202 protein-coding genes, 1 tRNA gene, 1 pseudogene and 2 riboswitches (2 of these 206 only partly in view) are annotated in these 228748 nt (G+C 71.8%); of the genes and pseudogenes, 125 read left to right on the top strand and 79 right to left on the bottom strand.

Annotated elements, in window-relative coordinates; translation table 11 throughout:
• Both AC07FK_RS06815 and AC07FK_RS06810 read left to right on the top strand, forming a co-directional pair.
• Window positions 1-372: the 3' portion of a response regulator gene (locus AC07FK_RS06815; protein WP_479103213.1), read on the top strand. 330 nt of this gene lie to the left of the window's left edge; 372 of the gene's 702 nt are visible here — the last part of the coding sequence; the start codon falls outside the window, past its left edge; the stop codon is at window positions 370-372.
• Window positions 373-518: 146 nt separating this feature from the next.
• Window positions 519-3671, top strand: a complete 3153-nt coding sequence (locus AC07FK_RS06810; protein WP_479103212.1) for an efflux RND transporter permease subunit — start codon at window positions 519-521, stop codon at window positions 3669-3671.
• A gap of 62 nt (window positions 3672-3733) precedes the next feature.
• On the opposite strand, the gene AC07FK_RS06805 is transcribed toward AC07FK_RS06810, so the two are convergent.
• Window positions 3734-4135 (bottom strand): YciI family protein, encoded by a 402-nt coding sequence (locus AC07FK_RS06805; protein ID WP_479103210.1) that lies wholly within the window; start codon window positions 4133-4135, stop codon window positions 3734-3736.
• Window positions 4136-4235: 100 nt separating this feature from the next.
• A complete protein-coding gene (gene nadA / locus AC07FK_RS06800; protein WP_479103209.1) occupies window positions 4236-5423 on the bottom strand; it encodes a quinolinate synthase NadA in 1188 nt (395 codons plus the stop codon).
• A gap of 243 nt (window positions 5424-5666) precedes the next feature.
• Between nadA and AC07FK_RS06795 the strand changes: the two genes are divergently transcribed.
• Window positions 5667-6023: an iron-sulfur cluster assembly accessory protein gene (locus AC07FK_RS06795; protein ID WP_028811387.1), complete on the top strand. Its 357-nt coding sequence runs from the start codon at window positions 5667-5669 to the stop codon at window positions 6021-6023.
• Between the two features lie 78 nt (window positions 6024-6101).
• Here the strand turns inward: AC07FK_RS06795 and AC07FK_RS06790 are convergent, their stop codons facing one another.
• Window positions 6102-7562 carry a hypothetical protein gene (locus tag AC07FK_RS06790; RefSeq protein WP_479103206.1) on the bottom strand — a complete coding sequence of 487 codons (1461 nt, stop codon included), beginning with the start codon at window positions 7560-7562 and terminating at the stop codon, window positions 6102-6104.
• A gap of 146 nt (window positions 7563-7708) precedes the next feature.
• A complete protein-coding gene (locus tag AC07FK_RS06785) occupies window positions 7709-7918 on the bottom strand; it encodes a hypothetical protein (RefSeq protein WP_479103204.1) in 210 nt (69 codons plus the stop codon).
• 179 nt (window positions 7919-8097) lie between these two features.
• Here AC07FK_RS06785 and AC07FK_RS06780 point away from each other — a divergent pair, with 179 nt between their 5' ends.
• The gene (locus AC07FK_RS06780; protein ID WP_479103202.1) at window positions 8098-9072 is read left to right on the top strand and encodes a carbohydrate kinase family protein; all 975 of its coding nucleotides are present in this window, start codon (window positions 8098-8100) and stop codon (window positions 9070-9072) included.
• A 154-nt stretch (window positions 9073-9226) separates the two neighbouring features.
• Here the strand turns inward: AC07FK_RS06780 and AC07FK_RS06775 are convergent, their stop codons facing one another.
• Complete coding sequence (locus tag AC07FK_RS06775) at window positions 9227-10630, bottom strand: aminotransferase class V-fold PLP-dependent enzyme (protein ID WP_479103201.1); 1404 nt, start codon at window positions 10628-10630, stop codon at window positions 9227-9229.
• 305 nt (window positions 10631-10935) lie between these two features.
• Between AC07FK_RS06775 and ctaC the strand changes: the two genes are divergently transcribed.
• The 4 genes from ctaC (at window position 10936) to AC07FK_RS06755 (ending at window position 15407) form a co-directional block, all read left to right on the top strand.
• A complete protein-coding gene (ctaC, locus tag AC07FK_RS06770; RefSeq protein ID WP_479103200.1) occupies window positions 10936-11904 on the top strand; it encodes an aa3-type cytochrome oxidase subunit II in 969 nt (322 codons plus the stop codon).
• Complete coding sequence (ctaD, locus tag AC07FK_RS06765) at window positions 11901-13640, top strand: aa3-type cytochrome oxidase subunit I (protein ID WP_453406932.1); 1740 nt, start codon at window positions 11901-11903, stop codon at window positions 13638-13640. The genes ctaC and ctaD overlap by 4 nt, the downstream gene beginning before the upstream one ends.
• The gene (locus AC07FK_RS06760) at window positions 13637-14035 is read left to right on the top strand and encodes a cytochrome c oxidase subunit 4 (protein ID WP_479103199.1); all 399 of its coding nucleotides are present in this window, start codon (window positions 13637-13639) and stop codon (window positions 14033-14035) included. The genes ctaD and AC07FK_RS06760 overlap by 4 nt, the downstream gene beginning before the upstream one ends.
• 112 nt (window positions 14036-14147) lie before the next feature.
• Window positions 14148-15407 (top strand): L,D-transpeptidase, encoded by a 1260-nt coding sequence (locus tag AC07FK_RS06755; RefSeq protein WP_479103197.1) that lies wholly within the window; start codon window positions 14148-14150, stop codon window positions 15405-15407.
• 18 nt (window positions 15408-15425) lie between these two features.
• On the opposite strand, the gene AC07FK_RS06750 is transcribed toward AC07FK_RS06755, so the two are convergent.
• Window positions 15426-15821, bottom strand: coding sequence for a hypothetical protein (locus AC07FK_RS06750; protein WP_479103196.1), 396 nt, complete (start codon window positions 15819-15821; stop codon window positions 15426-15428).
• Between the two features lie 217 nt (window positions 15822-16038).
• Here AC07FK_RS06750 and ctaE point away from each other — a divergent pair, with 217 nt between their 5' ends.
• The 6 genes from ctaE to AC07FK_RS06720 all read left to right on the top strand — a co-directional run bounded on the left by ctaE (window position 16039) and on the right by AC07FK_RS06720 (window position 23140).
• Window positions 16039-16659 (top strand): aa3-type cytochrome oxidase subunit III, encoded by a 621-nt coding sequence (ctaE, locus tag AC07FK_RS06745; protein WP_479103195.1) that lies wholly within the window; start codon window positions 16039-16041, stop codon window positions 16657-16659.
• Between the two features lie 67 nt (window positions 16660-16726).
• Complete coding sequence (gene qcrC, locus AC07FK_RS06740) at window positions 16727-17536, top strand: cytochrome bc1 complex diheme cytochrome c subunit (RefSeq protein ID WP_479103194.1); 810 nt, start codon at window positions 16727-16729, stop codon at window positions 17534-17536.
• Window positions 17533-18585 carry a cytochrome bc1 complex Rieske iron-sulfur subunit gene (qcrA, locus tag AC07FK_RS06735; protein WP_386715268.1) on the top strand — a complete coding sequence of 351 codons (1053 nt, stop codon included), beginning with the start codon at window positions 17533-17535 and terminating at the stop codon, window positions 18583-18585. The genes qcrC and qcrA overlap by 4 nt, the downstream gene beginning before the upstream one ends.
• Window positions 18582-20207, top strand: coding sequence for a cytochrome bc1 complex cytochrome b subunit (gene qcrB, locus AC07FK_RS06730; RefSeq protein WP_479103192.1), 1626 nt, complete (start codon window positions 18582-18584; stop codon window positions 20205-20207). The genes qcrA and qcrB overlap by 4 nt, the downstream gene beginning before the upstream one ends.
• Before the next feature lie 122 nt (window positions 20208-20329).
• A complete protein-coding gene (gene trpD / locus AC07FK_RS06725; protein WP_479103191.1) occupies window positions 20330-21394 on the top strand; it encodes an anthranilate phosphoribosyltransferase in 1065 nt (354 codons plus the stop codon).
• A 105-nt stretch (window positions 21395-21499) separates the two neighbouring features.
• Window positions 21500-21616, top strand: a riboswitch (SAM riboswitch).
• Between the two features lie 162 nt (window positions 21617-21778).
• A complete protein-coding gene (locus tag AC07FK_RS06720) occupies window positions 21779-23140 on the top strand; it encodes an aminotransferase class V-fold PLP-dependent enzyme (RefSeq protein ID WP_479103190.1) in 1362 nt (453 codons plus the stop codon).
• Window positions 23141-23220: 80 nt separating this feature from the next.
• On the opposite strand, the gene AC07FK_RS06715 is transcribed toward AC07FK_RS06720, so the two are convergent.
• Together AC07FK_RS06715 and AC07FK_RS06710 are read right to left on the bottom strand one after the other, a co-directional pair.
• A complete protein-coding gene (locus AC07FK_RS06715; protein ID WP_005318592.1) occupies window positions 23221-23502 on the bottom strand; it encodes an Lrp/AsnC family transcriptional regulator in 282 nt (93 codons plus the stop codon).
• Window positions 23499-24209: a rhomboid family intramembrane serine protease gene (locus tag AC07FK_RS06710; protein ID WP_479103188.1), complete on the bottom strand. Its 711-nt coding sequence runs from the start codon at window positions 24207-24209 to the stop codon at window positions 23499-23501. Before AC07FK_RS06710 ends, AC07FK_RS06715 begins: the two co-directional genes overlap by 4 nt.
• Before the next feature lie 140 nt (window positions 24210-24349).
• Here AC07FK_RS06710 and AC07FK_RS06705 point away from each other — a divergent pair, with 140 nt between their 5' ends.
• The 5 genes from AC07FK_RS06705 to AC07FK_RS06685 all read left to right on the top strand — a co-directional run bounded on the left by AC07FK_RS06705 (window position 24350) and on the right by AC07FK_RS06685 (window position 29935).
• Entirely contained in the window at window positions 24350-24592 is a 243-nt protein-coding gene (locus AC07FK_RS06705; protein ID WP_028811405.1) for a hypothetical protein, read from the top strand.
• Window positions 24593-24624: 32 nt separating this feature from the next.
• A complete protein-coding gene (locus AC07FK_RS06700) occupies window positions 24625-25983 on the top strand; it encodes an NYN domain-containing protein (RefSeq protein WP_479103187.1) in 1359 nt (452 codons plus the stop codon).
• A 307-nt stretch (window positions 25984-26290) separates the two neighbouring features.
• The gene (locus AC07FK_RS06695) at window positions 26291-27319 is read left to right on the top strand and encodes a C40 family peptidase (RefSeq protein ID WP_479103186.1); all 1029 of its coding nucleotides are present in this window, start codon (window positions 26291-26293) and stop codon (window positions 27317-27319) included.
• A 253-nt stretch (window positions 27320-27572) separates the two neighbouring features.
• The gene (locus tag AC07FK_RS06690) at window positions 27573-28640 is read left to right on the top strand and encodes a C40 family peptidase (RefSeq protein WP_479103184.1); all 1068 of its coding nucleotides are present in this window, start codon (window positions 27573-27575) and stop codon (window positions 28638-28640) included.
• Window positions 28641-28693: 53 nt separating this feature from the next.
• Window positions 28694-29935, top strand: a complete 1242-nt coding sequence (locus tag AC07FK_RS06685) for a hypothetical protein (protein WP_479103183.1) — start codon at window positions 28694-28696, stop codon at window positions 29933-29935.
• A gap of 15 nt (window positions 29936-29950) precedes the next feature.
• On the opposite strand, the gene AC07FK_RS06680 is transcribed toward AC07FK_RS06685, so the two are convergent.
• Window positions 29951-31201 carry a glycosyltransferase 87 family protein gene (locus tag AC07FK_RS06680; RefSeq protein ID WP_479103182.1) on the bottom strand — a complete coding sequence of 417 codons (1251 nt, stop codon included), beginning with the start codon at window positions 31199-31201 and terminating at the stop codon, window positions 29951-29953.
• A gap of 98 nt (window positions 31202-31299) precedes the next feature.
• Here AC07FK_RS06680 and AC07FK_RS06675 point away from each other — a divergent pair, with 98 nt between their 5' ends.
• On the top strand, window positions 31300-32454 hold the full coding sequence (locus AC07FK_RS06675; RefSeq protein WP_479103919.1) for a glycosyltransferase family 4 protein: 1155 nt from the start codon (window positions 31300-31302) through the stop codon (window positions 32452-32454).
• Window positions 32455-32526: 72 nt separating this feature from the next.
• Here the strand turns inward: AC07FK_RS06675 and AC07FK_RS06670 are convergent, their stop codons facing one another.
• Window positions 32527-34323, bottom strand: coding sequence for an AMP-dependent synthetase/ligase (locus tag AC07FK_RS06670; RefSeq protein ID WP_479103181.1), 1797 nt, complete (start codon window positions 34321-34323; stop codon window positions 32527-32529).
• A gap of 278 nt (window positions 34324-34601) precedes the next feature.
• Between AC07FK_RS06670 and AC07FK_RS06665 the strand changes: the two genes are divergently transcribed.
• The 6 genes from AC07FK_RS06665 (at window position 34602) to AC07FK_RS06640 (ending at window position 39594) form a co-directional block, all read left to right on the top strand.
• A complete protein-coding gene (locus tag AC07FK_RS06665) occupies window positions 34602-35363 on the top strand; it encodes a metallophosphoesterase family protein (RefSeq protein ID WP_479103180.1) in 762 nt (253 codons plus the stop codon).
• A gap of 122 nt (window positions 35364-35485) precedes the next feature.
• Window positions 35486-35935, top strand: coding sequence for an SRPBCC family protein (locus AC07FK_RS06660; RefSeq protein ID WP_479103179.1), 450 nt, complete (start codon window positions 35486-35488; stop codon window positions 35933-35935).
• Between the two features lie 7 nt (window positions 35936-35942).
• The gene (locus AC07FK_RS06655; protein ID WP_479103177.1) at window positions 35943-37169 is read left to right on the top strand and encodes an ArsA family ATPase; all 1227 of its coding nucleotides are present in this window, start codon (window positions 35943-35945) and stop codon (window positions 37167-37169) included.
• Between the two features lie 82 nt (window positions 37170-37251).
• Window positions 37252-37767, top strand: coding sequence for a DUF5304 domain-containing protein (locus AC07FK_RS06650; RefSeq protein WP_479103176.1), 516 nt, complete (start codon window positions 37252-37254; stop codon window positions 37765-37767).
• Window positions 37768-37824: 57 nt separating this feature from the next.
• Window positions 37825-38766: an ROK family glucokinase gene (locus AC07FK_RS06645; RefSeq protein WP_479103174.1), complete on the top strand. Its 942-nt coding sequence runs from the start codon at window positions 37825-37827 to the stop codon at window positions 38764-38766.
• A gap of 78 nt (window positions 38767-38844) precedes the next feature.
• Complete coding sequence (locus tag AC07FK_RS06640; protein WP_479103173.1) at window positions 38845-39594, top strand: endonuclease/exonuclease/phosphatase family protein; 750 nt, start codon at window positions 38845-38847, stop codon at window positions 39592-39594.
• A gap of 82 nt (window positions 39595-39676) precedes the next feature.
• On the opposite strand, the gene AC07FK_RS06635 is transcribed toward AC07FK_RS06640, so the two are convergent.
• Window positions 39677-40354, bottom strand: a complete 678-nt coding sequence (locus AC07FK_RS06635) for a hypothetical protein (protein ID WP_479103172.1) — start codon at window positions 40352-40354, stop codon at window positions 39677-39679.
• Window positions 40347-41126 carry an alpha/beta hydrolase gene (locus AC07FK_RS06630; protein WP_479103170.1) on the bottom strand — a complete coding sequence of 260 codons (780 nt, stop codon included), beginning with the start codon at window positions 41124-41126 and terminating at the stop codon, window positions 40347-40349. The genes AC07FK_RS06635 and AC07FK_RS06630 overlap by 8 nt, the downstream gene beginning before the upstream one ends.
• A gap of 175 nt (window positions 41127-41301) precedes the next feature.
• Here AC07FK_RS06630 and AC07FK_RS06625 point away from each other — a divergent pair, with 175 nt between their 5' ends.
• From AC07FK_RS06625 to AC07FK_RS06605, 5 genes and pseudogenes are all read left to right on the top strand, one after another.
• On the top strand, window positions 41302-42054 hold the full coding sequence (locus AC07FK_RS06625) for a lysophospholipid acyltransferase family protein (protein ID WP_479103168.1): 753 nt from the start codon (window positions 41302-41304) through the stop codon (window positions 42052-42054).
• 22 nt (window positions 42055-42076) lie between these two features.
• Entirely contained in the window at window positions 42077-43309 is a 1233-nt protein-coding gene (macS, locus tag AC07FK_RS06620) for a MacS family sensor histidine kinase (RefSeq protein WP_479103167.1), read from the top strand.
• Window positions 43306-43980 (top strand): response regulator, encoded by a 675-nt coding sequence (locus AC07FK_RS06615; RefSeq protein WP_479103165.1) that lies wholly within the window; start codon window positions 43306-43308, stop codon window positions 43978-43980. Before macS ends, AC07FK_RS06615 begins: the two co-directional genes overlap by 4 nt.
• 100 nt (window positions 43981-44080) lie before the next feature.
• Window positions 44081-45109 carry a 6-phosphofructokinase gene (locus tag AC07FK_RS06610; protein ID WP_479103164.1) on the top strand — a complete coding sequence of 343 codons (1029 nt, stop codon included), beginning with the start codon at window positions 44081-44083 and terminating at the stop codon, window positions 45107-45109.
• A gap of 110 nt (window positions 45110-45219) precedes the next feature.
• Window positions 45220-45457, top strand: a pseudogene (locus tag AC07FK_RS06605) (2-hydroxyacid dehydrogenase); the annotation flags it as partial.
• Here AC07FK_RS06605 and AC07FK_RS06600 read toward each other — a convergent pair.
• From AC07FK_RS06600 to AC07FK_RS06590, 3 genes are all read right to left on the bottom strand, one after another.
• On the bottom strand, window positions 45455-47377 hold the full coding sequence (locus AC07FK_RS06600) for an anthranilate synthase family protein (protein WP_479103163.1): 1923 nt from the start codon (window positions 47375-47377) through the stop codon (window positions 45455-45457). The pseudogene AC07FK_RS06605 and the gene AC07FK_RS06600 sit on opposite strands and share 3 nt — an antisense overlap.
• 126 nt (window positions 47378-47503) lie before the next feature.
• Window positions 47504-47560: a trp operon leader peptide gene (locus AC07FK_RS06595; RefSeq protein ID WP_078513512.1), complete on the bottom strand. Its 57-nt coding sequence runs from the start codon at window positions 47558-47560 to the stop codon at window positions 47504-47506.
• A gap of 43 nt (window positions 47561-47603) precedes the next feature.
• A complete protein-coding gene (locus AC07FK_RS06590) occupies window positions 47604-48188 on the bottom strand; it encodes a TetR/AcrR family transcriptional regulator (RefSeq protein WP_479103162.1) in 585 nt (194 codons plus the stop codon).
• A gap of 51 nt (window positions 48189-48239) precedes the next feature.
• Here AC07FK_RS06590 and AC07FK_RS06585 point away from each other — a divergent pair, with 51 nt between their 5' ends.
• The 3 genes from AC07FK_RS06585 to AC07FK_RS06575 all read left to right on the top strand — a co-directional run bounded on the left by AC07FK_RS06585 (window position 48240) and on the right by AC07FK_RS06575 (window position 50941).
• A complete protein-coding gene (locus AC07FK_RS06585; protein WP_479103161.1) occupies window positions 48240-49169 on the top strand; it encodes an SRPBCC family protein in 930 nt (309 codons plus the stop codon).
• Between the two features lie 18 nt (window positions 49170-49187).
• Window positions 49188-50540, top strand: a complete 1353-nt coding sequence (locus AC07FK_RS06580) for a class II 3-deoxy-7-phosphoheptulonate synthase (protein ID WP_479103160.1) — start codon at window positions 49188-49190, stop codon at window positions 50538-50540.
• Window positions 50541-50686: 146 nt separating this feature from the next.
• On the top strand, window positions 50687-50941 hold the full coding sequence (locus AC07FK_RS06575) for a (2Fe-2S)-binding protein (protein WP_479103159.1): 255 nt from the start codon (window positions 50687-50689) through the stop codon (window positions 50939-50941).
• 19 nt (window positions 50942-50960) lie between these two features.
• Here the strand turns inward: AC07FK_RS06575 and bfr are convergent, their stop codons facing one another.
• Window positions 50961-51440 carry a bacterioferritin gene (gene bfr / locus AC07FK_RS06570; protein WP_479103157.1) on the bottom strand — a complete coding sequence of 160 codons (480 nt, stop codon included), beginning with the start codon at window positions 51438-51440 and terminating at the stop codon, window positions 50961-50963.
• A 155-nt stretch (window positions 51441-51595) separates the two neighbouring features.
• On the opposite strand from bfr, the gene AC07FK_RS06565 reads away from it, so the two are divergent.
• Entirely contained in the window at window positions 51596-52228 is a 633-nt protein-coding gene (locus AC07FK_RS06565; protein WP_479103155.1) for a sulfite oxidase-like oxidoreductase, read from the top strand.
• 29 nt (window positions 52229-52257) lie between these two features.
• On the opposite strand, the gene AC07FK_RS06560 is transcribed toward AC07FK_RS06565, so the two are convergent.
• The 6 genes from AC07FK_RS06560 to thiO form a co-directional block, all read right to left on the bottom strand.
• A complete protein-coding gene (locus AC07FK_RS06560; RefSeq protein WP_479103153.1) occupies window positions 52258-52866 on the bottom strand; it encodes a DUF4396 domain-containing protein in 609 nt (202 codons plus the stop codon).
• Between the two features lie 85 nt (window positions 52867-52951).
• Entirely contained in the window at window positions 52952-53827 is an 876-nt protein-coding gene (locus AC07FK_RS06555; RefSeq protein WP_479103151.1) for a deoxyribonuclease IV, read from the bottom strand.
• Between the two features lie 57 nt (window positions 53828-53884).
• Window positions 53885-55846, bottom strand: a complete 1962-nt coding sequence (gene pknB, locus AC07FK_RS06550; RefSeq protein ID WP_479103149.1) for a Stk1 family PASTA domain-containing Ser/Thr kinase — start codon at window positions 55844-55846, stop codon at window positions 53885-53887.
• A gap of 117 nt (window positions 55847-55963) precedes the next feature.
• Window positions 55964-56758 (bottom strand): thiazole synthase, encoded by a 795-nt coding sequence (locus AC07FK_RS06545; protein WP_479103147.1) that lies wholly within the window; start codon window positions 56756-56758, stop codon window positions 55964-55966.
• A gap of 4 nt (window positions 56759-56762) precedes the next feature.
• A complete protein-coding gene (gene thiS / locus AC07FK_RS06540) occupies window positions 56763-56963 on the bottom strand; it encodes a sulfur carrier protein ThiS (protein WP_479103145.1) in 201 nt (66 codons plus the stop codon).
• Window positions 56960-58153 (bottom strand): glycine oxidase ThiO, encoded by a 1194-nt coding sequence (gene thiO / locus AC07FK_RS06535; protein WP_479103143.1) that lies wholly within the window; start codon window positions 58151-58153, stop codon window positions 56960-56962. The genes thiS and thiO overlap by 4 nt, the downstream gene beginning before the upstream one ends.
• Window positions 58150-58263: riboswitch (TPP riboswitch) on the bottom strand. It overlaps the preceding gene by 4 nt.
• Before the next feature lie 91 nt (window positions 58264-58354).
• On the opposite strand from thiO, the gene AC07FK_RS06530 reads away from it, so the two are divergent.
• The 6 genes from AC07FK_RS06530 (at window position 58355) to AC07FK_RS06505 (ending at window position 63089) form a co-directional block, all read left to right on the top strand.
• Window positions 58355-58705, top strand: coding sequence for an avidin-fold protein (locus AC07FK_RS06530; protein ID WP_479103141.1), 351 nt, complete (start codon window positions 58355-58357; stop codon window positions 58703-58705).
• A gap of 78 nt (window positions 58706-58783) precedes the next feature.
• Entirely contained in the window at window positions 58784-59986 is a 1203-nt protein-coding gene (locus AC07FK_RS06525; RefSeq protein ID WP_479103917.1) for an NAD(P)/FAD-dependent oxidoreductase, read from the top strand.
• Between the two features lie 68 nt (window positions 59987-60054).
• Window positions 60055-60420 carry an Rv2175c family DNA-binding protein gene (locus tag AC07FK_RS06520; protein WP_028811436.1) on the top strand — a complete coding sequence of 122 codons (366 nt, stop codon included), beginning with the start codon at window positions 60055-60057 and terminating at the stop codon, window positions 60418-60420.
• 77 nt (window positions 60421-60497) lie between these two features.
• On the top strand, window positions 60498-61175 hold the full coding sequence (thiE, locus tag AC07FK_RS06515; RefSeq protein ID WP_479103139.1) for a thiamine phosphate synthase: 678 nt from the start codon (window positions 60498-60500) through the stop codon (window positions 61173-61175).
• Window positions 61176-61310: 135 nt separating this feature from the next.
• Window positions 61311-62228 carry a methylenetetrahydrofolate reductase [NAD(P)H] gene (gene metF / locus AC07FK_RS06510; RefSeq protein ID WP_479103137.1) on the top strand — a complete coding sequence of 306 codons (918 nt, stop codon included), beginning with the start codon at window positions 61311-61313 and terminating at the stop codon, window positions 62226-62228.
• Window positions 62229-62279: 51 nt separating this feature from the next.
• Window positions 62280-63089 carry a hypothetical protein gene (locus AC07FK_RS06505; RefSeq protein WP_479103135.1) on the top strand — a complete coding sequence of 270 codons (810 nt, stop codon included), beginning with the start codon at window positions 62280-62282 and terminating at the stop codon, window positions 63087-63089.
• A 40-nt stretch (window positions 63090-63129) separates the two neighbouring features.
• Here AC07FK_RS06505 and AC07FK_RS06500 read toward each other — a convergent pair whose 3' ends face one another.
• The 4 genes from AC07FK_RS06500 to AC07FK_RS06485 all read right to left on the bottom strand — a co-directional run bounded on the left by AC07FK_RS06500 (window position 63130) and on the right by AC07FK_RS06485 (window position 68762).
• On the bottom strand, window positions 63130-64638 hold the full coding sequence (locus AC07FK_RS06500) for a phytoene desaturase family protein (RefSeq protein ID WP_479103133.1): 1509 nt from the start codon (window positions 64636-64638) through the stop codon (window positions 63130-63132).
• A gap of 461 nt (window positions 64639-65099) precedes the next feature.
• Entirely contained in the window at window positions 65100-65711 is a 612-nt protein-coding gene (locus tag AC07FK_RS06495; protein WP_479103131.1) for a TetR/AcrR family transcriptional regulator, read from the bottom strand.
• Between the two features lie 11 nt (window positions 65712-65722).
• Window positions 65723-67891, bottom strand: a complete 2169-nt coding sequence (locus AC07FK_RS06490; RefSeq protein ID WP_479103129.1) for a YhgE/Pip family protein — start codon at window positions 67889-67891, stop codon at window positions 65723-65725.
• Entirely contained in the window at window positions 67863-68762 is a 900-nt protein-coding gene (locus AC07FK_RS06485; protein ID WP_479103127.1) for an ATP-binding cassette domain-containing protein, read from the bottom strand. The genes AC07FK_RS06490 and AC07FK_RS06485 overlap by 29 nt, the downstream gene beginning before the upstream one ends.
• A 153-nt stretch (window positions 68763-68915) precedes the next feature.
• Between AC07FK_RS06485 and AC07FK_RS06480 the strand changes: the two genes are divergently transcribed.
• The 3 genes from AC07FK_RS06480 (at window position 68916) to AC07FK_RS06470 (ending at window position 71031) form a co-directional block, all read left to right on the top strand.
• Complete coding sequence (locus AC07FK_RS06480) at window positions 68916-69467, top strand: SAV_6107 family HEPN domain-containing protein (RefSeq protein WP_479103126.1); 552 nt, start codon at window positions 68916-68918, stop codon at window positions 69465-69467.
• A 105-nt stretch (window positions 69468-69572) separates the two neighbouring features.
• Window positions 69573-70343 (top strand): class I SAM-dependent methyltransferase, encoded by a 771-nt coding sequence (locus AC07FK_RS06475; RefSeq protein WP_479103125.1) that lies wholly within the window; start codon window positions 69573-69575, stop codon window positions 70341-70343.
• A 283-nt stretch (window positions 70344-70626) separates the two neighbouring features.
• Window positions 70627-71031: a DUF3040 domain-containing protein gene (locus AC07FK_RS06470; protein WP_479103124.1), complete on the top strand. Its 405-nt coding sequence runs from the start codon at window positions 70627-70629 to the stop codon at window positions 71029-71031.
• Between the two features lie 305 nt (window positions 71032-71336).
• On the opposite strand, the gene AC07FK_RS06465 is transcribed toward AC07FK_RS06470, so the two are convergent.
• The 4 genes from AC07FK_RS06465 to AC07FK_RS06450 form a co-directional block, all read right to left on the bottom strand.
• Entirely contained in the window at window positions 71337-73775 is a 2439-nt protein-coding gene (locus AC07FK_RS06465; protein ID WP_479103123.1) for a transglutaminase TgpA family protein, read from the bottom strand.
• A complete protein-coding gene (locus AC07FK_RS06460; RefSeq protein WP_479103122.1) occupies window positions 73772-75199 on the bottom strand; it encodes a DUF58 domain-containing protein in 1428 nt (475 codons plus the stop codon). The genes AC07FK_RS06465 and AC07FK_RS06460 overlap by 4 nt, the downstream gene beginning before the upstream one ends.
• Window positions 75199-76233 (bottom strand): AAA family ATPase, encoded by a 1035-nt coding sequence (locus AC07FK_RS06455; protein ID WP_479103120.1) that lies wholly within the window; start codon window positions 76231-76233, stop codon window positions 75199-75201. Before AC07FK_RS06455 ends, AC07FK_RS06460 begins: the two co-directional genes overlap by 1 nt.
• A gap of 212 nt (window positions 76234-76445) precedes the next feature.
• The gene (locus AC07FK_RS06450) at window positions 76446-77009 is read right to left on the bottom strand and encodes a beta-class carbonic anhydrase (RefSeq protein ID WP_479103118.1); all 564 of its coding nucleotides are present in this window, start codon (window positions 77007-77009) and stop codon (window positions 76446-76448) included.
• A 394-nt stretch (window positions 77010-77403) separates the two neighbouring features.
• Between AC07FK_RS06450 and rsmH the strand changes: the two genes are divergently transcribed.
• The 16 genes from rsmH (at window position 77404) to AC07FK_RS06370 (ending at window position 95427) form a co-directional block, all read left to right on the top strand.
• The gene (gene rsmH, locus AC07FK_RS06445; protein ID WP_479103116.1) at window positions 77404-78360 is read left to right on the top strand and encodes a 16S rRNA (cytosine(1402)-N(4))-methyltransferase RsmH; all 957 of its coding nucleotides are present in this window, start codon (window positions 77404-77406) and stop codon (window positions 78358-78360) included.
• Entirely contained in the window at window positions 78357-78929 is a 573-nt protein-coding gene (gene ftsL, locus AC07FK_RS06440) for a cell division protein FtsL (protein WP_479103115.1), read from the top strand. The genes rsmH and ftsL overlap by 4 nt, the downstream gene beginning before the upstream one ends.
• 96 nt (window positions 78930-79025) lie before the next feature.
• Entirely contained in the window at window positions 79026-80999 is a 1974-nt protein-coding gene (locus AC07FK_RS06435) for a peptidoglycan D,D-transpeptidase FtsI family protein (RefSeq protein WP_479103114.1), read from the top strand.
• Between the two features lie 172 nt (window positions 81000-81171).
• Window positions 81172-82770: a UDP-N-acetylmuramoyl-L-alanyl-D-glutamate--2,6-diaminopimelate ligase gene (locus tag AC07FK_RS06430; protein ID WP_479103113.1), complete on the top strand. Its 1599-nt coding sequence runs from the start codon at window positions 81172-81174 to the stop codon at window positions 82768-82770.
• Complete coding sequence (locus tag AC07FK_RS06425) at window positions 82767-84182, top strand: UDP-N-acetylmuramoyl-tripeptide--D-alanyl-D-alanine ligase (protein WP_479103111.1); 1416 nt, start codon at window positions 82767-82769, stop codon at window positions 84180-84182. The genes AC07FK_RS06430 and AC07FK_RS06425 overlap by 4 nt, the downstream gene beginning before the upstream one ends.
• Window positions 84179-85249 carry a phospho-N-acetylmuramoyl-pentapeptide-transferase gene (gene mraY / locus AC07FK_RS06420; protein WP_453404722.1) on the top strand — a complete coding sequence of 357 codons (1071 nt, stop codon included), beginning with the start codon at window positions 84179-84181 and terminating at the stop codon, window positions 85247-85249. The genes AC07FK_RS06425 and mraY overlap by 4 nt, the downstream gene beginning before the upstream one ends.
• On the top strand, window positions 85246-86673 hold the full coding sequence (gene murD / locus AC07FK_RS06415; protein WP_479103109.1) for a UDP-N-acetylmuramoyl-L-alanine--D-glutamate ligase: 1428 nt from the start codon (window positions 85246-85248) through the stop codon (window positions 86671-86673). The genes mraY and murD overlap by 4 nt, the downstream gene beginning before the upstream one ends.
• Window positions 86674-86733: 60 nt before the next feature.
• Window positions 86734-88134: a putative lipid II flippase FtsW gene (gene ftsW / locus AC07FK_RS06410; protein ID WP_479103107.1), complete on the top strand. Its 1401-nt coding sequence runs from the start codon at window positions 86734-86736 to the stop codon at window positions 88132-88134.
• A gap of 6 nt (window positions 88135-88140) precedes the next feature.
• A complete protein-coding gene (gene murG, locus AC07FK_RS06405) occupies window positions 88141-89235 on the top strand; it encodes an undecaprenyldiphospho-muramoylpentapeptide beta-N-acetylglucosaminyltransferase (protein WP_453404724.1) in 1095 nt (364 codons plus the stop codon).
• A 37-nt stretch (window positions 89236-89272) separates the two neighbouring features.
• Window positions 89273-90079 carry a cell division protein FtsQ/DivIB gene (locus AC07FK_RS06400; protein WP_479103104.1) on the top strand — a complete coding sequence of 269 codons (807 nt, stop codon included), beginning with the start codon at window positions 89273-89275 and terminating at the stop codon, window positions 90077-90079.
• 272 nt (window positions 90080-90351) lie between these two features.
• Complete coding sequence (gene ftsZ / locus AC07FK_RS06395) at window positions 90352-91575, top strand: cell division protein FtsZ (protein ID WP_479103102.1); 1224 nt, start codon at window positions 90352-90354, stop codon at window positions 91573-91575.
• Entirely contained in the window at window positions 91572-92348 is a 777-nt protein-coding gene (gene pgeF / locus AC07FK_RS06390) for a peptidoglycan editing factor PgeF (RefSeq protein WP_479103100.1), read from the top strand. Before ftsZ ends, pgeF begins: the two co-directional genes overlap by 4 nt.
• On the top strand, window positions 92345-93064 hold the full coding sequence (locus tag AC07FK_RS06385) for a YggS family pyridoxal phosphate-dependent enzyme (protein ID WP_479103098.1): 720 nt from the start codon (window positions 92345-92347) through the stop codon (window positions 93062-93064). Before pgeF ends, AC07FK_RS06385 begins: the two co-directional genes overlap by 4 nt.
• Before the next feature lie 140 nt (window positions 93065-93204).
• On the top strand, window positions 93205-93822 hold the full coding sequence (locus AC07FK_RS06380; RefSeq protein ID WP_479103096.1) for a cell division protein SepF: 618 nt from the start codon (window positions 93205-93207) through the stop codon (window positions 93820-93822).
• A gap of 68 nt (window positions 93823-93890) precedes the next feature.
• Complete coding sequence (locus AC07FK_RS06375) at window positions 93891-94175, top strand: YggT family protein (protein ID WP_138902161.1); 285 nt, start codon at window positions 93891-93893, stop codon at window positions 94173-94175.
• A gap of 49 nt (window positions 94176-94224) precedes the next feature.
• On the top strand, window positions 94225-95427 hold the full coding sequence (locus tag AC07FK_RS06370) for a DivIVA domain-containing protein (RefSeq protein ID WP_479103094.1): 1203 nt from the start codon (window positions 94225-94227) through the stop codon (window positions 95425-95427).
• Window positions 95428-95929: 502 nt separating this feature from the next.
• Here AC07FK_RS06370 and ileS read toward each other — a convergent pair.
• Window positions 95930-99073 (bottom strand): isoleucine--tRNA ligase, encoded by a 3144-nt coding sequence (gene ileS, locus AC07FK_RS06365; RefSeq protein ID WP_479103092.1) that lies wholly within the window; start codon window positions 99071-99073, stop codon window positions 95930-95932.
• A gap of 564 nt (window positions 99074-99637) precedes the next feature.
• On the opposite strand from ileS, the gene AC07FK_RS06360 reads away from it, so the two are divergent.
• From AC07FK_RS06360 to AC07FK_RS06340, 5 genes are all read left to right on the top strand, one after another.
• Window positions 99638-100438: a TraR/DksA family transcriptional regulator gene (locus AC07FK_RS06360; protein WP_479103090.1), complete on the top strand. Its 801-nt coding sequence runs from the start codon at window positions 99638-99640 to the stop codon at window positions 100436-100438.
• 93 nt (window positions 100439-100531) lie between these two features.
• Window positions 100532-101128, top strand: coding sequence for a signal peptidase II (gene lspA / locus AC07FK_RS06355; RefSeq protein ID WP_479103088.1), 597 nt, complete (start codon window positions 100532-100534; stop codon window positions 101126-101128).
• Between the two features lie 17 nt (window positions 101129-101145).
• Window positions 101146-102087: an RluA family pseudouridine synthase gene (locus AC07FK_RS06350; protein ID WP_479103086.1), complete on the top strand. Its 942-nt coding sequence runs from the start codon at window positions 101146-101148 to the stop codon at window positions 102085-102087.
• Window positions 102088-102362: 275 nt separating this feature from the next.
• Entirely contained in the window at window positions 102363-103358 is a 996-nt protein-coding gene (locus AC07FK_RS06345) for a glycoside hydrolase family 5 protein (protein WP_479103084.1), read from the top strand.
• A gap of 53 nt (window positions 103359-103411) precedes the next feature.
• A complete protein-coding gene (locus tag AC07FK_RS06340) occupies window positions 103412-104998 on the top strand; it encodes a Na+/H+ antiporter (protein WP_479103082.1) in 1587 nt (528 codons plus the stop codon).
• Between the two features lie 21 nt (window positions 104999-105019).
• On the opposite strand, the gene AC07FK_RS06335 is transcribed toward AC07FK_RS06340, so the two are convergent.
• Window positions 105020-106111, bottom strand: coding sequence for a mechanosensitive ion channel family protein (locus AC07FK_RS06335; protein WP_479103080.1), 1092 nt, complete (start codon window positions 106109-106111; stop codon window positions 105020-105022).
• Between the two features lie 30 nt (window positions 106112-106141).
• Here AC07FK_RS06335 and AC07FK_RS06330 point away from each other — a divergent pair, with 30 nt between their 5' ends.
• Window positions 106142-106711 carry a dienelactone hydrolase family protein gene (locus AC07FK_RS06330; protein WP_479103078.1) on the top strand — a complete coding sequence of 190 codons (570 nt, stop codon included), beginning with the start codon at window positions 106142-106144 and terminating at the stop codon, window positions 106709-106711.
• Between the two features lie 164 nt (window positions 106712-106875).
• On the opposite strand, the gene AC07FK_RS06325 is transcribed toward AC07FK_RS06330, so the two are convergent.
• The 5 genes from AC07FK_RS06325 to AC07FK_RS06305 all read right to left on the bottom strand — a co-directional run bounded on the left by AC07FK_RS06325 (window position 106876) and on the right by AC07FK_RS06305 (window position 112860).
• On the bottom strand, window positions 106876-107808 hold the full coding sequence (locus AC07FK_RS06325) for a zinc metalloprotease (RefSeq protein ID WP_479103915.1): 933 nt from the start codon (window positions 107806-107808) through the stop codon (window positions 106876-106878).
• Window positions 107809-108154: 346 nt separating this feature from the next.
• Window positions 108155-109810 carry an alkaline phosphatase D family protein gene (locus AC07FK_RS06320; protein WP_479103076.1) on the bottom strand — a complete coding sequence of 552 codons (1656 nt, stop codon included), beginning with the start codon at window positions 109808-109810 and terminating at the stop codon, window positions 108155-108157.
• 85 nt (window positions 109811-109895) lie between these two features.
• A complete protein-coding gene (locus tag AC07FK_RS06315; protein ID WP_479103074.1) occupies window positions 109896-110711 on the bottom strand; it encodes a DsbA family protein in 816 nt (271 codons plus the stop codon).
• 57 nt (window positions 110712-110768) lie between these two features.
• The gene (locus AC07FK_RS06310) at window positions 110769-111473 is read right to left on the bottom strand and encodes a hypothetical protein (RefSeq protein WP_479103072.1); all 705 of its coding nucleotides are present in this window, start codon (window positions 111471-111473) and stop codon (window positions 110769-110771) included.
• 61 nt (window positions 111474-111534) lie between these two features.
• A complete protein-coding gene (locus tag AC07FK_RS06305) occupies window positions 111535-112860 on the bottom strand; it encodes a DUF2252 domain-containing protein (protein WP_479103070.1) in 1326 nt (441 codons plus the stop codon).
• Between the two features lie 168 nt (window positions 112861-113028).
• Here AC07FK_RS06305 and dnaE point away from each other — a divergent pair, with 168 nt between their 5' ends.
• Window positions 113029-116568 (top strand): DNA polymerase III subunit alpha, encoded by a 3540-nt coding sequence (dnaE, locus tag AC07FK_RS06300; protein ID WP_479103068.1) that lies wholly within the window; start codon window positions 113029-113031, stop codon window positions 116566-116568.
• A gap of 91 nt (window positions 116569-116659) precedes the next feature.
• Here the strand turns inward: dnaE and AC07FK_RS06295 are convergent, their stop codons facing one another.
• A complete protein-coding gene (locus AC07FK_RS06295) occupies window positions 116660-116839 on the bottom strand; it encodes a hypothetical protein (protein ID WP_479103067.1) in 180 nt (59 codons plus the stop codon).
• A gap of 253 nt (window positions 116840-117092) precedes the next feature.
• Here AC07FK_RS06295 and AC07FK_RS06290 point away from each other — a divergent pair, with 253 nt between their 5' ends.
• The 4 genes from AC07FK_RS06290 (at window position 117093) to AC07FK_RS06275 (ending at window position 121210) form a co-directional block, all read left to right on the top strand.
• Window positions 117093-118466, top strand: a complete 1374-nt coding sequence (locus tag AC07FK_RS06290; protein WP_479103065.1) for an NYN domain-containing protein — start codon at window positions 117093-117095, stop codon at window positions 118464-118466.
• A gap of 138 nt (window positions 118467-118604) precedes the next feature.
• On the top strand, window positions 118605-119585 hold the full coding sequence (locus tag AC07FK_RS06285; RefSeq protein ID WP_479103913.1) for an ABC transporter ATP-binding protein: 981 nt from the start codon (window positions 118605-118607) through the stop codon (window positions 119583-119585).
• Window positions 119582-120424 (top strand): ABC transporter permease, encoded by an 843-nt coding sequence (locus tag AC07FK_RS06280; RefSeq protein ID WP_479103063.1) that lies wholly within the window; start codon window positions 119582-119584, stop codon window positions 120422-120424. Before AC07FK_RS06285 ends, AC07FK_RS06280 begins: the two co-directional genes overlap by 4 nt.
• A 78-nt stretch (window positions 120425-120502) precedes the next feature.
• Window positions 120503-121210: an ABC transporter permease gene (locus AC07FK_RS06275; protein WP_479103061.1), complete on the top strand. Its 708-nt coding sequence runs from the start codon at window positions 120503-120505 to the stop codon at window positions 121208-121210.
• Between the two features lie 111 nt (window positions 121211-121321).
• Here AC07FK_RS06275 and ybaK read toward each other — a convergent pair whose 3' ends face one another.
• From ybaK to AC07FK_RS06255, 4 genes are all read right to left on the bottom strand, one after another.
• Entirely contained in the window at window positions 121322-121816 is a 495-nt protein-coding gene (gene ybaK / locus AC07FK_RS06270) for a Cys-tRNA(Pro) deacylase (RefSeq protein ID WP_479103059.1), read from the bottom strand.
• Between the two features lie 17 nt (window positions 121817-121833).
• Window positions 121834-122658, bottom strand: a complete 825-nt coding sequence (locus AC07FK_RS06265; RefSeq protein ID WP_479103057.1) for an LON peptidase substrate-binding domain-containing protein — start codon at window positions 122656-122658, stop codon at window positions 121834-121836.
• 5 nt (window positions 122659-122663) lie between these two features.
• Window positions 122664-123722, bottom strand: a complete 1059-nt coding sequence (locus AC07FK_RS06260; RefSeq protein WP_479103056.1) for a hypothetical protein — start codon at window positions 123720-123722, stop codon at window positions 122664-122666.
• A gap of 188 nt (window positions 123723-123910) precedes the next feature.
• Window positions 123911-125518, bottom strand: a complete 1608-nt coding sequence (locus AC07FK_RS06255) for an oxidoreductase (RefSeq protein ID WP_479103054.1) — start codon at window positions 125516-125518, stop codon at window positions 123911-123913.
• A 145-nt stretch (window positions 125519-125663) separates the two neighbouring features.
• On the opposite strand from AC07FK_RS06255, the gene hisD reads away from it, so the two are divergent.
• The 8 genes from hisD to hisF are packed head-to-tail and all read left to right on the top strand — an operon-like array spanning window position 125664 to window position 131431.
• The gene (hisD, locus tag AC07FK_RS06250; protein ID WP_479103052.1) at window positions 125664-126986 is read left to right on the top strand and encodes a histidinol dehydrogenase; all 1323 of its coding nucleotides are present in this window, start codon (window positions 125664-125666) and stop codon (window positions 126984-126986) included.
• On the top strand, window positions 126983-128119 hold the full coding sequence (locus AC07FK_RS06245) for a histidinol-phosphate transaminase (protein WP_479103050.1): 1137 nt from the start codon (window positions 126983-126985) through the stop codon (window positions 128117-128119). Before hisD ends, AC07FK_RS06245 begins: the two co-directional genes overlap by 4 nt.
• Window positions 128116-128709: an imidazoleglycerol-phosphate dehydratase HisB gene (hisB, locus tag AC07FK_RS06240; RefSeq protein WP_479103048.1), complete on the top strand. Its 594-nt coding sequence runs from the start codon at window positions 128116-128118 to the stop codon at window positions 128707-128709. Before AC07FK_RS06245 ends, hisB begins: the two co-directional genes overlap by 4 nt.
• Window positions 128706-128873: a hypothetical protein gene (locus tag AC07FK_RS06235; protein WP_167518286.1), complete on the top strand. Its 168-nt coding sequence runs from the start codon at window positions 128706-128708 to the stop codon at window positions 128871-128873. The genes hisB and AC07FK_RS06235 overlap by 4 nt, the downstream gene beginning before the upstream one ends.
• The gene (gene hisH / locus AC07FK_RS06230; RefSeq protein WP_479103046.1) at window positions 128870-129511 is read left to right on the top strand and encodes an imidazole glycerol phosphate synthase subunit HisH; all 642 of its coding nucleotides are present in this window, start codon (window positions 128870-128872) and stop codon (window positions 129509-129511) included. Before AC07FK_RS06235 ends, hisH begins: the two co-directional genes overlap by 4 nt.
• On the top strand, window positions 129511-130251 hold the full coding sequence (gene priA, locus AC07FK_RS06225; protein WP_479103044.1) for a bifunctional 1-(5-phosphoribosyl)-5-((5-phosphoribosylamino)methylideneamino)imidazole-4-carboxamide isomerase/phosphoribosylanthranilate isomerase PriA: 741 nt from the start codon (window positions 129511-129513) through the stop codon (window positions 130249-130251). Before hisH ends, priA begins: the two co-directional genes overlap by 1 nt.
• Complete coding sequence (locus tag AC07FK_RS06220; RefSeq protein WP_479103043.1) at window positions 130248-130679, top strand: RidA family protein; 432 nt, start codon at window positions 130248-130250, stop codon at window positions 130677-130679. The genes priA and AC07FK_RS06220 overlap by 4 nt, the downstream gene beginning before the upstream one ends.
• On the top strand, window positions 130676-131431 hold the full coding sequence (gene hisF / locus AC07FK_RS06215) for an imidazole glycerol phosphate synthase subunit HisF (protein ID WP_479103041.1): 756 nt from the start codon (window positions 130676-130678) through the stop codon (window positions 131429-131431). Before AC07FK_RS06220 ends, hisF begins: the two co-directional genes overlap by 4 nt.
• A 53-nt stretch (window positions 131432-131484) precedes the next feature.
• Here the strand turns inward: hisF and AC07FK_RS06210 are convergent, their stop codons facing one another.
• Window positions 131485-132123 carry a TIGR03085 family metal-binding protein gene (locus AC07FK_RS06210; RefSeq protein WP_479103039.1) on the bottom strand — a complete coding sequence of 213 codons (639 nt, stop codon included), beginning with the start codon at window positions 132121-132123 and terminating at the stop codon, window positions 131485-131487.
• Window positions 132124-132227: 104 nt separating this feature from the next.
• Between AC07FK_RS06210 and hisI the strand changes: the two genes are divergently transcribed.
• The 11 genes from hisI (at window position 132228) to lgt (ending at window position 141214) form a co-directional block, all read left to right on the top strand.
• Window positions 132228-132596 (top strand): phosphoribosyl-AMP cyclohydrolase, encoded by a 369-nt coding sequence (gene hisI, locus AC07FK_RS06205; RefSeq protein ID WP_479103037.1) that lies wholly within the window; start codon window positions 132228-132230, stop codon window positions 132594-132596.
• Window positions 132597-132607: 11 nt separating this feature from the next.
• The gene (locus tag AC07FK_RS06200; protein WP_479103035.1) at window positions 132608-134086 is read left to right on the top strand and encodes an anthranilate synthase component I; all 1479 of its coding nucleotides are present in this window, start codon (window positions 132608-132610) and stop codon (window positions 134084-134086) included.
• A 23-nt stretch (window positions 134087-134109) separates the two neighbouring features.
• On the top strand, window positions 134110-134772 hold the full coding sequence (locus AC07FK_RS06195) for a TIGR02234 family membrane protein (RefSeq protein ID WP_479103033.1): 663 nt from the start codon (window positions 134110-134112) through the stop codon (window positions 134770-134772).
• A gap of 104 nt (window positions 134773-134876) precedes the next feature.
• Window positions 134877-135143 carry an HGxxPAAW family protein gene (locus AC07FK_RS06190; RefSeq protein ID WP_479103031.1) on the top strand — a complete coding sequence of 89 codons (267 nt, stop codon included), beginning with the start codon at window positions 134877-134879 and terminating at the stop codon, window positions 135141-135143.
• A gap of 76 nt (window positions 135144-135219) precedes the next feature.
• Entirely contained in the window at window positions 135220-135702 is a 483-nt protein-coding gene (locus AC07FK_RS06185; protein ID WP_479103029.1) for a DUF2752 domain-containing protein, read from the top strand.
• Window positions 135703-135817: 115 nt separating this feature from the next.
• On the top strand, window positions 135818-136627 hold the full coding sequence (trpC, locus tag AC07FK_RS06180) for an indole-3-glycerol phosphate synthase TrpC (protein ID WP_138902247.1): 810 nt from the start codon (window positions 135818-135820) through the stop codon (window positions 136625-136627).
• A gap of 10 nt (window positions 136628-136637) precedes the next feature.
• Window positions 136638-136859, top strand: coding sequence for a tryptophan biosynthesis modulator TrpM (gene trpM / locus AC07FK_RS06175; RefSeq protein ID WP_479103027.1), 222 nt, complete (start codon window positions 136638-136640; stop codon window positions 136857-136859).
• Between the two features lie 128 nt (window positions 136860-136987).
• On the top strand, window positions 136988-138280 hold the full coding sequence (gene trpB / locus AC07FK_RS06170; protein WP_479103025.1) for a tryptophan synthase subunit beta: 1293 nt from the start codon (window positions 136988-136990) through the stop codon (window positions 138278-138280).
• Window positions 138277-139101: a tryptophan synthase subunit alpha gene (gene trpA / locus AC07FK_RS06165; protein WP_479103023.1), complete on the top strand. Its 825-nt coding sequence runs from the start codon at window positions 138277-138279 to the stop codon at window positions 139099-139101. Before trpB ends, trpA begins: the two co-directional genes overlap by 4 nt.
• 85 nt (window positions 139102-139186) lie before the next feature.
• Window positions 139187-140155 (top strand): DsbA family protein, encoded by a 969-nt coding sequence (locus AC07FK_RS06160; RefSeq protein WP_479103021.1) that lies wholly within the window; start codon window positions 139187-139189, stop codon window positions 140153-140155.
• A gap of 99 nt (window positions 140156-140254) precedes the next feature.
• Window positions 140255-141214: a prolipoprotein diacylglyceryl transferase gene (gene lgt / locus AC07FK_RS06155; RefSeq protein ID WP_479103019.1), complete on the top strand. Its 960-nt coding sequence runs from the start codon at window positions 140255-140257 to the stop codon at window positions 141212-141214.
• Between the two features lie 148 nt (window positions 141215-141362).
• Here lgt and AC07FK_RS06150 read toward each other — a convergent pair whose 3' ends face one another.
• The 6 genes from AC07FK_RS06150 to AC07FK_RS06125 are packed head-to-tail and all read right to left on the bottom strand — an operon-like array spanning window position 141363 to window position 148568.
• Entirely contained in the window at window positions 141363-142244 is an 882-nt protein-coding gene (locus AC07FK_RS06150) for an HpcH/HpaI aldolase/citrate lyase family protein (protein ID WP_479103017.1), read from the bottom strand.
• Window positions 142241-143524: a CaiB/BaiF CoA transferase family protein gene (locus tag AC07FK_RS06145; protein ID WP_479103015.1), complete on the bottom strand. Its 1284-nt coding sequence runs from the start codon at window positions 143522-143524 to the stop codon at window positions 142241-142243. Before AC07FK_RS06145 ends, AC07FK_RS06150 begins: the two co-directional genes overlap by 4 nt.
• On the bottom strand, window positions 143521-145203 hold the full coding sequence (locus AC07FK_RS06140) for an ADP-ribosylglycohydrolase family protein (RefSeq protein WP_479103013.1): 1683 nt from the start codon (window positions 145201-145203) through the stop codon (window positions 143521-143523). Before AC07FK_RS06140 ends, AC07FK_RS06145 begins: the two co-directional genes overlap by 4 nt.
• Window positions 145200-146357, bottom strand: coding sequence for an ADP-ribosylglycohydrolase family protein (locus AC07FK_RS06135; RefSeq protein WP_479103011.1), 1158 nt, complete (start codon window positions 146355-146357; stop codon window positions 145200-145202). The genes AC07FK_RS06140 and AC07FK_RS06135 overlap by 4 nt, the downstream gene beginning before the upstream one ends.
• A 4-nt stretch (window positions 146358-146361) precedes the next feature.
• Window positions 146362-147519 (bottom strand): ADP-ribosylglycohydrolase family protein, encoded by a 1158-nt coding sequence (locus tag AC07FK_RS06130; protein WP_479103009.1) that lies wholly within the window; start codon window positions 147517-147519, stop codon window positions 146362-146364.
• The gene (locus AC07FK_RS06125) at window positions 147516-148568 is read right to left on the bottom strand and encodes an ADP-ribosylglycohydrolase family protein (RefSeq protein WP_479103007.1); all 1053 of its coding nucleotides are present in this window, start codon (window positions 148566-148568) and stop codon (window positions 147516-147518) included. The genes AC07FK_RS06130 and AC07FK_RS06125 overlap by 4 nt, the downstream gene beginning before the upstream one ends.
• A gap of 219 nt (window positions 148569-148787) precedes the next feature.
• Between AC07FK_RS06125 and AC07FK_RS06120 the strand changes: the two genes are divergently transcribed.
• The 3 genes from AC07FK_RS06120 to AC07FK_RS06110 all read left to right on the top strand — a co-directional run bounded on the left by AC07FK_RS06120 (window position 148788) and on the right by AC07FK_RS06110 (window position 155822).
• Entirely contained in the window at window positions 148788-149519 is a 732-nt protein-coding gene (locus AC07FK_RS06120; RefSeq protein WP_479103005.1) for a VIT1/CCC1 transporter family protein, read from the top strand.
• Between the two features lie 290 nt (window positions 149520-149809).
• Window positions 149810-154369: a glutamate synthase large subunit gene (gene gltB / locus AC07FK_RS06115; protein WP_479103003.1), complete on the top strand. Its 4560-nt coding sequence runs from the start codon at window positions 149810-149812 to the stop codon at window positions 154367-154369.
• Window positions 154362-155822 carry a glutamate synthase subunit beta gene (locus tag AC07FK_RS06110; RefSeq protein WP_479103001.1) on the top strand — a complete coding sequence of 487 codons (1461 nt, stop codon included), beginning with the start codon at window positions 154362-154364 and terminating at the stop codon, window positions 155820-155822. The genes gltB and AC07FK_RS06110 overlap by 8 nt, the downstream gene beginning before the upstream one ends.
• Window positions 155823-155972: 150 nt before the next feature.
• Here AC07FK_RS06110 and AC07FK_RS06105 read toward each other — a convergent pair whose 3' ends face one another.
• Window positions 155973-156869 carry a rhomboid family intramembrane serine protease gene (locus AC07FK_RS06105; protein ID WP_479102999.1) on the bottom strand — a complete coding sequence of 299 codons (897 nt, stop codon included), beginning with the start codon at window positions 156867-156869 and terminating at the stop codon, window positions 155973-155975.
• Window positions 156870-157039: 170 nt separating this feature from the next.
• Between AC07FK_RS06105 and AC07FK_RS06100 the strand changes: the two genes are divergently transcribed.
• The 3 genes from AC07FK_RS06100 to AC07FK_RS06090 all read left to right on the top strand — a co-directional run bounded on the left by AC07FK_RS06100 (window position 157040) and on the right by AC07FK_RS06090 (window position 158958).
• Complete coding sequence (locus tag AC07FK_RS06100; RefSeq protein ID WP_479103912.1) at window positions 157040-157519, top strand: PadR family transcriptional regulator; 480 nt, start codon at window positions 157040-157042, stop codon at window positions 157517-157519.
• 171 nt (window positions 157520-157690) lie between these two features.
• Window positions 157691-158407 carry a VWA domain-containing protein gene (locus AC07FK_RS06095; RefSeq protein ID WP_479102997.1) on the top strand — a complete coding sequence of 239 codons (717 nt, stop codon included), beginning with the start codon at window positions 157691-157693 and terminating at the stop codon, window positions 158405-158407.
• Entirely contained in the window at window positions 158404-158958 is a 555-nt protein-coding gene (locus tag AC07FK_RS06090) for a HutD/Ves family protein (protein ID WP_479102995.1), read from the top strand. Before AC07FK_RS06095 ends, AC07FK_RS06090 begins: the two co-directional genes overlap by 4 nt.
• A 95-nt stretch (window positions 158959-159053) precedes the next feature.
• On the opposite strand, the gene AC07FK_RS06085 is transcribed toward AC07FK_RS06090, so the two are convergent.
• Window positions 159054-160571, bottom strand: coding sequence for an FAD-dependent monooxygenase (locus AC07FK_RS06085; protein WP_479102993.1), 1518 nt, complete (start codon window positions 160569-160571; stop codon window positions 159054-159056).
• Window positions 160572-160722: 151 nt separating this feature from the next.
• Between AC07FK_RS06085 and AC07FK_RS06080 the strand changes: the two genes are divergently transcribed.
• Window positions 160723-161232, top strand: coding sequence for a pyridoxamine 5'-phosphate oxidase family protein (locus tag AC07FK_RS06080; protein ID WP_479102991.1), 510 nt, complete (start codon window positions 160723-160725; stop codon window positions 161230-161232).
• On the opposite strand, the gene AC07FK_RS06075 is transcribed toward AC07FK_RS06080, so the two are convergent.
• The 3 genes from AC07FK_RS06075 to AC07FK_RS06065 are packed head-to-tail and all read right to left on the bottom strand — an operon-like array spanning window position 161227 to window position 164209.
• Window positions 161227-162210, bottom strand: coding sequence for an acyl-CoA dehydrogenase family protein (locus AC07FK_RS06075; RefSeq protein WP_479102989.1), 984 nt, complete (start codon window positions 162208-162210; stop codon window positions 161227-161229). The two genes, AC07FK_RS06080 and AC07FK_RS06075, sit on opposite strands and share 6 nt — an antisense overlap.
• Window positions 162210-163355 carry an acyl-CoA dehydrogenase family protein gene (locus AC07FK_RS06070; protein ID WP_479102987.1) on the bottom strand — a complete coding sequence of 382 codons (1146 nt, stop codon included), beginning with the start codon at window positions 163353-163355 and terminating at the stop codon, window positions 162210-162212. The genes AC07FK_RS06075 and AC07FK_RS06070 overlap by 1 nt, the downstream gene beginning before the upstream one ends.
• Window positions 163355-164209 (bottom strand): enoyl-CoA hydratase, encoded by an 855-nt coding sequence (locus AC07FK_RS06065; RefSeq protein WP_479102985.1) that lies wholly within the window; start codon window positions 164207-164209, stop codon window positions 163355-163357. The genes AC07FK_RS06070 and AC07FK_RS06065 overlap by 1 nt, the downstream gene beginning before the upstream one ends.
• 47 nt (window positions 164210-164256) lie before the next feature.
• On the opposite strand from AC07FK_RS06065, the gene AC07FK_RS06060 reads away from it, so the two are divergent.
• From AC07FK_RS06060 to AC07FK_RS06040, 5 genes are all read left to right on the top strand, one after another.
• Complete coding sequence (locus tag AC07FK_RS06060) at window positions 164257-165063, top strand: SDR family oxidoreductase (RefSeq protein ID WP_479102983.1); 807 nt, start codon at window positions 164257-164259, stop codon at window positions 165061-165063.
• A 30-nt stretch (window positions 165064-165093) separates the two neighbouring features.
• Entirely contained in the window at window positions 165094-165705 is a 612-nt protein-coding gene (locus tag AC07FK_RS06055) for a TetR/AcrR family transcriptional regulator (RefSeq protein ID WP_479102981.1), read from the top strand.
• 39 nt (window positions 165706-165744) lie between these two features.
• Window positions 165745-166902 carry an acetyl-CoA C-acetyltransferase gene (locus AC07FK_RS06050; protein WP_479102979.1) on the top strand — a complete coding sequence of 386 codons (1158 nt, stop codon included), beginning with the start codon at window positions 165745-165747 and terminating at the stop codon, window positions 166900-166902.
• 244 nt (window positions 166903-167146) lie between these two features.
• Window positions 167147-167350 (top strand): cold-shock protein, encoded by a 204-nt coding sequence (locus AC07FK_RS06045; RefSeq protein WP_015607926.1) that lies wholly within the window; start codon window positions 167147-167149, stop codon window positions 167348-167350.
• 89 nt (window positions 167351-167439) lie between these two features.
• Complete coding sequence (locus tag AC07FK_RS06040; RefSeq protein ID WP_479102977.1) at window positions 167440-169110, top strand: DEAD/DEAH box helicase; 1671 nt, start codon at window positions 167440-167442, stop codon at window positions 169108-169110.
• A gap of 69 nt (window positions 169111-169179) precedes the next feature.
• Here the strand turns inward: AC07FK_RS06040 and AC07FK_RS06035 are convergent, their stop codons facing one another.
• The 5 genes from AC07FK_RS06035 to AC07FK_RS06015 are packed head-to-tail and all read right to left on the bottom strand — an operon-like array spanning window position 169180 to window position 173628.
• Complete coding sequence (locus AC07FK_RS06035; RefSeq protein WP_479102976.1) at window positions 169180-170121, bottom strand: tyrosine-protein phosphatase; 942 nt, start codon at window positions 170119-170121, stop codon at window positions 169180-169182.
• A gap of 27 nt (window positions 170122-170148) precedes the next feature.
• Window positions 170149-171231: an NAD(P)H-dependent flavin oxidoreductase gene (locus tag AC07FK_RS06030; RefSeq protein WP_479102974.1), complete on the bottom strand. Its 1083-nt coding sequence runs from the start codon at window positions 171229-171231 to the stop codon at window positions 170149-170151.
• Window positions 171231-171977 (bottom strand): CoA-transferase subunit beta, encoded by a 747-nt coding sequence (locus AC07FK_RS06025; RefSeq protein ID WP_479102972.1) that lies wholly within the window; start codon window positions 171975-171977, stop codon window positions 171231-171233. Before AC07FK_RS06025 ends, AC07FK_RS06030 begins: the two co-directional genes overlap by 1 nt.
• A complete protein-coding gene (locus AC07FK_RS06020) occupies window positions 171974-172822 on the bottom strand; it encodes a CoA transferase subunit A (protein WP_479102970.1) in 849 nt (282 codons plus the stop codon). Before AC07FK_RS06020 ends, AC07FK_RS06025 begins: the two co-directional genes overlap by 4 nt.
• Window positions 172819-173628, bottom strand: a complete 810-nt coding sequence (locus AC07FK_RS06015) for an enoyl-CoA hydratase family protein (protein ID WP_479102968.1) — start codon at window positions 173626-173628, stop codon at window positions 172819-172821. Before AC07FK_RS06015 ends, AC07FK_RS06020 begins: the two co-directional genes overlap by 4 nt.
• A 56-nt stretch (window positions 173629-173684) precedes the next feature.
• On the opposite strand from AC07FK_RS06015, the gene AC07FK_RS06010 reads away from it, so the two are divergent.
• Window positions 173685-174479, top strand: a complete 795-nt coding sequence (locus AC07FK_RS06010) for an SDR family oxidoreductase (protein WP_479102966.1) — start codon at window positions 173685-173687, stop codon at window positions 174477-174479.
• Window positions 174476-175399: an SDR family oxidoreductase gene (locus AC07FK_RS06005; RefSeq protein WP_479102964.1), complete on the top strand. Its 924-nt coding sequence runs from the start codon at window positions 174476-174478 to the stop codon at window positions 175397-175399. Before AC07FK_RS06010 ends, AC07FK_RS06005 begins: the two co-directional genes overlap by 4 nt.
• A 94-nt stretch (window positions 175400-175493) precedes the next feature.
• Here AC07FK_RS06005 and AC07FK_RS06000 read toward each other — a convergent pair whose 3' ends face one another.
• Together AC07FK_RS06000 and AC07FK_RS05995 are read right to left on the bottom strand one after the other, a co-directional pair.
• A complete protein-coding gene (locus tag AC07FK_RS06000; RefSeq protein ID WP_479102962.1) occupies window positions 175494-177104 on the bottom strand; it encodes an ankyrin repeat domain-containing protein in 1611 nt (536 codons plus the stop codon).
• 23 nt (window positions 177105-177127) lie between these two features.
• Window positions 177128-178024 (bottom strand): hypothetical protein, encoded by an 897-nt coding sequence (locus tag AC07FK_RS05995; RefSeq protein WP_479103910.1) that lies wholly within the window; start codon window positions 178022-178024, stop codon window positions 177128-177130.
• Window positions 178025-178429: 405 nt separating this feature from the next.
• Between AC07FK_RS05995 and AC07FK_RS05990 the strand changes: the two genes are divergently transcribed.
• Both AC07FK_RS05990 and AC07FK_RS05985 read left to right on the top strand, forming a co-directional pair.
• A complete protein-coding gene (locus AC07FK_RS05990) occupies window positions 178430-179209 on the top strand; it encodes a S1 family peptidase (protein WP_479102960.1) in 780 nt (259 codons plus the stop codon).
• A 125-nt stretch (window positions 179210-179334) separates the two neighbouring features.
• On the top strand, window positions 179335-182442 hold the full coding sequence (locus tag AC07FK_RS05985; RefSeq protein ID WP_479102958.1) for an endo-alpha-N-acetylgalactosaminidase family protein: 3108 nt from the start codon (window positions 179335-179337) through the stop codon (window positions 182440-182442).
• A 135-nt stretch (window positions 182443-182577) separates the two neighbouring features.
• Here AC07FK_RS05985 and AC07FK_RS05980 read toward each other — a convergent pair whose 3' ends face one another.
• The gene (locus AC07FK_RS05980; RefSeq protein ID WP_479102956.1) at window positions 182578-184347 is read right to left on the bottom strand and encodes a glycoside hydrolase family 35 protein; all 1770 of its coding nucleotides are present in this window, start codon (window positions 184345-184347) and stop codon (window positions 182578-182580) included.
• A 187-nt stretch (window positions 184348-184534) separates the two neighbouring features.
• On the opposite strand from AC07FK_RS05980, the gene AC07FK_RS05975 reads away from it, so the two are divergent.
• The 5 genes from AC07FK_RS05975 (at window position 184535) to AC07FK_RS05955 (ending at window position 191579) form a co-directional block, all read left to right on the top strand.
• Window positions 184535-185422 carry a helix-turn-helix domain-containing protein gene (locus AC07FK_RS05975; protein ID WP_479102954.1) on the top strand — a complete coding sequence of 296 codons (888 nt, stop codon included), beginning with the start codon at window positions 184535-184537 and terminating at the stop codon, window positions 185420-185422.
• A gap of 11 nt (window positions 185423-185433) precedes the next feature.
• Window positions 185434-185748 carry a chorismate mutase gene (locus tag AC07FK_RS05970; RefSeq protein WP_453407490.1) on the top strand — a complete coding sequence of 105 codons (315 nt, stop codon included), beginning with the start codon at window positions 185434-185436 and terminating at the stop codon, window positions 185746-185748.
• Window positions 185749-185846: 98 nt separating this feature from the next.
• A complete protein-coding gene (pepN, locus tag AC07FK_RS05965) occupies window positions 185847-188339 on the top strand; it encodes an aminopeptidase N (protein ID WP_479102951.1) in 2493 nt (830 codons plus the stop codon).
• Between the two features lie 406 nt (window positions 188340-188745).
• Window positions 188746-190167: a pyridoxal phosphate-dependent decarboxylase family protein gene (locus AC07FK_RS05960; protein ID WP_479102949.1), complete on the top strand. Its 1422-nt coding sequence runs from the start codon at window positions 188746-188748 to the stop codon at window positions 190165-190167.
• Window positions 190164-191579, top strand: a complete 1416-nt coding sequence (locus AC07FK_RS05955; RefSeq protein WP_479102948.1) for a lysine N(6)-hydroxylase/L-ornithine N(5)-oxygenase family protein — start codon at window positions 190164-190166, stop codon at window positions 191577-191579. The genes AC07FK_RS05960 and AC07FK_RS05955 overlap by 4 nt, the downstream gene beginning before the upstream one ends.
• A gap of 92 nt (window positions 191580-191671) precedes the next feature.
• Here AC07FK_RS05955 and AC07FK_RS05950 read toward each other — a convergent pair whose 3' ends face one another.
• Both AC07FK_RS05950 and AC07FK_RS05945 read right to left on the bottom strand, forming a co-directional pair.
• Window positions 191672-191797 (bottom strand): hypothetical protein, encoded by a 126-nt coding sequence (locus AC07FK_RS05950; RefSeq protein ID WP_479102947.1) that lies wholly within the window; start codon window positions 191795-191797, stop codon window positions 191672-191674.
• A 10-nt stretch (window positions 191798-191807) separates the two neighbouring features.
• Window positions 191808-193604 carry a bifunctional metallophosphatase/5'-nucleotidase gene (locus AC07FK_RS05945; RefSeq protein ID WP_479102945.1) on the bottom strand — a complete coding sequence of 599 codons (1797 nt, stop codon included), beginning with the start codon at window positions 193602-193604 and terminating at the stop codon, window positions 191808-191810.
• A gap of 153 nt (window positions 193605-193757) precedes the next feature.
• On the opposite strand from AC07FK_RS05945, the gene AC07FK_RS05940 reads away from it, so the two are divergent.
• Entirely contained in the window at window positions 193758-194495 is a 738-nt protein-coding gene (locus AC07FK_RS05940) for an SIMPL domain-containing protein (RefSeq protein ID WP_479102943.1), read from the top strand.
• A gap of 120 nt (window positions 194496-194615) precedes the next feature.
• Window positions 194616-196052 (top strand): pyruvate kinase, encoded by a 1437-nt coding sequence (gene pyk, locus AC07FK_RS05935; protein ID WP_479102941.1) that lies wholly within the window; start codon window positions 194616-194618, stop codon window positions 196050-196052.
• 57 nt (window positions 196053-196109) lie between these two features.
• Here the strand turns inward: pyk and AC07FK_RS05930 are convergent, their stop codons facing one another.
• A complete protein-coding gene (locus AC07FK_RS05930) occupies window positions 196110-196892 on the bottom strand; it encodes a helix-turn-helix domain-containing protein (RefSeq protein WP_479102939.1) in 783 nt (260 codons plus the stop codon).
• A 110-nt stretch (window positions 196893-197002) separates the two neighbouring features.
• Window positions 197003-197077: transfer RNA gene (locus tag AC07FK_RS05925), tRNA-Leu, on the bottom strand.
• 99 nt (window positions 197078-197176) lie between these two features.
• On the opposite strand from AC07FK_RS05925, the gene AC07FK_RS05920 reads away from it, so the two are divergent.
• Entirely contained in the window at window positions 197177-197830 is a 654-nt protein-coding gene (locus AC07FK_RS05920; protein WP_479102937.1) for an ANTAR domain-containing response regulator, read from the top strand.
• A 98-nt stretch (window positions 197831-197928) separates the two neighbouring features.
• On the opposite strand, the gene AC07FK_RS05915 is transcribed toward AC07FK_RS05920, so the two are convergent.
• The 9 genes from AC07FK_RS05915 to AC07FK_RS05875 all read right to left on the bottom strand — a co-directional run bounded on the left by AC07FK_RS05915 (window position 197929) and on the right by AC07FK_RS05875 (window position 209217).
• Window positions 197929-198645, bottom strand: a complete 717-nt coding sequence (locus tag AC07FK_RS05915) for an ABC transporter ATP-binding protein (RefSeq protein ID WP_479102935.1) — start codon at window positions 198643-198645, stop codon at window positions 197929-197931.
• A complete protein-coding gene (locus AC07FK_RS05910; RefSeq protein ID WP_479103908.1) occupies window positions 198642-199772 on the bottom strand; it encodes an ABC transporter ATP-binding protein in 1131 nt (376 codons plus the stop codon). Before AC07FK_RS05910 ends, AC07FK_RS05915 begins: the two co-directional genes overlap by 4 nt.
• 5 nt (window positions 199773-199777) lie before the next feature.
• Complete coding sequence (locus AC07FK_RS05905; RefSeq protein WP_479102933.1) at window positions 199778-201511, bottom strand: branched-chain amino acid ABC transporter permease; 1734 nt, start codon at window positions 201509-201511, stop codon at window positions 199778-199780.
• A gap of 5 nt (window positions 201512-201516) precedes the next feature.
• Window positions 201517-202449: a branched-chain amino acid ABC transporter permease gene (locus tag AC07FK_RS05900; RefSeq protein ID WP_479102931.1), complete on the bottom strand. Its 933-nt coding sequence runs from the start codon at window positions 202447-202449 to the stop codon at window positions 201517-201519.
• Between the two features lie 133 nt (window positions 202450-202582).
• Window positions 202583-203815 carry a branched-chain amino acid ABC transporter substrate-binding protein gene (locus AC07FK_RS05895; RefSeq protein ID WP_479102929.1) on the bottom strand — a complete coding sequence of 411 codons (1233 nt, stop codon included), beginning with the start codon at window positions 203813-203815 and terminating at the stop codon, window positions 202583-202585.
• Between the two features lie 588 nt (window positions 203816-204403).
• Window positions 204404-204805 (bottom strand): hypothetical protein, encoded by a 402-nt coding sequence (locus tag AC07FK_RS05890; protein ID WP_479102927.1) that lies wholly within the window; start codon window positions 204803-204805, stop codon window positions 204404-204406.
• Between the two features lie 50 nt (window positions 204806-204855).
• Window positions 204856-205752 carry a trypsin-like serine protease gene (locus tag AC07FK_RS05885; RefSeq protein WP_479102925.1) on the bottom strand — a complete coding sequence of 299 codons (897 nt, stop codon included), beginning with the start codon at window positions 205750-205752 and terminating at the stop codon, window positions 204856-204858.
• Between the two features lie 664 nt (window positions 205753-206416).
• Window positions 206417-206887, bottom strand: a complete 471-nt coding sequence (locus tag AC07FK_RS05880) for a PaaI family thioesterase (RefSeq protein WP_479102923.1) — start codon at window positions 206885-206887, stop codon at window positions 206417-206419.
• Window positions 206888-206937: 50 nt separating this feature from the next.
• Window positions 206938-209217, bottom strand: coding sequence for an FdhF/YdeP family oxidoreductase (locus AC07FK_RS05875; protein WP_479102921.1), 2280 nt, complete (start codon window positions 209215-209217; stop codon window positions 206938-206940).
• A 169-nt stretch (window positions 209218-209386) separates the two neighbouring features.
• Here AC07FK_RS05875 and polA point away from each other — a divergent pair, with 169 nt between their 5' ends.
• Window positions 209387-212047 (top strand): DNA polymerase I, encoded by a 2661-nt coding sequence (polA, locus tag AC07FK_RS05870; protein WP_479103906.1) that lies wholly within the window; start codon window positions 209387-209389, stop codon window positions 212045-212047.
• A gap of 30 nt (window positions 212048-212077) precedes the next feature.
• Here the strand turns inward: polA and AC07FK_RS05865 are convergent, their stop codons facing one another.
• Window positions 212078-213019: a DUF4184 family protein gene (locus AC07FK_RS05865; protein ID WP_479102919.1), complete on the bottom strand. Its 942-nt coding sequence runs from the start codon at window positions 213017-213019 to the stop codon at window positions 212078-212080.
• A gap of 191 nt (window positions 213020-213210) precedes the next feature.
• Between AC07FK_RS05865 and AC07FK_RS05860 the strand changes: the two genes are divergently transcribed.
• The 3 genes from AC07FK_RS05860 (at window position 213211) to pgfA (ending at window position 216344) form a co-directional block, all read left to right on the top strand.
• Window positions 213211-215022 carry a lytic transglycosylase domain-containing protein gene (locus AC07FK_RS05860; RefSeq protein ID WP_479102917.1) on the top strand — a complete coding sequence of 604 codons (1812 nt, stop codon included), beginning with the start codon at window positions 213211-213213 and terminating at the stop codon, window positions 215020-215022.
• Between the two features lie 174 nt (window positions 215023-215196).
• Entirely contained in the window at window positions 215197-215334 is a 138-nt protein-coding gene (locus tag AC07FK_RS05855) for an SPW_0924 family protein (RefSeq protein WP_479102915.1), read from the top strand.
• A 14-nt stretch (window positions 215335-215348) separates the two neighbouring features.
• The gene (gene pgfA / locus AC07FK_RS05850) at window positions 215349-216344 is read left to right on the top strand and encodes a cell envelope lipid trafficking protein PgfA (protein WP_479102913.1); all 996 of its coding nucleotides are present in this window, start codon (window positions 215349-215351) and stop codon (window positions 216342-216344) included.
• 173 nt (window positions 216345-216517) lie between these two features.
• Here pgfA and hrpB read toward each other — a convergent pair whose 3' ends face one another.
• Both hrpB and AC07FK_RS05840 read right to left on the bottom strand, forming a co-directional pair.
• Window positions 216518-219052 carry an ATP-dependent helicase HrpB gene (hrpB, locus tag AC07FK_RS05845; protein WP_479102911.1) on the bottom strand — a complete coding sequence of 845 codons (2535 nt, stop codon included), beginning with the start codon at window positions 219050-219052 and terminating at the stop codon, window positions 216518-216520.
• A gap of 4 nt (window positions 219053-219056) precedes the next feature.
• The gene (locus AC07FK_RS05840) at window positions 219057-219935 is read right to left on the bottom strand and encodes a class I SAM-dependent methyltransferase (RefSeq protein ID WP_479102909.1); all 879 of its coding nucleotides are present in this window, start codon (window positions 219933-219935) and stop codon (window positions 219057-219059) included.
• A 361-nt stretch (window positions 219936-220296) separates the two neighbouring features.
• Between AC07FK_RS05840 and rpsA the strand changes: the two genes are divergently transcribed.
• From rpsA to AC07FK_RS05820, 4 genes are all read left to right on the top strand, one after another.
• Window positions 220297-221811, top strand: coding sequence for a 30S ribosomal protein S1 (rpsA, locus tag AC07FK_RS05835; RefSeq protein WP_479102907.1), 1515 nt, complete (start codon window positions 220297-220299; stop codon window positions 221809-221811).
• Between the two features lie 221 nt (window positions 221812-222032).
• The gene (locus AC07FK_RS05830; protein ID WP_479103904.1) at window positions 222033-222914 is read left to right on the top strand and encodes a PAC2 family protein; all 882 of its coding nucleotides are present in this window, start codon (window positions 222033-222035) and stop codon (window positions 222912-222914) included.
• Window positions 222915-222947: 33 nt separating this feature from the next.
• The gene (gene coaE / locus AC07FK_RS05825; protein ID WP_479102906.1) at window positions 222948-223565 is read left to right on the top strand and encodes a dephospho-CoA kinase; all 618 of its coding nucleotides are present in this window, start codon (window positions 222948-222950) and stop codon (window positions 223563-223565) included.
• 154 nt (window positions 223566-223719) lie between these two features.
• The gene (locus tag AC07FK_RS05820; RefSeq protein ID WP_453406745.1) at window positions 223720-224088 is read left to right on the top strand and encodes a tetratricopeptide repeat protein; all 369 of its coding nucleotides are present in this window, start codon (window positions 223720-223722) and stop codon (window positions 224086-224088) included.
• Between the two features lie 69 nt (window positions 224089-224157).
• On the opposite strand, the gene AC07FK_RS05815 is transcribed toward AC07FK_RS05820, so the two are convergent.
• A complete protein-coding gene (locus tag AC07FK_RS05815) occupies window positions 224158-224415 on the bottom strand; it encodes a DUF6343 family protein (protein WP_479103902.1) in 258 nt (85 codons plus the stop codon).
• A gap of 186 nt (window positions 224416-224601) precedes the next feature.
• On the opposite strand from AC07FK_RS05815, the gene AC07FK_RS05810 reads away from it, so the two are divergent.
• The 3 genes from AC07FK_RS05810 to AC07FK_RS05800 all read left to right on the top strand — a co-directional run.
• Window positions 224602-225054, top strand: coding sequence for a DoxX family protein (locus AC07FK_RS05810; protein ID WP_479102905.1), 453 nt, complete (start codon window positions 224602-224604; stop codon window positions 225052-225054).
• A gap of 353 nt (window positions 225055-225407) precedes the next feature.
• Window positions 225408-228266 (top strand): DEAD/DEAH box helicase, encoded by a 2859-nt coding sequence (locus AC07FK_RS05805; RefSeq protein ID WP_479102904.1) that lies wholly within the window; start codon window positions 225408-225410, stop codon window positions 228264-228266.
• Window positions 228263-228748 carry the start of an SWIM zinc finger family protein gene (locus AC07FK_RS05800; protein WP_479102902.1) on the top strand. Its footprint extends 729 nt past the window's final position, so only the first 486 of its 1215 coding nucleotides appear in the window; its start codon is at window positions 228263-228265; its stop codon lies beyond the right edge, outside the window. The genes AC07FK_RS05805 and AC07FK_RS05800 overlap by 4 nt, the downstream gene beginning before the upstream one ends.

Below are 228748 nucleotides of genomic sequence, written 5' to 3'. Positions count from 1 at the left end.
GGCAAGGGCGCGGAGCCGGAGGAACTGCTCAACGCCATCCGCATCGCCGCGGCCGGCGAGGCGCTGCTCTCGCCCGTGGCGACCAAGGGGCTGATCGCCAAGTTCCTCGCGCAGGGCGGCACTTCGGACGAGGACGAGTCGGCGGGCGCGCGCGCCGAGCGGCTCTCGGCGCTGACCGTGCGGGAGCGCGAGGTCCTCGTCCAGGTCGCGGGCGGCCACTCCAACGACGAGATCGCCGAGCAGCTGGCCGTCAGCCCGCTCACCGTCAAGACCCATGTGAACCGGGCGATGGCGAAGCTGGGAGCCCGCGACCGCGCGCAATTGGTGGTCATCGCGTACGAGTCGGGACTTGTCCGGCCGAGGGTGGAGTGAAGGTGTAGTGGCGCGTACTCCAGACGCGGTATGCGCCGCATGAGAAAGGGACCTGGGAGCGAGCCATCTCCCTCTTCGCATGGCTGATCGTATAAGCGGGCCACTGTGCCCGCCTGCCTCGCACGCCACGGAAGAGAGACTCACCCATGTCCTGGCTGTCCAGATTCAGCCTCGCTCAGCGGGCGCTGATCGGTCTGATGTCGATCATCGCGATCGTCTTCGGCGCCATCGCGATACCGCAGCTGAAGCAGCAACTGCTGCCCACCATCGAGTTCCCGATGGTGTCCGTGCTGGCGCCCTACCAGGGCGCGTCCCCCGACGTGGTCGAGAAGCAGGTCGTCGAACCGCTCGAGAGCAACCTCAAGGCAGTCGACGGCGTCACCGGCGTCAACTCCACGGCGAGCGAGGGCAACGCCGTGATCATGGCCCAGTTCGACTACGGCAACGACACGAAGCAACTCGTCGCCGACGTCCAGCAGGCCGTGAACCGCTCCCGCGCCCAGCTCCCCGACGACGTCGACCCGCAGGTCGTGGCCGGTTCGACGGACGACATCCCGACCGTCCTGCTCGCCGCCACCTCCGGCCTCGACCAGCAGGCGCTCGCCGACCGGCTGGAGAACAGCGTCGTCCCCGTGCTGGAGGACATCGACGGTGTCGGCCGGGTGACCGTCGACGGTGTGCGCGACCTCCAGGTCGCCGTCACGCCGGACGACAAGAAGCTCGCCGCGGCCGGCCTCGACGCCGCGGCCCTCGGCCAGGCCCTCCAGGCGGGCGGCGCGACGGTCCCGGCGGGCTCCTTCGCCGAGGACGGCCAGAGCCGCACGGTCCAGGTCGGCGGCGGCTACACCTCGCTGAAGCAGATCGAGGACCTGCGCGTCACCGCGACGCCCACCGGCCAGGGCAAGCCCCCGAAGCCGGTACGCCTCGGCGACGTCGCCACCGTGAAGGAGCAGCCCGCCGCCGCGGTCTCCATCACCCGCACCAACGGCAAGCCCAGCCTGTCGCTGGCGATCACCATGGACCAGGACGGCAGCGCCGTCGCGATCTCCGACGCCGTCAAGGACAAGCTGCCCGAGCTGCGCGACACCCTCGGCTCCGGCAGCGAGATCGCGGTCGTCTTCGACCAGGGACCGGCCGTCTCCAAGTCGATCTCCGGCCTGACCACCGAGGGCGCCCTCGGCCTGGTCTTCGCCGTGATCGTCATCCTGGTCTTCCTCGCGTCGGTCCGCTCGACGCTGGTCACCGCCGTCTCCATCCCGCTCTCCGTCGTCCTCGCGCTGATCGTGCTGTGGACCCGCGACCTGTCGCTCAACGTCCTCACGCTCGGCGCGCTGACCATCGCGATCGGCCGCGTCGTCGACGACTCGATCGTGGTCCTGGAGAACATCAAGCGGCACCTCGCGTACGGCGAGGAGCGGCACTCGGCGATCATCACCGCCGTCAAGGAGGTGGCCGGGGCCGTCACCGCCTCGACGCTCACCACGGTGGCCGTCTTCCTGCCGATCGGCCTGGTCGGCGGCATGGTGGGCCAGCTGTTCGGTTCGTTCTCCCTCACCGTCACGGCGGCCCTGCTCGCCTCGCTGCTGGTCTCCCTCACCGTGGTGCCGGTCTTCTCGTACTGGTTCCTGGGCGCCCCCAAGGGCTCCGAGGGCGCCGACGCGGCAGAGGTGCGCCGCACGGCGGAGGAGAAGGAGGCGCGCAGCCCGCTGCAGCGGATGTACGTCCCGGTCCTGCGCTTCGCGACCCGACGCCGCCTCACCAGCCTGGCCATCGCGGTCGTCGTCCTCATCGGCACGTTCGCCATGGCGCCGCTGCTGAAGACCAACTTCCTCGACGAGGGCGAGCAGGACACCCTGTCCGTCACCCAGGAGCTGAAGCCGGGCACCAGCCTCGAGATGGCCGACCAGGCGGCCCTGAAGGTCGAGAAGGCGCTCGACTCCATCGACACGATCAAGGACTACCAGGTCACCGTCGGCTCCTCCGGGTTGGCGGCCGCCTTCGGCGGCGGCACGGGCGCCAACCAGGCGACGTACCAGCTGACCCTGAAGGACGCCTCGGACAACGAGGCCACCCAGAAGCGGATCGACGAGGAGCTGGGCAAGCTCGACGGCATCGGCGACACCACGATCGGCGCGGGCGGCGGTTTCGGCAGCCAGGACCTGAGCGTCGTGGTCAAGGCCGGTGACGGCGAGGTGCTGAAGAAGGCGTCCGAGCAGGTTCGGGACGCGGTCGCGAAGCTCGACGACGTCACGGACGTCCAGAGCGACCTGGCCCAGAGCGTGCCCCGGATCTCCGTCACGGCCACCGACAAGGCGGCCGCCGCAGGCTTCGACCAGCGGACCCTCGGCGCGGCCGTCACCCAGGCGGTGCGCGGCACCACCTCGGGCAAGGCGGTCATCGGCGACACCGAGCGCGACGTCGTCGTGAAGTCGGCCAGGCCGGCGACCACGATGGCCGAGCTGAAGAAGGTGAACCTCGGCCGGGTGAAGCTCGGCGACATCGCCGAGGTGAAGCTCGTCGCGGGGCCGGTCTCCAAGACCCGGATCGACGGCGCCCGCGCCGCCACGATCACGGCCAAGCCGACCGCCGACAACACGGGCGCGGTGACCGCCGCGCTGCAGACGGAGATCACCGAGCTGAAGAAGAAGCTCCCGGCGGGCGCGAGCGTCGAGATCGGCGGCGTCTCCGCCGACCAGAACGAGGCGTTCGCCCAGCTCGGCCTCGCCATGCTGGCGGCCGTCGCGATCGTGTTCATGCTGCTGGTGGCGACGTTCCGCTCGCTCGTGCAGCCGCTGATCCTGCTGGTCTCCATCCCGTTCGCGGCGACCGGCGCGATCGGCCTGCTGCTCGCCACCGGTACGCCCATGGGCGTACCGGCGATGATCGGCATGCTGATGCTCATCGGCATCGTGGTCACCAACGCGATCGTCCTGATCGACCTGATCAACCAGTACCGGGCCCAGGGCCTGGGCGTCGTCGAGGCGGTCCTGGAGGGCGGCCGGCACCGCCTGCGCCCGATCCTGATGACGGCACTGGCGACGATCTTCGCGCTGCTGCCGATGGCGCTCGGCATCACCGGCGAGGGCGGCTTCATCTCGAAGCCGCTGGCGATCGTGGTGATCGGCGGTCTGATCACCTCGACGCTGCTGACGCTGCTCCTGGTGCCGACGCTGTACGCCATGGTGGAGCTCCGCAAGGAGCGCCGCGCCGGGAAGAAGGCGGCCAAGCGCGCGGCCCGGGCGGGCGTCCCGGGCCAGGCGGACTCCGCGTCGGACGAGCAGGCCCCGGCGAAGGTCTGACCGTACGCCGCCACAGGACGGCAGCGAGCCCCGGCCCCCTCAGGGACCGGGGCTCGCCCCGTTCACGCCTCGGGGACCTCGGGCGGCCCTTCGGGGACGGGGTGCACCTCGACCGGATCGTTCCCGGGCCTGCCACCCGGGCCGGGACAGGCCGAGGCCCGCGCGGCGATCTCCAGGGCCCGTTCCTCGTCCTTGACGTCGACGACCCAGTAGCCGGCCAGGATGCGCCCCGGCGCCGCCGGACCGTCGGTCACCAGGGCCCGTCCGTCGTCCGTCGCCCGTACCGTCTTGACCATCCCGGGTCCGCCGAGGCCACGGGCCTCCACCAGCTCGCCCGCCGCGCCGATCTCCTGGTTGAGCGCGTCCATGTGCGCGAACATCGCCAGCATGTCCTCCTTGGAGAACGACGACATCAGGCCGTCCCACTCGTCGGCGGGCACGTTCATCTGGATCATGTACTCCATAGTCCTCACCCTTCCTCGTTCCACCGTCGCAGGAGGGGAGAACCGCCGCACCCCCTGACGCGGCGGGGCGTGAGGGGGTGCGGGCGGGTAGGGGGCGCGGTTAGGGCAGCGCGAGCATCCGCTCAAGCGCCAGCTTGGCGAACTGCTCGGTCTCGCGCTCGACCTCGATGCGGTTGACCAGGTTGCCCTCGGCCAGCGACTCCAGCGCCCACACTAGGTGGGGCAGGTCGATGCGGTTCATCGTCGAGCAGAAGCAGACCGTCTTGTCGAGGAAGACGACCTCCTTGTCCTCGGACGCGAACCGGTTGGCGAGCCGCTGCACCAGGTTCAGCTCGGTGCCGATGGCCCACTTGGAGCCGGCCGGAGCCGCCTCCAGCATGTTGATGATGTACTCCGTGGAGCCGACGTAGTCCGCCGCCGCCACGACCTCGTGCTTGCACTCCGGGTGCACCAGGACGTTGACGCCCGGTATGCGCTCGCGCACGTCGTTGACGGAGTCGACCGAAAAGCGCCCGTGCACCGAGCAGTGCCCGCGCCACAGGATCATCTTCGCGTTCCGCAGCTCCTCGGCGGTCAGGCCGCCGTTCGGCTTGTGCGGGTTGTACAGGACGCAGTCGTCCAGCGACATGCCCATGTCCCGCACGGCGGTGTTGCGCCCGAGGTGCTGGTCGGGAAGGAAGAGCACTTTGTCGCCCTGCTCGAAGGCCCAGTCCAGGGCCCGCTTGGCGTTCGACGAGGTGCAGATCGTGCCACCGTGCTTGCCGGTGAACGCCTTGATGTCGGCCGACGAGTTCATGTACGAGACGGGCACGACCTGCTCGGCCACTCCGGCCTCGGTCAGCACGTCCCAGCACTCGGCGACCTGCTCGGCGGTGGCCATGTCGGCCATCGAGCAGCCGGCGGCGAGGTCGGGGAGGACCACCTTCTGGTCGTCGGACGTCAGGATGTCCGCCGACTCGGCCATGAAGTGCACGCCGCAGAAGACGATGTACTCGGCCTCCGGCCTGGCGGCCGCGTCCTTGGCCAGCTTGAAGGAGTCCCCGGTCACGTCGGCGAACTGGATGACCTCGTCACGCTGGTAGTGGTGACCGAGGATGAAGACCTTGTCCCCGAGCTTCTCCTTGGCGGCGCGGGCACGCTCCACCAGGTCCGGGTCGGAGGGCGAAGGCAGGTCGCCGGGGCAGTCCACACCCCGCTCGCTCTTGGCGTCGGCCTCGCGGCCGAGCAGCAGCAGAGCGAGCGGCGACGGCTGGACGTCCAGGGGCTGGGCGGTGGTCACGACACGCACCCTTTCTTGTCTGCGAACACGCTTTTCGTCGATTTGACGTTATCTATCATAACCGCTTCACGTCACTTTGACGATGCCGATGTCGTCGATGTGACGAATTGCCGCCCGCGCCCGCCCCGTGCCCCTCTCGCACGGGGTGTGCGAGCATGAATGGGAAGACAAGCGCTCAGGCCCGGAATGAATCCGCGGTCGCGCCGGTTGCACACGTCGGCAAGCAGTCCGTACAACCCGGGAGAGATGTAGATGTCCGTTCAGGACGACAAGACCACCGTGAGCGACGGCATTCTCCTGTCCGACGCCGCCGCGGCCAAGGTCAAGGCCCTGCTGGACCAGGAAGGCCGGGAGGACCTGGCGCTGCGCGTCGCCGTCCAGCCCGGTGGCTGCTCCGGCCTGCGGTACCAGCTCTTCTTCGACGAGCGCTCGCTCGACGGCGACGTCGTGAAGGACTTCGACGGCGTCAAGGTCGTCACCGACCGCATGAGCGCCCCGTACCTGGGCGGTGCCTCCATCGACTTCGTCGACACCATCGAGAAGCAGGGCTTCACGATCGACAACCCGAACGCCACGGGCTCCTGCGCCTGCGGCGACTCGTTCAGCTAGTCGCACAGCCCGTACGGCAGAAGGCGGCCGCCCCCACCACGGGGCGGCCGCCTTCTGCCGTACGGGCGAACGCCGCGCCTACGCGCGCGGCACCCTCTCGCCGCTCCGCGCGTCGACGACCTTCCGGCCGTCCAGCGGCTTGTCGAGCTTCACCGTCTCCTTCAGCTCCTTGGCGAGCATGATGCAGACGCGGTCGGGATCCGGATTGGTCTCGGTGATCCGCACCTTCACCACCCCGTCCTCCTCGCTCGCCTTCGCGGCGTAGTCGCTGCACACGCCGCCGAAGAAGTGCAGCGTGAGCTCGCGTCCGTCGGTGCTGTACGCCTCGACCTGCCGCGGCGGCGCAGGGGGCTCCCCGCTGTCCGGCGGAGCCGGCGAGGCGGGGGGCTTCGCCAGATACTCGGGGTCGACCGCCGGGTGCGTGACGGTGAACGGCTGCGCGCCGCCGCCGGGCTTCACCTCGAAGAGCCACGACGGTACGAGCGCCTGCCGCCCGTCGACGTACTGCGCGGCCAGCCCGAAGACCGCCTTGCCCACGGGTACGGGCTTCGGCGCGGCCGGCGGCCGCTCACCGCCGGGCTCGCACGGGGCATCCGTCGTTTCGCCGCTCCGGCCCGGCTTGTCGCCGTGCGGCACGGGGGTGGCGCATCCGCCGATGCCGATCTTGCCGGCCCCCTGGCCGGCGCTGTTCAGCTGCTTCAGCGCGTCCTGCGCGCCGATCACCGGATACTCGTCGCCCTTCGTCAGGCTCTTCAACTGCCCGCTGCCGCCGACCGGTTCGCCGTCAGAGCCGATCTGGACGCCGGTCGCCCAGCCGTACGTCGGCAGCCCGCCCACCCGCGGGTCCGCGTTCACCACGCGCACCGCGCCCATCAGCTGGCGGGCGTCCAGCTCGGCGTTCTCCTGCCCCAGCGCCTTCAGCACGGGTGCGGCGGCCTCCTTCGCGGCCTTCTCGCTCACCGCGGACTCCTCGCTGCCGGGCCGGTAGGAGTCGTCGGGGCACTGCCTGCCCCGGGCGCAGTCGTCGCTGCCGGCCGGGCCGAACTTCGCGAACGTCCAGGTGCCCGGAGCCTCCTTGTTGACCTGGAGCACCGGCCCCGCGCCGTCCCTGGTGACACCGGCCTTCCACACCGTGCCCTCGACGCGCGGCTTGCCCGGTACGCCGAGCGCCTCGGCCAGCCGCGCCACCTCGGCCGCGGTGACCGTGCCCGAGGCCCGGTACACCGGGGCGGAGGCGGGCCCCTCGGGCAGCTTCCCCTCGGCGCGGTAGGTCACCCCGCCGTTCGGGTCCGGCTCACCGGGGGCGACGCCGGGCGCGTCCGCGTCCGTGTGGCCGTCGAGGTTGAGCGGCGGCGGAGTGCCGCCCCCTGCCGCCGCGCCGCTCCCCGTACCGCCGCCACCGCCCGAGGCGGTCGACGCCCAGTACGCCGCGCCGCCCCCGGCCAGCAGCACCGCTGCGGCCACTGAGGTGACGACCAGCGGGGACCGCCGCCTGCGGACGCCGGTCGCGTCCTCTTCCGGTCGCTCGTCGGTGCTCACCGCATCGCTCCTTCGGCTGCTCTGCCGTCCTGTGCCCTGTGTCGTATCCCTCACAACGGGAGTCCCTCAACGGGAGACACCGGTGGGACGGAACGGGGGAGCGTGCGGTTCCCTCACGCTCCCCTCGCGCGCCGCGGAAGCGGGTTTCAGCCCCCGTACTCGGACATCCCGCCCACCAGGCGGGCCGATGCGGGCGGCACGGTGACGCCGTGGATCAGCGAGGCCGGTACGGGAGCGGGCGCCGCCTCGGCGGGCACCGCCCAGTGCGGGACCATCCGCGCGCAGTCCCCGCGCAGTTCCTCCAGGCCGCCGGCCTGCTCGGCACGGGCGGACGACGTGGCGCTGTGCTTCTGCATGCGGAACGCTCCCGTAGCTCTGGGGGCCGCCACACCGCGGACCCGTTCCCCGCACCGTAAGCAGCCCGGGCGCACGGAAAAAAGCCCTACTATCGGGTAGTTTTGCCTCTTGGTGCGGGGAGGCTACGACCGGGTAGCGTGGACTGTCCTCACCCACCGCCCGCAGGAGCGTCCTCGCCGTGCGTATCGCAGTCACCGGCTCCATCGCCACCGACCACCTCATGACCTTCCCCGGCCGCTTCGCCGACCAGCTGGTCGCGGACCAGCTGCACACGGTCTCCCTCTCCTTCCTGGTCGACAACCTCGACGTACGCCGGGGCGGTGTCGGCGCGAACATCTGCTTCGGCATGGGCCAGCTCGGCACGGCTCCGATCCTGGTCGGCGCCGCCGGCTCGGACTTCGACGAGTACCGCGCCTGGCTCGACCGGCACGGGGTGGACACCGGCTCGGTGCGCATCTCCGAGGTCCTGCACACCGCCCGCTTCGTGTGCACGACCGACGCCGACCACAACCAGATCGGGTCGTTCTACACCGGCGCGATGAGCGAGGCGCGCCAGATCGAGCTCCAGGCGGTGGCCGAGCGGGTCGGCGGCCTCGACCTGGTGCTGATCGGCGCGGACGACCCCGAGGCGATGCTGCGCCACACCGAGGAGTGCAAGACGCGTTCCATCCCGTTCGCGGCGGACTTCTCGCAGCAGATCGCCCGCATGAGCGGGGACGACATCCGCACGCTGCTCGACGGGGCGACGTACCTCTTCTCCAACGAGTACGAGAAGGGGCTCATCGAGTCCAAGACCGGCTGGAGCGACGAGGAGATCCTCGGCAGGGTCGGGCACCGCGTCACGACGCTCGGCTCGCGCGGCGTGCGCATCGAGCGGGTCGGCGACGAGCCCGTGCTCGTGGGCTGCCCCGAGGAAGAGGGCAAGGTCGACCCCACCGGCGTCGGCGACGCCTTCCGCGCCGGCTTCCTGTCCGGGCTCGCCTGGGGCGTCGGTCTGGAGCGCGCCGCGCAGGTCGGCTGCATGCTGGCGACGCTGGTGATCGAGACGCTGGGCACGCAGGAGTACACGCTGCGCCGGGCCAATTTCATGGACCGCTTCACGAAGGCGTACGGCCACGAGGCGGCGGAAGAGGTCCGCGCCCACCTGTCCTGACCGCGCCGGGCGGCTGCCGGGCTCCCCGCCCCGTACCCCGCTCGCCGGACGCCGGACGGGCCGGAACACCGGCCCGTCCGGTGCCCGGCGCCCGCCACGGCACCGGCACCGGGCTGGGCGGCAGCGGGCCACCCGCGCCGACGCCCCCGCCCCGTCAGCTCACGCGCCGCACCACATACGCCGCGCCGCGCTCCGCCGCCCGCTCCCCGACGTACTCCTGCCCCCGCATCCCGCACCACGCCGGAATGTCCAGCCGGGCCGCCTCGTCGTCCGAGAGCACGGTCACCGTGCCGCCGACGGGCACGTCGCCGATCACCTTCGCCAGCTCGATCACCGGAATCGGACACCGCTTGCCGAGCGAGTCCACGACGAGCGACGACGCCTCGGACGACGCCGAGGACGCCGAAGACGACGCAGACACCGCGGCGGCCGCCGCGCCCAGCCGCTCCCGCACCCCGGAGACCGTCCGCGGCAGCACGTCCAGGAAGCGGTCCACGTCCTGCGCCGTCGTCCCGGCCGGAAGCGAGACCCGGACATTGCCCTCCGTCAGCACGCCCATCGCCCGCAGCACATGGCTCGGGGTGAGTGTGCTGCTCGTGCACGACGAACCGGACGACACGGAGAAACCGGCCCGGTCCAGCTCGTGCAGCAGCGCCTCCCCGTCGACGTACAGACACGAGAACGTGACCACGTGCGGCAGCCGCCGCACGGGATCGCCCACGACCTCCACATCCGGTACGAGCTCGGGCACCCGCAGCCGGATCCGGTCCACCAGCTCCCTCAACCGCGCCGCCTCGCCCGCCGCCTCGTCCCGCACGGCCCGCAGCGAAGCCGCCGCCGCCACGATCGCGGGCAGGTTCTCGAAGCCCGGAGCCCGTCCCGACTCCCGCTCGTCGGCCGGACCCTGGGCGGCGAACCGCACCCCCTTGCGCACCACCAGCAGGCCGACCCCCGCCGGCCCGCCCCACTTGTGCGCACTGGCGGTCAGCAGCGACCAGTCGCCCTCCACCGGCCCCCACCCCAGCGACTGCGCGGCGTCCACCAGGAGCGGCACACCCACCGCCCGGCACTGCTGTGCGATTTCGGCCACCGGCTGCTCCGTGCCGACCTCGTGGTTCGCGGACTGGAGGCAGGCCAGTGCGGTGTCCTCGCGCAGCTCCCGCGCGTACGCCCCGGGGTCCACCCGGCCCGTCCGGTCGACCGGGACCTGCGTCGTCGTACCGCCCGCGGCCTCGTGTCCGGCGGCCGCATGCAGCACCGACGAGTGCTCGACGGCGGAGACGACCAGGTGCCGGCCGACACGCCGGCGCGCGGCCAGCGCGCCGGCCGTCCCGGTGTGCACCGCGCGCGTCCCGGAGGAGGTGAAGACGAGCTCGTCGGGGCGGCACCCCACGGCCTGGGCCGCCGCCTCGCGCGCCGCGTCGAGCAGCAGCCGGGCACGCCGGCCCTCGCGGTAGAGGCGGGACGGGTCGGCCCACCCCTCGTCCAGCGAGGCCATAAGGGCCTGCCGGGCGACGGGGTGCAGCGGGGCGGAGGAGGCGGCGTCGAAGTAGGGCACACCGCCACGCTAATCCCCGCCGCCGCGACGCCGCGCCCCACCGCGGGCCGGGTGGCGGGGAGGGGTGCCGGAGGGCCGGCCGGATGCCGGGTCAGACGGCGGGCGGAGGACCGGATTCCACCGAGAAGCCACCCCTTCGGGGAGGGGTACGGCGCGTTGGGCACCCTCCCCGCGCGACCCCAAATAGCGTCCAGTAGGGTTTGGTCCGCATAAACATCCAAACCCCTGCCCGCGTCAGGGCCGGCGACCGACCAGCGAGACGGCCGCGACCCACCGCGCGGGCGAGACTCTCGGGAAGGCGCTACGTGAGTCCCAACGGCTCCGACCGCTCGTCGCGGCGCCCGATGCGGCGGAAGCTGCTCCAGGTGCTGACCGCGGGCGTGGTCCTGGCGACCGCCTCTGGTTGCTCGTACACATGGGAAGACTTCCCCCGGCTCGGGATGCCTACCCCGGTCACCGAAGAGGCTCCCAGGATTCTCTCCCTCTGGCAGGGCTCGTGGGCGGCAGCGCTCATCACGGGCGTCCTGGTGTGGGGTCTGATCCTGTGGAGCGTCATCTTCCACCGGCGTAGCCGCACCAAGGTCGAAGTACCTCCGCAGACCCGGTACAACATGCCCATCGAGGCGCTGTACACCGTGGTCCCGCTCATCATCGTCTCGGTCCTCTTCTACTTCACCGCGCGCGACGAGTCCAAGCTCCTCGCGCTCGAGGACAAGCCGGCCCACACCATCAACGTGGTCGGCTTCCAGTGGAGCTGGGGCTTCAACTACGTGGAGAACGTGGACGGCGACGCCGCCACGGGCGTGAAGCTCCCCAAGGAGCTCAACGCGATCCCGGACAACTACACCAAGCAGTTCCCCGAAGGGGCCGAGGGCGTACACGCGGTCGGCACTCCGGGCGAGCGGAACCCGCAGAACGGCAACCCGGGTCCGACCCTGTGGCTGCCGAAGGGCGAGAAGGTCCGCTTCGTCCTGACGTCCCGCGACGTCATCCACTCCTTCTGGGTGGTGCCGTTCCTGATGAAGCTGGACGTCATCCCCGGCCACACCAACGTCTTCGAAGTGACTCCCTCGCGTGAGGGCACCTTCCGGGGCAAGTGCGCCGAGCTCTGCGGTGTCGACCACTCCCGGATGCTCTTCAACGTGAAGGTCGTCTCCCCGGAGCGGTACCAGCAGCACCTCAAGGAGCTGGCGGAGAAGGGCCAGACCGGCTACATCCCGTCCGGTATCGAGCAGACCGACCCGGCCAGGAATGCGGAGACGAACAAACTGTGAGCATCCTCAACGAACCCAAGGGTGCCGCGGCGGCAGACGGCTCGTCCTACGAGAACGAACTGCCGGTACGGCGCAAGCAGCCGGGAAACGTCGTCGTCAAGTGGATGACCACCACTGACCACAAGACCATCGGCTCGCTCTACCTGATCACGTCGTTCGTGTTCTTCTGCGTCGGCGGCCTGATGGCGCTCTTCATGCGCGCCGAACTGGCCCGTCCCGGCACGCAGATCATGTCGAACGAGCAGTTCAACCAGGCGTTCACGATGCACGGCACGATCATGCTGCTGATGTTCGCGACGCCGCTGTTCGCCGGATTCGCGAACTGGATCATGCCGCTGCAGATCGGCGCGCCCGACGTGGCGTTCCCGCGGCTGAACATGTTCGCGTACTGGCTCTACCTCTTCGGCTCGATCATCGCGGTGGCCGGCTTCCTCACCCCGCAGGGTGCAGCCGACTTCGGCTGGTTCGCCTACGCCCCGCTGTCGGACGCGGTCCGCTCGCCGGGCGTCGGCGCCGACATGTGGATCATGGGTCTGGCCTTCTCCGGCTTCGGCACGATCCTCGGCTCGGTCAACTTCATCACCACGATCATCTGCATGCGCGCACCCGGCATGACGATGTTCCGTATGCCGATCTTCACCTGGAACGTGCTGCTGACCGGTGTCCTGGTCCTGCTCGCCTTCCCGGTGCTGGCGGCGGCTCTCTTCGCGCTGGAGGCGGACCGCAAGTTCGGTGCGCACATCTTCGACGCGGCCAACGGCGGAGCACTGCTGTGGCAGCACCTCTTCTGGTTCTTCGGACACCCAGAGGTGTACATCATCGCGCTGCCGTTCTTCGGCATCATCTCCGAGGTGATCCCGGTCTTCAGCCGCAAGCCGATGTTCGGTTACATCGGTCTGATCGGCGCGACGATCGCGATCGCCGGCCTCTCGGTCACGGTGTGGGCGCACCACATGTACGTCACGGGCGGCGTGCTGTTGCCGTTCTTCTCGTTCATGACCTTCCTGATCGCGGTACCGACCGGTGTGAAGTTCTTCAACTGGATCGGCACCATGTGGAAGGGCTCACTGTCCTTCGAGACCCCGATGCTCTGGGCCGTCGGCTTCCTGATCACCTTCACCTTCGGTGGTCTGACCGGCGTCATCCTGGCCTCGCCCCCGATGGACTTCCACGTCTCAGACTCGTACTTCGTCGTCGCGCACTTCCACTACGTCATCTTCGGCACCGTGGTCTTCGCGATGTTCTCCGGATTCCACTTCTGGTGGCCGAAGTTCACGGGCAAGATGCTGGACGAGCGCCTGGGCAAGATCACCTTCTGGACGCTGTTCGTGGGCTTCCACGGCACGTTCCTGGTGCAGCACTGGCTCGGCGCCGAGGGCATGCCGCGCCGTTACGCGGACTACCTCGCCGCCGACGGCTTCACCCTGCTGAACACGATCTCGACGATCGCCTCGTTCCTGCTGGGTCTGTCGATGCTCCCGTTCTTCTACAACGTCTGGAAGACCGCGAAGTACGGCAAGAAGATCGAGGTCGACGACCCGTGGGGCTACGGCCGTTCGCTGGAGTGGGCGACGTCCTGCCCGCCCCCGCGGCACAACTTCCTCACGCTGCCGCGGATCCGTTCCGAATCCCCGGCCTTCGACCTGCACCACCCTGAGATCGCCGCTCTCGAGCAGCTCGAGAACCACGGACAGAAGGACACCGCGCTGTTCGGCGGCAAGGAGGTCGGCAAGTGAAGATCCAGGGAAAGATGTTCATCTGGTTGAGCATCTTCATCCTCGCCATGGCGATCGTCTATGGCGTGTGGTCGAAGGAGCCCGCCGGCACCACGGCGCTCTTCCTGGCCTTCGGCCTGAGCATCATGATCGGCTACTACCTGGCCTTCACGGCCAAGCGTGTCGACGCGATGGCCCAGGACAACAAGGAGGCCGACGTGGCGGACGAGGCCGGTGACGTCGGCTTCTTCTCGCCGCACAGCTGGCAGCCGCTCTCGCTGGCCATCGGAGGCGCGTTCGCCTTCCTCGGCGTCGCCATGGGCTGGTGGCTGCTGTTCTTCTCCGCGCCGTTGATCCTGATCGGCCTGTTCGGCTGGGTCTTCGAGTACTACCGGGGCGAGAACCAGAACCAGTAGAAGCACCCGCGACACGCCCGAGGGGCCCGTCCACCTGCACAGCAGGCGGACGGGCCCCTCGTTTGGCATCTCCCGGCGCGCCGTACACGCGAAATGTTCTTAATGTGTGATCATGACCCATTCACCTCGACTCCGGACGGTTCTGAGCTGTTCCCTGCTGATCGCGTCCCTCGCGGCGGCCGGGACGGCGTGCAGCGGGTCCGGTGACGGCCATCCGCTCTCCGCGGCGCCGTACGACGCGGCGGACCAGGTCTCCTTCAACGCGGACTCGGGCACGTCGAAGGCCGACCCCGAGAAGCCCCTGGAGATCACCGCCAGGAACAAGGACGGCCGGATCACGGACGTGACGGCCTCCGACGCCTCAGGGCGCTACCTGGCGGGAGAACTCTCCGCCGACGGCTCCCGCTGGCACAGCACCGCCCCGCTGGCCGCGGGAGCGCGCTACACGGTCAAGGTCGCCACCGAGGACGAGGACGGCGCGCCCGGCGCCCGCACCCTCACCTTCGAGACCTCCGTCCCGCCGAGGAAGCGCCTGCAGGTCACCTTCGGCCCCAAGGCCGGCACGTACGGCGTCGGCCAGCCGGTCACCGCCGAACTCAGCGCCCCCGTCAAGGGCGCGGCGGCCAGAGCGGTCGTGGAACGCGCCCTGAAGGTGCGTTCCGAGCCGGCGGTGCAGGGGTCCTGGCACTGGGTGGACGACAAGAAACTGCACTTCCGTCCGAAGGAGTACTGGCCCGCCAACGCCACGATCACGGCGCGCAGCACCCTGGACGGCATCAAGGTCGCCGACCGGCTCTACGGCGGCCCGGTCAAGCCGCTGCGGATCACCACGGGGGACCGGGTGGAGGCCATCACCGACGCCGGCTCGCACCAGATGACGGTCCTGCGCAACGGCAAGGTGATCAACACCATTCCGGTGACCACGGGCAAGCCCGGTTTCTCCACCCGCAACGGCGTCAAGGTCGTACTGGGCAAGGAGTACTTCGTACGCATGCGCGGAACGACCGTCGGCATCGCGGAGGGCTCGGCGGACTCGTACGACCTGCCCGTGTACTACGCGACGCGGGTCACCTGGAGCGGGGAGTACGTCCATGCCGCGCCCTGGTCCGTCGGCTCGCAGGGGTCCGCCAACGTCAGCCACGGCTGCACCGGCATGAGCACCAGCAACGCCGAGTGGTTCTTCAAGACCGTCCGCGAGGGCGACATCGTCAAGGTCGTGAACAGCGCCGGCGACATGATGGCCCCGTTCGGCAACGGCTTCGGCGACTGGAACCTGCCCTGGGACAAGTGGCGCAAGGGCAGCGCCCTGATGACAGGGGTCAGGGAAGGCGGAGACCCCGTCGACGCGGCCAGGCTGCGGCCGGAGGTCTGACGGGGCCCCGCGCCGGTGTCACGCCTCTACGGCGAGCCTGCCGCGCAGCAGCGCGGCCAGGGCGTCCGCGAACTCCACAGGATCCACCGGAAGGGTCACAGCGCTCTCGGCGCGGCTCCAGGTGGCCAGCCAGGAGTCCTGCGGGCGCCCGATCAGCAGCAGCACGGGCGGGCAGTTGAAGACCTCGTCCTTGATCTGCCGGCAGACGCCCATGCCGCCCGCGGGCGCCGCCTCGCCGTCCAGCACGCAGACGTCGACACCGCCCTCGTTCAGCGCCGTGAGGACCGCCGGCAGCGTGGCGCACTCCAGGAACTCGACCGGCGGCACGTCCGCGGCGGGCCTGCGACCCGCCGCCAGCCGCACCTGTTCACGGGTGTGCGCGTTGTCGCTGTAGACCAGGACCGTGGCGGCCATTGTTCCTCCATGCATCGAGGAGCCCTCGAAGGCTCGGTGTTGGATCAGGAACCGATGCGCGGATGCTACTCCGTCCGACAACCGGTCAGCAGGGGTTCGTTCACGCCTTCGACGGTACCTCCGATGGGCCGTTCGGCTCAGGTCGCAGCGCCTTCTCAGAGCATGGACACACCGAATGGCACCCCCGGGAGTGAGGGCGGGATAAGCGACCGACATAATGTCGGTCGTGGCGACAGCAACGACAGTAGATACCGGGCACGCGCACCCGTCGGTCAATCGACCGAACCTCACCAGCGTCGGAACCATCATCTGGCTGAGTTCCGAGCTGATGTTCTTCGCGGCCCTCTTCGCGATGTACTTCACCCTGCGATCGGTGACGGGTCCCGAGTTCTGGAAGACACAGGCGGAACACCTGAACTTCCCGTTCTCGGCGACGAACACCACGATCCTGGTGCTCTCCTCCCTCACCTGCCAGCTCGGCGTCTTCGCCGCCGAGCGCGGGGACGTGAAGAAGCTCCGGGCGTGGTTCATCATCACGTTCGTGATGGGTGCGATCTTCATCGGAGGCCAGGTCCTCGAGTACACCGAGCTGGTGAAGGACGCGGGCCTCTCGCTCTCGTCCGACCCGTACGGCTCGGTGTTCTACCTGACGACCGGCTTCCACGGACTGCATGTGACGGGCGGACTCATCGCCTTCCTGCTGGTCCTGGGCCGTACATACGCGGCCAAGAGATTCACCCATGAGCAGGCAACCGCCGCCATCGTCGTGTCCTACTACTGGCACTTCGTCGATGTCGTCTGGATCGGCCTCTTCGCCACGATCTACATGATCAAGTAGGTCGGGTCCGAAACCCGGCCCACATCCAGCACCATCGACGCAGAAGATCCTGACACCGGGGTAATCCGTGAAAAAGCTCTCCGCACGACGACGCCATCCGCTGGCGGCGGTCGTCGTCCTACTCCTCGCGCTGGCGGCCACCGGGGGGCTGTACGCCGCGTTCGCGCCCGCGGGCAAGGCCCAGGCCGACGAAACCGCCCAGTCCCTCGCCATCGAGGAGGGCAAGAAGCTCTACGCCACTGGCTGCTCCAGCTGCCACGGCACCGGCGGTCAGGGCGGCAGCGACGGCCCGTCCCTGGTGGGCGTCGGCTCTGCCGCAGTGGACTTCCAGGTCGGCACCGGCCGTATGCCGGCGCAGCAGCCCGGCGCCCAGGTGCCGGAGAAGCCGCGCATCTATTCGCAGGCCGAGATCGACCAGCTCGCCGCGTACGTCGCTTCCCTCGGAGCCGGCCCGATCACGCCGACCGAGAAGCAGTACAGCCCTGAGGGTGCGGACATCGCCAAGGGTGGCGACCTGTTCCGCACCAACTGCGCCCAGTGCCACAACTTCACGGGCGAGGGCGGTGCCCTGACGAACGGCAAGTACGCCCCGAGCCTTGAAGACGTGAGCCCGAAGCACCTCTACGAGGCCATGCAGACCGGCCCGCAGAACATGCCGTCCTTCCCCGACACGACGATGCCGGAGCAGCAGAAGAAGGACATCATCGCGTACGTCAAGACGGTGAACGGCGAGGAGACGGAGACCCCCGGCGGCTTCGCGCTGGGCGGCCTCGGCCCCGTCAGCGAGGGTCTGTTCGGCTGGATCTTCGGACTCGGTTCGCTGATCGCCGTCGCCGTCTGGGTCGCGGCCCACACCGCTAAGGCCAAGAAGTCATGAGTAGCCAAGAGATTCCAGAGAAGAACCTGCCCAGTGAGCAGGACACCGCGCACGGCGCGGTAGCCGTGGCGGAGGACCCGTTCGCGGACCCGGGGCTGCCGCCCCACAAGCCGCGTATCCAGGACATCGACGAGCGGGCCGCCAAGCGCTCCGAGCGCACGGTCGCCCTCCTGTTCACGCTGTCCATGCTGTCCACGATCGGCTTCATCGCCTCCTTCGTGGCGTTCCCGGTCGAGAAGATCGTGTACGTCTGGCCGCTCGGCCACGTCAGCGCGCTGAACCTCTCGCTGGGTGTGACGCTCGGCCTCGCCCTCTTCTGCATCGGCGCGGGAGCGGTCCACTGGGCCCGCACCCTGATGTCCGACGTCGAGGTCGCCGACGACCGTCACCCGATCGAGGCCGACCCGGTCGTCAAGGCCAAGGTCATGTCGGACTTCGCGGCCGGCGCCGAGGAGTCCGCGATCGGCCGGCGCAAGCTGATCCGCACCACGATGTTCGGCGCGCTGGCCATGGTGCCGCTCTCCGGTGTGGTCCTGCTGCGCGACCTGGGCCCGCTGCCCGAGGAGAAGCTCCGCCACACGCTGTGGGGCAAGGGCAAGCAGCTCATCAACATGAACACGAACGAGCCGCTGCGTCCCGAGGACGTCGCGGTCGGTTCGCTGACCTTCGCCAAGCCGGAAGGCCTGGAAGAGGACAACCACGAGTTCAACAACGAGATCGCCAAGGCCGCCCTGATGATCGTCCGGCTCCAGCCGCAGGACATCAAGGACAAGCGCGAGCTCGACTGGTCCCACCAGGGCATCGTGGCGTTCTCGAAGATCTGCACCCACGTCGGCTGCCCGATCAGCCTGTACGAGCAGCAGACGCATCACGTGCTCTGCCCGTGCCACCAGTCCACTTTCGACCTCTCCGACGGTGCGCGCGTCATCTTCGGCCCGGCCGGCCACGCCCTCCCGCAGCTGCGGATCGGCGTGAATGACGAAGGATTCCTCGAAGCGCTCGGCGACTTCGAAGAGCCCGTCGGTCCTAGTTTCTGGGAGCGCGGATGAGCACCGTGACTGACGAAAAGCGCAAGGCGCCCGCAGGCGAGCGGGTCGCCGACTGGGCGGACGGCCGGCTGGGCATCTACAGCCTGGCCAAGGCCAACATGCGCAAGATCTTCCCGGACCACTGGTCCTTCATGCTCGGTGAGATCGCGCTCTACAGCTTCATCATCATCATCCTCACGGGTGTGTACCTGACGCTGTTCTTCCACCCGAGCATGAACGAGGTCGTGTACCACGGCTCGTACGTGCCGATGCAGGGCATCCGGATGACGGAGGCCTACGCGTCGACCCTGGAGATCAGCTTCGACGTCCGCGGCGGTCTGCTCATCCGGCAGATCCACCACTGGGCGGCGCTGATCTTCCTCGCGGCGATGTTCGTGCACATGATGCGCGTGTTCTTCACGGGCGCGTTCCGCAAGCCCCGTGAGATCAACTGGCTGTTCGGCTTCCTGCTGTTCGTCCTGGGCATGTTCACCGGTTTCACCGGCTACTCGCTCCCGGACGACCTGCTCTCCGGCACCGGTGTCCGCTTCACGCAGGGCGCGATCCTGGCGACGCCCGTCGTCGGCACGTACATCTCGTTCTTCCTGTTCGGCGGCGAGTTCCCGGGCCACGACATGGTGGCGCGGTTCTACTCGATCCACATCCTGCTGCTGCCGGGCATCATGCTCGGCCTCGTGGTGGCGCACCTGATCCTGGTCTTCTACCACAAGCACACGCAGTTCGCGGGTCCCGGCCGTACGAACAAGAACGTCGTCGGCATGCCGCTGCTGCCGGTCTACATGGCCAAGGCCGGAGGCTTCTTCTTCCTGGTCTTCGGTGTCATCGCGGCCATCGCCGGTCTGTTCACGATCAACCCGGTCTGGGCGCTCGGCCCGTACCGTCCGGACCAGGTGTCCACCGGCGCCCAGCCCGACTGGTACATGGGCTTCGCCGAGGGTCTGATCCGTGTCATGCCCGGCTGGGAGATCAACCTGTGGGGTCACACGCTCGCCCTGGGCGTGTTCATCCCGCTGACGCTCTTCGGTCTGGTCCTCGTCGCGCTGGCGGTCTACCCGTTCATCGAGTCGTGGGTCACCGGTGACAAGCGCGAGCACCACATCCTGGACCGGCCGCGCAACGCGCCGACCCGGACCGCGCTGGGCGTCGCCTGGATCACCGGTTACGTGATCATGCTCCTGGGTGGCGGCAACGACATCTTCGCCACGCACTTCCACCTGTCGATCAACTCGATCACCTGGTTCGTCCGGATCTCCTACTTCGTGGGCCCGGTCCTGGCGTTCGTGATCACCCGGCGGATCTGCCTCGGCCTTCAGCGCCGCGACAAGGACAAGGTGCTGCACGGACGCGAGTCCGGCATCATCAAGCGCCTGCCGCACGGTGAGTTCGTCGAGGTCCACGAGCCGCTCAGCCGGCAGCAGCTCCACACGCTCACGGCGCACGAGCAGTACGCGCCGGCCGAGATCGGCCCGTCGGTCGACGAGAACGGCGTCGAGCGCAAGGTGACGCGCGGCCAGAAGCTCCGGGCCAAGCTGAGCAAGGGCTACTACGGCGAGGGGAACCAGATCCCCAAGCCGACCGCCGACGAGTACAAGGAGATCACCAGCGGCCACGGCCACCACTGATCTCCGACCGTCAGGTCGCCACAGCGGGAGCCCCGTCCATTCGTCGGACGGGGCTCTTCGCCGTCCGCCCGGCTGGATAGGGTAGGAGCCATCCTTACTGGCTGTGGACCCTGGAGCGGACCATGAACGTTGTGACCCCGGTCGGCGGCGACAGCGTGGCGGCCGGCTCCTGGCCGGATGTCCTGAACGCCCTGCTGCGCGGCGAGGACCTCTCCGCCGACGACACGGCGTGGGCCATGGACCGCATCATGAGCGGCGAGGCCACCGACGCCCAGATCGCCGGCTTCGCGGTCGCGCTGCGGGCCAAGGGGGAGACGGTCGGCGAGGTCACCGGTCTGGTCCGGGCGATGTACGCCCATGCCAACACCATCGAGGTGCCGGGCCGTACGGTCGACATCGTCGGCACCGGCGGCGACCTCGCCAAGACGGTCAACATCTCCACCATGTCGGCGATCGTCGTCGCGGGCACCGGCGCCAAGGTCGTCAAGCACGGCAACAGGGCCGCCTCGTCCGCGAGCGGCGCCTCGGACGTCCTGGAGAAGCTCGGCGTCAACCTGGAGCTGACGCCCCGGCGTGTCGCCGAGGTGGCCGAGGAGGCGGGCATCACCTTCTGCTTCGCCGTGAAGTTCCACCCCGCCCTGCGGTACGCCGCGAAGGCGCGCAAGGAGCTGGGCGCGCAGACGACGTTCAACATTCTCGGCCCGCTGACGAACCCCGCGCGGGTGAAGGCCCAGGCGGTCGGCGTCGCCGACGCCCGGATGGCCCCCATCGTGGCCGGCGTGCTCGCCGAACGGGGGAATTCCGCGCTCGTCTTCCGCGGTGACGACGGCCTCGACGAGCTGACGACGACGGCGACCTCGCGGGTGTGGGCTGTACGGGACGGGGCGGTGACGGAGCAGACCTTCGACCCGCGCGACGTGGGCCTGGAGATCGTGCCCGTCGAGGCGCTGCGCGGCGCGGACGCGTCGTACAACGCGGACGTCGCCCGGCGGCTGCTGGCCGGTGAGACCGGTCCGGTGCGCGATGCCGTGCTGCTGAACACGGCGGCGGCGCTGGTCGCCCTGGATCCGTCCGACGCGTCGCTGAACGAGCAGCTCGCGGCCGGGATCGCCAAGGCCGCCGAGTCGATCGACTCGGGGGCGGCGCGCGCGGCGCTGGAGCGCTGGGTGGCGGCCAGCAACAGCTGAACACGGTTGTGCTCGACGCGAGGCGCGGTCCGCGGAGTCCCTTTCGGGTCTCAGGAAGCGGACCGCGCCTTGCGTCGTCCTGATCTTGTGGCAAGATGCTTGACAGGTCATGAGTGACAGCGTTTTGGCCCCGGCTTGCTGTCCGGCAACCCTCCGTCCGTGGCGGGGTGCCCCGGGTGAAGACCAGGTCGTGGACAGAAAGGTCCACGGCAAGCGCGGACCCCTGCACACCCTGGGGTCCTGGTCCTCAAGGGAGCAGTCTCGTGAGCAAGCGAATGCGATAGGGCTCGAAGCCCCCTTCCGCGCACCCTTTTTCTCTTCTCCTGCGCTGCCGCGCGTCGTCGCCGGCGCAGTGAATTCGCCTGCCCCACACGGGAGTTCGCCATGTCTGTCTCCAGCGCTGTCACCGACCACGCCGTTTGTTCTCCTCTGCCCGTTCTCGGCCACGATGTCCGCGTGCCGCTCGTGACCGGTGGCGAGGTCACCTACGCCGCCCTCGACTACGCCGCCAGCGCCCCGGCCCTCCAGCGCGTGTGGGACGACGTGGCGGCGTACGCGCCGTACTACGGCAGCGTGCACCGGGGCGCGGGCTACCTCTCGCAGCTGTCGACGGACCTCTTCGAGAACAGCCGCGCCACCGTCGCCGAGTTCCTCGGCTGCCGCGAGGACGACCAGGTCGTCTTCACCCGCTCCACGACCGACTCGCTCAGCCTGCTGGCCGCGGCCCTGCCCGCCGACTGCCAGGTGTTCGTCTTCGAGACCGAGCACCACGCCTCGCTGCTGCCCTGGCGCGACGCGCGGGTCGACTACCTGAACGCGCCGCGCACTCCGGCCCAGGCGGTCGAGACGCTGGAGCGCGCGCTGGCCGACCGCGACCCCCACGGTCCGGCCCTGGTGTGCGTCACCGGCGCCTCGAACGTCACCGGTGAGCTGTGGCCCGTGAAGGAACTCGCCGCCGCGGCCCACGCCCACGGCGCGCGCATCGTGCTGGACGCCGCCCAGCTCGCGCCCCACCACCCGCTGGACATTGCCGAGCTGGACGTCGACTGGGTGGCCTTCTCCGGGCACAAGCTGTACGCGCCGTTCGGCTCCGGCGTCCTCGCGGGCCGCGCCGACTGGCTGCGGAGCGCCGAGCCGTACCTCGCGGGCGGCGGCGCCTCGCGCAAGGTCGCCCGCCGCGCGGACGGCGGCGTGGACGTCGAGTGGCACACCACGGCCGCCCGCCACGAGGCCGGATCGCCCAACGTCATCGGCGTGTACGCGATCGCCTCCGCCTGCAAGGCGCTCACCGAGGTCGGCTTCGACTCCCTGGTCGAGCGCGAGCAGCGGCTCGTGACGAAGGTGCGGGAGGGGCTGGCCGAGGTGGACGCCGTCCGGGTGCTGTCGCTCTTCGGGGACGACGCCCCGCGCGTCGGCGTCATCTCGTTCGTCGTCGACGGCTGGAACAGCTCGCACTTCGCCGCGGCGCTCTCCGCCGAGTACGGGATCGGCGTACGGGACGGCCTGTTCTGCGCGCACCCGCTGGTCCGCACGCTGCTCGGCAGCGACCCGCAGGACCCGGGGGAGTGCGGCGCCCCGGAGGCGGAGCCGGGTGAGCGGTCGCTGAACGCGATCCGCGTGAGTTTCGGCGCCGGTACGCCCGAAGAGCACGTCGAGCGGTTCGTCGGCGCGGTCAAGGAGCTCGTCAGGGACGGCGCGAAGTGGAACTACCGCACCGAGGAAGGCCGCTGCGTCCCGGCGGTCTGACCGCCCCCGGGCCCGTACGCCGGGCCCGCTCGGTCGAACCGGTGAGGAACGCGCCGCCGCGGCCGGGCGGGCGCCGGGTGTTACGCGTCGAGGCCGATCGCGAAGGCCGCTTCCAGATCGTGCTGCGAGTACGTACGGAAGGCGACGTGCGTGTCGGTGCCCTCGACGCCGGGGATCTTGCTGATCCGGCCGGGGATGACGTCCGCCAGGTCGTCGTGCTTCGCCACGCGGACCATGGCGATCAGGTCGTACGTCCCGGTGACCGAGAAGACCTCGCTGACGCTGTCCAGCGCGGCGATCGACTCGGCGATCTCGGGGATCCGGTCCACGCTGGTCTTGATGAGCACGATCGCGGTGATCACGGTTGGCTTTCTCCCTCGGTGGCCGGCGCTGAGGTCCTCACTCTATCCGTACGCCGACTGCGCCCCCAGGCGTAGAGGAAGCCCGCGCAGAACCCCGCCACGTGCGCCAGGTAGGCCACCCCGGGGCCCGACCCGGCGCGCTGCGCCGCCACCCACTGCAGCGCGAACCAGAAGATCAGCACGATCCAGGCGGGGAAGCGCAGCGGCAGGAAGAAGAGGAAGGGGAACAGGCTGGTGACGCGCGCCCTGGGGAAGAGGAAGAGGAAGGCGCCGAGCACCGCCGAGATGGCTCCCGAGGCCCCGACCAGCGTCTGGTCCGAATCGGCGTGGACGACGGCGTACACGACGAGGGCCAGGTAGCCGCAGCCCACGTAGAACAGGGCGAACTGGAGGCGGCCCATCCGTTCCTCGGCCATGGCTCCGAAGACGAAGAGGAACAGCATGTTGCCCAGCAGGTGGAGCCAGCTGCCGTGCACGAACAGCGCCGTCAGCGGGGTGACGAGCGCGGGCGGGCCGCCGCTCGTCAGCTCGTCGGGGATCACGCCCCACCGCTCGAAGTATCCGCTCTGCGCGGCGAGGAGCGCGTCGCCCGTGCCGTAGACCGGATTGAGGCCCGAGAGGGGGCCGACGACGAAGATCAGACAGCACAGACCGATCGCTCCGTACGTCACCACGGGTCCTCGGGCCGCTGCCCGCCAATTGATCACGGCCAGATCATCTCGTAACGGGACCGGGCGGGACAGAGCGCCTCGCCGGGCCCCGTCCCGCACCGTGGACGGTCCGCCGCAGGGGGTACCCGTAAGGCCGTAGGGTTACGGGCAGTAGGCGCGACGAAAGAGGACGCACGATGACGACGGTTCCCCTGCCGACTGCCGAGACTCGGTGGCGCTGCGCCCTGTGCGGCAATCTCACACGTTTCGACGTGACCCGCTCGTCGAAGGTGATCGAGTACGTGCATCTCGACCTGGCCGGAGAGTCGAAGGTCGAGGAACGCGAGGTGGTCAGTGAGACCATCGAGTCCGTGCGCTGCCGCTGGTGCAACGCGGTGGACCAGATCGAACTGGTGGACAGGCCTGGCGCCGGCTCCTGAGGACCGGCCCGAGAGTAGTGGGGTGACGGATTGTGGAGCATGCAAGCGGTGGTGAACCGGCCGGCTCGGCCGGGGACGCCGCCGAGGTGCTCGACCGCCCGCTGCCCGAAGGCGTACGGCACAAGGTCGTCGCCTTGGTCTCGGACGCGTTCGGCGGGCTCACCGTCGCGGAACTTCCGTCCCAGCTGAGGCAGTACGCCCGCTTCACCCCGAGCCGGCGCGCCAAGTTCGCGGGCAACGCCATGGCCGCGGCGCTCGAGGGCGACACGCTGTTCCGCCAGCGCATCGGCGAGCGGCTGCGCGAGGCGCAGCCCGAGCTCGCCCGCGCCCTGGAGGCCGGTTCGCCGCCGGCCGCGGCCGATCCCGTCGACGTGGCGGCGGCGGCGTACGTCCTGCGCCCCGTCGGCTGGGTCAAGCTGGTCGCCGCCGCGGGCGAGGAGGCCCTGCGGGCGGACGCGGAGCGCGCAGACGAGGCGGCCCAGCGCGAGCTGGAGCGGCTGCGCGAGGAGCTGGCGCAGGCACGCGAGCAGACGAAGAGCGAGACCGAACGACTGCGCACCGAGCTGGAGGCCGCCCGCAAGGAGGCCGACGTGCTCAGCCGCAAACTGCGCAGCGCGCTCAGCGACGTCAAGCGCGGCGAGGCGGCTCTGCGCCGTACGAACGCCGAGACCGAGACGGTGAAGTCCGACGCCGCCGCCCGGGTGACCGCCGCCGAGAGCGAGGCGCGGCGGCTGCGGGCCCGGCTCGGCGAGGCGGAGGCATCCGTCGAGGCGAGCCGCAGGGCCGTGCGCGAGGGCCGCAGCATCGAGGACATGCGGGTGCGGCTGCTGCTCGACACGGTGCTGGACGCCGCCCAGGGGCTGCGCCGCGAACTGGCCCTGCCGCCGGCCTCCGTGCACCCCGCGGACACGGTCGACGCCGTCGAGCCCGGGCGTATGACACCCAAGGACATCGCCGCGCGGGCGCTCTCCGAGAGCGACCCGGCGCTCCTGGACCAGCTGCTCGAACTGCCGCAGTGTCACCTGGTCGTGGACGGCTACAACGTCACCAAGACCGGCTATCCGCAGATGCCGCTCGACAAGCAGCGGCTGCGGCTGCTCGGCGGACTCTCGATGCTCGCGGCGCAGACCGGCGCCGAGGTGACGTGCGTCTTCGACGGTGCGGAGCTGGTGGCGCCGGTGCTGCTCGCGCCGCCGCGCGGAGTGCGGGTGCTGTTCAGCAAGCCGGGCGTGACGGCGGACGAGCTCATCAGGCAGCTCGTACGGGCGGAGCCGCCGGGGCGGCCCGTCGTGGTGGCCTCCACCGACCGTGAAGTCGCCGACGGCGTCGCCAGATCGGGAGCCAGGCCGGTTGCGTCCGCATTGTTGCTCAAGAGGCTTTCGCGCGTCTAGTAACTTCTCGGCCCTATGCCCTATTTGGGGAAACGTACTGTCAAGTCATGGTCACTACCGGTGGGATGAGAGTAAAGAATGTGACCACGGGGTGAGTTTTTACTCATGAGGATTTGAACTGATCACAAGAAGGTCACTAAGGTCTGCCCTCGAACCTTCGAACGGTTGAGCACCCATCCGGGGTGCCGGCGAAGGTACCGCCGAGTCCATGCAATTCGGTCCATTTCCGCGGGGGAACCGAAGCGTGGAGCCGGGGCCAACGTCCCCGACCCCGGTAGGCGGCTCGAGGAAGAAGGAGCTCGCCTTCGTGGCGTCCCACCGTCGTCCCAAGCAGCCGAGCCGCACTCGTGTGACCGTGCTCACCGCGACCGCAGCCGCAGCCGTCGCGCTCACGTCCCAGACCGCTCAGGCCGACCCCAAGCCGACCAAGAGCGAGGTCAAGGCCAAGGTCGACAAGCTCTACCACGAGGCCGAGGCCGCGACGGAGAAGTACAACCAGTCCAAGGAGCGGCAGGACAAGCTCAAGGAAGAGGTCGACAACCTCCAGGACAAGGTCGCCCGCGGCCAGGAGGACCTCAACGAACTGCGCGGCGCCATCGGTTCGGTGGCCAGCGCGCAGTACCGCTCCGGCGGGATCGACCCCTCCGTGCAGCTCTTCCTCTCCGCCGACCCGGACGACTACCTCGACAAGGCCGGCGCCGTCGACCAGTTCAGCGCCAAGCAGGCCGCGTCGCTGGAGAAGATCCAGGCGAAGCAGCGCACCCTCGCCCAGCAGCGCGCGGAGGCGACGGACAAGCTCGCCGACCTCGAGGACGTACGCCAGGAACTCGGCGAGAAGAAGAAGAAGTTCCAGGGCAAGCTCGCCGAGGCGCAGCGGCTCCTGAACACGCTGACCGCCGCCGAGCGGGAAGAGATGCGGGAGAAGGAGCAGCGCGCCAGCCGCGCCGCCACCGAGCGCGTGGAGCTCGGCAAGGAGGCCCCCGCCTCGCAGCGCGGCGCCGCCGCGCTGAGCGCCGCCGCCACCCAGATCGGCAAGCCGTACATCTCCGGCGCGACCGGCCCCAACGCGTACGACTGCTCCGGGCTGACCCAGTGGGCGTACGGCCAGGCCGGTGTCGCGATCACGCGGACCACCTTCACGCAGCACAACGACGGTACGAAGCTGTACAGCAAGAGCCAGCTGAAGCCGGGCGACCTGGTGTTCTTCAACAACCTGGCGCACGTCGGCCTCTACGCCGGCAACAACCAGGTGCTGCACTCCCCCAAGCCCGGCACTGTCGTGCGCTACGAGTCGATGGACTACCTGGGCGCCTTCCAGTTCGGTGTGCGTATCTGACGAACGCCGATCCTGGCGGTCGTTGCCCACACCGCCCGTTCGGGCGAATTCCGGCACCTTCTGCTGACTGTCCGCCCCACCGGTGACCTGGTTCTCCGGTGGGGCGCCGGTGTTTGCGCCCGACGGCGCCCGGCGCGGGCTTTTGGCCGCCGCGTGATCGCACCGCTACTGTCTGCTCGCGCAGCTCCCCGGTCCACTGGTCCGCCCGTCCGGGCGGCAGGGGGCTGCCCGCAGCGGAAGGAGTGCGGCTCCTGTGGCGACCCACCGGCGTCCCTCACAGTCCGGCCTCACGCAGAGCGCCCGGGTCACGATCCTGTCCGCCGCCGCGACGACGGCGGCGGCAGCGCTCGTCGCGGCCCCGGCGAGCGCCGACCCCCGCGAGCCCTCCCCGGCCGCCGCCTCGGCGCCGTCCCCGGACACCGCCACGGCCACCCGGGCGCGGGTCGACCGGCTCTTCGAGCAGGCCGAGCGCGCGACCGAGCGGTTCAACAAGGCCGACGAACTCGCGGACCGGCTGCGCGAACAGGTCGACCACGCCCAGGACGTGGCCGCCCGCGGCCAGGAGCGCATCAACCACATGCGGGGCGCGCTCGGCGCGGTCGCCGGGGCGCAGTACCGGGCGGGCGGGCTGGACCCGGCCCTCGCCCTGCTGCTGTCCGAGAGCCCGGACAGCTACCTGGCGAAGGCATCGGCCCTCGACCGCATGGGCGCCCGTCAGGTGGCCGCCCTGGGCGAGTTGAAGGCCGCGCAGCGCGAACTGGGCCGCCAGCGCGCGGAAGCGACAGTGAAGCTCGGGGAGCTGGAGCGCAGCCGGGCCGCCGTCGCCCGCCACAAGCGCACCGTGGAGCACAAGCTCGCGCAGGCGCGACGGCTGCTCAACTCGCTGCCGGCCCAGGAGCGCGAGGAGTTCGACGGCCGGTCGTCGCGCTCCGCGGACCGGCAGACGCCGCCCGCGCCGGCCGGGGCGCCCGTCTCCGGGCGCGCGTCGGCCGCCTTGCGGGCGGCGCAGGGCGCGGTCGGCAAGCCGTACGTCTGGGGCGCCAACGGGCCCTCGGGGTTCGATTGTTCGGGCCTCACCCAGTGGTCGTACGCCCAGGCGGGCGTCTCCCTGCCGCGCACGTCGCAGGCGCAGCGGTACGCCGGACGGCAGGTCCCGCTCGACCAGGCGCAGCCGGGGGACCTCGTGACGTACCGGGACGACGCCAGCCACATCGGCATGTACGTCGGCAACGGCCAGGTGGTGCACGCGCCCTATCCCGGGGCCCCGGTGCGCTACGACCCCGTCGGCATGATGCCCATCTCGTCGGTGACCCGGGTCTGAGCCGCCCGGCCGGGCCCTGCCCTCGCCGGCCGCCTGCCCGTACGATCGGCCGGGTGGCGGATCGGTGGCGCGGGACCCGGTGGCGGCGGTGGGCGGGGCCCGTCCTCGCACCGCTCCTTCTCGTGTCCGCCGCCACGTCGGCGTGCACCACGCCGGGCGAGCCCGCGGACACCGCCGCACGGGACATCCAGCGGACGCTGGACCGCAGGGCCGCGGCGCTCCTCTCCCGCGACGAGGCGGCGTACCTGGCGGACCTCGACCCGGGGGCGGCGCGGCTGCGGGCGGCGGAACGCGAGGAGTTCGCGAACCTCGCGGAGGTGCCGCTGGGCTCCTGGCAGTACCGGCTGACCGGCCTCGACCGTACGGACGCGGGACGCGTCACCGCACGGGTCGAGCTGCGGTACCGATTCGCCGGGTACGACGTAGCCCCCGTGAAAGCGGCCGAGCGGCTCGATCTGACACGCCGGGACGGGCGCTGGTACGTCTCGGCCGAGCGCCCTGAGCGTCCCGGCGGGGGCCGGCTCTGGGAGCAGGGCAGGGTCACGGCCGTGCGCGGCGCGCGCAGCCTGGTGCTGGGGGCCGGCCAGGACGCGGAGCGGCTGCGCGCCGTCGCCGAGGCCGCCGACCGGGCGGTGCCGGCGGTCGACCGGGCCTGGCGCGGTGAGTGGTCCCGCCGGCTGGTGGTCCTGGTGCCGCCCTCGCTCGAGGGCATGGCCTCGCTGCTGGGGGATCCGGCGGCCGGATACCGGGGCATGGCGGCCGTCACCACGGGCTCGGCGGGCGGGCGGAACGCGGCGACCGCGGACCGGGTGATCGTCAATCCGGAGGCGTACGCGCGGCTGGGCGACTTCGGGCAGCGGATCGTCCTCGTCCACGAGTCGACGCACGTCGCCACCCGCGCCCACACATCGGCCGCCACCCCGATGTGGCTCTCGGAGGGCTTCGCGGACTGGGCGGCGTACCGGGGTACCGGGCGCACGGCGGCACAGACGGCCCCCGCGCTCGGGCGTGCCGTACGCGCGGGGAGCCCGCCGGCGGCCCTTCCCGCCGACCGGGACTTCGGATTCGGCGGGGATTCGGGCGCGCTGGCCCGGGCGTACGAGGGCGGGTGGCTGGCGTGCGCGCTGATCGCGCGGGACTGGGGCGAGGAGAAGCTGACCGCCTTCTACCGCGCGGTGGGCGGGCACGAGCGGCGGGAAGGGGCGGTGGAGAAGGCGATGCGGGAGGTGCTGGACACGACCCCGGAGGACTTCACGGCGCGGTGGCGCCAGTACGTGCGGCAGCGGCTGGGCTGACGCCCCGGCCGGGTGTCACGACGCCAGCAGTTCCGGGTCCTGGGCCGCCCCCGCCCGCTGCGTCGGCAGCGCGTTCGGGTCGCGGGTGCGGCGGGTGGGCACCGTGTCCCGCCACAGCCGGCGGCAGGCGCTCAGCGTCGCCGCCACCAGCAGCCCGTTGCGCACCACGAGCAGCAGCACGCCCAGCGCGTCGCTCGTCACCACGTGCGAGAACCACACCGGGAACTCCAGGCACGTGACCCCGGTCGCGACCAGCACCAGCAGTGCGGGCCGCCCCATCCGGCTGCCCCGGAAGACCAGGCAGACCGCCGCCAGGCCGACCAGCCACAGCAGGTACTGCGGGCTGATCACCCGGCTCGTCGTGGTGAACAGCAGGACCGCCGCGAAGGCCGCGTCGCACGGCGTCGACGCCCGGAACGTGCCCGCCCGCAGCCGCCACACCAGCAGCCACCCGAAGGCGAGGGCCGTCAGCCCCATCGCCGCCGTGCTGACCAGCGGGACGTACGGGCCGACGAACTCCACCGAGCCGTAGTTCAGCAGCACCTCGCCCCGCCACCCGTAGTGCCGGGCGGCGTGGAAGACGAGGGCGCCGAGCGACTCGATCTCGGTGCCCCGGTCCCGCTGGAACGTGAGGAAGGCGAGCGCCCCCGGCATCGTGGCGCAGAACACCACCACGAGGGCGCCCCCGCTCACGGCCGCCGCCGTCCACGCGGCGCGGCTCGCCCGCCCGCGCACGGTGCCGGCGAGCAGCAGCACCGGCCACACCTTCAGCAGCGCCCCGAAGGCCGCGAGCGCCCCGAGGACGCGCGGGCGGCGCGCCCCCGCCAGCAGGGCCGCCACCGCGACCGCGGTGACCATCACGTCGTAGCGCGCGTACGCCGTCGGCCCCAGCAGCGGCACCCCGGCCACCCACACCCACGCGCCCGCGAGCCGCTTGCCGGGGCGCTGTCCTGCGTACAGCAGCAGGCCCGTGACCAGCGCGTCGGCGAGGCAGGCCAGCAGGAAGAAGGCCGTCGCGTAGCCGAGGAACGGCAGCAGGGCGGGGGAGAGGACCGCGAGGGCGGCGGCGGGCGGGTACTGCCACGTGATGTCGTCCAGCGGGAAGGTGCCGGCGCGCAGGATCTCGTACCAGCCCTGGTAGATCACCGAGACGTCGCTCGTCACGTCGGGGCCGGGCACGGCGAGCACCTTGAAGACGCACAGCAGCAGCACGGCCCGGGTGAGGACCCACACGGCGATGAGCTTTGTACGGCCTGCGCCCGTCATGACCACCCTCGTCCGTTTCCTGCATGGCTGAGGGAGACATGATGCAGGGCCCGGCCGCCCGAGCCAAGGAGCTGGGCCGTTCGGTACTGTCGGCGGCGATGCACAAGACCTTGATCGTGACCAATGACTTTCCGCCCCGCCCCGGCGGCATCCAGGCGTTCCTGCACAACATGGCGCTGCGCCTGGACCCCGAGCAGGTCGTCGTCTACGCCTCGACCTGGAAGCGCGGCCGCGAGGGCGCGGAGGCCACCGCCGCCTTCGACGCCGAGCAGCCGTTCACCGTCGTGCGCGACCGGACGACGATGCTGCTGCCGACGCCGCGCGTCACCCGGCGGGCGGCCGGGCTGCTGCGCGAGCACGGCTGCGAGTCCGTGTGGTTCGGGGCCGCCGCGCCGCTCGGCCTGATGGCGCCCGCACTGCGCGCGGCGGGCGCGCGCCGGATCGTCGCCACCACGCACGGCCACGAGGCGGGCTGGGCCCAGCTGCCCGCCTCCCGGCAGCTGCTGCGCAGGATCGGCGAGGGCACGGACACGATCACCTACCTCGGTGAGTACACGCGCTCGCGCATCGCGGCCGCGCTCACGCCGCGGGCCGCCGCGCGCATGGTCCAACTGCCGCCCGGCGTCGACGAGGAGACCTTCCACCCCGGCTCCGGCGGCGACGCCGTGCGCGAGCGGCTCGGGCTCGCCGGCCGTCCCGTGGTGGTGTGCGTGTCCCGCCTGGTGCCCCGCAAGGGCCAGGACACGCTGATCCTGGCGATGCCCCGCATCCTGCGCGCGGTGCCGGACGCGGTGCTGCTGATCGTAGGCGGCGGACCGTACGCCGAGGACCTGAGGAAGCTGGCCGCCGAGACCGGCGTCGCGGACTCGGTGCGCTTCACGGGCCCCGTGCCGTGGGGGGAGCTGCCGGCGCACTTCGGCGCGGGAGACGTCTTCGCGATGCCGTGCCGCACCCGCCGGGGCGGCCTCGACGTCGAAGGGCTCGGCATCGTCTACCTGGAGGCGTCCGCGACCGGGCTGCCCGTGGTGGCGGGCGACTCGGGCGGCGCTCCCGACGCCGTGCTCGACGGGGAGACCGGGTGGGTGGTGCGCGGCGCTCCCGCCGCGGTCGCCGCAGACGAGTCGGCCGACCGGATCGTGACCCTGCTCAAGGACCCGGAGCTGCGGCTGCGGATGGGGGAGCGCGGCCGGGAGTGGGTCGAGGAGAAGTGGCGCTGGGACCTGCTCGCGGAGAAGCTCAAGACGCTCCTCTGACGCGCCGGCTGCCGCAGCGGCGGAGCGGGCCCCGGAGACGTCCCGGGGCCCGCTGTTTCGTCATGGGGCTGCTCAGCCCTGGTAGATCGCCTCGATCTCGTCCGCGAAGTCCTTCGCGACGACGTTGCGCTTGAGCTTCAGCGACGGCGTGATGTGACCGGCCTCCTCGGTGAACTGGGTCGGCAGCACCCGGAACTTGCGCACCGACTCGGCCTTCGACACCGCCGCGTTGCCGTCGTTCACCGCCTGCTGGACGACGGCCAGCAGCTCCGCGTCGTCGCGCAGCGACGCCGCCGTCGAACCGGTCGGCTTGCCGTTCTCGGCGGCCCAGCGGCCCAGGAACTCCTCGTCGAGGGTGACCAGCGCGCCGACGAACGGACGCCCGTCGCCCACCACCATGCACTCCGCGACCAGCGCGTGCGCCCGGATGCGGTCCTCGATCACCGCGGGCGCGACGTTCTTGCCGCCGGCCGTGACGATGATCTCCTTCTTGCGGCCGGTGATGGCGAGGTAGCCGTCCTCGTCGAGCGTGCCGATGTCACCGGTGTGGAACCAGCCGTCGGTCAGCGCGTCCGCGGTGGCCGCGTCGTTGTTCCAGTACCCCGAGAACAGGTGCTCGCCGTGCAGCAGCACCTCGCCGTCGTCGGCGATGCGCACGACCGACCCCGGCAGCGGCTGGCCGACCGTGCCGATCTTCTGCCGGTCCCACGGGTTGAAGGCGGTGGCGGCGCACGACTCCGTCAGGCCGTAGCCCTCCAGGACGGTGAAGCCGATGCCCCGGAAGAAGTGGCCGAGGCGCTCCCCCAGCGGGGCGCCGCCGGAGATCGCGTACTCGCCCCGCCCGCCGAGCACCGCGCGCAGCTTGCTGTAGACGAGCTTGTCGAAGAGCTTGTGCTTGAGCCTCAGGCCGAGGGACGGGCCCTGCGGCGTGCCGATCGCCCGGCTGTAGGCGATCGCGGTGTCCGCCGCCTTGTCGAAGATCTTGCCCTTGCCGTCCGCCTGCGCCTTGGCGCGCGCCGAGTTGTAGACCTTCTCGAAGACGCGCGGCACACCGAGGATCAGCGTCGGCCGGAAGGAGGCCAGCTCGTCGGTGAGGTTCTTGATGTCCGGTACGCAGCCGAGCTTGATCGGCGCCATGACCGAGGCGACCTCGACGAGCCGGCCGAAGACGTGCGCGGCCGGCAGGAACAGCAGCACCGAACACTCGCCCGTGCGGAACAGCGGCTTCAGGCGCTCCACGGCGTTCCCGCACTCCGCGAAGAAGCTGCGGTGGCTCAGTACGCAGCCCTTGGGGCGGCCGGTGGTGCCGGAGGTGTAGACGATCGTCGCCGGGTCGTCGGCCTTCGCGCTCGCGCTGCGCTCGTCGACCGTCTCGTCCGTGACCTCGGCGCCCGCGGTGCGCAGCTCCCGCACGCCGTCGCGGTCGATCTGCCAGACGTGCCGGAGGGCGGGCAGCCGGTCGCGCACGGATTCCACGGCGGCGGCGTGCGCGTCGCTCTCGACGACGACGGCGACCGCGCCGGAGTCGCCCAGGATCCACTGCACCTGCTCGGGCGAGCTGGTCTCGTACACCGGCACGGTCACCGCGCCCGCGCTCCAGATCGCGAAGTCCATCTGCACCCACTCGTAGCGGGTGCGGGACATCAGGGCGACGCGGTCGCCCGGCTGGACGCCGGCGGCGATCAGCCCCTTGGCGGCGGCGCGGACCTCGACGAGGAACTCGGTGGCGGTGACGTCCGTCCAGGCGCCCGCGACCTTGCGGCTCATGACGGCCACATCGGGATGCTGCGTGGCGTTGCGGCGGATGAGATCTGTCAGGTTGCCGTCCGAGGGGACCTCGTACAGGGCCGGAAGGCTGAACTCGCGCAAGACTGCTGCTCCTCATCGGGCGCCGGCGCCACATCGGTGTGCGCGTCGGTTGCGGTCCAAGACCGGGCAGGTGCTCAGTGGGGTGAGCACGGTTGGACTGCCCGGACGTTACCCACCGGTAGTCCGTTCCGGATAGGGGGGTCCGCCCAGATGTTCGCTGCGTCACACGCCGTGGCGGTGCTCCGGGCAGACTAGTCCAACCACGCGGCGGCGCGGAAGTAACCGCAGGTCCGGCCCCCTCTACCCAGGCGCGGCCCCGGCGTCCTAGGGTGATCGCCATGCGAGTGCATGTGGTCAGCGACGTACACGGGAACGCCAGGGACCTGGCCAGGGCGGGGGACGGCGCGGACGCACTCGTCTGCCTCGGTGACCTGGTGCTCTTCCTGGATTACGCCGATCACTCCCGCGGCATCTTCCCCGAGCTCTTCGGCGCCGCGAACGCGGACCGCCTCGTCGAGCTGCGCACCGACCGCCGGTTCGAGGAGGCCCGGGAGCTCGCCCGCCGGCTGTGGGCGGACGTCGACCGGGCCGCCGTCATCGAGGAGGCGGTGCGCAAGCAGTACGCCGAGCTCTTCGCCGCGTTCCCCGCCCCGACCTACGCCACCTACGGCAACGTCGACCTGCCGCAGCTGTGGCCGGAGTACGCGACTCCCGGCACCACCGTCCTCGACGGCGAGCGCGTCGAGATCGGCGGCCGCGTCTTCGGCTTCGTCGGCGGCGGGCTCAGGACGCCCATGCGCACGCCCTACGAGATCGACGACGAGGAGTACGCCGCCAAGGTCGAGGCGCTCGGCGAGGTGGACGTGCTGTGCTCGCACATCCCGCCGGAGATCCCCGAGCTGGTGTACGACACCGTCGCCCGCCGGTTCGAGCGCGGCAGCCGGGCGCTGCTCGCGGCGATCCGCAGGACCCGGCCCAGGTACGCGCTCTTCGGCCACGTCCACCAGCCCCAGGTCCAGCGCATGCGCGTCGGCGCGACGGAGTGCGTCAACGTCGGTCACTTCGCGTCCTCCGGCCGCCCCTGGGTCCTGGAGTGGTGAGCCCATAGCGGTGAATTGCGGCCCGGCCGGTCGCGGTAGCCTTCACGCGGTACGTGACCGCCGGGTACACGCCCCGTGAGCACGTGCCCCCTGACCGGAACCGCACTGGAGGAGCCACAGCGATGGCCGAACACACCAGCTCGAGCATCACGATCGAGGCGGCGCCGGCCGACGTGATGGCCGTGATCGCCGACTTCGCCCGCTACCCCGAGTGGACCGGAGAGGTGAAGGAGGCCGAGGTGCTGGCCACCGACGCCCAGGGCCGCGCCGAGCAGGTGCGGCTGCTGCTGGACGCCGGTGCGATCAAGGACGACCACACGCTCGCGTACACCTGGACCGGCGACGACGAGGTCAGCTGGACGCTCGTGAAGTCGCAGATGCTGCGCTCCCTCGACGGCTCGTACAGCCTCGCCCCGGCCGGCGCCGGCGACCGCACCGAGGTCACCTACCGGCTGACCGTCGACGTCAAGATCCCGATGCTCGGCATGATCAAGCGCAAGGCCGAGAAGGTCATCATCGACCGGGCCCTGGCCGGCCTCAAGAAGCGCGTCGAGAGCGCCCCGAAGGCCTGATGCCCTGATGCGTACGGTCCTCGTCACCGGCCCCGGCGGCGCGGGCCGCACCACCGTCGCCGCCGCGACCGCTCTGGCGGCGGCGCGCGGCGGACAGCGCGCCCTGGTCCTGTCCACCGATCCGGCGGACACCCTGGGCGCGGCCCTGGGCGTCACCACCGGATCCGCGCCGGCCGAGGCCGCCCCCGGCCTGTGGGCCGCGAGGGTCGACTCCGGCGCCCACTTCCGCGCCGAACTCCTCGCCCTCCAGGAGCGCGCGGCCTCCGCGCTCGACCTGCTCGGCGCGAACCGGCTGGCCGCCGAAGAACTGACCGAACTGCCGGGCAGCGAACAGTTCGCCCTGCTCAGCGCCCTGCGGGCGTGCGGCGAGGCGCGGGGGGCGGCCGGGTCGTACGACCTCGTGGTCGTCGACCTGCCGCCGCTGCACGCGGCCCTCGCAGCGCTCGCCCTTCCCGAGCAGCTGCGCCGCTACCTGCGCCGGCTGCTGCCGCCCGAGCGCCAGGCGGCCCGCGCGCTGCGGCCCATGCTGGCCCAGCTCGCCGGCGTCCCGATGCCCGCGCAGTGGCTGTACGAGACGGCCGCCCGCCGGGACGGGGAACTCGCCGCCGTGCAGGCGCTGCTCGCCGACCCGGACACGACCGTACGGCTGGTGGCCGAGCCGGGGCCCGCCGGAGCCGACGCGCTGCGCGCCGCCCGTACCGGACTGGCGCTCTTCGGCCTGGCCGTCGACTCGGTGACGGCGAACCGGATCCTGCCGGGGGACTCCCCGGACACCTGGCTCGCGTCGCTGGCCGCGCAGCAGCGCAAGTGCCTGGCCGAGTGGGCCGAGTGGCGCGGCGCGGGGCCGTGGGCCCCGCCCCTGCGCGAGGTGCGCCACCTGGGCTCCGATCCGCGCGGCTCCGGCGACCTCGGCGCGCTGGCCGCGGACGGGGCCCTGGCGGTCGAGCCGCCCCGCCGGGACCACGACGGCACGGACGGCCTGCCGCGCGTGGAGGACCGGACCGGACAGGACGGCGTCCTCGTCTGGCACCTGCCGCTGCCGGGAGCCGTGAAGGAGGAGCTCGGCCTGGTCCGCCGGGGCGACGAACTCGTCCTCGACGCGGGCCCGTTCCGCCGGATCCTCCCGCTCCCCGCCGCACTGCGCCGCTGCGACGTCTCGGGCGCGGGCCTGACCGGCGGCGTGCTCAGGGTGCGCTTCACGCCGGACCCGGGGCTGTGGCCGAAGACCACGTGAACGGCTCGCCGCCGTTCGGGTAACGTCGGTGGTACGAGGCGTACGCACCGTACGAACCGCCGTCCTGCCGCAGGAGTCCGCCATGAGCGATGCCACCGAGCGTCCCTCCCCCGAGCCCGCCGAGGCCCCCGAAGCCGACGCGTGGGCGAAGGCGTGCGCCGAGGACCTCGCCGCCGAGAAGGCCCGCCGTCGCGCCGAGAGCGGCGGAGCGCAGCCGGGGTCGGCCGCCGAGGAGCTGCGCAAGCTCGTCGACGCCGTGGCCGACAAGGTCGCCTCCTTCCAGTCGGTGCTGCCCGGCATGGCCGCGCAGGGCACGGTCAGCCACCTGATCGACCAGGCGAAGTCCGCCGTCGAGCCCGTCATAGAGCGCAATCCCGAGGTCTTCGACCACCTGGCGGCGGCGGGCAACGAGCTGCTGGCCGCCTACCGCTCGGCCGTCCAGGGACAGGAGGGCCGCTGGACCCGCGGCCCCGCCCGCCCGGCGGACCGCGCGAGGAACGCCGGCACCGTCGACAACGCAGCCACCGCCGACAACGCAGCTGACGGCGAAGACGGCCCCGAAGGCCCTTCGCCGAGCACGCACATCGACCTGGACTGAGCTGCGCCTCGGGTACGGTTGGCCCTTAGCGGGGCTCGACCGAAAACTGAGGGACACATGGGACTCACCATCGGCGTCGACATCGGCGGCACGAAGATCGCGGCAGGCGTGGTCGACGAAGAGGGCACCATTCTCGACACCCACAAAGTGCCGACGCCGCCGACCGCCGAAGGCATCGTCGACGCGATCTGCGCGGCCGTCTCCGAGGCCGGCAAGGGGCACCAGATCGAGGCGGTCGGCATCGGCGCCGCCGGCTATGTCGACGACAAGCGGGCCACCGTCCTGTTCGCGCCCAACATCCAGTGGCGGCACGAGCCGCTGAAGGACAAGGTCGAGCAGCGCGTCGGCCTGCCGGTCGTCGTCGAGAACGACGCGAACGCCGCGGCCTGGGGGGAATACCGGTTCGGCGCCGGCAAGGGCCACGAGGACGTCATCTGCATCACCCTCGGCACCGGCCTCGGCGGCGGCATCATCATCGGCAACAAGCTGCGCCGCGGACGCTTCGGCGTGGCCGCCGAGTTCGGCCACATCCGGGTCGTCCCGGACGGCCTGCTGTGCGGCTGCGGAAGCCAGGGCTGCTGGGAGCAGTACGCGTCCGGGCGGGCCCTCGTCCGGTACGCCAAGCAGCGCGCCAACGCCACCCCGGAGAACGCGAAGATCCTCCTCGCCCTCGGCGACGGCACGGCCGCGGGCATCGAGGGCAAGCACGTCAGCGCCGCCGCCCGGCAGGGCTGCCCGGTGGCGGTCGACTCCTTCCGCGAGCTGGCCCGCTGGGCGGGCGCGGGCCTGGCCGACCTGGCGTCGCTCTTCGACCCCTCGGCGTTCATCGTCGGCGGCGGCGTCTCGGACGAGGGCGAGCTGGTCCTCGACCCGATCCGCAAGTCGTTCCGCCGCTGGCTGATCGGCGGCCAGTGGCGTCCGCACGCGCAGGTGCTCGCGGCGCAGCTCGGCGGCAAGGCCGGCCTGGTCGGCGCGGCGGACCTGGCGCGCCAGGGCTGACGAGCCGGCTCCCACGCCCGCGGATGCGCCCGCCGTGCCCCCTTGGGGTGCGGCGGGCGTTTCCGTATCTTGATCGGCATGGCGACGAGTACGAGCACGCTGCCCGAGTCCCGTACCGAGCCCGACGGTTCGGCCGTGATCCGTGTCCTCGGTTACAACATCCGCTCGATGCGCGACGACCGCGAGGCGCTGGCCCGGGTCGTCGCCGCCTGCGAGCCGGACCTCGTCCTCGTGCAGGAGGCGCCGCGGTTCTTCCGCTGGCGCAAGCACGCGGCGTGGCTGGCCTCCCACAGCGGCCTGGTCACGCTCGGCGGCGGAGCGACCGCCGCGGGCCCCATGCTGCTGAGCTCGCTGCGGGTGACGGTGGAGAGCGCCGAGGACGTGCTGCTGCCGCGTACGCCGGGGCTGCACCGGCGGGGGTTCGCGACGGCGGTGGTGCGGATCGGGGGCGCGCGACTCGGGGTGCTGAGCTGCCACCTCAGCCTCCAGCGCGAGGAGCGGTACGCGCAGGGCGGGATGCTCCTCGACCGCCTGAAGGAGATGGACGTACCGCACGCGGTGGCCGGCGGCGACCTGAACGAACGGCCGGACGGCCCGACGTTCCGACGGCTGGCCGGTGAGCTCCAGGACTGCTGGGCGGTGAAGCCGTGGGGCGGCGAGTTCACCTCGACGCCGGACCGGCCCCACCAGCGCATCGACGCCCTCTTCGCGACGCCGGGGGTCGAAGTCCTCGGCTGCGGCGTCCCGTCGGGGCTCCCGGAGGCGGACGTACGCGCGGCGACCGACCACCTGCCGGTACTCGCGGCGCTGCGCGTCCCGGCGTCCTGAACGCCCGGCCCCGACCCCGGTCGGAACGCGGCCCCCGGGCGGGGCGGGCCCGTCCGGGGCGCGTTCCGACCGGCAGCGGGAGCTAGACCACCGCGCCGCGGCCCGGGTCGTCGTCCTCGTCGTCGCCGTGCGCCATGCGCGCCACCAGCGTGGCGAAGCCGCCCAGGAAGCCGCCGACGCCGAGCGTCGTCAGCCACCACGTCATGTCCCACTGCAGCAGCACGGCGGCGAGCAGCAGCACCGGGCCGCCGACGACCGCCAGCCAGGCGAACCGCGAGGTGGTGTCCGCGGGCGGCAGGGGCGGCGGCTCCGGCGGGACGAAGTGGCCCTCGTCGCCGTCGTCGTCCTCCTCGGCGTCCTCCTCGCCCGGCTCGTCCAGCGAGTAGTCGCGCGGACCGGCGACGCCGGGCGCGAAGACCACGGAGCTGCCGAGCGGTCTGTCCCGGTCCGGGTCCGCGTCCGGGTCCTTCCCGTCCTGCCCGCCGGTCGCCTCGGCGTCCTTCTTGAACGGTACGGGCCGGTCGCCGCCGGTGGTGTTGCGATCGTCGTCCGGCAGGTAGAGGTCCTCGATCGGCTTGAACGGCTTGGCGCCCGGCGGGTCCGGCGGCTCCTCGCCGTACCCCGCGACGATCGCGGCCCACACCGCGTCCTCGTCGACGGGCTTCCCCGCGGGCGTGCCCGCCGCGGCGGCGTCCGCCGCCGTCCGGTCCGGCTCCCGCTCCTCCTCGCGGCCCGCGGGCTCCGCGTCGTGCTCAGCCACCGGTCGTGCTCCCCTTCTTCCCGACACTCGGAGCGAGGCGGCCGATGAACGCATAACTCTCGTCGAAGATCCGCTCCGCGTCATGGTCCAACGTCGCGACGTGGTAGCTCTGTTCCAGCAGGATCTCGGTGACGTCCGTGGACGAGACGCGGCTGAGGATGCGGGCCGAGTCGGCGGCCGGCACCACATGGTCCTGCGGGCTGTGCAGCAGCAGCATCGGCTGCGTCACCTGGGGCAGCTCTCCGTCGACGAGCCGGAAGAACTGCCGCACCGAGTGCGCCGCGTGCAGCGGGACACGGTCGTAACCGACCTCCTCGGAGCCCGCCTTCGCGATGTCGCTGCGCAGCCCCTTGGTCGTACGCACGAGATGGCGGGCGACCGGCAGCGCGTACGCCGACAGGCCGTGCACCTTGTTCGCCGGGTTGACCACGACGATTCCGGTGATCGCGTCCCCGTGCTTCGCGGCCAGGCGCAGGGTCAGCGCCCCGCCCATCGAGAGCCCGAAGACGAAGACCTGCGCGCACCGGTCCCGCAGGGCGCGCAGCTCGCGGTCGACCTCCGCGTACCAGTCCTGCCAGCCCGTGAGCTGCATGTCCTCCCAGCGGGTGCCGTGCCCGGGCAGCAGCGGCAGGGAGACAGTCAGGCCGCGCTCGGCGAGATGGTCCGCCCAGGGGCGCAGCGACTGCGGGGAACCGGTGAAGCCGTGACAGAGGAGGACGCCGACCTCTCCGCCCTCGTGGCGGAACGGCTCGGCTCCAGGAAGGACCGGCACCGGGGTCTCCTGTTCATGAGTGTGGTTCGCGGAGTGCGCGGGGGGGTGTCGCAAGATGCCCTTCACCGTACGCGACCGGACCGACACCGACCAGGTCCGTCGGGCGTCCTTGTGGGCGCGGGGCCAGGCCCGGCACGGGTTATGGTCGTCTCGACAGACAAGGGAAGGCACTCGGTTGATCTACGGCGCAATGAAGTTCTCCATCGGAGGATCCCTGAAGGTCGCCTTCAGGCCCTGGGTGGAGGGCCTCGAGAACATTCCCGCCGAGGGCCCCGCGATCCTGGCGAGCAACCATCTGTCCTTCTCGGACTCCTTCTTCCTGCCCGCGGTCCTCGACCGCAAGGTCACCTTCATCGCCAAGGCGGAGTACTTCACCTCGCCCGGTGTGAAGGGCAGGCTGACCGCGGCCTTCTTCAAGGGCGTCGGCCAGCTCCCCGTTGACCGCTCGGGCGCCCGCGGCGCCGGCGAGGCGGCGATCAAGGCCGGCATCGACGTGATCGAGGGCGGCGGCCTCTTCGGCATCTACCCGGAGGGCACCCGCTCGCCCGACGGACGTCTCTACCGGGGCAAGCCCGGCGGCCTCGCGCGGGTGGCGCTGGCCACCGGTGCGCCCGTGATCCCGGTCGCGATGATCGACACCGAGAAGATCCAGCCGCCCGGCAAGGTCGTGCCCAAGCTGATGCGGCCCGGCATCCGGATCGGCAAGCCGCTGGACTTCAGCCGCTACCACGGCATGGACGGTGACCGGTTCATCCTGCGGTCGGTGACGGACGAGGTCATGTACGAGATCATGAAGCTCTCCGGCCAGGAGTACGTCGACGTCTACGCGACGGCGGCGAAGCGTCAGATCGCCGACGCGGAGAAGGCGGCCAAGGCCGAGCGGGCCGAGCGGGAGAAAGCCGAGAAGGCGGAACGGTCCGGCGCGTAACAGCGTCCGTCCAGGGGTGGGGATGATGGCCAAGGCTCAGCGCGAGCGGGTCGTGCGCATGTCGGTCGAGCAGCCGCTGTGGCGTGCGCTCACCGCCTACCGCGTCCTGACGATGCTCTACGCGGTGCTCCTGTTCGTGTTCACCCGGGACAAGTTCGAGCGCCCGTGGGTGGCCGTGGCGTTCCTCTCGGCGATGACCGTCTGGACGCTCGTTACGCTCCCCAAGGTGGCGAACGCGGCGAGCTGCACCAAGCGGTTCCTGGTCGCCGACCTCACCGTCGCCCTCGCCGGCATCCTGCTCACGCCGCTCGCCGACTTCCAGGCGCAGCAGATCGACGGCCCCACCCTGCCGTCGATATGGACGGCGGGTTCCGTCCTCGCCTTCGCCATCAAGGGCGGCTGGCGCTGGGCGGCCTTCGCGTCCTCGTTCGTGGCCGCCGCGAACATCGTCGAGCGCGGCGAGCCGAGCCGGGACACCTTCCACAACGTCCTGCTGGTGTGGGTCGCCTCCATCGCGATCGGGTACGTCGTCGAGGTCGCCCGCGCCTCGGAGCGCACCCTCGCGCGCGCCCTGGAGATCGAGGCCGCCACCCGCGAGCGCGAGCGCCTGGCCCGTGACATCCACGACAGCGTGCTCCAGGTGCTCGCCATGGTGCAGCGGCGCGGCACCGCCCTCGGCGGTGAGGCCGCCGAGCTGGGCAGGATGGCGGGGGAGCAGGAGGTCGCCCTGCGCACTCTGGTCTCCACCGGCCTCGTGCCCGCCACGCGTGCCTCGGAGGACGCCGCGCTGGGCGCGGTCGTCCGTACGGTCGAGGTGGACGAGAACGAGGAGGCCGGCCCGGGCGCGCGCGAGTGCGACCTGCGCTCCCTGCTGGCCCCGCACGCCGGCTCGAAGGTCAGCTTCGCCGAGCCCGGCGCCCCGGTCCTGCTGGCCCCCGCCGCGGCGATGGAGCTGGCGGCGGCTGTCAGTGCGGCACTGGACAATGTGGGCAGGCACGCGGGCGAGGGCGCGCAGGCATGGATTCTGGTCGAGGACTGGCCGGACGAAGTGATCGTGACGGTACGGGACGACGGCCCCGGCATTCCGGAGGGCAGGCTCGCGCAGGCCGAGGGGGAGGGGCGTCTCGGCGTCGCCCTGTCGATCCGCGGGCGGCTGCGGGACATCGGCGGCACCGCCGAGCTGATCTCCGTTCCGGGGCAGGGCACTGAAGTCGAACTGAAGGTTCCACGGGGGAAGGCGGTACAGGCGCGATGAGCGACGCACAGCAGACGATCAGGGTGATGGTCGTCGACGACCACCCGATGTGGCGGGACGCGGTCGCCCGCGACCTGGCCGCGGCGGGCTTCGACGTGGTCGCGACGGCCGGCGACGGACCGCAGGCGGTGCGCCGCGCGCGGGCGGTGGGCCCCCAGGTGCTCGTCCTCGACCTGAACCTGCCCGGCATGCCCGGCGTCCAGGTCTGCAAGGAACTCGTCGGGGCGGACCCGGCGCTGCGCGTCCTCGTGCTGTCCGCGAGCGGTGAGCACGCCGACGTACTGGAAGCGGTGAAGTCCGGTGCGACGGGCTACCTGCTGAAGTCGGCGGGGCCCGAGGAACTCATCGACGCCGTACGGCGCACGGCCGCGGGCGATCCGGTCTTCACCCCGGGGCTGGCCGGACTGGTCCTCGGCGAGTACCGCCGGCTGGCCTCCGACCCGGCGCCCGCCGCCTCCGACGAGCCGAAGGCGCCCCGGCTCACCGACCGCGAGACCGAGGTGCTGCGGCTGGTCGCGAAGGGTCTGTCGTACAAGCAGATCGCCGAGCGCCTGGTGATCTCGCACCGCACCGTGCAGAACCACGTGCAGAACACCCTCGGCAAGCTCCAGCTGCACAACCGCGTGGAGCTCGTCCGCTACGCCATCGAACGCGGCCTGGACGACGCCTAGTACGACGCCTGAATTGCCCGACGCCCCATGTCGCTGTGACCTGGGTCACCACTAGCGTGGCCGCCGCACGGCACTGCTGTCTGCGGCGAAGGGACATGTCATGCGGGTAGGAGTACTGACCGGGGGAGGCGACTGCCCCGGGCTCAACGCGGTCATCCGCGCCGTCGTCCGCAAGGGCGTCCAGGAGTACGGCTACGACTTCATCGGCTTCCGGGACGGCTGGCGCGGGCCGCTCGAGGGTGACACCGTTCCGCTCGGCATCCCGGCCGTGCGCGGCATCCTGCCGCGCGGCGGCACCGTCCTCGGCTCCTCGCGCACCAACCCGCTCCAGGCCGGGGACGGCGTCCGCCGGGTCAAGGAGAACCTGGCGAAGCACCGGGTCGACGCGCTCGTGGTGATAGGCGGCGAGGACACCCTGGGCGTCGCCACCCGGCTGTACGACGACTACGGCGTCCCGTGCGTCGGCGTACCGAAGACCATCGACAACGACCTGTCCGCCACCGACTACACCTTCGGGTTCAACACCGCCGTGGGCATCGCGACCGAGGCGATCGACCGCCTGCACACCACCGCCGAATCCCACATGCGCGTCCTGGTCGTCGAGGTCATGGGCCGGCACGCGGGCTGGATCGCGCTGCACTCGGGCCTGGCGGGCGGCGCGAACGTCATCCTCATCCCCGAGCAGCGCTTCGACGTCGAGCGGGTCTGCGGCTGGATCACCTCCCGCTTCAAGGCGTCGTACGCGCCGATCGTCGTCGTCGCCGAGGGCGCGACGCCCCGGGACGGCGAGATGGTCCTCAAGGACGGCACGCTCGACTCGTTCGGGCACGTGCGGCTCTCGGGGGTCGGCGAGTGGCTGGCCAAGGAGATCGAGAAGCGGACGGGCAAGGAGGCGCGGACCACCGTCCTCGGGCATGTGCAGCGCGGCGGTACGCCCAGCGCCTTCGACCGGTGGCTGGCGACGAGGTTCGGCCTGCACGCGATCGAGGCCGTGCGGGACGGCGATTTCGGCACGATGGTCGCGCTGCGGGGGACGGACATCGTGCGGGTGCCGATGGCGGAGGCGACCGCGCGGCTGAAGACGGTCGACCCGGCCCTCTACGCCGAGGTGGGCGTCTTCTTCGGCTGAGCCCGGGCGGCCGGGCGGGATGGAGCTGTGGGCCTTGTGTTCGCGCTGAACGGCCCACAGCCCCACTTGTGCCTCCAGGCGGCGGAAGTCGTGGAAAACCTGGCATTCGGGACGTGTTCCTCACCGAGGACACGGCCCCCATCGCCGTCGGCCACGAGGTGATCAGCTCCAGCGTCAACGCCGACCTCGGCGCACGCGTGCTGCGCGCCCTCGCGGCCGGCGGGACGAGGATGATCGCCCAGCGCTCCACCGGGTTCAACAACACCGACCTCGACACCGCCCGGCAGCTCGGCCTGACCGTCGCCCGGGTCTCGTACTACTCGCCGTACTCCGTCGCCGGCCGTGCTACACCGCGGGCCGGCGCAGCGAGAACGTGCTCGTCCCCGCAGAGGCCGAGGAGCGGTCCGGCGCGAGCTGACCCAGCAGTTCGCCGACGATACCCGTGCCCCGCAGCGTCAGCACCGACTCCGGGTGGAACTGCACGCCCGCGAAGCCCGGCCCGCGCAGCGCGTGCACCTCACCGGTGGCCGGATCACGGCTGACCTCGACGCCGTGCGCGGCCAGCTCGGCGGCCACCTCGTCGCCGCAGCGGGCGACGAAGCTGTTGTAGAAACCGACCGTCTCGGGGCGCCCGAAGAGGTCCACGCGCGTCTGCGCCCCCTGGTACGGGACCTGCTTGCGCACGGTCTCCAGGCCCAGTTCGGCCGCCAGCAGCTCGTGCCCGAGGCAGACCCCGAGCAGGCCGTGCCGGTGCTCGCGCACCAGCTCGGCGGCGAGCGCGCGCAGGAACCGCATCTTGGCGTCACCCGCGTCACGGGGGTCACCGGGCCCGGGGCCGAGCACCACGGGACCCTCGTGCGCGAGGGCGGCCGCCCGCAGCCCCGGCTCGTCGTACCGCCGTACGGTCACCTCGAGCCCCGACGAACGCAGCAGGTGCGCCAGCATCGCGGTGAACGTGTCCTCGGCGTCGATCACCAGCGCGTGCCCGGACAGGGACGCCGGCCGCTCCCGCATCCGCAGCCAGAACGGCGCGAGGAGGGCCCGCCGGGAGTCCAGCGCCTCCCGTACGCGCGGGTCGTCCGCCAGCCCCGGCCGTACGCTCTCGTGCGCCGGCCTGCCGGGACGCACCCCCAGCGCCGCGAGCACCCCGGCCGCCTTGGCGTGCGTCTCCGCGACCTCGCTGTCCGGGTCCGAGTCGCGCACCAGCGTCGCGCCGACCGGCACCCGCAGCCGGCCGTCGGACGCGATGTCGGCGGTCCGGATGAGGATGGGGGAGTCCAGGGTCTGCGCGCCGCCCGCGTCCCGGCCGATGAGCGCCAGCGCGCCCGCGTAGTAGCCGCGGCCGCCGGGCTCGTACCGCTGGATGACGCGGCAGGCGTTCTGCACCGGCGAGCCGGTGACCGTCGCCGCGAACATCGTCTCCTTCAGCACCTCGCGCACGTCGAGCGAGGAGCGGCCGCGCAACTCGTACTCCGTGTGCGCCAGGTGGGACATCTCCTTCAGCCGCGGGCCGACCACGACGCCGCCCATGTCGCCCACCGTGCACATCATCTTGAGCTCCTCGTCGACGACCATCGACAGCTCGGCGGACTCCTTGCCGTCGTCGAGGAAGTCGAGCAGGCCCTCGGCGCTCGGCCCGTCCGAGGGGTAGCGGTAGGTGCCGCTGATGGGGTTCATCACGACCGTTCCGCCGCTCATCCGCACGTGCACCTCGGGGCTCGCGCCGACCAGCGTGCGCTCCCCGGTGTGCACGACGAAGGTCCAGTACGCCCCCCGCTCGCCGGCGAGGAGTCGCCGGAACAGCGCCAGCGCGTCGGCCCGGGAGAAGCCGGGGACACGGCCCTCGAACGTGCGGCGGATGACGAAGTTGGCGCCCTCGCCCCGCCCGATCTCGTCCTCGATGACCCGACGCACGATTCCCGCGTACTCCTCGTCCGCCACGTCGAACGCCCCGCCCTCTACGCGCACGTCATGGGCGGGAAGCTGCGCGAGGGCCTCGTCGAGCGGCAGCGCGTGCGCCTCCTCGGCGACCAGGACGCTCAGCGGCGTCCCGTCGTCGCGTACGTCGAACCCACGCTCCCTGATCTGCCGGAACGGCACCAGCGCGAGCACCGGCAGGCCGTCGTCGCCGACCGGGACGTCGGCGAGGCGCGCGGCCTCGTGCACGTCGCCGATCAGCAGCTCGACCGTGTCGTGGTCGTGGCCGGGCGTCCGCCTGCGCAGGAGAGCGAAGGGGCGGGTGTCGTCGAGGAGGGAGGCGATGCGCATCGGTGGTGTTCCTTCCGGGGGGTCCGGCCGGTCCGGGCGGACACGGTCGGGTGGAGAGGAACAGCCCCTGGAAACACCAAAGGCCGCCCCTCGGGCGGCCTTCGCGGTTCGGTGTGCGCGCGATTGTCAGTGGGCCGCCGGATGAGCGGTCCACCACCAGTTCTGAGTCGTCTGCGCGAACATGCTCCGCACCCTAGCGGAATCGGGCGCGTGCGTCATGCGTGTCTCAGCGGCGCGTCAGCGCGTCGAGCGCCGACGCGAGGTACGCGCCGAGTTCGTCGCCCCGGGGCAGCACGGAAGGGGCGGCGTGGCCCAGCTGGGTGTGCCCCAGGTAGACGCTGTACGCAAGCAGTCCGCGGCGGCGCGCCTCCGGCTCGGGGAAGCCGAGGTCGGCGAAGAGCCGGGTCACGTAGTCGACCCGGCGCTCGGTCACCCGCCGCAGCGCCGCCGCGACCTGCGGGTGCGACGCGGTGGCCAGCAGGGAGACCTCCAGCGGGTCGTCGACGGCGGAGGCGGTGGCCTCGGTGAAGAGCCGGCGGATGCGGACGGCGGGATCGGGTTCGCCGTCGATCTCCGTGATGGCCGCCTCGGTGGCGGTCTCGGCCCACCGGGCGAGCGCGGCCTCGATCAGTGCCTCCCGGTTGGCGAAGTGCCAGTAGAAGCTGCCCTTGGTGGTGCCGAGCCGGACGGCGAGCGGCTCCACCGCGACGGCGGCGAGGCCGCCCTCGGCGATCGCGGCGAGCGCCGCGTCCGCCCAGTCCAGCGCGCTCAGCCGGACCTTCCTGACCTGATTCTCCCGCTGTTGTGCCATGACCGTACGGTACCGTATGGTCAACCGTACGCCAGCGTATGGAGGTTCGTCATGAGCACGATCCGGGATGTCCACGAGCGCACCGTCCAGGCCCCCGCGGAAGTGGTGGGCGCCCTGCTCGACCGCCTCTCCGCCGAGGACGACCCGGTCTTCCCCACGCCGGCCTGGGAACCGATGCGCTTCGACGGGCCGCTCGCGGTGGGAGCCGCCGGCGGCCACGGCCCGGTCCGCTACAGCGTCTCGGCGTTCGAACCGGGCCGCCGGGTCCGCTTCACGTTCGCGCCGCCGGACGACGGCTTCCACGAGATGACCGTGGAGCCGGTCGGCCCCGGACGCTGCCGCGTGCGGCACGTACTGGAACAGGACCTGCGGGGCGCCGGTCTGCTGATGTGGCATGCGGTGGTCAAGGCGGTGCACGGCACGGTGGTCGAGGAGGTGCTCGACAATTTCGAGCGGGTGGCCGCCGGCGGCGTGGAACGTCCCGTGCGGTGGTCGCCCTGGGTGCGGCTGCTGCACCGGCTGAACTGGGGCAGACCGGAGGCGGTCGCGATACCGCGGAGCGCCCGGCTGGTCCGTACCGCCCTCGACCGGCCCGCCTACCAGGACGCGTACCGGATGGAGCTGCTGCCCGGAATGCCGCGCGATCCCGACGGCTGGACGGGAATCCTGCGCGACGCCTTCCCCGTCGTGGCGCGTGAGGGCGGCGAACTGCTCATGAACGTCGACACGGCGGGCGTGCGGGCGCGGGCCTCCATCCTGGTCGACGCCACGCATGTGACGCTCAGCACGGTGGCGACGCCCGACACCGCACGCGGGCGGCTCTACTGGGCCGTCGTGAGCAGGGCGCATCCCCGCATGGCCCGCGCCGTGCTGCGTCGTACGCACCGCGCACTGGCCCTCGCGGCGCCGAGCGCCGGGGAGCGGGCCGTACGAGCGGTCGCCGTCTCATCAGGTGAGCCGGAGAATGGACATACGGGCTGACCCCGTAATGTTGTGAAGGTGACCGTGAACGCTAAGACCACCCCTGAGGGTGGCAACACCTGGCGAGACCTTCCCGCGGCGCAGCAGCCCGAGTACCCCGATGCCGAGGCTCTGCGCGATGTGATCGCGGACCTCGAGTCGTATCCGCCGCTCGTCTTCGCGGGCGAGTGCGATCAGCTGCGCGCCCGACTGGTAGCCGTCGCCAAGGGCGAGGCGTTCCTGTTGCAGGGCGGCGACTGCGCCGAGGCCTTCGACGCCGTGTCCGCCGACCACATCCGCAACAAGCTCAAGACCCTTCTCCAGATGGGCGCGGTACTGACGTACGCCGCGTCCGTGCCCGTCGTCAAGGTGGGCCGGATCGCCGGCCAGTACTCCAAGCCGCGCTCCAAGAACACCGAGACCCGCGACGGCGTGACGCTGCCGACCTACCGCGGCGACTCGGTCAACGGCTTCGAGTTCACCGAGAAGGCCCGGATCCCGGACCCCGAGCGGCTGAAGCGGATGTACCACGCGTCCGCCTCGACGCTGAACCTCGTACGCGCCTTCACCACCGGCGGTTACGCGGACCTGCGCCAGGTGCACGCCTGGAACCAGGACTTCGTGAAGTCGTCGCCCTCCGGGCAGCGCTACGAGCAGCTCGCCCGCGAGATCGACAACGCGCTGAACTTCATGAAGGCCGCGGGGACCGACCCCGCGGAGTTCCGCACCGTCGAGTTCTACGCCTCCCACGAGGCGCTGCTCATGGACTACGAGACCGCGCTGACCCGGGTCGACTCGCGTACGGGCCACCTGTACGACGTATCCGGCCACATGCTGTGGATCGGTGAGCGCACCCGCCAGCTCGACGGCGCGCACATCGAGTTCGCCTCGAAGATCCGCAACCCGATCGGCGTGAAGCTCGGCCCGACGACCACGGTCGACGAGGCGCTCAGCTACGTCGACAAGCTGGACCCGGACCGCGAGCCGGGCCGGCTGACCTTCGTCGTCCGCATGGGAGCCGACAAGGTCCGCGACAAGCTCCCCGAGCTGGTCGAGAAGGTCACGGCCTCGGGCGCGGCCGTGGCGTGGGTGACCGACCCGATGCACGGCAACACCTACGAGGCCGCCTCCGGCCACAAGACGCGCCGCTTCGACGACGTGCTCGACGAGGTCAAGGGCTTCTTCGAGGTCCACAAGGGCCTCGGCACGCACCCGGGCGGCATCCACGTCGAGCTGACCGGTGACGACGTCACGGAGTGCGTGGGCGGCGGCGACGAGATCTTCGTCGACGACCTGCACCAGCGCTACGAGACCGCCTGCGACCCGCGCCTCAACCGCAGCCAGTCGCTGGACCTGGCGTTCCTGGTCGCCGAGATGTACCGCGACCAGTAGGCGGTAGAAGATCAGAACGGCTGTGGGGCGCGGATCGAATGTGATCCGCGCCCCACAGCCGTATCCGGGGCTTTCACGTGCGGGGCGCGGCGGGTAAGGTTAGGTTGACCTTACCGATTGTTCGTCCCCCTCGCCCGTGTCAGGAGGTGTGCCGCGTGTTCGTCTGTTCCTGCTTCGGCGTAACGGATCAGCAGATCAAGGAGCACGCTGCCGCCGGTGCCTGCACTCCGCGCCAGATCGCCTCGGTCAGCAAGGCGGGGACGGACTGCGGCTCCTGCGTACGCACGATCCAGGGGCTTCTCGGCCGGGGCGCGTGCCCGCGCCGCGCCCTGATCGACAAGGGCGAGACGGCGCTCGCCGGAACGAGCCTCGCCGACACCCCCCTGCGCGAAGCCGCCTGACAGCGCGCGCTACCCCGGGTCAGCTCTCCGGCTGCTCGATCAGCTGGGCGATGTACAGCGACTCGCCGAGCTTCGTGACCAGCTCGAGCTGGGTGTCGAGATAGTCGATGTGGTGCTCTTCGTCCTTCAGGATGTCCTCGAAGATGTTCGCCGAGGTGATGTCGCCCTTGGCCCGCATGACCTCGATTCCGCGCTTGAGACGGTCGATCGCCTCGACCTCGATCTGCCGGTCGGCCTCGAACATCTCGGTGACGGTCTGCCCGACCCGCACGTGGAAGAGCCGCTGGTAATTCGGCAGGCCGTCCAGGAACAGGATCCGGTCGGTCAGGGTCTCGGCATGCCTCATCTCGTCGAAGGACTCGGCCCGGGTGTACTTGGCGAGCTTCGTCCAGCCGAAGTTGTCCTGCATTTTGGCGTGCAGGAAGTACTGGTTGATGGCAGTCAGCTCGGCGGTCAGCTGCTCGTTGAGGAATTCGATGACCTCGGGGTCGCCCTGCATCGCAGAGGCTCCTTCCAGGCGTAGTACTGGGCAGGTTTCGCGCATCCTTGCATTGCGGGTGAGGGGCGTCCAGTAAGTGCAGGCTTATTAGGAGTTGCCCCGGATAGCGTCGGACCTGGTCGTGACCACCCTTCGCCGTCTGTCACCATGGAGTCATGGGTCAGCCGGAAAGCCGGGAACATCACGAATCAGCGCAGCCCGAGCTTCCGCCGGGGCAGCGGCTGCAGCGTGGCTGGCCCGTCACCCACTACGGTCCTGTACCCAAATTCAAGCCGGATCGCTGGGAGTTCCGCATATTCGGTGCGACGGCCGACGGCGACAAGCACTGCTGGAACCACGAGCAGTTCTCGGCGCTCCCGTTCGCCACGGTCGAGGCCGATCTGCACTGCGTCACGAAATTCAGCATGCTTGGGGCCGAATGGGGTGGCGTCCTCGCGCGTACGCTCGTCGAACTCGCGCCTCCCGCACCGAACGTCACCCATGTCATGGTCTGGGCGGAATACGGCTTCAGCGCGAATATGCGGCTCGCGGACTTCACTTCGGACCGGACCATCTTCGCCACCCACAAGGGCGGGGAGCTGCTCACCGCCGAGCACGGCTTCCCGCTGCGCCTCGTGGTGCCGCACCTGTACGCCTGGAAGGGGCCCAAGTGGGTCCGGGGCGTCGAGTACATGACGGCGGACCGCCGGGGTTTCTGGGAGGAGCGCGGCTACCACAACGTCGGCGACCCCTGGCGCGAGCAGAGGTACTCGTACCAGGAGGAGCCCGGGGACGGCCCCGAGTTGTAGGACCGTCCGCCGGGCACGGGCTCCGTCGGTCAGTGGTGGTACCGGTGGACCACGGCGTGGCCCTTGCCGCGGCCGATCATCCACTTGTTGACGGGTGTGGTGACGACGAAGGCGGCGAAGAGCGCGAAGGCGAGTACGCCCCAGAACATCGCGTCGGTGAGATGGGCGTCCATGGCGCCGGGCCAGAGGGCCAGGATCCCGTTGTCGATCAGCTCCATCACGGCGATGGAGAGGGTGTCGGCGGCGAGGGCGACCCGGAAGGCGGTCCGGAAGTCGACGCCGGCCTTGAGGATGCCGCGCAGGGTGAGCGCGTAACCGAAGAAGAAGGCCAGCGTGATCGCCAGGATCATCGTCGACATGTTGCCCCAGCCGAGCGCGGTGCCGATGACCATGCCGAGCACTTCGCCGATGGCGCAGCCGGTGAGGCAGTGGAGCGTCGCCCGGGCGGCCATCGACCAGCTGACCTTGCCGTGGCCGGTGTGGCCGGTGTGGTGGGCGTGGGTGTCGTGGTCCGCGTGCGTCCCGTGGTTTCCGTGCGTCGCGTGACCCGCATACGCCTCGTGGGCGCCGTCCGTCGCGTGAACCTCGTGCCCCTCGTGGCCGTGGTGCGTGTCGTGCGCGTGTGCGTCGTGCTGCATGGTGAGCCCCCCGGTAGCGGTTCCTGCCTCTACGGCCGGAACCATATACCCACTGGGGGTATTCCTTGACGGTTTTCGGAAGTGCTCAGAAGTCCCGCAGCTCCTTCAGCCGCGCCACGTCCGCCGCGTGCCCCTCCTTGCCGCCGGGCGTCTCGATCGTCAGCGGCACGCCCTCGGTCGCCGGGTGCGAGAACAGCTCGCGGAACGGCTCGTCGCCGATGTGGCCGGAGCCGATGTTCTCGTGGCGGTCCTTGTGCGCGCCGACGCCCTCCTTGGAGTCGTTGGCGTGGATCAGCTTGAGCCGGCCCTCGCCGACCGTGTCCACCAGCAGGTCCAGCGTCTGCTTCATGCCGCCGGGCCCCGCGAGGTCGTGCCCGGCCGCGTAGATGTGGCAGGTGTCGAGGCAGACGCCGAGCTTGGGGTGCGCGTCGAGCGCCTCGAAGTACGGGCCGAAGTCCCAGGTCCGTGAGCAGAGCGAGGAGCCCTGCCCGGCCGTGGACTCGAGCAGCAGGAACGGGTCGTCGTCGTGGGTCAGCTCGTCGAGCAGCGGCAGCAGATGCGTGCGTACCTGTGCGAGCGCCTCGGAGCGCGGCCGGCCGCCGGTCGCCGAGCCGGTGTGCACGACCACGCCCAGGGCGCCGATCGCGCGGCCGCGCCGGAGCGAGTGCCGCAGTGACTCCACGGACCTCTCGACGGTCGCCTCGGTGTGCGAGCCGAAGTTGATCAGGTACGGGGCATGGACGTACGCCGGTATCCGCTCGGAGGCGCAGGCCACGCGGAACAGCTCGTCCTGGGCCGGATTTCCGGTGGGCGTCGCCCAGCCGCGCGGGTTGGCTACGAAGACCTGGACGGCCTCGGCGCCCATCTCACGGGCGTACGCGAGGCCGTTGGCGGCGAGGCCGCCGGCCACCGGCACGTGGCCGCCGACGGGGTTGCGGGAGGGGAAAGGTGCGTTGCTCATCGCCCTCAAGGATGCCAGGGCCGGTGTTCCCTTCCGGCCCACCGGCCCCCCGGGCGGCTACAGGCCGCCCTTGGTCCTGATGGTGATCGTGCTGCCCTCCGGGGCCTCGTCGCCCTCCTCGACCGACTGGGCGGCGATCTCGTCGCTGAAGGAGAGGAAGGGCCGGTCGACCTCCACCTCGAAGCCCGCGTCCTGGAGCGCGCGCTTCGCCTCGTCGAGGCTGTCACCGACGACGTCGGGCACCGGGAGCATGCGCGGCCCCTTGGACACGGTCAGCGTGACGGTGTCGCCCTTGGCCAGCCTGTCGTCTTCGGAGGCCGACTGCTCGGCGACCGATCCGGCCTCGTGCGGCGAGGTGACCCGGCCGGAGGCGACCTTCACGGTGAGCCCCGCCTCTTCCAGCGCGGAGGTCGCGTCCCGCAGGCTCTCACCGACCACGTCGGGTATGACGACGGGGGAACCCCTGCTCACGAGGATGGCGATCGCGGAGTCCGGGTGGCGCTCGACACCGGCGCGCGGGTCCGTCCTCACGACGGAGCCCTGCGGCACGTCCTCGCTGAACGTCCTGGTGACGATGCCGGGGGCCAGAGCGGCCTTCCTGAGCTCCGCCCTGGCCTTGGCGAGCGGCAGCCCCCCGACGTCGGGGACCTTCACGGTCTCGGGGCCGCGCGAGACGACCAGCGTGACGGAGCCGTTGTCCCGGATGCGGGCGCGGGAGGCCGGATCGCTGTCCATGACGGTGCCGCGCTCGTACGTGTCGCTGTACGCGCGCCGCACCTTCTTCACGTCCAGCCCCTCGGCGGAAAGCCGCTTGACCGCCGCCTTCTCCGTCTGACCGAGGACGGGGGGGACGTGGGTGAACTGCCCGGAGTTGATGTACCAGACCCCGGTGCCGACCCCCAGCACGAGCAGGACGGCGGCGACGACGGCGTACACGCCGCGCCCGGGCGCGAGAGCGCGGCGCGGGCCTGTCCGGCGCGGGCCCGGCGGCACGTCCGGGGACATCTGGAGGCGGCTGGTGCGGTTGAGGGGCTCGTCCGGGCCGCCGGCGCCGGTCACGCCCGGCGCCGGCGTCCCGTTCCCGACGGCGCGCGGGATCACGCTCGTACGGTCCTCGGCGCTGTCGTGCACCGCCGCGGCGCGGCCCTGCGGCGGCATCGCGTCGAGCTGTCCGTCGGTGAGCGCGGCGCGGGCGACCCTGGCCCGTGCGAGGAGGTCCACCGCGTCGTACGGACGGATCTCGGGGTTGCGCGCGGTCGCGCCCGCGACGAGTTCGTCCAGTTCCAGGGGGAGCCCGGGGACGGCGGCGGAGGGGGCGGGCACGTCCTCGTGGAGGTGCTGGTAGAGCACCTGCGCGGGGGTGCCGCCGGTGTGCGGCTTGGCCCCGGTCAGCATCTCGTAGAACACGACCCCGCAGGCGTACACGTCGGCGCGGGTGTCGGCGGCGCCGTGCTCTATCTGCTCGGGCGCGAGGTACGACACGGTGCCGAGGACGGAGCCGGTGGTGCTGGTGACGGTGTCCACGGCCCGTACGAGACCGAAGTCGGCGACCTTCACCCGGCCGTCGTCCCCGATCAGGACGTTCTCCGGCTTCATGTCCCGGTGGACGAAGCCGGCGCGGTGCGCGGCGCCGAGCGCGGCGAGTACGGGCTCCAGGATGTCGAGCGCCGCCCGGGGCTGGAGGGCGCCGCGCTCGCGGAGCACGTCGCGCAGGGTGCACCCGGCCACGTACTCCATCGCGAGGTAGACGTACGACCCGTCCGTGCCCTGGTCGAAGACGCCGACCACGTTCGGGTGCGCGAGGCGGGCCACCGACTTGGCCTCGCGGATGAACCGGTCGACGAAGGAGGCGTCCGCGGCGAGCGTGGGGTGCATCACCTTGAGGGCGAGCACCCGGTCGAGCCGGGTGTCGACGGCCCGGTAGACCGTGGCCATGCCGCCGACGGCGATGCGCGCATCGACGCGGTAGCGGCTGTCGAGCACGTGCCCGACGAGCGGGTCCTGAAGGGTCGTATCCACGGAGCGAGTCTACGAGCCGCCGCTGACAGGTCCTGCGGCCGCGGGGCGCCGGGGGCCGCATTGCAGCGGAGCTGTGACGCACCGCCGCGAGCGGCCCCCGTGCGGTGGCCGGCGGGGTCAGAACGCCGGGCGTTCCGGGTCCAGCACCGCCCTGCCCGCCGCGGGCGACGACGCCTCGGCGAAGTGCCGCCGGGGAATGCGCCCCGCCCGGTACGCCAGCCGCCCCGCCTCCACCCCGCGCCGCATCGCCTCGGCCATCAGCACCGGCTCCTGCGCGCGCGTCACCGCCGACGCCAGCATCACGGCCGCGCACCCCAGCTCCATCGCCAGCGTCGCGTCCGACGCGGTACCCGCCCCGGCGTCGAGCACGACCGGCACGCGCGCGTGCTCCACGATCAGCTGGAAGTTGTGCGGGTTGCGGATGCCGAGGCCGGACCCGATCGGCGAGCCCAGCGGCATGATCGCCGCACAGCCCACGTCCTCCAGCTTCCGCGCGAGCACGGGATCGTCGTTCGTGTACGGCAGCACGGTGAAGCCGTCGTCCACCAGCGTCTCCGCCGCGTCCAGCAGCTCGATCGGATCGGGCAGCAGCGTGCGCTCGTCGGCGACGACCTCCAGCTTCACCCAGTCCGTGCCGAGCGCCTCCCGCGCGAGGCGCGCCGTCAGCACCGCCTCGCCCGCCGTGAAGCAGCCGGCGGTGTTGGGGAGCACCCGGATGCCGAGCTTCTCCAGAACGGAGAGCACCGATCCCTGGACGCTCGGGTCCAGCCGCCGCATCGCTACCGTCGTCAGCTCCGTCCCGGACGCCACCAGGGAGCGCTCCAGCACGTCGAGGCTGGGCGCCCCGCCCGTTCCCATGATCAGGCGTGAGGAGAACGTCGTGTCGCCGATGGTCAGAACGTCGTCGGCCATGGGTTCAGCCTCCCTGGACTGCGGTGAGGACTTCGATGCGGTCGCCGTCACCGAGCGCGGTGGAGTCCCACCGCCCGCGCGGTACGACGGTTTCGTTGAGGGCGGCGGCGACCCCCGAAGAGGCGCTCGTGAGGGTCGCGACGAGCGCGCCCAGCGTCGTACCGGCGGCGACCTCACGGGTCTCGCCGTTCACGGAGACGGTCATGCGGGCTGCTCCTGCGGTACGGAGGCGGGGGGAACGGGAGAGGCGGACGGCGCGGGGGGCGCGAACCGCAGCGGGCTGAACGGGCGCGCCTCGGCCGGCAGCTCCCCGCCGGTCAGCACGGCGGCCATCGCGTCACCGGTGACCGGCGTGAGCAGGACCCCGTTGCGGTAGTGCCCGGTCGCCAGGTGCAGCCCCGCGAGCGCGGTCGGCCCCAGCAGCGGGGCGTTGTCGGGGGAGCCCGGGCGCAGCCCCGCGAGGGTCTCCGTCAGCGGCAGTTCGGTGATCCCGGGGACCAGCTCGTGCGCGTCGCGCAGCAGTTCGTACAGGCCTCCCGCGGTGACCGTCGTGTCCCAGCCGAGCTCCTCGCTGGTCGCGCCGACGACCAGCTCGCCGTTCTCGCGCGGCACGAGATAGACGTGGCTGCCCCGCACCACCGCTCGCACCGTCCGGCTCAGGAACGGCGCGTACGCGCGCGGCACGGTCAGCCGCAGCACCTGCCCTTTCACCGGCCGTACCGGCGGCAGCACGTCCTGCGGTACGCCCGCCAGCCTCCCGCTGAGACTGCCGGCCGCGAGCACCACCTGGTCCGCCGCCAGCTCCGTGCCGTCCGCCAGCACGGCCCCGACGGCCCGCTCCCGTATCACGGAGAGCCGCTGCGCCCGGACGCGGTGGCAGACCACCCCTTCGCGCTCGCAGGCCGTCAGGAGGGCCGCCGCCAGCCGCCGCGGGTCGACCTGGTGGTCGCCGTCGACCCGCAGGCCCCCGCGCACGCCCGGCGCGAGCATCGGCTCCAGGCGACGGCATTCGCGCCCGGTGAGCCACTCCGACTCCAGGCCGGAGCGGCGCTGGAGGGCGTGGAGTTCGCGCAGGTGGGCGCGGTCGTCCGCGTCGAGCGCCACGGCCAGCGTGCCGCACGCGCGGTACCCGGTGCCCTGCCCGCTCGCCGCCTCCAGCTCCGCGACGAAGCCGGGGTAGCGCGCGGCGGACGCGAGATTGAGCCCGAGCAGAGTCTCCTCGCCGTAGTGCAGTTCGGTGACGGCGGCGAGCATTCCGGCCGCGACCCGCGCGGCCCCGCCGCCCGGCTCCGGATCCGCGACGGCGACGCGCAGCCCCCGCTGCGCGGCTCGCCACGCCGTGACCAGGCCGATGATTCCGCCCCCGATTACGAGGACGTCTGATGTACGCGACATGGGCGTCCAGCCCCTCCCTTCGCCGGCATGACCCGGATCAGGTTCGTACGGTCGGAGGCCGCTCAGCCTCCCTCTCAGCCCGGTACGCCCGGACTCCCGCGAGTTTGCGCCTGCCGGGGGCCCGTGGATCTTCCCCGGACGCCGACAGTACGGTGGCCACCCTAACGCCCGGCCCCGACGCCCTGTAAGGGAGCAACAGCTGTGGCCCGCTCGCTCGACGGACTCGTCCTCTCCCCGGTGGCCGACCAGGCCCCGGGTCAGGTGGGCACGCAGACCCGGTTCACGTACCACGAACAGGACGGCCGGATCTGGGCCGAGTACGCGGGCGGCGACGTCGTGCGCGGCCACCTCGTCGGCACCCGGGAGGGCGACGCGCTGGACTTCCGCTACGTCCAGCTCAAGCACGACGGCACCACCTCGTCGGGCCGCTGCGCGTCCACCGTCGTCGGGCTGCCCGACGGGCGCGTACGGCTGGAGGAGACGTGGGTGTGGGAGTCGCAGGAGGGCAGCGGCACGAGCGTCGTCGAGGAGCTGCCGCGGTCCGTCGTGTGACGGTGTGTCAGAGATCTCCTGGACCGGCCCTCCGGGCGGCGGGGCGCGCCGTCCTAGAGTGACCTGGTGAGCGAGCAGATGCAGACAGAGCGGCACGCCGTCGTCGTCGGCGCGGGAATGGCCGGCGTGCAGACCGCCGTGGCGCTGCGCGAGCAGGGCTGGACCGGGCCCGTCACGCTGATCGGCGCCGAGCCGCACCAGCCGTACGACAGGCCGCCGCTGTCCAAGGCGGTGCTGCTCGGCCACGCCGAGGGGTCGGCCTTCGACGTCGACTTCGAGGTGCTCGGCATCACGCTCCGCCTGGGGCTCGAAGTCTCCGGTGTGCGCCCCGGCGCGCACGAGATCGACACCCCCTCGGGCCCGGTCCCGTACGACGTCCTGGTCGTCGCCACCGGAGCGCTGCCCCTCACCCTGCCCGGCGCCGAGGGCGTGCCCGGCGTCCACCTCCTGCGCACCCTCGACGACGCCGCCCGGCTGCGGCCCGTACTCGACCGGCAGCACGACATCGTGGTCGTCGGGGCGGGCTGGATCGGCGCGGAGTTCACCACGGCCGCCCGCGAGGCGGGCTGCGCGGTGACCGTCGTCGAGGCCGCCGACCGGCCGCTCGCGGGCACGCTGCCCGCCGACGCCGCGGCTCCCATGGCCGGCTGGTACGCCGAGAGCGGCGCCGAGCTGCTCACCGGCGCGCGCGTCGCGCACGTCGAGCCGGGCACGGTCGTCCTGGCCGACGGCCGGCGGATCGCGGCCGGCGCGGTGGTCGTCGGCATCGGCGCCCGGCCCGCGACGGCCTGGCTCGCCGGTTCCGGCATCGCGCTCGGCCCCGACGGCTCCGTCACCGCCGACGCCCATCTGCGCACCTCGCGTCCCGACGTGTACGCCGTCGGGGACTGCGCCTCCTTCCCCTCCGCCCGCTTCGGCGAGCGCCTGCTCGTCCACCACTGGGACAACGCGCTCCAGGGGCCGCACACGGTCGCGGCGAACATCATGGGACCGACGCCGAAGGAGTACGACCCGGTCCCGTACTTCTGGTCCGAGCAGTTCGGCCGGTTCGTGCAGTACGCCGGCCACCACGCCCACGCCGACACCACGGTGCGGCGCGGCGACCCGGCCGGCGACGCGTGGTCGGTGTGCTGGCTGCGCGAGGGGGCGCTCGTCGGGCTGCTCACCGTGGCGCGCCCGCGCGACCTCGCCCAGGGCCGCAGGCTCATCGCGTCGGGCGCGCGGCTGGACCCGGAGCGGGCCGCCGATCCGTCCGTCCCGCTCAAGTCCGCCACCCTTTAGGCGGGCGCCGCGGCCCGGACGGCAGGCCCCGACTACCGACTGTCAGTCCCAGGTGGCAGGCTTGTCCCGTGACCGAGATTGACGCAAAGATCGATGCTCTCGTCCCCGCCTGGCTCAACCTCCCCGACATCGCGGAAAAGCTCGATGTCGAGGTGACGCGCGTCCGGCAGCTGGTCAAGGAAGGCCAGCTGATCGCCGTACGGCGCGGAGAGAACAGGGTGCTCCAGGTGCCTGCCGCCTTCATCGACGGCGACAAGGTGGTCAAGGGCCTCGCGGGGACCCTGACGCTCCTGAGGGACGACGGCTTCTCCGACGAAGAGATGCTCGAGTGGCTCTTCACCCCCGACCCGACCCTGCCCGGCACCCCGGCGCAGGCGTTGAGTGAGAATCGCGGCACGGAGGTGAAGCGGCGCGCCCAGGCGCTCGCCGTCTGACCACTGCCGAGACAACCGACGCGGTGTACGGGCCCTCACCGGTCCGTACACCGCCCACCACCCGGGGGGACACCACCATGCCCGCGTCCACTTCCCTGCCCATGGACGGCGCTGCCGCGCGCGAGCGGCTCGCCGACGCCCGGCTGTACCTCTGCACGGACGCCCGCAAGCGGCAGGGCGACCTCCCGGAGTTCCTGGATGCCGTCCTGTCCTCCGGCGTGGACATCGTCCAGCTGCGTGACAAGGGCATGGAGGCCGGTGAGGAGCTGGAACACCTCCAGGTCTTCGACGACGCCTGCCGCAGGCACGGCAAACTGCTCGCGGTGAACGACCGCGCCGACGTGGCCCACGCCATCGGCGCGGGCGTGCTGCACCTCGGCCAGGGCGACCTGCCCGTCCCCGCCGCACGGGCGATCCTCGGCTCCGGCATCCTCGTCGGCCGCTCCACGCACGGCGAGTCCGAGGTCGACGCGGCCGTGGCGGAGCCCGGCGTGGACTACTTCTGCACGGGCCCCTGCTGGCCCACCCCCACCAAGCCGGGCCGGTACGCGCCGGGCCTGGGCCTCGTCCGGTACGCCGCCGGGCTGCGCCAGGAACGGCCGTGGTTCGCGATCGGCGGCATCGACGCGGGCAATCTCGACGAGGTGCTGGACGCAGGGGCCCGCCGGGTCGTGGTCGTCCGTGCCCTCACCGAGGCCGACGACCCGGCCGCCGCCGCCGCGGCCCTCGCCAAGAGGGTCCGGGCCCGCGCCTGACCACCGTCCGCCGGCCGGCGCCCGCCGACGTCCAGGAGTGTCCACGGCTGTCCGACAGGTGGACAATAATCCGGCAATATGGACAAAATACCCTCTATTGTTGGGTCCTCGCCGAGCCCTCGTTAACCTGCGGGTATGGCCCTTGGCACAGCTTCGACCAGGACGGATCACGCACCCACCGTGCGTGATCTGCTCGCGACCGGCAAAACGACGTACTCGTTCGAGTTCTTCGCGCCCAGGACCGAAAAGGGTGAGCGGAACCTCTGGAACGCGCTGCGCCGGGTCGAGGCCGTGGCCCCGGACTTCGTCTCCGTGACGTACGGGGCGGGCGGATCCACCCGGGCCGGCACGGTCGGCGCCACCGAGCAGATCGCCTCCGACTCCACGCTCACCCCGGTCGCGCACCTCACGGCGGTCGACCACTCCGTCGCCGAACTGCGCAACATGATCGGCCAGTACGCGGACGCCGGGATCCGGAACATCCTCGCCGTGCGCGGAGACCCGCCGGGCGACCCGATGGGCGAGTGGGTCGAGCACCCCCGGGGCGTGCGGTACGCCGCCGACCTGGTGCGGCTCATCAAGGACTCCGGCGACTTCTGCGTCGGCGTCGCGGCCTTCCCCGAGATGCACCCGCGCTCGACCGACTGGGACACCGACATCGCGCACTTCGTGGCCAAGTGCCGCGCGGGCGCCGACTACGCGATCACGCAGATGTTCTTCGATCCGGAGAACTACCTCCGGCTGCGCGACAGCGTCGCGGCGGCCGGCTGCGAGACGCCGATCATCCCCGAGGTCATGCCCGTGACCGGTGTCAGACAACTCGACAGGCTCCCCCAGCTCAGCAACGCGCACTTCCCGCCCGCCGTGAAAGAGCGGATCCTCGCCGTCAAGGACGATCCAGCCGCTGTACGCTCCATTGGCATCGAGTTCGCCACGGAGTTCTGCGCGAGGCTGCTCTCCGAGGGCGTACCCGGATTGCACTTCATCACGCTCAACAACTCCACGGCGACGCTTGAGATCTACGAGAATCTCGGACTGCACGAGCAGTCCTGACCGGCCGTACCCGCCACCCTCCACGGCGGCGGCCGTAGGAGAGGGGCGGGCATGGGCTGGGCGGTCCTCTACATCGCGTTCGGGGTGGTCGCACTGTGGCTGCTCGGCGAAGTGCTGTTGCAGTACAAGGCGCGCCTCAGATGGCGGTTGCTGGCCTTCGCCGGGTTCATGGGCGTGGTCCTCGGCGTGCTGATGCCGTCCGTGTTCGTGATCGCGGGCGGCGCCGTCGCCTTCGCGATCGGCCAGACGTACGTCACGCTGTCGTTCCGCCGGGGCTTCTCGACCGGCTGGGCCATCGGCGGCAAGCCGGGCGAGAGCCGCCGCCGCAAGCGCGGCGCCCGGCCCGTCGAGCAGGAGCCGACGCTGGAGGTGTCGGACCTCGAGTACGAACCGGTCGCCCCCGCCGAGCCGGTGTACGCCCCGACGCAGCCGGTGCCCGAGGAGACCGGGCAGTACGGCGTGTACGACGTGGCGGCCTACGCCGCCCAGCAGCAGTCGCCGAACGAGGCCTTCGCGGCCGGTTACGGCGGCGGCTACGACACCTATTCCGGCTACGACCAGCCGCACCAGGAGACGTACGGCGGCCCGTACGACTACCCGGCGGATCAGCAGCAGTACGCCGCCTACTCCGACCCGTACATCGGCACGCAGCCGTACGTGACGCCGCAGTACGGCGGGCAGGACGAGTACGCCGGCCAGGACTACGGCGCGCAGCACTACGGCAACGACACGCCGCCCGGCGGGGTCTGGGTCCCGCAGCAGCGCGACGGGGAGCAGCCCTTCGGCGGCGAGCAGCAGGCCCAGGCCCCGTACCCGAGCGGCTACGACGCCACCGGCTACAACGAGCAGTACCGCTACTGATCCCGGTCCGCCGCGCTCGGCGGACTTTGCCCCGCCGTTCCTACTGAGAGCCGCGGAAGCTCTCTCCCTCGACCAGGAGCCCCGCCACCAGAGCCCCGGACATCCCGGCGTGCGCCAGCCCGCCGCCGGGGTGGGCCCAGCCTCCGGCCAGCAGGAGGCCCGGCAGCCGCGTGCTGTTGGCCGGGTGCAGCAGGCGGCCTCCCCCGCCCGCCAGCGAGGGCGGCGGCACGGCCCCTCCCGGAGCCCCGGTCTCGGCCGCGCTGTCGGCCGGAGTGCGGACCTCCCGCCACAGCAGGCGCTCGCGCAGGTCGGGCACGGCCGCGAGGGCGGCATCCGTCATCGCGTCGGCGCAGCGCGCGACGCGCGCTGCGTCCGTCCAGTCGACGGGCCCCTGCGCCGCGACGGTCGCCGTGAGCGTGACGGCCTCGTGGGCGTCGTCCGGGCGGGTCAGCGGGTCGTCCGGACGCAGCACGGTGACGGTGGGGCGCTCGGTGTGCTCCCCGGCGAAGGCGGCCGACGCCTCCGCGCCCGCGTCGGGGGAGTGGACCACGGTCCGGTGGGCGGTCCCCTCCGGGCGGCCGCCGCGCAGCGCGAGGAGGAGCGTCAGCCGGCCCGGCGGAACGGGCCCCGGAGCGACGTCGCCCGCTGCCCACACCTCGCGCCCCGGCGTCATGCCGGCGAGCAGACGCGGGTCGCCTCCGAACACCACCGAGTCCGCTGCGGCGACCGTGCCGTCGGCCAGCTCCACGCCCGCCGCCCGGCCGTCCTTCTCGGTGACCGCGACGACCTCGGCGCCGAAGGAGAACTCCACCTTCCGGGCCAGGCACCGCCCGTACAGCGCCCGCGCCAGCTCCCGCATGCCGCCGCGCACGTACCAGCTGCCGAAGGTCTGCTCCATGTACGGCAGCACGGCGGCGGCAGCGGGCGCGGTGCGCGGATCGAGCCCGTACGCCAGGGCGTGGCCGTCCAGCAGGGCGGCGAGCCGGGGCTCGGCCAGCTCCCACGCGCCGATCTCGGCGACGGTGGCGGCCAGCCGGTCGCGCCGCAGCATCCTGCGCACGCGCACCGACGGATACGGGTCACGGCCGAGCACCTGCCAGTCGGGCCACAGCGGTTCTTCCAGCAGCGGGCGTCTGGTCCGGTCCCAGGCGTCGCGCGCCCGGTTCAGGAACGCGCCCCAGCGTTCGCCGGCACCGGAGCCGAGCGCCGCGTCGAGCGCCGAAACGATCCCCGCCCGGGAGGCGTTGGGCAACGAGACGTCCGTACCGTCGGCGAAGAGGTGGCGGCTCGCCGGGTCCACGGGGACCAGCTCGACGCACTGCTCCAGCGACTCCTTGCCGGTCTTGGCGAACAGGTCCCGGTAGACGGCGGGCAGGTGCAGCAGGCCCGGCCCCGTGTCGAAGACGAAGCCGTCCCGTTCGTACCTGCCCAGCGCTCCGCCGTACGTCGCCGCGCGCTCGTACACCGCCACGCGGTTGCCCGCGACGGCGAGCCGGGCGGCGGACGCCATCGCGCCCATCCCCGAGCCGATCACCACAATCCGTGCCATGCCAGGGACTTTATCGGCCGCCACTGACAGTCCGGCGGTGGCCGGGGAGTACGGGAGCGGACGTGCTCGTCACCAGCCGCCGTCCGGGGCGGCTGGGGTGGGGCACCCAGGTGTGAGTATCCGTACCTAGTACGCGAGATGAGTAGCTGCGCGGATGGGCTGCCACCTGCGCGGACGGAAGAGTGGGGACCACGGAAGGGGCGCGGCGCCCGCACCGCCGACACGGGGCGGCGGAGCGGCGCGGCTCCCCTGCCGGAGCGGGGGCGCACGACGGGGGTCGGGGGACCCGCGGGGGGCTGCGGCGAAACGCCGGTCGGGCGGGGCTCGGGGGGATCGAGCCTCGTGGGACCGGCGTTTCGCCGTCCGGGGCCGCTGTCCGAGGCCGCCGTCCGGCTGCTCCGCGGCGGCGTCGGCGTTCGTTCCGTACGGCGGCCGTTTTCCAGCGGCTCACCGGCAGCGCGTCAGCGGCGGCCGCTGACCCGGCCGTGCAGCAGCAGGGACAGCGCGGAGTGCACGTCGTCGATCGTCCGCTCGCGCTGGAACGCCTGCCAGTCCAGCGCCGCCACCAGCACCATGCCGACGAGCGCGGCCGCCGTCAGCGGGATGTCGATCTCCTTGCTCAGCTCGCCGTTCTCGACGCCCTCGCGCAGCACCGTCTCGACGACGGCGACGGCCTCCTGCCGCACCACCAGGAGCGTCGACTGCCAGGCCCTGTTGGTGCGCCACAGCTCGGCGACGTACAGCTGGGTGAAAGCCGGATAGCGGTCGATGAAGCCGAGGCCCGCCCGGATCATCGCGTCGAGGGCCTCCACCTTGGTGCCCCCGCGCTCCGCCGTCTCGTCCGCCGCGGCCCGCAGGGACGCGGTGAGGAGCCCGACTCCGTGCCGCAGCAGCTCCTCGAAGAGCTCGGTCTTGCTCTTGAAGTTGTAGTAGACCGTGCCCTTGGCCACCCCGGCGCGCTCGGCGATCTCGTCCACCGTCGTCGAGGAGAAACCCTGCTCCGCGATGAGGGTGACCGCCGCCTCGTAGAGCTTCTGCCGGGTGACCTCGCGGCGCGTTCTGCTGCTGTCCATGGTCATGATTCTCACAGGCTGAGCTCCGGGTGGAGACGGTCGAGCGTCCAGACCTGCTTGCGCCGGGCCGAGACGGCCGTCAGTGCCAGCGCTCCGGCGGTGAAGGCGACCAGCACGACGCCGCCCGTCCAGACCGGCTCCAGGCCGCCGCCCGTGATGAGCCGGCGCAGGCCCTCCACGACGTACGTCATCGGCAGGAAGGGGTGGATGGCGTTGAAGAAGCCCGGACTGGTCTGTACGGGGTAGGTGCCGCCGGCGGAGGTCAGCTGGAGCATCAGCACGGCGAGGACGAGGATGCGGCCCGCCGCGCCGAAGCGCGCGTTCAGCCACTGCACGATCGCCGCGAAGCACCCCGTCACGAGCACCAGGAAACCGATCGTTCCCGCGGCGCGTTCCATCCGCAGGCCGAGGCCCCAGTGCAGTACGGACATGAGCGCGGCCACCTGCAGCACCCCGAGCGCCGCCACCGGCAGCCAGCCCGCGAGCGCGATCCGCCAGGCCGACGCCCCCGCCGCGAGGGCACGGCGGCTGAGCGGCGGGATCAGCATGTACGCCACCATCGCGCCGACCCACAGGGACAGCGGGATGAAGTACGGGGCGAAACCGGTCCCGTAGTTGGGCGCCTTGTGCATCGACTGGGAGGCGAGCTGGACCGGGTCGGCCATCACGCCGGTGCGCTGGTCGCGCTTCTCCTTGTCGTAGTCCGGGATCTTGCCGACGCCCTTGTGCAGGCCGCTGGCGAGTTCACCGGAGCCGTCGACGAGCTTGATCAGGCCGCCGTTCAGCTCCCCGGCGCCCGTCTTGAGCCGCCCGATGCCGTTGTCGAGATTGCCGGCGCCGGTGTCGAGCCGTCCGATTCCGCTGTCCAGGTCGGTGGCGCCGGTCTTCGCGGTGGCCAGGCCCGAGTCGAGCCGGGCCGCGCCCTGGGCGACCTTCTTGGCGCCGGCGTTGAGCGCGTTGACCTTGTCGACCGCGCTCTTCAGGTCCTCGTCGAGATGGGGGGCGCGCGCCGACAGCTCGCGCGCCCGCTGCTGGAGTTTGGCGAGGTCCTTGTCCAGCTGCGTCAGATCGCCGCGCTGGTTCTTGATCAGGTTGTTGACGTCGGCAGAGATGAGCGCCGTGTTCGCGGCCGCCTTGTCGGCCTTCTTCAGCTGCGGGCAGGCGGGGTCGTCGAGGGGCTGGTTCACGCAGAGCGCCTCGTAGACGGTGTGCAGCTCGTCGGCAGCCACCCGGGAGCCCTCGGCCGCGACGGGCGCGGCCTTCACGAGCGTGCCGAGGTTCTCGCGCACGACACCGGTGCTGTCGGCGACGAGCTTCGCCGTGTCCGCGACCGTTCGGCCGTTGTCCCTGAGGTACGGGCCGAGGCCGTTCCCGACGCGGTTCACCTTGTCCGCGAGCGTCTGCGTGCCGTTCGCGACCTGCTGCGAGCCGCTCTTGAGGTCGCCCGACCCCTTGTGCAGCTTCCTCAGCCCGGCCGCCAGCTCGCCGCTGCCCTTCTTGGCGTCCTTGAGGCCGTCGGCGAGGTCCCGGGAGCCGGCCTTCGCCTTGTCGATGCCGCCCTTGAGGTCACCGGAGCCCTTCTTCGCCTTCCCGATCCCGCCCTTGATGTCGTCGGCGCCCCTGGCCGCCTTCGCCGTGGAGTCGTGGATGTCGGAGAACGAGATGAAGATCTTGTCGAGGAACGAACGCGAGGCGTTCTTCGAGGCGGCCGTGCGCACCTCGGCGAAGACCGTTCGCGAGATCTGCCCGACGATGTAGTTGTTCGCGTCGTTGGTGCGCACCTGCAGGGCGCTCGTCTCGGGAACGTCGCCCGAGCTGGAGGCGATGCGCTCGCTGAAGTTCTCGGGCATGGTCAGGGAGAGGTAGTACGCCCCGTCCTCGACGCCCCGGCGGGCCTCTCCGGCGCTCACCTCGTGCCACTCGAAGACCTTGCTGTCGAGCAGCTTCCCGGTGATCTCGTCGCCTGCGGCGATCTTCTTGCCGCCCGCCTCGGCGCCCTTGTCGTCGTTGACCAGGGCGACGGGTATGCGGTCGAGCCTGCCGTACGGGTCCCAGAAGGACCACAGGTACAGCGCGCCGTACAGCAGGGGGAGCAGCAGCAGCGCGACGAGCGCGGCGCGCGGCAGCTTCCCCCTGCCGAAGCGCTTCAGCTCAAGCGCGGCCAGCTTCGGCGATCGCATCGTCCGCCCCCTCCTCGGTGTCGTCGGTCTTGTCTGCGTTGTCTGCGTCGGTGTCGTCCGCGTGGTCGGTGGTCCGGGGGTCGTCGCTGTCGCTGTCGCAGCCGTTGTCGCAGCCGTCGTCGCTTCCGGCATCGGGCTCCGGTGCGGGTGCGGTCTCGGCCGTCTCCCCGGCGCCGACCGTTCCGGTGGTGACCCGCACCGCGTCGTCGGGCGTCTCGCTGCACACCGCGAGGACGGTCGTCCCCGCTCGGCTGACGGAGCGCAGCAGCTCCCAGGCGAGTGCGCGTTCGGCACCGGACAGCTTGAGGTCCAGGTCGTCCACGGCGAGCAGCCGCGGCCTGCCCATCAGCGCCAGTCCGACGGACAGCCGCAGCGCCTCGAGGCGCTCCAGGTCCCGTACGGACGTACGGGACCCCTTCGGCAGGGTCTCCAGGTCCAGCCCCACCGCGTCCAGGGCGGCGTCGATCCTGGCTTGCGCCTCGGCGGCGCGCTCGGCGCGGGGCCGCAGCAGCGTGCGCAGCGAGCCGTCGAAGCGGCGCTGGAGCAGCGCGCGCTCCCGCAGGTGCTCGGCGACGGTGAACGCCGGGTCGAGCTCGTTGACGCCGGTGACCGGCCCCAGGGCGCTCACGCGGCGTACGGCGGCCATCTTCTTCGGCAGGCGCAGGCCGCCGACCTCCGCGTGCCCCTCGGTGGCGCGCATGCGGCCGGTGAGGGCGAGCAGGAGACAGGTGCGGCCGGAGCCGGAAGGGCCCTCGACGGCGACGAGCGCGCCGGGCTCCGCCGCGACGCGCACGCCGCGGAACGCCCAGCCCCTCGGGCCCTTCAGCCCGAACTCCTCCGCGGTCACAGCTGCCCCGTGCGGGCTGTCCACACGCCCTCCCCATTTTTAGACTGACCAGTCAGTCCAAAAGTTATCCCGAACCCCCGCTCGAAGCAAAAGGCCAGGTCAGAGGCGTCTGTCAGTGGTGGCCCCCACCATGGACACAGACGGCTACGCCGCCGTCACGCGACAAGGAGGTTCGTCATGGCTCGCACGTCTCGCACGTCCTCAGCTGCCGCACACCGGCACCGGGCCACCGGCCCCGCCCCCGTCCCCCCGACGACCGGTCCCGCCGCCGACATCCACCCGGTGATGCGCAGGGCCGGAGCGCCGCCCGCCGCCCTCGACCTGCTCGCCCAGGCCCGCAGCGGGCTGGACGAGGCCGCCGGCCTCGGCGTGCCGAACGAGCGGTACGCCACGGCTCACCTCGCCGCCCTGCGCACCGCCGCCGCCGTCCTCGCGGCCCGCGGCCGGCCCGAGACGACCGCGCCCCGGCGCCGGCGGATCCGCAGCGCCTGGGAGGTCCTCCCGGAGATCGCGCCCGAACTGACCGAGTGGAGCGCCCTCTTCGCCTCCGGGGCCCGCCGACGGGCGCTGGCCGAGGCCGGGATACAGGGCGCTGTGAGCCCCCGGGACGCCGACGACCTGGTGCGCGACGCGGCCGTGTTCCTGCGCCTGGTCGAGCGGCTGCTCGCGCTCGACCCCGTGCTGCCGCGGCCCCGGGCGGAGAGCGCGGACCACTCGGACGCGGGATGAACAGCACCGGTTCGCGGAGGCAATAGGGTGGGCTGGGCGTTCACCGCCAGCACCGTTCACCGCCCCGCCGCCCCGCGGCGGCACCGCGCCGAGGAGTCAACTGCCGTGTCGGACCCGATGCGCCCCCGCGCCTCCCTTCGTACCGCCGTGGTCTGGGAGGTCCTCAAGGACGCTCTCGACCGCAAGGTCGAGGCGGCCGGGAGCGACGCCCTGGACGTCCTCGACACCGGCGGCGGCACGGGCAACTTCGCCGTGCCCGTGGCCCGGCTCGGCCACCGCGTCACCGTCGTCGACCCCAGCCCCAACGCCCTGTTCGCGCTGGAGCGCCGGGCCGCCGAGGCGGGCGTCGCGGACCGCGTGCGCGGCGTCCAGGGCGACATCCACGGCCTCTTCGACGTGGTCGGGCGCGGCGGCTACGACGCGGTCCTGTGCCACGGCGTCCTGGAGTACGTCGACGACCCGGCCGAGGGCGTGCGCAACGCCGTCGACGCCCTGCGCCCGTCCGGCACCCTCAGCCTCCTCGCCGCGGGCCTGGGCGGCGCCGTCCTCGCCAGGGCGCTGGCCGGACACTTCACCGAGGCCAGGCAGGCCCTCACCGACCCGGCGGGCCGCTGGGGCGAGGGCGACCCGGTGCCGCGCCGCTTCACCGCCGACCAGCTGACCGAGCTGGTCGCCAAGGCCGGCGTCGAGGTCGGCGCCGTCCACGGCGTACGGGTCTTCGCCGACCTCGTGCCCGGCGCCCTGGTGGACACCGAGCCCGGCGCTCTCGACGCCCTGCTCAAGCTGGAGGCCGCGGCCGCCGAGCTGCCCGCCTTCCACTCCGTCGCGACCCAGCTGCACGTGCTCGGTGACAAGCAGGAGCCCGGCGCGCACTGAAGGAAGGCCTCCGCACGGCCCGGGAAGCGGCTGATCAGCAACGCAGTGGCGCATGGAGTCCGCCACAGGCCCCCCGATCGGCCGACTTGCCCCGTATGATCGGAGCACACCGTGCGCATGGCGGATCGGCCGATGGGGAATGCACACCTCAGGCAACCGAGACGGCATGGCGGCCCGGATTGTGAATTGGCGTAGAGGGCGGGTTTCACGGGGGCGATTCCCTGCCTATTCTGAAAGGGCCGCAAACGGTCGCCCCCCGCGACCGACGAGTAGGAGGACTCCCGTGCCGCTCTCGGAGCACGAGCAGCGAATGCTCGAGCAGATGGAGCGAGCGCTGTACGCCGAAGATCCCAAGTTCGCGACAGCGCTTGAGGGAAGCGGGCTGCGTACGTATACCCGACGACGGGTCTACCAGGCAGTCGCAGGCTTCCTGGTGGGTATCGCGCTCCTCATGGCCGGAATGGTCGCACAGCAGATCTGGGTCAGCGTGGTGGGCTTCCTTGTGATGCTCGGCTGCGCGGTCCTCGCGGTCACCGGCTGGCGCAAGGCCCCGAAGCCGGGTGAGCAACCGGCTCCCGGCACCGGTACCGGTACGGCTGCTCGCAGCCGGCCCCGGCAGCGACGGTCGGTCATGGACCGCATCGAGCAGCGGTGGCAGCGCCGCCGCGAAGAGGGCCAAGGGCACTGACACCGGCCGCTTTCGCCGACCGGACACCGGTCGATCGCATCCGACACTTGCCCAACGCAGTGAGGGGTGACCGCTTCCACGCGGTCACCCCTCACTGCGTTGTCCCCTGCGACGGGCGGGGCGTGCTGCCCGGGGCGGGTTTCCCGTCTTCCCCCGCAGCGGGCCGGGCAGGCCGTGCGCGCCCGGCCCGGCGCCCGCTCACCGCCGTGCACTCCCCGCCTGGGTCCGCTCATCGCCGTGCGCGCCCCACCCTGGGCCGCTCACCGCCCGGTGCGCGCTCCCGCCCGCTGCACGCGCACCGCCCCTCAGCCGCGCTGCCCGGAGGGGCGGCGGCGCAGGGCGCGCGCCCACCGTTCCAGGTTCCGGCGGCCGGCGTCCCACCGCTTCGTCACGGCGGCCCAGCGCGCGGAAGCCGCCCAGACCACCCGGACAGCCGAGCGCGGCGCGAGGACTGCCCGCAGGCGCGCTCCCCGGCTCGCGGCCGCCCGCAGCCCGGTCCTGACCAGCCGCGCCTCCTCGGCGAGGCTGCCCGCCACGGGCGGCCGAGGGGAGTACAGAACCTGCTCCACGGCGCCCGCCGCCCGGTGCACGGCCTCGGCCGAAGCTCCTTCGAGCTTGCCGAGGCGCACGATCCGCGCGGCCGCCTTGCGGGGCGTCTGCGACTCGTCCGGCGCAATGCCGTGGTCCCAGGCCGCGTCGGTGATCTCCCGCCAGCCGGCGAGGGTACGGGCGGCCGCGTCCGCGGGTGCGCGCCCCGGGGAGCCCAGCCGCCGCGAACGGACCTGGATCCGCCACAGCAGCGGCAGCAACAGCAGCAGCACGAGTACCAGCACCGCGAACGCCACGCCCATCGCCCACAGCACCGGGCCGAGCAGGAACCCCGTGTCGGTGGGACCCGCGCCCCCCTGCCGCACCGCTCCGCCGCACTCGCCCTGCCGCCGCATCTGCGGCGGGCAGCTGTCCGTGACGCTCGGCGCCGCCGAAGGCGCGCTCGAGGTGCTCGGCTGGGCCTGCGCCGCGCCGGAGGCGGCGTCGGACGGCGTCTGGTCGCGGGTGTAGTCCGGCACCGATCCACGGGTCGGCGTCGGCTCGAACCGGGTCCACCCCACACCCTCGAAGTACAGCTCGGGCCAGGCGTGCGCGTCGCGCAGCCCGACCGACATGGTCCCGTCGTCCTGCGCCGTGCCCGGCGTGAAGCCCACCGCCACCCGCGCCGGGATGCCGAGCGTCCTGGCCATCGCCGCCATCGAGAACGAGAAGTGGACGCAGAAGCCCTCCTTGTCCCGGAGGAAGCGGGCGATCGCCGCCGTGCCGCTGCCCGACTGGACCTGGGTGTCGTACGTGAAGCCGCCCTCGGACGCGAACCAGTCCTGGAGCGCCACCGCGCGCTCGTAGTCGTTCGGCGCGTCCTTCGTGATCCGCAGCGCGGTCGCCCCGACCACCTTGGGCAGCGAACCCGGAACCTTGGTGTACTCGCGCAGCAACCGGGCCGGCGGCGGGGTGGCCGCGGCCAGCTGCCCGGCGGTCGGCCGCACCACCAGGCTGCCGGCCGTGTACCGCACGCCCCGGGTGGTCTGGCCCCGGTCGCCGACGACGGTGCGGCCGGCCGGTTCGTAACGCCAGCGGCCGCCTATGTCCACGCGGGTCACCGGGTAGGGGAGCGGCAGGTAGCTCTGCGCGTACCAGCCGGCCGCCGTGACGCTGGAGTTGATCTCCGTCACACGCACGCCGGGGGCGAGCCCCTGCGGGCGGGGCAGCCGGTCCGGCACGTCCTCGATCCGGCGCTCGGACGACTTCCACGCGGCGCCGTCGAACTGGTCCAGCGCGACGATCCGCAGGTACAGGTCCTTGGTGCTCTCCGTGTTCGTGCGGTACCGCAGCACCTCGCGGTCCTCGGGCTGGTTGAGGCTGTTCTGGAGCGAGACCAGCGGATTGACCGCGGAGATGGTGCCGCCGCCGGAGCCGCCGCCGCCCGCGCCGCCCGCCGTGCTCAGCAGGCCGCCGTCCAGGGCGGGCAGCGCGGCGGGGACCGCAAGCGCGACGCCCAGCGCCAGTACGCCGATGCGCCGGCCCGTACGGACGGGGGCCAGCGCGGAGCCGCCGGCCGTCTCGTACCCGCCGGCCGCCGTGCGCCCGCCGGCGCGGGGCGCGCCACTGAAGACGCGGCCCCACTGCGAGAGCCGGTCCCGGCCCTCGGCCAGCAGGAGCAGCAGGTAACCGGAGGCCGCCAGCAGGAACCACATCCAGCTCGCGCCGCCCGGGGAGAGCCCGGCGGCCACCGAGTAGAGCGCGAGCAGCGGCAGCCCGGCCGGGGCCGCGCTGCGGAACGTCACCGCGATCGCGTCCACCGCGAGCGCGATCAGCAGCACACCGCCGACCAGCATCAGCCGGATGCCCTCGGTCGCCGGCGCCGGGATGGCGTAGCGCCCGACCTCCTCGGCGCCCGTCGTCAGCAGCCGTGTGAACTCCTGGACCGCCTCCGGCCCGGGCAGCACCCCGCCGACCGCCGCCTCCCGGGCGAACACCAGCGTGAGCATCACCAGGGCCACGACGGCCTGGACCGCCACGGTCAGGGTGCGGGCCAGCGGCACCCGCCGCGCGAGCGCGCCCACCCCCGCCTGGACCGCCACCAGCAGCGACGCCGTCAGGAGCCAGGAGCCCTTGTCCACCAGCGGCAGCAGCGCGCCCGCCGCCATCAGGGTGGCCGCCGTGGCGCACAGCGCCAGCCGTCCGCGCCCGCTCATGACCAACTCCCCGTCGTGCCCGCCGCGCCGCCCGCGGGGGAGGCCCCCGCGCCGGCGCGCTGTCGTTCGGCCATCCGCCACAGGTCGGCCAGCGGCATGCCGGGCGGTACGGTCAGCACCGTCCACCCCGCCTCGCGCAGCGGCCTGACCCGTTCCTCGGCCTCGGCCGGCACGCGTGCGACGAGGCCGGCGGCGTCCACGGCCCGGCCCCGGCCCGGTGCCCGCCCCAGCGCCCAGGTCTCGCTGTCGAGCACGAAGGCGACGGCGGCTCCGCTGCGCTGACGCATACGCGCCGCGACGGCCGCCTGCTCCTCGTCCAGGTCGCCGAAGAAGGCGACCAGCAGCCCCTCGTTGCCGCCCCGCAGCACGTCGTACGACGGGGAGAGCCCCGGGCCGTCCGAGTGCCCGACCACGGCGAGCGTGTCCATCATCAGCCCGGCCGAGTCGGCCGTCTCCTGGGTGGCCCCGGCGAAGCCGCCGGCCCCCTCGCCCGGGACCGAATTCCCGGTGTCGGTCAACAGCCGCACCGAGAAGCCCCGTTCGAGCATGTGCACCAGAGCGGAGGCCGCTCCGGACACCACCCACTCGAAGGCCGAGTCGGGACCGGCTCCCCGGTACGCGTCCCGCCGGGTGTCGAGCAGCACGGTGCACCTGGCGCGCTGCGGCTGCTCCTCACGGCGCACCATGAGCTCGCCGTAGCGCGCGGTGGAGCGCCAGTGCACCCGGCGCAGGTCGTCGCCGTGCCGGTAGCCGCGCGGGATGAGGTCGTCCTCACCGGCCAGCGCGAGCGAGCGGTTGCGCCCGTCGCCGTACCCCGACGCCTCGCCCGTCATCCGCACGGCGGGCAGTTCCTCGACGCGCGGGATCACGGTCAGGGTGTCGTACGCGCTGAACGAACGGGTCAGCTCGCACATGCCGAAGGGGTCCGTCAGCCGGAGCTGGAGCGGGCCGAGCGGATAACGCCCGCGCAGATCGGAGCGGACGCGGTACGACACCTCGCGCCGGCCGCCCGCCTCGACCCGGTCCAGGACGAACCGGGGGCGCGGGCCGAGGACGTACGGCACCCGGTCCTGGAGCATGAGCAGACCGGTGGGCAGCCGCGAGACGTTGTCCAGCCGCAGGTGCACGCGCGCCTCCGAGCCCGTCGCCGCGCGCGACGGCGTCAGCCGCCTGCTGCCCGCGACCCGGTAGCGCGTGCGGTACAGCACGGTCACGCAGACCAGCGGCAGCACGGCGAGCAGCAGCCCGATCCGCAGCAGATCGCCCTGGCCGAGGACGTACGCGCACACGGCGGCGGCCACGCCGGCCGCGAGGAACGACCGGCCGCGCGTGGTCAGCCCCGAGAGCGCGGCCCGCAGACCGCCCTTGTCGCCGCCCGCGTCGTCGCCGCCGTCCGCCGAGGACGCCGGCCCCCCGGCCGCCATCACAGCCGCCGTACGCCGGGCTGCTGAGCGCCGTACGCCGCGACGGCGGGCGGAGCCACCCTGTCCCCCTCCGCCGTGGGCACGGCGGTGCGCTGGAGGATGTCCTGCACGACCTGCTCGGACGTACGCCGGTTCAGCTGCGCCTGGGCCGTCGGCAGCAGCCGGTGCGCGAGCACCGCCACCGCGAGCGCCTGTACGTCGTCGGGCAGGGCGTAGTCGCGTCCGCTCAGCGCGGCGGACGCCTTGGCCGCGCGCAGCAGGTGCAGCGTCGCGCGCGGCGAGGCGCCGAGGCGCAGGTCGGGGTGGGTACGGGTGGCCGAGACGAGCTCCACGGCGTACCGCCGTACCGCGTCGGCCACGTGCACCGGGCGGACGGCGTCGATCAGCTTCAGGATGTCGTGCGCGTGCGCCACCGGCTGGAGGTCGTCGAGCGGCGACGCCGCCCCGTGCACGTCCAGCATCTGGAACTCGGCCTCGGCACTCGGGTAGCCGATGGAGACCCGCGCCATGAAGCGGTCGCGCTGGGCCTCGGGCAGCGGGTAGGTGCCCTCCATCTCCACCGGGTTCTGCGTCGCGACCACCATGAAGGGCGACGGCAGCTCGTACGTCTGGCCGTCGATGGTGACCTGGCGCTCCTCCATCGACTCCAGCAGCGCGGACTGGGTCTTCGGCGAGGCGCGGTTGATCTCGTCGCCGATCACGATCTGGGCGAAGATCGCGCCCGGCTTGAACTCGAACTCGCGCCGCTGCTGGTCGTAGATGCTCACACCGGTGATGTCCGACGGCAGCAGGTCGGGCGTGAACTGGATACGCCGTACCGAGCAGTCGACGGATCTCGCCAGCGCCTTGGCGAGCATCGTCTTGCCCACGCCCGGCACGTCTTCGATCAGCAGATGCCCCTCGGCGAGGAGCACGGTCAGCGAAAGCCGTACGACCTCCGGCTTGCCCTCGATCACACTCTCCACCGACCTGCGGACACGCTCCGCTGTGGTGGTCAGATCTGTGAGGCTCGCTCGATCGTCATAGGTCGTCACCCGGCCCTCCTCGGCCCCGTTCTACGGGTCGACGCCACGACGACGCAGCGGCCCACCCCGAAACACGGACATCACGCTCGGAGGTTCCGGAGCGATGCCACACCCGCATTGTTGTTGCCGTTACCCGTTCGTGTCACTCGCCTGTGGATAACGGGGAGGGATATGTCGGGGGTTGCCGTATTTCGTCCGCACGTTCTACCGCGCGGACGGCGTCACGTGACGGGGTCGATCTCCCGCAGCAGACCGGAGGTCACGTCGAAGACGAAGCCGCGGACGTCGTCGGTGTGCAGCAGGAACGGAGACGTCCGCACGCGCTGCATCGACTGGCGTACGTCCTGGTCGACGTCCCGGAACGCCTCGACGGCCCACGGCGGACGCTGCCCGACCTCGTCCTCCAGCTCGTGCCTGAAGTCCTCGGTGAGGGTTTCGAGACCGCAGGTCGTGTGGTGGATGAGTATGACGCTGCGGGTGCCGAGCGCGCGCTGGCTGATGGTCAGCGAGCGGATCACGTCGTCGGTGACCACACCGCCCGCGTTGCGGATGGTGTGGCAGTCGCCCAGTTCCAGGCCGAGCGCGTCGTGCAGGTCGAGGCGGGCGTCCATGCAGGCGACCACGGCGACCTGCAGCACGGGCCGCGCGTCCATCCCCGGGTCGCGGAAGTCCGCGGCGTACGTCCGGTTCGCCTCGACCAGGCGATCGGTGACTGAGCCTTCGACGCGTGCCTCGACGCGCTTCTCGGCGTGGGACTCTGCGGGTACCTGCGCGGAAGTCGACATGCCATAGACGTTAATGGCCACGGACCGGGCTGGCCCGCTGTGAGATGGGGACAAAAAACGTCAACGCGGCTTGTTGTGAGGTAACCCACAGGCATCACCAGGCATCCTCCGTACGAGTGAAAACACGCCCGCGCCGCGCGCTGGGCCGTTGATTGACCGGCAGGACGAGTCGACTAAAGTGACGCGAAGTGGGTGGCGTGACGCGTCCCTTACTGCGATACGGACACATCTCGCACATTCCGAACTTCCCCGCGTGCGCGGCGTACGTACGGCCCGGCCTCCTCCCGCTCGCCGGTCGGCCGACGCCACTTCCCCGGCGCCGGCAGGCCGTCCCCTTTCGAGCGGGTGGGGACCAGGCCGTACGTACGGACCGCGCCGGTACCTGAGAGGGCGCATGAGCCAGACCCGACACGTCCCGGTGATGCTCCAGCGATGCCTGGACCTGTTGGCCCCGGCCCTCCAGGAGCCGGGATCGGTGGTCGTCGACTGCACCCTCGGCCTCGGCGGGCACAGCGAGGCCCTGCTCACGTCCTTCCCCGAGGCGCGGCTCGTCGCCCTGGACCGGGACAAGGAGGCGCTGCGGCTCTCCGGCGAGCGGCTCGCCCCCTTCGGCGACCGGGCCACCCTGGTCCACGCGGTCTACGACGAGCTGCCCGAGGTGCTGGAACGGCTCGGCGTCCCGCGCGTGCAGGGCGTCCTGTTCGACCTCGGCGTCTCCTCCATGCAGCTCGACGAGCGCGAGCGCGGCTTCGCGTACGCCCACGACGCCCCGCTGGACATGCGCATGGACCAGACGACGGGTGTCAGCGCCGCCGAGGTCCTCAACACGTACCCGCCGGGCGAGCTGGTGCGGATCCTGCGCCAGTACGGCGAGGAGAAGCAGGCCAAGAGGATCGTCTCCGCGATCGTGCGCGAGCGCGAGAAGGAGCCGTTCAGCAACAGCGCCCGGCTCGTCGAGCTGATCCGGGACGCACTGCCGCAGGCCGCGAAGCGCACCGGCGGCAACCCGGCCAAGCGCACGTTCCAGGCGCTGCGCATCGAGGTCAACGGTGAGCTCAGCGTGCTGGAGCGGGCGATCCCGGCGGCCGTGAAGTCGCTCGCCGTGGACGGCCGGATCGCGGTCCTGTCGTACCACTCGCTGGAGGACCGCCTGGTCAAGCAGGTCTTCGCGGCGGGCGCCGCCAACACGGCGCCGCCCGGCCTGCCGGTCGTGCCCGAGCGCTACCAGCCGCGGCTGAAACTGCTGACGCGCGGCGCGGAACTGCCGACCGAGGAAGAGATCGCGGAGAACCGCCGCGCCGCCCCGGCCCGGCTGCGGGGGGCGCAGCGCATCCGGGAGGACGTGCTGTGACCAAACCGGCCAAGCAGCTGAAGGGGCGCGCCGCGCGGTTGTCGCGGCTGATGCCGTCGGGGCCTAACCAGGCGGCCAGGACCCCCTTCGTACTGCTGGTCGTGCTGCTGCTCGGCGGTGGTCTCATCACACTGCTGCTGCTGAACTCCTCGCTCAACGAAGGCTCGTTCAAGCTGAGCGAGCTGAAGAAGCGGACCACCGAACTGACCGACGAGGAGCAGGCGCTCCAGCAGGACGTGGACGACCGGTCCGCGCCCGGCGCGCTGGAGCGCAGGGCCCGTGAACTCGGCATGGTGCCGGGTGGCAGCCCCGCGTTCCTCGGCCCCGACGGCACGGTCCGGGGCGAGCCCTCCCGGGCGTCGGCCGCGGCGCTCGCCCGCCGTGCGCCGCTCAGCCTCCCGGCTCCCGGGCCGCCCCCGGTGGTGTTCCCCTCCCCGCCGGCCCAGGCCCCGCCCGCTTCGCCCGCCCCCGGCGCTCCGCCGGACCCGGCCGTCCCGGCGCCTGCCGCGTCCCCGCCGGCCGCTCCACCGGCTCCGGCCGGCCCGCCCGCTCCCGGCCCGGTGCCGTAGGCCCGTACCCGCCGGTCCGCCCGCATCCGGCCGGCCGGACCCGCAGCCACCCCGTCCCGTCCGTGAAGCCGACCACGACCCCCGGCAGGTGACGCAGTGCCCCCCCAGGAACCACCGCGCCGCCGTGTGCCCGGCCCCGGGCGACCGCACGGCGGCGGACGCCCGAAGCCCTCCGCGCGGCCCAAGGCGCGCCCTCCCGTGGCGCGACCCCGCCCCGCACCCAAGGCCGCCCGGTCGCTGGTGCTCGGCAGCCCCAGGCCGCGGCTGCGGCTGGTCGGCGTCGGGCTGACCCTGGTCATGCTGGCCTTCGTCGTACGGCTGCTCCAGGTCCAGGCCGTCGGCGCCAGCACGTACACCGCCAAGGCCGAGAAGAACCGCTACTCCAGTTCCACGCTGGCCGCCGAGCGCGGCCAGATCACCGACCGCGGCGGCATCGCGCTGGCCACCAGCGTCGACGCGCACGACATCACCGCCGACCCGTCGATGTTCACCCGGGAGTTCACCAGGGCCCCGGACGCGCCCGAGCAGGCCGCCGCGCTCCTCGCGCCGATCCTCCGCAAGGACGCGGACGACCTGGCGAAGAAGCTGAAGGACCCCAAGGACAAGTACGCCGTACTGGCCCGTCGCCAGACGCCGCAGATCTGGAACCAGATCAAGGACCTCAAGAGCGTCTTCGCCGAGAAGGCCGCCGCGGACAGGGCCAAGGGCGGCAAGGGCGTCAACGTGCTCATCGGCGTCTTCCAGGAGGCGAGCAGCAAGCGGGTCTACCCGAACGGCGACCTCGCCGCCGGGATACTCGGTTACGTCAACGCCGAGGGCAAGGGCGCGGGCGGTCTGGAGACCCTGCTGGACGAGGAGCTCGCGGGCCGGGACGGGGAGATCACGTACGCCCAGTCCGGCGGCCGCAGGGTGCCCACCGTGGGCGCCCGCGAGGTGCCCGCCGTGCCGGGCTCGGACATCGAGCTGACCATCGACCGCGACATCCAGTGGGCCGCCCAGGACGCCATCTCCGAGCAGGTGCGCAAGTCCGGCGCTGACCGCGGGTACGTGATAGTCCAGGACACCCGCACCGGCGAGGTCCTTGCCATGGCCAACGCGCCCGGGTTCGACCCGAACGACCTCTCGCAGGCCGACGCCGCGGCCATGGGCAATGCCGCCCTCCAGGACGCGTACGAACCCGGCTCCACGGCCAAGGTCATGTCCATGGCGGCGGTACTGGAGGAGAACGCGGCGGCGCCCGGCACCCACGTCGTCGTACCGAACCGGCTGCACCGGGGCGACCGGCTGTTCAAGGACGACATCGACCATCCGACCTGGTACCTCACGCTCAACGGCGTACTCGCCAAGTCCAGCAACATCGGCACGATCCTCGCGACCGAGCAGCTCGGCAAGACCCGCCGCGAGGCCAACCGGGTCCTGCACTCCTACCTGCACAAGTTCGGCATCGGCCGGCCCAGCGGCCTCGGCTACCCGGGCGAGACGTCGGGGATCCTGGCGGCGCCCGAGGACTGGAGCACCTCGCAGCAGTACACGATCCCCTTCGGCCAGGGGCTGTCGCTCAACGCCATGCAGGCGGCCTCCGTCTACTCGACGATCGCCAACGGCGGCGTACGGATCCAGCCAACCCTCGTGCGCGGCACCAAGGGGCCCGACGGCCGGTTCACCCCGGCGCCGGCGCCCAAGAAGACCAGGGTCGTCAGCGAGAAGACCGCCAAGACCCTGGCCACCATGCTGGAGTCGGTGGTGGACGACGAGGAGGGCACGGGCACCAAGGCCCGCATCCCGGGCTACCGCGTCGGCGGCAAGACCGGCACCTCCAACCGGGTGGACCCGGCCACGGGGCGCTACAAGGGCTACACCGCGTCCTTCGCCGGGTTCGCACCCGCAGACAAGCCACGGATCACCGTCTACTGCGCCATCCAGAACCCGACCAGGGGCAGCTACTTCGGCGGCCAGATCTGCGGCCCCATCTACAAGCAGGTGATGGAGTTCGCACTCAAGACCCTTCAGGTCGCACCGACCGGCAGCAAGCCCGCCCGGCTGCCGGTGTCCTTCACGCCCGGCGAGTGACTCAGGACCCTCAGTGACAACCACCACCCGGAACCCCGGCAGCCCCGAAGACCCCGAAGCGCCCAACGGCCCCTCCTCGTCCGGTCTCCCGACGCCGTCACCGGCCGACGGGGCCGGGCGTCGGCACCCCTCGTTTCGCGAGGGGCCGGGTACGCCCGGTACGCTCACCGCCGTGCCACACGCTGATCAGTCCCAAACCACCCAGAAGGACGCCCCGGTGACGTACCCCGGAGCGCCCCGGCCGGCCGAGGTCCGCCCGACACCCCTCGGGGAGCTGGCCGAACGGCTGGGTGCCGAGGCCGGAGCCGTCGAGAGCGCGGCCGGGGTCACCGGTATCACGCACGATTCCCGCGCGGTCAGGCCCGGCGACCTGTACGCGGCCCTGCCCGGAGCGCGCCTCCACGGCGCCGACTTCGCCACCCAGGCGGCGGGTCTCGGCGCGGCCGCGATCCTGACCGACCCCGCCGGCGCCGCCAGAGCCGGGGCCACCGGTCTGCCGGTCCTGGTCGTCGAGGACCCGCGCGGCCGGATGGGTGAGCTCGCCACCGAGATCTACGGCCACCCCGGCGACGCCCTGCTCCAGCTCGGCATCACCGGTACGTCCGGCAAGACCACCACGGCGTACCTCGTCGAGGGCGGTCTGCGGGCGGCCGGCCGGAAGACCGGTCTCATCGGCACGGTCGAGATGCGCATCGGCGACGAGCGCATCAAGTCCGAGCGCACCACCCCCGAGGCCACCGACCTCCAGGCCCTGTTCGCCGTCATGCGCGAACGCGGCGTCGAGGCGGTCGCCATGGAGGTCTCCAGCCACGCGCTGGTGCTCGGCCGGGTCGACGGCTGCGTCTTCGACGTCGCGGTCTTCAACAACCTGAGCCCCGAGCACATGGAATTCCACTCCGACATGGAGGACTACTTCCAGGCGAAGGCGCGTCTCTTCACCCCGGAGCGCAGCAGGACCGGCGTCGTGAACTTCGACGACGAGTACGGCCGCAGGCTCATCACCGAGTCCGGCGTCCCGGTCACCTCCTTCTCCGCCGAGGGGCACCCCGACGCCGACTGGCGCGCCGAGGCCGTCGAAGTCGGCCCCGTCACGAGTACGTTCACGGTGCTCGGACCCCAGGGCGAGCGGATCTCCGCGACCGCCCCCCTGGCGGGCCCGTTCAACGTCGCCAACACGCTCGCCGCGATCGTGACGCTCGCCGTCGCCGGCGTCGACCCGCAGACCGCCGCCGACGGCATCGCCGCCGTCCCGGGCGTCCCGGGCCGCCTCGAGCGCGTCGACGAGGGCCAGCCGTACCTCGCCGTCGTCGACTACGCCCACAAGACGGACGCCGTCGAATCGGTCCTGCGCGCGCTGCGCAAGGTCACCGAGGGCGAGCTGCACATCGTGCTCGGCTGCGGCGGCGACCGCGACAAGCAGAAACGGCCCTCGATGGGCGCTGCCGCGGCCCGCCTCGCCGACACCGCTGTACTGACCTCCGACAACCCGCGCTCCGAGGACCCCCTCGCGATCCTCGCCGCCATGCTCGCCGGGGCCGCCGAGGTGCCCGCGCACGAGCGCGGCGACGTGCTCGTCGACGCGGACCGGGCCTCGGCCATCGCCGCGGCGGTGGCCCGCGCGAAGCCCGGCGACACCGTCCTCGTCGCGGGCAAGGGCCACGAGCAGGGACAGGACCTCGCCGGAGTGGTACGCCCCTTCGACGACCGCCAGGTGCTCCGCGCGGCCATCCGCAGCGCCGGAGCCCTCCACGACAGCGGGGTGACCCCGTGATCGCACTCTCCCTCGCCGAGATCGCCGGAATCACCGGCGGGCAGTCGCACGACATACCGGACAGCGGCCTCCAGGTCACCGGGCCCGTCGTCATCGACTCCCGCGAGGTGCTCCCCGGCAGCCTGTTCGCCGCCTTCGCCGGCGAGAAGGTCGACGGCCACGACTACGCCGAGCGGGCTGTCGCCGCCGGCGCGACCGCCGTACTGGCCACCCGGCCGGTCGGCGTGCCCGCCATCGTCGTGGACGACGTCACCGAGGCGCTGGGCGCCCTGGCCCGCGCCGTCGTCGGACGGCTCGGCACCAAGGTCGTCGCCCTCACCGGCTCCGCCGGCAAGACGTCGACCAAGGACCTGATCGCCCAGCTGCTGGAGCACAAGGCCCCCACGGTCTGGACGCCCGGCTCCCTCAACAACGAGATCGGCCTGCCCCTCACCGCCCTGCGCGCCACCGAGGAGACCGAGCACCTGGTCCTCGAGATGGGCGCGCGCGGCATCGGCCACATCCGGTACCTCGCCGAGCTGACCCCGCCGCACATCGGTCTCGTCCTGAACGTCGGCACCGCCCACATCGGCGAGTTCGGCGGCCGCGAGCAGATCGCGCAGGCCAAGGGCGAGATGGTGGAGGCGCTGCCGCCGGCGGAGGAGGGCGGCGTGGCCGTCCTCAACGCCGACGACCAGCTCGTACGGGCCATGTCGTCCCGGACCAAGGCCCGCGTGGTGCTCTTCGGCGAAGCCGCAGATGCGGACGTACGGGCCGAGAACGTCCGGCTCACCGGCACCGGACAGCCGGCCTTCCTCCTTCACACACCCACCGGGTGCAGTGACGTGACCATGCGGCTGTACGGTGAGCACCACGTGTCGAACGCGCTCGCCGCGGCCGCCGTCGCCCATGAGCTGGGCATGTCCGTCGACGAGATCGCCACCGCGCTCTCCGAGGCGGGCACGCTGTCCCGCTGGCGCATGGAGGTCACCGAGCGTCCTGACGGCGTGACAGTCGTCAACGACGCCTACAACGCGAACCCCGAATCCATGCGAGCCGCCCTGCGCGCGCTCGCGGCCATGGGCCAGGGGCGTCGTACGTGGGCGGTGCTCGGACAGATGGCCGAGCTGGGTGACGATTCGCTCGCCGAGCACGACGCGGTCGGACGGCTCGCCGTCCGGCTCAACGTCAGCAAGCTCGTGGCGGTCGGGGGCAGGGAAGCGTCCTGGCTGCAGCTGGGCGCTTACAACGAGGGTTCGTGGGGTGAGGAGTCGGTGCACGTGTCCGACGCGCAGGCGGCGGTCGACCTGTTGCGCAGTGAGCTGCGTCCGGGAGACGTCGTGCTGGTGAAGGCTTCCAGGTCGGTCGGTCTCGAGCGGGTCGCGCAGGCGCTCCTCGACCACCGTGCCGAGGGTGAGGTCGCCGGCCGATGAGGCAGATCCTCTTCGCGGGAGCCATTGGGCTCTTTCTGACCCTGATCGGCACCCCGCTGCTGATCAAACTGCTGGCCCGCAAGGGATACGGGCAGTTCATCCGGGACGACGGTCCGCGCGGCCACCACGGCAAGCGCGGCACCCCGACCATGGGCGGCATCGCCTTCATCCTTGCCACGCTCATCGCGTATGCCCTGGCGAAGGTGATCACCGGCGAGAAGCCGAGCGCCTCCGGCCTGCTGGTGCTCTTCCTCATGGCGGGCATGGGCCTGGTCGGCTTCCTCGACGACTACATCAAGATCGTCAAGCAGCGTTCGCTGGGCCTGCGGGCCAAGGCGAAGATGGCCGGACAGCTGATCGTCGGCATCGCCTTCGCGGTGCTGGCCCTGCAGTTCAAGGACTTCCGCGGCCTCGCCCCGGCGTCCACCAAGCTGTCCTTCGTCCAGGACTTCGGCTGGTCCATCGGCCCGGTGCTGTTCGTCGTCTGGGCGCTGTTCATGATCCTGGCGATGTCGAACGGCGTGAACCTCACCGACGGCCTCGACGGACTCGCCACCGGCGCCTCCGTGATGGTCTTCGGCGCGTACACCTTCATCGGTCTGTGGCAGTTCCAGGAGTCCTGCGCGGACGCGCTGAGCCTGACCAACCCGGACGCCTGCTTCGAAGTACGCGACCCCCTGGACCTCGCGGTCGTCGCCGCCGCCCTCATGGGCGCCTGCTTCGGCTTCCTGTGGTGGAACACCTCGCCCGCCAAGATCTTCATGGGCGACACCGGCTCGCTCGCCCTCGGCGGCGCGCTCGCGGGTCTGGCGATCTGCTCGCGCACCGAGTTCCTGATGGCGCTCCTCGGCGGCCTGTTCGTCCTCATCACGATGTCCGTCGTGATCCAGGTCGGCTCGTTCAAGCTGACCGGCAAGCGCGTCTTCAAGATGGCGCCGCTCCAGCATCACTTCGAGCTCAAGGGCTGGTCCGAAGTCCTCGTGGTGGTCCGCTTCTGGATCATCCAGGGCATGTGCGTGATCGTCGGCCTCGGGCTCTTCTACGCGGGCTGGGCGGCCGACAAGTGACAGAAGCGACCTGGGCCGGCAAGCGGGTGACCGTCGCGGGTCTCGGCGTCTCCGGGATCCCCGCGGCACGGGTGCTGCGGGGGCTCGGGGCCCACGTCACCGTCGTCAACGACGGCGACGACGCGCGCGCGCGGGCCCAGGCCGCCGAACTGGAGGCGCTCGGCGTGACCGTGCGCCTCGGCGACGGCGCGACCCTCCCCGAGGGCACCGAGCTCGTCGTCACCGCTCCCGGCTGGAAGCCCGACAAGCCGCTCTTCCTGGCCGCCGCCGAGGCGGGCGTGGAGATCTGGGGCGACGTCGAGCTGGCGTGGCGCCTGCGCGGCCACGGCCGCCGGGAGCCGGCTCCCTGGCTCGCGGTCACCGGCACCAACGGCAAGACCACGACCGTGCGCATGCTGGCCTCCATCCTGGAGGCCGCCGGCCTGCGGACCGCCGCCGTCGGCAACATCGGCGTATCGCTGCTCGACGCCGTCCTCGGCGACGAGGAGTACGACGTACTGGCCGTCGAGCTCTCCAGCTACCAGCTGCACTGGGCGCCCTCGCTGCGCGCCCACTCCGCGGCCGTGCTGAACCTCGCCCCCGACCACCTCGACTGGCACGGCTCCATGGAGGCGTACGCCGCCGACAAGGGCCGGATCTACGAGGGCAACCAGGTCGCGTGCGTCTACAACGCGTCCGACCCGGCGACCGAGGCCCTGGTCCGCGAGGCAGACGTCGAGGAGGGCTGCCGCGCGATCGGCTTCACCCTCGGCCCGCCCGCGCCGTCCCAACTCGGCGTCGTCGACGGCATCCTGGTCGACCGCGCCTTCGTCGCTAACCGCCAGAAGAACGCCCAGGAGCTCGCGGACGTCTCCGACGTCAATCCGCCCGCCCCGCACAACGTCGCCAACGCCCTCGCCGCGGCGGCCCTGGCCCGCGCCTACGGCGTCGAGCCCGGCGCCGTGCGCGACGGCCTGCGCGCCTTCCGCCCCGACGCCCACCGCATCGAGCACGTCGCGGACGTGGCCGGCGTCGCGTACGTCGACGACTCGAAGGCCACCAACACGCACGCCGCCGAGGCGTCGCTCGCGGCGTACGACCCGATCGTGTGGATCGCGGGCGGCCTCGCCAAGGGCGCCACCTTCGACGAGCTCGTCCAGAAGTCGGCGAAGCGCCTGCGCGCCGCCGTCCTCATCGGTGCCGACCGCGCCCTGATCCGCGAAGCCCTCGCGCGACACGCGCCCGAAGTACCGGTGGTCGACCTCGACCGGACCGACACTGGGGCGATGTCGGCGGCGGTCGGGGAAGCGGCGCGGCTCGCACGGCCCGGGGACACGGTCCTGCTGGCCCCGGCCTGCGCCTCCATGGACATGTTCACCAACTACAACAAGCGTGGCGAGGCATTCGCCGCCGCCGTACGCGCGTTGGCTCCGGAGCGCGACTAGCGGACCGGTCCCCGCGCCACGGACCGGTCGGCGCAGCTCATGAGTGGAGGGGACACCGAGATGTTGGCCGACGACATCGCCCCGCGCGCCCGCGGCGTGCTGCGCGGGCGTTCGGGGACGGCCGGGGCCCGGTCGGCGGGGACGCGCCCCGCCCGCCGTCCGCCCGCCGCACGGCGCCGGAGCGCGTTTCGCGGCGGACCGCCCGGCGAGAACCGGCTGCGCAGGCTGTACGAGCAGGCGCGGCGCACCTGGGACCGGCCGCTCACGGCGTACTACCTCATTCTGGGCAGCTCCCTGCTGATCACCGTGCTGGGCCTCGTGATGGTCTACTCCGCCTCGATGATCAAGGCGCTGGAGCTGTCGCTGCCCGCGTCGTACTTCTTCCGCAAGCAGTTCGTCGCGGCGGTCATCGGCACCGCCCTGCTCCTCGCCGCCTCCCGGATGCCCGCCAAGCTGCACCGGGCGCTGTCCTACCCGCTGCTGGCCGTGACCGTCTTCCTGATGGTGCTCGTCCAGATCCCCGGGATAGGAGTCGCCATCGGCGGCAACCAGAACTGGATCTCGCTCGGCGGCCCGTTCATGCTCCAGCCCAGCGAGTTCGGCAAGCTGGCCCTCGTCCTGTGGGGAGCCGACCTGCTCGCCCGCAAGCAGGACAGGCGGCTGCTGACCCAGTGGAAGCACATGCTGGTGCCCCTCGTGCCCGTCGCCTTCCTGCTGCTCGGTCTGATCATGCTCGGCGGCGACATGGGCACGGCGATCCTCCTCACCGCGATCCTCTTCGGCCTGCTGTGGCTCGCGGGGGCGCCCACCCGGCTCTTCGCCGGCGTCCTCGGCTTCGCCGCCTTCGTCGGCTTCGTCCTCATCAGCAGCAACGCCAACCGGATGTCACGGCTCGCGTGCACGGGCGCGACCGATCTCGGTCCCAAGGGTGAATGCTGGCAGGCGGTGCACGGAATCTATGCTCTCGCCTCGGGCGGATGGTTCGGTTCCGGGCTGGGGGCAAGTGTGGAGAAATGGGGTCAACTCCCGGAGCCGCACACCGACTTCATCTTCGCCATCACCGGCGAGGAACTGGGTCTGGCGGGGACGCTGTCGGTACTCGCCCTCTTCGCGGCTCTAGGCTATGCGGGTATCCGCGTGGCCGGACGCACGGAGGACCCCTTCGTGAGGTACGCCGCGGGAGGTGTGACCACCTGGATCACGGCCCAGGCCGTGGTCAACATCGGTGCGGTGCTCGGTCTGCTGCCGATCGCCGGTGTCCCGCTCCCGCTGTTCTCGTACGGGGGCTCCTCCCTGCTGCCGACCATGTTCGCCGTAGGGTTGCTGATCGCCTTCGCGCGAGAGGATCCCGCTGCGAAGGCCGCCCTCGCCATGCGAAGGACAGTCCTTGGCAAAGGGGCCGGGGTGAGATGGAAGACGATGAGACGGCGCGTCAAGAAGCGTCCGTCCGGAGAGCGGTGAATTTCGGTGCATGTCGTACTCGCCGGTGGGGGGACCGCCGGCCACATCGAGCCCGCGCTCGCCCTCGCGGACGCACTGCGGAGGCAGGACCCTTCCGTGGGCATCACAGCCCTCGGCACGGAGCGCGGGCTCGAGACCAGGCTCGTACCCGAGCGCGGCTACGAACTCGGGCTGATCCCCGCGGTTCCGCTGCCCCGCAAGCCCACCCCGGAACTGATCACCGTCCCCGGGCGGCTCCGCGGCACCATCAAGGCCGCGGAGCAGATCCTGGAGCGTACGAAGGCGGACTGCGTCGTCGGCTTCGGCGGTTACGTCGCCCTGCCCGGCTACCTCGCGGCCAAGCGCCTCGGCGTACCGATCATCGTCCACGAGGCCAACGCGAGGCCGGGCCTGGCCAACAAGATCGGCTCGCGTTACGCGCACGCCGTGGCCGTCTCCACCCCCGACAGCAAGCTGCGCGGCGCCCGCTACATCGGCATCCCGCTGCGCCGCACCATCGCCACCCTCGACCGGGCCCGGGTCCGTCCCGAGGCGCGTGCCGCCTTCAACCTCGACCCGAACCTGCCGACGCTGCTGGTCTCCGGCGGCTCGCAGGGCGCGCGGCGCCTCAACGAGGTGATCCAGCAGGTCGCGCCGGTGCTCCAGCGCTCCGGCATCCAGATCCTGCACGCGGTCGGCCCCAAGAACGAACTGCCGCGCGTAGACAACATGCCCGGGATGCCGCCCTACGTCCCGGTACCGTACGTGGACCGGATGGACCTCGCGTACGCCGCGGCCGACATGATGCTCTGCCGCGCGGGCGCGATGACCGTCGCCGAACTCTCCGCCGTCGGGCTCCCGGCCGCCTACGTCCCGCTGCCCATCGGCAACGGCGAGCAGCGGCTCAACGCCCAGCCGGTGGTCAACGCCGGAGGCGGCCTGCTGGTCGACGACGCGCAGCTGACGCCGGAATGGGTGCAGAGCCAGGTGCTCCCGGTCCTCGCGGACCCGCACCGGCTCTACGAGATGTCCCGCGCCGCCGCCGAGTTCGGCCGCCGGGACGCCGACGACCTGCTCGTCGGCATGGTGTACGAGGCGATCGCCGCACGCAGGGCCGGCTGAACGGCCCACCGACGCAGGTGCCAGGAGGCGACAGGCAGTGGCCGGACCGACGACCGCCCAGCGCGGTGCACGACAGGCGCGGGGGCCGTCGGCGGCCCGCCCGCCGCTCGGCGGGTCTCCGGGCGGCCGCCTGCCGCGGCTGCCCGGGCGCGGCGTCCTGATCCTGGCGGTGGTCCTGGCGGTCCTGCTCACCGCGGGCGGGGTCTGGGTGCTGTACGGCTCCTCCTGGCTTCGTGTGGAGCGGGTCGAGCCGTCCGGAACGCGGGTTCTGACGCCCGGTGAGGTGCTCGGCGCCGCGGCGGTGCCGGTCGGCGTGCCGCTGGTCTCGGTCGACACGGACGAGATCGAGGAGCGGCTGCGCCGGAAGCTGCCCCGTATCGACTCGGTGGACGTGGTCCGCTCGTGGCCGCACACGATCAGCCTGGATGTGGCGGAACGCAAGCCGGTCCTGCTCATCGAAAAGGGGGCGAAGTTCGTCGAAGTGGACGACGAGGGTGTGCGGTTCGCCACGGTCGCCAGGGCGCCCGCGGGCGTGCCGCTGCTGGAACTGGCCGCCGGCGACTCCCCGAGCCTGCGCCGGTTCGGCGCGGACCGGCTGCTGCGGGAGGCGGTGCGGGTCACCGGCGACCTGCCGCAGTCCGTGGCCGGCGACGTGCGGACCGTCCAGGTCCGCTCGTACGACTCCATCACCCTGGGCCTCGCCGGAGACCGTACGGTCGTCTGGGGCAGCGCCGAGCAGGGCCGGGCGAAGGCGCACGCGCTGAAGGCCCTCATGAAAGCAGCTCCGGAGGCCGGGCACTTCAATGTGAGTGCGCCCACCGCCCCCGCCGTGTCGGGGAGTTGACGGTCATACGTGCTGGCCAGCACCCTGGTTGGCCAGCGATATGGGTGATCACATAGGGTGAAAAGAAAAACGGGAGGTTCGGCGTGTTCGTTGAACGTGCGCCACTTGTCGACTTAGTGTCCTGTTCGGAGAGTCCAAGGAACAGACACACTGGTAACCCTAAACTTCACCGTTAGGGTTCGGGTCGGCGTTCGGACCGTCCCAATCGGCATCAGTCGTCGCGGCGCTGCAACTCCGCGGCGGCACGTAACTCGAGGCGAGAGGCCTTCGACGTGGCAGCACCGCAGAACTACCTCGCAGTCATCAAGGTCATCGGTGTCGGCGGCGGTGGTGTCAATGCCATCAACCGAATGATCGAGGTCGGTCTCAAGGGCGTCGAGTTCATCGCGATCAACACCGATGCGCAAGCCCTGTTGATGAGCGACGCCGACGTCAAGCTCGACGTCGGACGTGAACTGACCCGCGGCCTCGGCGCCGGGGCCAACCCGGCAGTCGGCCGCAAGGCGGCAGAGGACCACCGCGAGGAGATCGAGGAGGTCCTCAAGGGGGCCGACATGGTCTTCGTCACCGCCGGCGAAGGCGGCGGTACCGGAACGGGTGGCGCACCCGTCGTCGCCAACATCGCGCGCTCGCTCGGCGCCCTCACGATCGGCGTGGTCACCCGCCCGTTCACCTTCGAGGGCCGGCGCCGCGCGAACCAGGCGGAGGACGGCATCGCCGAGCTCCGCGAAGAGGTCGACACCCTCATCGTCATCCCGAACGACCGGCTGCTGTCCATCTCGGACCGCCAGGTCAGCGTGCTGGACGCCTTCAAGTCGGCGGACCAGGTCCTGCTGAGCGGCGTCCAGGGCATCACCGACCTCATCACCACCCCCGGTCTCATCAACCTCGACTTCGCCGACGTCAAGTCGGTCATGTCCGAGGCCGGTTCGGCCCTCATGGGCATCGGCTCCGCGCGCGGCGACGACCGCGCGGTGGCGGCGGCCGAGATGGCGATCTCCTCGCCGCTCCTGGAGGCGTCCATCGACGGCGCCCGCGGCGTGCTGCTCTCCATCTCCGGCGGCAGCGACCTCGGTCTCTTCGAGATCAACGAGGCCGCGCAACTGGTGAGCGAGGCCGCCCACCCCGAGGCCAACATCATCTTCGGTGCGGTGATCGACGACGCGCTGGGCGACGAGGTACGGGTCACGGTCATCGCCGCGGGCTTCGACGGCGGGCAGCCGCCGGCCCGCCGCGAGAACGTCCTCGGAGCCAGTTCCGGGGCGGCGGCCAAGCGCGAGGAGCCCGCGCCCTCCCGGCCGGCGGAGACGTCGCGGCCGTCCAGTGGCATCGGCACGGTCCCTCCGCGCGAGCGCGAGGAGCCCGCTCCGGTCCAGGCCGAGCCCGCGCCGGTGGCCGAGCTTCCGAACACGCCGGTCGCTCCGCCGCACGTACCGCCGGCCCGTCCGTACGACAGCCAGGCCGAAGAGCTGGATGTCCCGGACTTCTTGAAGTGACAGTGCAGCACGACGCGATACACGTGGGCGGCGCCCACTTCGCCTTCACCGACAGGTGGGGCGGGGTGAGCGCCGTTCCGTACGAGGAGCTCAATCTCGGCGGCGCGGTCGGCGACGACCCCGCCGCCGTGCTCGGCAACCGCGAACTGGCCGCGAAGTCGCTCGGGATCGACCCCGGCCTGGTCGTCTGGATGAACCAGGTGCACGGGCGGGACGTGGCCGTGGTCGACGGGCCGTGGGACGGCGACGCGGTCCCGTCCGTCGACGCGGTCGTGACCGCGCGGCGCGGGCTCGCCCTCGCCGTGCTCACCGCGGACTGCACCCCCGTTCTGCTCGCCGACCCCGTCGCCGGTGTAGTGGCCGCCGCTCACGCGGGACGCCCCGGCATGGTCGCGGGAGTGGTTCCCGCGGCCGTCGAGGCGATGATCACACTGGGCGCCGACCCTTCCCGTATCACCGCGCGGACGGGGCCCGCCGTGTGCGGGCGCTGCTACGAGGTCCCGGAGCACATGCGGGACGAGGTCGCGCAGGCCGTGCCCGCCGCCTGGTCGGAGACGAGCTGGGGCACTCCGGCCGTCGACGTGACCGCCGGTGTGCACGCCCAGCTCGAAGCGCTCGGCGTGCACGACCGGTGGCAGTCGCCGGTCTGCACGCTGGAGTCGCGCGACCACTTCTCGTACCGCCGGGACCGCACCACGGGGCGGCTTGCCGGATATGTCTGGCTGGACGGCGCCTCGGGCGCCCGCAAGGCCGCGGGGGAGGAAAGGGCATGACGGACCGCAAGGCGCAACTCGCAGCGAATCTCGCGCGGGTGGAGGAACGTATCGCCAGCGCGTGCGCGGCGGCGGGGCGGGCGCGCGACGAGGTGACCCTGATCGTGGTCACCAAGACCTACCCGGCGAGCGATGTGCGGCTGCTGGCCGAACTCGGCGTGCGGCACGTCGCGGAGAACAAGGACCAGGAGGCCGCTCCCAAGGCGGCCGAGTCGTCGGACCTGCCGCTCAGGTGGCACTTCGTCGGACAACTTCAGACCAATAAGGTCCGTTCTGTGGCGAGTTACGCCGATGTCGTGCAGTCCGTGGACCGGGCGAAGCTCGTCACGGCACTGTCCGCTGCGGCGGTACGAGTCGGCCGTGAACTCGACTGCCTCATCCAGGTCGCACTGGACGCGGAGTCGGGCGAGCGGGGGGAGCGCGGCGGCGTGGCGCCGGACGGCATCGGGGAGTTGGCCGCGAAGGTGGCGGAGGCCCCCGGTCTGAGACTCGGCGGTCTGATGACCGTCGCGCCGCTCGCCGGACCGTACGCGGGCCGCGAACAGGCGGCGTTCGAGCGGCTGATGGAATTCTCATCCAGCCTGCGCGCGGCTCATCCTGCTGCCAACATGGTCTCGGCAGGGATGAGTACGGACCTCGAGCAGGCCGTGGCCGCCGGAGCGACACATGTACGCGTCGGTACTGCGGTACTCGGAGTCCGACCCCGGCTCGGGTAACGTCGCGAAGCAAGTCGGACCACAGCAGAAAATATGGTCATTCCCACTGATAGGTGGGCGGGCCGAGTGGATCGCGGGCACTTGGTGACGCTGCACGTTGGCAACAAGGGCGATCCACCACAGAGCGGAGGACTCAGAGAATGGCCGGCGCGATGCGCAAGATGGCGGTCTACCTCGGCCTCGTGGAGGACGATGGGTACGACGGCCGGGGTTTCGATCCCGATGACGATTTCGAGCCCGAGCCGGAGCCCGAGCGGGAGCACCGCCGGCACCAGCCCCCGCACCAGGAGCGGCACGAAGAGCCGGTCCGCGTGGTGCAGCCGCCCGCGCAGCGCGAGCCGGTGCCCCACGTCGCTCCGCTTTCCGCGGAAATCGGACGACCGGCCCGTATTGCCCCCGTGGCATCCATCACACCTGAACGTCCGAACCTGGAGAAGAACGCACCGGTGATCATGCCCAAGGTCGTGTCCGAGCGGGAGCCGTACCGCATCACCACGCTGCACCCGCGGACGTACAACGAGGCCCGTACCATCGGGGAACACTTCCGCGAGGGCACTCCGGTGATCATGAACCTGACCGAGATGGACGACACCGACGCGAAGCGACTTGTCGACTTTGCGGCAGGACTCGTCTTCGGGCTGCATGGCAGCATTGAGCGAGTGACGCAGAAGGTGTTCCTGTTGTCGCCTGCTAACGTCGATGTCACGGCGGAGGACAAGGCCCGTATCGCAGAGGGCGGTTTCTTCAACCAGAGCTGAGACACGTCACCGGAACGAACCGGCCGGGAGGCCGGAGCCACGAGAGCACGGGGAGAGGGAAGCGCGAGATGAGCGTCGCACTACAGGTGATCTACATCGCGCTGATGTGCTTCCTGATCGTCCTGATCTTTCGGCTGGTCATGGATTACGTCTTCCAGTTCGCCCGCTCATGGGAACCCGGCAAGGCGATGGTGGTCGTTCTGGAGGCCACCTACACTGTCACCGATCCACCGCTCAAGCTTCTGCGGCGGTTCATTCCGCCGCTGCGTCTCGGGGGCGTGGCACTCGACCTGTCCTTCTTCGTTCTGATGATCATCGTTTACATCCTGATCAGCATCGTGATCAGGCTGTGAGCGATACGGTCTTGCCGACTGCCGACGACTACGTAGAGGTGAAGAAGAGATGCCGTTGACCCCCGAGGACGTGCGGAACAAGCAGTTCACGACCGTCCGCCTCCGAGAAGGCTATGACGAGGACGAGGTCGATGCCTTCCTCGACGAGGTCGAAGCTGAACTGACGCGCCTGCTGCGCGAGAACGAGGATCTTCGCGCGAAGCTGGCCGCCGCGACGCGTGCCGCCGCGCAGAACCAGCAGCAGCAGGGTATGCGCAAGCCGCCGGAGCAGCAGGATCGTCCCGGCGCACCCGTGCCCGCCGCCATATCCGGCCCGCCGGTCCAGCAGCAGCCGCCGCAGATGGGTCCGCCCCAGCTGCCCGGTGGCGCGCCGCAGCTGCCCGCGGGTCCCAGCGGCCACGGTCAGCAGGGCCAGCACGGCCAGGGCCAGCTCGGCCAGGGTCCGCAGGGCCAGCACGGTCCCGGTCCGATGGGGCAGGGTCCCATGGGTCAGGGCCAGATGCAGGGGCAGATGGGCCAGGGCCAGATGGGCCAGGGCCAGATGCAGGGCCAGATGGGCCAGGGCATGGGCGGTCCGATGGGCGGCCCCATGGGCGGCCACGGTCCGCAGCTCCCGCAGCCCGGTCAGGGCCCCGGCGGCGACAGCGCCGCCCGTGTCCTGTCGCTGGCGCAGCAGACCGCCGACCAGGCGATCGCCGAGGCGCGTTCCGAGGCCAACAAGATCGTCGGTGAGGCTCGCAGCCGCGCCGAGGGTCTGGAGCGGGACGCCCGTGCGAAGGCCGACGCGCTGGAGCGGGACGCGCAGGAGAAGCACCGCGTGGCGATGGGCTCGCTGGAGTCCGCCCGCGCGACGCTGGAGCGCAAGGTCGAGGACCTGCGTGGCTTCGAGCGCGAGTACCGGACCCGTCTGAAGTCCTACCTGGAGAGCCAGCTGCGTCAGCTGGAGACCCAGGCGGACGACTCGCTGGCTCCGCCGCGTACCCCGGCGACCGCGTCGCTGCCGCCGGCCCCGCAGATGAGCGGGTCGATGGCACCGGCCGGTGCGGGTGCGATGGGTCACTCCATGGGTGGCAACCCGTCCATGGGCGGCCACGGTGGCCCGTCCTCGAACGGTCCGTCGTACGGCGGCCAGCAGCAGATGTCGCCGGCGATGACCCAGCCGATGGCTCCGGTCCGTCCGCAGGCGCCGCAGCCGATGCAGCAGGCGCCGTCGCCGATGCGCGGCTTCCTGATCGACGAGGACGACAACTGACGGCCGTGCGCGCGCTGTGCGCGTAGCCGTCGGCAGGCTGAGGGCCGGGCCCCGGGGATTCTTTCCCCGGGGCCCGGCCCTTTTGCGCGTGAACGCGGGCCCGGGCGGGTGCGGTGGGGTGCGTGAGGGGCGCCTGCAGCGGGCTTTCCCCAACCCGCCCCTTCCCGAACCGGGGTTCGCCCCGGGCCCCGGTCCTCAAACGCCGGACGGGCTGAATCGGCGGGAGAGGGCCCCGGGCGGGCGGGCTGGATCGGCGGGACGGGGAAGGGGAGGGCCCCCAGGCGCCGGACGGCTGAACCGGCGATCGAGGGCGGGGGAGGGGGCGCCCTGGCGGCCTGGATCGGCTCAGGCGGCGGACGGGCTTGGGTGGGTTGGGCGGGCTGCACTGGGCCGGATGGCTGATCGAGGCGTTGTAGTAGGACCGGCCGGGGGTGGGGCCGTCGCTCCGGAGGAACGGCGAAGGGCCCGGCCGATGTCGTCGGCCGGGCCCTTCGGCGGGGGGTTACGCCTCCGTCTTGCGCAGGCGGAAGGTCAGGGACAGGGACTCGTCCGTGAACGGGGCGCCGTACGACGCGTCCGCCTCCGCCGCGGCGAAGTCCAGCGCCAGGACCTCGTCCGCGATCAGGCCCGCGTGCTCGGTGAGGGCCTCCGCCGTCTCGGCGGAGTCCGCCGACCAGCGGACGGCGATACGGTCCGCCACGTCCAGGCCGCTGTTCTTGCGGGCCTCCTGGATCAGGCGGATCGCGTCACGGGCCAGACCCGCGCGCCGCAGGCCGGGGGTGATCTCCAGGTCCAGGGCGACCGTCGCGCCCGAGTCGGAGGCCACCGACCAGCCCTCGCGCGGCGTCTCGGTGATGATCACCTCGTCCGGGGAGAGGGAGACCTTCTCGCCGTCCACCGTGACCGTCGCCGTGCCCTCGCGCAGGGCCAGCGAGAGCGCGGCCGCGTCCGCCTCCGCCACCGCCTTGGCCACCGCCTGGACACCCTTGCCGAAGCGCTTGCCCAGGGCCCGGAAGTTCGCCTTCGCGGTCGTGTCGACCAGCGAGCCGCCGACCTCGGAGAGGGAGGCGAGCGAGGAGACGTTCAGCTCCTCGGTGATCTGCGCCTGGAGCTCGGGCGTCAGGGTCTCGAAGCCCGAGGCGGCCACCAGGGCGCGCGAGAGGGGCTGGCGGGTCTTGACGCCCGACTCGGCCCGCGTAGCGCGGCCCAGCTCCACCAGGCGGCGTACCAGCGCCATCTGGCGGGAAAGGGTCGGGTCGATGGCCGAGAGGTCCGGCTCGGGCCACGTCGAGAGGTGGACCGACTCCGGGGCGTCCGGCGTGACCGGGACGACCATGTCCTGCCAGACCCGCTCGGTGATGAACGGCGTGAGCGGGGCCATCAGGCGCGTGACCGTCTCCACCACGTCGTGCAGCGTGCGCAGCGCCGCCTTGTCGCCCTGCCAGAAGCGGCGGCGCGAGCGGCGTACGTACCAGTTCGACAGGTCGTCGACGAAGGCGGACAGCAGCTTGCCCGCCCGCTGGGTGTCGTACGACTCCAGCGCCTGTGTGACCTGGTCCGTCAGCGCGTGCAGCTCGGACAGCAGCCAGCGGTCCAGGACCGGGCGGTCCGCCGGAGCCGGGTCGGCGGCGCCGGGGGCCCAGTTCGACGTACGGGCGTACAGGGCCTGGAAGGCCACCGTGTTCCAGTACGTGAGGAGCGTCTTGCGCACGACCTCCTGGATCGTGCTGTGGCCGACCCGGCGGGCCGCCCACGGGGAGCCGCCGGCCGCCATGAACCAGCGCACCGCGTCCGCGCCGTGCTGGTCCATGAGCGGGATGGGCTGGAGGATGTTGCCCAGGTGCTTGGACATCTTCCGGCCGTCCTCGGCCAGGATGTGGCCCAGGCAGACGACGTTCTCGTACGACGACTTGTCGAAGACGAGCGTGCCCACCGCCATGAGCGTGTAGAACCAGCCGCGGGTCTGGTCGATCGCCTCCGAGATGAACTGCGCCGGGTAGCGCTGCTCGAAGAGCTCCTTGTTCTCGTACGGGTAGCCGTACTGCGCGAACGGCATCGAGCCCGAGTCGTACCAGGCGTCGATGACCTCGGGGACGCGCGTCGCCGTCAGCGAGCAGCCCTCGCCGGTGCACGGGAAGGTGACCGCGTCGATGTACGGCCGGTGGGGGTCAAGGGACGACTGGTCGGCGCCCGTGAGGTCGGAGAGCTCGGCCAGCGAGCCCACGCACGTCAGGTGGTCGTCCTCGCAGCGCCAGATGGGCAGCGGGGTGCCCCAGTAGCGGTTGCGGGAGAGCGCCCAGTCGATGTTGTTGTTCAGCCAGTCGCCGAAACGGCCCTGCTTCACCGACTCCGGGAACCAGTTCGTCTTCTCGTTCTCGCGCAGCATCGCGTCCTTGACCGCGGTGGTCCTGATGTACCAGGACGGCTGCGCGTAGTACAGGAGCGCGGTGTGGCAGCGCCAGCAGTGCGGGTAGCTGTGCTCGTACGGGGCGTGGCGGAAGAGGAGACCGCGGTCACCCAGGTCCTCGGTGAGGGCCTCATCGGCCTTCTTGAAGAACTGGCCGCCCACGAGGGACACCTCCGGGGCGAAGGTGCCGTCGGCGAGCACCGGGTTCACGACCGGCAGGCCGTACGCCCGGCAGGTCCTGAGGTCGTCCTCGCCGAACGCCGGGGCCTGGTGGACCAGACCCGTGCCGTCCTCGGTGGTCACGTAGTCGGCGTTGACGACGAAGTGGGCCTCGGACGGGAACTCCACCAGCGCGAAGGGGCGCTCGTACGTCCAGCGCTCCATCTGCGCGCCGGTGAAGGTCTGCCCGGTGGCCTCCCAGCCCTCGCCCAGGGACTTCTCCAGGAGAGGCTGGGCGACGACCAGCTTCTCCTCGCCGTCGGTGGCGACGACGTAGGTGACGTCGGGGTGGGCCGCCACCGCCGTGTTGGACACCAGGGTCCACGGGGTCGTCGTCCAGATCAGCAGCGACGCCTCGCCCGCGAGCGGGCCGGAGGTCAGCGGGAAGCGGACGAAGACCGAGGGGTCGACGACCGTCTCGTAGCCCTGCGCCAGCTCGTGGTCGGACAGGCCGGTGCCGCAGCGGGGGCACCAGGGGGCGACGCGGTGGTCCTGGACCAGCAGGTCCTTGTTGAAGATCTCCTTCAGGGACCACCAGACCGACTGGACGTACGACGGGTCCATCGTCCGGTAGGCGTCGTCGAGGTCGACCCAGTAGCCCATGCGGGTCGTGAGCTCGGCGAAGGCGTCGGTGTGGCGGGTCACCGACTCGCGGCACTTCGCGTTGAACTCCGCGATGCCGTACGCCTCGATGTCCTTCTTGCCGTTGAAGCCCAGTTCCTTCTCGACGGCGAGCTCGACCGGCAGGCCGTGGCAGTCCCAGCCGGCCTTGCGGGCCACGTGGTAGCCGCGCATGGTGCGGAAGCGCGGGAAGACGTCCTTGAAGACGCGGGCCTCGATGTGGTGCGCGCCCGGCATGCCGTTGGCGGTGGGCGGGCCCTCGTAGAACACCCACTCGGGGCGCCCTTCGGACTGTTCGAGACTCTTCGAGAAGACCTTGTTCTCGCGCCAGAAATCGAGCACGGCGTGCTCGAGCGCGGGAAGGTCGACCTGGGCGGGCACCTGGCGGTACAGCGACATCGATTCCTCCGGCGGACTGTGACTTCCGTCGGAGGGACGAGAGCGCTAGCTCCCGCGGTACCACCCTCCTTGGCCACGGGCGGCGCCCGTGACCCCCTCATTGGGGCAGCGATGCCGGTTCTACTGGCCTTGCGTCCGCGGGCGGGGCCCGCGGTCCAAAGCGTTCTTCCGGCGGCTCAGGGGTGATGCTTCACGCCGCGCTCGCCGCCGGGCTCACACCGTCCCCGGATCGCTCTTGGCTGCGTACGGCGCTACTCGTCCCCTTCGAGGCCTTTCGCTTCGCCCAGTGTACGGGCCGCGGCGCCGGGCGGCCGCCGGTTTTCGCGTGCCCGCCCGGGCACGCGCCGCTAGCCCGAATGGCCATACGCGCCGCCTCGCGCCGCACCCGCGCCTCCCGGAGCGGATTACCCGGCGGAGAGCTGGGCACAACCGATGCAGGCTCGTCGCGCCCGGCAGGCGGCGGGGGCCGACCGGCGGCGTGCCCCGTTGCCGCGGGGCTGGAGTCGACTTATCGTCCCAGCACGATGCGCGAGCAAGATCACAATATGTGAAGGGGCCGCGGCCATGGTGGCTAAGAAGACCGCCGCACAGAGCGCAGACGGGACCGGCGCGGCGGAGAACGGCGCCGTCGCGGAGCAGGCCGTCGCGAAGAAGGCCGCTGCCAGGAAGAGTGCTGCGAAGAAGACGGCCGCCGAGAAGGCGGTAGCGGCCAAGAAGGCGGCCGCGAAGAAGGCCGCTCCCGCCAGGAAGGCCGGGGCGGCCACGACGGCCGGGAAGGCGCCTGCAGAGAAGGCGGCTGCGAAGAAGGCCGCTCCTGCGGCCAAGGGGGCGGCCCAGGCCGCGGAAGAGACAGGAGCCAAGACGGTGGTTGCGAAGAAGACCGCGAGCAGGGCCACAGCGGCGAAGAAGGCGGCCCCGGTGACGGCGGCAGCCGCACCCCCGACCCTTACGGTCGCCCCCGCGGCCCCCGGCGAACTCGCCGTCCGGCCGGGTGAGGACCCGTGGACCCCGGAGGAGGTCGCCGAGGCCCGGGCCGAGCTGGAGAACGACGTCGCCGGCCTGCGGGCCGAGATCAGCGCGTCGGAGGAGGCGGTGACCGGGCTGATGCGCGACTCCGGGGACGGCGCGGGCCACGACGAGGCCGACACCGGCACCAAGAACATCTCCCGCGAGTACGAGCTGGCCCTGGCCGCGAGCGCCCGCGAGCGCCTGGAGCAGACCGAGCGGGCCCTGGAGCGCCTGGACGCCGGCACGTACGGGCTCTGCGAGGTCTGCGGGAAGCCCATCGGCAAGGCGCGCATGCAGGCCTTCCCGCGCGCCACGCTGTGCGTGGAGGACAAGCAGAAGCAGGAGCGCCGCTCCTGACGCCGCCACCGGGTTGCGACCGGCCACCGAGGCCGTCCGTACGTGTGTGCCGTACCCTCGTGCTCAGTCAGGCACCTAGGTTGAGGGACTCACGTGGCAGAGGCGGAGCGCATCATCGGTACGCCGGACACCCCTGAGGCAGGGGGACCCGAGCCGGAGGAGTCCTCCGATGCGGCGGCCCCCGACGGGCAGCCGGCGAGCAGGGGCAAGCGCCGGATCGCTGTGCTCTTCGGCGTGGCGCTCGTGGCCTACCTGCTCGATCTGAGCACCAAGATGCTCGTGGTGGCCAAGCTGGAGCACCACGAGCCGATCGAGGTCGTCGGCGACCTGCTGCGGTTCGAGGCGATCAGGAACGCGGGCGCCGCCTTCGGCATCGGCGAGGCGTTCACCGTGCTCTTCACGGTCATCGCGGCGTCCGTCATCGTGGTGATCGCCCGGCTCGCGCGCAAGCTCTACAGCCTGCCCTGGGCCATCGCCCTGGGGCTGCTGCTCGGTGGCGCGCTCGGCAACCTCACCGACCGGATCTTCCGTTCGCCCGGCGTCTTCAAGGGCGCAGTCGTGGACTTCATCGCCCCGGCGAACTTCGCGGTCTTCAACCTCGCGGACTCCGCCATCGTGTGCGGCGGCATCCTCATTGTGATCCTGTCGTTCCGGGGTCTGGACCCCGACGGCACTGTCCACAAGGACTGACAAGGCATACTCGACGGGTGAGTACCATTCCCGAGTTCCGCACCCTGCCCGTTCCCGACGGCCTCGAGGGCGAGCGCGTCGACGCCGCCATCTCCCGGATGTTCGGGTTCTCCCGTACGAAGGCGGCCGAGCTCGCCGCCGCCGGGAAGGTCCAGGTCGACGGGTCGGTGGTCGGGAAGTCCGAGCGGGTCCGGGGCGGGGCCTGGCTCGAGGTGGAGATGCCGCAGGCCGCAGCCCCCGTGCAGATCGTCGCCGAGCCCGTCGAGGGCATGGAGATCGTGCACGACGACGACGACATCGTCGTCATCGACAAGCCGGTGGGCGTCGCCGCGCACCCCAGCCCCGGCTGGACCGGCACCACCGTGATCGGCGGCCTCGCCGCCGCCGGCTACCGCATCTCGACCTCGGGCGCGGCCGAGCGCCAGGGCATCGTGCACCGCCTCGACGTCGGCACGTCGGGCCTGATGGTCGTGGCCAAGTCGGAGCGGGCGTACACGCTGCTCAAGGCGCAGTTCCGGGACCGCGTCGTCGTGAAGAAGTACCACGCGCTGGTCCAGGGCCACCCGGACCCGATGAGCGGCACGATCGACGCCCCGATCGGGCGCCACCCCAACCACGACTACAAGTGGGCCGTGACGGCCGAGGGCAAGCCCTCCGTCACGCACTACGACCTGATCGAGGCGTTCCGCGCGGCGTCGCTCCTCGACATCAAGCTGGAGACGGGGCGCACGCACCAGATCCGCGTGCACATGTCCGCGCACCGGCACCCCTGCGTGGGCGACACGACGTACGGCGCCGACCCGACGATGGGCAAGCGGCTCGGCCTCACGCGGCAGTGGCTGCACGCGATGCGGCTCGGCTTCGAGCACCCCTCGGACGGGCAGTGGGTCGAGTTCCAGAGCGCGTACCCGGCCGATCTGCAGAAGGCGCTGGACGTGATCCGCGCCGAGAGCGAGTGAACGACCGTCCCGTACCCGGCGCCGCGGGGGCCGATGGGGACGCTGCGTAAGGGGCCGGTGTCCCGGACCCGGGGATTCCGCGGCGCGTGACGCGTCGCGTGCTCTCGGTGCAGCTCAGAAGCGCTCAGGGGCCACAGCTCAGTGCTGTGGCCCCTTTTCACTGCTCCTGAATAGTTAGGAAACTTTCCCAACACTCTTGACGGCAACTGTAAACAATCCTAACTTTCACGCGAACTCCCGTACCGGAACCCCCACCCGAAGGGAGCACAACCCCCATGCGCAAACCCCTGCTCTTCGCCTCGGCGCTCGCCGTCGTGATGGCGCTCCAGACGCCCGTCGACGCCACCGGGACCCCCACCCCCCTCTCCGCCGGCGGACAGCTCAAAGTCTGCGGCCGCCAGCTCTGCGACGAGCAGGGCCAGGCCGTCCAGCTGCGCGGCATGAGCACCCACGGCACGCAGTGGTACGCCCGGTGCGTCACCGACGGATCGCTGGACGCCCTCGCCGGCGACTGGCGCGCCGACGTGCTGCGCGTCTCGACGTACGTACAGGAGGGCGGCTACGAGACCGACCCGCAGCGCTTCACCGCGCTCGCCCAGAAGTTCGTCGACGGCGCCCACCGGCGCGGCATGTACGCCGTGGTCGACTGGCACATGCTGGACCCGGGTGACCCGGACCACAACCTCGCGCGCGCCAGGACCTTCTTCACGGCGATGGCGAAGAGGTACAAGGACCACCCGGGGGTGCTCTACGAGATAGCCAACGAGCCCTCGGGGGTGAGCTGGTCGAAGATCAAGGCGTACGCCGAGAAGATCATCCCCGTCATCAGGGCCCAGGACCCGGACGCCGTGGTGCTGGTCGGCACGCGCGCCTGGTCGTCGTTCGGCGTCTCGGAGGGCGCGGACGAGCAGGAGGTGGTCCGCAACCCGGTGAACGCCTCCAACATCATGTACACCTTCCACTTCTACGCCGCCTCGCACCGGGGCGAGTACCTGGCCGCCCTCGACCGCGCCTCCGACCGGCTCCCCGTCTTCGTCACCGAGTTCGGCACGCAGGACTACGCGGGTGAGGGCGCCAACGACTTCGCCCAGTCCCAGCGCTTCCTCGACCTGATGAAGCGCAAGAAGATCTCCTGGACCAACTGGAACTACTCCGACGACCACCGCTCGGGGGCCGTCTTCAAGACGGGCGTCTGCGACGGCGGGACCTGGGCCGGAACCGCCGTGCTGAAGGAGGCCGGGGTCTGGATCCGCCAGCGGATCCGCGAGTAGTGGCACCCTTGGGGTCTTGATCGTCAAGACTCCGAACCGCCGGAAGGTGCGCCGTGGACCAGTTGGCCCTGCTGTTCCTGCTGCTGCTGGGGGCCGTCGTCACGGTGCCTCTGGGGGAGCGTCTCGGGCTGCCGGCTCCGGTGCTGATGACGGTCGCCGGGATCGTCCTCGCGCTGCTGCCGTTCGTGCCGAACGTCGAGGTCCCGCCCGAGTACATCCTGCCGCTGGTCCTGCCGCCCCTGCTGTACGCCGCCGTGCAGCGCACCTCCTGGCGGCAGTTCGCCGCGAACGTCAGGCCCATCCTGCTGCTCGCGGTGGCGCTCGTCTTCGTGACGACGGCGGCGGTGGCCGCGGTGGCCGGCGCCCTGGTTCCCGGGCTGCCGGTCGCCGCGGCCATCGCGCTGGGCGCGCTCGTCGCCCCGCCCGACCCGGTCGCGGCCACCGCCGTGGCCGGGTCGCTGGGGCTGCCGCGGCGGCTCGTGTCGATCCTGGAGGGCGAGGGGCTGTTCAACGACGTGACGGCCATCGTGCTCTACCACGTGGCCATCGCGGCGGCGGTGAGCGGCACCTTCTCCTGGCCGAACGCGGTCGGGGACTTCGTCCTGTCCGCCCTCGTGGCCGTCGTCGCCGGATTCGGGCTCGGGTGGGTCACCGACAAGCTGATGGGCTACCTCGGCGACGCGACCCTCCAGATCAGCCTGACGCTGCTGGCCCCCTTCGTCGCGTACGTCCTGGCCGAGGAGTTCAAGGGGTCCGGCGTGCTCGCCGTCCTCGTCATCGCGCTGTACCTCGCGGAGCACGCCGTGGACGCCGACGACGTGCTCGGCCGCCTCGCCGGGAACACCTTCTGGCAGATCGTCGACACCCTGGTCACCGGTATCGCCTTCGGCCTCATCGGACTCGAGCTGCACAACGTCTTCGGTACGGCCGAGGAGCGCCTGGGCCAGATGCTCGGCTGGGGCGCGGCGGTCGTCGCCGTGGTCGTCGGCGTACGGCTGGCGTGGCTGCTGCCCGCGACCTGGCTGGCCAAGCGGCTGCACACGCTCCGCGACGTCGACGAGGACATCCCCGTCAGCTGGCGCGAGACGGTCGTGATGTGGTGGTCGGGGATGCGGGGCGTGGCGTCGGTCGCGCTGGCCCTGGCCATTCCGCTCAAGACGGACGACGGCTCGCCGTTCCCGGCGCGCGACGAGATCGTGTTCATCGCGTTCTCCGTCATCATGGCCACCCTGCTCGTCCAGGGGCTGACCCTGCCGCGCCTGGTGCACCTGCTCGGCGTCCGCGCGGACACGGGCGCGGAGCGCGAGCTCGAACACGACCTGGCGGTACGGGCCGCGAAGGCGGCCAAGCGCAGGCTCAAGGAGATCCAGGAGGTGGAGGAGCTGCCGGACGACGTCCTGGACCGGCTCCAGCGCGGCGCGTGGGACATCGGGGCCAGGATCAGTCCCGAGATCGTGGACGACGAGCGGCGCGAGGCGTTCGCGCAGCGCGCCGAGCGGGTCAGGTCGGTGCACCGGATCCAGCGCGAGATGATGTCGGCCGCGCGGCACGAGGTGCTCTCCGCACGCAGCGAACCCGGCGCCGACCCCGAGGTGGTGGACCGGGTGCTGCACCACCTGGACGTGCGCAGCCTCCGGTAGCGGTCCACCCCACCCGGGGGGCTAGCCGCGCCCGATGCGCGGCTCCTCGTCGGGGACCGGCGGCTTGCCGCTCGGCGGCAGGTCCGCCGCGGCGGTGGCGATGCGGGGGAGCGCGTACGGGTGCTTCTCGGTCAGCCAGGCGATCAGCTGCTCGCGCACGGTGCACCGGACCGTCCACACGTCGTCCGCGTCCTTCGCGGTGACGACCGCCCGTACGACCAGCGTGCTGGGCGTCGTGTCGGTGACGGCCAGGCTCCAGTCGCGGCCGTCCCAGGCCTTGCACATGCTCAGGATCTCCCGGAGCTTCTCGCGCATCAGGTCCACCGGCGCGGTGTGGTCCAGGTGCAGGAAGACCGTGCCGGTCATCTGCGCGCCGCCGCGCGACCAGTTCTCGAACGGCTTGCTGGTGAAGTACGACACCGGCATGGTGATCCGCCGCTCGTCCCAGGTGCGTACGGCCAGGAACGTCAGCGTGACCTCCTCGACCACGCCCCACTCGCCGTCCACGACCACCGTGTCCCCTATGCGCACCATGTCGCCGAAGGCGATCTGGAATCCGGCGAAGAGGTTGCCGAGGGTCGACTGGGCCGCGACACCGGCGACGATGCCGATGATCCCGGCCGAGGCGAGCATCGACGTGCCGACCGTCTTCATGCCGGGGAACGTCATCAGCATCGCGCCCGCCGCCACCACCGCCACGACCGCGGTGACGATCCGCATGATCAGCGTGACCTGGGTGCGGACGCGCCGGACCCGTGCCGGATCGCGCGTCGAGGACGCGTAGCGGGCGTACGACGACTCCACGACGGCGGAGGCGATGCGTATCACCAGCCAGGCGCTCGCGCCGATCAGCACCAGGGAGAGGACCTGGCCTATGCCGGCCCGGTGGTTCTGGACGATCGCCAGGGCGGTCTTCTCGTACGCCCCTCTCAGAACGGCGGCGAGGATCAGGACCTGGAGTGGCACCCGGCAGCGGCGCAGCAGGCCCCACAGCGGGGTCTCGTGGTGACGGGCATCGGTCCGGCGCAGCAGCAGGTCGGCGGCCCAGCCGACGACCAGCGTGAGCACGACCGAGCCGCCGATGACGATCAACGGGCGCAGTACGTTCTCCATGACTCCGACGCTCAATGGGAGGATGGCGGGATGGACATCATGCTTTTCCACTCCGTCTACGGTCTGCGCCCGGCGGTGCACGCCGCGGCAGAGCGGCTGCGTGCCGCCGGGCACCAGGTGCACGTGCCCGACCTCTTCGAGGGCCAAACTGCCGAAACCGTGGAGGAGGGCATGGCGATCAAGGACGGCATCGGCCGGGACGAGCTCCTGCGCCGCGCCGTCCTCGCCGCCGCCCCGCACTCCGAGAACGGTCTCGTGTACGCCGGTTTCTCCTTCGGCGGGTCCGTCGCGCAGAACCTGGCGCTGGGCGACGAGAAGGCCCGTGGCCTGCTGCTTCTGCACGGGACGTCGGACATCGCCGAGGACGCGGCCGTGCACGACCTGCCCGTGCAGCTGCACGTCGCGGAGCCGGACCCCTTCGAGTCCGAGGACTGGCTGAACGCCTGGTACCTGCGGATGCGCAGGATCGGCGCCGAAGTGGAGATCTACCGCTACCCGGGAGCCGGGCACGTCTTCACGGATCCGGACCTGCCGGACTACGACGCGGACGCGGCGGCGCAGACGTGGAAGGTCGCGGCCGGGTTCCTGGCGACGCTCTGATCGTCACCTGACGGGAGTGGTGGCTGATTCCGGCCGGCGCTCGGCCTCGCGCGGTACCCGCTTCCGCGGGATGCGCGAGGCCGCGGCGCCACCGGCCGGGCCGTGGCACCGGACTTCCCCAGCACCGGACGTGCCTCAGGGCGTCGGGGGAGAAGCCCCCGTGGTCAGCCGGCGCGGTACGCGGTCCAGTTGTCCGTCATCCGCGTGACCTGACCCGCGGTGAACTGGTACATGCAGTTGTCGTACGTGTAGTCCATGAAGTTGTGGACGGGGTCGACGCCGGTCTTGCTGGCGCAGGAGTCACGGCCGGTGGGGCACTGGTACGCGGCGCTCTTCTCGGCCGGGGTGTCGGTGACGTAGTCGCCGTTTCCGTTGCAGCCGCCCTGGAACGTGTGGTAAAGGCCCATCCAGTGGCCGACCTCGTGGGTGGCGGTGTCGCCCTCGTTGTAGTTCGCGGAGCTGCCGCCGGGGAGTGACTTGTCGAGCACGACGACGCCGTCCATGCTCGGGTTGGAGTTGTACGAGCTCGGGAAGGTCGCCCAGCCGAGCAGGCCGCCGCTGAGGTTGGCGGTGTAGAAGTTCAGCGCGCCGGCGCCGCCCTTGCGCAGGGTCGACTTCATCTGCTTCTCGGCGGTCGAGCCGGACGCCAGGTTGTACCAGGAGGCGTTGTCCGTGTAGTCCGTACCGGCCAGCGTGAACTGGAAGTTCGAGTTGACGTTGCCGGTGCCCTGGCCGCCGAACGCCGAGTTCAGGACAGCCATCTGGTTGTTGATGTCGGTCGCCGAGAGCTTGCCGGTGGTGCCGCTGTGCACGACGTGGAAGTACACGGGAATGGTCGTCACGGCGGAGGCGGAGAAGCCCCGGGCCGCGCCGCCCGACGTGCGCAGCTTGTCGAGTCTCTTGCGCAGGTCCGCGTCCATGGCCTTGGCCTTGGCGGCGGTCACCTCGTTGGGCTCGTTGGCGTGCTGGTCGCCGGAGGGCCGCGCCTCGCGGGCGGCGCTCACGCCGGTCTCCTCGACGCACTTGTCGGCGGGCGCCTTGGCGGCGGCGACGCCGGCGGGGGCGGAAAGGGTGGAGAGGGCCAGGGTTCCGGCCATCACCGCCGTACCGATGAACCGCTTGCGCAGAAGGGGGGATATACGGGCAAGAGCACGCACGTTGACTCCTCGCGGGGGTGGGCGAGGGTGGGTTTTCCTCGCCGCTGCCCGGAGGTTATGTGTGCATGTCAGAAGTTGAAGAGAAGCGATCAAGCCCAATCAATCCGTAGGTCAATTGGGGCATGGGGACGAAAAGTTTCGGCCTGGTCCGGACTTTGAGATGAGCGGGTAAGCCGTGGGGCTACCGAGGCGGGCGGTGTGTCCGCATTCGGATGGCGAATTAACACCACCCGCCTCCTGGCGTGATCTGCCCGTAACAGGCCGCGCGATGGCTGAAAATCGACTGTCAGTGAACCGGTTGGTTCACGCGCTCGACCTTCTGCGTTCCGCTGAGCGTGCGGTACGAGCGCGTCCACTTCGAGGTCGCGTCCCGCCGCGCCTTGTCGGAGACGACGTAGTAGTCCATCTGCGAGCGCTCGCTCGTGACGTCGAGGACGCCGTATCCGTGGGAGTCCATGTCCACCCACTTCACATGGCGGTTGGCGGCCCTGACGGCCGTCGCGGCGGCCAGCGAGACGGTCTGCGGGGCGACGTGCAGGATGTCGTCCAGGTTGTCCGAGGACACCGACGTGACGACGAACTCGGTCGCCGCCGACGCCGACAGCGGGTACGTCGCGGCCTTGACCGGCACGTCGTTGGCCCACGCCATGTGGATGTCGCCGGTCAGGAAGACGGTGTTGCGGATCGCCCGGTCCCTGAGGTGGGTGATCAGCTCCCTGCGGTCGTCGGTGTAGCCGTCCCACTGGTCCACGTTGACCGCGAGGCCCTCCTTGGGCAGGCCCGTCAAATCGGCCAGCGGCTCCAGGAGATGGGCCGGCACGGACCCGAAGGCCACCGGCGAGATCATCACCGAGGTGCCGACCAGCTTCCAGGCGGCGTCGGAGGAGGCGAGGCCCGACTTGAGCCAGTCCAGCTGGGCCCGGCCGGTGAGCGTGCGCTCCGGATCGTCCACCGAGCCGCTGCCGGTCTTCGCCTGCTCGGAGCGGAAGGATCTCAGGTCGAGGAGGTGCAGATCGGCCAGCTTGCCGAAGCGCAGGCGGCGGTAGACGGTGCCCTCGGTCGAGGCGCGGACCGGCATCCATTCGAAGTACGCCTGCTTCGCGGCGGCCACGCGGGCGGCCCACTCGCCCTCGGCGCCCGGCGTGTGGTTCTCGGCGCCGCCGGACCAGGCGTCGTTGGCCAGCTCGTGGTCGTCCCAGATGGCGATGACGGGGTGCGCGGCGTGCAGGGCCTGGAGGTCGGCGTCCGTCTTGTACGTGCCGTGGCGCGTGCGGTAGTCCGCGAGCGTGAGGATCTCGTGGGCCGGCTCGTGCTGCCGCACGACGTACGGGGCGGTGGGGTAGCCGCCGGTCGCGTACTCGTAGAGGTAGTCGCCGAGGTGCAGCACGGCGTCGAGGTCGGTGCGGGCGGCGAGGTGCCGGTACGCCGAGAAGTAGCCCGACTCCCAGTTGGCGCAGGAGACGACGCCGAAGCGCACCCCCGGCGTGGCGGCGTCGGCGGCGGGGGCGGTACGGGTGCGGGCCACGGGGGACACCGCGTCGCCCGCGGTGAAGCGGAAGTAGTAGGTGCTCGCCTCGGCGAGACCCCGCACGTCGACCTTGACGGTGTGGTCGGTCGCGGCCCGCGCCGTCGTGGCGCCGCGGGCGACGGTCTTCGCGAACCCCTTGTCCTCGGCGACCTCCCAGCCCACCGCGACATCGGGTCCCTTGCCGGAACCGGGGACGGCGTCCGGGACGGGGGTTATTCGGGTCCACAGCAGGACGCCGTCGGGCAGCGGGTCGCCGGAGGCGACTCCGTGGAGGAAGGCGGGCGCGGGTACGGCGGTGGCCGCGACGGCGGTGTTCGAGCCGGCAGCGGCGACGACGGGAACGGAGACAGCGGTGGCGGCAGCGGCCTTGACGACCGTGCGGCGGCTGGGGGATGCAGTGAATCGACTGGTCACGGCCGAACATTACTGATCAGTACGGCTCAAGGGTGGGCAAACGCCGAAACGTTCGCCCACCCTTGGCCGAACTGCCGTGCTGCGGTCAGCCCTTGAGGGCCTTGTCGATCGCGTTCTTGAACTCGGCGGGCGTCATGGGCGGGTTCTTGCCGTCCGAACCGGTGACGGCCTTGCCGTCCATCCTGAGCGCCGGAGTGCCCTTCACGCCGCTCTTGTCGAAGACGTCCGACATCTTCAGCGCCCAGGCGTCGAAGGTGCCGTCCTGCACGTTCTTCTGGAACTTCTTGTTGCCCTTGAGGGCGTCCACCTCGTCGGCCACCTTGATCAGGTAGTCGTCATCGGCGAACTTGTCGTCCTGCTCCGCCGGGTGGTTCTTGTGCGAGTACAGCGCGCCCTTGTACTCCAGGAACGCCTCGGGGCCGACGTCGAGCGCGGCGCCCAGCGCGCTCAGCGCGTTCCGCGAGCCCTCGCCGGGGAGGGTCCGGTCGATGAAGGTGGCGCCGATGTACTTGACCTTGTACTTGCCGGCGGCGACGTCCTTCTTGATCGTCTCGCCGTTCGCCTGCTCGAAGGTCGCGCAGACGGGGCAGCGCGAGTCCTCGTACAGCTCCAGCGTCTTCTTCGCGTCCTTCTCGCCGACGACGACCGTCGTGCCGTTCTCGCCCCCGCTGTTGGCGGGCGTGACGACCTGCTTCGCGTTCTTGGCGGCCTCCCAGGCGGAGGGCTCGTTCGCCTGCATGACGGCGTAGCCGACGCCGCCGGCCGCGGCGAGGACGCCGACGATCGACAGGGCGACGATCCCCTGGCGGCGCGTCCTGTCCTTCTTGGCCTGGCGTTCGCGCTCGACGCGCAGCCGCTCGCGGGCAGCCGCCTTGTTGGCCTGGTTGTTGCGTGCGCTCATGGTCGTGTTCTCCGTACGGGAAAAGGAAGTGAGGGGCGAGGGGGTGACGGGCCGGGCTCAGGCGTGAGCGAGTGCCGGGCGCGGCGGTCCCCTGCGTCCTACGGAGTGCACGAACAGGCGGCCGGAAGCGGCGGTACGGACCCGGCGGGCGGGCCGCGGCGCCCGGCGTACGGGCGGGCGGACCGCGCCGGTCACGGCGACGGCGATCAGCAGCGGCCGGAAGGTGCACACCGCCACGCTCCGCACCAGGCCCGCGAGCGCCGCCTCACCGCGCCGCAGCCAGGCCGCGGCGAGCAGGCCCACCGCGACATGCACGGCCAGAAGCATCCACGGCAGCGCGGGATCGGGTGAGCCGAGGAGGGCCGCGACGCTCTCCTGGGGGCCGGTGGCCGCCACGAGCGGCGCGCCGAGGCCGCTGTCGGCCCCGCCGCTCCCGCCGCACAGCACGTCGAACCCGACCGAGCGCAGGGACCCCGCCACCGGGCCGCCCGCTGCCCCGTAACACAGGTGCTGCCCGGTGGTGAAGACGGTGTCGGCCGCCAGCTCCAGCGGTACGAGCAGGCCGGCGATCGCGCCGAAGCCGCGCTCCCGCCCCGCCAGCGCGTAGGCGACGGCGAACACGGCGGCGGCGATCCCCGCCACCACGGTCAGCGGCAGCGGCACCCGCGAGAGCAGTACGTGGGACGCGGCGGAGAGCGTGACGACGAGCGCGGTGAAGACCGCCGCGCGCACCACCCTCAGCTGCGTCCCGGAAACGTCCATGAGACGGGAGTTTGCCACGGCTTCCTGTAAGGGAGCCCTAAAGCCGCGGCGGACCGGCCGCTCAGAGGCCGGGGATCCGGCCATTCCTGAACAGGTCGACGAAGATCTGGTGGTCGGCCCGCGCCCGGGCCCCGTAGGTGTGCGCGAAGTCCACCAGCAGGTCCCCGAAGCTCTCCTCGTCGCCCGCGATGGCCGCGTCGATCGCCCGTTCCGTGGAGAACGGCACCAGCGAGTGGCCGCTCTCGTCGTCCGCCGCCGAGTGCATCGTGGCCGTCGCCCGGCCGAGGTCGGCGACGACCGCGGCGATCTCGTCCAGGTCGTCGATGTCCGACCAGTCCAGGTCCACGGCGTACGGCGAGACCTCCGCGACCAGTTGCCCGGCCCCGTCCAGCTCCGTCCAGCCGAGCCACGGGTCCGCGTGCGCCTGGAGGGCGCGCTGCGAGATCACCGTGCGGTGGCCCTCGTGCTGGAAGTAGTCACGGACCGCGCCGTCGGTGATGTGCCGGGAGACCGCCGGGGTCTGCGCCTGCTTCATGTAGATGACGACGTCGTTCTCCAGGGCGTCGCTGTTGCCCTCGAGCAGGATGTTGTACGACGGCAGGCCGGCCGAACCGATCCCGATGCCGCGCCGCCCGACGACGTCCTTCACCCGGTACGAGTCGGGCCGGGTCAGGCTCGCCTCGGGGAGCGTCTCCAGATAGCCGTCGAAGGCCGCGAGCACCTTGTACCGGGTGGCGGCGTCGAGGTCGACGGAGCCGCCGCCGGGGGCGAAGCGGCGCTCGAAGTCGCGGATCTCGGTCATCGAGTCGAGCAGCCCGAAGCGGGTCAGCGAGCGGGCGGAGCGCAGCGCGCCCAGCAGCGGCCCCTCGGCCGTGTCCAGCGTGAAGGGCGGCACCTCGTCATTCTTGGCGCCGGTCGCCAGCGAGCGGATGCGCTCGCGGTAGGCGGCGGCGTACGTCAGCACCAGCTCGGTGATCTGCTCGTCGCTGAGCGCCTTGGTGTAGCCGATGAGCGCGACGGACGCGGCGAAGCGCTTGAGGTCCCAGGTGAAAGGGCCGACGTACGCCTCGTCGAAGTCGTTGACGTTGAAGATCAGCCGGCCCTGGGAGTCCATGTACGTGCCGAAGTTCTCGGCGTGCAGGTCGCCGTGGATCCACACCCGGCCGGTCCGCTCGTCCAGGTACGGGCCGCCGTGCTGCTCGCGCTCCAGGTCGGCGTAGAACAGGCAGGCCGTGCCCCGGTAGAAGGCGAAGGCGGAGGCGGCCATCTTGCGGAACTTCACCCGGAAGGCGGCGGGGTCGGCGGCCAGGAGCGTGCCGAACGCGGTGTCGAAGACGGCGAGGATCTGCTCGCCGCGCTGAGCGGCGTCTGTCTGCTGGACCGACATCGCCGGTGGCCTCCTGGTGCATGACGTCTTTGACAAAATGGACAGGGCGTTCCCCGTGTCCAACGCCCGACCGTACTCGTGAGTGCCCCTTCGCTGTCAGTCGGCCGACGTAGACTTCCGAGCTGTCCACCCCACCCGTCACCGACCGTTTCGCCGGAGGCCTTCGCCGTGACCAAGCCGCCCTTCACGCACCTGCACGTACACACTCAGTACTCGCTGCTGGACGGTGCCGCGCGGCTCAAGGACATGTTCGAGGCCTGCAACGAGATGGGCATGTCGCACATCGCGATGACCGACCACGGCAACCTGCACGGGGCGTACGACTTCTTCCATTCGGCGAAGAAGGCGGGCGTCACGCCGATCATCGGCATCGAGGCGTACGTCGCGCCCGAGTCCCGGCGCAACAAGCGGCGCATCCAGTGGGGCCAGCCGCACCAGAAGCGCGACGACGTGTCCGGTTCCGGTGGTTACACGCACAAGACGATCTGGGCGGCGAACAAGACCGGCCTGCACAACCTCTTCCGGCTGTCCTCCGACGCGTACGCCGAGGGCTGGCTGACGAAGTGGCCGCGCATGGACAAGGAGACCATCTCCCAGTGGTCGGAGGGCCTGATCGCCTCCACCGGGTGCCCGTCCGGCGAGGTGCAGACGCGGCTGCGGCTCGGCCAGTTCGACGAGGCGGTCCAGGCGGCGTCCGACTACAAGGACATCTTCGGCGAGGGCCGGTACTTCCTCGAGCTGATGGACCACGGCATCGAGATCGAGCGCCGGGTCCGCGACGGGCTGCTCGAAATCGGCAAGAAGCTGAACATCCCGCCGCTCGTCACCAACGACTCGCACTACACGTACTCCCACGAGGCCGGGGCGCACGACGCTCTCCTGTGCATCCAGACCGGCAAGAACCTCTCCGACCCGGACCGCTTCCGCTTCGACGGCACCGGCTACTACCTGAAGTCGACCGAGGAGATGTACGCCGTCGACTCCTCCGACGCCTGGCAGGAGGGCTGCGCCAACACGCTTCTGGTCGCGCAGCAGATCGACACGGAGGGCTGGTTCAAGGAGCGGAACCTGATGCCCAAGTTCGACGTGCCCGAGGGGTACACCGAGGTGACGTGGTTCCGCGAGGAGACCATGCGCGGCATGGCCCGGCGCTTCCCGAACGGCATCCCGGAGGACCGGCTCAAGCAGGTCGAGTACGAGATGAAGATCATCATTGACATGGGCTTCCCGGGGTACTTCCTCGTGGTCGCCGACTTCATCATGTGGGCCAAGAACAACGGCATCGCGGTCGGCCCCGGCCGGGGCTCCGCTGCCGGTTCGATCGTCGCGTACGCCATGGGCATCACCGACCTCGACCCGATCGAGCACGGCCTGATCTTCGAGCGGTTCCTCAACCCCGAGCGCATCTCCATGCCCGACGTCGACATCGACTTCGACGAGCGCAGGCGCGGTGAGGTGATCAGGTACGTCACCGAGAAGTACGGCGCCGACAAGGTCGCCATGATCGGCACGTACGGAAAGATCAAGGCCAAGAACGCGATCAAGGACTCCGCGCGCGTCCTCGGCTACCCGTACGCGATGGGCGACCGGCTCACCAAGGCCATGCCCGCCGACGTCCTCGGCAAGGGCATCGACCTCAACGGCATCACCGACCCCAAGCACCCGCGCTACAGCGAGGCGGGCGAGATCCGGTCGATGTACGAGAACGAGCCGGACGTCAAGAAGGTCATCGACACCGCCAAGGGCGTCGAGGGCCTGGTCCGGCAGATGGGCGTGCACGCGGCCGGCGTGATCATGTCCAGCGAGACGATCACCGACCACGTGCCCGTGTGGGTGCGCCACACCGACGGCGTGACCATCACGCAGTGGGACTACCCGAGCTGCGAGTCGCTCGGCCTGCTGAAGATGGACTTCCTCGGCCTGCGCAACCTGACGATCATGGACGACGCCGTCAAGATGGTGAAGTCCAACAAGGGCGTCGATCTGGAGCTGCTCAGCCTCCCGCTCGACGATCCGGCGACGTACGAACTGCTCTGTCGCGGTGACACGCTCGGCGTCTTCCAGTTCGACGGCGGCCCGATGCGGTCCCTGCTGCGGCTGATGAAGCCCGACAACTTCGAGGACATTTCCGCCGTCTCGGCCCTGTACCGGCCGGGCCCGATGGGCATGAACTCGCACACGAACTACGCGCTGCGCAAGAACGGCCAGCAGGAGATCACGCCGATCCACCCGGAGCTGGAGGAGCCCCTCAAGGAGGTCCTCGGCCTGACGTACGGCCTGATCGTGTACCAGGAGCAGGTGCAGAAGGCCGCTCAGATCATCGCGGGCTACTCGCTCGGCGAGGCCGACATCCTGCGCCGCGTCATGGGCAAGAAGAAGCCCGACGAGCTCCAGAAGAACTTCGTCCTCTTCCAGGCGGGCGCGAAGAAGAAGGGGTACTCCGACGCCGCGATCCAGGCGCTGTGGGACGTGCTGGTCCCCTTCGCCGGATACGCGTTCAACAAGGCGCACTCCTCGGCGTACGGCCTGGTCACCTACTGGACGGCGTACCTCAAGGCCAACTACCCCGCCGAGTACATGGCGGCCCTGCTGACCTCGGTCAAGGACGACAAGGACAAATCGGCCGTCTACCTGAACGAGTGCCGGCGCATGGGCATCAAGGTGCTCCCGCCGAACGTGAACGAGTCCGAGTCGAACTTCGCCGCGCAGGGCGACGACGTGATCCTGTTCGGCCTGACCGCCATCCGCAACGTCGGTCAGAACGTCGTGGACTCGATCATCCGGTGCCGCAAGGCGAAGGGAAAATACAGCTCCTTCCCCGACTTCCTCGACAAGGTCGAGGCGGTCGTCTGCAACAAGCGGACCGTCGAATCCCTCATCAAGGCCGGCGCCTTCGACGAGATGGGGCACACCCGCAAGGGCCTCGTCGCGCACCACGAGCCGATGATCGACAACGTGGTGCAGGTCAAGCGCAAAGAGGCGGAGGGGCAGTTCGACCTCTTCGGCGGCATGGGCGAGGAGGAGAGTGACGAGCCGGGCTTCGGGCTCGACGTCGAGTTCTCCGACATCGAGTGGGAGAAGTCGTACCTGCTCGCGCAGGAGCGCGAGATGCTCGGCCTGTACGTGTCCGACCACCCGCTCTTCGGTCTCGAGCACGTCCTGTCGGACAAGGCGGACGCCTCGATCTCCCAGCTCACGGGCGGCGAGCACTCCGACGGCGCGATCGTCACCGTCGGCGGCATCATCTCGGGCCTCCAGCGCAAGATGACCAAGCAGGGCAACGCCTGGGCTATCGCGACCGTCGAGGACCTGGCCGGCTCCATCGAGTGCATGTTCTTCCCGGCGACGTACCAGCTCGTCTCGACCCAGCTCGTCGAGGACACGGTGGTCTTCGTCAAGGGCCGCCTCGACAAGCGCGAGGACGTCCCGCGGCTCGTCGCGATGGAGCTGATGGTCCCGGACGTGTCGTCCGCCGGCACCAACGCGCCGGTCGTCCTGACGATCCCGACGGTGAAGGTGACGCCGCCGATGGTGACCAAGCTCGGCGAGATCCTCAAGCACCACCGGGGCAACACGGAGGTGCGGATCAAGCTCCAGGGGGCGCGCAAGACGACGGTACTGCGGCTGGACCGGCACCGCGTGCAGCCCGACCCCGCCCTCTTCGGCGATCTGAAGGTGCTGCTCGGCCCGTCCTGCCTGGCCGGCTGAGGACCCGATCACCGAGAAGGGGCGCGCCCGTCGTGACGGGTGCGCCCCTTCTTCCTGCGTACTCAAACAACCGCGTGATCACCCGGCGTGATCAGTTGTGGCCGAAGCGCCGCTGGTGCTTGCGGGCCACGTCGGCGGGACTGCCCTGGGCGTGCGCATGCGGCTGGGCGTGGGACTCGAACGCGCTGTCCTTGGCCTGGTCGGCTCCACGCGCCACCGAGGACGCACGGTCCTGTGGACCGCCCTGCTTGCGATTCTTGTTCTTGGCCATGGTGATGCCTCCTGTGGGGGTGTGGGGGCCAGGGCCGGGATCAGATTCACACAGAGCGACATAGCGCGCATTTTGGATCATTACCGTGCGTAATTGAGGGCGTCCCGCGGCAACTTCGCCATCCGCCACGCCGATGATCGAGTTCCGGCCGTTAACCCCCACGCAGTCGGGCAGACTCGAAGGAAGCCCGAACCATTCCCCATGTCCCGAAGCACCTTCCGATCCCGAGGTTCCCGAAAGAGGGTGGAACGCCGTGGACCGCTGCGTCGTCCTGGTGGACGCCGGCTACTTGCTGGGCGCCGCCGCGAGCCTGCTCGCCGGAGAACCGGCCCGCTCCCGCATCACCGTGGATCACGCGGCTCTCATCCAGGGCCTGCGAGAACGGGCCGAAGCGGACACGGAACAGCCGCTACTGCGCATCTACTGGTTCGACGGCGCACCCGACCGCGTTCCGCAGCCCGAGCACCGGCGGCTGCGGGTCATGCCGCGGGTGACGGTCAGGCTCGGCGCCCTGACCCGCAGCGACGGACGGTGGGCGCAGAAGGGCGTCGACGCGGCGATGCACGCGGAGCTGACGGAGCTGGCCAGAAATCGCGCCTGTTCGGACATCGTGCTGGTGACCGGGGACGGGGATCTGCTACCGGGGCTGATGTCCGCCAAGGAGCACGGAGTGGCGGTGCACCTGTGGGCGGTGCAGGCCGCCGACGGGGACTACAACCAGTCCGAGGACCTGGTCGCCGAGGCCGACGAGCGGCGCGTCCTCGACCGGGCCTGGATCACGAAGGCCGTACGGGCCAAGGACCTCACCGGCATTTGCGCGCCGCCGCCGGTGCCCCGGCCGGAAATCGCCGCGATCCTGTCGGCCCCGCTGCCGGAATCGGCGCTCGCCGCTTCCGCGGAGCGCGCCGAACGCGCGGAACGGGCGGCGCGCGACCAGGCACACGCCGAGGCGGACGCCGCGGGCACCGCCGTACGCAACGGCTCCCCGAGGGCGGCGGACGCACCCGCACCCGCACCCGCGCCGGCTCCCGCGCCGCCCACCGCCGCGAACGGCTCCGACGAGGCGCACCCGGCGCACGGCACGCGCGGCGTGCCCACCCCGAAGGACCTCGCCGGCCTGCGCGGCCCCGGCGCGCAGCCGCCCCAGCACCCCCACCCCAACGGGACGGCGCAGCCGGCGCCCGGCGTCGCCGCCGGCGTGACCCTGCGGTGGTCGTCCGACAAGGGCTGGGCGGAGCGGGCCGGCAACGGGGGCCAGCTCGGCGAGCCGCCCGAGACCGCCTCGCTGCCGACGCTGGCGCAGCTGACCAGCGCCGAGCAGCGCTGGGCGGACCGCGAGGAGGACATCACCACCGTCGGCGGTGACCCCTTCGAGGTCGGCCAGGTCTTCGCCCGGCGGTGGATGGAACGGCTGCCCGACCCCGGCCACACCCAGAAGCTGTCGACGATGTACCCGAGGATCCCGCACCGGATCGACGGCGAACTGCTGCGCTACGCCGCGAGATTCGGCCTGCTCGCCCACAAGGACGATCAGATCGACGAGCACGACCGGTACGCCATCAGAGCGGGCTTCTGGCGCGAGATCGACGTACGGGCGGCGGCCGAGCACGTGCCCGCGGGGGAGTAGCGGCAGCCAGGGGGCTCCCAGGGGGTCCCCCCGTTTCCACGTCCGGCACCGCCCCGGGGGCGGCGCCCGGCCCGGAACCCCGTAGGCTCGTTCCTCGTGAGTACGGGCACAGCACAGGGGCGACGCGGCACGGGAGTCGTGTGTGCCGTGCGGGACCTGGTCAAGACGTATCCCGCCGCCCGCGGCCGCCGCGGAGCACCCGCGACGCCGGCCGTGCGCGCGACCGACGGGATCTCCCTCGACGTACACCGGGGCGAGATCTTCGGGCTGCTCGGCCCCAACGGCGCGGGGAAGTCGACCCTCGTACGGCAGCTCACCGGGCTCATGCGCCCGGACTCCGGCGGCGTCGAGCTGCTCGGGCACGACCTGGTCCGGCATCCCGAGCGCGCCTCGCGGCTCGTCGCGTACCTCGGACAGGAATCGACCGCGCTGGACGAGCTGACCGTGTCGCTCGCGGCCGAGACGACCGGACGCCTGCGCGGGCTCACCGCGAAGGCGGCGCGGGCCGAGCGGGACGACGTGATCGAAGAGCTCGGCCTCGGCGACATCGCCGGGCGTCCGCTCAAGAAGCTGTCCGGCGGACAGCGGCGGCTCGCCTGCTTCGCCGCCGTCCTGGTGGGCGAGCGGCCCGTACTCGTCCTGGACGAACCGACGACCGGCATGGACCCCGTCGCGCGCCGCGCGGTGTGGAAGGCCGTCGACCGGCGGCGGGCGGAGAACGGCGCCACCGTGCTGCTCGTCACGCACAATGTCATCGAGGCCGAGACGGTGCTCGACCGCGTCGCGGTGCTGGAGAGCGGCCGGGTGATCGCGTGCGACAGCCCGGCCGGGCTCAAGTCGCGGGTCGCCGGTGAGGTGCGGCTCGACCTCGTGTGGCGGGAGCGGGCACCCCTCGACGTGCCCGAGGTCGCCGCGCTGCGCGAGTCCGCCCAGGAGTCCGGGCGGCGCTGGGTGCTGCGGCTGACCCCCGACGAGGCGCGCGCGGCCGTGGCCGCCGTCACCGGGGGCAGGGCATTCGCCGCGCTCGACGACTTCACCCTCGCGACGCCGAGCCTGGAAGACGTCTACCTCGCACTCGGCGGAAGCACGAACGGTACGAAGGGGCTGGTCAAGGCGTGAGTGTCGTGCCTGCGGAGGCCGAGACCGGCTCCATGCGGATCCGGGTCGCGAGGGACGGGGAAGCCGGTGCGCCGGGTGACGCGCCCGCGCCACTCGCTCCCCGGGCGCGCCTGCTGCCGTCGCTGGCCGCCGTCTACCGGGCGCAGCTGTCCCGGGCGCGGGTGGCCCGTATCCCGCTGCTCTTCGTGGCGACGTTCCAGTCCGTCGGGATCATGGTCCTGATGCGCGGGGTCGTCGACGGGGGTGACGAGGCGCGGGCCGTCGTCGCCGGGTCGAGTGTGCTCGTCGTCGCCTTCGTCGCGCTGAACCTGCTGGCCCAGTACTTCGGACAGCTGCGCGCCAGCGGCGGCCTCGACCACTACGCCACGCTGCCGGTCCCGCCCGCCGCGGTGGTGCTGGGGGCGGCGGCCGCCTACGCCTCCTTCACCGTGCCGGGCACCTTCGCCACGGCCGTCGTCGGGTGCGTGCTGTTCCAGCTGCCGCTCACCCACCTGTGGGTCCTGGCGGCCGTCGTCCCGCTCGCCGGGGCGGCACTGGCCGGGCTCGGCGCGGCTCTCGGGCTGCTCGCGCCGCGCCAGGAACTCGCGACACTGCTCGGACAGCTCGGCATGTCGGCGGCGCTGCTGCTCGGGGTGCTGCCCGCCGAGCGGCTGCCGGTGCCGATCGCGTTCGCCCGGGACCTGCTGCCCTCGACGTACGGTGTCGAGGCTTTCGCCCGGACCTTCGACAGGAGCCCCGACTGGGCCTCGGTGGTCCTGGACCTGGCCGTGTGCGCGGTCGTGGGCGTCGTCTCGCTGGCGGTCGCCACCTGGGCGTACCGCCGGGCCGCGGTCCGCTAGCCCACCCACGCCACCCGCCCGGGCCTGCCGCGCCGGTCCGGTGCGGCGCGGTCCCGGCCCGCCTGGCACGATGGCAGGGTGACCGCTCCTCTGACGCCGCCTCACCACCAGCCGCCGAACGACCCCTGGCAGAAGTCCGAAGCCGGGCCCGCTCCGCAGCCCCCGAACCCGCCCCACGCCGGTCCCGGGGCCGAACACCTCGCGGCCGGGGTACAGGACGACAGCCCCAGCCCCTCCGCCGAGGTGCTCCGCGCCGCCGTGGTGGTCGTGGCGCTGACGGTCCTCGGTGTCGCGCTCGGGCTGCTGTGGCTGTGGCTGGCGCCGCGCGTGCCGCTGGTCTCCACCGACAAGGCCGTCTTCCTCAAGAACACCGAGAGCGAGGAGGCGATCGGCGCGGACGGCACCTTCGTGCTGCTGGCGCTCGGATTCGGCGCGGTCAGCGCGGCTGGGGTCTTCTGGTTCAACCGCCGCGGGGGCGTCCCGATCGTCGTCGCGCTGGCACTCGGCGGGCTGCTCGGCTCGCTGCTGGCCTGGGGCACCGGCGTGTGGCTCGGTCCGACGGACGACGTCGTCGCGCGGGCGCGCGAGGTGGGACAGGGCGTGCCGTTCGACGCGCCGCTCAAGCTGGGGGCCAAGGGGGCGCTGCTCGCCTGGCCGATGGCCGCGCTCCTCGTTCACCTGGGACTGACGGCGCTGTTCGGGCCGCGTGATCCGGAGCCGGAGTGGGGAGCGCCGTACGGCGAACCCGCACCGACGCCCGGCACGGGCGACGGCACGCCGGGCTGACGCGGACGCCTGGAGCGGGCAGTACGCCGAAGCCGAAGAAGCCGTGGAGGCCGGCCGACACCGGGCGCGACGGGCGGTACGCCGTGGAGCGCCGCCGCCTCCCCCTTCCGGTCAGCCCCGTCCGATCGGGGCGATCACCGCGTCCGTCAGCGCCGCCAGGTCGGCCGGCGCGAGTTCCACCTCCAGGCCGCGCCGCCCCGCCGAGACGCACACCGTCTCGTGCGACGAAGCCGAGGCGTCCAGCACCGTCGGCAGCTTCTTGCGCTGGCCCAGGGGCGAGATCCCGCCCCGGACGTAACCCGTGGTGCGTTCCGCCGCCACCGGGTCCGCCATCGCGGCGCGCTTCCCGCCGACCGCCGCCGCCAGTGCCTTGAGGTCCAGCGAGCCGGCCACCGGCACGACCGCCACCGTCAGCGCACCGTCGATGTCCGCGACCAGGGTCTTGAAGACGCGGTCCGGCGTGACCCCCAGCGCCTGCGCCGCCTCCTCGCCGTACGAGGGGGACGCCGGGTCGTGCTCGTACGCGTGCAGGACGTACGCCGTCCCCGCCTCGGTCAGGGCGACTGTCGCGGGGGTTCCTCCGGCCTGGCGCTTCTTCTTGGCCACGGTGGCTCTGCCTCCGGTCAGTTGGGGCTGGTGGGCGTCCGCGTCAGCTCGACGGCGGGCAGCGAGGGGAGATGGCGGATCACCGCCGTCTCGGAGCGCAGCAGCTTCAGCTCTTCGCGCAGGCGGGTGGCGGTGTCGGGGGCCTGGAGCAGGCGCTGCTTCGCCGGGACGTCGAGCACCGTCGCGGCGGCCACCAGATACGAGACCACCGACGGCTCGTCCGGCAGCTCCGCCCCCGTGGTCAGCGAGCGCTCCCGCGCGCCCGCCAGCCGCTTCTGGTAACTGCGGAACGCCCGCAGCACTCCCTCGGCCAGCGCGCCCGCGTCGTCACCCGGCTCCTCGGGCAGCTCCTCCACCTCGGCGGTGAGGTAGGGGCCGCTCGCGTCGACGGAGAGGATCCTGACGCGGGTCGTCCCGGTGGCCAGTACCTCGAAGCTCCCGTCCTCCCGCTCCCGGATCGTCGCCGCGTCCGCGACGCAGCCCACCCGGTGGAACGCCTGGATCGGATCGGGGCCGAATCCCGCAGCGGGCCCCCGCTCGGTCAGGGTGGTGGCGTCCGGCATGCCGGGTTCCGTGGCGGCGACCTCACGGCCGTCGCGGATGGCGACGACCGCGAAGCGGCGCGGCTCGTCCTCGGCCGGGGAGGCGGGGCCGGCGGAGAATCCCGAGGACCCCGGGGACGCCGAGGAATCGGGGAGCGGTGCGGAGCCGCCGGAGTCCGCGCCCTTCGACAGGTCGCGCATCATGGCGCGATAACGCTCCTCGAAGACGTTCAGCGGCAGCACGAGGCCGGGGAACAGCACCGAGTTCAGCGGGAAGAGGGGAAGGCGAGCGGTGGTCACAGCGCTCAAGCGTAATGGCCGCCGGAACGGGCCCGGCGGGCCGTCCCGCGCAAAGGCCGCAAAGGCGTCGCCGCGGCGACCTGGATCCTCACGGTGTCGCGCAGCTCCAGGAACCGGCCCAGTACGTCGTCGCTCAGATACGCCCAGGGGAACGAGGTCGCGTACGGGCCGATCAGCCGGAACTGTTCGAGCGCCTCGGCCCAGCGTCCCCGGGTGACCAGGACGTACGCCAGCAGATTGCGCACCTCGGCCGGCCACGGGTCGCCGGCCGCGTACTCGGCGGACAGCGCGATCGCCAGATCGGCCGCCGCGTCGACGCGCGCGGGCCCGATCGCCGTGGGCCCGGCCGGCGCGGCGGGACCCGCCCCGCCGCCGTCACCGCTCAGCAGGTGGGCGAAGGCCGCTCGTACGGGCAGCGCCTGCACCAGCGATCCCGGCAGGGCGTCCTCGGCGGCCTGCTCGGCGAAGTCGAAGCACTCGCGGTGCGAGCCGTACCACTGGGCGGAGAGATAGAGCAGCGCCGAGACATGGCACCCGTAGTGGTGCGAGGAGCGCCCCACGGCCTCGGCCCAGAGCTCCTCGAACGCCGAATGCGCGGCGTGCGTGCCGCGCGCGTGGTCGAGGGCGATGCGCCACGGCACCGGATCGCGCGGCGCGGCGTCCGCCGCCGCCTCGATCAGCGGGCCGACGTCGCGCAGCCGCTCCGCACGCGCCGGCGACCCCCACGCCCGGCGCACCGCGAGTTCCGCTTTCACCAGCAGGGCGTCGGGGTCGCGCGGGGAGGCGGCGAGCCAGTCGCCGAGCCACTCCCCGCGGCTGTGCGCGAACGTGGCCAGGCGGGTGACGTACCGGTCGCGGTTCTCCCACTCGGCTCCCTCACGGGTGGCGGCCATCAGCTTGGCCGCCGGCCCGTGGTCCCCGAGGGCCGCCGCGACGAGGGTCGGTCCCAGGCGCTCGTCCGGTACGTCGAGCAGCACCTCGTCGTCGTCGAGCAGTCCGGCTCCCAGCTTCGGGGTGTGGCGGATCATGCGCGCGGTGCTGATCAGAGCGCGAAGGAATGGCATGGTGTGAACTATTGAAAACCGCAGGTCGGGGCAGCGCCAGTGGGCGGCGGTGAAGCTTTCGCATCGGCTGGGAAGGTTGCGCCGCGGTCGGTCAAGGGACGGTAAAGGACGGTGAGGGGCACGCGGCCCACGCGGGCCGCCGTCCCGCCGCGGCCGGCGGCCCCGGTGCCGCGCGCCGGTGCGCCGGTTCAGCCCCGCCGCAGCAGCCGGGACGCCCCCGCCGCCACCGTCGTCGCCAGTATCCAGCCGAGCAGGATCAGTCCCGCCGCAGCCCACTGCCAGGCGCGGTCGAGCCGCCAGTACCCGTCCTGGCCCAGATTGATCACGGGCAGCAGCAGGTCGAGGGCGAAGAGGGAGGCGTTCCAGTCCGGATGCTGATCCGGGTTGATCGCGGGCGGATCGAGGAGCGAGAACGCCACCGCGCCCGCCGCCCACAGCACGGCCATCCACACGGCCGCCCGCCCCGGGCGGTAGCCGTACGCCACCGTCCAGTCCTGGAGGTAGCCCCACAGCTTCCCCGCGAGCGGCAGCGTCTCACGCCGTCTTCGCTGCTTGGCGAGGAGCACTTCGCGGGCGTCGGCGTCCTCCCCGCTGCTGCGCAGGACGGCGGCCAGCCGCTCGTACGGCTCCGGGGCGTACTCCGGCGTCGCGGCCGTCACCCAGTCCAGCCGCAGCGCGAGCGGGAACAGCCCGCGCGGCACGAGGCTGTCGTACGTGAAGCCGTGCATGGTCAGTCCGCCGGGACGCGGCCAGCTGTCCGCCTTGTCGACCAGGTTGCCGACCTTCGCGCCGGACAGCACGACCTTCCCCTCCTCGGGTCGCGCGCACAGGAACCGCAGCTCCGGTGTCTGGACCCGGCGCAGCGAGAGCTCCTGACCGAGCGTCATGACGAACCGTGCCCCGTCGAGGTCCACCGCGTCCCCGAACCGCCCGTCGTCGAGCCGCAGGCCGCCCTCGCATTCGAACCGCTGCACGCGCGTGCCGCGCACCGGCGTGTTCCCGATGCCGTACGGCGGGGTGGTCCCCGGGGCCGCTCCCCGGGGGCCGATGCCGGCCGGGGTCATGTAGAGCGTGCGCTCCACGGTGAGCTGCGGAGCGTTGAGGGCGCGCCGCCCCTCCACGCCGTACGGCCGCCGCAGCCGGCTGCCGCGCAGGCTCAGCGACACCCCGACCTTCGCGCCGCGCAGGCTGAACTCGCCGTGCGACTCGATCATCTCGGCCTGGAGGTCCTGGGCGACGCACAGGCCGTCGGCGGCGATGGACCGGCCGTTGCGGTCCTGGCGTACGACGATCTGGTTGAGCAGCAGATCCGTGCCGATCTGCGCGTCGGTGAGCCGGATGCCCCCGGGGACGCTGCACCGCGGCAGGTGCAGATCACCCTCGGTGTGCAGCCGGGCCGCCTCCAGCCGGGGGATCGCGCAGCCCACCATGCGCAGGGTGGTGAAGTGGCACTCGGGCAGCAGCACCTCCTTCTCGAAGCGGCAGTTGCTGAGCTCGACGTACGGCTCGACGCGGCCGCCCGAGAGCTTGAGCGTGCCGGTGATCTGTACGCCGCTGAGCTTGAGCGCGGCGACGCGCCCGGGCACCGCGGGCGGCCCGCTCAGCAGCAGCAGCGCCACGACCCGCGCGCGGACGCTGCGCTCCGGGGGCCACGGCCGGTTGGACAACGGGTCGTCGAGGACGGGATTGCGGGTGCGGAGGTCGTACGTACTGCCGTTGCGGAACGCCTGCCACATGCCGCTTTCCGAGGCAGTGAGCCAGTCGGGCACTTCGACGTCTTGCTGCGGCTCGGTCAAGGCCGCCCCTTTCGCCGATTCGTACAGCCGTTCTTCCCTCTGGGTGACGACCTGAACGCTAGTGGTGACGAAAGACTCCTGGGGTGTGTATCAGCCAGTGATACGGAGGCTCGGCAGCCGGATGGGGTCTGAGAGAATTGGCAGCGTGATCTCTCGAATCGATCTGCGTGGCGACGCCCTCCCCGAGGGCGCCGACCTGCGCGACCTGCTGCCCCGTGCCGACTTCGACGTACAGGCCGCCCTCGACAAGGTGCGGCCCATCTGCGAGGACGTGCATCATCGGGGAACGGCGGCGCTGATCGACTACGCGGAGAAGTTCGACGGCGTGAGGCTGGAGCGCGTCCGCGTGCCCGCCGAGGCGCTGACGACGGCTCTGGAGCAGCTCGACCCCAAGGTCAGAGCCGCGCTGGAGGAGTCGATCCGGCGTGCCCGCATCGTCCACCGGGAGCAGCGCCGCGGCGAGCACACCACCCAGGTCGTGCCCGGCGGCACGGTGACCGAGAAGTGGGTGCCGGTCGAGCGCGTCGGCCTGTACGCGCCCGGCGGCCGGTCCGTCTACCCGTCGTCCGTGATCATGAACGCCGTCCCGGCGCAGGAGGCGGGCGTCGAGTCCATCGCGCTCGCGTCCCCGCCGCAGACCGACTTCGGCGGCCTGCCGCACCCGACCATCCTGGCCGCGTGCGCGCTCCTGGGCGTCGACGAGGTGTACGCCGTGGGCGGCGCGCAGGCCGTGGCGATGTTCGCGTACGGCACCGACGAGTGCGCCCCCGCCAACATGGTCACCGGACCCGGCAACATCTGGGTCGCCGCCGCCAAGCGCTACTTCACCGGCCGGATCGGGATCGACACCGAGGCCGGCCCCACCGAGATCGCCGTCCTCGCGGACGACACCGCCGACCCGGTGCACGTCGCCGCCGACCTGATCAGCCAGGCCGAGCACGACCCGCTCGCCGCCGCCGTGCTGGTCACCGACTCCGAGGAGCTGGCCGCCGCCGTCGAGAAGGAGCTGGAGCCCCAGGTCGCCGCGACCAAGCACATCGAGGACCGGATCCTGCCCGCGCTCGCCGGCCGGCAGTCCGCGATCGTGCTCGTCTCCAGCCTGGAGGACGGCCTCAAGGTCGTCGACGCGTACGGCGCCGAGCACCTGGAGATCCAGACCGCCGACGCGTCCGCCGTCGCCGCGCGGGTCCGCAACGCCGGCGCGATCTTCGTCGGCCCGTACGCGCCCGTCTCCCTCGGCGACTACTGCGCCGGCTCCAACCACGTCCTGCCGACCGGCGGCTGCGCCTGCCACTCGTCGGGCCTGTCGGTCCAGTCGTTCCTGCGCGGCATCCACATCGTCGACTACACGCGCGAGGCGCTCGCCGAGGTCACCCACCACGTGGTGACGCTGGCCGAGGCGGAGGACCTGCCGGCGCACGGCGCGGCCCTCAAGGCGCGGTTCGGGTGGAAGGTGCCGACGGAATGACCCGCAACGTCCGCATCGACGATCTGCCCATCCGCGACGAGCTGCGCGGCAAGTCCCCGTACGGCGCGCCGCAGCTCGACGTGCCCGTACGTCTCAACACCAACGAGAACCCGTACCCCCTGCCCGAGGCGCTCGTCGAGCGCATCGCGGAGCGGGTGCGCGACGCGGCGCGCGAGCTCAACCGCTACCCGGACCGGGACGCCGTCGAGCTGCGCACCGAGCTGGCCCGCTACCTCACCCGCACGGCCGGCCACCCGGTCGCCACGGCGAACGTCTGGGCGGCCAACGGCTCCAACGAGGTGATCCAGCAGCTGCTGCAGACCTTCGGCGGACCCGGCCGCACCGCGATCGGCTTCGAGCCGTCGTACTCGATGCACGGCCTCATCTCGCGCGGCACCGGGACCGGCTGGATCTCCGGGCCGCGCAACGAGGACTTCACCATCGACGTCGCGGCGGCCGAGAAGGCCATCGCCGAGCACCGCCCCGAGGTCGTGTTCATCACCTCGCCCAACAACCCCACGGGCACGGCGGTCGACGCCGGCACCGTCCTCGCGCTGTACGACGCCGCCCAGGCGGCCAGGGCAGCGACTGCCGGCGCTCTTGTCGTCGTCGACGAGGCGTACGGCGAGTTCAGCCACCACCCGTCCCTGCTGCCGCTGATCGAGGGCCGCCCGAACATGGTGCTCTCGCGCACCATGTCCAAGGCTTTCGGCGCCGCCGGGCTGCGGCTCGGCTACCTCGCGGCCGACCCCGCCGTGGTCGACGCCGTACAGCTGGTGCGCCTGCCGTACCACCTGTCGTCCGTCACCCAGGCCACCGCGCTCGCCGCACTGGAGCACACCGATACGCTGCTGGGGTATGTCGAGCAGCTCAAGACCGAGCGGGACCGTCTGGTCACCGAGCTGCGCGCCATCGGCTTCGAGGTCACGGACTCGGACGCGAACTTCGTCCAGTTCGGCCGCTTCGACGGCGTGGCAGGCTCGCACGAGGCCTGGCAGCGGATCCTCGACCAGGGCGTCCTGGTCCGGGACAACGGCGTACCGGGCTGGCTGCGTGTCACCGCCGGCACCCCCGAAGAGAACGACGCGTTCCTCGATGCGGTACGCGAACTCAAGAAGGAGCACAGTTCATGAGCCGCATAGGACGCGTCGAGCGCACGACCAAGGAGACGTCGGTCCTCGTCGAGATCAACCTCGACGGCACCGGCAAGGTCGATGTGTCGACAGGTGTCGGCTTCTACGACCACATGCTCGACCAGCTCGGCCGCCACGGCCTCTTCGACCTCACCGTGAAGACCGACGGCGACCTGCACATCGACTCGCACCACACGATCGAGGACACCGCCCTCGCGCTCGGCGCCGCCTTCAAGCAGGCGCTCGGCGACAAGGTCGGCATCTACCGCTTCGGCAACTGCACGGTCCCGCTGGACGAGTCGCTCGCCCAGGTCACCGTCGACCTCTCCGGCCGCCCGTACCTCGTGCACACCGAGCCCGAGAAGATGGCGCCGATGATCGGCGAGTACGACACGACGATGACCCGGCACATCCTGGAGTCCTTCGTCGCACAGGCCCAGATCGCCCTGCACGTGCACGTCCCGTACGGGCGCAACGCGCACCACATCGTGGAGTGCCAGTTCAAGGCCCTGGCCCGTGCCCTGCGGTACGCCAGCGAGCACGACCCGCGTGCCGCCGGCATCCTCCCGTCGACCAAGGGCGCCCTGTGACCGGCCTCTCCACCATCCTGATCGTCGTCGGCCTCTTCCTCCTGGGCGGCGTGTACTCCTTCTGGAAGCAGCAGCTGCCCAAGGGCGTCATCGTGCTCCTCGGCATCGGAGCCGTGATGTGCCTGGTCGCCGGCGTCATGCGAATCCAAGGACTCTGGGAATGAGCGACAACAAGAAGGTCGTCGTCTTCGACTACGGCTTCGGCAACGTCCGGTCCGCCGAGCGGGCACTGGCCCACGTCGGCGCGGACGTCGAGATCACCCGCGACTTCGACAAGGCCATGAACGCCGACGGACTGCTCGTCCCCGGCGTCGGCGCCTTCTCCGCCTGCATGACGGGGCTGCGCGCGGCGCGCGGCGACTGGATCGTCGGCCGCCGGCTCTCCGGTGGCCGCCCGGTGATGGGCATCTGCGTCGGCATGCAGATCCTGTTCGAGCGCGGCATCGAGCACGGCGTGGAGACCGAGGGCCTCGACGAGTGGCCCGGCACCGTCGGTCCGCTCCAGGCGCCGGTCGTCCCGCACATGGGCTGGAACACCGTCCGGGCGCCGGAGGACAGCGAGCTGTTCGCCGGACTCGACGCCGACACGCGCTACTACTTCGTGCACTCGTACGCCGTGCACGACTGGAGCCTGGAAGTCACCAACGCCAAGATCCGCGCGCCCAGGGTGACGTGGAGCACGCACGGCGAGCCCTTCGTGGCGGCCGTCGAGAACGGCGCGCTGTGGGCCACCCAGTTCCACCCCGAGAAGTCCGGCGATGCCGGCGCCCAGCTGCTGACCAACTGGATCGGAACCCTCTGATGTCCTCCGCGAACCCCGCGAAGCTCGAACTCCTCCCCGCCGTCGACGTCCGCGACGGCCAGGCCGTGCGCCTCGTCCATGGCGAGTCCGGCTCGGAGACGTCGTACGGCGACCCGCTCCAGGCCGCACTGGCCTGGCAGCGGGCGGGCGCCGAGTGGCTACACCTCGTCGACCTCGACGCGGCGTTCGGCACCGGTGACAACCGGGAGCGGATCGCCGAGGTCGCCCGTTCCATGGACATCAAGGTGGAGCTGTCCGGCGGCATCCGCGACGACGCCTCGCTCGCCGCCGCCCTCGCCACCGGCTGCAGGCGCGTCAACCTCGGCACGGCCGCGCTGGAGACCCCCGAGTGGGTCGCCAAGGTCATCGCCGAGTACGGCGACAAGATCGCGGTCGGCCTCGACGTACGCGGCACGACGCTGCGCGGCCGCGGCTGGACCCGGGACGGCGGCGACCTCTACGAGACGCTGGCACGCCTGGACTCCGAGGGCTGCGCACGGTACGTCGTCACCGACATCGCCAAGGACGGCACACTCCAGGGCCCGAACCTGGAGCTCCTGAAGAACGTCTGCGCCGCGACCGACAAGCCCGTCGTCGCCTCCGGCGGCGTCTCCTCCCTCGACGACCTGCGCGCCATCGCGTCGCTCGTCCCCGACGGCGTGGAGGGCGCGATCGTCGGAAAGGCGCTGTACGCGAAGGCGTTCACGCTGGAAGAGGCCCTGGCGGCGGTGTCCGGATGACGGTCTCCTCTTCCGGTTCGGTACGCAGGGTGACGACCGGCGCCCCCTGGGAGGAGCAGTTCGGCTACTCCCGCGCGGTGGAGCTGCCGAACGGGCTGGTCCTGGTATCGGGCTGCACCTCGGTCGTGGACGGCGTCATCAGCGCCGGCGCGCCGTACGACCAGACCGTCACCGCCTTCAACGTCGCCTTCGGCGCGCTGGAGCAGCTCGGCCTCGGCCGCGAGGACGTCGTCCGCACCCGCATGTACATCACGCACGCCCGGGACGTCGACGACGTCGGCCGTGCCCACAAGGAGCTGTTCGACGACGTCCGCCCGGCGGCGTCACTGATCATCGTCTCCGGATTCGTGGACCCGAGCCTGGTCGTCGAGATCGAGGTCGAGGCGTACCGGGGCGACCGCGCGGACCGAGGAGGCCAGGACTCATGACCCTCGCGGTCCGAGTGATCCCCTGCCTGGACGTCGACAACGGCCGGGTCGTCAAGGGCGTCAACTTCCAGAACCTGCGCGACGCCGGCGACCCCGTCGAGATGGCGAAGCTGTACGACGCGGAGGGCGCCGACGAGCTGACGTTCCTCGACATCACCGCGTCCTCGGGCAACCGGGAGACGACGTACGACGTGGTGCGCCGCACCGCCGAGCAGGTGTTCATCCCGCTGACGGTCGGCGGCGGCGTGCGCACCGCCGACGACGTCGACAGGCTGCTGCGGGCCGGCGCGGACAAGGTCGGCGTCAACACCGCCGCCATCGCCCGCCCCGACCTGATCCGCGAGATCGCGGAGCGCTTCGGGCGGCAGGTGCTGGTGCTGTCGGTCGACGCCCGCCGCACGGAGTCCGGCTCCTTCGAGGTCACCACGCACGGCGGCCGCAAGTCCGCCGGAATCGACGCGGTCGAGTGGGCGCACCGGGCGGCCGAGCTGGGCGCGGGCGAAATCCTGCTCAACTCCATGGACGCGGACGGCACCAAGGACGGCTATGACACGGAGATGATCGCGGCGGTGCGCAAGCACGTCACCGTGCCGGTGATCGCCTCCGGCGGCGCCGGCCGCCTCGCGCACTTCCCGCCGGCGATCGCGGCGGGGGCCGACGCGGTGCTCGCGGCGTCGGTGTTCCACTTCGGCGACCTGCGCATCTCCCAGGTCAAGGACGCCCTCCGCGAGGCGGGCCACCCGGTGCGCTAGGGGCCGGCCCCGCGGAACATCTCCCTCCCCGCCCGCGAGGCGGGGAGGGGGACTCACATGGCGATGCCGAGCTTCGCGTCGCGCAGGCGCTCGATCGCGTCCTTGTCGCCCTCCATCTCGACCTGCGCGGCCTCCTGCCGCCCGAAGGCGAACAGCACCAGCTCGCCCGGCTCACCCGTGACCGTCACCACCGGTGTGCCGCGCCGCGCCACCGCCGTCTGCCCGTCGGGCCGGCGCAGCACCACGCCCACCGGCGCCTTGCGGCCGAGCACGCGCGCCGCCTTCTCGATCCGCGACCACAGCGCGTTCGCGAAGACCGCGTCGAGTTCGCGCGGCGTCCAGTCCGGCTGCGCCCGCCGGACGTCCTCGGCGTGGACGTAGAACTCGACGGTGTTCGCCGCCTCGTCGAGCTGCTTGAGGGCGTACGGGGACATCCGCGGCGGGCCGGTGCGGAGGAGCTGGATCAGCTCCTCGTACGGCTTCTCGGCGAACTCCGCCTGCACCCGGTCGAGTCGGCTTTTGAGCGCGGCAAGCACTATTCCGCCGGCGGCGTCCGCGCGGCGCTCGCGCACCACCAGGTGGGCGGCGAGATCACGGGTGGTCCAGCCGTCGCACAGCGTCGGGGCGCCGGGCCCGGCCGCCTCCAGCAGGTCGGCGAGGAGGAGTCGTTCGCGCTTGGCATGGGTCGACATGACCGCCAGGGTACGGCCGTTGCTCCGCCGGGGCCACGGCGCCGCGCGTCCAATGACCGGACGGCGTCGCTCTCCGGGCCCTCGGGCGCGGCACAATGGCGGACATGACCAGTTCGCCCCGCCCCACCAGCCTCGACCCCGCCGTCGCCGCCCGTCTCAAGCGCAGCGCCGACGGCCTGGTCCCGGCCATCGCCCAGCAGTACGACACCGGTGAGGTGCTCATGCTCGGGTGGATGGACGACGAGGCGCTCCACCGGACCCTCACCACGGGCCGCTGCACGTACTGGTCGCGCAGCCGTCAGGAGTACTGGGTCAAGGGCGACACGTCCGGGCACGTCCAGCACGTCAAGTCCGTCGCACTGGACTGCGACGCCGACACCGTCCTCGTCCGGGTCGACCAGGTCGGCGCAGCCTGCCACACCGGCGACCGCACCTGCTTCGACTCCGACGTCCTCCTCCCGCTCGCCAAGTAAGGTCACCGGCCATGGACATCGAGACCTTCCGCAAGCTGGCCGTCGACCGGCGTGTCATCCCCGTCAGCCGCAGGCTGCTCGCGGACGGCGACACCCCGGTCGGCCTCTACCGCAAGCTCGCCGCCGAGCGCCGGGGCACCTTCCTCCTGGAGTCGGCGGAGAACGGCCGCTCCTGGTCCCGCTACTCCTTCGTCGGCGTCCGCAGCGCCGCCACCCTCACCGCCCGCGACGGCCGGGCGCACTGGCTGGGGACCCCGCCCGTCGGCGTCCCCGTGGACGGCGACCCGCTCGACGCGCTGCGCGCCACCATCGACGCCCTGCACACCCCGCGCGACCTCGCCGGCGGCCTGCCGCCGTTCACCGGCGGGATGGTGGGCTACCTGGGGTACGACGTCGTACGCCGCCTGGAGAAGATCGGCGAGCACGGGCGGGACGATCTCCAGCTGCCCGAGCTGACCATGCTCCTCACCTCGGACCTCGCCGTACTCGACCACTGGGACGGCTCGGTGCTGCTGATCGCCAACGCGATCAACCACAACGACCTCGACACCGGCGTCGACGAGGCGTACGCCGACGCCGTCGCCCGCCTCGACGCGATGGAGGCCGACCTCAGCCGGGCCGTGCCCACCGCGCCCGCCGCCCTGCCCCCGTCCGAGCTGCCGCCGTACACCGCGCTGTGGGGCGGCGAGGCGTACCAGGCGGCAGTCGACGACATCAAGGAGCGCATCCGCGCGGGCGAGGCGTTCCAGGTCGTGCCCTCCCAGCGTTTCGAGACGCCCTGCACGGCGAGCGCGCTGGACGTCTACCGGGTGCTGCGCGCCACGAACCCGTCGCCGTACATGTACCTCTTCCGCTTCGACGGCTTCGACGTCGTCGGCTCCAGCCCCGAGGCGCTGGTCAAGGTCGAGGACGGGCGCGCCATGGTGCACCCGATCGCCGGGACCCGGCACCGCGGCGCCACGCCGCAGGAGGACCAGGCGCTGGCCGACGAGCTGCTGGCCGACCCCAAGGAGCGCGCCGAGCACCTGATGCTCGTCGACCTCGGCCGCAACGACCTGGGCCGAGTCTGCGAGCCGGGCAGCGTCGAGGTCGTCGACTTCATGTCCGTCGAGCGGTACTCGCACGTCATGCACATCGTGTCGACCGTGACCGGCCGCGTCGCGCCCGGCCGCAGCGCCTTCGACGTGCTGACCGCCTGCTTCCCCGCGGGGACGCTGTCCGGAGCGCCGAAGCCGCGCGCGATGCAGATCATCGAGGAGCTGGAGCCGTCCCGGCGCGGTCTGTACGGCGGCTGCGTCGGTTACCTCGACTTCGCCGGCGACTCCGACACCGCCATCGCCATCCGGACCGCCCTGCTGCGGGACGGTACGGCGTACGTGCAGGCCGGAGCCGGTGTGGTGGCCGACTCCGACCCCGTCGCCGAGGACACGGAGTGCCGGAACAAGGCGGCCGCGGTGCTGCGCGCGGTGCACACGGCGAACCGCCTCTGATCGCTTTCGGGACGTAAGGGATAGTGGAGTACGTGACTGCCGCATCCCCCGTACCTGTACCGCTTCCGCGCAGCGAGAGCACGCCGGCCGCCTCCACGGGCGGCCGCCGCAGTCTCGCCGTCGCGCTGCTGCTCGGCGCCGTGGGCGCCGCCGTCGTGCTCCTCGCCTCGGGCCGGACCTGGGCCGAGGGCGCGGCCGCGGTGCCGGGCGGCGCGCTGCCGCTGGCCGTCGAGGGGCAGGACGTCACCGGCGCCCCGGCGGCGCTGGCGATCGTCGGCCTGGCCGCGCTCGTCGCCGTCTTCGCCGTCCGCCGGGCGGGCCGCCTGCTCGTCGCCGGGCTGCTCGCGCTGAGCGGCGCGGGCGCGGCCGTCAGCGCCCTGCTCGGCGCGTCCGGCGGCGCGGCGCTCGACGAGAAGGCCGCCGGGACGACCGGCGACGCCGCCGCGACGGCCGGCTCCCTCACCCACACCGCATGGCCGTACGTGGCCGCGGCAGGCGGGCTGCTGATCCTGGTCGCGGGGCTGCTCGCCCTGTGGTGCGGCCGGAAGTGGCCCTCCATGTCCGGCCGCTACGAGCGCGACGGCAGTCCCCGGGCCCGCAAGGCGCCCGCCGCGCCGGACCCGGACCGGCCCGAGGACCTCTGGAAGGCACTGGACCGCGGCGAGGACCCGACGCGCGACGCGTGACCCCGAGATCACGCCGCCGGTCCCCGTGCGGGACAATGAGCGGCGAGCACACGACTCACGGACTCATCACCTCACCACAGAGCAACAGCAACGAGGAGCAACTCATGGCGGGCAGCAGCCACGGACACACCCCGGCCGCCTGGACCGGTGTCACCATCTCCTTCATCGGTTTCTGCATTTCGGGTGCCTTCACGGTGCTCGCCAATCCGCTCGGCTTCTGGGCGGGAATCGTCGTGATACTGCTCGGTGGTGTCGTCGGTATGGGCATGAAGGCCGCGGGCCTCGGCATGCCCAAGGAGTCCGACGAGATGCGCCGCGCCCGTGACGAGGCCGGCCGGGCGCAGCCCCACAGCCAGATCCGGGTCCACTGACCGGGACCGGGCCCGCCGGCGGATCCGGCGCGGTTCTGATGCGAGGCGCAGCCCCCGGCGGGCTGCGCCTTTCCTCATGAGCGGGGACAATCTGCGGGTGGATACCGTGCCCCAGCCCGCCCCGGCCCCTTCGCCGCAGCCCTCACCGGGCGCCGCGCCCGCGTCCCTCGCCCGGCGGCTCGCCGCCCCGGCGGCCACGATGGCGGGCGTCCTCGCGGCCTTCGCGTACGTCGGCGCGGTCGACCCCAACGAACCCGGCCACTACCCCGTCTGCCCGCTCCTGCGGCTCACCGGCGTCTACTGCCCCGGCTGCGGCGGACTGCGCAGCGCGCACGGCGTCGCCACCGGCGACCTCCTGGGCGCCCTGGGCGCGAACGCGATGGCGGTCGTGGGGTACGGCGTCTTCACCGTGCTGTGGGCCGTCTGGGTGGTTCTGGCCACCCGCGGAATCCCGATGCGCATCACCCTGCGACCCGTCTGGTGGTGGAGTCTCGGCGGTGCGGCAGCGGTCTTCAGCGTCGTCCGGAACCTGCCCTTCGGCTCGGCGCTCGCACCGTGAAGTTCCAGGTAGTGGGACTGATCGCCACTCGATGCGAGTCCTGAGGCCCTCTGCGGATAGCATTGGTATGGCTGATCCTGGTCCACTATCACCCTCCCGGAAGGGGGCCGCTCGCGTGAGTGTGCTCGACGAGATCATCGAAGGCGTGCTCGCCGACCTCGCGGAGCGGCAGGCAAGCGTCAGTCTCGACGAGCTCAAGGACCGCGCGGCCAAGGCAGCCCCGGCCAAGGACGGAGTCGCCGCCCTGCGCGGTGACGGCGTCCAGGTCATCTGCGAGGTCAAGCGCTCCAGCCCGTCGAAGGGCGCGCTCGCCGCGATCGCCGACCCCGCCGGCCTCGCCGCCGACTACGAGGCGGGCGGCGCGGCCGTCATCTCCGTGCTCACCGAGCAGCGCCGCTTCGGCGGCTCGCTGGCCGACCTGGAGGCCGTACGCGCCAAGGTCGACATCCCGGTGCTGCGCAAGGACTTCATCGTCACGGCCTACCAGCTCTGGGAGGCGCGGGCGTACGGCGCGGACCTGGCCCTGCTGATCGTCGCCGCGCTGGAGCAGGAGGCCCTGGTCTCCCTGATCGAGCGGGCCGAGTCCATCGGGCTCACGCCGCTGGTCGAGGCGCACGACGAGGAAGAGGTCGAGCGCGCGGTCGAGGCCGGCGCGAAGATCATCGGCATCAACGCGCGCAACCTCAAGACCCTCAAGGTCGACCGCGGCACGTTCGAGCGCGTCGCCCCAGAGGTCCCGGCCGGCATCGTCACCGTCGCCGAGTCCGGCGTCCGCGGCCCGCACGACCTCATCGCGTACGCCAACGCGGGCGCCGACGCGGTGCTCGTCGGCGAGTCGCTGGTCACCGGCCGCGACCCCAAGGGCGCCGTCGCCGACCTGGTCGCCGCGGGAGCCCACCCGGCCCTGCGCCACGGCCGGAGCTGAACCGAAGCCGATGACCGCACCGCGCCGTACCGCCGCACGCACCCGGCCGGGCCTTCGCCCGCTCGCCGGGACGCGGCCGCGCGACCCGCACGCGCCGCTGGCGCGCGGGTGCCGCCCGCGCGGGTGCCGGGCCCCGGCGCGGCGGGTGCGCGGACGGCGGGTGCGGTACCACATCGGGTCCGAGCCCGGCCAGATCAACGGCATGCGATGGCGCACCGGGGACGCGCTCTAGCGACACGCCCCACCCCTACGCCCGGATGCCTCCGAGGCGTACACGGGTGATCGCGCGCGCGGCGCATACGGTCACTTCCACCCGTTGATCTTTCATGGGGCGCCAGCCCCTTCTGAGGAGTACGTCGGATGTCTTCTGACTTCTTCATTCCGGACCCCGAGGGCACCGTCCCCAGCACCGAGGGCTACTTCGGCGCGTACGGCGGCAAGTTCATCCCCGAGGCGCTCGTCGCCGCGGTCGACGAGGTCGCCGTCGAGTACGACAAGGCCAAGTCCGACCCGGCCTTCGCGGCCGAGCTGAACGCGCTCATGGTCGACTACACGGGCCGGCCCAGCTCCCTCACCGAGGTCCCGCGCTTCGCCGAACAGGCGGGCGGGGCACGGATCTTCCTCAAGCGCGAGGACCTGAACCACACCGGCTCGCACAAGATCAACAACGTGCTCGGCCAGGCGCTGCTCACCAAGCGCATGGGCAAGACCCGCGTGATCGCGGAGACCGGCGCCGGCCAGCACGGCGTCGCCACCGCCACCGCGTGCGCCCTGTTCGGCCTCGAATGCACCATCTACATGGGCGAGATCGACACCCAGCGCCAGGCGCTCAACGTCGCCCGCATGCGGATGCTCGGCGCCGAGGTCGTCGCGGTGAAGTCCGGCAGCCGGACGCTGAAGGACGCCATCAACGAGGCGTTCCGCGACTGGGTCGCCAACGTGGACCGTACGCACTACCTCTTCGGCACCGTCGCCGGACCGCACCCCTTCCCCGCCATGGTCCGCGACTTCCACCGGGTCATCGGCGTCGAGGCGCGCCGCCAGATCCTGGAGCGCACGGGCCGGCTGCCCGACGCGGCCGTCGCCTGCGTCGGCGGCGGCTCCAACGCCATCGGGCTCTTCCACGCCTTCATCCCGGACGCGGACGTGCGCCTGGTCGGCTGCGAGCCCGCCGGGCACGGCATCGAGACCGGCGAGCACGCCGCCACCCTGTCCGCCGGCGAGCCCGGCATCCTGCACGGCTCGCGGTCGTACGTCCTCCAGGACGAGGAGGGCCAGATCACCGAGCCCTACTCGATCTCGGCGGGCCTCGACTACCCCGGCATCGGCCCCGAGCACGCGTACCTCAAGGACAGCGGCCGCGGCGAGTACCGGGCGGTGACCGACGACGCGGCGATGCAGGCGCTGCTCCTGCTGTCCCGCACCGAGGGCATCATCCCGGCGATCGAGAGCGCCCACGCGCTCGCCGGCGCACTGGAGCTCGGCAAGGAGCTGGGCAAGGACGGGCTGATCCTGGTCAACCTGTCCGGGCGCGGCGACAAGGACATGGACACCGCCGCCCGCTACTTCGGCCTGTACGACACCGACGCGACGGTCGAGGCCGACGCCTCCTCCGACAACGGCGCCGCCGAGATCCAGAGGGACACCAAGTGAGCGGGAACATTCAGCTGCTGAGCGACACCCTGGAGCGGGCCGCCTCGGAGAACCGGGCCGCCCTCATCGCCTACCTTCCGGCCGGGTTCCCGACCGTCGACGGCGGCATCGACGCGGTCAAGGCGGTCGTCGCGGGCGGCGCGGACGTCGTCGAGGTCGGGCTGCCGCACAGCGACCCGGTGCTCGACGGGCCGGTCATCCAGACCGCCGACGACATCGCGCTGCGGGGCGGCGTCAAGATCGCCGACGTGATGCGCACGGTCCGCGAGGCGCACGCGGCGACCGGGGCCCCGGTGCTCGTCATGACGTACTGGAACCCGATCGACCGGTACGGCGTCGAGCGCTTCACGGCGGAGCTGGCGGAGGCCGGCGGCGCGGGCTGCATCCTGCCGGACCTGCCGGTCCAGGAGTCCGCGCTGTGGCGCGAGCACGCCGAGAAGCACGGCCTGGCCACGGTCTTCGTCGTCGCGCCGAGCAGCAAGGACGAGCGGCTCGCCACGATCACCGCGGCGGGGTCCGGGTTCGTCTACGCGGCCTCGCTGATGGGCGTGACCGGCACGCGCGAGTCGGTGGGCGCGCAGGCGCAGGATTTGGTGCGCAGGACGCGGGCGACGACCGAGCTGCCGGTGTGCGTCGGGCTCGGGGTCTCCAACGCCGTCCAGGCGAAGGAGGTGGCGGCCTTCGCGGACGGTGTGATCGTCGGCTCCGCGTTCGTCCAGCGGATGCTCGACGCGCCGGACGCCGCGGCGGGCCTCGAGGCCGTACGGGCGCTCGCGGGCGAACTGGCCCTGGGCGTGCGCAGGGACGGCACGAACGCCTGACACGAACACCTGGGCGGCGTAGCTCGTACGGGTGGACCTGGACCGGGGAGGCGCGCCCGCGCCTCCCCGGTTCGTTGCTGCGGGTGTGAGCGACAAGAACCGTGACGGAAAACGAACCGCCCGCGAGCGCCTGATCCAGGAGCGCGAGGCGCAGAAGGCGCGCGACAGGCGCCGGCGGACACTGATCGTCGCCGGCGCCGTGGTCGGCGTGCTGGGCCTGGCCGCCGTGGTGGGCATCCTCGCCGCGAACTCGGGCTCGGACGGCGACGACGGCGCGAGCGCCGTGGTGACGCCCAAGGGCACGGACGACAAGGGTGATCCGCTGATCCCGGTGGGGGCGACGGACGCGCCGTCGACCCTCACGGTGTGGGAGGACTTCCGCTGCCCCGCGTGCGCCCAGTTCGAGAACGCCTTCCGGGAGACGATCCACGAGCTGGAGGCGGCGGGCCAGATCAAGGTGGAGTACCACCTGGCCACGCTGATCGACGGGAACATGGGCGGATCGGGCTCGCTGAAGGCGGCCAACGCGGCGGCCTGCGCGCAGGACGTGGGCAAGTTCGTGCCGTACCACGACGTGCTGTACCAGAACCAGCCGCCGGAGCCCGACGACGCGTTCAGCAAGGACAGCCGTCTGATCGAGCTGGCGGGCAAGGTCGACGGACTCGTCACAGAACCGTTCAAGCAGTGCGTGGCCGACGGGACGCACAACGGCTGGGTGCAGAAGTCGAACGAGGCGTTCCAGAAGGGCAACTTCCGGGGGACGCCGACCGTGCAGCTCAACGGGGAGTCGATCTTCCCGAAGAAGGGCAATGAGCAGATCTCGCCGGCCAACCTGAAGAAGTGGGTCGCCGAGGCGAACAAGGGCAAGAAGGCGGGGACGGCGCCGGCCACGCCGTCGGCGTCCACCACGTCCTCGGCGCCCGCCACCTCGACGCCGCCCGCCCCGCCCCAGGCGCCCGCGCCGCCGGCGTCCATGCCCCAGGCGACCGTGCCGCCCGCCACCGTGCCGCAGGGGTCCGTCCCGCAGGGGTACGTCCCGCCGGGTACGCCGTAGCGGCCGGGGGGCGGGGAAGGGCGGCGGGACGCTCGTTACCCAGACGTTGCCGGGTGGGTTGCCGTACCTCCCACCCGGCAGGGTAGCGTCGACCCTGCCATGGACCTTGCCTATATTCCCAGCCCGTCGACCGGTGTGATCGAGCTCGGACCGATCCCGCTCCGCGGCTACGCGTTCTGCATCATCGCCGGCGTCTTCCTGGCCGTCTGGTACGGCAACAAGCGCTGGATCGCCCGGGGAGGCAAAGCCGGCACGGTGGCCGACATCGCCGTCTGGGCGGTGCCGTTCGGCCTCGTCGGCGGACGGCTGTACCACGTCGTCACCGACTACCAGCTGTACTTCAGCGAGGGCCGGAACTGGGTCGACGCCTTCAAGATCTGGGAAGGCGGCCTCGGCATCTGGGGCGCCGTCGCCCTCGGCGCGGTCGGCGCCTGGATCGGCTGCCGCCGTCGCGGGATCCCGCTGCCGGCCTGGGCCGACGCCATGGCTCCCGGCCTGGCCTTCGCCCAGGCGATCGGCCGCTGGGGCAACTGGTTCAACCAGGAGCTGTACGGGCGCGAGACGGACCTGCCCTGGGGCCTCAAGATCTCCGAGGGCGTGAACCGCGAGGCCGGGATCTACCACCCGACCTTCCTCTACGAGTCGCTGTGGTGCATCGGCGCCGCGCTGGTCGTCATCTGGGCGGACCGCCGCTTCAAGCTCGGGCACGGCCGCGTGTTCGCGCTGTACATCGCGCTGTACTGCGCCGGCCGCGGCTGGATCGAGTACATGCGGGTCGACGAGGCGCACCTCGTGCTGGGGCTGCGGCTCAACGTGTGGACCTCGATCGTCGTCTTCGCGTGCGCGGTGGCGTACTTCGTGATCTCGGCGAAGCTGCGGCCGGGACGTGAAGAGGTCGTCGAGCCGGTCCCCCTGGACAAGCGGGACGCGGGCGGTGACGCGGACGACGAGCCGGGCGACGCGGACGGCGGTGACCGTGACGGTGCCGGTTCCGCCGACGACGCGGGGGCCGAGGGCTTCGGCCTCGGCGGCAGGGCCGAAGCCGAAGCCAAGGACTAGGCGCGTTCGCCTTCGCTTTCGGGCCCGCGTCCGCGTCCGCGCTTGCGCCGTGCGTCCTGCTGACGGCTGATGGTGACGCGCGCGCCGGGCGGCGGAAGCCCTCGCGGTTCCGGGTAGGGCGGATTCGCGTTCCCGGCCGCGGACGCGGTCAGGCGGGCATCCGGGACGCCAGGGCCAGGGTGCGCTGGGCCGCCCTCACCACCGCCGCGTCCACGAAGCGGCCGTCGGGGAGCGCCAGCGCGCCTCCCCGCGCGGCGGCGGCCTTGACGGTCTCCTCCGCCTCCTCGACCTCCTGCGCCGTGGGCAGGAAGGCGCGCTCGATCACCGGCAACTGGCGGGGGTGGAGCGCCGTACGGCCCAGGAAGCCCAGGGCCCGGCCGCGTGTGCAGGACGCCGCAAGTCCCTCCAGGTCCCGGATGTCCGGATGCACCGACTGGACCGGCGGGTCGAGACCGGCCGCCCGCGCCGCGACCACCACCCGGCTGCGCGGCCACGCGAGCCCGGTGTCGTCCCGTACGCCGAGATCCGCGCGGAGGTCCGCCTCGCCCAGCGCGATCCCGCGCAGGGACGGGTGGGCGCCGGCGATCGCGTGCGCCTGCTCGACGGCGAGCGCCGATTCGAGGAGCGCGTACAGCGGTACGTCGGGCACGCGGTGCGCGGTCTGCCGTACCCCGGCCGGGCCGGTGATCTTCGGCAGGCGCAGCGCCGTGAGGCCCGGCAGGTGGGCAAGGGCGCGCAGGTCGGCCTCGGCGTGCGGGCCGGCGAGGGCGTTCACCCGCACGTGGACGGGGGTCGCCGGGTGTTCGGTGAGCAGCTCGGCCGTCGCCGAGCGGGCGTATTCCTTGCGGTCGGGCGCGACCGCGTCCTCCAGGTCGACGATCACGATGTCGGCGCCGGAGCGCAGCGCCTTGGCGACCGTGTCGGGGCGGTCACCGGGCACGTAGAGCCAGGTCAGGGCCGTCAGGGCGGCCGGGGAGGTCGGAGCGCTCGGGGGGCTCGTGGTGGTCGGAGGGGCCGGGTGAGGGGTCATCGGGTGCCGCCGGTCGCGCGGAGGGCGGCGATCTCGGACGGGGTGAGGCCCGCCTCGGTGAGCACGGCGTCGGTGTCCGCGCCGTGCGGGCGGCCGGCCCAGCGGATCGCGCCGGGCGTCTCGGAGAGGCGGAAGAGGACGTTCTGCATGCGCAGGGGGCCGAGCTCGGGGTCCGGGACCTCGGTGATGGTGTCCAGTGCGCGGTACTGCGGGTCGGCCATGACGTCGCGTACGTCGTAGACGGGGGCGATCGCCGCCTCGGCCTTCTCGAACGCGGCCATCACCTCGTCGCGCGTGCGGCGGCCGATCCAGTGGCCGACCGCCTCGTCGAGTTCGTCGGTGTGCTCGGCGCGGCCGCTGCCGGTGGCGAACCACGGCTCGTCGACGAGGTCGGGGCGTCCGACCAGCCGCATCACGCGCTCGGCCACCGACTGGGCGGACGTGGAGACGGCCACCCAGGCGTCGTCGGCGGTGCGGTAGGTGTTGCGCGGGGCGTTGTTGCGCGAGCGGTTGCCGGTACGGGGCTGGACGTAACCGAGCTGGTCGTACCAGAGGGGCTGGGGGCCGAGGACGGTGAGGATCGGTTCGATGATGGCCATGTCGACGACCTGGCCCCGGCCGGTCGTGCCGCGGGCGGCCACTGCCGTCATCACGGCGTAGGCGGTGGCGAGTGCGGCGATCGAGTCGGCCAGGCCGAACGGGGGGAGTGTGGGCGGGCCCTCGGGTTCACCGGTGATCGCCGCGAAGCCGCTCATCGCCTCGGCGAGCGTGCCGAAGCCGGGGCGGTGGGAGTACGGGCCGCACTGACCGAAGCCGGTCACGCGGGCCAGGATCAGGCGGGGGTTGACCGCGCTGAGCTCGGCCGGGCCCAGACCCCACTTCTCCAGGGTGCCGGGCCGGAAGTTCTCGATGATCACGTCGGTGGTGGCGGCGAGGCGCAGGAGGGCGTCGCGGCCGGTGGGGGCGGAGAGGTCCAGGGTGATGGTGCGCTTGTTGCGGCCCAGGAGTTTCCACCACAGGCCGATGCCGTGCTTGGACGGGCCGTGGCCTCGGGAGGGGTCGGGTTTGGTGGGGTGCTCGACTTTGATCACGTCCGCGCCGAAGTCTCCGAGCATGGTGGCGGCGAGGGGGCCGGCGAAGAGGGTGGCGAGGTCGAGGACGCGGAGGTTGCTCAGGGGGTGCTGGGTGGGTGTGGGGGTGGAGGTGGTGGGTGTCGAAGTGCCGGTGGGCGTGGTGGGGGTGGGGGAGCTGGGTGTGGAGGTGCGGGCGGGGGTGGTCATGGGCGGAGCGCCTCCGTGTGGGTGAGGTGGGCCAGGGTGTCGAAGCCGATGCCGTCGAAGCCGGTGACGGAGGTGGCGAGGCGGTTGCGGAGGGGGGCGGTCCACCGGCTCGGGAGGGCTTCGGGGGAGCCTGCGAGGAGGCCGGCGATGCTCCCGGCCGTGGCGCCGTTGGAATCGGTGTCCCAGCCGCCGGACACAGCGCGGCAGATGGAGCCGGTGAAGTCGCCGTCGGCGTGCGTGAGGGCTGCCGCGACGAGGGCGGCGTTCGGCAGCACGTGCACCCAGTGGTGGTGGCCGTAGGCGGCGTGGAGGTCGTCCACGACGGTGTCGAACGAGGTTCTGGACGCCTTGGTGGCCGCGTTGATGCCGTGGCGGACCGCCTGGGACAGGCGGGACTTCGGGGGGACCACGGCCAGGCCGGTGCGCAGGCACCGGTGTACGTCGGCGGCGCCGGTAGCGGCCTCGGCGATCGTCGCGGCGATGAACATCGCGCCGTACACGCCGTTGGCCGTGTGGGTGAGGATGGCGTCGCGGTGGGCCTGTTCGGCGGCGGCCGCCGGGTCGCCGGGGTGCGTCCAGCCGTGGATGTCGGCGCGGATCAGGGCGCCGATCCACTCGCGGAACGGGTTGTGGTGACGGGCGGTGTGCGGGGGCGTCAGGCCGAGGAGGAGGTTGCGGTAGGCGATGCGTTCGGCGGTGAACGCGCGGCCGGCCGGAAGTTCGTCCAGCCACAGGCCGGCCAGGTCCGCTGTGGTGAACGCCTTGGTGTGGCGCTGGAGGAGGAGGAGACCGAGGAGGGGGTAGTTGAGGTCGTCGTCCTCCGGCATGCCGTTGATGTTCTCGGCCAGCGAGGTGGTGGCGGAGCGGCGGTTCCAGGGGTGGCGGGTCAGGAGGTGGCCGGGGACGCCGTGGGCGGTGAACCAGGTGTTCAGTGGCCAGTTGCCGGTGGCGCCGGCCAGTCGGCGGATCGCGGGGAGCGGCAGCTTCTCCACCGGTTTTCCCAGGAGGCAGCCGGCCGCTCGGCCCAACCAGGCGGCGTGCAGGCGGTTGAGCAGGGGGGTGGCTGCGGTTCGCTCCGAGGGGGCGGTGTGGGGCTTCTTCGCGGGGGCGTCCGGGTCGGTGCCGCGCCGGGGTGTCTCCTCTGGCGTCGAACGTTCGGCCACTGCTGCGGTCGCTGAGGGGTGGTCGCGTTCAACGCCCTGCGGGGAGCGCCCCGGCACGTCCCCTCCCGGCAGCGTGACCTGTCGTGCGGTGGTCGTCGTGGCGCCGATGAGCGTCGGGGCGTCGATGGTCGTCGTGCCGATGCGCGTCGTGGTGGGGGGTTTGGTGGTGTTGGGCGTGGTGGTTGTGGTTCGGGTGGTTGCTGCTTCGGCGGGTCGCGGGCGGGTGGGCCATGTGGGGCAGGTGGCTCTGATCGCCTTCAGGGGGGTTGGTTCCGTGGCGTCCGTGGGGGTGGGGAGTTGGGACAGGGCGGTCAGGAGTTCTTCCGCCAGGGCGCGCAGGTGCGGGGGCGCGGGGGTCGGGGACGCGCCCGTGGGGGGCGGGGCCGGCGGGCCGCCCGCCTTCTGCCAGCGGGTACGGATGGTGCGGATCGCCGCGGCGTCGCGGCCGTCCTCCGCCGCTTGGCGCAGCTCGTGGGTGAGGAGGTCCTCCGGTTGCACCCAGGTCAGACGGGTCATGACGTGCCGGTCAGCGCGGTGAAGGCCGCCTCGTGGGCCCGGCGTCGCTCGGCGTCGCGGGCGTAGACCTCGCGGGTCACCGCCGCCAGGGTGCGGGGCGGGGCGTGCAGGTCGGTGCGGCTCGCCTCCGCCACCGTCTTCGCCCACTCCGGGGGGACGGCCGATTCGCCGTACAGCGCGCCGGAGATCGCCCCGCTCATCGTGGCGATCGAGTCGCAGTCACGGCCGTAGTTGACGGAGCCCAGGACGGTGTGGCGGTAGTCGCCGCCGGCCACCAGGAGCATGCCGAGCGCGACGGGCAGTTCCTCGATGGAGTGCAGGCGGGAGGGGCGACGGGCGGCGAGGGACGGTTTGCGGTAGTCCGGCCCCACCGTGTCGAAGGGCGCCACGGCGGCGCGGAGCGGGGCGAGCGCGGACTCGAAGTCGTGGTGGCGCACGGCGGCTTCGGCCACCGCCTCGATGGCCGAGCGCGTGCCGTCCTTGGCGAGGGAGAGGCAGGTGTCCACGACGGTGGCGGGTGTGGCGTCGGGCGTGCAGGCCGCGGCCACGGCGGCGGCGAAGACGCCGGCCGCCTCGCGCCCGTACGACGACTGGTGCGCACCCGCCACGTCGATCGCCTCGGCGTACGCGGCGGCGGGGTTTCCCGCGTTGACCAGGCCGACCGGGGCCATGTACATCGCCGCGCCGCAGTTGACGATGTTGCCGGCGCCGGCCTCGCGCGGGTCCACGTGGCCGTAGTGGAGGCGGGCGACGATCCACTTCTCGGCGAGGAACACGCGCTGGAGGGGGAGGGCCTCCGCTTCCAACTCCGGCACCCACACGGGTGATTCGATGAGTTCGGGGACCAGGTGTTCGGCGATGGAGTAGGCGTCGAGGTGGTCGCGTACGGCGTCGTACACGCGGACCAGGGCGTGGGTCATGAGGGTGTCGTCCGTGATGTGGCCGTCGCCCTTGTGGTACGGGGCGATCGGGCGCGCCGTGCGCCAGTTCTCGTGGAAGGGGCCGACGATGCCGTGGATCCGGCCGCCGTGGCGCTCGGAGATCTGCTCCGGGGACCAGCCCTCGACCGGACCGCCCAGCGCGTCGCCCACGGCTGCGCCGATCAGGCTGCCGGTGGTCCGGTCTTCCAGGGTGAGCGGGGGGAACGTCGCCATGGAGTCATCCCTTCGAGAGGTGCGTGGTGAGGTGTGCGGCCAGCTCGACCAGGTCGGTGCCGGCCAGGCGGGGGAGTGCGCAGCCGACCAGGGTGCGGCAGGTGTCGCGCCAGCCGGCCGGGAGGGCGTCGCCGCCGCACAGCGCGCCGGTCAGCGCTCCGGCGAGGGCCGGGGCGGAGTCCGCGACGCGGGACAGGCAGGCGGCGGCGGGTACGGCCTCGGTGACGCGGCCGCGGGCGGCGGTGGCCAGGGCCAGGGCCACCGGGACGGTTTCGGCGGCGGCGACGCCGTAGCTGTAGACGTGGTCGACGATCTGGTGTTCCAGGGTGGGGACCAGGGCGAACGCGCCGAAGGGCGGGTGCGGGTGGGCCTGTCTGGCCAGAAGGACGGCGTGGGCCGCGTTGCGGCCGATCTCGGTGGCTCCGGGGAGCTGGGCCAGGGCGGCGTCCACGGCTTCGTCGACCCCGGCGCCGCCGAGAGCCGCCGCGACCGCCGCGGCCGTCGCCCGGGCGCCGTGGACGCCGTCGCCGTCCTGGGTGTAGCGGGCGTCGAACTCGGCCAGCTCGGCGGCGGCGGCCGGATCGCCCGGGTGGACGACGGCGAGGACGGCGGCCCGGATGCAGGCGGCGTCGTCGAAGTAGTGCGGGTTGTCGTGACCGGTCGCGGGCGGCCGCAGGCCGGTGGCGAGGTTGCCGAGACCGGCGCGTACGGAGATCCGGGCGCGCAGGGGCAGTACGGCGGACTCGACCTCGGGGGCGCGGTCGGCCGCGGCGGAGACCTCGGCGGCCAGCGCCGTCCAGGCGCGGTCGACCGCGGCATGGACCTTCCCGGGGGCCGCGGCGAGGATCGTGCCGGCGGTGAAGGCCGCCCATTCCGCGTCGTCCGAGGGGCCGAGGCGCAGGGGCTCGGGGGGCTGGTTGAGGGCGATGGGGACGGGGAGGGTGGTGGTGGCGTTCTGCTCGGCGAAGGTGTCCAGCTCGCGGGTGAGGCGGCGGGTCCAGTCGGGCATCCGGGCCGCGCGGTGCCGCGCGGCGGGCCATCCGGCGGCGTCGCCCGCGGCCAGGCCGAGGAGCAGCCCCTCGATCCGGCGGGGAGCGATGGCGTCGGGCAGCAGGGCGACGGTGACCGCTTCGCGCGGGGCGGCGGAGTCGGCCGTGGTCATGACGCGGTCCGCCGGGTGGCCGCCCGGTGGTCGGGGGGCTCGTCGTCCGGGGTGAGGAGGTCGGCCACGTCCAGGACGTGGTGGTTGCGCATGGACGGGAGGCAGCTGCCCCGTGCCGGGGCGATCACCGACGCCCAGGCCGGTGGAATCGCCGCGGTCCCGGACATCGCCCCGGCCAGAGCGCCCGCCACGGCTGCCGTGGTGTCCGCGTCGCGGCCCATGTTGACCGCGGTGAGGACGGCGGCGGCGAAGTCGCCGTCGGCCGCCGCGAAGGCGCCGAAGGCCAGCCCGACCGCCTCCGGGGCCAGGTCCGTCCACGGGTAGCCGCCGATCACCACCGCCGAGCGCACCGCCCTTTCGCCGTCCGGGGCCGCGGCCACCGCGCGGCGCAGGGAACGGGCCGTCCAGGAGTCGGACGGGATGACGGACAGGGCGGCGGCGGTGATCGCGGACGGGGAGCCGCCCGTCATGGCCGCCGCCACGCCTGCCGCCACCGCCTGGCCGCCGTAGATGCCCTCGCCCTCGTGGCTCACACAGCCGTCGATGGCCACCAGCCGCGCAGCCTCCGCAGGACGGCCCGCCGCGAAGACGCCGAACGGGGCGGCCCGCATCGCCAGGCCGTCGCTCCACGCGTGGCGGTGCTGGGCGGAGATCGGGGCGGCCAGGCCGCGGCGGAGGTTCTCCAGCGTGCCGCGCTCGCTGAAGCCCGCGCCGCGGAACGGTCCTTCGTCCAGGTCGGCGATCCACAGGTGCCAGGCGTTCTCGACGTGCGCCACGGTGAGCGCCGATCCGTGGCGCGCCAGCAGGAGGCCGGAGAAGATCGCGTACTCCGTGTCGTCCGTACCGGCGGGGTCGGCGGACACGAACCCTTCGATACGCCCCCAACGGCGGCGGATCTCGGAGGGTTTCATGTTCTCCGCGGGGGCTCCGAGCGCGTCGCCCACCGCCAGGCCGAGCAGGGCGCCCCGCCCCCGGTCCCTCAGGGCGCGAACGGCGTGAAGTTCGCGCAGGGCCTGCCGCGCGCGGCCGTGATCGGTGCGGGATTGCATGCAATCAACTCCCTGGGCTCGTTCCTGGATCTGTGCCACGCGCGGGCCCGGCGAAGGCTCCGAATCGTCAGCGTCACCCGGTCGGCGTGGGGTCTGAGCTGCGGGTAAGCACGGCCTTCCTTGCTGGCGGGCCGCTCGCATCGTGCGTACTTTCGATGGTGTTGAGGGGGTGAGCGGGCCGCATACGGCCCCGCCTCCGGCGAGAGGGGAACGGGCGACATGGCCATCATCGAGACCGAGGCGACGCTGCACGAGGCGCACCGCGACAACCACACGCACCGTGACGTCAATGGTGGTTGGCTGCGCCCGGCGGTCTTCGGGGCCATGGACGGTCTGGTCTCGAACCTGGCGCTGATGACCGGTGTGGCGGGCGGGTCCGTGGGACAGCAGACCATCGTCATCACCGGGCTCGCGGGGCTGGCCGCGGGCGCCTTCTCCATGGCGGCCGGCGAATACACTTCCGTCGCCTCGCAGCGCGAGCTCGTCGAGGCGGAACTCGACGTGGAGCGCCGCGAGTTGCGCAAGCACCCGAAGGACGAGCTGGAGGAGCTCGCCGCGCTCTACGTGTCGCGGGGCGTCGACGCGGGGCTGGCCCGTGAGGTCGCCACGCAACTGTCCAGGGACCCGGAGCAGGCGCTGGAGATCCACGCCCGTGAGGAGCTGGGCATCGACCCGTGGGACCTTCCCTCGCCCCTGGTCGCCGCCGTATCGTCGTTCGGGGCGTTCGCGCTGGGCGCCCTGCTGCCCGTACTGCCGTACCTGCTCGGAGCTACGACGCTGTGGCCCGCGGTGCTGCTGGCGCTCGCCGGGCTCTTCGCCTGCGGGGCGCTCGTCGCGAAGGTGACCGCGCGGACCTGGTGGTTCAGCGGCCTTCGGCAGCTGGCGCTCGGTGGTTGCGCCGCGGGTGTGACGTACGCCCTGGGCACTCTGTTCGGAACAGCCGTAGGGTGAGACACTATGCGGGGCTCCACATAAGTAATCTGTTGCTTGGCGGTTTCATCCCCGTCATACGCGGGCAAGAGCCCACGACACCGCAGGCAATGAAGCCTGCGCCGCGGCGACCGGATCAGCGCCGGTTCGTCCGCCTTCGAGTCACCCGCACCGCTGAGCGGTGTCCGCATGTTGGAATGCGCTATCCACTTCGCGAGAAGCCAGCCATCATGTAACCTGCACGAAATTTCGCGGAGGGCCAACGTCGTCCCTCGGTAGTTGCATATGCCACGACGACGACGGGAGTGCCGATGCGTTCCGACGCCTGGTCGCCCATGGACGGTCGCCCCGCCCAGCAGGGGATGTACGACCCCCGTAACGAGCACGACGCCTGCGGCGTCGGCTTTGTGGCCACCCTCACCGGTGTGGCCAGCCATGAGCTGGTCGAGCAGGCGCTGACCGTACTGCGCAATCTCGAACACCGCGGTGCCACCGGATCCGAGCCCGACTCCGGCGACGGCGCCGGAATCCTGCTCCAGGTCCCGGACGCCTTCCTGCGCGAGGTCACGGACTTCGACCTCCCCGAGGCCGGGGCGTACGCCGTCGGCATCGCCTTCCTCCCCGCCGACGGCCCCGCACAGGCCGTCGAGCGGATCGAGGCGATCGCCGCCGAGGAGGGCCTCGAGGTCCTGGGATGGCGTGAGGTTCCCGTCACTCCCTCGCTGCTCGGCAAGGGCGCCCGCGCCACGATGCCCTCGTTCTCCCAGATCTTCGTCGCGGACGGTACGTCGACGGGCCTGGAACTTGACCGCAAGGCGTTCGTCCTGCGCAAGCGCGCCGAGCGTGAGGCCGGTGTCTACTTCCCGTCGCTCTCCGCGCGCACCATCGTCTACAAGGGCATGCTCACCACCGGGCAGCTGGAGCCGTTCTTCCCGGACCTGTCCGACCGGCGCTGCGCGACCACCGTCGCCCTCGTCCACTCGCGGTTCTCGACGAACACCTTCCCCAGCTGGCCGCTCGCCCACCCGTACCGCTTCGTCGCGCACAACGGCGAGATCAACACGGTCAAGGGCAACCGCAACTGGATGAAGGCCCGGGAGTCCCAGCTCGCCTCCGACCTGTTCGGCGCGGACAAGCTGGAGCGGATCTTCCCCGTCTGCACGCCCGACGCCTCCGACTCCGCGTCCTTCGACGAGGTCCTGGAGCTGCTGCACCTGGGCGGGCGCTCGCTGCCGCACGCCGTGCTGATGATGGTCCCCGAGGCGTGGGAGAACCACGACTCCATGGACCCGGCCCGCCGCGCGTTCTACCAGTACCACGCCACGATGATGGAGCCCTGGGACGGACCGGCCTGCGTCACCTTCACCGACGGCACCCAGGTCGGCGCCGTACTCGACCGCAACGGTCTGCGTCCCGGCCGCTACTGGGTGACGGACGACGGGCTCGTCGTGCTGTCGTCCGAGGTGGGCGTGCTGGACATCGACCCGGCGAAGGTCGTCCGCAAGGGCCGCCTGCAGCCCGGCAAGATGTTCCTCGTCGACACCGCCGAGCACCGGATCATCGAGGACGACGAGATCAAGGCCGGCCTCGCCGCCGAGGCCCCGTACCAGGAGTGGCTGGAAGCCGGCGAGATCGAGCTGGAGGACCTGCCCGAGCGTGAGCACATCGTGCACACGCACGCCTCGGTCACCCGTCGCCAGCAGACCTTCGGCTACACCGAGGAAGAGCTGCGCGTCATCCTCGCGCCGATGGCCCGCACCGGCGGCGAGCCGCTCGGCTCCATGGGCACGGACTCGCCCATCGCGGCGCTGTCCGAGCGGCCCCGGCTGCTCTTCGACTACTTCACCCAGCTCTTCGCGCAGGTCACCAACCCGCCGCTGGACGCCATCCGCGAGGAACTCGTGACCTCGCTGCGCTCCTCGCTCGGTCCCCAGGGCAACATCCTGGAGCCGACCGCCGCGACCTGCCGCAACGTCACGCTGCCGTTCCCGGTGATCGACAACGACGAGCTGGCCAAGCTCATACACATCAACGCCGACGGCGACATGCCGGGCATGACGGCCGCCACGCTGTCCGGCCTCTACCGCGTCAGCGGCGGCGGCGACGCGTTGGCCGCCCGTCTCGAGGAGATGTGCGCCGAGGCCGACGCCGCCATCGAGGCCGGCGCCCGCCTGATCGTCCTCTCCGACCGGCACTCGGACGCCGAGCACGCGCCGATCCCGTCGCTGCTGCTCACCTCCGCCGTCCACCACCACCTCATCCGAACGAAGCAGCGCACCCAGGTGGGGCTGCTCGTCGAGGCCGGCGACGTGCGCGAGGTGCACCACGTCGCGCTGCTCATCGGTTTCGGCGCCGCCGCCGTCAACCCGTACCTGGCCATGGAGTCCGTCGAGGACCTGGTCCGCGCGGGCACGTTCATCGAGGGAGCCGAGCCCGAGCAGGCCATCCGGAACCTGATCTACGCGCTGGGCAAGGGCGTCCTGAAGGTCATGTCCAAGATGGGCATCTCGACCGTCGCCTCCTACCGCGGCGCGCAGGTCTTCGAGGCCGTCGGCCTGGACGAGGCGTTCGTCGAGAAGTACTTCAACGGCACCGCGACCAAGATCGGCGGCGCCGGTCTCGACGTCATCGCCAAGGAGGTCGCCGCGCGGCACGCCAAGGCGTACCCGGCCTCCGGCATCGCCGCGTCGCACCGCGCGCTGGAGATCGGCGGCGAGTACCAGTGGCGCCGCGAGGGCGAGCCGCACCTGTTCGACCCGGAGACGGTCTTCCGCCTCCAGCACGCCACGCGCAACCGGCGTTACGACATCTTCAAGCAGTACACGGACCGCGTGAACGAGCAGTCCGAGCGGCTGATGACGCTGCGGGGCCTCTTCGGCTTCAAGAGCGGGCGCACGCCGATCCCGATCGACGAGGTCGAGCCCGCTTCCGAGATCGTCAAGCGCTTCTCCACCGGCGCCATGTCGTACGGCTCCATCTCCCAGGAGGCGCACGAGACCCTCGCCATCGCCATGAACCAGCTGGGCGGCAAGTCCAACACCGGTGAGGGCGGCGAGGACGCCGAGCGGCTGTACGACCCGGCGCGGCGCTCCAGCATCAAGCAGGTCGCCTCCGGCCGCTTCGGTGTGACGAGCGAGTACCTGGTCAACGCCGACGACATCCAGATCAAGATGGCGCAGGGCGCCAAGCCCGGCGAGGGCGGCCAGCTGCCCGGCCACAAGGTCTACCCGTGGGTCGCCAAGACGCGGCACTCGACGCCCGGCGTGGGTCTCATCTCGCCGCCGCCGCACCACGACATCTACTCCATCGAGGACCTGGCTCAGCTGATCCACGACCTCAAGAACGCCAACCCGGCCGCGCGCATCCACGTGAAGCTGGTCTCGGAGGTCGGCGTCGGCACGGTCGCCGCGGGTGTCTCCAAGGCCCACGCGGACGTCGTCCTGATCTCCGGCCACGACGGCGGTACGGGCGCTTCGCCGCTCACCTCGCTCAAGCACGCGGGCGGTCCCTGGGAGCTCGGACTCGCCGAGACCCAGCAGACGCTGCTGCTCAACGGGCTGCGCGACCGCATCGTCGTGCAGACCGACGGCCAGCTGAAGACCGGCCGCGACGTCATCATCGCCGCGCTGCTCGGCGCCGAGGAGTTCGGTTTCGCGACCGCGCCGCTCGTCGTCTCCGGCTGCGTCATGATGCGCGTCTGCCACCTCGACACCTGTCCGGTCGGCATCGCCACGCAGAACCCGGTCCTGCGCGACCGGTTCTCCGGCAAGGCCGAGTACATCGTCAACTTCTTCCAGTTCATCGCGGAGGAAGTGCGCGAGCTGCTGGCCGAGCTCGGTTTCCGTACGCTCGAAGAGGCCGTCGGCCACGCCGAGCTGCTCGACACCGACGCGGCCGTGGACCACTGGAAGGCGCAGGGTCTCGACCTGGAGCCGCTCTTCTACGTCCCCGACCTGCCGGAAGGCGCGGTGCGCCACCAGATCACGACCCAGGACCACGCGCTGGAGAAGGCGCTCGACAACGAGCTGATCAAGCTCGCCGCCGACGCCCTGGCCGTGGACAGCGCCGAGGCCGCCGGACCGGTCCGCGCGCAGGTCGCGATCCGCAACATCAACCGGACCGTGGGCACGATGCTCGGCCACGAGGTGACGAAGAAGTTCGGCGGGGCCGGTCTGCCCGACGACACCATCGACATCACCTTCACCGGCTCCGCGGGCCAGTCGTTCGGCGCGTTCGTGCCGCGCGGTGTCACGCTGCGGCTCGAAGGCGACGCGAACGACTACGTCGGCAAGGGCCTGTCGGGCGGCCGGATCATCGTCCGGCCGGACCGCGGCGCCGACCACCTCGCCGAGTACTCGACCATCGCGGGCAACACGATCGCGTACGGCGCCACCAGCGGTGAGCTCTTCCTGCGCGGCAGGACGGGCGAGCGCTTCTGCGTCCGCAACTCCGGCGCCACCGTCGTCTCGGAGGGCGTGGGCGACCACGGCTGCGAGTACATGACCGGCGGCCGCGCGGTGGTCCTGGGCGAGACCGGGCGCAACTTCGCGGCCGGCATGTCCGGCGGCGTCGCGTACGTCATCGACCTCGACCCGGACAACGTCAACTCCGGCAACGCCGGGGCGGTCGGGGCCCTCGACGACACCGACAAGCTGTGGCTGCACGATGTGGTGCGCCGTCACGAGGAGGAGACCGGGTCCACGGTCGCCTCGAAGCTGCTGGCCGAGTGGGACACCGCCGTGACCCGCTTCAGCAAGATCATCCCGTCCACGTACAAGGCAGTGCTCGCCGCCAAGGACGCCGCTGAGCTCGCCGGTCTCTCCGAGCAGGAGACCACCGAGAAGATGATGGAGGCGGCGACCAATGGCTGACCCCAAGGGCTTCCTGACCACCGGCCGCGAGGTCGCCAAGACCCGTCCCGCCGGCGAGCGCGTCAAGGACTGGAACGAGGTCTACGTTCCCGGCTCCCTGCTGCCGATCATCAGCAAGCAGGCCGGGCGCTGCATGGACTGCGGCATCCCGTTCTGTCACAACGGCTGTCCGCTCGGAAACCTCATCCCCGAGTGGAACGACTACGCCTACCGCGAGGACTGGGCGGCCGCTTCCGAGCGGCTGCACGCCACGAACAACTTCCCGGAGTTCACCGGGCGGCTGTGCCCGGCTCCCTGCGAGTCGGCGTGCGTGCTCGGCATCAACCAGCCGGCCGTCACCATCAAGAACGTCGAGGTCTCGATCATCGACAAGGCGTGGGGCAACGGCGACGTCACGCCGCAGCCGCCGGAGCGCCTGTCGGGCAAGACCGTCGCCGTCATCGGCTCCGGCCCGGCCGGTCTCGCCGCCGCCCAGCAGCTGACCCGGGCCGGCCACACGGTCGCGGTGTACGAGCGCGCCGACCGCATCGGCGGTCTGCTGCGCTACGGCATCCCCGAGTTCAAGATGGAGAAGGTGCACATCAACCGCCGCATCGAGCAGATGCGCGCGGAGGGCACCAAGTTCCGTACCGAGGTCGAGATCGGCCGCGACATCGACGCCGCGAAGCTGCGGCGCCGGTACGACGCGGTGGTCATCGCCGCCGGCGCGACGGTCTCCCGCGACCTGCCCGTCCCGGGCCGCGAGCTGAACGGCATCCACTTCGCGATGGAGTACCTGCCGCTCGCCAACAAGGTGCAGGAGGGCGACCTGACGGTCTCCCCGATCACCGCCGAGGGCAAGCACGTCGTGGTCATCGGCGGTGGCGACACCGGCGCGGACTGCGTGGGCACCGCCCACCGCCAGGGCGCGGCCTCCGTCACGCAGCTGGAGATCATGCCGAAGCCGGGCGAGGACCGTAACGCCAGCCAGCCGTGGCCGACGTTCCCGATGCTCTACAAGGTCACCTCCGCGCACGAGGAGGGCGGCGAGCGGGTCTACTCCGTCTCGACGACCCACTTCGAGGGCGACGAGGACGGCAACGTCCAGTTCCTGCACTTCGTCGAGGTGGAGTTCAAGGACGGCAAGCTGGAGCAGAAGCCGGGCACCGAGCGGAAGATCCCCGCGCAGCTGGTCACCCTCGCGATGGGCTTCACCGGCACGGACCAGGCGAACGGTCTGGTGCAGCAGTTCGGCCTGGAGCTCGACGCACGGGGTAATATCGCTCGGGACGCGCAGTACGCGACCAACGTCGACGGTGTCTTCGTCGCCGGTGACGCGGGCCGAGGCCAGTCGCTCATCGTGTGGGCGATCGCCGAGGGCCGCTCGGCGGCCCGCGGCGTGGACCGGTTCCTGACCGGGACGAGCGAACTGCCCGCCCCGGTGAAGCCGACGGACCGCGCGCTGACCGTCTGACGCACGCCCCCAGAACGTCCCGTACAACGGCGTACGGAACTGAATGCGGCGCCCGCCCTGTCCCCGACCGGACACTGGGCGGGCGCCGTTGCGTGTGCCCGCGCGCCCGCCGGGCGCCCGCGGCCCGGGGGTCCGGTGCGCTGCCGGGGCTCAGACCGCGAACGAGGTCAGCGACTGCGTCTTCATCAGGACGAGCGCGCACAGCAGCACCAGCACCCCGGCACCCGCGGCCACCTGGATCGCGGTGCGGTTCTTCCGGGGCGCGTACGCCAGGGCCAGGCTGACCAGGCCGCCGGTGAGCAGCCCGCCCAGGTGGGCCTGCCAGGAGGTGAACAGGGCCGACACGACCATCCAGATCATGAGTCCCGCGAGGAAGCGGTTGACGGCGCCCATGTCCCGGCCCAGGCGGCGGGAGATCACGTAGTACGAGGCCGAGACCCCGAAGACGGCGCCCGAGGCGCCCACGACGAGGCTGTGCGGCGCGACCAGGTAGACCAGCACCGAACCGCCGAGGGCGGACAGCAGATACAGCCCGGCGTAGCGCGCCCGGCCCAGCTGGTCCTCGACCGTCCTGCCGATGTTCCACAGACAGAACATGTTCATGACGATGTGCATGATGCCGAAGCTGCCGCCGGTCGGTGACAGGTGGAGGAAGGCGCCGGTGAGCAGCCGGTACCACTCGCCCTCCGCGACGCCGGCGACCGTCGGGACCGCGTAGGAGCCGCTCTCCGGGCCCAGCAGGCCCCAGCCGAGCATCCCGAACCGGTGGAGGACGCCGGGATTCGCCAGCTCCGTCAGGTAGGCGAGGACGTTCAGGGCGATCAGCGCGTACGTCACCACCGGCGCGGCCGCGCCGGCCACCGAGCCGCCGAAGACCGTGCGGGCACGGCGGACCGATCTGTGGCCCTCCTTCACGCAGTCGGGGCACTGATGACCGACGGCCGCCTCACGCATGCAGTCGGGACAGATGAAGCGGTCGCAGCGCGTGCAGCTCACGAACGTCTCGTACTTCGGGTGGCGGTAACACGTCGTGACAGCGGCTTCCACGGCCGACTCCTTGGACTTCTGGGCTGACGGGAGAGCCGGTGGGGGTCGGCGCCGATCAAGATAACGTACCGGCGCGTAGCGGTCCGGGGTGTCCCGTCGCCCGGCCGTCGACCCGCCGTCCACGGTGAACTCGGCCCCGGTGACGTACGACGACGTGGGCGGACGCGTCGCTGCGCTTCTTCTACTGGAGCCCGTCGTTCAGCCAGATCTACAGCGAGCTCAAGCGGCTGGAGCGAGCCGGCTTCGCGACCTCGCGCCTGATCGCCCAGGAGACCGGAACGCGCGACAAGCGCGTGTACCGGATCACCGGCACGGGCATGGACGCCGTCCGCGCCTGGGCGCGCGAGGCCCCCGTCGACCAGCCGGTGCTCAAGCACGGGCCGATGCTGCGGCTCTGGCTCGGGCACCTCCTCGAACCCGAGCAGACGCGTGACGTGCTGCGCGGGCACCGGGAGTTCGCGGAGACGATGCGCGGGCGCGCGCTGACGGACATCGAGAGCGCGAGGGACGAGGCGGCGTGGGCGTACCCCGCGCTCACCCTCAAGTGGGCCGAGCGGTACTACGCGGCCGAGTGGGACTTGGCGGACGCCATGCTGGCGGACATCGAGGAGCTGGAAGCCGAGGAGCGCGGGCGCGGCGCGCGGCCGTAGGCGGGGAGCGGCGCCGCCCCGCCGCGGTGGCGCGGCGGACCGCAGGCGTCGGCCGCGTCGATCCGCTGCACGCGGAACACCCGGCCGTCCCCGGCGGCGGTCGCGTAATCTCAGCAGCCTTGTCCCTGACGCCTGTTCACGCACCCCCCGTACGAAACGGAGAGACCCGACGTGGCGATAAGCCTCCACAAGGTCGAGGAGACCGCGCCCGCGATCGTCAGCTTCTACAAGAGTGCGGGCGTGTCCCTGCGGAAGCACGGGCTGAGCGGGGAGCGTGCCGCCGTGTACCTGGTCCTCGACTACTCGGGTTCCATGAAGCCGTACTACCGGGACGGCAGCGTGCAGGCGCTCGCGGACCGCGTCCTCGGGCTCTCGGCCAACCTGGACGACGACGGCAGCGTGCCGCTCGTCTTCTTCTCCACGGACGTCGACGCGACCACGGACATCGCCCTCGACAACCATCGCGGCCGGATCGACGAGATCGTCGCCGGGCTCGGCCACATGGGCAAGACCAGCTACCACCTGGCCATGGACGCCGTGATCGACCACTACCTCGACAGCGGATCGACGGCGCCCGCTCTGGTCGTCTTCCAGACCGACGGCGGGCCCATCAACAAGCTGGCGGCCGAGCGGTACGTCTGCAAGGCCGCGAAGCTGCCGCTGTTCTGGCAGTTCGTGGGCTTCGGCAATACGCGCAGCACGCAGTTCGACTTCCTGCGCAAGCTCGACGAACTGGCCGTCCCGGCCAGGCGTCCGATCGACAACGCGGGCTACTTCCACGCCGGGCTCGACCCGCGCGAGGTCTCCGACGCGGATCTGTACGACCGGCTGGTGGGGGAGTTCCCGGCCTGGCTGGCGGCGGCGCGGTCGCAGGGCATCGTGCGATGACGCGCAGGGTGCTGCGGGCGGCCGGCCGAGAGGCCGTGGCGTGGAAGAACGGCGGCGGGATCACCCGGGAGATCGCCGCTTCCCCCGAAGGCGTCGGGACGGCGGGCTTCGACTGGCGGATCAGTCTGGCGGAGGTCGAAGGCGACGGCCCGTTCTCGGCGTTTCCCGAGGTGGACCGGATCCTGACGATGGCCGAGGGCATGGGGATGGACCTCACGGTGGGCGGGGAGCGACGTCTCGTCGACGAGCGGTACGTCCCCCAGCAATTCCCCGGGGACGTCGCCACCGACTGCCGGCTGCTCGGCGGCCGGGTCGTGAACTTCAATGTCATGCACCGCCGGGGCCGGACGGCCGCCCGGGTCGCGTCGCTGCGCGGCGGCCTGGACGTGGCGGTCCCGCCGGGTGCGACGGTGGTGATCGTCGCCCTGGACGGAACGGCGACGTTCGACGGCGTCGAGCTCGCCCGCCACGACGCCGTGGTGACCACCGCGCCGGGCCCCCTGTTCACCCGGGGCCACGCGGCGGTCGTCACGCTGACGCCCGCCCGCTGAACCGGCTCCCGGGTCGGCGGGAGCCGGCCCGGGGGTGCGGTGGGCGGAGCGTCGGGGCTTCGTGCGGCGGACCGGCGGGGTGCTCCGCCGCCGGGTCAGCCGCGCGGTACCGATGAGTGCGTCGCGGTACTCCAGGACACCCGCATCCCGGCGACCGTGACCGTGATCTCCCCGCCGTCCTCACCGCCACCGGACTTCTCGGCCGGGCCGGTTTCCGACGCCCAGGCCGCGTGTCCGTCGGGGCGCACGAGCAGCGTCGTACGGCGGTCGCTCGTCCAGTGCGCCACGGTGAGGTCCTCCCCGTGAACGGTCCGCGCACCGCGCGGAGTGATGAGCACGAACCGCCCCGCGCGCAGCAGTTCGTACAGCCGGCCCTCCGCGAGCTCGACGTCCGGCACCCGCCTGCCGGTGAGCCGGTGGGCGCCGCGCGGAGCACCGTACGCGTACCCGATGCCGGTGATCCGGCCGACCGTCCTGCGGGTCACGGGCGGCACATGACGGACGGCCTGCGTCAGCGCACCGCGAAGAACGCGCCCGAGCGGGCCGTTGGCCATGGCCAGGCGAATGAGGGCGCCGCTGCTGCGCACCACGGCCTGCCCGACGGGGTGCCGTTCGTCGTGGTACGAGTCCAGCAGGTCGTCCGGCGCCTGCCCGTTCACCACGGCGGCCAGCTTCCAGCCGAGGTTGGCCGCGTCCTGGAGCCCGGTGTTCATGCCCTGGCCCCCGGCCGGGGAGTGCGTGTGCGCCGCGTCGCCGGCGAGCAGGACCCGGCCGACGCGGTACCGCGGCACCTGCCGTTCGTCGCTGTGGAAGCGGGAGATCCAGCGGGCGTCGTGCATGCCGAAGTCGGTGCCGAAAGCCTGGCGGGTGATCGCGCGCAGCTCGTCCAGCCCGACGGGCGCGGTGTCGGGGACCTCGCCGCGCCTGCGGTCCCAGCCGCCCACGCGCCAGTACCCGTCCCCGAACGCGATGAGGAAGCCGAACGCCGTTCCCCGGCTCTCGATCGCGGCCGTACGCTCGGGCTCCCGCGCCAGCTTGACGTCGGCCAGCACGATCGACTTGATGACCGCGTGGCCGGGGAAGGGGACGCCCAGAGCCTCGCGCACCGCGCTGCGCACCCCGTCCGCGCCCACCGCGTAGGCGGCGCGCAGCGTCGTGGTGGTGCCGTCCTCGCGCCGCACGTCGAGCGTCACGCCCGTGCCGTCCTGCCCGATCCCGGTGACCTGCGCGCCGTGCAGGAACGCGGCGCCGTTCTCCTCGGCCCGGCGCAGCAGCAGCTTCTCCACCTCGTACTGCGGGGTCACCAGCAGGCAGGGGAAGCGCGAGGGGAGTGCGGACAGGTCGGCGTCGAGCGAGCCGAAGAGCCGCAGCCGGGTGACGAGCCTGCCGGTGGACAGGAGTTCGCCGGCGAGACCGCGCGCGTCGAACTGCTCCAGGGAGCGGGCGTGCACCGCGAAGGCCCGTGTCAGGTTGCTGACGCGCGGCGGGCGGCGCTCCACCACGGTGACGGGCACACCCGCCGCGGCGAGATCGCCGGCGAGCAGCAGCCCGGTGGGGCCCGCGCCGACCACGACGACGTGGCGCTGCGAAGTGGTACCGATCGTGCCGTTCATGACGACTCCTCCTGATGCCAACGGTTGTTGGTCAACGCCTGTTGTCAATGTAGAGCGGGTGACGGGGCGCGTCAACGGCTGTGGGCCTACGGGTGTTGATGTCCGGGAAGTGCGACAGACGGTGTCCGGTATCCACGCTTGACTCGGCGGCATGAGCGACGACTGGGCGGACTGGGCGGATTTCCACGCGGAGCAACCGGAGTTCGAGCGGGCCGTGCGCCGCCGGTTCCAGCAGTACAGGCATCACGTCCTCGCGACGATCCGCAAGGACGGGTCGCCCCGGGTGACCGGACTCGAAGTGGCCTTCCTGAACGGCGGGTTGTGGCTCGGCATGATGCCGGACTCGCGCAAGGCCCGGGACCTGCGGCGCGATCCGCGCTTCGCCGTCCAGGCGAACCCCGGACCGGGCGACGACATGCGCGACGGGGACGTGCGGATCAGCGGCCGGGCGGTGGAGGTCACCGATCCCGGGGAGATCGCCCGGTTCTCCGGCGAGGTCGCGCCGCCCGAGCCGTTCCATCTGTTCCGGGTGCGGCCGACCGAGGTGGTCGCGACCTCCGTCGAGGGAGAGGAACTCGTCGTACGCGCCTGGCGCCCCGGCGGTCCGGTGCGGACGATCCGCCGGGGCAACGGAGAGGAAGCGCCCCGCGAGGATTCATGAAGCGGCGAGCACCCTGCGCCGGCACTCCGACGGCGTCCCCCACGCGTCGCGCAGCGGTCGCGCCTTGCGCAGCCAGAGGGAGAGGTCGAGCTCCTCGGTGTAGCCGACCGCCCCGTGCAGTTGCAGCGCCGTACGGGCAGCGGCGTACGCGGCCTCGCCCGCCGTGAGCTTCGCCGCCGCGATGTCGGCGGTCGTCATGGACAGCGCCGCGCCGAAGAGCAGCGGCCGGGCGAACTCAAGCCCGATCAGGGTGTCGGCCAGCCGGTGCTTGACCGCCTGGAACCCGCCGATCGCCGTGCCGAACTGGGTGCGCTGCTTGGCGTACGCCACCGTCCGCTCCAGCAGGGCGAACCCGGCGCCCAGCGCCTGCGCCGCCGTGGCGAACGCCGCCCAGTCGGCGGCGTACCCGGCGGCAGCCGTCACGGCGGGCCCCGACGCGAGCGGCTCGCCACCCGGGTCGGGCCGGTACAGCCGCCGCGCCGGGTCCGAGGACGCGTGGAGCGCGCCGTACCCGGGAGCGAGCCGCAGTTCCTCACCGCGCACGGCGAGGACGTACGTCGCCGCATCCGCGTCCAGCGCGTACGGGCTCCCCCCGGGCAGTGTGAGCGTGGCGCTCGCCCCGCCGGACGCCAGCGCCGGAAGCAGCCGCTTCGCGGGACCCGTCTCGCCGTGCTCGGCCAGGCGGGCCAGCAGCGCGGCGGCCGCGGCGGTCTCCACCACCGGGCCGGGCACGGCGTGCCGCCCGAGTTCCCCGTACGCCACGGCCAGTTCGACCGGCAGCGGACCCACCCCCTCGTACTGCTCGGGAACGGCCAGTGCGAAGACGCCCGCCGCTCCCAGGCGCTCCCACAGCGTGTTCCCGGGAACGGCGTTTCCCGCCGCCCACGCCCGTGCGGCCGAAGGCGTGTCCGCCGCCGTCAGCATCGCGTCCAGGGAACGCCCGAAAGCGGCCTGCTCACCGGTCAGCAGAAACCTCATCAGCGGCGGCCCTTCGGCAGGCCGAGCAACCGCTCGGCGACGATGTCGCGCTGGATCTCGTTCGTTCCCGCGTAGATGGGCCCGGCGAGCGAGAAGAGGTGCCCCTCCGCCCACTCGCCGTCCGCCAGCTCGGCGTCCGCGCCCAGGAGGTCGAGCGCGGTCTCGTGCAGGGCGATGTCGTACTCCGACCAGAACACCTTGTTGAGACTGGACTCCGCCCCGACGGACGCGCCCGCCGCGAAGCGCGACGCGTTGGCGTACGTGAACAGCCGGTAGGCACGCGCACCCACGACCGCGTCCGCCACCCGGTCGCGCAGCGCCGTGTCCGACGGATCCGCCGACGCGCGCCATCGCTGTACGAGCCGCTGCGCTGCGGCGACGAACCGGCCCGGGGAGCGCAGGGTCAGCCCGCGCTCGTTGCCGGTCGTGGACATCGCGATCCGCCAGCCCTGCCCCGGCTCCCCGATGACGTCCTCGTCCGGCACGAACACGTCGTCCAGGAAGATCTCCGCGAACGCAGGCCTGCCGTCGAGACGGCCGACGGGCCGGACCGTGACCCCCCGCGCCCGCAGGTCGAACATCAGGTAGGTCAGGCCGTGGTGCGGCTTCGCCGCTCCGGGGTCCGTACGGAAGATCCCGAAGGCGCGGTCCGCGAAGGCGGCCCGCGTCGACCAGGTCTTCTGTCCGGACAGCAGCCACCCCCCGTCCGTCCGTACGGCGCGGGACGTGAGGGACGCCAGGTCCGATCCCGCCCCGGGCTCGGACCACGCCTGCGCCCAGATCACCTCGCCACTCGCCATGGACGGCAGAACCCGGGCGCGCTGCTCCTGCGTGGCATGGTCGAAGAGCGTCGGAGCGAGCAGGTTGATGCCGTTCTGCGAGACCCGGCCCGGGGCGCCCGCCGCGAAGTACTCCTCCTCGAACACCAGCCACATGAAGATGTCGACGCCCCTGCCGCCGTACTCGGGCGGCCACGACACGACCGACCAGCGGTCCGCGTGCAGCCGTCCCTCCCAGGCGCGGTGCGCGGCGAACCCCTCCTCCGTCTCCAGGGAGGGGAGCGGCCGCGAGGGGACGTGCGCGGCCAGCCACGCGCGCGCCTCGGCGCGGAAGGCGTCCTCCTGCGGGGTGTGCCGGAGGTCCATCAGGAGCTCGCCTTCTTCATCGCGGAGACGTCCATCCCGCCGAGCGGGTCGGCGGCCGTCTCGGCGTTGTGGGCGTGCGCGAGGTGGTGCAGTCCGAAGACGGAGTCCATGCCGGCGTGCATGCCCTGGAGGTCCTCCGCCTGATTGACCGCCCGCTTGGTGAGCGCCAGTCCCAGGCGCGGCATGCGCGCGATCCGCAGAGCGAGCTCCTCGGTGCGCTCCGCCAGTTCCGACCGTTCCACGACCCGGTTGACCATGCCGACCTCGTACGCCCTCCGCGCGGGCATGCGGTCGCCCGTGTAGAGGAACTCCTTGGCGATCCGCGGCGGCATCACCCAGGGGTGCGCGAAGTACTCGACACCCGGGATGCCCATCCGCACCACCGGATCGGCGAAGAACGCGTCCTCGGAGGCGACGATCAGATCGCAGATCCAGGCGAGCATCAGCCCTCCCGCGACGCACGCCCCCTGGACGGACGCGACGACCGGCTTCGGCAGCTCGCGCCAGCGCCGGCACATCCCCAGGTAGACCTCCGACTCGCGCGCGAAGCGCGACTCGGCGCCCTGCTTGTCGCTGTGGTCCCACCAGAGGCCCGCTCTGCGCTCGAAGGGCAGGTGGGCGTCGCGTTCGGGCGTTCCGATGTCGTGACCGGCGCAGAAGTGGTCACCCGCCCCGGCCAGCACCACCACCTTCACCCCGGAGTCGTCGGCCGCGCGGTAGAGGGCGGCGTCCAGGGCGTAGGTCATCGCGGAGTTCTGGGCGTTGCGGTAGCGCGGGCGGTTGAGGGTGACGTACGCGAGAGGCCCGCGTCGCTCGTAGCGGACGGGAGGCTCGTGGGCGGGGGGCGTGGGCATCGGGCACATCCTTCCCTAACAAGTGTTTGGTAGGTTAACGTACGGCCATGAGCAGCGTCGAGGAGTCCCGCGCCCCAGGCCCCGCGTACGTTCCCGGGCACGGCCTGCTGGGCGGCCGTACCGCTGTCGTCACCGCCGCCGCCGGGGCCGGCATCGGCGGCGCCACGGCGCGCCGGTTCCTCGAAGAGGGAGCCCGCGTCCTCCTCGGCGACGCGCACGCCCGCCGCCTGAAGCAGACCGAGGAGGCCCTCGCCGACGAGTTCGGCGCCGGGAACGTCGACTCCCTGCTGTGCGATGTCACCCAGGAAGCACAGGTGCGCGCCCTCTTCGATCTCGCCGTACGGGAACACGGCGGCCTGGACATCGTCTTCAACAACGCCGGACTCGGCGGCACGGCCGAACTTGTCGACATGAGCGACGACCAGTGGACCCAGGTCCTCGACGTCACGCTGAACGGGACCTTCCGCTGCACCCGCGCGGCCCTGCGCGCCATGCGGGCGGGCGGCCGGGGCGGCGTCGTCGTCAACAACGCCTCCGTCGTCGGCTGGCGCGCCCAGGCGGGCCAGGCCCACTACGCCGCCGCCAAGGCCGGCGTCATGGCGCTCACCCGCTGCGCGGCCGTCGAGGCGGCGGCGTACGGCGTGCGCGTGAACGCCGTCGCGCCGAGCCTCGCCATGCATCCGCACCTGGTGAAGGTGACCTCCGCCGAGCTGCTCGCGGAACTCACCGAACGTGAGGCGTTCGGACGCCACGCCGAGCCGTGGGAGGTCGCGAACGTCGTCGTCTTCCTGGCGAGCGGCTACTCCTCGTACATGACCGGCGAGACGGTCTCCGTCAGCAGCCGGCGTGCCTAGACGGATCGCGCCCGGGCGGACAATGGCAGCGTGCCCCCATCGAAGAAGAACCAGGTGACCGCCTCGCCCGAGCGGCGCCGCGAACTCCTCGGCACGGCAGCCGAGGTGTTCGCCGCCCAGGGCTACAACGCCACGACCGTCCGCAAGATCGCGGATGCCGCCGGCATGCTCGCCGGCAGCCTCTACTACCACTTCGATTCCAAGGAATCGATGCTCGACGAGATCCTCTCCACCTTCCTCGACGAGCTGTGGGAGGGGTACGACGCCGTGCTCGCCGCCGGACTCGGACCGAGGGAGACCATCGAAGCGCTCGTCACCGAGTCCTTCCGGGAGATCGACCGGCACCGCGCCGCCGTCGCGATCTACCAGAAGGAGTCCAGGCACCTGTCCGCACAGCCCCGCTTCCAGTACCTCGCCGACTCCCAGCGGAAGTTCGAGAAGGCATGGCTCGGGACGCTGGAGCGCGGGGTGAAGGCGCGTGTCTTCCGAGCCGACCTCGACGTCCGGCTCACCTACCGCTTCGTCCGCGACACCGTCTGGGTCGCCGCGTCCTGGTACCGGCCGGGCGGCCTGCACAGCCCCGAGGAGATCGCCCGCCAGTACCTGTCGATGGTCCTGGACGGCATCGCTCTGCGTACGTGAACCGCTTGTCGGACGTTCGTCATCGAAGGAGCAGCAGCCATGGCCGAGGCCTACATCGTCGAAGCGGTACGCACCCCCGTCGGCCGGCGCGGCGGAGGGCTCGCGGCCGCCCACCCCGCCGACCTGGGAGCGCACGTTCTGCGGGCCCTCGTCACGCGATCCGGAATCGACCCGTCGGCGGTCGAGGACGTCGTGTTCGGCTGCCTGGACACGGTGGGCCCGCAGGCCGGCGACATCGCCCGTACGGCGTGGCTCGCGGCGGGGCTGCCCGAGGAGGTGCCCGGCGTCACCGTCGACCGCCAGTGCGGCTCCTCGCAGCAGGCGGTGCACTTCGCCGCCCAGGGCGTGCTGTCGGGCACACAGGACCTGGTGGTCGCCGGGGGCGTCCAGAACATGACGCAGGTCCCGATCGCCTTCGCGTCCCGGCGGGCGGCGGAACCCCTCGGTCTCACGGAGGGCCCGTTCGCGGGCTCACGGGGCTGGCGCGCGCGGTACGGCTCGCTGCCGGTCGACCAGTTCCACGGCGCACAGCTGATCGCCGAGAAGTGGGGCATCTCGCGGCGCGACATGGAGGAGTACGCGCTCCTCTCGCACCGGCGGGCGGTGCGCGCGATCGACGAGGGCCGCTTCGAGCGCGAGACGGTGGCGTACGGGAACGTCACGGTCGACGAGGGACCCCGCCGGGACACCACGCCGGCGAAGATGGCGGCGCTGAAGCCGGTCGTCGAGGGCGGCACGATCACGGCGGCCTGTTCGTCCCAGGTCTCGGACGGCGCGGCGGCGATGCTGATCGCCTCCGAACGGGCGGTCGCGGAACACGGGCTCACCCCGCGCGCCCGCGTCCACCACCTGTCCGTGCGCGGCGAGGACCCGATCCGCATGCTGTCCGCGCCCGTCCCCGCGACGGCGTACGCGCTCAAGAAGGCGGGCATGACGATCGACGACATCGACCTGGTCGAGATCAACGAGGCGTTCGCCCCGGTCGTGCTGGCGTGGCTGAAGGAGACGGGCGCCGACCCCGCCCGGGTGAACGTCAACGGCGGCGCCATCGCCCTGGGGCACCCGCTGGGGGCCACCGGCGTCAAGCTCATGACCACGCTGCTGCACGAACTGGAGCGGTCTGGAGGCCGGTTCGGCCTCCAGACGATGTGCGAGGGCGGCGGCCAGGCGAACGTCACGATCATCGAACGCGTGTGAGGTGGCGGGCGGGGGCCGTCACCCGTACGGCGATCTTCTCGCCTGTCAGGGGTGGTGCTCCGGCGGCATCGTGTTAGGGTGGACGAGTTGCAGTTTTGGTACCCATAAACATTATGTGCGCCTGACGGGAATGCTTCCTCAGGCGCATTTTGTTTTCCGGTTCTCCGGATGGGGCTCATTGCGGCGACGTGGAATCCGTGAAGTGCGGATTTCCGGATCTGCCCCAGTTTTTTAGGAGAATGACATGGCTACTGGAACCGTGAAGTGGTTCAACTCGGAAAAGGGCTTCGGCTTCATCGAGCAGGACGGCGGCGGCGCTGACGTCTTCGCCCACTACTCCAACATCGCCACCCAGGGCTTCCGTGAGCTCCAGGAGGGCCAGAAGGTCTCCTTCGACGTCACGCAGGGCCAGAAGGGCCCGCAGGCGGAGAACATCGTCCCGGCCTAATTCGCCGACGCGATACCTCGCCAGCCGGGGCCCGCACCGAGAAGGTGCGGGCCCCGGCTTGTGCTTGTTCCCAGGAAGGCAAAACCTGAATGACCCGCTCCGAACGCCCCGCCGCCACCACCCGCTCCGCGCGCCCCGCCCGTGCCCGTTCCGCGCAGGGCGCTCGCGGCAAGGCCCCCGCGAAGGGCCCCGCCCGCCGGGCCACGCCCGTGCAGGGTGAATTCGCGATGCCGGAGACCATCACTCCGGCACTGCCGCCCGTCGAGACCTTCGCCGCTCTCGACATGCCCGCGGCCCTGCTCAAGACCCTGGCGGCACAGGGTGTGACCGAGCCCTTCCCCATTCAGGGCGCGACCCTGCCGAACTCGCTCGCCGGCCGCGACATCCTCGGCCGCGGCCGGACCGGATCCGGCAAGACCCTCGCGTTCGGCCTCGCGCTGCTGGCCCGCACAGCGGGCCGCCGCTCCGAGCCGCGCGCACCGCTCGCGCTGGTCCTGGTGCCCACCCGCGAGCTGGCGCAGCAGGTCACCGACGCGCTCACCCCGTACGCCACGGCTGTGAACCTGCGCATGGCCACCGTCGTCGGCGGCATGTCGATCACCAAGCAGGCGAACACGCTGCGCCGCGGCGCGGAGGTGCTCGTCGCCACCCCCGGCCGGCTCAAGGACCTCATCGAGCGCGGTGACGCCGAGCTCGGCCAGGTGTCGATCACCGTCCTCGACGAGGCCGACCAGATGGCCGACATGGGATTCCTTCCGCAGGTCACGGGGCTGCTGAAGCAGGTCGAGCCGGACGGGCAGCGGATGCTCTTCTCCGCGACGCTCGACCGCAACGTCGACCGGCTCGTCCGCATGTTCCTGACCGACCCGGTGGTCCACTCCGTCGACCCGTCGGCGGGCGCGGTGACGACGATGGAGCACCACGTGCTGTACGTCGCCGACGAGACCGACAAGAAGGCCGTGGCCACGCGCATCGCGGCCCGCGACGGCCGGGTGATCCTCTTCGTGGACACCAAGCGCGCGGCGGACCGTTTCGCCAAGCGGCTGCTCGCCAGCGGTGTGTACGCGGCGGCGCTGCACGGCGGCCGTTCGCAGCCGCAGCGCAACCGGACGCTCGACCAGTTCAAGAACGGCCAGGTCACCGCGCTGGTGGCGACCAATGTGGCGGCCCGTGGCATTCACGTCGACGACCTCGACCTGGTGGTGAACGTCGACCCGCCGACCGACCACAAGGACTACCTGCACCGGGGCGGCCGTACCGCCCGCGCGGGCGAGTCCGGCAGCGTCGTCACGCTGGTGCTGCCCGACGAGAAGCGCGAGATGACGCAGCTGATGTCGGCCGCCGGCATCGTGCCGCAGACCGCGCGGGTCAAGTCCAGCGACGACGAGCTGACCCGGATCACCGGTGCGCGCGAGCCCTCGGGCGTCGCCATCGTGATCGAGGTCCCGCAGCAGCAGCAGGCGTCCGCGAAGCCGAAGCGGCGTCCGCAGAGCGGTGGCGGGCGCGGTGCGGGCGCGGGACGCGGCGGAGCCGGTGGCGGCACGGGCGGCGGCGCCCGTGCGCAGGCCGGTGGCCGTGCGCAGGGCGAGCGCGCCCAGAGCGGTGCGGGCGGCGGCTCCGTAACCGGTGGCCGTGGTGGCCGCGGCGCCGGTGCGCGGGCGCAGGGCGCCGGTCGCGCCGCCGCGTCCGGTGAGCGTGCGCAGGGCGGCCGCAGGCGCGGTGGCCGGGGTTCGGGCGGCGGCCGGAGCGCCGCCGCCTGACGCGGGCGGCGGCCGAGTGCCGCCGCGTCGGCGTGACCGCGGGGGGAGCCGGCAGGACCGGCGCCCCCCCTAGCGCTGCAGCAGCGCTGCCCGGAGCCTGACGAGGGTGCGGAGGTCGAGGCCCAGGCCCTGGGTGAGGTAACGGTCCAGGCCGCCGTACTGCGCCTCCACCTCCGCCAGCGCCGACTCCAGGTAGTCCAGCCGTACTTCCTGCAGCGGAATCAGCAGATCCGGGTTCTGCATGAGCCCGGACTGCTTCAGCCCCTCGCGCACCGTGGCGTCGTGCGCCGCGCGGTACGCGTTCGACGCCAGGTAGTCCCGCTCCCCTGTGCGCGACGGTACGCCGAGCGCTCGCAGCGGCACGTAACTCGTCCAGCCCGTACGGTCCTTGCCCGACGTGCAGTGGTACAGCAGGGGCGAGCGGCGGTCGCTGTCCGCGATGTCGCGCAGTGTCTCGGCGAACCGCGCGCGGTTCTCCGGGCTCGTGACGAACGTGCGGTAGACGTCCCGCATGAACGCCTCGGCCCTGCCGCCCCCGAGCATCTCCTCCTGTCTCACCGGGTCCCGGGACCCGATGGCAGTGAGCAGCCGCGCGTACAGGCCGTTGTCGGTGACCGGGCGGGACGTGGGGGCGAGGTCGGGGGGAAGCCGGTCCGGGCCGTCGTACTGGACCTCGACCGGGACCCTGAAGTCGACGACCTTCGCCAGGCCGAGCCGGCCGAGGACGGTGACGTCGGCGTCGCTCAGTTTGCTGAGCGCGTCGGCGCGGTAGACCTGCCCGTAACGGACCGTCTTCCCGTCGTACGTACGGTATCCGCCCAGGTCGCGGACGTTGACCGCACCCTGCAGCGGTATCCGGCGGATCGTTTCGCTGGAGGTGGCGGCGGCCGGGGCGGCCGACGCGGTGACCGACGCCGGCGCGGCGGAGGCCGGGACCGGCGGGCAGCCGAGTGCGAGGACGGAGACGGCCGCTGCAGCCGTAAGGCCGAGCCGGGTTCGGGCAGGGTTCATCTGACAACTCCCGTGGGAAGGACCGGATCACCCTGGTGTCGGCAGGGTGCGGAGCGCTGCCGTGCGGGGTGCCCGGAGTCGTCCGAGGGTTTCGTCCGCTTCCGCCATGACACGTGCCACCAGCTCCGCGCAGGAGGGCAGGTCGTCGATCAGGCCCGCCACCTGCCCGGACGCCATCACGCCCAGATCGGTGCGGCCCTCCACCATGGAGGCCCGGAGCAGCATCGGAGTGTTCGCGGCGAGCAGGACCTGACCCCAGGTCAGGTCCTTGCCGTGCCGCATCGCCAGACCCTCGCGGACCATCGCGGGCCACCCCAGCCCGGAGATCCGCCGGAAGCCCGCCGCCCGGCGCACCGCCCGTGCCAGCGCCCGTACGCGGCCGGCGTGTTCGAGGGAGCCGACGAGGTCCGTGCGGAGCATGCGGTGCGGCAGGCCGTCGACGGCCGTCGTGACCGTGACATCCCTGACGCCCGCCGCAAGATACAGGGCCTTGACCCGGTCCGGGACCGTCGAGTCGGAGGTGAGCAGGAAGCGCGTGCCCATGCCGATCCCGGCCGCGCCGTACGCCAGCGCGGCGACCAGGCCGCGGCCGTCGTAGAAGCCGCCCGCCGCGATCACGGGGATGTCCACCGCGTCGACGACCTGGGGAAGCAGGACGGTGGTCGCCACCTCACCCGTGTGTCCGCCTCCCTCGCCGCCCTGCACCATGACGGCGTCCGCCCCCCAGGCCGCCACCTTCTCGGCGTGCCGGCGCGCGCCGACGGACGGGACGACGATCACACCCGCGTCCTTCAGTTCGGCGATCAGGTCCCTGGAGGGGGCGAGCGCGAAGGAGGCGACCTTCACGCCCTCCTCGACGATGATCCGTACGCGGGTCCGCGCGTCGCCCGCGTCGGCCCGCAGATTGACGCCGAAGGGGGCGTCCGTACGGGACTTGACCTCGCGTACGGCGCCGCGGAGTTGGTCGGTGGTCATCGTCGCGGAGGCCAGGATGCCGAGCGCGCCCGCGCGGGCGGACGCGGTGACGAGGCGGGGGCCCGCGACCCAGCCCATGCCGGTCTGCACGATCGGGTACCTGACACCGGTGAGTGCGGTGAGCGCCGTCTCCATCAGGGTCCGACCTCCTTGTCGCGCAGGCCGTCCGGGTCGATGACCTCGCGGATCAGGCGCAGTTCCCCGGCGGAGGGCTCGCGCGTGTACGGCACGTCGGCGGGGACGGTGAGAGCGAATCCCGTGGCCTGCCGGACCTGGGCCGGGGTGACGCCGGGATGCAGGGAGGCGAGGCGCATCGAGCGGTCGGGCGTCTCGAAGTCGAGGACGCACAGGTCGGTGACGACGCGCGGGATGCGGTGGTAGCGGGTGGCGCTCGGGCCGGCGGCGGCCGCGCTGTCGTAACCGACGCCCGACACCATGTCGACCTTGTCGACGAAGACGCGGGGGGAGTGCCTGGGGACCCAGTAACTCGTCGGGTTGTTCACCGTGTTGACGGGCGCGCCGCGTACGCCGAGGAGCTGGCGGGAGGGCCGGTGCCAGTCGCCGACGCAGGAGATGTTCTGGTTGCCGAACCGGTCGAGCTGGCTCGCGCCCATCATGACGTGCCGCCTGCCGCCGGTGACCACGGCGAGGTGCCGGCGGTACGGAAGCCAGCCCTCCGGCGTGCCGTCCGGGCCGACCAGCAGGGCCTCGCCGTCGGTCAGGAGCAGGTCGGGGGAGAAGGTGCGCCGGGCGAGGCGGGCGCCGATGCGGGGGATCGTGCCCATGGGGCTCGCGAGTACCTCTCCGTTGCCGCGCCACGCCTCGGCGCAGGCGACGACGCAGTACTCGGCGCGGGTGGGGCCCGCGGCGGCCGCGCTCACCTCCCCTCCTCGTGCCAGGTCCGTACGGCGCACTGGTAGGTCCTCTCGTCGCCGGACAGGAAGCGCGCGGCGAAGCGCGGCCACGGCGTGGTCGCGTACAGCCGCTGGAACGCCTCGTCCCGCCCGTAGTCGGGGGAGCAGGAGGTGAAGTGCGCGCCGTTCGGCGTCTCGATCACGCCGGTGACGTACTGGCGCTGGACGAGGAGGCTCTGCACAGGCGCCTCCTTCGTCAGCTCCGCCGTTTCGACCACCTGCTCGCAGGAGACGTACGCCGTGTCGGCCGCCTCGCAGAACAGGTCGTCGAAGTACGGGTCGGGACCGAGGTACTGGCCGTTGCCGTGCCGGTCCGCGCGGTTCAGATGGACCAGTGCGGCGTCCAGGCGCAGGGCCGGCACGGCGACGAGTTCCTCCCCGTCGGCGTACGGCGAAGTGACCGTACGCAGCTCCGGGTTGACCCGCATCACGTCGGAGCCGATGCCCGCGCGGACGGGCAGGAAGGGAAGCCGGTGGGCGGCCGCGCGCAGTCCCCACATGAACATCGCCTCGTCGATCTCGGTGAGCTCGAAGGCGCCGTTCTGGCGGGCCGTACGGAAGTGCGGCTCCAGGGGGATCGAGTCGAGGGTGACGAAGGCGGTGACCAGCCTGCGGATCCTGCCCGCGGCGGCGAGGAGGCCGACGTCGGGCCCGCCGTACGAGACGACGGTGAGATCGCTGACCGCGGAACGCAGCAGTGCGCGCACGAGCGCCATCGGCTTGCGGCGCGAACCCCAGCCGCCGATGCCCACGGTCATGCCGCTGCGCAGTCGTGCGACGGCCTCGTCGGGCGTCATCGTCTTGTCGGTCACGGCCGTCCGCCCTCCTCGCCGGGGGCTCCGCCGCTCCCGCTGCCGCCGGGTGCGCTGCCGAAGGCGCCCCGCACGCGGTCCGCGACACCGCTGAGACCGGCCTCGAAGGTGAAGCCCTGCTCGAAGCGGTAGCTGCGGCGTACGTCGACCGGGTCGATGCCGTTGATCGCGGCCTTGGCGAGCCGGAGCAGACCGCCGTCCTTGCGGGCGATCTCGCGCGCCAGGCCGAGGGCCTCGCCGAGCAGAAGGGCGCGCGGCACGACCTTCCAGACCGAGCCGTGGCCGTGGAGTTCGGCGGCGGTGACCGTGCGGGAGGTGTAGTACAGCGCGCGCATCAGATGCTGCGGTACGAGACGGGCGAGGTGGGTGGCGGCCCCGAGCGCGCCCCGGTCCAGCTCCGGCAGGCCGAAGGTCGCGTCGTCGGCCGCGACGATCGCGTCGGCGTTGCCCACCAGGCCGATGCCGCCGCCGAGGCAGTGCCCGCCGACGGCCGCGACGACGGGCACCTCGCACTCGTACACGGCGGCGAACGCCTCGGCGCAGCCGCGGTTCGCGCCGATGAGGGAGGTGTGCCCGGGGTCGCGCTGCAACTCCTTGATGTCGACGCCGGCGTTGAAGCCGCGCCCCTCGGCCGCGAGCACGACGCAGCGCACGCCGGGGTCGCGGCCGGCGGCGCGGACGGCGTCGGCGAGGGCGTACCAGCCCCGCACGGGCAGCGCGTTGACGGGTGGGAAGTCGACGGTGACGACGGCGATGCCCTTGTCCGGACCGTTCGGCCCTTCGGGGCTTGCGGTGGAGACACCCATGAGCGGATCAGCTACCTTTCCACCAAACATTTGTTAGGTGGGGAAGGTAGCAGCGAATGGAACTGAAAGGGAGGGTCGCCGTCGTCACCGGTGGCACGCGCGGCGTCGGCGCCGGCATCGCGCGGGCGTTCCTGGCGGCGGGGGCCCGGGTGGTGATCTGCGCGCGCCGGCCGCCGGCCGCCCCGGTCGGCGCGGGCGGGCGGCAGGCGGAGTTCCGGCCTCTGGACCTGCGGGACCGGGCGGCCGTCGCGGAGTTCTTCGCGGGCGTCGCGGCGACGTACGGACGACTGGACGTACTGGTCAACAACGCGGGCGGGACACCGCACCGGCTGCTGGGCGAGGGGGAGGCGGCGCGCCACGCCCGGGTCCTCGAACTGAACCTGACCGCCCCGCTGACGGCCTCCCTGGCGGCGTACGCACACCTGAGGGCGTCCGGCGGCTCCGTGGTGATGATCGGCAGCGTCAGCGGCACCAGGCCGTCGCCGGGCACGGCGGCGTACGGGGCGGCCAAGGCGGGTCTGGAGAACCTGGCCCGGTCGATGGCGGTGGAGTGGGCGCCGGAGGTACGGGTGAACACGCTCGTCCTCGGCATGGTCCGCACCGAACTGGCGCACCTGCACTACGGCGACGAGGCCGGCGTCGCGGCCGTCGCCCGGACCGTCCCGGCGGGCCGCCTCGCCGAACCCGGCGAGATCGGCGACGCGGCGGTCTTCCTGGCGTCCGCGCGCGCGGCGTACGTCAGCGGCGCGTCCCTCCTCGTCCACGGCGGCGGCGAACGCCCCGCCTTCCTCGACGCCGCGACGGTCCGCACCGCAACGGTCCACAACGGTCAGCAGGAGGCAGCGACATGACGACGGACAGCGGAATCTGCGACGGAAGGGTCGTGGTGGTGACCGGCGCGGGCCGGGGGCTCGGCCGGGCGCACGCCCTGGCCTTCGCGGCGGAGGGCGCGAAGGTGGTCGTCAACGACCTCGGGGTGGGGCCCGACGGCGCGGGGACGTCGGCGGGGCCCGCGCAGCGCGTCGTCGAGGAGATCGCGGCGGCCGGGGGAGAGGCAGTGGCCCACGGCGGGGACGTGGCGACGGCCGAGGGGGCGGCGTCGCTGGTCGCCGCGGCGGTCGACACCTTCGGACGGCTCGACACCCTGGTGAACAACGCCGGGTTCCTGCGCGACCGGATGCTGGTCAATCTGGACGAGGAGGACTGGGACGCGGTCGTACGCGTCCACCTGAAGGGGCACTTCCTGCCGCTGAAGCACGCCGCGCGGTACTGGCGGGCGGAGGCGAAAGCGGGCCGTGGGGCGGCGGCCCGCGTGGTCAACACGAGCTCGGGAGCGGGGCTGCTGGGGAGCGTGGGGCAGGGCAGCTACTCGGCCGCGAAGGCCGGGATCGTCGGGCTGACGCTGGTCGCGGCGGAGGAGCTGGGCGGGTACGGCGTCCAGATCAACGCCATCGCCCCGGCCGCCCGCACCCGCATGACGGAACGCGCCTTCGCCGAGACGATGGCGCCGCCGGGCGCGGCCGGGGGCTTCGACGCGATGGCCCCGGAGAACGTCTCGCCGCTGGTGGTGTGGCTGGGCTCGGCGGCGTCGGCGGGGGTGACGGGGCGGGTGTTCGAAGCGGAGGCGGGGCGCATCACCGTCATGGAGGGCTGGCGACCGGGCCCGACGGCGGACAGGGGCGCCCGCTGGACCCCCGCCGAAGCGGGCGAAACGGCGACGAGACTCCTGACGAAGTCCACACCACCGGGCCGGGCGTACGGGGCACGCTGACCGGCGGTGCGTCGCTGGGCGGCTGGGGTGTGCGGGGTGGGGACTGGGTGAGCCGGCAGCGCCTGGTCGGGTGGCCGCGGTGGGGTGGGGTCGCTCAGCGGTGGCGGGGTGGTGTGCGTTCCAGGTGGTGCCTCGTTCGGGCGTCCCGGATGTGCTCCAGCGCCTCGACCGCCGTCGCGTACGCGTATCCCTCCGGGTCCTCCTCCCGCAGCAGGCGGCCCAGCGCCTCGACCGCCCGGGCGTCCCCGCGTACCGCCAGGCCGCGTGCCGCCTCCGCCGCCGTGTCGGGATCGTGGTCCTCGACGCGCTCCGCGAGCGCCTCGCGGATCTCCGGCGTATCGGCGTCGCAGCCGGCCAGGGCCAGCGTCGCCCAGTCGCGGACCTCGTCGTCCGGGTCGCGGCTGAGTGCCACCAGCGCCGCCACGCCCTCCCGGTGATCGGTGGGGACGAGCCCGATGAGCGAGAGGGCCACCCGGTGACGCACCTCGGGGTCCGGGTGGTCCGCGTGGCGCAGGATCTCCGGCAGCGCCGCCGGGTCACCGTGGTGCCCCAGCGCCAGTACGGCCGCCTGGGCCAGCTCGGGGTCGGAGTCGCCCGCCTCGCGCGCCAGTTGCCGCAGCAGCGGCAGGGCGCGCGCCGCGAACGGCTTGCCGCCCTGCTCGAAGCCGAGCTGCGCCAGCACGTCGGCCGCGAACGCCTGCCGCAGGGGGTCACCGCTCGCGCACCACGCGGCCGCCGCCTGGAACGTCTCCTCGTCGCCGCGCCGCCACAGCACGGCCACGGACTCCATCCACTCGTCCCGGCCGGGGTCGCCGCCGCTCAGGGCCCGGTCGGCCAGTTCCGCGAAGGGCGTGCGGATGGCCAGGCGCTCCTCCAGGAGTGTGGCGATCGCGGCGTGTCCGGTCTGCTGCTCGACACCGGCCACGGAACCGCTGTCCCGGAGCAGCTCGACGACGACGGTCTCCCCGCCGTTCTCCACGATCCGGCTGGTGACCGTCTCCGGCTCCGCCGTACCCGCGCCCCCCGGATCCGCATCCGCCGCACCCGACTCAGCCGCACCCGGCTCATGCTCGGTGGTGCCCGGTTCCGCCGTGCCCGACCCGGCGGAACCGGGCGCGAAGGTCGCCAGGAGCTCCGCCCGCAGTGCTTCCTCCACATCCACTTCCAGCCAGCGCCGCGCCTCCTCCAGCGCCTCGCGCCCGGCCGAGGCGCCGTGCCGCAGCAGAGTCCGTACGGTCTCCGTGGACCCGCGCCGTGCCGCGACCACCAGCGGCGGCTCCGTCCCGGGAGCCGGAAGGTCCGGATCGGCGCCGTACTCCAGAAGGGCCTCTACGGTGTCCGCGTGGCCCTGCCGGACGGCCCAGGCCATCGCCGTGAAGTCCAGCTCCTCGCGGAGGTCGGGCGTCGCTCCCGCCGACAGCAGGGCCTCCACCACCTCCGTGTGACCGCCGACCGCCGCAGCGCACAGCGGCAGGTCCCCCGACTGCGGCCCGCAGGCACGGTCGGGGTCGGCTCCCGCGGCGAGCAGCAGACGTACCATCCCCGGACGGTTCTGCAGGGAGGCCCGGTAGAGCGCCGTCGCGCCCTCGTCGTCGGTGGACTCGGCCTGCACACCGGAGCGCAGCAGCCGAACCACGGCGTCGTCGCTGTCTTCGTACAGCGCTTCGAACAGGGGCTGCGCGGCCACTGCGGGATCGTTCGTCATGTTTCGACCCTACGTGCGGGTGTTCACGTGTCGCATTCGAGAATCGTGCGGCACAGCGCGCACCGTGCCCTTACCCGGCCGCTCACGGGAACGCGGATCCGCTGCTGGCACGTGGGACACGGGAACGACACGCGCAGTGTGTCGCGCCCGCCTCCCTCGAAGGCGTACGACGACGCACCGTGGTCCGGACGGCTGCCGTTCTCCTGTGCGTACCGGCGCTCCTTCGCGTACCGCCGGCGACCCGTCCAGCCGGCCGCGGTCAGCGGTGGCTGCCGTTCGTCGTGACGGGCCCGCGCGAGGCCCTTCTCGTACGCCGTGTACGCCTGCGCGCTGGTGAACCAGGGCGCGGGGTCCTCGCCGAAGGCGGCCGCCCGCTTGGCCAGGACGTAACCGAACTCCTCCGGGGTGAGATAGCCGAGCTTCTGGCTGGACGCGCCGTCCTCGCGGTACGCGTCGAGCAGCAGCCAGCCCGCCCCCAGGTACGTCGTCACCGTGTCGGTGAGGATCTCGTTGTCGCGGGTGCCCTCGAAGGCGAGGCCGAGCCGGTGCAGCAGCACGTGGGCGATCTCGTGCGCGAGGGCGGCCCCGATGTCGTTGCGGTGCGTCCTGAAGCGCGCGTTGAGTTCGACGAAGTACTCGGGCCCCGCCGTCAGCTCCACGCCGGCGGCGTGCTCCATCTCGCGGAAGCTCACGATCACGCGTGCGTCCGGCAGGTGGAGGTGGTGGACGAGCGTCCGGGCCACCCGCTGGGTGCCGAGGTACAGGTCGTCCTGGTCCGAGAAGGCCACGTCGGCGGGGAAGACGCTCGGGGCGTAGGAGTGCACGCCGTCGTACGAGAGCCGTCGGTGGAGCGCGGCGAGGGCGGACCGCACGGTCGCCAGGTGCGGAAAGCCGTGTACGACCTCACTGCCGCTCGGCACGTCCGCGGTCACCCCTACAGGTCATCGGTACGACGGTGAACAGGTCTCCACTGTAGGCGGATTCGCGGCAGGGCGGCAGGGCGGCAGGGCGGCAGGGCGGCAAGGCAGGCGGCAACGGGTAGCGGGGCAGCGGGCGGGAGCGTGGGGGCGTGGGGGCGGCCTGGCCCGGTGCGGGGCGGTGGGGCGCGTGTGCGGGGTGTGGCCGGAATGCCCCCCTTGTCGGCCGGGCGGAGGGGTCCCCATAATCCAGCAACGCCTTGACGGGCTCATGCCACATACCCGTGTGGTGTGGGGCGCGGTCCGTCCGCGCGTGCACAGCGACGTCGTCGCACAGCAATCGCACAGCAGCACCGCACAGCAGCACCGCAAGGCAACCCCCCACGGTCTCCCACGAGAGGCAATTCGTTGAAGAACCTTCTGCGTGCCTTCAAGAGATGTGCCGCCGCAGGCGCAGTGATCCTCGCCGCGGTCAGCATCCAGCCCGCCGGCGCGTCCGCGGCCTTTGCGTCGACGCCCCCCGTCGTCGGCGGAACCCGCGCCGCCCAGGGCGAGTTCCCGTTCATGGTCCGGCTGTCGATGGGCTGCGGCGGATCCCTCTACGCCAAGGACATCGTCCTGACCGCCGCCCACTGTGTCGGCGGATCCGGCAACAACACCAGCATCACCGCCACCGCCGGTGTCGTCGACCTCCAGAGCTCCAGCGCCATCAAGGTCAGGTCGACCAAGGTCCTCCGGGCCCCCGGCTACAACGGCACGGGCAAGGACTGGGCCCTGATCAAGCTCGCCAGGCCGATCGACCTGCCCACCCTCAAGATCGCCGACACGACCGCGTACAACAGCGGCACCTTCACGGTCGCCGGCTGGGGCGCGGCCACGGAGGGCGGCGGGCAGCAGCGCTACCTCCGCAAGGCCCAGGTGCCGTTCGTCTCCGACGCCGACTGCAAGAGCTCGTACCCCGAACTGGTGGCGGGCGAGGAGATCTGCGCCGGCTTCACCGAGGGCGGTGTCGACACCTGCCAGGGCGACTCGGGCGGCCCGATGTTCCGCCGGGACAACACCAACGCCTGGATCCAGGTCGGGATAGTCAGCTGGGGCAACGGCTGCGCGCGCCCCGACTACCCAGGTGTGTACACCGAGGTGTCGACCTTCGCCGCCGCCATCAGGTCGGCCGCAGCCGGTCTCTGACCCCGCTCACGCGGCGACACTGAACGACCTTCGAGGGGCGGGTGCCGGACGCGTTAGTCCAACACCCGCCCCTCCTTTGTCCATGGGCGCACTCGTCCCTCCCGGCGCATGTTGGCCTGCACACCATGCCGACGAGCGACAGGAGAGCGAGCGTGCACGCACAAGACCCCGGACCGAGCCGCAGGACCGTGGTGGCGGCCACCGCCGCCACCGCCCTGACGGGTGCCGGCCTGGCCCTCGCCGGCCCCTCGCCCGCCGCCCTGGCGGCCGGGCGCGAGACGGTACTGCGCTCCGGTGAACTGGAGGTCCGCGTCGACCTCCTCTTCCCCCGGATCGTGTCGTACACCGACCGCGCGACGGGCGCCACGCTGTACGGCCAGGAGGACCCGGTCACCTCCGTGCTGATCGACGGGACCGCCCGCACCCCGCGCGTGGCCGGCCGCGCGGGGCGCGACGCGGCGGCGTACACCCTCGCCTTCGAGGGCGGCACCGAGATCCACGTGGAGATCCGCGTCACCGGCCGGCAGGTCCACTGGCGGGTCACGAAGATCGCCGACACCGCGGCCCTGCGCGTCGGCACCCTGCAGATCCCCTCGCTCGCCTTCCTGTCCGTACGCAGCGACCAGCCCGGGGCCGCCCTGCTCGCCGCCCGCGTCCAGCTCGACAAGGCCAAGAGCGGCGACACGTTCGTCAGGCCCGCACCGGACACCGTCCCGGACGCCGCGCCGCTCGGCTGCGCGTACGCCGTCGTCGCCCACGACCGCCTCGGCGGCGCCCTCGAGACCAACACGTCGTACGACAGGCCCGACAGTGCGGCCGGCACCACCTGGGAGAACGGGCGGCTGTGGCGGCAGACCCTCAGGAAGGAGGGGTACGTCAAGGCGCAGCTCTCCTGCGGACAGTGGACGCACCGCGCCGCGACCGCTCCCGTGAACGCCACCGAACCGCTCCCGTACGCGACCGTCGTCATCACCCGGGACCGCGACGGGGACGGCGTCGTGGACTGGCAGGACGCGGCGACGGCCTTCCGCGACATCATGGTGAATCCGCTGGGCGCGGACGAGCAGCACCTGCGCGTCGTCCCGCACATCCCCTTCAACTTCGCCAGCCAGGCCACCAACCCGTTCCTCGCGACACTCGACAACGTCAAACGCGTCTGTCTCGCGACGGACGGCCTGCGCCAGTACACGCTCCTCAAGGGCTACCAGTCGGAGGGCCACGACTCCGCCCACCCCGACTACGCGGGCAACCACAACAAGCGCGCCGGCGGCCTGCGCGACCTCAACACCCTGGTGCGCGAAGGCCGCGCGTGGGGGAGCGATTTCGGCGTTCACGTGAACGCCACGGAGTCGTACCCCGTCGCGAACGCCTTCTCGGAACAGCTGGTCGACAAGACCAACGAGCAGTGGGACTGGCTCGACCAGAGCTACCGCATCGACCAGCGACGCGATCTGGTGTCCGGCGACATCGTCAAGCGCTTCCAGGACCTGCGGGACGAGACCGCCCCGGCCCTGAACATGCTCTACATCGACGTGTTCCGCGAATCCGGCTGGACCTCGGACCGGTTGCAGCGCGCCCTGCGCGACCAGGGCTGGCAGATCACCACCGAATGGGGCCACGGCCTGGAACGCTCGGCCCTGTGGGCGCACTGGGCCACCGAGACCGACTACGGCGGCGACACCTCGCGCGGCGTCAACTCCCAGCTGATCCGCTTCATCCGCAACCACCAGAAGGACGTCTTCGCCGACAAGTGGCCGACCCTCCTCGGCATCCCGCGCACGGGCAACTTCGAGGGCTGGGTCAACAAGACCGACTGGAACACCTTCTACCAGCAGATCTGGACCGACAGCCTGCCCGCGAAGTACCTCCAGGCGTACCCCATCAAGACCTGGGCCGCCCACGAGATCACCTTCTCCGGCCCCACCGCAACGTCTGTGAGCGACGCCGGCGGGACGCGCCGCATCACCACGGACGGACGGACCGTGTACGACGGCGGGCGCTACCTGCTGCCCTGGGAGCCGCGCGAGGCGGCCGACCCCCACCGGCTCTACCACTACAACCCGTCGGGCGGCAGCAGCTCCTGGCAGCTCCCGCGCGGCTGGGCCGGCACGTCGAAGGTGGCCCTCTACCGGCTCACCGACCAGGGCCGCCGTTTCGTCCGCGAGGTGCCCGTCCGCTCCGGCAGGGTCACCCTCGACGCCGAGACGAAGCAGCCGTACGTCGTCCACCGCACCCGCGTCCCGGACGCCGCCGACCCGCACTGGGGCCAGGGCACGCCGCTGCGCGACCCCGGGTTCAACTCGGGCACCCTGGCGGGGTGGACGGTCAGCGGGCCGCTCTCCGTCGAACCGAGCCCGATCGGCGACTACGAGCTGGTCGTCGGCGCGGGCGGCGCCGCCTCCGCCGGACAGCGCCTCGCGCGCCTCGCCCCCGGGACGTACGCCGCCTCGGTGCAGGTCGAGGTCGGTGAGAAGGCGGGGGAGCGGCGGCGTGCGGCGCTCACCGTACGGACGGCCGACGGGAAGACGGCGGAGAACTGGACCGACTCCTCCACGGCCGTCAACCTCGTCGCCGCCGACCGCAAGCACGGCACCCGCTTCCAGCGCATGTTCACGTACTTCACCGTGCCGGACGGCGGGGGAGCGGTGGACCTCGCCCTGCGGGCCGGCCCGGGCGACGCACGGGTGCGCTTCGACAACGTACGGATCGTTCCCGCGAAGCGCTCCACGAAGCCCGGCACCGTCGTCTTCGAGGACTTCGAGAACGTGCCTCAGGGATGGGGCGTCTTCGTGAAGGGCGACGCGGGCGGCTCCACCGACCCGCGCACCCACATCGCGCAGCGGCACGCCCCGTTCACCCAGCGCGGCTGGAACGGAAAGGCGATCGACGACGTCATCGACGGCACCGAGTCCCTCAAGTCGCGCGGCGAGAACGACGGCCTGGTCTACCGGACCGTGCAGCACACTGTCCGCTTCGAGGCGGGCAGGCGCTACCGGGTCTCCTTCCGTTACGAGAACGAGAAGGCCGGGCAGTACGTGTGGGTCACCGGCGTCGACGAACCGGCGCCCCGGGAGCTCGACCGCAGGGCGCTGCCCGTCGCCACCGCACCGGCGGAGATGAACTACGAGTTCACCGCGCCCGCCACCGGCGAGACCTGGGTGGGGTTGCGCAAGACGGGCGACGACGGGACGGCCGAGTTCGTCCTCGACGCCTTCGAGGTGCGCGAGGTGTGAGGGGCAGCACGCAAGGAGGGCCGGTCCTTACCGCGGACCGGCCCTTCCCGGCGCGCACCTGCGATCAGCCGGCTACCACCGAAGCGCACCGCGTTCACTCCGGCCGCCCGAAGCCGGCCCACCGCAGCACCGCACTCAGCCCGGTGGGCCGAGCTCCACGCAGCCCTCGCCGGCGCGTTCCAGTTCCAGCACCCACACCTCGTTCGCGCCCTCCCGCAGAACGGTCCCGGGAACGTACAGGGACTCCTGCGGGCCGGCCGCCCAGTACCGGCCCAGGCAGAAGCCGTTCACCCACACGAAGCCGCGCTCCCAGCCCGGCAGCCGCACCGACGCGTCGCCCGCGCCCCGCACGTCGAACGTTCCCCGGAACAGCCCGGACGCGTGCGCTTCCGGGGAACGGCCGGCGACCTTCCGCACCGCGTCCGCGTCGTCGAACGCGTCCAGGGACAACCCGCGCGCCCGCACCCCGTGCAGATACTGCCGCTCGTGCAGAACGCCTCCCGTGATGCCCTTCGGCTCCCCGACACGGGGCCCGTAATTGACCCGCCCCAGCGACTCCACCCACAGCTCCACCGCCGCGGGACCTGCCACCGGCTCACCCAGGGCCGCGTACTCGCCCGCCCCGCCGTCCAGCACCCCCGCCCGCACCCCGTCGACGTGCACCACGGCACGGTCCCGCAGCCCCCGCACACCCAGCGGATACGGCCGGCGCGGCCCCGGCACGTCCACCCGGTAGCGGACCAGCCCCCGGTCCACGCCCAGCTCCTCGAACGTCGGCGGCACCGCCCGCTCCGTCTCCGGTCCGCCGAGCACCTCCAGTACGTCGCCGAGCGGCGCCCACTCCACGATCTGTGCCCGCACCGGCCCGTCCAGCGCGGCGGGCGCCGCCGGCACGTCCGGCAGCGGCTCCCCGCCCTCCCGGTACCGAGCCAGGACCTCACGGAACAGCCAGAACTTCTCCGTCGGACGGCCGTACTCGTCGACGGGCGCGTCGTAGTCGTACGACGTCACCGTCGGCTGGAGCTCTCCGTCGTGCAGCGGCCCCGCGCGGTTCGCCCCCGACCACCCCGCGAAGTTCGTGCCCCCGTGCGCCATGTAGATGTTCACCGACGCACCGCACTCCAGGATCTCGCGCAGCGCCGCCGCGGCGTCGGCGGGATCCCGTACGACCCGCTCCGCGCCCCAGTGACCGAACCAGCCGCACCAGAACTCCATGCACATCAGCGGCCCCGACGGCTGGTGCCGCCGCAACGCCTGGAAGCCCTCGCGCGCCCCCGACCCGAAGTTCGCCGTCGCCAGGACCCCCGGCACCGAACCGCCGGTCAGCATGTGGTCCTCGGGACCGTCCGAGGTGAACAGCGGCACGGTGACCCCGCACCGCCGCAGGAACTCCGTCAGATGCCGCAGATAGACCTGGTCCGAGCCGTAACTGCCGTACTCGTTCTCGACCTGCACCATGATCACCGGGCCGCCCCGGCCGATCTGCCGGGCCACCACCTGCGGCAGCAACTGCCCGAACCACCGCTCCACATGCCCCAGATACGCGGTGTCCCGCGTGCGCACGCGCGCGCCGAGCGCCCCGGTCAGCCAGAGGGGGAGCCCGCCGTTCTCCCACTCGGCGCAGATGTACGGACCCGGGCGCACGATCGCCCACAGCCCCGCCTCCCGGACGGCGTCCAGGAACCGGCCCAGCGCGCCCGCGTCGCGCAGCCGCCCGGGCTCCGGCTCGTGCAGGTTCCAGGGGACGTACGTCTCCACGCAGTTCAGCCCCATGGCCCGCAGCATCGCGAGCCGGTGCCCCCACTGCCCCTCGTGCACCCGGAAGTAGTGCAGAGCCCCCGACAGCAGCCGTACCGGCCGCCCGTCCAGCTCGAAGTCCGACCCGCCCACCGTGAAGTCAGCCACGGTCCCCGCCTCTCGCTCACCAACGGGTTCCAGCCTCACCCTCTGGCGGCGGAGCGGTCCATGGACAAAGATCAGCGCTGGTTGGACACAACGCCGGCCGGACACCACGCCCGGCGGACACGACAGGGCAGGGCGGCACGGGACGGCACGCCGCGACGCCAGCTGAGCAGGCGGGGAGGAAAAGCGGATGTACCACACCTGGATGCGCTACTTCACCCCCAGTCCCACCCACCACAAGCTCGGCCTGGTCTGTCTCGGCGTGGGCCTCCAGCACGGCGCGCTGCCCACGGTCGGCCCCCGCACCCTCGACCACCACGTCGCCGTGATCATCAGTGCGGGCCGTGGCTGGTACCGCGGCCCGGAGGGGCGGCGCGTCGCCGTCACCGCCCCCGCGGTGATCTGGCTCATACCCGGCGTACCGCACCATTACGGGCCCGACCGGGCCACCGGCTGGGACGAGAGCTTCGTCGACTTCACCGGCCCCGCCACCGCGACCTACACCGAACTCGGCTACATCGAGCCCGACCGCCCCGTCGTCCCCCTCGCCGACACCGCGGCCGCCCGCGCCGCCGTGGGCCGCATCGCCCGCGCCGCACGCCGGGGGAACCCGCTCCTGGAAGTCGAGACCGGGGCCGCCGTCCACGAACTCCTCGTCGCCCTGCGCCGCGCCCGCGCCGACGTCGGAGCCGACGGAGACCCGGTGCTCCAGGCCCTCGCCCGCGACGCGTTCCAGCCGCTGACCGTCGCCGACCACGCGAGCCGCCACGGCATGACCCCCGCCGCGCTGCGCGCCGCCGTACGCCGCAGCGCCGGATGCAGCCCCAAGGACTACCTGCTCGGCATCCGCCTCGGCCGCGCCAAGGAACTCCTCGCCGCCACCGACCTCCCCGTCGCCGCCGTCGCCCGCCGCGTCGGCTACGACGACCCCGCCTACTTCTCCCGCCTCTTCACCCGCCGCGTCGGCCTGGCCCCCGTCCGCTTCCGCGCGCAGCAGGGCCGGACCGTCCACGGCGGCTGGAGCCACCGGATCCCAGATCCCGAACACCCGCCGACCATCGCCACCCGGGCGACGTAAGCTCGCTGACCATGACCTCCAGCGAATCCGGCGAGATCGACGAGTCCGTCATCGCCGAACTGAGCCGGCTGCGCGACAGCATCGACAACATCGACGCCGCCGTCGTCCACATGCTCGCCGAGCGTTTCAAATGCACCCAGCAGGTCGGCCACCTCAAGGCACAGCACCAGCTGCCGCCCGCCGACCCGGCCCGTGAGGCCCGCCAGATCGTCCGCCTGCGCGAACTCGCGGAGAGCGCCAAACTGGACCCGGCCTTCGCCGAGAAGCTGCTGAACTTCATCATCGCCGAGGTCATCCGCCACCACGAGACGATCGCGAAGTCCTAAAGGGGGCCCGCCCCCCTCGGCGGCCGCAGCCGCCCAGGGGGCCGTCGACGTACAGACATCCGCTGTGCCACCCGCACCCCATCGGGCAGCATGTCCCCATGTCCGTACTGACGCGCGACGAAGCGCAGACCCGAGCCCAGCTCCTCGAAGTCCACCGGTACACGATCGAACTCGATCTCACCCGTGGCGAAGAGACCTTCGACTCCCGCACCGTCATCCACTTCACCGCGCGCACGGCCGGGGACACCTTCGTCGAGCTCAAGCCCGCCGCCCTGCGCACCGTCACCCTCGACGGACAGCCGCTCGACCCCGAAGCGCTCGACGGGAACCGCCTGCCCCTCACCGGCCTCACCGCCGGCGAGCACGAGCTGCGCGTGGAGGCCGACATGCGCTACTCCCGCACCGGCGAAGGCATGCACCGCTTCACCGACCCCACCGACGGCGAGACGTACGTCTACACCCAGCTCTTCCTCGAAGACGACCAGCGCGTCTTCGCCGCCTTCGACCAGCCCGACCTCAAAGCCGTCTTCGCTCTCACCGTCACCGCCCCCGACGGCTGGACCGTCCTCGGCAACGGAGTCGCAGAGCACCGGGGAGCGGGCCGCTGGACACTCGCCCCCACCCCCCGCATCTCCACCTACCTCGTCGCCGTCGCCGCCGGCCCCTGGCACTCCGTACGCACCGAACACGCCGGCCTGCCCTTCGGCATCCACTGCCGCCGCTCCCTCGCGCCGTACCTGAACGCCGACGCCGACGAGATCCTCGACGTCACCCGCGCCTGCTACGACCGCTACCACGAGAAGTTCGAGGAGCCCTACCCCTTCGACTCCTACGACCAGGCGTTCGTCCCCGAATTCAACGCCGGCGCCATGGAGAACCCCGGCCTCGTCACCTTCCGCGACGAATTCGTCTACCGCTCCGCCGTCACCGACACCGAACGCCAGACCCGCGCCATGGTCATCGCCCACGAAATGGCCCACATGTGGTTCGGCGACCTCGTCACCCTCCAGTGGTGGGACGACATCTGGCTCAACGAGTCCTTCGCCGAGTACATGGGCTACCAGACCCTCACCGAAGCCACCCGCTTCACCGACACCTGGACCGACTTCGCCGTCGCCCGCAAGGGCTGGGGCTACGACGCCGACCAGCGCCCCAGCACCCACCCCGTGGCACCCGACCCCGACGCCGTCCCCGACACCGCGTCCGCCCTGCTCAACTTCGACGGCATCTCCTACGCCAAGGGCGCGTCCGCCCTGCGCCAGCTCGTCGCCTGGCTCGGCGAGAAGGACTTCCTGGCCGGCATCAACACGCATTTCGCCCGCCACAAGTTCGCCAACGCCACCCTCGCCGACTTCATCGACAACCTCGCCTCCGCCACCGACCGGGACGTCCACGCCTGGGCCGAACAGTGGCTCCGCACGACCGGCGTCGACACGCTCGCCCCCGCCGTCGGGGAGGCGGAAGGCATGTGGCACCTCACTGTCGACCGGCAGGGCAGCCGCCCGCACCGCCTCGCCGTCGGCACGTACGACCGCGACCCCCTCGACGGCCGGAGCCTGGTCCTGCGCGAACAATTCGAAGTCGACGTACCGCAGGGCAGCTCCGTCGCGGTACGGCCCGGCCGCCGCCCCGCGCTCCTCGTCCTCAACGACGGCGACCTGACCTACGCCAAGATCCGCCTCGACGAGGCGTCCCGGGAAGTCGTACGGCGCAACCTGTCCGCCGTCCCCGACGCCCTGACCCGCGCCGTGCTGTGGAACGCACTGCGCGACATGGTCCGCGACGGCGAACTGGAACCCGCCGCGTACCTGGAGACCGCCGGCGCCCACCTCCCGTACGAGACCGACCTCGCCGTCGTTCAAGGCGTACTCGCCTTCGCCCACGGCCAGATCGCCGACCGCTACCTCCCCGCGGCCGAACGCCCCGCCGCCCTCGCCGCCCTCACCGGCATCTGCCGCGACCTCATCCGCCGCACCGAGGACGGCGACGGCGCCGGTCTGCGCCTCACCGCCGTACGCCACTTCATCGACGCCGCCACCCAGCCCGACGGCATCCTGGACTGGTTCCACACCGGCGGCGTCCCCGGCGGCCCCGAACTCGACCCCGAACTGCGCTGGCGGATCCTGCGCCGCCTCGCCGTACTCGGCGCGACCGACGAGGCAGCCATCGCCGCCGAACTCGCCCGCGACCCCAGCGCCACCGGCCAGGAAGGAGCCGCCCGCTGCCGGGCCGCCCTCCCCACCCCCGAGGCCAAGGCCGCCGCCTGGGCCGGAATGTTCGAGGACGACACCCTCTCCAACTACCTCTTCACCGCCACCGCCCAAGGCTTCTGGCAGCCCGAACAGGCCGCACTCGTACGCGACTACGTCCCCCGCTTCTACCGCGACGCGAATGCCGTCGCGGACCGCCGCGGCCCCGCCATCGCGGAAGCCGCGGGACGCTACGCCTTCCCCCAGTTCGCCGTCGACAAGGAGTCCCTGCACCTCGGCGAGGAGTTCCTGCGCGACGCGGAGATGATCCCGTCCCTGCGCCGCAAGCTGGCCGACCAGCTCGACGACCTGCGCCGCGCCATCGCGGTCCGCGGCGCCTGACCCCGCCCCGCCACGGCCGCCGCCCTCACCACGGGCAGCGGCCGTGGCACGGCCGGCCACCCCCACCGAGCGGCAGCCGCGGCGCCGGCCACACCCGTCGGCCAGGCACGGCTTCGACGCCCGGCGGCCGTCACCCGCAGACCACGCCGTACGCCCGGGCACGGCCGTGGCGGCCGCCCACCCCCGGCCCTGCGCCACCGCTCCGCGCACCACGCCGCACTCCCGGGCGCGGCGCCGCCCACTGCCGGCCCGGCGCGCCACCGCCCCATATCACCCGCGCCGAATCCAACTGCGCTCAGCCGCGCGGCAGTACCACTTTCGGGTTGCGATCGTTGAGCAGCCCGGACGCACCGGCTCATGCCTGTACACGCTGGTGTGCCAGCCGAAGCGCACCGAAGGACCTCGCATGAGTACGCCGCCTCCCGGCACCCCCCTCCCGCCCCTCGCCGGCGGCGCGGGCGGACCCGACGCCCTGCGGCCCCTGCTCTCCACCGTCCTCGACGCCCTCCGCGACGGAGCCCTCGCCCGCGGCGGCCCCCTGCCCGCCGGCGGGCCCGACGCCGTCACCGCCCGCCTGCGGGAGACCACCCTGCCCGTACTGCCCGATACCGGCACCGGGGCCGAAGAGGCCCTCCGTACGCTCGTACGGGCACTCGCCCAGGGCGCGGCGGACCCCGCCGACCCGCTGTGCGCCGCACACCTCCACACCCCACCGCTCGCCGTCGCGGTCGCAGCCGACCTCGCCGCGTCCGCGCTCAACCCGTCCATGGACTCCTGGGACCAGGCACCCGCCGCCTCCGCCCTGGAAGCCCAGGTCACCCGCGCGCTCGCCGCCGAGGTCTACCCCCACGCGCCCGCCCCCGACGCCCTCGTCACCACCGGCGGCACGGAGTCCAACCAGCTCGCCCTGCTCCTCGCCCGCGAGCGCCACGGCCCCGTACAACTCGTCCACGGCGCCAACGCCCACCACTCCCTGGCGCGTGCCGCCTGGCTCCTCGGCCTCCCCGAACCGGTCAGCGTCCCCGCCCCCGCCGGCGTCCTCGACCCCGCCGCCCTCGACGCGGCCCTCACCGGCCTGCACCACCCGCTCCTCGTCACCGCCACCGCCGGCACCACCGACACAGGCCGCGTCGACCCGCTCCACGACATCGCCGACCTCTGCGCACGTCACCACGCCGAACTCCACATCGACGCGTCGTACGGCGGCCCGCTCCTCTTCAGCGCCACCCGCCGAGCCCTCCTCGACGGCCTCGACCGCGCCCACAGCGTCACCCTGGACCTGCACAAACTCGGCTGGCAGCCCGTCGCCGCGGGACTCCTCGCCGTCCCCGACGCCGCCCGCCTCGCCCCCCTCGGCCACCAGGCCGACTACCTCAACGCCGACGACGACACCGAAGCCGGCCTCCCCGACCTCCTCGGCCGCTCCCTGCGCACGACCCGACGCCCCGACATCCTCAAGACCGCCGTCACGCTCCGCGCCCTCGGCCGTCAGGGACTCGCCGACCTCGTCGACCGCACCTGCGCCGCCGCCCAGCACCTCGCCGACCTCGTCCAGGACACCCCGGGCCTCGAACTCCACGACCGGCCCACCATCAGCACCGTCCTCTTCCGCCCCACCGGCGCCTGCGACGACGACATCGCCGCCATCCGCCGCACCCTCCTCGCAACGGGCCGCGCCGTACTCGGCCGCGCCCGCGCCGACGGACGCCTCTGGCTCAAAGCCACCGTCCTCAACCCGCACACCACCCCGCGAGACCTGGAAGCACTCCTCTCACTGCTCCCGCTCCCCGCACCCACGTCACTCCCGGAAGGCAGCTCCCACCGATGACCGCCGTCCCCCAGCACCACGAACCGGAACAGCCCCACGACCTGGTCGGCATCGGCATCGGCCCCTTCAACCTGTCCCTCGCCGCACTCGCCGACGGCGTGCACGGCGGCCTCACCACCGCCTTCTACGACCAGCGCCCCGCCTTCACCTGGCACCCCGGCCTCCTCATCGAGGGCGCCACCCTCCAGGTCCCCTTCCTCGCCGACCTCGTCACGCTCGCCGACCCCGCGAGCCCCTGGTCCTTCCTCAACTACCTGCGCACCCGCGAGCGGCTCTTCCCCTTCTACTTCTCCGAGCGGTTCCACATCCAGCGCGCCGAATACGACGCCTACTGCCGCTGGGTCAGCGGAAACCTCCCCGGACTCCACTTCGGCCACCAGGTCGACGCCGTCCGCTGGAACGCCGAACGCGACGCCTTCGAAGTCGACTTCACCCAGCTCGACGCCGACGGCGAGGCGGAAGCCCTCGGCCGGGCCTACACCCGCAACGTCGCCGTCGGCGTAGGCACCCAGCCCTACATCCCCGAACCCCTCAAGCCCCTCGCCGACGCCCCGGCCGTCCCCGTCATCCACTCGTCCGCCTACCTCGACCACCGCCAACGGCTCCTCGCCGCCGAACACATCACCGTCATCGGCTCGGGACAGTCCGGCGCGGAGGTCTTCCTCGACCTGCTGCGCGCCCGCCCCGCGGGCCGCGAGAAGATCACCTGGCTGGCCAGGACCGAGGCGTTCGCCCCCATGGAGTACTCCAAGCTCGGCCTGGAACACTTCACCCCCGACTACAGCCGGTACTTCCACGCCCTGCCCGAGTCCGTACGGGACGACCTCGGCCCCCGCCAGTGGCAGCTCCACAAGGGCATCGACGCCGACACCATCGCCGCCATCCACGACGAGCTCTACCACCGCACCCTGCACGGCGGCTGGCCCGACGCGGTCCTCACCCCGGGAGTCTCCGTACGCACCGCCGGCCGCGTCGGCACCACCAAGGTCGAACTGCACCTCGAACACCTCCAGCAGGGCACCCGCTCCCGCCTCACCACCGACGCCGTCGTCCTCGCCACCGGCTACCGCGAACGCCCCCTGGGACAGCTCCTCGCCGGACTCGACGCGTACATCCGCCGGGACGCCGCCGAGCGGCCCCGGATCGACGACCAGTTCCGCATCGTCCTCGACCCCGCCGTGAACGGCTCCGTGTACGTACAGAACGCCGAGCGGCACACCCACGGCGTCGGCGCGCCCGACCTCGGCCTCGCCGCCTGGCGCAGCGCGACGATCCTCAACTCCCTCACCGGCAAGGACCCCTACCCGCTCCCCAGCCGCACGGCCTTCACCAGCTTCGGCCTGGAACGCCGCGAAGCGCCCCGCATCCCCGTTCAGCAGCCGGCCCTCACCCCGCTGGTCCAGGGGCGCTAGAGGCCGTCCCACGAGCCGGCGCGGGACCCCCCGGACGTCACCACCTCCCGAGCGGTCCAGCGCCGGCAGGAACTGATCGCAGAACCTCGTCCTCAGCCCGACGGACGCTCCTGCGCCTCCCCGAAAGAGACGGTCGACCGGCTCATCACCGTGGCGACGCCGTCGATCTCGATCCGGGCCGAGTCGACGGCCGGTCGCCCGTGCGGGAGCGGTCCCATGGGACCCCGCCTAGAACACCGGCACACCGTCGCGCGTCAGCTTCCACCCCACCAGGGCGAACTCCGCCGGGTCCAGCGTGCCCTTTGCCTTCACCCACGTGATGATCGTGTTCCGGATCTCCTCCGAATTCGCCCACAGCTGCTGCGCGCCCGCGACATGTGGGAACGCCCCGCCGCCGCTCGCCCGGTAGTTGTTCACCGCCAGCACGAACCTGGCGGCCGCGTCCACCGGGCTGCCCTCGAACGCGAGATTCACGATCCTCGAACCGGCCGGCTTCGCGATGTCGACCTCGTACGTCAGGCCCGACACCACGTCGTAGTTGTAGTCCGGGATGGCCCCCGCGTTCGTCAGCTTCGACGGGTCCACCGCGGCCCCCGCCGCCGTCTGCACGTAGTACCGCGCCGAGAACTCCAGGTACTCCTTCAGCTGCGCACCGGTGAGCAGCCGCGCCTCCAGCGTGTTCTCGAACGGGTACAGACCCGCCGCGTCCCGGATCGTCACCTCACCGGCGGGGACGGCCGCCGTCCGCGAGAAGCACGACGCCTGCGACAGCACCGGCAGCCCGGCGTACGGGCCGCCGGCCAGCGCCGCCCGCACCGTCTCCGTCTGCACGTGATTGATCAGGTCGATCAGCGGCTCGTCCTTCCACGCCGCCTCGGCCGTCGTCATCGCCGCCGTCGACGTGCCGATGACCTGGTTGACGTACGCCACGACCTTCTCGTGCTCGTCACCGAGCAGCTTCGTGATCTCCGGGTCCTCGGCCACCGTGTTCGAGTTGAGGACCTTCGCGCCGACCTTCTCGACCGTCCAGCGGCCCTTCGACCACACCAGGTCGAAGTCGAAGAGCGTCAGCCGCTGCCCCCACTTCAGGGGCTCCGACAGGACGACCTTCTTCCCCGTCTCCTTGTTCTCCACGAAGTACTCGGCGATCTCCGTGTGCGCGTGCCCCACCAGGATCGCGTCGATGCCGGGCACCTGCTCGGCGACCAGGCCCGCAGCGTTCTCTACGTACGGAAGCTGGTCACCGTACGACGACGTGCCGCTCGACCCGGAGTGCGCCGAGACGATGACCACGTCCGCACCCATGGAACGCAGCTTCGGCACCCACTTCGCCGCCTGCTCCTCCAGACCCGGGAACGTCATCTTCCCCTGCACGTTCTGCTTGTCCCAGATCGCGATGCCCGGGTTCGTCAGACCGAGCACCGCGACCCGCACGTCACGCCCGTGCGGCGTACGCAGCCTCTTCATGAAGTACGGGGGGAACGCCGGGCGCAGCGTCTTCGCGTCCAGAGCGTTCGCACCGAGGAGCGGGAAGTCGCACTGCTCCTCGAACTTCCGCAGCACCGGTATGCCGTAGTTGAACTCGTGGTTCCCGAGCGCGGCCGCGTCGTACCCGATCGCGTTCATCGACTGCGCCATCGGGTGCACCGGACCGTGCTTCGCGGTGATCGGGTCGACCTTGGCGTAGTAGTACGAAAGCTGCGTCCCCTGGATGGTGTCGCCCGCGTCGATGAGCAGGGTGTTGCGGCGGCCCTTCTCGGCGCGGATCTGGTTCACCAGGGTGGAGATCTTCGCCAGACCCACGTCGTTGTGCGCCTTGTCGTCGAACTCCTTGTCCGTGAAGTAGTCCCAGTTGAAGACGTTGCCGTGCAGGTCCGTCGTGCCCATGACGGTGAAGGAGTAACGCTTCGGCGGACGTCCGTGGCCGTGCGCTGCGGCGGGCGCCGCCGCGGCCCCGCCCGCCACGGCCACACCGGCACCCGCGGCGGCCGAGCGGCCCAGGAAGGTCCTACGGTTCAGCGGCATTCTTTGTCTCCTCGTTCCGTGCTTCCGTCGCAGCTTCCGTCGCACAACGTGACGCGCGTAGATTCTGGCGCAACGCGCCACACCAGCAACACCCCTTGCGGGTTTCGATCTGATGACCGCCCGCCGTCGTACTCGGGTGCGAGAGTGGAGAGCGTGACTCACGAGCCGACGCACCCCGAAGCCCGCCGCCCCGCCTCCGACGCGCCCTCCGTCCCGTACGGCACCCCCTCGGCCCCCCGCCTCGCCGTCCAGGGCGAGGCCCGCCTCGAATTCGACCCCGAGACCGCCCGGATCGGCATCACCGTCAGCGCGCGCGGTACGGACCGCCGCACCGCCCTCGAAGACCTCACCCGGCGCAACGGCCTCGCCCTCGACCTCGTCAAGAGCTACGGCGACGCCGTCGAGAAGGTGGAGACCGGCGCCTTCTCCATCAGCCCCGAACTCACCCGGCACGGCCGCGGCGACCGCGTCCGCGCCTACCACGGACGCGTCCACATCACCGCCGTGCTCACCGACTTCACCGCACTGGGCGAACTCACCACCCGCCTCGCCGACCTCGAACTCACCCGCGTCGACGGCCCCTGGTGGGCCCTGCGGCCCGACTCACCCGCCTACGGCGAAGTACGCACCGCAGCCGTACGCGAAGCCGTCAAGCGCGCCCGCGAATACGCCCAGGCCCTCGGCGCCGACCTCACCGCCCTCGTCGAACTGTCCGACCCCGGCGCGGAAGAGGCGCACCCGGTGCCCGTCGCCTACGCCGGCGGCTTCGCGCGCAGGGGCATGACCGCGGAAATGGCCGAGGACGCCCCCGCCCTCGATCTCGAACCCCAGCGCCAGACCGTTCACGCCCAGGTGAACGCCCGATTCATCATGACCCCGCCCGCCCTCTGAATGCTCATCAGAGCGGCCCCGCGCACAATTCAACACTTGTCAATAACCTTTCATGCAAAGGTTGTTGGACAGTCATGCGCAGCCAATTTCCTACTGACTGGTAAGCCCTAGGCTCGACCTATGCGCCGAGCAAAAATCGTTTGTACCCTGGGCCCCGCCACCGACACATACGACCAGATCAAGGCACTGGTCGAAGCCGGAATGGACATCGCCCGCTTCAACCTCAGCCACGGCTCCTACGCCGAACACGAAGAGCGCTACCAGCGCGTTCGCAAAGCCTCCGACGAAACCGGCCGCAGCGTCGGCGTACTCGCCGACCTTCAAGGTCCGAAGATCCGCCTCGGACGCTTCCGCGAAGGCCCCGTACTCCTTGAACGGGGCGACGAGTTCACCATCACCGTCGAACCCGCCGAAGGCGACCGCCACACCTGCGGCACCACCTACCAAGGACTCGCCTCCGATGTCACCACGGGCGAACGCATCCTCGTCGACGACGGCAAAGTGACCCTCGAAGTCACCGGTGTCGACGGGCCCCGCGTCCGCACCCTCGTCATCGAAGGAGGCATGGTCTCCGACCACAAGGGCCTCAACCTTCCCGGCGTCGCCGTCTCCGTACCCGCACTCTCCGAAAAGGACATCGACGACCTCCGGTGGGCCCTGCGCACCGGAGCCGACATCATCGCCCTCTCCTTCGTACGCAGCGGACGTGACATCGACGACGTCCACCGTGTCATGAAGGAAGAAGGCCGCCGCCTCCCCGTCATCGCGAAGATCGAAAAGCCGCAGGCCGTCGACAACATCGACGACATCGTCGCCGCCTTCGACGGCATCATGGTCGCCCGCGGCGACCTCGGCGTCGAAATGCCACTCGAACAAGTGCCGATCGTTCAGAAGCGAGCCATCAAACTCGCCAAACGCAACGCCAAACCGGTCATCGTCGCCACCCAAATGCTCGACTCGATGATCGAAAACTCCCGGCCCACCCGCGCCGAAGCCTCCGACGTCGCCAACGCCGTCATCGACGGCACCGACGCCGTCATGCTCTCCGGCGAAACCAGCGTCGGCAAATACCCCATCGAGACGGTCAAGACCATGGGCCGCATCGTCGAAGCGGCCGAGGAGGACATCCTCGCCAAGGGACTCCCGCCGCTCACCGAACGCAACAAGCCCCGCACCCAGGGCGGAGCCGTCGCACGCGCCGCCGCCGACATCGGCGACTTCCTCGGCGCGAAGTTCCTCGTCGCCTTCACCCAGTCCGGCGACACCGTCAAGCGCCTGTCCCGCTACCGCTCACCCATCCCGCTGCTCGCCTTCACCCCCGACCCGGCGACGCGCTCCCAGCTCAACCTCACCTGGGGCGTCGAGACCTTCCTCGGCCCCCACGTCGACTCCACCGACGCCATGGTCGCCCAGGTCGACGAACACCTCCTGCGCATCGGCCGCTGCCGGAAGGGCGACGTCGTGATCATCACCGCCGGCTCCCCGCCCGGCATCGCGGGTTCCACGAACCTGGTCCACGTCCACCACATCGGCGAAGGCCACCCCGCCGCCAAGTGACCCTGCCGGCACGGGCAATGGGCCCCCACACCCCAGGGGGCCCTACCGGCCGTACGCTCAGTGCTTCGGTCCCACGTGAGCGTCCATCAGCGCGACGGACGCGCGCCTGGCGACCGAGACGCTCTGCGCCGCACGGCTCTGGCGTGAGGGCTTCCACTCGACGCCGAGTGAGTCGAGGGTGTCGGTGAAAAGCCGCAGGATGTCGACGGATGTGTTGGTGAAGAAGTAACGCGGGTATTCATAGCGCTTCTGCTCGCCGCCGAGGGTACGGGTGGTCCAGTTCGTGATGCGGCACCCGTCCGAGTGGATGAGGCCACGGATGAAATCCCAGGGATGGGCGTCCACAACGGCCTGCTGCCAGGAGTCGAGGGAGATGGCGCGTTCATGCTTCTTGCCCGGACCGTGCTGCGGGAAGAGACACCGCCAATGGCGGCTGTAGCTGGTGACCATCACACAGCCCACCCGCTGCAGGACGCAGACCGAGTCTTCGGGACGGACGGCCGTGATGGCGTTCCGGCACAGGTCGATCAGTCCGGGCCATTCATCGGCGCAAGCAATGCGCAGGTACCAGCCGCCGTTACGGTGCGGGCTGATGCAGCCGTCGCCGAGATAGAGGCCGAGCAGATAGGCGTACGCGGCGGTGTCGGCCGGAGCGCCGGGTGCGGGTCCGCACCTCGTGCACGGCAGTGCTTGCGCGCTCATGCGCGGCAGCGGTTCGGTCCGAGCCTGCCACGCGCGGATGGCGGACCGGGATATTCCGGTCCGCCTGCTCACGGAATTGAGGCTGCCGCCCTGCGCGAGGAGGGCCAGCGCGTGCTCGCGCACGGTGAGGTCGTACATGCACGCGAGACTCGCTCGATCTTCGGGAGTCCGCACTGATTCGCGATGGTGTTCACCAGAGCGAGTGAAGATCGCCAGACCTTTGGTGAACCTTGGAATCGAAGGAGAAGTGCCCCGGGTCGGACTCGAACCGACACTGTATGGGTTTTGAATCCATTGCCTGCTGCCAATTGGGCTACCGGGGCTCGCGGTATCCAAGGTTTCCCTTGACCCACTGCGCGTCCACCATACCGCAGCTAGGTAGGCTCTTGGGGAGCTGTACCTGCCGTGGAACGAGGAGCCCCGTGACCACCCCCGAGTCGCCCCAGCCCGTCGCCGACGACGACAAGTCGCACGTCCCGCCGCTGACGACCCGTGTCGTCATCGCCGAGGACGAAGCCCTCATCCGCCTCGACCTCAAAGAGATGCTCGAGGAGGAGGGCTACGCCGTCGTGGGCGAGGCCGGTGACGGGCAGCAGGCGATCGAGCTCGCCCGCGAGCACCGCCCCGACCTCGTGATCCTCGACGTGAAGATGCCCGTGCTGGACGGGATCTCCGCCGCCGAGAAGATCACCGAGGAGTCCATCGCCCCCGTCCTCATGCTGACCGCGTTCTCGCAGCGCGATCTCGTGGAGCGGGCGCGGGACGCCGGTGCGATGGCGTACCTCGTGAAGCCCTTCAGCAAGAGTGACGTCGTACCGGCCATCGAGATGGCGGTGTCGCGGTTCACGGAGCTGAAGGCGCTGGAGAACGAGGTCGCGGACCTCACGCAGCGCCTCGAGACGCGCAAGCTGGTGGACCGGGCGAAGTCGGTGCTGCAGACGCAGTACGGGCTGTCGGAGCCGGCCGCGTTCCGCTGGATCCAGAAGACGTCGATGGACCGCCGCCTGTCCATGCAGCAGGTGGCGGAGGCGGTCATCGAGGACGCCGAGGAGAAGAAGGCGGCGAAGGGCGAGTAGTGCGCCTGAGTACGTGACGGAAGAGGCCGCCCCCGCATCACGCGGGGGCGGCCTCTTCCTTGTGTACGTACGCGTACGTACAGGTGCGTACGGTCCGGTCAGTCCTCGCCGAGGTACGTCTTGCGGACGGACTCGTCGTGGAGCAGCTCCCGGCCGGGGCCGGAGAGCTTGATCGAGCCGATTTCCATGACGTGCGCGTGGTCCGCCAGGGAGAGCGCGGCCTGGGCGTTCTGCTCGACGAGCAGGATGGTCGTGCCCTGGGCCTTGAGCTCGACGATGGTCTCCATGATCTTCTGCATCATGATCGGGGAGAGGCCCATCGACGGCTCGTCGAGCATGAGGAGCTTGGGCTGGGACATGAGCGCGCGTCCCATGGCCAGCATCTGCTGCTCACCGCCCGAGAGGGTGCCCGCGGCCTGCTTCCGGCGCTCTCCCAGGATGGGGAAGAGGTCGTAGGCGCGCTGGATGTCCTTCTCGATGCCCGCCTTGTCCGTCCGCAGGAACGCTCCGAGCTGGAGGTTCTCGGCGATGGTGAGGCGGGGGAAGATGTGCCGGCCTTCGGGGGAGTGGGCCAGCCCCAGGGACACGATCTTGTGCGCGGGTACTCCCTGCAGCGGCTTGCCGTCGAACATGATCCGGCCGCCGGAGGGCTTGAGCAGTCCGGACAGCGTCCGCAGGGTGGTGGTCTTGCCCGCACCGTTGGTGCCGATGAGGGTGACGACCTGGCCGGCTTCGACGCTGAAGGAGATGCCCTTGACGGCCTCGATCTTGCCGTAGGCGACCCTGAGGTCCTCGACCTCGAGGAGAGCGGTCACTGGGTTTCCCCTTCCGGGCTGGTCTTGCTGGTCTTGCTGGTGGTGCCCTCGGCCGGGGTGGCTTCGGTGGCCTCGGCTTCCTCGGTCGCCTCAGCTTCCTCACCGGCCCCGGTCGGCTCGGCGGTTTCAGCAGCCTCGGCGGTCGCGGCGGCCTCGGCGGCGTTGTCCTCAGCGGCGGCAGCCTCCTCGGCGGCCTCGGCGGCCTCGGCGGCCTCGGCAGCTCCGGTCGCTCCGGTCGCCTCCGTCGCCCCGGCCGACGTGGCCTCGCTCGCCCCGGCCGCTTCCGCCACGGCTTCGGCGGCTTCGACCTCGGCGGCCTCTTCCGCGCCGGGTGCGCCCTCGAAGGGAGTACCGAGGTAGGCGGCGACGACGCGCTCGTCGCCCTGGACGACGGCGGGTGTGCCTTCGACGAGCTTCTCGCCCTGGACGAGGCAGGCGACGCGGTCGCAGAGGTTGAAGATGAAGCGCATGTCGTGCTCGATGACGAGTACGGCGATGCCCTGGTCCCGGATCGCGAAGATGAGCTCTTCGGTGACGCGGGTCTCCTGGGGGTTCATGCCCGCGGTGGGCTCGTCCAGGAGCAGCAGGCCCGGGTCGCTGGCGAGGGCGCGTGCGATTTCGAGCTTGCGCTGCTCGCCGTAGGGGAGGTTGCGTGCGAGGTGGTCGGCCTTGTGCTCCAGGCCGATGAACTCGAGCAGTTCCATGGCCCGCTTGTGCGACGCGGCTTCGGCCTTCTTGAAGCCGGGGCCGCGCAGGAGGGCCGACCAGAGGCCTTCCTTGGTCCGGGTGTGGCGTCCGACGAGGACGTTCTCCAGGACGGTCATGTTGGCGAAGAGCCGGATGTTCTGGAAGGTACGGGCGATGCCTGCCTGGGTGACGAGGTGGGGCTTGGGCGGCAGGACGGTGCCCTTGTACGAGACCTTGCCCTCGGTGGGGACGTAGAGCCCGGTGAGGCAGTTGAAGAAGGTCGTCTTGCCGGCGCCGTTGGGGCCGATGAGACCGACGATCTCTCCGGCGTTCACGGTGAGGTCGACCGAGCGTACGGCGGTGAGGCCGCCGAAGCGCATGGTGACACCGCTGGCGTCGAGGACGGTGGTCGGGGCGGTGTTCTCGGTGGTGGTCGTCATGTTGTTCACGCCCCCGCCTTCGTGATGCCGACGCCGGAGTCGGGCAGGCCCTTTTCCGGGACGTCGAGTTGGTCGGTCTCGTGGTACTCGAGCTGGGCGCGCCGGTTGGCGATGAGGCCCTCGGGGCGGAAGCGCATGAGGAAGATCAGCGCGATGCCGAAGCCCAGCAGCTGGTAGTCCTGGAGGAACTGCAGCTTGGCGGGGATCATGTAGAGGAGCGTGGCGCCGATGAGGGGTCCGCTGATGGTTCCCATGCCGCCGAGGATGACCGCGGCGAGGAGGAAGGCGGAGTTCGGCGGTACGGGTCCGGCGAAGACGTACATCTCGGGGACCACGGTGCTCTGGACGTGTGCCTGGACGGTGCCGGCGAGGCCGGCGAGCGTGGCGCCGAGGGCGAAGGCGATGAGCTTGACGCGGAAGCCGTTGATGCCCATGGCGGTGGCGGCGGTCTCGTCCTCGCGGATGGCGACCCAGGCGCGGCCGATGCGGGAGCTGCCGGCGCGGCTGAAGACGAGGACCACGAGGATCATCGCGAGCAGCATCAGCAGGTAGTAGTTGGCGTACGACCCGAGTTCGAAGCCGGCGATGGTGTGGGATTCACCGAAGTCGTATCCGAAGAAGTTCAGGTCGGGGACGTTCGGTACGCCGTTGGGGCCGTTGGTGACCTGCGGTCCGGACACGCCGTCGAGGTTGCCGACGGTGATGCGGAAGATCTCGCCGAAGCCGAGGGTCACGATGGCGAGGTAGTCGCCGCGCAGCCGCAGGGTCGGGGCGCCGATGACGACGCCGAAGACCAGGGAGACGGCGCCGCCGAGGAGGACGGATGCCCAGAAGGGGAACTGGACGTCGAACGCGGATGCGGTGGTGCCCGAGACGAGAGCGGCGGTGTAGGCGCCGACGCCGAGGAAGGCGACGTATCCGAGGTCGAGGAGTCCGGCGAGGCCGACGACGATGTTCAGGCCGAGTGCGACGGTCGCGAAGATGAGGATGTTGACCGCGATCAGGGTGAACTGGTCGGTGTTCTGGGTGAAGGGGAAGGCCGCTGCGGCGACGAAGGCGGCTGCGACGGCGATCGACCGGTACTTGGCGGTGAGCGCCGACAGGCGCGCCATGAGGCCGGCTTTGAAGAGGGCGGCGATGGCGAACCCGGCGGTGATCATGTAGCCGGTGAACAGTTCGGCGTACTCGGTGTCGATGCCGTAGGTGACGACGAACAGGCCGATCGCGAAGGCGGCGACGATGATCAGGATTTCGGCCCAGGAGGGGAGTTCCTTGGGGCGCCGGGCCTTGCGGGTGTCGTCGGGCAGCTGGAAGGCGGCGGCGACGGGGATGACGGAGGCCACGGCGGCGACGAAGCCGCCCGGCTCGAGGTGGACGACGCCGCCGAGTTCGACGGCGATGGCGACGACCGTGAACCAGGTGGTGCCGAACGCGCCGAGCGCGAAGAGGCGCAGGGCTTTGGTCGTGCCGGTGGGCGCGAGCCAGCGCAGGCCCTTGAAGTCCTGTGCGGCCAGGGCGTACAGGGTGGTGAGGAGGCCTGCGACGAGGGTGAGGACCTGGAGGCCGCCGGGGTATCCGTTGACCGTGAGGTCGCCGGGGAACTCGTCGGTGTAGGTCCAGGCCATGAAGGTGCTGGCGACGGTGGCGAGGCCGCCCGCGGCGATGATCCAGCGGAAGAGGTCGGCCCGGGCGCCGGTGTCGGCGGGGGCCGTCTTGGCTGTCGTGGTGTCGGTTGTCATGGCTCTCACGCCCGATCCGCGACGCGCTCGCCGAGCAGGCCCTGTGGCCTGACGAGGAGCACGACGATGAGAAGTACGAATGCCCAGACGTTGGCCCAAGCGCCACCGCCGAGCTGCTGCATCCCGGGTATCTCTTCGATGTAGGCGATCGACAGGGCTTCCGCGAGGCCGAGGACGACTCCGCCGACCATGGCTCCGTAGATGTTGCCGATGCCGCCCAGGACGGCGGCGGTGAAGGCCTTGAGTCCGAGGATGAAGCCCATTTCGAAGTTGATCTGGCCCTTGTCGAGGCCGTACGCGACGGCTCCGACGGCGGCGAACGCGGCACCGATGGCGAAGGCCATGACGATGATGCGGTCGGTGTTGATGCCCATCAGCTTCGCCGTGTCGGGGTCCTGCGCGGTGGCCTGCATGGCGCGGCCGCTGCGGCTCTTGGCGACGAAGAGGCCGAGGGCGAGCATGCACAGGGGGGCGAGGACGAGGACGAAGGCGTCGGCCCGCTGGAGGTACAGGTTGTCGAAGATCTTGAACGACTCGCCCTGGAACTCCGGGAAGCTGCGCGGCTTCTTCGCGTCGGGGTAGAAGCCCCAGACAAGCTGCTGGAGAACGATCGAGAGGCCGATTGCGGTGATGAGCGGAGCGAGCCTGGGGGCGCCGCGCAGGGGGCGGTAGGCGAATCGTTCCGCTGCGGTCGCTACGGCGACGGAGGCGATGGCGCCACCGACGATCATGACCGGGATGGCCACGAGGAGCGTTGTCCCGCTGGGGAGCACGAGGTACGCGGTGAGGGCGCCGAAGCCCCCGATCATGAAGATCTCGCCGTGGGCGAAGTTGATGAGCTGGACGATGCCGTACACCATGGTGTACCCGATGGCTATCAAGCCATAAAGGGCGCCGAGTGCAAGGCCGTTGGCCAGCTGTTGCGGCAGTTCGTGCACCGCAGGGCCTCCGATGAGCTTGTCGGATATGACACCGCGCGAGGGCGCTGTTGCGCCCTCGCGCGGTTCGATCAGAAGGATCGGGTGAAGCGGGTCAGGCAGGTGGTGCGGGTCGAGCGGGGACCGGGGTGAATCAGTCCTTGAAGGTGGCGGACTTGACGTCCTTCCAGACCTTGCCCTCGACCTTGTAGACGGTGAGCTGCTTGTTCGTGGTGTCGCCGTACTGGTCGAAGGCGACCTTGCCGGTCACACCGTCGAACGAGACCTTCGACATGGCCTCGACGACCTTGGCGCGGGCGTCCGCCGGCAGCTTGCCGTCGTTCTCCGCGACGACGGCCTTGACGGCCTGGACGACGGCCCAGCCGGCGTCGTACGAGTAGCCGCCGTAGGCCGCGTACGGGTCGTCGTACTTCTCGGCCTCGTAGTCGGCGATGAACTTCTTCGCCGTCGGGAGCTTCTCGACCGGGTAGCCGATCGAGGTCGCGAAGTCACCGTCGTTCGCCACGCCGGAGGCGCTGATGAACGCGGGGTCGTAGATGCCGTCGCCGCCCATGGTGGGGATCTTGGCGCCGGTCTTCTTGATCTGGTCGGAGAGCAGGCCGCCCTCGGGGTACTGGCCACCGAAGTAGACGGAGTCGGCCTTCGACGCCTTCACCTTGTCGGCGGTGCTGGAGAAGTCGGTCTCCTTCACCGTGACGTGGTCGGTGCCGACGACCTTGCCGCCGAGCCGCTTGAATTCGGCGGAGAAGATCGCGGCGAGGCCGGCGCCGTAGGTCTGCTTGTCGTCGACGACGTAGACCTTGCGCTTCTTGGCGTCGTTGTAGAGGTACTGCGCGGCGAACTTGCCCTGGACGACGTCCGTGGCGGCGGTGCGGAAGTACGTCTTGAACGGACGCTTAAGCTCACCCTTGCCCCAGTTGTCACCCTGGCTGAGCGCCGGGTTGGTGTTGGCCGGGGAGACCTGGACGAGGCTGGCCTTCTCGAAGACGCTCTGCATCGACTGGGCGACGCCGGAGTTCAGCGGGCCGACGACACCGATGACGTCCTTGTTGCCTACGAGTTTGGTGGCGTTGGCCTGGCCGGAGGCGGGAACTGCCTGGTCGTCGAGGGCTTCGATCTTGAATTCGACGCCCGGGACCTCGTTGTTCTTGTTCGCGGTCTTGGCCGCGAGGTCCACCGAGTTCTTGATGCCCTGGCCGAGAGCGGACAGCGAACCGGTCAGCGGGACGTCGACACCGATGACAACGGTGGTCTTCTTGCTGCTGTCGTCGCCGCCCTTGGCGTCGTCGCGCGACCCACAAGCGGTGAGCGTGAGTGCTCCGGTCGTGAGCGCTGTGGTGAGTATGAGCAAAGAACGGTGTCGCACGAAAGGTCCTTTCCCTGGCGCGGCCTCCTCTGCTGAGGTGCCGTGACGATCGCCGGGCCGTACTGGTCGATACAGGGGCCGTGCAGCAGACGCGCCCGGCGGCGCGGTGACTGGCCGTGACTCTAGGCGCAGGTGAAGGGGTCGTGGAGGTGTGAACTCAGGATGTGACTCTCTTGTTATGCCAAGGCCAACGCTGGGTGGGGCAGTGTGGACAGATGGGTTGAAAGTTCACCGACAATAAAGTCCGCATGCTGAGAATTCCCAGTTCCGCAGCAGCGCTTGAGGTGATCTTGCCGTCAGCCGCGGAGGGTGGCCGTAACGCTGTCACGGGGGTGGTGGACGGGATGCGCCGAGCGCGTGGCGCCGCATTTCGACCGCCCCGATGTTACGTAGCGTTACGTGGAGGCGATGCGCCCGCTCACCGGGCGGCGCGGCCGGCGTGCTGACCTGCGCTTGACGCCTCAGGCGTCCGCCGGACAACTACCCTCCGCCAAGCGGGACTTGGCAATCCAGCGGCTTCGGGAGCGGCTCGGGGGCAAGGGCGGGAGGCGGCCGGCCTCGTTCGCGCCTTGCCGCGGCCCCCGCCGCTCAGCGGGGCGGGCGCCAGTTCTCCGAGCTGCCCGTCGCGCCGTTCGCGGCCCTGCACGCCTCTTCGGCCAGGCGGCCGATCAGCCGCAGGCCCGCCGCACGCCCCCGCCGGGCGGCCTCGGCGCGACCGGCCGCGACGACCTCCTCGTGGATGGCGTACTGCTCGTTCGACAGCCCCTTCTGCTCCCAGTCGAGCCCGGCCCACTTGCCGCCCTTGAGTGTTTCGCCCGCCCAGTAGGACACCAGCTTCGTGCAGGTCACGTGGGGCGGGGGCGCCGGTGGGGTGGTGCTCGGCGGCGCGGGCTGCCCGGCCGTACGGGGGGCCGAGCAGCCCGCGACGGCCATGGCGGCCACGAGGGCACAGGCGGCGTACCCGGCGCGCGCGTGTGCTTTCGTCCCCATGGGGGAACGCTAGGCCGTCACGATCCGTGACACAACAGGACGAGCGTGCCCTACGGCAGCTTGGTGAAGGGGGAGAGGAAGGCGCGGGCTCCGGCGGTGTCCAGCCGGTAGGTGACGTTGGTGGCGTAGCAGGGGGTGTCGCCGGTGACGGTGGTGGCGACCAGAGTCCGCTTGCCGCCGAGCGTCGCGAAGTTCGGACCGCCCGAATCGCCGTAGCACGCACCGCCGTTGCCCTGGGGTGCGGTCATGGACAGGCGCAGCCAGGCGTTGTTGAGCGCGTTGTACGTGACGGGGGCCTTCATGCGTACGCCGCCGCCGGGGTGGGTGTGGCCGCCGGGGCCGCGCTGCGCCTCCCGCGTGCCGTAACCGGCGACGGTGAAGTCCGTGTCGTCGAGGCCCTGCGCGCCGAGGGCGTCGAGGGCCCCGGCCTTGGGGAGCGTGGCGGGGCTGAAGGTCCAGCGTGCCTTGACCTGGGCGGCGGGCAGTTCGACGACGGAGATGTCGTGGGTGTCGGAGGCGGGGCCCGGGTAGGCGGGGTGGTTGTGGGCTGTTCCCTGGACCGCCACGGCGCGGGCCACCGCTGCCGGGTCCGAGGGGTGTTCGGCTGCGGCCCTGTCGAGTCCGGCCTGCACGTCCTGGTCGAGGGAGACGTGGAACTTCACGTTGTCGGGCCAGTCGGTGGTGCAGTGCGCGGCCGTGAGGAAGGTGTCGGCGTCGATCATGGTGCCGGAGCAGACCCAGTCGACGCGGTCCGGGGTGGCCGGGTTCGCGTCGGCGTCCCAGGTGGCGACGAGTGCCCCGACCTCGGTGCGCTCGGGTGCGGGCGTCGCGTTGTGCGAGTTGATCGCCGAGGACGGCAGGGCCGCGGCCAGCACGAGCGCGAACGCCCCGGCGGTGGCTGTGGCGACTGCGGCGGTGCGTGCTGCGGTGATGCGTACTGCGGTCAAGAGAACCCCTTGTGTGTGACGGACGGGTGCCCTCCTGTGGGGGTGGTCGACAGTGAACCGGTTCGCCGCCCGGGGGGCAAGTGTCCTGTGATGAAGGGGAGTTGACAGCGCGTGAGGGAGGAGGGGTGAGTGAAGCGGACATGCCGCGGCTGGAGCGAGCCGCTTGCTGGGGCGTTGAGCCGTGGGGGAGCCTGCTCGTGGCGGCTGTCCGCGCCGGCGCGCGCGGGTGTCCGCCGAGCTTGCGGCCGACCGGAATCGTCACCGTGCGTGATGTCCGTACCGCCGGGCCGCGGCTTCGGCGCACGGGTCGCGGCCGGGCGTGATGGCGGATCGGCAGGCGTCGCGGGGGTGCCGGCGAAGGGGCGTTCTCCCGGACACCGGGTACGTATATCGAACAGGAAGCGGTGGCCGGAAAGCGCTCCGCGAGGCCGGTTCTGGGCCTGACAGGACCCCCCTAACCGGACATCCGGGGCGCGCTGCTGCCGGACCGTGGCGGGTGGCGAAAGCGGGACGGAGCGGGGCGTGCGGCGGGGCCCGTCGCTCCCTGGAGGAGGGGCGTCTGCGCGGCTTTGGTGGCGGTATCGACCGTCGGGCCCGCACGCTGCGTCACCGCGGCCCGGACGGACGTGTGGATCCGTCCGGGCTCGCCGGTCCGAAGGCCCGGTCAGCCGCCGACGGACTGGGCGTCGCGCAGCAGGCAGGTGAGGCGGGCGGTGCAGACCCGCTTGTCCTGCTCGTCGGTGATGACGATCTCGTACGTCGCGGTGGAGCGCCCGCGGTGGACGGGGGTGGCCACACCCGTCACCAGGCCGCTGCGGGCGCCCCGGTGGTGGGTGCAGTTGAGGTCCACGCCGACGGCGAGCTTGGACGCGCCGCCGTGGAGCATCGAGCCGATGGAACCGAGCGTCTCGGCGAGCACGGCGGAGGCCCCGCCGTGCAGCAGGCCGTACGGCTGGGTGTTGCCCTCGACGGGCATGGTCCCCACGACGCGCTCGGCGGACGCCTCGACGATCCGTACCCCCATGCGGGTGCCGAGGTCCCCGGCGGAGAAGAGGGCGGGCAGGTCGACGCCCAGCTGGGCGTACTCGTCGATGACCTCTTGCGGGAACTTCACACCTGCGGTCTGCTCGCCCATGGGGCCCGGCTCCGATCGTCGTACGGTGTCCATCGTCCTTAAGCGAACGCTTAGGCGGTTGCCGATTGTTCCAGACGTACGACGACCGACTTGCTCGCGGGGGTGTTGCTGGTGTCCGCGGTGGCGTCGAGCGGCACCAGGACGTTGGTCTCCGGGTAGTAGGCGGCGGCGCAGCCGCGCGCGGTCGGATAGTGCACCACGCGGAAACCGGCGGCGCGCCGCTCGACGCCGTCCTTCCACTCGCTGACGAGATCGGTGTAGTCCCCGTCGGCGAGGCCCAGTTCGCGGGCGTCGTCCGGGTTGACCAGGACGACGCGCCGGCCGCCCCGGATACCCCGGTAGCGGTCGTCGAGGCCGTAGATCGTGGTGTTGTACTGGTCGTGCGAGCGCAGCGTCTGGAGCAGCAGCCGGCCCTTCGGCAGCTCGGGGTACTCGACGGGGGCGGCGGTGAAGTTGGCCTTGCCGGTGTCGGTGGTGAAGCGGCGCGCGTCGCGCGGGCCGTGGGGCAGAGTGAAGCCGCCGGGACGGGCGACCCGTGCGTTGAAGTCCTCGAAGCCGGGGACGACGCGCGAGATCCGGTCGCGGATCGTGCCGTAGTCCTTCTCGAAGTCCTCCCACGGCGTGGCCGAGCCGGGGCCGAGGACCGCGCGGGCCAGCCGGGCGACGATGGCAGGCTCGGAGAGCAGGTGCGGGCTCGCGGGGGCGAGGTTGCCGCGTGAGGCGTGCACCATGCCCATGGAGTCCTCGACCGTGACGAACTGCTTGCCGGCGGCCTGTACGTCCTTGTCGGTGCGGCCGAGGGTGGGCAGGATCAGGGCGCGGGCGCCGGTGACGGCGTGCGAGCGGTTGAGCTTCGTCGACACGTGGACGGTCAGGCGGGCCCGGCGCATCGCGGCCTCGGTGACGTCGGTGTCGGGGCTCGCGCCGACGAAGTTGCCGCCCATGGCGAAGAAGACCTTGGCCTCGCCGTCGCGCAGCGCCTGGATGGACCGTACGACGTCGAATCCGTGGTGGCGGGGCGAGGTGATCCCGAATTCCTTGTCGAGGGCGTCGAGGAACGCGGGGGCGGGGCGCTCGAAGATGCCCATCGTGCGGTCGCCCTGCACGTTGGAGTGGCCGCGCACGGGGCACACGCCGGCGCCGGGGCGGCCGATGTTGCCGCGCAGCAGCAGGAAGTTGACGACTTCGCGGATGGTCGGGACGGCGTGCTTGTGCTGGGTCAGGCCCATGGCCCAGCACACGATGGTGCGCCGCGAGGCGAGGACCATGGCGAGGGCCTGCTCGATCTTCGCGCGCTCCAGGCCGGTGGCTGCGAGGGTCTCGTCCCAGTCCGCGCCGCGCGCCGCGGCGGCGAACTCCTCGTACCCGTGCGTGTGCTCCCGTACGAACTCCGCGTCGACGGCGCCGTCCGCTTCGATGATCAGCTTGTTGAGCAGCCGGAAGAGGGCCTGGTCGCCGCCGAGACGGATCTGCAGGAAGAGGTCGGTGAGCGCGGCGCCCTTGATCATGCCCTGTGGGGTCTGCGGGTTCTTGAAGCGCTCGAGTCCGGCCTCGGGCAGCGGGTTCACCGAGATGATCTTCGCGCCGGCGGCCTTGGCCTTCTCCAGAGCGGTGAGCATGCGCGGGTGGTTGGTGCCCGGGTTCTGCCCGGCGACGATGATCAGGTCGGCCTGGTGCAGGTCCTCCAGGGAGACGCTGCCCTTGCCGATGCCGATGGTCTGCGTGAGGGCCGAGCCCGAGGACTCGTGGCACATGTTGGAGCAGTCCGGCAGGTTGTTGGTGCCGAACTCGCGGGCGAAGAGCTGGAGCAGGAACGCCGCTTCGTTGCTGGTGCGGCCCGAGGTGTAGAAGACGGCCTCGTCGGGGGAGGCGAGCGCCTTGAGCTCCTCCGCCATGATCTCGAAGGCGCGCTCCCAGGTCACCGCGTCGTACCGGTCGGCGCCCTCGGCCAGGTACACGGGCTGGGTGATGCGGCCCTGCTGCCCGAGCCAGTACCCGCTGCGGGTGGCGAGGTCGGCGACGGGGTGCGCGGCGAAGAAATCGGGGGTGACGCGGCGCAGCGTCGCCTCCTCCGCGACGGCCTTCGCGCCGTTCTCGCAGAACTCCGCGGTGTGCCGCTTGTCCTCCTCCGGCCAGGCGCAGCCGGGGCAGTCGAAGCCGTCCTTCTGGTTGACCTTGAGGAGGGTTCGCGCGGTGCGGCGCACGCCCATCTGCTGCTGCGCCATCTTCAGCGTGTGCCCGATGGCGGGGAGCCCGGCCGCGGCGTGCTGGGGGGCCGCGACCTGCGGCGCGTCCTGGACCGGGTCACCTGTGGGCGGCTTGGCAGCCATGGCGCTCCCCTTTGAGCGTGCGGTGGTGTCACGTACGCCTTCGATCCTGTCACGCGGCACCGGCAGTGCGACGCCGCGGGCCGGATTGTCAGTGGTGCGGCCTAGGATCGGGGGCGTGTCAGAGACAGCATCGAAGAAGACCGCAGAAAACCGTCCCCGCTTGCTCCTCATGGACGGGCACTCCCTGGCGTACCGAGCGTTCTTCGCGCTGCCCGCGGAGAATTTCACCACCGCGAGCGGCCAGCCGACGAATGCCGTCTACGGCTTCGCGTCGATGCTGGCGAACACGCTCCGTGACGAGGCGTCCACGCATTTCGCGGTGGCCTTCGACGTGTCGCGCAAGACGTGGCGCTCGGCCGACTTCCCGGAGTACAAGGCGAACCGTTCGAAGACCCCGGACGAGTTCAAGGGGCAGGTCGAGCTGATCGGCGAGCTGCTGGACACCATGAACGCGGAGCGCTTCGCGGTGGACGGCTTCGAGGCCGACGACGTCATCGCCACCCTGGCCACCCAGGCGGAGGCCGCCGGCTTCGACGTGCTGATCGTCACCGGCGACCGTGACTCGTTCCAGCTGGTCTCCGACCACGTGACCGTGCTGTACCCGACCAAGGGCGTCTCCGAGCTGACCCGGTTCACGCCGGAGAAGGTCCAGGAGAAGTACGGGCTGACCCCGTCGCAGTACCCGGACTTCGCCGCCCTGCGCGGCGACCCGTCGGACAACCTGCCGGGCATCCCGGGCGTGGGCGAGAAGACCGCCACGAAGTGGATCAACCAGTTCGGCTCGTTCTCGGAGCTGGTCGAGCGCGCCGACGAGATCAAGGGCAAGGTCGGCCAGGCCCTGCGCGACCACCTGGAGTCCGTCAAGCTCAACCGCCACCTGACCGAGCTGGTGCGCGACGTGGAGCTGCCCAAGGCCGTGGCGGACCTGGAGCGCGCGCCGTACGACAGGGCCGCGCTGAAGGGCTTCCTGGAGGTCCTGGAGATCCGCAACCCGAGCCTGCGGGAGCGGCTGCTCGCGGTCGACCCGGGCGCGGAGGAGGAAGAGGCCCCGGCCCCGGACGCCGGGGTGGAGCTGGACGGCTCCGTCCTGCGCGCCGGTGAGGTGGCGGCCTGGCTGGAGCAGAACGCCGGACAGCCGCTCGGCGTGTCCACCGTGGCGAGCTGGGCCCTGGGCGTCGGCAACGTCAGCGAGGTCGCGCTGGCCGCGGCCGACGGCAAGGCGGCCTGGTTCGACACGACCGAGCTGGACGAGTCCGACGAGCGGGCCTTCGCCGCCTGGCTCGCCGACCCGGCCCGGCCGAAGGTCATGCACAACGCCAAGGACGCGCTGCGGGTCTTCCCCGAGCACGGCTGGCGCATCGAGGGCATCTCGATGGACACCGCGCTGGCCGCCTACCTGGTCAAGCCCGGCCGCCGGTCGTTCGCGCTGGACGCCCTGTCCGTCGAGTACCTCCACCGCGAGCTCGCCCCGGCCGCCGCCGACGGGCAGCTGGCCTTCGGGTCCGACGAGGACGACCAGGCCGAGGCCGACGCGCTGATGGCACAGGCCCGCGCGGTCCTCGACCTCGGCGACGCGTTCGGCGCGAAGCTGCGGGAGGTGGGCGCGACCGAGCTGCTGCACGAGGTGGAACTGCCCACGTCGCTGCTGCTGGCCCGGATGGAGCGGTACGGCATCTCCGCGGACCGCCCGCACCTGGAGGCGATGGAGCAGCAGTTCGCCGGCGCGGTGCAGCAGGCCGTGAAGGAGGCGCACGCGTCCGTCGGCCACGAGTTCAACCTCGGCTCGCCCAAGCAGCTCCAGGAGGTCTTCTTCGGCGAGCTGAACCTCCCCAAGACGAAGAAGACCAAGACCGGCTACACCACGGACGCGGACGCGCTGGCCTGGCTGGCCGCCCAGACCGAGCACGAACTGCCGGTCATCATGCTGCGCCACCGTGAGCAGGCCCGGCTGCGGTCCACCGTCGAGGGGCTGATCAAGACGATCGCCGGCGACGGCCGGATCCACACCACCTTCAGCCAGACGGTCGCGGCGACCGGCCGGCTCTCCTCCACCGACCCGAACCTGCAGAACGTGCCGGTGCGCACGGACGAGGGCCGTGCCATCCGCCGCGGGTTCGTCGTCGGCGAGGGCTTCGAGTCGCTGATGACCGCGGACTACAGCCAGATCGAGCTGCGGGTCATGGCGCACCTGTCGGAGGACGAGGGTCTCATCGAGGCGTTCACCTCCGGCGAGGACCTGCACACCACCGTCGCCTCCCAGGTGTTCGGCGTGGAGCGGTCCGCGGTCGACGCGGAGATGCGGCGCAAGATCAAGGCCATGTCGTACGGACTCGCCTACGGGCTGTCCGCCTTCGGCCTCTCGCAGCAGCTCAACATCGACGCGGGCGAGGCGCGGGCCCTGATGGACACGTACTTCGAGCGGTTCGGCGGCGTGCGCGACTACCTGCGGCGCGCCGTCGACGAGGCGCGGGCCACCGGGTACACGGCGACGATGCTGGGCCGCCGCCGCTACCTCCCGGACCTCAACAGCGACAACCGCCAGCGCCGTGAGGCCGCCGAGCGCATGGCGCTGAACGCACCGATCCAGGGCACCGCGGCCGACATCGTGAAGGTCGCCATGCTGAACGTCGACCGGGCGCTGACCGAAGAGGGCCTGCGGACCCGGATGCTGCTCCAGGTCCACGACGAAATCGTCCTGGAGCTGGCCCCGGGGGAGCGGGAGCGGGTGGAGGAGCTCGTCCGCCGCGAGATGGCGGGCGCCGTCGACCTGCGGGCCCCGCTGGACGTGTCGGTGGGCGTGGGAACCGACTGGGAGTCCGCCGCGCACTGACCCCGGCCGCCGGCTCCCCCGGGAGCGCCGTCAGTCGCCGGACCGGCCGATCCGCCCCGCCCGTACGGGGAGGTGAGGCCCGTCCGGCGATGACGGGCGGCCGTCCGCGGCGGCGTCGGCCCCTTGTGCCGCGAGGTGCGGAGCGGTCGGGTGGGCGGCGGCCCCCGGCGCCGCGCGGCGCAGCCACAGCCGGACCCCCACGGCGTACACCACGAGTCCCACGGCGAGCCCCGCCCCGGCGCCGAAGCACGCGGTGGGGACGAAGTCGAGGGGCTTCAGGACCACGGTCTGAGCGGCGTACCACCGCGCGACCCGGTGTGCCACGCCGATCAGCACGCAGAGCGCGAGCAGCCCCCAGGCGGCCCGCCTCCTGCGGGCGGAGAGCAGCGGCACGGACGCGGGGGCGGGGCCGTCCGGCCGCCGCCGCAGCGCCCAGACCGCGAACCACGCCATCACCGCGAGGGCCACCGCCGAGCCGCCGTACTGCGCGTACATGTACACGGGGAAGCCGGCGACGACCTCGCCGAGCACCGGGAACACCCTCATCCCCCAACGGTCGACATGCGTGAAACTGTCCCAGATGACGTGCGTGCAGCTGCCGATGACGGCCGAGAGGAAGAACCGCCAGGCGAGCGAGGCGAGTTGCGCACCGTGCCAGTCCTGGCCGCGTACGAAGCCGTGGAAGCGGGCCTGCCTGTGCCGTGGCACCAGTGCCAGCAGAGGTTCCCGCATCACCAGCCACAGGCCGACGAGGGCCGCCGTGATGAGCACGTCGACCGTGACGAGCCCCGCCAAGGAGTGGGTGACGTCCCCGAAACGCATCGCGGCCGGGGCGGCGGTGGCCGCGAAGTAGGTCATGTCGGGCGCGAACGACCCGGCCACGAGGGCCGACGCGAGCAGTGGCCCGCGCCCGGTGCCGTCGCGCCGGATGCCCGGCAGCACCGCCGCCGCGTGGCTCAGTGTGAACGGCAAAACCTCTCCCCTGGACCGCTTGTGGTCGATGACGATCAGTATGCCGTCTGCGGTTCCGAGTTGAATTTCTGTGAACAAGCGGCAATAAGACGGCAGCGGCCGGTGTCCCGCCGTCGCCAGGTGTCGTAATGTCGCCTGAGTCCTCGCGCTGGGGAGCGCGGAGACAGCCGATGACGGGAGGGGCCAGACGTATGGCAGCGCAATTCGGTCGCAGGCTGCGCAAGGGGGCTACAGCCACCACGGTGGCGGCGCTCGTGGTGGCAGCACTCTCGGCCTCGCAGGCGCCGGGCAGCACCATGACGCCCGCCGACGAGAGAGCCGCAGAGGCGATCGACCCCTCCGGTACTCCGGTGACGGGCGATTCGCCGTACTTCACAGACCTGCCGCCCCTGAACACCCCCAACAGGCCGAACAAACCGGGCACTTCGATCAATCTGCCCACGGTGACCGGCCCCGCGGAAGCCGGCATACCCGCCACCGTCCTCGCCGCCTACCGACGGGCCGAGGACGCCGTACGGGCCTCCCAGCCCGGCTGCCGCCTCCCGTGGCAACTGCTCGCCGCCATCGGCAAGGTCGAGTCGGGCCAGGCGCGCGGCGGTCGGGTCAACGCCAACGGCACGACGCTGACGCCGATCCTCGGCCCGCAGCTCAACGGCGTCGGCTTCGCCAACATCTCCGACACCGACAACGGCGCCTACGACGGTGACGCGACGCACGACCGGGCGGTCGGCCCGATGCAGTTCATCCCGTCCACGTGGGCGACCTGGGGCCAGGACGGCAACGACGACGGCCGCAAGGACCCCAACAACATCTTCGACGCGGCGCTCGCCGCCGGACGCTATCTCTGCGCCCACGACCGCGACCTGTCGGTGCAGGGCGACCTCGACCAGGCGATCCTCGGCTACAACCGCTCGCGGGAGTACCTGCGTACGGTCATGTCGTGGTTCGACTACTACCGGCGCGGAAACCACGAGGTGCCGGACGGCTTCGGAGTCCTGCCGGACAGCGGCGAACCGGACAGCCACCGCAACGCGGGCGTGAACGCCGGCGGTCGCGGCAACGGCGACGGCCGACCCACGACTCCGCCCGCGACGACCCCGCCGTCGAAGCCGCAGCCCCCCGGGAACGACAAACCGGGCGACGGCGGCGCCAAGCCGCCGGCCAAGCCACCGAAGACGCCGCCCGTCACCCCGCCGGAGACGACCCCGCCGGCCAAGCCGCGGCCCCCGGCCCCGGCTCCCGTCGCCGCCCTGGAGCGGCTCGGCAGCGCGACCGTGACCGCCACCGAGGGGGAGAAGTTCTCGGACCGGCTGCGCGTACGGGCAAAGACCGTCGCGGGCAGGACTGTGGCCGGCGCCAAGGTCCAGTTCCGGATCACCGGCGACACGGCGGCGCGCTTCCCGGGCGCCGAGACCATCGTCGTCGTCACCAGCGGCGTCGACGGCATCGCCACCGCTCCCGTGCTCGGCGCGGGCGGCCGCGCCGGCCGGTTCATGGTGCACGCCAAGGCGCTCGGCTCCGCCGCACCCGCCGTCGACTTCGCCGCCACCGTCAAGGCCAAGCCGGCGCCCGCGCCGCAGTCCGACGCGCTCGTCCGTACCTCGGACAAGGAGCTGACGGCCCCGGCCGGCGGCGCTTTCGCCGACCCGGTAGAGGTGAAGGCGACGTACAAGGGCAAGGCGGCGGCGGGTGTCGGGGTGACCGCCACGCTGGTCACGGGCGACGCCGAGAAGCCCGTCGCGAACGACAAGGGGCCGTACTTCAAGGATGCCGACGGCAAGGCGGTCCGTACGCTGACCGCGCTGAAGACCGACGCCAACGGCCTTCTGAAGCTGCCCGGACTGTACGCCGACGGCAACGCGGGAACGTTCACACTGCGTCTCACGACCGCCGACGGCGTCGTCCTCACCGTCGAGCTGGCCGTCACGGCGGCCACCACCGCGCCGACGACCGGCCCCTCGGCGGACCCGTCGGACTCGCCGTCCCCGAGCCCCACCGCGTAACCGCCGCACTCCCGGCACCTGCCGCCGCCCCGCCCGGACCTCTGACCGGGTGGGGCGGCGGCGTGTGCGGCCGCGCGTACGTGCCGGTGCGACCTGTTCTCATCTCGCGGCTCCGTTGCTACGGTGCCCCCGCCCCATCCATCTGACGCAGCATCAGATTCCGGGAGGCAGAGCATGCGCGCTCTCGTCGCCGCCGCCGTCGGGCTGGCCGCCGCCCTCGCGCTCGTCCTCGCCGTCGCCGCCGTCGGCTCCCCGCCGGGGGAGACCTCGCCGAAGCCCCTGCTGACCACCGTTCCCGGGCCGAAGAAGTAGAGGGGCCTCCCGCCGTGCGCCGTAGAGCCAGCCTGGTCCTCCTCGCCCTCGCGGTCTTCTTCGCCGCCCTCTCACCGCTGCTGCGCTGGTACGCATTCCCGCGCCTCGCCAAGATCCCGGCCGGCCAGTACCAGGAGACGGTGCTGGAGGCGAAGCCCGCGACGCTTCTCGAGTACAGCTCCATGAAGGCGAAGAAGGTCGAGAAGGTCACCATCGTCCAGACCCTCAAGGGCAACGTCGAGGAGTCCGAGAAGATCGAGCGCAGCGCCGGCCGCGACGTGGTCGTCTGGGACTCCCTCTCGTACGTCCAGGGCCCCGACGGCACGATGGTCTCGGCCATTCCCGAGCGCTACATCTTCGACGCGCACAGCCAGGCCCCGGTGCACGCCACCGGGGAGACGGTCGACGGCGACCGGGTCAGGCGCGAGGGCATCGAGTTCAAGTGGCCCTTCCTCACGGAAAGGCGCGACTACGCGTACTTCGACGCGCAGACCCGCACATCCGCGCCGATCCACTACAGGGGCGAGCGGACGTTCCGCGGAATGGACGTCTACTACTTCGAGCAGACCATCCCGTGGACCAAGGTGAAGTATCCGAAGAAGATGCCCATGCCGGGGATCGACGCGACGAAGCTGGAGAAGCAGACCGGCACGACGCGCTGGTACACCACCCGTCGGATGTTCTGGGTGGACCCCGTCACGGGTGCTCCCGTGAACGGCGAGGAGATCCACCGGGAAGAGCTGCGCGGCGGCAGCCTGCTCGGCGGCCGTGCCAAGGTCACCGCGTTCGCCGGTCACGTGAAGATGAGGGAGGACTACGTCGACTCCACCGTCGAGCTCGTGAAGAAGAACCGCACGGCGGTGCTCATGCTCACGTCGTACCTCCCCTGGGGCTTCCTGATCCTCGGTGGCTCCCTGCTCGCGCTCGCCCTCTGCCTGGAGGCACGGGGACGCGGCCCGCGTGACCCTGCCGACGACGGAGCCCCACGACCGGAACCGGCCACCGCCTGACCGGTCGGCGACACCGCCCGACCACTGCCGTAACGCGCCGGACGGTCCCGCGCGATGACGGCCGTTCCCGTACGAAGGCCGGCAGCCTCTACCGGCTGTTCCCGTACGCGGGCCGGCGGCTTCCGCTCAGCGCACACCCGCCCGCCGTTCCCGGGCGCGGCCGTTCGCCGGTCTCAGCCGCGCTCGAGTCGCGCCTTCGTGTACTTCGTCGGCACGGCCGCCGCCGGATCCTCCGGCCACGGGTGCTTCGGGTAGCGGCCCCGCAGTTCCGCCCGCACTCCCCGGTACCCGTCCCGCCAGAAGGACGCCAGATCGGCGGTGACGGCCGCCGGCCGCCCCGCCGGGGACAGCAGGTGCACCAGCACGGGCACCCCCGCCACCCGTGGGGTCTCGGCCAGCCCGAACATCTCCTGGAGCTTCACCGCCAGCACGGGCTGTTCCCCGCCGTACTCCACGCGGACCCGTGACCCGCTCGGCACCTCGATCCGCTCCGGCGCCAGCTCGTCCAGCCGCGTCGCCTCTCCGGTCGCCCAGGGGAGCAGCCGGTTCAGCGCCTGTCCCGCCTCGATCCGGCCGAGGTCGGCCCTTCTGCGCGCCCGGGACAGCTCCGGTTCCAGCCACGCGTCGGTACGGTCCGCCAGCGCCGCGTCGGACACGTCGGGCCAGGGCGCGCCCAGCACCCGGTGCAGGAAGGCGAGGCGCTCCCGCAGCGCCCGCGCGTCGCGGGTCCAGCGGAGCAGCCCGAGGCCCTCGCGTCGCAGCCCGTCGAGCAGTGCTTCCCGTACGCGTTCCGGCTCCGGCTCGGGAAGCGCCCGTACGGTCAGCTCGACCGCGCCGAGGCGCCGCACGTCGCGCGCGACGACGTCCCCGCCCTCCCAGCGCACTTCCTCGCCCGACACGAGCAGGTGCTCGGCGGCCCGCAGGGCGGTGTCCTCGTCCACGACCGCGGCGAGGCGTACGCGCGCGGAGGCGGCGTGGACGGGCCGGTCGGCGACGGCGACCGCCAGCCAGGGCGCACTGCGCAGCCGGGACCCGTCGGAGAGTTCCGCCCCGGTGCCGGACGCCATGAGGAAGGCGCCTTCGCCCCGGCGCCTGGCGACCCGCTCGGGAAACGCGAAGGCGGCCACCAGCCCCGCGACGGCATCGTCACCCCCAGCGGCCCCAGCGCCCCCGCGACCGCTCCCCGCGCCGCCGGCTTCAGGTTCGCCCGCCGCCGAAGCCAGCCGCCTCGCCTCCTGGCGCCAGCGGGCCCCGTACGCGTCGTTCCCGCGGCGGGCCGCGCGCCAGGCCGCGGCCAGGTCGTCGCCGTACTCCCTCGGGGGTTCCTCGCTCAGCAGGGCGACCACCTCCGCCGCCCGGCGCGTGCCGACCTCGCGTGCGCCGTCGACGAGTGCCCGTGCGAGCCGGGGGTGCAGTCCGAGGCGGGCCATCCGTACCCCGCGCCCGGTCGGCCGGCCGGACCCGTCCACGGCCCCGATCGCCGCCAGCACCGTACGGGCCGCCGCCATCGCGCCCGCCGGCGGCGGATCGAGGAGGGCGAGCCCGCTCGCGTCCGGGTCGCCCCAGCACGCCGCCTGGAGGGCGAACGCGGTCAGGTCGGCGACCTTGATCTCGGGGGAGGGGAAGCGCGGCAGCCGTACGTCCTCGGCCTGGTCCCAGCACCGGTAGACCGCACCGGGCGCCTCCCGGCCGGCCCGCCCCGCGCGCTGCCGGGAGGCCGCCTGGGAGGCCCGTACGGTCGTGAGGGCGCCCAGTCCTCGCGCGTGGTCGGTACGGGGCTCACGTGCCAGCCCGGCGTCCACCACGACACGTACCCCCGGCACGGTGAGGCTCGACTCGGCCACCGAGGTCGCCAGCACCACCCTGCGACCACCGGCCGAGCCCGCCAGTACCGCGTCCTGCACCGCCGCCGGCGCCCGTCCGTGCACCTGGAGCACCTCAACCCCGGCCGTGCCCAGCTGACCGGCCACCCGCGCGATCTCGCCCACGCCGGGCAGGAAGCACAGGACGTCGCCCTCCCGCTCGGCGAGCGCCCTGCGCACCACGGCGGCCACATGCGTCAGCAGGGCCGGATCGACACGCATGCCGTGCGGCGGCCGCACCGGCCGGGCGGGCGGCGCCCAGACCGTCTCCACGGGGTGCGAGACGCCCTGCGCCTCGACCACCGGAGCGTCGCCGAGCAGCCGGGCCCAGCCCTCGGCGTCCGTCGTCGCCGAGGCGGCGAGGAGCCGCAGCTCGGGCCGCAGGGCGGCCCGTACGTCGAGGAGGAACGCGGCGACGGTGTCCGCGTCCAGATGCCGTTCGTGGCACTCGTCGAGGACGACCACGTCGACGCCGGCGAGTTCCTGGTCCCGCTGGAGGCGCTGGAGCAGTACCCCGGTGGTCACCACCTCCACCACCGTCTCGCGCCCCACGACGCGCTCCCCGCGCACGGTGAAGCCCACGCGTCCCCCGACGCGCTCGCCCAGCAGCCACGCCATGCGCCGGGCGGCGGCCCGCGCGGCGATGCGGCGCGGCTCCGCGACGACGACCCTCCGTACGGGCCGCCCCTCGTCGAGCAGCCCGGCCAGCGCGAGCGGCACCAGCGTCGTCTTGCCGGTCCCCGGGGGCGCGCACAGCACGGCCGTCCCGTGCGCGTCCAGGGCGCGCTCCAGAGCGGGCACGGCGGTGTGTACGGGAAGCTGCGCGAGGGCGTCGGCTCGGATCACGCCCCTAGTCCCGTACGCAGACGAAGATCGCCGTTCCCGGGATCAGGTTCCCGCGCAGCGGGGACCAGCCGCCCCACTCCTGCGTGTTCCAGGCGGGCCACTCCGGCTCGACCAGGTCGACCAGGCGGAAGCCGCCGGCCACCACGTCCCGGACGCGGTCGCCGATCGTCCTGTGGTGCTCGACGTAGACCGCGTTCCCCCGTTCGTCCTGTTCGACGTACGGAGTGCGGTCGAAGTACGAGGCGGCGACCGACAGGCCCTCGGGGCCCGGCTCGTCCGGGAACGCCCACCGGACGGGATGCGTCACGGAGAAGACCCACCGTCCGCCGGGCCGCAGGACACGCCGTACCTCGCGGAAGACCTCCACCGGGTCGGCGACGAACGGCACCGCGCCGTACGCCGAGCACGCCAGGTCGAAGGACGCGTCCCTGAAGGGGAGCCTTCCCGCGTCCGCCTGGACCAGCGGCAGGCCGGGCTCGCCGCCGCCGATCCGCAGGGCGTGCTGGAGCTGCCGGTGTGAGAGGTCCAGGGCCACCGGGCGTGCGCCCTGTGCGGCGAGCCAGCGCGAGCACTGCGCGGCCCCCGCGCCGATCTCCAGGACGTCGAGTCCCTTCAGCGACGCCGCCGCGCCCAGCAGGCCGGCCTCCGCCTCGTCGAGCCCCTCCGGGCCCCATACGAAACGGTCGTCACCGAGGAACGCTCCGTGCTCGCTCTGGTACTCGTCCGCGTTCCGGTCCCACCAGCCGCGACTCGCCCTGCTGCTCTCCGCCTCGCCGGCCTCGCGGCGTGTCGCCTCGCCCTCGTCGGCGTCGCCGGGCCCGTACGTGTCGAGCTCCTCGAAGGCGTCTGCGGCGGCATCCGCGGCGTGCTTGTTCTGGCTCATTGCGCCCGTCTGTCTCGTCTGCGTAGGCTCCGCTCGAACCGGTGGCCGCAGCGTGCCGAGCGGCCGTCGTGGCCTCGCCGAACATTGATTGTGCCGGGTATGGGAGGTTCCGCCCCGGGTGTGCGCCTTCGCGCATTGACCCTGCCCGGCTGCCCCCGTATGCTACAAGTTGCGCTGCGAGCCTGCGCACCTCAGACAGAGCAGGCTGCGCTTGCACCGGTTGTATGTCCCCTCGGTTGTCGAGGCGTTTCCGTTCCCCGGAATCGCGCCTCCTAGGCTGCCCGGCGTCAGCAGGTGCCGATACGGGCTCCCGGCGTAGCAGTACCTACGACTTACTGTCCGTACCGGAGCCCTTACCCACATGACGAGCAGCACCGAGACCACCGCTTCCACCACCCCGCAGGTAGCGGTCAACGACATCGGTAACGAGGAAGCCTTCCTCGCCGCGATCGACGAGACGATCAAGTACTTCAACGACGGCGACATCGTCGACGGCGTCATCGTGAAGGTCGACCGGGACGAGGTCCTGCTCGACATCGGTTACAAGACCGAAGGCGTCATCCCCTCCCGCGAGCTTTCGATCAAGCACGACGTCGACCCCAATGAGGTCGTCAAGGTCGGCGACGAGATCGAAGCCCTTGTTCTCCAGAAGGAGGACAAGGAAGGTCGCCTCATCCTGTCCAAGAAGCGCGCACAGTACGAGCGCGCCTGGGGCACGATCGAGAAGATCAAGGAAGAGGACGGGATCGTCACCGGCACCGTCATCGAGGTGGTCAAGGGTGGTCTCATCCTCGACATCGGCCTCCGTGGCTTCCTGCCGGCCTCCCTCGTCGAGATGCGCCGTGTCCGCGACCTCCAGCCCTACGTGGGCAAGGAGCTCGAGGCCAAGATCATCGAGCTGGACAAGAACCGCAACAACGTGGTCCTGTCCCGCCGTGCCTGGCTCGAGCAGACCCAGAGCGAGGTCCGTCAGACCTTCCTCACGACCCTGCAGAAGGGCCAGGTCCGCTCCGGCGTCGTCTCCTCGATCGTCAACTTCGGTGCGTTCGTGGACCTCGGTGGTGTCGACGGTCTCGTGCACGTCTCCGAGCTCTCCTGGAAGCACATCGACCACCCCTCCGAGGTTGTCGAGGTCGGCCAGGAAGTCACCGTCGAGGTCCTCGACGTCGACATGGACCGCGAGCGCGTCTCGCTGTCGCTCAAGGCGACGCAGGAAGACCCGTGGCAGCAGTTCGCCCGTACGCACCAGATCGGGCAGGTTGTCCCCGGTAAGGTCACGAAGCTCGTTCCGTTCGGTGCGTTCGTGCGCGTCGACGAGGGCATCGAGGGTCTGGTCCACATCTCCGAGCTGGCCGAGCGCCACGTGGAGATCCCGGAGCAGGTCGTCCAGGTCAACGACGAGATCTTCGTCAAGGTCATCGACATCGACCTCGAGCGTCGTCGCATCAGCCTCTCGCTGAAGCAGGCCAACGAGTCGTTCGGTTCCGACCCGGCCTCGGTCGAGTTCGACCCGACGCTGTACGGCATGGCCGCGTCGTACGACGACCAGGGCAACTACATCTACCCCGAGGGCTTCGACCCCGAGACGAACGACTGGCTCGAGGGCTTCGAGACCCAGCGTGAGGCGTGGGAGAGCCAGTACGCCGAGGCGCAGCAGCGCTTCGAGCAGCACCAGGCTCAGGTCATCAAGTCCCGCGAGGCCGACGAGGCCGCCGCTGCCGAGGGCGCTGCCGCCCCGGCCGCCGGCGCCCCGGCTGCCTCCGGCGGCAGCGGTGGCGGCTCCTACTCCTCGGAGTCGGCGGACAACTCCGGCGCCCTGGCGTCGGACGAGGCCCTTGCCGCGCTGCGCGAGAAGCTGGCGGGCGGCCAGAGCTGACGCTCTGACCACCAGCTGGTGACCGGCTGAAAGTAAGGCCCGCTCCTCCATGGGGAGCGGGCCTTACTCATGCCCGCACACCGTGATCACAGAAGGGCGCCGGCCGGGAATGCCCACGCCCCGCGGCACGTTCTTCCTGAGGAACACGAGGAGGAGCGGTAATCGTGCTTGATCCGCAGGATTTGTATGAGTGGGAGCCGAAGGGCCTCGCCGTCGTCGACATGGCGCTCGCGCAGGAATCGGCCGGACTGGTCATGCTCTACCACTTCGACGGCTACATCGACGCGGGTGAGACCGGCGAGCAGATCGTCGGGAAACTGCTGGACACACTGCCCCACCAGGTAGTGGCACGGTTCGACCACGACCGGCTGGTGGACTACCGCGCCCGCCGCCCGCTCCTCACCTTCCGGCGCGACAGGTGGTCCGAGTACGAGGCGCCCGAGATCGACGTCCGGCTCGTCCAGGACGCGACCGGAGCGCCGTTCCTGCTGCTCTCGGGACCCGAGCCGGACGTCGAGTGGGAGCGGTTCGCCCTCGCCGTACGGCAGATCGTCGAGCGGCTCGGGGTGCGTCTCGCGGTGAACTTCCACGGCATTCCGATGGGCGTCCCGCACACCCGCCCCGTCGGCATCACCCCCCACGGCAACCGCACCGACCTCATGCCCGGCCACCGCAGCCCCTTCGACGAGGCGCAGGTGCCCGGCAGCGCGGAGTCCCTCATCGAGTTCCGGCTCGAGGAAGCGGGGCATGACGTGCTCGGCGTCGCGGCGCACGTGCCGCACTACGTCGCGCGTTCGTCGTACCCGGACGCGGCGCTGACCGCCCTGGAGGCCATCACGGGCGCGACCGGCCTGGTGCTGCCGGGCGTCGCGCACGCGCTGCGCACGGAAGCCAGGCGTACGCAGGACGAGATCGACCGGCAGGTCGGTGAGGGGGACGAGGAACTCGTGTCGCTCGTACGGGGCCTCGAGCACCAGTACGACGCGGTGGCCGGCGCGGCCACGCGGGGCAACCTGGTGGCCGAGCCGGTCGACCTGCCGTCGGCCGACGAGATCGGCCTCGAATTCGAACGCTTCCTCGCGGAGCGGGAGGGCGACGTCTAGGCTCGCGCCGAGCCCTCGTCTAGGCTTCCGCGCATGCTGAAAGTGGGCCTGACCGGTGGAATCGGTGCCGGCAAGAGCGAAGTGTCGCGGCTGCTCGTCTCGTACGGAGCCGTCCTCATCGACGCCGACAAGATCGCCAGGGAGGTCGTCGAGCCCGGAACGCCGGGGCTCGCGGCCGTGGTCGAGTCCTTCGGGGAGGACGTGCTCGCCACGGACGGAACCCTGGACCGGCCGAAACTGGGCTCCATCGTCTTCGCGGACGCCTCCCGTCTGGCGACGCTGAACGCCATCGTCCACCCCCTGGTGGGCGCGCGGTCGGCGGAGCTGGAGGGCGCCGCGGGCGCCGACGCCGTGGTGATCCACGACGTGCCCCTGCTCACCGAGAACGGTCTGGCGCCGCTGTACGACCTGGTGGTCGTCGTCGACGCGGCGCCGCCGACGCAGCTGGACCGGCTCGTACGGCTGCGCGGCATGACCGAGGACGAGGCGCGGGCCAGGATGGCGGCCCAGGCGAGCCGGGAGCAGCGGCTGGCGATCGCCGACCTGGTGATCGACAACGACGGCCCGCTGGAGGCGCTGGAACCGCAGGTGCGCAAGGTCTGGGCGGAGCTCTCGGAACGGGCCGCACGAGCCGCTTCCCGACCTCGCTGACCCTCGTGTCCGTCGGCTCCTCCTTCTCGCGTCCGTCGGCGCCCGGCCCTCGTGTCCGTCGGCGCGGCGCCGGTCCCGCGCTCGGTTCCCTTGCGGAATAGCGCATGCGGCCGGGGCGGTTGGAAAGAAATGAGCCGAGCGGAAGGATGCCAGCGTGCCCGAGAGCAGCCCGGAGACACACATCATCGACTACCGCGCGGCGGAGCACCTACTGGCCGCCCGCGACCCGCGCGGAGCCGTGAAGCTCCTGGACTCCGTCATCGCCGCCCACCCGGAGAACACGGCTGCCCGGTTGCTGCGGGCTCGTGCCTTCTTCGCGTCGGCCCAGTTGCGCTCGGCGGAACTGGAATTCCAGCTGGTGCTGGAGCGCGAGCCCGACAACGCCTTCGCTCACTTCGCCCTGGCGAGGACGTACGAGCGTGCGCTGCGCGCGGACCGGGCGAAGCGGCACTTCAGGCTGGCGGCGGCGCTCGACCCGAAGCCGGAGTACCTGGAGGCGGCTCGGTTCGACGCCGACGAGTGACGTGCAGGACAGACGAGTGACGTGCAGGTCATGAGCGCGCCCGGGACCGGCCGGTCCCGGGCGCGGCGTTTACCGGCGGGGCGGATCGTACGGCGGGATGTCGCGGCCGGGCTGGTAGTGCGGGCCCTGACGCAGGTGCCGTACGACGACCACCAGGTCGGCGACGGCGAGGACCGCGAGGCAACCACAGGCGACGGCCCAACCGGTGCGGCCCGTGGCGGCGAAGGCCAGCGTTCCGCCGACGGCCCAGAGCAGACCCCACAGGCCCAGTACGAGGCGCATGCGCAGGGGGCTGCGCGCGGTTTTCGGTTCACTCCCGGTACGCATGATCATGATGAATCGCCCTCTTCCAAGGGACACGTACCCACCCCGGGCGCGCGTAGGCCGGGCGCATCGGACCGGGCCTGCGCCGATCGCTGACGATCCGCCGATGAGTCTCCGGGGGCTGCGCGGTCTGTATCCGTGCAAGGCGAGCACGTGACGACAAGCCGCACCGCTTCCCAGGGAGACCGAATGTCCGAGGCCAGCATGTCCGCGACCACGATCGGCGCCACGACCGGAACCACCCCGGCCGTACCCGGGACCTCACGGGCAGGGCGCGTCACCACGCGTGCCGTTCGGATCCTCCTGGCGGTTTTCTTCGGCGTGGCCAGTGCCTCGCCCAAGCTGGTCGGCCACTCGTCGGCGTCGGACATCTTCGACAGGATCGGCTTCGGGGACTGGTTCATGTACGCGGTCGGCGGCCTGGAGATGGCGGGCGCGATCGCGCTGCTGATTCCCGCGCTGTCCGGGGTGGCGGCGCTGGCGCTGGGTGCGCTGATGGTCGGCGCGTTCGTCGCCCAGGTCGTGGTGTTCGACGGCCGGAACGCCGCCACGCCGCTGATCCTCCTGGTGCCGCTCCTGGCGGTCGCGTGGACGCGCCGCGACCGCATCCTGCCCGTCCTGCGACGGAAGGCGCGCGTGTAGGGCTGCGGACCGGGGCGGGCGCCGAGGACTGCGGGCCGGGCGGGGCCGAGGGCTGCGGAGACCGGGGCGGACGCCGAGGGCTGCGGCTCCCGGCCCCGCCCCGGTCCGTCTCAGCCCTGGTTCTCGTGCCCGGCGTCGTCCGCGTCGCGGCGGTGGGCCGACTGCTGGGCGCTCGCATTCGGCGAGATAGCGGAAGGTCCATGCGCACGGGGCCGCCGGTGTCCGCGGAGCTCGCCCCGGGATCAGTGTCAGACCTCGCCCGTAGACTCGCACGTGGACATCAGATCGAGGGCCACGTGCGCCGCCACAGCGCACGGGCACCGGCGCGACCAGCGAAGACGGGGGTGGGAGGCATGACGGACACGGGACGCCGCGCCGCTGTCTTCCTTCCCGCGGAGCTGCCGCGCGACGGCCGGATCGCCCTGTGGGATCCGGCAGGCGGCCCGCTGCCGGACGCCACCACGGAGATCACGGTCGTGCGCCGCCACGGGGCCGGCGGCACCGCCGTACGCCGCCACACCGTGCCCGCCGTGCTCCTCTCCCTCACCGACGCCCTTCCCCTGCTGGCCGGCGCCCGCCACGATCCTGCCGCTCATCCCGCCACCCGTTGCTGGGGTGCGGCGGCGCTGCAGGCGCTGCACCTGGCCGCGCGGGGCCGCCTGCTGCCCGGACTCACCGCCGGAGACCACGACGCCTGGCGTGCCGGGCCGCTCGATGCCGACGACATCGCCCAGGTACGGGCCATCGCCGCTGCCATGCCCCCCGAAGCCCACGCCGTTCCGCTGCCCGGACGTACGCCCCTTCAGCTCCCCGCCCCCGAAGCCCTGGTGAAGTCGTTCCTGGACGCGATCGTGGACATGCTGCCCCGGACACCTTCGGCGGCGTACGCGGTGGGCGCGCCCTTCGCCGCGCGCGCCGCGCAACATCTGCCGGGCCTGCGGGAGTGGGCCGCGGAGGTCGCTGCCGGGATGGACGCGGGCGTACGCGTGTCGCTGCGCCTCGACCTCTCCCAGTTCGAGCTGTTCGACAGCGCGGCTCACGAGACGCCGGACGACGCGACGCACGACGGCGGCGGTGACGGCGGGCAGCCGGGGGAGGACGGCGTGAAGCGCCGAGCCGGCGCGGCGCTGGTCCAGGTGCACAGCCTGGCCGACCCCACGCACGTCATCGACGCGGCCGCCCTGTGGTCGGGCGGCGGCAGCGAGGGCTTCGGCCCGCGCGCCCGCATCGACGCGGTGCTGGCGCTGCGCCGCGCGGCTCGCGTGTGGGAGCCGCTGGGCCGCCTCCTCGACCGGTCGGTCCCCGACGTACTGCCCCTGTCGGAGGACGAGCTGTACGAGCTCCTGGGCCCGGCGGCGGCCCGGCTCGCCGCCGCGGGCGTCGCGGTCCACTGGCCCCGGGAGCTGGCCCGTACGCTGACGGCGACCGCGGTAGTACGGCCCGCACCGGGATCCGCGACCGACGGCACGCCGTTCTTCGACGCCCAGGAGCTCTTCGCGTTCAGCTGGCAGCTGGCGGTCGGCGGTGAGCCGCTCACCGAGGCGGACATGGACGCGCTCGCCGAGGCGCACCGCCCGATCGTGCGGCTGCGCGACCAGTGGGTGGTGGTCGATCCGGCGCTCGTGCGCAAGGCGCGCAAGCGCGAGCTGGGCCTGCTCCAGCCCGTGGACGCGCTGGTTGCAGCCCTCACCGGCAGCGCGGAGGTGGACGGCGAGCAGGTCGAAGCGGTCCCCGTCGGCGCCCTGGCCGCTCTGCGCGACCGCCTCACGGCCGGCGTCGGCGCCGTCGTCGCCCAGCCGCCCGGACTCGACGCCACCCTGCGGGACTACCAGCTGCACGGCCTGGCCTGGCTGGACCGGATGACGTCCCTGGGCCTCGGCGGCTGCCTCGCCGACGACATGGGCCTCGGCAAGACGATCACCGTCATCGCCCTCCACCTCCGTCGCGCCCGTGGAGCGCCCACGCTCGTCGTCTGCCCCGCCTCCCTCCTCGGCAACTGGCAGCGCGAGATCACCCGCTTCGCCCCAGGCGTCCCCGTCCGCCGCTTCCACGGCGCGACCCGCACACTGGACGGCGGACCCACGGACGACGCGGGCTTCGTTCTCACGACGTACGGCACCATGCGCACCAGCGCTCCGGAACTGGCGGCCCACACCTGGGGGATGGTCGTCGCCGACGAGGCGCAGCACGTCAAGAACCCGTACTCGTCCACGGCGAAGGCGCTGCGGACCATCCCGGCCCCGGCGCGCGTCGCCCTCACCGGAACGCCCGTCGAGAACAACCTCTCCGAACTCTGGGCGCTCCTGGACTGGACGACGCCCGGACTGCTGGGTCCGCTCAAGTCCTTCCGCGCCCGCCACGCGCGCCTGGTCGAGAGCGGCGAGGACGACGAGGCCGCCGAGCGCCTCGCCCGGCTCGTACGCCCCTTCCTCCTGCGCCGCAAGAAGTCGGATCCGGGCATCGTCCCGGAGCTCCCGCCCAAGACCGAGACCGACCACCCCGTCCCGCTCACCCGCGAACAGGCGTCCCTCTACGAAGCGTCCGTGCGCGAGTCGCTGGCGGCCATCGAGGAGTCGGAGGGCATCGCGCGCCGGGGTCTCGTGATGAAGCTCCTTTCCTCGCTCAAGCAGATCTGCAACCACCCCGCGCAGTATTTGAAGGAGGACACGAGGCGCCTCACCGGCCGGTCCGGCAAACTCGAACTGCTCGACGAGTTGCTCGACACGATCCTGTCCGAGGGCGGCTCGGTCCTGGTCTTCACGCAGTACGTCACCATGGCCCGCCTCCTCGCGGACCACCTGAAGGCCCGCGCGGTCCCCTCGCAGCTCCTGCACGGCGGAACGCCGATCGCCGAGCGCGAGGAGATGGTGGACCGCTTCCAGTCCGCCGAGGTCCCCGTCTTCCTGCTCTCGCTCAAGGCGGCCGGCACCGGCCTGAACCTCACCAGGGCCGCCCACGTCATCCACTACGACCGGTGGTGGAACCCGGCGGTCGAGGACCAGGCGACCGACCGCGCGTACCGCATCGGCCAGACCCAGCCGGTGCAGGTGCACCGGCTGATCGCGGAGGGGACGGTGGAGGACCGCATCGCCGAACTGATCGCGTCCAAGCGGGCGTTGGCGGACGCCGTACTGGGCAGCGGAGAAGCGGCCCTCACGGAGCTCACCGACCGCGAACTGGCCGACCTGGTCTCCCTGCGGAGGCCGTCATGAGCGCGAGCACCGGCGACAACGGCGGCACCGGCAGCAGTTGGTGGGGCAACGCGTGGGTCGAGGCCCTCGAAGCGCTGTCACTCGACCCGGCCCGCCTGGCCCGCGGCCACACGTACGCCGGCGGGGGCAACGTCGGCGCGATCAGCGTGGCGCCGGGCCGGATCATCACGTACGTACGGGGCAGCCGCCCGCGCCCGTACCGTACGGAGATCCGCCTGCGCACGCTCTCCGACGACGACTGGGACCGCTTTCTCGCCATGGCGGCGGCCGATCCGTCCCACATGGCGGCCCTGCTCGACAAGGACATGCCGCACTCCCTGGTGGACTCCGCGGCGGAGTGGGGCGTGAACCTGCTGCCGGCCCCGGGCGACCTGGTTCCGTCCTGCTCGTGCCCCGACCGGGGCCACCCCTGCAAGCACGCGGCCGCCCTCTGCTACGAGACGGCCCGCCTCCTGGACGCGGACCCCTTCGTACTGCTGCTC

This window comes from Streptomyces sp. NPDC046122 (assembly GCF_056429965.1).
This window is presented reverse-complemented; position numbering and strand designations above follow the sequence as displayed.

Coding starts and splice junctions, on each gene's coding strand:
- ctaE (WP_479103195.1), top strand. CDS start 16,039: ATGTCGGTCGTGGCGACAGCAACGACAGTAGATACCGGGCACGCGCAC.
- AC07FK_RS05960 (WP_479102949.1), top strand. CDS start 188,746: ATGAGTACGCCGCCTCCCGGCACCCCCCTCCCGCCCCTCGCCGGCGGC.
- AC07FK_RS06070 (WP_479102987.1), bottom strand. CDS start 163,355: ATGGACCTCCGGCACACCCCGCAGGAGGACGCCTTCCGCGCCGAGGCG.
- pepN (WP_479102951.1), top strand. CDS start 185,847: ATGTCCGTACTGACGCGCGACGAAGCGCAGACCCGAGCCCAGCTCCTC.
- AC07FK_RS06295 (WP_479103067.1), bottom strand. CDS start 116,839: ATGGCCAAGAACAAGAATCGCAAGCAGGGCGGTCCACAGGACCGTGCG.
- rsmH (WP_479103116.1), top strand. CDS start 77,404: ATGAGCCAGACCCGACACGTCCCGGTGATGCTCCAGCGATGCCTGGAC.
- AC07FK_RS06305 (WP_479103070.1), bottom strand. CDS start 112,860: ATGTCGGTCCAGCAGACAGACGCCGCTCAGCGCGGCGAGCAGATCCTC.
- AC07FK_RS05985 (WP_479102958.1), top strand. CDS start 179,335: ATGCCGACGAGCGACAGGAGAGCGAGCGTGCACGCACAAGACCCCGGA.
- AC07FK_RS06755 (WP_479103197.1), top strand. CDS start 14,148: ATGACCCATTCACCTCGACTCCGGACGGTTCTGAGCTGTTCCCTGCTG.
- bfr (WP_479103157.1), bottom strand. CDS start 51,440: ATGCAGGGCGACCCCGAGGTCATCGAATTCCTCAACGAGCAGCTGACC.
- AC07FK_RS05890 (WP_479102927.1), bottom strand. CDS start 204,805: ATGGGGACGAAAGCACACGCGCGCGCCGGGTACGCCGCCTGTGCCCTC.
- thiO (WP_479103143.1), bottom strand. CDS start 58,153: ATGTCGCGTACATCAGACGTCCTCGTAATCGGGGGCGGAATCATCGGC.
- hisF (WP_479103041.1), top strand. CDS start 130,676: ATGACCCTCGCGGTCCGAGTGATCCCCTGCCTGGACGTCGACAACGGC.
- AC07FK_RS06140 (WP_479103013.1), bottom strand. CDS start 145,203: ATGACCCGTCTGACCTGGGTGCAACCGGAGGACCTCCTCACCCACGAG.
- AC07FK_RS06315 (WP_479103074.1), bottom strand. CDS start 110,711: ATGAGCGCACGCAACAACCAGGCCAACAAGGCGGCTGCCCGCGAGCGG.
- mraY (WP_453404722.1), top strand. CDS start 84,179: ATGAGGCAGATCCTCTTCGCGGGAGCCATTGGGCTCTTTCTGACCCTG.
- AC07FK_RS06040 (WP_479102977.1), top strand. CDS start 167,440: ATGACCCGCTCCGAACGCCCCGCCGCCACCACCCGCTCCGCGCGCCCC.
- AC07FK_RS06010 (WP_479102966.1), top strand. CDS start 173,685: ATGGAACTGAAAGGGAGGGTCGCCGTCGTCACCGGTGGCACGCGCGGC.
- AC07FK_RS06610 (WP_479103164.1), top strand. CDS start 44,081: ATGCGGGTAGGAGTACTGACCGGGGGAGGCGACTGCCCCGGGCTCAAC.
- AC07FK_RS06615 (WP_479103165.1), top strand. CDS start 43,306: ATGAGCGACGCACAGCAGACGATCAGGGTGATGGTCGTCGACGACCAC.
- AC07FK_RS06795 (WP_028811387.1), top strand. CDS start 5,667: ATGTCCGTTCAGGACGACAAGACCACCGTGAGCGACGGCATTCTCCTG.
- AC07FK_RS06045 (WP_015607926.1), top strand. CDS start 167,147: ATGGCTACTGGAACCGTGAAGTGGTTCAACTCGGAAAAGGGCTTCGGC.
- thiS (WP_479103145.1), bottom strand. CDS start 56,963: ATGACCGTCTCCGTGAACGGCGAGACCCGTGAGGTCGCCGCCGGTACG.
- AC07FK_RS06645 (WP_479103174.1), top strand. CDS start 37,825: ATGGGACTCACCATCGGCGTCGACATCGGCGGCACGAAGATCGCGGCA.
- trpB (WP_479103025.1), top strand. CDS start 136,988: ATGTCTTCTGACTTCTTCATTCCGGACCCCGAGGGCACCGTCCCCAGC.
- AC07FK_RS06145 (WP_479103015.1), bottom strand. CDS start 143,524: ATGACCACCCCCGCCCGCACCTCCACACCCAGCTCCCCCACCCCCACC.
- AC07FK_RS06495 (WP_479103131.1), bottom strand. CDS start 65,711: ATGGACAGCAGCAGAACGCGCCGCGAGGTCACCCGGCAGAAGCTCTAC.
- AC07FK_RS06325 (WP_479103915.1), bottom strand. CDS start 107,808: ATGGCCGGAACCCTGGCCCTCTCCACCCTTTCCGCCCCCGCCGGCGTC.
- AC07FK_RS06705 (WP_028811405.1), top strand. CDS start 24,350: ATGACGACGGTTCCCCTGCCGACTGCCGAGACTCGGTGGCGCTGCGCC.
- AC07FK_RS06650 (WP_479103176.1), top strand. CDS start 37,252: ATGAGCGATGCCACCGAGCGTCCCTCCCCCGAGCCCGCCGAGGCCCCC.
- qcrA (WP_386715268.1), top strand. CDS start 17,533: ATGAGTAGCCAAGAGATTCCAGAGAAGAACCTGCCCAGTGAGCAGGAC.
- AC07FK_RS06090 (WP_479102995.1), top strand. CDS start 158,404: ATGACGCGCAGGGTGCTGCGGGCGGCCGGCCGAGAGGCCGTGGCGTGG.
- AC07FK_RS05975 (WP_479102954.1), top strand. CDS start 184,535: ATGTACCACACCTGGATGCGCTACTTCACCCCCAGTCCCACCCACCAC.
- AC07FK_RS05905 (WP_479102933.1), bottom strand. CDS start 201,511: ATGACAACCGACACCACGACAGCCAAGACGGCCCCCGCCGACACCGGC.
- ileS (WP_479103092.1), bottom strand. CDS start 99,073: ATGTCGCTGTACCGCCAGGTGCCCGCCCAGGTCGACCTTCCCGCGCTC.
- AC07FK_RS05805 (WP_479102904.1), top strand. CDS start 225,408: ATGACGGACACGGGACGCCGCGCCGCTGTCTTCCTTCCCGCGGAGCTG.
- AC07FK_RS06135 (WP_479103011.1), bottom strand. CDS start 146,357: ATGGCGACGTTCCCCCCGCTCACCCTGGAAGACCGGACCACCGGCAGC.
- AC07FK_RS06750 (WP_479103196.1), bottom strand. CDS start 15,821: ATGGCCGCCACGGTCCTGGTCTACAGCGACAACGCGCACACCCGTGAA.
- AC07FK_RS06720 (WP_479103190.1), top strand. CDS start 21,779: ATGTCTGTCTCCAGCGCTGTCACCGACCACGCCGTTTGTTCTCCTCTG.
- AC07FK_RS06640 (WP_479103173.1), top strand. CDS start 38,845: ATGGCGACGAGTACGAGCACGCTGCCCGAGTCCCGTACCGAGCCCGAC.
- metF (WP_479103137.1), top strand. CDS start 61,311: ATGGCCCTTGGCACAGCTTCGACCAGGACGGATCACGCACCCACCGTG.
- AC07FK_RS06465 (WP_479103123.1), bottom strand. CDS start 73,775: ATGAGCGGGCGCGGACGGCTGGCGCTGTGCGCCACGGCGGCCACCCTG.
- AC07FK_RS06585 (WP_479103161.1), top strand. CDS start 48,240: ATGAGCACGATCCGGGATGTCCACGAGCGCACCGTCCAGGCCCCCGCG.
- AC07FK_RS06565 (WP_479103155.1), top strand. CDS start 51,596: ATGGGTCAGCCGGAAAGCCGGGAACATCACGAATCAGCGCAGCCCGAG.
- AC07FK_RS06150 (WP_479103017.1), bottom strand. CDS start 142,244: ATGACCCCTCACCCGGCCCCTCCGACCACCACGAGCCCCCCGAGCGCT.
- AC07FK_RS05880 (WP_479102923.1), bottom strand. CDS start 206,887: ATGGGCGAGCAGACCGCAGGTGTGAAGTTCCCGCAAGAGGTCATCGAC.
- AC07FK_RS06810 (WP_479103212.1), top strand. CDS start 519: ATGTCCTGGCTGTCCAGATTCAGCCTCGCTCAGCGGGCGCTGATCGGT.
- AC07FK_RS05950 (WP_479102947.1), bottom strand. CDS start 191,797: ATGGGACCGCTCCCGCACGGGCGACCGGCCGTCGACTCGGCCCGGATC.
- AC07FK_RS06785 (WP_479103204.1), bottom strand. CDS start 7,918: ATGCAGAAGCACAGCGCCACGTCGTCCGCCCGTGCCGAGCAGGCCGGC.
- AC07FK_RS06060 (WP_479102983.1), top strand. CDS start 164,257: ATGAGCAGCGTCGAGGAGTCCCGCGCCCCAGGCCCCGCGTACGTTCCC.
- AC07FK_RS05840 (WP_479102909.1), bottom strand. CDS start 219,935: ATGAGCCAGAACAAGCACGCCGCGGATGCCGCCGCAGACGCCTTCGAG.
- gltB (WP_479103003.1), top strand. CDS start 149,810: ATGCGTTCCGACGCCTGGTCGCCCATGGACGGTCGCCCCGCCCAGCAG.
- AC07FK_RS06260 (WP_479103056.1), bottom strand. CDS start 123,722: ATGCCATTCCTTCGCGCTCTGATCAGCACCGCGCGCATGATCCGCCAC.
- trpD (WP_479103191.1), top strand. CDS start 20,330: ATGAACGTTGTGACCCCGGTCGGCGGCGACAGCGTGGCGGCCGGCTCC.
- AC07FK_RS05875 (WP_479102921.1), bottom strand. CDS start 209,217: ATGGCTGCCAAGCCGCCCACAGGTGACCCGGTCCAGGACGCGCCGCAG.
- AC07FK_RS06330 (WP_479103078.1), top strand. CDS start 106,142: ATGGACATCATGCTTTTCCACTCCGTCTACGGTCTGCGCCCGGCGGTG.
- AC07FK_RS06245 (WP_479103050.1), top strand. CDS start 126,983: ATGACCCGCAACGTCCGCATCGACGATCTGCCCATCCGCGACGAGCTG.
- priA (WP_479103044.1), top strand. CDS start 129,511: ATGTCCTCCGCGAACCCCGCGAAGCTCGAACTCCTCCCCGCCGTCGAC.
- AC07FK_RS06185 (WP_479103029.1), top strand. CDS start 135,220: ATGAGCGGGGACAATCTGCGGGTGGATACCGTGCCCCAGCCCGCCCCG.
- AC07FK_RS06130 (WP_479103009.1), bottom strand. CDS start 147,519: ATGACCACGGCCGACTCCGCCGCCCCGCGCGAAGCGGTCACCGTCGCC.
- AC07FK_RS06005 (WP_479102964.1), top strand. CDS start 174,476: ATGACGACGGACAGCGGAATCTGCGACGGAAGGGTCGTGGTGGTGACC.
- AC07FK_RS06665 (WP_479103180.1), top strand. CDS start 34,602: ATGCGAGTGCATGTGGTCAGCGACGTACACGGGAACGCCAGGGACCTG.
- AC07FK_RS06505 (WP_479103135.1), top strand. CDS start 62,280: ATGGGCTGGGCGGTCCTCTACATCGCGTTCGGGGTGGTCGCACTGTGG.
- AC07FK_RS06125 (WP_479103007.1), bottom strand. CDS start 148,568: ATGCAATCCCGCACCGATCACGGCCGCGCGCGGCAGGCCCTGCGCGAA.
- AC07FK_RS06085 (WP_479102993.1), bottom strand. CDS start 160,571: ATGAACGGCACGATCGGTACCACTTCGCAGCGCCACGTCGTCGTGGTC.
- AC07FK_RS06490 (WP_479103129.1), bottom strand. CDS start 67,891: ATGCGATCGCCGAAGCTGGCCGCGCTTGAGCTGAAGCGCTTCGGCAGG.
- AC07FK_RS06545 (WP_479103147.1), bottom strand. CDS start 56,758: ATGGCCGACGACGTTCTGACCATCGGCGACACGACGTTCTCCTCACGC.
- AC07FK_RS06590 (WP_479103162.1), bottom strand. CDS start 48,188: ATGGCACAACAGCGGGAGAATCAGGTCAGGAAGGTCCGGCTGAGCGCG.
- AC07FK_RS06345 (WP_479103084.1), top strand. CDS start 102,363: ATGCGCAAACCCCTGCTCTTCGCCTCGGCGCTCGCCGTCGTGATGGCG.
- AC07FK_RS06030 (WP_479102974.1), bottom strand. CDS start 171,231: ATGGAGACGGCGCTCACCGCACTCACCGGTGTCAGGTACCCGATCGTG.
- ftsW (WP_479103107.1), top strand. CDS start 86,734: ATGTTGGCCGACGACATCGCCCCGCGCGCCCGCGGCGTGCTGCGCGGG.
- AC07FK_RS06110 (WP_479103001.1), top strand. CDS start 154,362: ATGGCTGACCCCAAGGGCTTCCTGACCACCGGCCGCGAGGTCGCCAAG.
- AC07FK_RS06065 (WP_479102985.1), bottom strand. CDS start 164,209: ATGCCCACGCCCCCCGCCCACGAGCCTCCCGTCCGCTACGAGCGACGC.
- rpsA (WP_479102907.1), top strand. CDS start 220,297: ATGACGAGCAGCACCGAGACCACCGCTTCCACCACCCCGCAGGTAGCG.
- thiE (WP_479103139.1), top strand. CDS start 60,498: ATGCCCGCGTCCACTTCCCTGCCCATGGACGGCGCTGCCGCGCGCGAG.
- AC07FK_RS06675 (WP_479103919.1), top strand. CDS start 31,300: ATGCACAAGACCTTGATCGTGACCAATGACTTTCCGCCCCGCCCCGGC.
- AC07FK_RS06335 (WP_479103080.1), bottom strand. CDS start 106,111: ATGGAGAACGTACTGCGCCCGTTGATCGTCATCGGCGGCTCGGTCGTG.
- AC07FK_RS06660 (WP_479103179.1), top strand. CDS start 35,486: ATGGCCGAACACACCAGCTCGAGCATCACGATCGAGGCGGCGCCGGCC.
- AC07FK_RS06220 (WP_479103043.1), top strand. CDS start 130,248: ATGACGGTCTCCTCTTCCGGTTCGGTACGCAGGGTGACGACCGGCGCC.
- AC07FK_RS06035 (WP_479102976.1), bottom strand. CDS start 170,121: ATGAACCCTGCCCGAACCCGGCTCGGCCTTACGGCTGCAGCGGCCGTC.
- AC07FK_RS05830 (WP_479103904.1), top strand. CDS start 222,033: ATGGCGCTCGCGCAGGAATCGGCCGGACTGGTCATGCTCTACCACTTC.
- AC07FK_RS06385 (WP_479103098.1), top strand. CDS start 92,345: ATGACGGACCGCAAGGCGCAACTCGCAGCGAATCTCGCGCGGGTGGAG.
- AC07FK_RS06560 (WP_479103153.1), bottom strand. CDS start 52,866: ATGCAGCACGACGCACACGCGCACGACACGCACCACGGCCACGAGGGG.
- hisI (WP_479103037.1), top strand. CDS start 132,228: ATGACCAGTTCGCCCCGCCCCACCAGCCTCGACCCCGCCGTCGCCGCC.
- hisB (WP_479103048.1), top strand. CDS start 128,116: ATGAGCCGCATAGGACGCGTCGAGCGCACGACCAAGGAGACGTCGGTC.
- AC07FK_RS06555 (WP_479103151.1), bottom strand. CDS start 53,827: ATGAGCAACGCACCTTTCCCCTCCCGCAACCCCGTCGGCGGCCACGTG.
- AC07FK_RS06805 (WP_479103210.1), bottom strand. CDS start 4,135: ATGGAGTACATGATCCAGATGAACGTGCCCGCCGACGAGTGGGACGGC.
- AC07FK_RS06050 (WP_479102979.1), top strand. CDS start 165,745: ATGGCCGAGGCCTACATCGTCGAAGCGGTACGCACCCCCGTCGGCCGG.
- coaE (WP_479102906.1), top strand. CDS start 222,948: ATGCTGAAAGTGGGCCTGACCGGTGGAATCGGTGCCGGCAAGAGCGAA.
- AC07FK_RS06190 (WP_479103031.1), top strand. CDS start 134,877: ATGGCGGGCAGCAGCCACGGACACACCCCGGCCGCCTGGACCGGTGTC.
- qcrB (WP_479103192.1), top strand. CDS start 18,582: ATGAGCACCGTGACTGACGAAAAGCGCAAGGCGCCCGCAGGCGAGCGG.
- AC07FK_RS06360 (WP_479103090.1), top strand. CDS start 99,638: ATGGTGGCTAAGAAGACCGCCGCACAGAGCGCAGACGGGACCGGCGCG.
- AC07FK_RS06480 (WP_479103126.1), top strand. CDS start 68,916: ATGGCTCGCACGTCTCGCACGTCCTCAGCTGCCGCACACCGGCACCGG.
- AC07FK_RS05955 (WP_479102948.1), top strand. CDS start 190,164: ATGACCGCCGTCCCCCAGCACCACGAACCGGAACAGCCCCACGACCTG.
- AC07FK_RS06655 (WP_479103177.1), top strand. CDS start 35,943: ATGCGTACGGTCCTCGTCACCGGCCCCGGCGGCGCGGGCCGCACCACC.
- AC07FK_RS06200 (WP_479103035.1), top strand. CDS start 132,608: ATGGACATCGAGACCTTCCGCAAGCTGGCCGTCGACCGGCGTGTCATC.
- AC07FK_RS06000 (WP_479102962.1), bottom strand. CDS start 177,104: ATGACGAACGATCCCGCAGTGGCCGCGCAGCCCCTGTTCGAAGCGCTG.
- AC07FK_RS05910 (WP_479103908.1), bottom strand. CDS start 199,772: ATGACGACCACCACCGAGAACACCGCCCCGACCACCGTCCTCGACGCC.
- AC07FK_RS06500 (WP_479103133.1), bottom strand. CDS start 64,638: ATGGCACGGATTGTGGTGATCGGCTCGGGGATGGGCGCGATGGCGTCC.
- AC07FK_RS05815 (WP_479103902.1), bottom strand. CDS start 224,415: ATGCGTACCGGGAGTGAACCGAAAACCGCGCGCAGCCCCCTGCGCATG.
- AC07FK_RS06080 (WP_479102991.1), top strand. CDS start 160,723: ATGAGCGACGACTGGGCGGACTGGGCGGATTTCCACGCGGAGCAACCG.
- AC07FK_RS06015 (WP_479102968.1), bottom strand. CDS start 173,628: ATGGGTGTCTCCACCGCAAGCCCCGAAGGGCCGAACGGTCCGGACAAG.
- AC07FK_RS06460 (WP_479103122.1), bottom strand. CDS start 75,199: ATGGCGGCCGGGGGGCCGGCGTCCTCGGCGGACGGCGGCGACGACGCG.
- macS (WP_479103167.1), top strand. CDS start 42,077: ATGATGGCCAAGGCTCAGCGCGAGCGGGTCGTGCGCATGTCGGTCGAG.
- AC07FK_RS06120 (WP_479103005.1), top strand. CDS start 148,788: ATGGCCATCATCGAGACCGAGGCGACGCTGCACGAGGCGCACCGCGAC.
- AC07FK_RS05860 (WP_479102917.1), top strand. CDS start 213,211: ATGGCAGCGCAATTCGGTCGCAGGCTGCGCAAGGGGGCTACAGCCACC.
- AC07FK_RS06370 (WP_479103094.1), top strand. CDS start 94,225: ATGCCGTTGACCCCCGAGGACGTGCGGAACAAGCAGTTCACGACCGTC.
- AC07FK_RS06210 (WP_479103039.1), bottom strand. CDS start 132,123: ATGTCGACCCATGCCAAGCGCGAACGACTCCTCCTCGCCGACCTGCTG.
- AC07FK_RS05930 (WP_479102939.1), bottom strand. CDS start 196,892: ATGTACGACCTCACCGTGCGCGAGCACGCGCTGGCCCTCCTCGCGCAG.
- AC07FK_RS06310 (WP_479103072.1), bottom strand. CDS start 111,473: ATGGACGTTTCCGGGACGCAGCTGAGGGTGGTGCGCGCGGCGGTCTTC.
- AC07FK_RS06600 (WP_479103163.1), bottom strand. CDS start 47,377: ATGCGCATCGCCTCCCTCCTCGACGACACCCGCCCCTTCGCTCTCCTG.
- AC07FK_RS06380 (WP_479103096.1), top strand. CDS start 93,205: ATGGCCGGCGCGATGCGCAAGATGGCGGTCTACCTCGGCCTCGTGGAG.
- AC07FK_RS06450 (WP_479103118.1), bottom strand. CDS start 77,009: ATGTCGACTTCCGCGCAGGTACCCGCAGAGTCCCACGCCGAGAAGCGC.
- AC07FK_RS05945 (WP_479102945.1), bottom strand. CDS start 193,604: ATGCCGCTGAACCGTAGGACCTTCCTGGGCCGCTCGGCCGCCGCGGGT.
- AC07FK_RS05970 (WP_453407490.1), top strand. CDS start 185,434: ATGACCTCCAGCGAATCCGGCGAGATCGACGAGTCCGTCATCGCCGAA.
- polA (WP_479103906.1), top strand. CDS start 209,387: ATGGACGGGCACTCCCTGGCGTACCGAGCGTTCTTCGCGCTGCCCGCG.
- hisH (WP_479103046.1), top strand. CDS start 128,870: ATGAGCGACAACAAGAAGGTCGTCGTCTTCGACTACGGCTTCGGCAAC.
- AC07FK_RS06375 (WP_138902161.1), top strand. CDS start 93,891: ATGAGCGTCGCACTACAGGTGATCTACATCGCGCTGATGTGCTTCCTG.
- AC07FK_RS05810 (WP_479102905.1), top strand. CDS start 224,602: ATGTCCGAGGCCAGCATGTCCGCGACCACGATCGGCGCCACGACCGGA.
- AC07FK_RS06075 (WP_479102989.1), bottom strand. CDS start 162,210: ATGAGGTTTCTGCTGACCGGTGAGCAGGCCGCTTTCGGGCGTTCCCTG.
- AC07FK_RS06680 (WP_479103182.1), bottom strand. CDS start 31,201: ATGACGGGCGCAGGCCGTACAAAGCTCATCGCCGTGTGGGTCCTCACC.
- trpM (WP_479103027.1), top strand. CDS start 136,638: ATGACCGCACCGCGCCGTACCGCCGCACGCACCCGGCCGGGCCTTCGC.
- pyk (WP_479102941.1), top strand. CDS start 194,616: ATGCGCCGAGCAAAAATCGTTTGTACCCTGGGCCCCGCCACCGACACA.
- AC07FK_RS06525 (WP_479103917.1), top strand. CDS start 58,784: ATGCAGACAGAGCGGCACGCCGTCGTCGTCGGCGCGGGAATGGCCGGC.
- AC07FK_RS05855 (WP_479102915.1), top strand. CDS start 215,197: ATGCGCGCTCTCGTCGCCGCCGCCGTCGGGCTGGCCGCCGCCCTCGCG.
- lgt (WP_479103019.1), top strand. CDS start 140,255: ATGGACCTTGCCTATATTCCCAGCCCGTCGACCGGTGTGATCGAGCTC.